The organism is Candidatus Kapaibacterium sp., from assembly GCA_025059875.1.
Classification (GTDB): Bacteria; Bacteroidota; Ignavibacteria; order Kapaibacteriales; family HRBIN21; genus HRBIN21.
Genome location: JANXCT010000002.1, coordinates 1 through 230,686 on the forward strand (window position 1 = coordinate 1; position 230,686 = coordinate 230,686).

Here is a 230,686-nt window from a genome sequence, read left to right on the forward strand (position 1 = left end):
TGTACCGGTGCCGGCGCTGTTACGGGTGTGGAGTGATCCGACTACGGAGGGGTTAGCGCAGGCGGCGTACGTGTACGAGAGTCGTGGGGCGGGGGTGATGGACTCGATAGCAGGGGTTGGGACGGCGGCATTGGGATGGAATGTGGCGTACTACGGGATTGAGTGGCGGCACTGGGGGCAGGTGGACAGGGTGTTGCGGGCGACGATAGATTTCCTGCGGCGCAATGGAGGTGGGGTAGTGGAGCAGGAGGTGCAGGGGCCGGAGGTGCCGGTCAGTGGTGGTGGGTTGTGGATGCGAGTGAGGCCGACGGTTGCGGAGGAGGGGGTATGGGTGGAGTATGGAGGAGGGCATGGTGGGGTGGTAGTAGAGGTGTATGATGGACTCGGTCGGCGGGTGTGGAGTGGGGCAGGAGGGGAGAAGGAGGGGCAGGTGTGGGTAAGGACAGCGGAGTTGGGCGGTGGGGTGTATATGGTAGTGGTACGGGATGGGCGAGAGGTGAAGGTAGAGCAGGTGCGGGTAGTGAGGTAGGAGTGAGGGAGAGCGTCACCGGCGCAGTCCCGAAAGGACTGCCGCCGGTTTCTGTTTTAGGAGGAGGGTAGGACGGGAGGCTTAATTCACGCGCTCTTCCTCTCGCGGTTCGTGATCGGGGCAGAGAATCCGAAGGTCCGGGATATCCAGTGGTATCTCCAGGAAGCTACAGAAGTAAGCTGGTTGCCGTTCTCGGTGTTCGGTGGATAGCCTTCGGAGGAAGCGGCAAGTCAGACACGTCCGGGCGCTCCGGAGGACTCCCTCTGCATAGGCGGCAGCGATTGTTTGGAGCAATAGGTGGAGGAGTTGCACCTCCTGGTTAGCGGAGAGGTGTGAGAGGACTTTCTCAAAGCGCCGGACCTGGCGCTGCCACAGCCGGTGGGCAGTGGCCCTACCTTTCGCTGTCAGCACAACGGCGACAGCACGGCGATCATCTTCACGCTGTAGTTTCTGCAGCAGTCCCTTGCGCTGGAGGGATGTCACGGAGTCGCTAATAGTTGGCTGTGTCAAGTCTAATTCCTCTGCTAGCTCCGTGACGCTATAGAGCCGGCCTGGCTGTAGGTAGCATTGCAGTAGGATTTGGGCTTGCGTTATGCTGATGTCTTCACCTAGGGCATCAGCTAAGAGCACGCTGCGGAGGACCCGTCCGAGGCGTTCTAAAGCAGCAATCACTTTTGAGCCAAGTGTCATCACGGGGCTATGCTGTGACTACCGCACGCAAAGTTATGCGGACGGCAGCAGCAAACTACAAGACGAGCACGAAATTTCCGTTATTGCAACAACTCACAACCACAAAGCGCCAGCCTGCGCCTAGCACCACTCTCAGCAGCCGTACTACTCGCCCCTACGCGCAGCTGCAGAGCCGCATGCACTCCCATATCACGGCTTAGTCCCTTTGGAGCTTAGTCTCTTCCGCGGCTTAGGTCTCTACGGTCGCCACTGGCTAAAGACGTAGTCTCGGTGAGCTTGGCCAGCGTGGCAGTTATGGCAGGCGGTCTTCATGTCGGTAACAATCTGCCGTTTGGGATCTCCTTCAGCAAAGGCTGCATAACCCCAGCCTCCGGTTTCGCGGAAGCGCTTAGAGTTCTTGACCATGACAGCTAAGACCTTTCGCTTGCCTTCCGTTGTGGCATTGTCAGCGGTTGGAGCTTCCAAGAGATCGAAGACCAGAATAGAGCCGTCAGGGAACCTCGTCGCTCCTTTCTGCAAAGCTTCGGCAGCCTTTGGATTAGCGTAGATGTGGTGGATCCCACCGAAGTCGTTATAGAGCGGATGGCCAGGGTGGAGGAGAGCGGTTTTGATGTGCGTCCACGAGCGGTACCCCTGTGGATACGGAATGGTGTTTGCGGGATTCTGCTGGGCAACTGCGAGTACTAAGACAGTACCTACTCCGCACACCGCTGCTAGAATCCCGAGCTTTGAGCAGCGTAGCATCTTGGATCCCGGTTGGATGTTGGACATACCTACATGCGCGTAGTTACATCGGACTCCGATGTATTGGAATCCGATGCAAATATATAGGTCCCGCCTTCTTCCTCAGCCCGAAAGCCTCAACCCAAAAAAAAAGCCCCCACCTCTCTAGCCCCCTTTCCTGTGCCTTCTCAACGCGTGAGTACTTATGGGATTTCGGGTAGGCTGCTCTGCACTTGCTTAGAGTGATTCGGGAAGCTCCGGACCTACTACGAGAGCAGCCTAGCGATGAGGCTGTGGCGCGGCAGTCGGCTCTTCAAGCCAGTCAGCAATGAAGATGTTGAACTCGCCGGGGTAGCGGGCGTTACGGTTAGAGCAGAAAATGAGCTTCTTGCCATCTCGGGTGAACATCGGGAAGCTATCGAAGGAAGCCCCGTAGGTAATGCGGCGCAAACCCGTGCCATCGGTGTTGATGATGTACAGGCTGAAACTGCGTCGAGTCGGGTCGTGGAGATTCGAGCTAAAGATAATCCGCTTGCCGTCTGGGTGGAAGAAAGGGGCGAAGTTCGCGGCGCCGTTGTTGGTAACCTGACGGACGTTCCTTCCATCAGCATCCATGACGAAGATTTCCGTTTGGTGCGGACGCACCACCTGTCGGCGTAGTAAGCGGCGGTACTCTTCCAGTTCAGCGCCTGTAGGGTGGTAAGCACGGTAGACGATCTGGCGTCCATCCCAGCTATAGAAGGCTCCTCCGTCGTAGCCAGGGGTAAAGGTTAAGCGCCGAAGGTCGCTCCCATCCAAATTGCAGGAGTAAAGCTCTAAGTCGCCGTCACGGGCGGAAGTGAAGACAATCCGGTCCCCTTTTGGGGAAACGGTAGCTTCTGCGTCGTAGCCATCGGTGGAAGTTAGGCGTTGTAGGATGCGACCCGTGGAGGTGTCCACGATGACAATGTCGTATGAGGCATACACCGGCCAAACGTAGCCGAGCTCTCGTGAGGGAGGTGGAGGGCAAGCTGTGTCGTTCAGATGGGTCGTAGCGTAGAGTAGGCGTCCATCAGGCAGGAAGTACGCACACGTAGTACGCCCGTGGCCAGGGGAGACTTGCTTCCGGCGCTGTCCAGTGGTGTCCATCAGGAAGATTTGATCGCAGGGGTTATTGAAAGGGCTTGCTTGGAAGCAGATCATGTCCTCGGCGAATGAGAAGTAGGCCTCCGCATGCTTGCCTCCGGTGGTGAGCTGCCGAATGTTGCGGAGGTGGATTTCCCTTGGGTCGCGCAGTGAGTCGGGATCAACAGCAAGGAGGAATATGCTCATGGTAGGGCAGAGTATTGCCACGAATGCTATGAATCGTGCGGTCATGCGAGCTCTTCTTCGGGAGGGAGACTCTCTCCTTCAGAGGGCGAAGAAGGTTCGGGGGCAGTTGATAGCTCTACCTTCCCCTGCCGCCAGAGGTCGGTAATCTGGGCTAGGGAGAGGGTGAGAAAGGTTCCTGTTTCGATGAGTTGCAGCTGGAGCTGCTCTCGGAAGATGTCCAGTTTGACGATCTTTGCTGGTCCGGCTTCTGTGTGGACGGTGGCGTTCAGCGGAGGATAGTGCTGGAGCGCCTCGCGGTAGAAGGAGAGCTCGTAGAGGAGACAGCACTTGAGGCGTCCGCATAGGCCGCTGAGGCGCGGCAGGTTGAAGGGGAGCAACTGAGTACGGACAGCCGTTAATGGGACGGGTCGGCATTCTCGGAGGAACGTAGAACAGCAGAGTTCGCGGCCGCAGGGTCCAAGCCCCCCGAGACGGCGTGTCTCCTCACGTGGTTGGATTTGGCGTAGCTCTATGCGAGTACGGAAACGCTGCGTGAGTAGACGGACATACTTGCGGAAGTCCACACGTTCAGGGGCTGTGAAGTAGAGAGTCAATCGGCGGCGGTCCCACTGCCATTCAGCGTCCGTCAGCTTCATTTGCTCCAGTTCCGGCAGCGTTCGTGCTAAGCGACGGGCTTCCTGGAGAATTTGCAGTTCCTCTTGGCGGTTCCGCTCGTACTGTGCCTGGTCGGTTTCCGTAGCCTTCCGCAGGATGCTGTTGGTCGGTTCAGCGTTGGCGTAGAAGAGGCGTTGCTTCCGCAGGGCAAGGTTACCGAGAGCACTGACGTATCCGGCATCAGTCCCTGTCGGAACTGTTACGAGGACGAGCTCTCTGAGTTGGAGGCGGAGCTGGCGGGGGTTTGCACACAGTAGCTTGCGGTGGCCTTTGAACTCTACCTCCACTACTGGCGATGGTTGATCGGGTTCTGCACGCAATGGTGGCTGCGTGGGGCTTTGGTGCGTACAGGTAGAGCAGGCACTCTGGCGCTCCCAAAGCTCGGGGGCTATGGCGTCGGCAGCCGTTGAGGTGGGCTGGGATGGAGTGATCAGCACGTCATGCAGCGGCAGGAACGACATCGGTGGCTCCTTGGGAGAAGGATGGATCAGCAAGAGCGCGGCAACGTAGAAGAGTTGTGAGCACCAGGAGCGGTACGTTCACATGGCGGTAGAGGAGGCGGATTCCCTCGTCGATGGTGCTTACCATCGCGGGGAGGTTTGCCTCAGGAAAGCGTCGGAGGAAAGCAGAGAGGGTTTCGTGCTGGTCGGCGTTGACCAGTAGCGAAGGATTGCCGGATTGGGAAAGCACGAGAGCATCGCGGAGCCAGACGAGAAGGAGTCCTAGGATGAGTTCGGCACGCATGCGGTCAGCGGAGGAGAAGAGCTGCTCGATGTGGTGTAGGAGCTCGCGTCGGAAGCGATTAGGCCTCAAGGCTATGCGCAGGAGTCCAACTGCATGGTGCCGAAGGGTTTGAATGTCGTGCTCTGCGAAGAGCCGGGCCCTTGTGTAGCTTCCTTGAGCGAACGCTGCTGCCAAGCTGGCTTCTGCAGCAGAGAGGCCGTGTCGCTGCTGGAGGGCTGTTGTGAGTTCTTCGTCCGACAGAGGGGGGCAGAAGAGCTGTTGACAGCGGGAGAGAATTGTCATCGGCAGTGAGTTGCGGCGGGAGGTGGTGAGGATGAAGACGGTGTTATCGTGAGGTTCTTCGAGGGTTTTCAGGCATGCATTAGCGGCTTCTGCTGTCATGCGGTCAGCCTCGCTGATGATGACGACACGGCGCTGGCCACGGCGCGAGGGCGTCATCGAGAGTGTCCGCTGGAGGTCGCGAATAGCGGCGATGTGGATCTGCAGGGCATTCGGTAGCGTGATATCGTGGTAAGGGTCCTCTGCCTTGCGACGGAGCTCCTCGCGGAGGAGTGCAATCTGGTCGTCACTGAGTCCGAGGAGGGGGGAGCCATCGGTCCGGGTCTTCGGTGGGGGCAAGGCGAAGATGAGGCGTATTGCGGGATGTTCTAAGCGAGCAGCTTGGCGACAGTCCTGGCATACGTCACAGGCCTCTATGCCTTCGGCAGAGCGGTGGGGAGATTGGCAATTGAGCAGCTTGGCGAACTCCAAGGCAAGAGCGTCTTTTCCCACCCCTTCTGGGCCCCAGAAGCAGTAAGCCGGTGCCACGCGCCCTTGGAGTATGGCTCGCTGTAGGAATCCCTTGAGGGCATGTTGGCCGATGATAGAGGACCAGGCCATCCGGGGACCGCTTGCTGGGATGCAAAACTACGCTGCGCCTCCCAGCCATCGTGCAATGAGGAGAGCGGGCGCGGCGTCTTTTGCGGGCGCGGCGGGTGTGTCTTACTCCGGGATAGAGCCGATGAATCGCCAGGAACCAGTATTTCGGCGGGAACTTCGCCTATTCGACGCCACGATGCTCGTGGTGGGGTCTATGATTGGCTCGGGGATCTTCATCGTTACCGCCGATATTGCTCGGACCGTAGGAGCTCCTGGCTACGTTCTGCTGGTGTGGATTCTAACGGGCGTGCTGACGCTCATGGCAGCACTCTCCTATGGGGAGCTCGCGGCCCTTTTCCCTCGGGCCGGCGGACAGTACGTGTATCTGCAACAGGCCTACTCACCGCTTGTCGGCTTCCTCTACGGTTGGGCTCTGTTTCTGGTCATTCAGACGGGGTCTATCGCAGCCGTTGCTGTAGCATTTGCGAAGTTTACTGCCGTGTTAGTTCCGTGGTTCTCTGAAAGCAACGTCCTCCTCCACGTTGCCGGAATCCAGGTCAATGCTGGGCAGCTACTGGCGATAGCCAGCATTTGGCTGCTGACCGCAATCAACCTCCGAGGAGTCCGGCTGGGCAAGCTCGTGCAGGACACGTTCACAGTTACGAAGACGGCAGCGCTCTTCGGGCTTATCCTGCTGGGGTTGAGCATAGGGCTCAATGCGGAGAGCATTCAGCAGAACTGGGCAGTGCTGTGGGACGCACAGCGGGTCGTTCCCGGCGGTGAAGGAACCCAGGCCGTTCCTCTGGCTGGGGTCGCGCTGGCATCCGCGCTTGGAGCGGCGATGGTGGGTTCGCTCTTCGCTGCTGATGCCTGGAACAACATCACCTTTGCGGCGGCCGAAGTGGTGGAACCGCAGCGGACAGTCCCTCGCAGTATGGCTTTGGGGGTCGTCATCGTGACTCTGCTCTACGTTTTGGCGAACGTCGCATACATGAGCGTGCTACCAGTACGGGGGGTACCGGACGGGACGAGCGTCTGGGAGCGCGGTATCCAATTTGCAGCGAACGACCGTGTAGGGACAGCGGTAGCGGAAGCAATCTTCGGTCCCTGGGGAGCCGTGGTGATGGCCCTCCTCATCATGGTCTCCACCTTCGGATGCAACAACGGGCTGATTCTGTCGGGTGCACGGGTCTACTATGCAATGGCCCAGGATGGGCTCTTCTTCCGTTCGGCAGGCCGACTGAATCGGTTCGCGGTGCCTGGAGTGGCTTTAGTGCTGCAGGCGGTCTGGGCAAGCGTGTTGTGCCTCTCGGGGCGGTATGGAGACCTGTTGGACTACATCGTGTTCGCGGTATTGCTCTTCTACGTCGCGACTATTGCGGGCATCATCGTCCTGCGGCATAAGCTACCGGAGGCTGAGCGACCGTATAAGGCCCCAGGCTACCCAGTCGTGCCGCTCTTGTACATTCTAGGTGCTGCGGCGATTGCTCTGGACTTGCTACTTGTCAAGCCTCGGTATACGGTCGCAGGGCTCGTACTGGTAATGAGCGGTGTTCCGGTGTACTTCTTCTGGCGGTGGTGGCAACGACGTCATGGAGGGGAGAATGGAGCTGAGCGTTAACGTGGACCATGTGGCAACGGTGCGTGAGGCCCGCGGAGGGGTGCGTCCTGATCCCGTGATGGCTGCGATGCTGGCGGAATTGGCTGGAGCTGCTGGGATTGTGTGTCATCTGCGGGAAGATCGGCGCCACATCAACGATCGGGACGTTCGGCTGCTTCGCGAGGTGGTCAAGACACGGCTCAACCTGGAGATGGCGGCAACGGAGGAGATGATCAGTATTGCCTGCGAGGTGCTGCCGGATCTCGTCACTCTGGTGCCGGAGCGACGCCAGGAGCGGACGACTGAAGGTGGACTCAATGTTGTCGAGCAGCAGCACTACCTCCAGACGGTGATTGAACGGCTGCACGAGGCGGAAATCCAGGTGAGTCTGTTCGTGGAGCCAGTGCTGGAACAGATAGAAGCCGCTGCCGAGGTCGGAGCAGACATTGTCGAGCTGCACACGGGGCACTATGCGGCAGCGACCAATCCACAGGCTGCACAACGGGAGCTCCAGCGCTTGCTGAATGCTGCGGAGTTCGCTCAGCGGCTGGGGTTGCATGTTGCTGCTGGTCATGGCTTGGACTACGACAACATCATTCCCATCTGTCGCATTCCAGCGATTCAAGATGTGAGCATTGGGCATGCGATTGTGGCTCGCTCCATCTTCGTGGGCTTTGAACAGGCCGTTCGCCAGATGGTGGAGCTCATTCGCTACGGTCGTCTGCTGCCCCCTCTGAAGCTGCGCTGATGGAGTGCCTGTACGTGCCTGCCTTAGAGGTTGGGCAGGCGTTCGTCGAGCTTACCGATCCAGACGAACTCCGCCACGTGAGAGCCCTACGGCTCCGCCAAGGAGAGCGGGTAGCACTCACGAACGGACGTGGCTGCCTCGTTGTGGGGGAACTGCTCCAGTACTCCAAAGCCCCACCTCGAGCGCTCTTCAGGGTCGTTGAGCTTCTGGAACCGCCGGAATTCCCAGTGCGATTAGGACTGGCAATTGGTCTCCTCCATGACCGCGAACGGCTGGAATTCGCTGTAGAGAAGGCGGTGGAGCTCGGGGTACAGGAGATCGTTCTCCTGCGGACATGCTATGCACAGCCGTGTGAGGTGCGTCTGGAGCGTCTTCGAGCGAAGGTGCTTGCTGCAGTCAAGCAAGCGCATCGGGCCTGGATGCCCAGTATTCGGGGCCCTATGGGATTGGTCGAGTGCTGTGATAGCGTGCTCCCGGCCTACAGGCAATCGATTGTAGCGGAGGTGTCTGGAAGGGAACCAGCTCCTTTGAGGAACTCCCCGACGTTGGTCCTCGTGGGTCCCGAAGGCGGGTGGTCGGCAGAGGAACTGCAGATACTTCAACAGGCGAGGGCAGCACTGTGGTCTCTGGGCCAACAGCGTCTGCGTGCAGAGACAGCCGCCGTAGTCGCTCTTGGCCTCGTAAGATTCCTCCTACGCCAGAGCTGAGGGTCTTACTGATGGCCTCTACGCGCCCTTGCGTGGCAGTTTCTCGACATCCTTTCGGAGACCTTCTCCAAGCTCTTCTCCGGCTCGTTGGGCAGCCTGTGCTAAGATGCGCCGAATCTCCTCAGCCTCTAGCGACAGGAGTCGTCTGGCGTTGAGAATGCTAGCTACCGTTGCTACCCCTGGAACGAAAGCTGCCGCAGTCGTACGCTGCAAGGGGATGGAGGTGTGTTCGGAGTCTTCCCAGACGATCCGTGCGGTTTCCCGGTGGATGATGCGGGAACGGACTCTGACCTGTGCGCTGACCCCAAAGCTGGAGCTTGTCAGTGTGAATTCCTCCAAGATGGTCTCTACCAAGAAGGCAGGTTCGTCCTCTCGGGAGCGTACCGGTCGGAGCCGAAGATAGTCTTCGGCGGCCTTCTGGAAGCCGCGGCCGGCTGCCAGGGCCAACTCCTCTGGGACAATTGCTTGCTGGAGCTTCTGGTACGCTGCAGCCTCGGTCAAGAACTCCCCAGCAGTGCGGGCAATTTCCAGCATCCACTTAGCTTCTCGCGGTTGGGCTGTGTCCTCAGGTAGGGGGGCAATCCAGACTTCGGTGCCAAAGGCCTTTGGCGAGACCCGAGCCTGGAAGAGAGCTGTGCTTCCAATGATGGGATACTGGGCCAGTCGGTTCGTGTGGCATCCGACGAGGAGAGTAGCTATTACGCCGATGAGGAAAACGTACATGGGAGTCGCGGAAGTAGCTGAAACTTGCACGAAACTACGAGATTTTGGGGTACGAGTTCCATCAGCCTGGGATTACCAACCCTTCATGTTTGCGTGCTGGAATGGACGATACTCGGCCTCTACCTCGAGGAGGAGCTGTAGCCAGCGTTGGCGGATGATTTCGGGGCTGAAATTGCTCTCGAATTGGGAGCGAGCTGCCCAAGTGTGGACTTGCTGGAGGTTCAGACGAACTTCACTATGTGAGGGCTCCTACGGCTTCGCCGAGGAGAGCGGATAGCGCTGACGAATGGACACGGCTGTCTCGTTGTGGGTAACTGCTCCAGTACTCCGAAGCCCTGCTTCGGGCGCTCTTCGGGGGCGTTGGGCTTCTGGAACCGCCGGAATTCCCAGTGCGATTAGGACTGGCAATTGGTCTCCTCCATGAGCGCGAACGACTGGAATTGCCATAGAGAAAGGCAGTCGAGCTTGGAACACAGGAGATTGTCCTCCTGCGGACGTACTACACACAGCCATATGAGGTGTGTCTGGATTGTTCCGAGCGAAGGTCGTTGCCGCGCTGAAGCAAGCATGCCGGGCCTAGATGCACAGTATTCGGGGCCCTATGGGGTTAGCTGAATGCTGTAGTAGTGTGTTCCCAGCTTATGGGCGGCGGGTTCTAGCGGAGGTATCTAGGGGAGAGCTGACTCTTTTCGAAGGCTCTCCGACGTTGGTCTTCGTAGGTCCCGAAGGAGGGGGGTCGGTAGAGGAGTTGCGGATACTTCGCCATGTAGGAGCAGCGCTGTAGTCTTCGGGGCAACGCGTCTACATGCAGAGATGGCTACCGTAGTCGCTCTCGGGCTTGTGAGAACTTTTACTGATGGCCTCTACGCGCCCTTACGTGGCAGCTTCTCAACATCCTTTCGGAGTTTTTCCCCAAGCTTTTGCCCGGCTTGTTGAGCAGCCTGTGCCAAGATATGCCGGATCTCCTCAGGCTGGAGTGACAGGAGTAGCTCAGCAGGGAGGACACCTGAACCGGGACCTCTTGCTGTTACATGCTGCAAGGGGGCTGAGGCGCGTTCGAAGTTTTCCCAGACAATCCGTGTGGTTCTCCGGTGGATGATTCGGGAACGGACTTGGACCTGGGCACGGACTCCGGCGTTGCAGCTTTCCAGCGTGAATTCCTCCAAGATAGTCTCCACCAAGAAGGCGGGCTCGTCCTCCTGAGAGCGCACCGGTCGGAGTCGAAGGTAGTCTTCGGCGGCCTTCTGGAAGCTGCGGCCAGCTGCCAGGGCCAACTCTTCAGGGACAATTGCTGGCCGAAGTCTGTGAGCGACTGCACTCTCAATGAAGGGGGTCGTAACCATGCTAAGAATTTCCACAGCGGCGACAACAGTTTCAACGGTTTCATTCACCCGCTCAATCCAGTCGTCCTGGCGCGGACGGGTCGTGTCCTCGTCCTTAGGCTGGGACTTAGCGAGCAGGGAATCGTCGTCGCAGATATCAACGTCGAGGGAGGCCTTCGGCGGGACTTGAGTGTTGAATAGAGCTGTGCTCCCGAGGATGGGGTACTGAGCCAGTCGATTCGTCGTATTGCATCCGGTGAGGAAGATGACTGTCGCACCGATGAGAAAAGCATACATGGCAAGGTTGGGAAGTACGGGGAACCTCACGAAAATACGGCAGAGTGGCAAGTTTCCGTGCTGCTTATCCCTTGGTGCTCTTGTGCTAGAGCCGACGATACTTGGCCTCTACCTCAAGGAGAAGCTGTAGCCAGCGTTGGCGGATGATTTCGGGGCTGAAATTGCTCTCAAATTGGGAGCGAGCTGCACGGGCATGGGCTTGCCAGAGACCGGGTTGGTGCCAGTAACGGGCTATGGCTGCGGCGACAGCTTCCGGTGATGAGCCGGTGAGGAAGCCGTGAACACCAGAACAGACGACGTCAGGAATGGAGCCCCGTGGGGTGCTAATGACGGCACAGCCAGCGTTGAGAGCCTCAATGATGCTGATAGGTTGGGCTTCTAGGGGATGGTCTGTCGGGAGCACCATGAGATGGTGTGTAAGGTAGAGCTCCCGTAGCATAGCTGAATTGCTGACGAGCCCATGGTGATGGACTCTCTCCTGCAGTCCGAGTGTGCGGACACGCTCTGCAAACGAAGCGGCATCAGCTGGGGAGCTCCAGCCACCTACATACGTTGCTTGGCACGGAATGCCAGCGGCTTGGAGGAGTGCAATAGCCTCCAGCAGGCGCCAGCCGCCTTTCTCCGGCATCATGTGTCCGACGAAGAGGAGCCGTAGGGGTGAGGAAGGGAGCTGCGCTAGCTTCTGCTCTACCTCTTCCCGTGAACAGAGCAGGGCGCGAGCAATGAGGTTGGGGATGATGGCAATCCGGTCTTGGGGTACGATCCCCTGCAGGAGCCTACCGAGGTTTGGCCCTGCGACGACGAAGAAGCGTATCCGCCGTGCGAGCCAGCGGAGAGTCTGCCGTCCCACGGGGGAGTTCGTGAGCGTTTGTAGGGAATTGTGGGTCCATACTACCACGGGGCATCGGGGCGGGATAGCCCACGCGAAGGCAGCGCAGTCCCGAAGGTGACCCAGCCAGTTGCCAGAGAGAATGGCATAGAGGATGGGGGAAGGGTGGCGGGTCGTGAAGCTGCGAAGGGTGGAAAGGTAGCGGAGCATCTCCCTGACACGCTTCATGCGGAGTTGTCCGGGCGGGATGATGCGGCCTTCGGGCGGTCGGGCTGTGGAGTTCAGGCAGGTGAATGTGATGTCGGGAGCCAGTAGCTCTACCAGCTCCTGGGTAGCGATACTCTGGCCGTCACGTGGGGGTGGGAAGCGTCCACAGCAGAGCCAGTGGTGAGAACTGGGATAGGATGCCATCGAGTTTGGATGCTAGGATGGGAGCAGTGCGTATTTTTGCAGTCGAGCTGAGCGCTGCTCTCTCCCCTGAGCGGCGCGCCAGATGCTCGAGCCTGGGGGTCCCCCAACGCCGCCGGGCTCTTTTTTTATTCGGAGCTTACCGGTTGGGGACATGCCGCTGTAGGATATCGGCGATGATGGGGACAGCATGGGCACGTCCGTTCTCGATGAAGACATTCCACGTCTCGCAACCACAAACAACGGAACCGGCTACATAGAGTCCAGGCACGGAGGTCTCAAAGGTCTCTGGGTTGTAGACCGGCACCAGCGAGGGGTGCTGGAGTTCAATCCCCATGGATTCCAGGAACGAAGCGTTGGGACGGTATCCTGTGTGGGCAATCACGAAGTCTACCTCTAGTGCGAAGCGTTGCTCGGTGTCTAGGTTTCGCAGCCAGAGGCGCTTGGGCTCAATTGCCTCCACGACAGTCTGGAAGTAGGCACGAATCTCCCCCCGGCGGATACGGTTCTCTATGTCTGGCTTAAGCCAGTACTTCACGGACTCTCCAATCCATGCTCTCCGGTGGATGAGGAAGACGGTAGCCCCGTGCCGGTAGAGGTCCAAGGCCGTCTCCACTGCGGAATTCCGTCCGCCGATGACAGCGACGCGGGTGTGCACATAGCCGTATGGCTCTGTGTAGTAGTGCGTCACATGCGGAAGCTCCTCCCCAGGCACCTCTAGGAGGTTTGGCTGGTCAAAGTATCCCGTGGCTACGATGACTATGCGGCTGCGCAGAGTTTCACCATGGGCAGTGCGTACAGAGAAGAGCCCACCATCGCGCTCCACACTCACCACGGGCGTGTAGAGCCGGATGGGCAACCGGAAGTACTCAGCAACTCGGCGGTAGTATTGGAGTGCTTCTACCCGTGTCGGACGGGGGTGGGCTGTCGGAAAGGGGATGCCTCCGAGTTCCAGGTTCTCCGCAGTGGAGAAGAAGACCATATTGGTCGGAAAGCGACGGATGGAGTCCACGAGGGCCCCTTTCTCCAAGATGAGGAAGCGAAGACCAGCCCGCTGGGCTTCAATTCCACACGACAGACCCGTTGGACCGGCCCCGATGATGACTGTATCCCAGAGCTCCTCCATCAACGTGCGATGAGCAGCGGGGCAGTCCGACCATCCCACAGCCGGAGCAAGTAGAGGCCTGTGGGCAGGTGGCGAACATCGCAGCGGAGCCGTACTGTACCAGCGTCAGCTACCACCGGCTCGGCAGGGAGCCAATACACTTGCCCTAGAACATTGACGACCTGAACCGGCCTCGCTAACCTTGGCGGAGCCGGGGTCGAAAGCTCTATCCACACCTCTTCAGCCGCTGGCTGCGGGAAGAGTAGCACTGAAGGTGTCGCAGTGACTGGCTCCGTGATGGCGTCGGGCTCGGCTGCGTCTAAGCGGACGTTGTCGATGTACCAGCCATCATTGTTCCGGAACGGGTTGGAGCGCAGCCGGAAGCGGATGTAGAGCGTATCGCCGATGAAGCGCCGTAGATCACGGTGCTCGGAGACCCACTGGCTGTTCCCCACACTGTCTCGGAAGCCAGGCGAGCGTCGGATGTCAATTGCTTGTACAACATACCACGTCCGTCCGAAATCAGGGGAGACCTCTGTCACGGCTGTATCGCCTACTTCTACCAAGGCAATCGTCTCGTAGCTGAGTGTTGGAGTGGCTGCTGAAACGAGCACAGGGGCAAGCACTACCCAGGTGTTAGAGCGGTGAGGGTAGTTGCCTACGGGGGAGTCCGTTAGGGAGTTCGGGGGTGAAGCGGAGGCCCGGGTCGTCAACCCCCAGGCACCGTTGGTGAACATCGCGGGGGTTGTGGCGCTATCATCGAAGGTGGCATACAGCTGCCGCAATGGAGCTCCTGCATACGCCAGTACTGTGTCGGATGGCTGGCTCAATGTTAGCTGACCACCTCGCAGACCCACGGCACGTAGGAAGAGCTGGTAGAAGCGACCCGTGGGGAGCCTTACCACGTGGGACGTCAGCGCCCCTGCTTGCACTCGGGGAGGCTCCAAACTGTCGATTGAGACACCTGTTGCGGCATCGTAGATGTAGAGCCGTGCGAAGTCGTAGAAGTCTGAGCTGTCAACGTGGTAAGCGGGATTGCGCCATGAGAGGAGGACTCCGTCCTCATGCGGACGAGCAACGATGTCTGTCGGGGGAAGGGGCTCCCTTGCGCCACCAACGAAGCCAGAAATGGTAACGGGTTCGCTCTCTAAGCTGTCAGGGGTGACCGCAACGAGCGTGTAGCTGAACGGATCACCGTCAGGAAGCCCAGATTCAGTGTACTCCTGCTGCCCCTTGGGAACGGTTGCCACAAGAGTAGAGCCCCGGAAGACACGGATGACGAAGTTCCCTAAAGGCTCGCCCAGGAGGTTCTCCGTTGGATCGCGCCACCGTAGGCGGACAGAGCCAGCGGCAGGGAAAGTAGCTCGGAGGCTATCTGGGGGGCGTGGGGCTGAGCTGACAAGTGCAACGTAGGCATCCAGGGTGCTGAAAGAGCCGCGTGGTGCATTGGGCATCCAGAAGCAGGGGTAGATGCGCCCGCCGTATGCAGTGATGGCGGTATAGTCGCCCCAGTAGTAGTTGCCCGGCCCCTGGAAGGAGACATCCTCGGGGCCGTCGATGTAGAACGTCCAGGGGGTGAGTCGTATGTGGCGCCAGCTTTGGGCATCGCGCGAGATGGCCAGATACGCGTCCACCCCTTTGTTCTGCGGATCGTGCTGCGAGCTGTAGTAGAGCACGGCAATCATGCCTGTCACGGGATCTACGCAGATGGCGGGGAAGAAGACATCGTTATTGAGCGCGTTGTTGTCAATCCGCTGCGAGGGCGACCAGATCGTGCCGCCATTGGTGGAGTACGTTAGGTAGATGCCCGTCCGGCCGAGGTCGTCCCGGCCAGCTTGCACCAAGTAGATCCAACCGCGGCGGGGACCTGTGGAGAGGTCCACAGCAATAGCGGGGTAGGAGCTGACACGGATGTTCTGCTTGTCAGGCAGGACTTGCCGGCCACTTGCGGAATTGATAGTGCCCAGCAACACAACAGACTGTGCTAGTACAGGGGAAGGTCGCCATGTACGGCCTCCATCGGTGGAGATTTGGAAGAGGGCATTCTCCCGATTGCCAAGGCGCTGCCGCCAGGCGACGTAGACCTGTCCTTGGGGACCGACAGCTAAGATCGGAGCTTGAGTGTCTCCGCCGCTACCTGGAAGCAGAACGGGAACACTCCAGCTCTGTCCACGGTCTGTGCTACGTGCGACGTAAATGCCCGGTGTACCTCCGAAGCGCCGCCATGCGACGTAGATGGAGTTGCGGTACGGAGAAGTGCTGATAGTGTCTACCACCATCAAGCACTTGTCGTCGAAGGGGACGTTCTGCCCCTGGTTGAGCGTAACGGGGGAGAGCTCCGTCCAACTCTGACCAGTGTTAGTGGAGAGAGCAACGAAGACCCCGTTGGTGCCACTCGGCTCATCGCTGAGGAGCTGTACCATGATGTGACTGTAGTACGCGTTCCCGTCGGAATCAAAGCAGAGGCCTGGGTCGGCGATTGCCGCACCGGTGTTGGTGGGTACGAAGAAGTTCTGGGGAGTCAAAGCAGCACTCCATGTCCGGCCTCCGTCTGTGCTGCGGTAGGAGACCATGCGGTAGTTGCCGCCGTAGTTGTAGCGTGAATCGTTGGCACCCGCCAGTAGGAGGCGCGGGTTCTGGGGGTGGAGGGTGATCCAGGTCTCGCTCTGGTCTAAGGGGTATGGGGAAATGTTGACTAGCGGTATCCCTGTAGGGCCATGGAGCAGGTGGGGGCCTTCATGGGGTTTCGTGAGGTCCTCGAGACGATAATCCTGCGGATTAACTCGCCGGATAGCCCCCCAGCGGATAGGCTGGGTCTCCATACCAGCTTGGAGGTACAGCGGGAGCTGCCGGGCATCCTGTTGCCCCCAGAGTGTGGCGGCAGCCAAGATAATCACAGCGCACAGGCTACTGAGACGGCGGTACATTGTCGACGGAGATGCTTTGGAGGAGTTGGACAATTCGCTGGTGGACTGTCTCGATGTCTGCATTCCCATCCACGCTCCGCAGCTTGCCCTGCTGGGCATAGTAGTCCAGCACGGGTTGTGTCTGTTCGGCGTAGACCTGGAGTCGCTGCCGGATGACGGCTTCGGAGTCATCCAGACGACCGCGTAGCAGGAGACGACGGATGATTTCTTCCTCTGCTACCACGATGTTGACGACTGCATCCACAGTCCTCCCTTGGCGTTGGAGGAGCGCATCGAGCGCCTGCGCCTGCGGAAGGGTCCGAGGGAAGCCATCCAAGATGCAGTTCTGGAAGTAAGGTGGTGAGGAAAGGAACTGCTCTACGATGGCTGTCACTACCTCGTCGGGCACCAGCAATCCGTTCTCTACGTAGTATCGAACCTTCTCTCCGAGCTCAGAGTTTTGGCGGATGGCACGTCGGAAAGCTTCGCCAGTCGAGAGATGGGGTAGACCGTATCGCTCTGCCAATAGCTGGGCTTGTGTTCCTTTGCCGACGCCTGGTGCACCGAAGAGCACAATGACCATGCTACGTATCAGCACCTTTGCCGTCTACGGGTCTACCGCTGAGGGGGCCCGTGCCAGCAGCAAAAATACAAAAGCCCTTCGGGGCACTACTCTACTACCGACATCGACGGCTGATAGAAGCGCCCTCTCCATTGCAAGCGGCCTGTGATACTCCAGCGGTAAGAGTTCAAGGCAATTGTGCTCGCTACGATTGTCGCAAGTGGCTGGAGCCAGACCTGGGAGTACGGCAGACGAAAGCGGTGACTGACTTGCCACCGGAGTAGAACGCTCAGCAGGTAGCTTGTCCCCCCCAGGAGGCTCCAAGCTGCATGGTTACACGCCACTCCAAGCAGAACCGCCAGCACTGGAAGAATCGAGAGGACGAGCAAGTGTCCGACAAACCCTACCAGAGTCCACCAACGGTATCCCATCGCTGGGTAGGTGTTCTTGGAGAAGCCAAGGAAGGCTTCCCGGGAGGTCTCGTACATTCGGCAGGAGACGATTCCTGTCGCGTCGGCTATGGGGGCACTACCGATCCGCTGGGCAATGAGCCGTCCAAGGGCTAAGTCCTCTACGATCTCTCCGCGGACAGCCGCGTGTCCGCCCAGCTCCCAGTAGAGTGAGGAGTGGATGAGGAATGCCTGGCCGCTGGCGGCGTGGAATCGTGGAAAATACCGCCGCCAACGTTCAGGGAGGTAGGCGAAGTAGAAGATGTACAGCAGTGGGATGAGGAGCTGCTCGACGAAGCTCCGGACCTCCTCTCTTGGTAGTAGCGAGACGAAGCGCCACTGCCGACGCTGGCGCTCTTGCAGCGTTGAAGCAAGCGCCGAGGGATGGAAGCGGGTATCAGCGTCGGTGAAGAGCAACCATTCCCCGCGGGCATGCTGCGCAAGCTGGTAACATGCCCATGGCTTCCCGACCCATCCCTCGGGCAGGGGAGCACCACGAAGGACACGGAGCCGTTCGGGGTACTGCTGGCGTAGGCGCTCCAGCACCTCTGGGGTTGCGTCGGTAGATTCGTCGTCGAGCACCAAGACTTCGTAGGCTGGGTACTCCTGCTGGCAGAGCGAATGGATGCAGGGTTCAATCCGCTCAGCTTCGTTCCGAGCAGGCACCAACACGGAAACGTACGGTGCCTCTGGCTGTGTCCACCGTTTGGGGAGGAGCCGTGGTACACGACGTAGGTTGGACCAGCAGACGAGGTTGAACGCGCTGAGGAGCGCTACAACAGCGCCGAGGAGCAACTCCATTGGAGGGTTGGGGGCTAGCGACTGCAAAATTACTGGCGCACTGCGGGAGCGTGCTGTCGAGGGATGTCCTGCAGCTTGTGTCGCATAGCGTGTGTAACTTTTAGGCCAAACGTCATCCAGAGAAGGGAGACGGCATGTGGCTGTCGGGGTTGCTGCTGTCATTTAGTGTTCTCGCTCTGTGGGCACAGCAGACAGTGGTGGAGGTAGTGGTAACCGAGCGGGCCCCACTTGTTGGCGGAAAACAGGACACGGTAGTGACAGTCGTCTGCCCGCCGGAATCGGTTCTGTGCGAGCGCGTTGTGCTTGCCTATTCCCTCCATCGGCCGCCAGGGGGGTGGGATCCGTGGGACCGCATCGCGTACGTCACCGTACTGACTCCAACGGATACGGTAGAGATTGCCCGGATTATGACGCCATACCAGCGGGAATGTGGCTGGGAGATTGATGTGACCGATTTCCGTCCATTGCTGACGGATACAGTCCGGCTGCGGCTCTTCATCCTCTACTGGGCCCAGAGTCCTGGGCAAGGCTACCTTGTCAGCGCTCGGCTGCGCTTCTTCTTAGGGCAGCCGGGGATGGTTCCATATCGGGTTGTGAAGCTTTGGGGGAACGACGTCTACCGTCGCTGGGCATACGGCAACCCCAAAGACCCGATAGATCTGCAAGTTCCGACACGCACGATCTTGATTGACGAAGACGTGGCGGCAGTGAAGTTTGTCGCTCTACTCACCGGCCACGGTCAAGGGAATACCGACAACGCTGCAGAGTTCTCCCGCAAGACTCACACTCTGCTCGTCAACGGTAGGGCCTTTCCAAGACTGCTGTGGCGGGACGACTGCGCTCGAAATCCCTGCCGGCCGCAGCAGGGTACTTGGCAGTACAATCGGGCAGGATGGTGTCCGGGTGACTACGTCCGCCCCTGGGAGGAAGAGATTACCAGTGCTATTCGACGCGGGGACTCCAACTCCATTGGGTTTCGCTTCGAGCCTTACGTCAACTACTGCAGCCCTTGGTGGGATAGCTGTTTCATTGCACCGCCACCGAACTGCCCCGACTGCAATTTCAACAGCACGGGGCACACCATGCCGTGGTACCTGATGAGTGCTTACTTGGTGCTGTACCGTCAAGCGGTGCAGAGCACTGAAGGGGCTGTAGGGCTAAAGCTGTCGGAATGGTGGTGGGAGGCGGGACGTCTTATTGTTCGGCAGGCGTATCCGGTGCTGTGGCGGTGGGAGCTGGTGGATGTGCTGGGACGGCGACTGCGATCGGGACAGTGGTGGGGACAGCAGTTGGCCATTCCTTTCTTCGGGTTACCCCCAGGTATCTACGGCCTTCGGTGGCAGTGTGGAACGTTAATCCAGCAGCAACTCGTCCTCTGGAACGGTGACTAAGAGCTGAGTCCCCACCAATTCTTGCCCCGAAGGAGCGCCTCCAAGTCCGCGGGGTGGCGTTGTGCTAGCCGCTGGCGGCGCTCAGCAAGGAGTTCTTCGTAGGTGGGTCGGCTAGGGTCAGCATAGAGTACCCCAAAGGGGCGTGGGAGCTCGTTGTCTGGCGTGCCCAGCAACTGCACAAGTAGTGCTGCTTTCGTTCGGTCGGTTTCGTCGTGAATCCACACGTTTTCTGGCAGTCCATCGGAGAAGTCCACCAGGCGTGGGGTCATTCCCTCCAGGACGAAGCCTTTGTCGCGGTTCTGGCCAAAGACGAGTGGTTGACCGTGTTCCACGAAGAGAGCATTCTCGGGCTTGCTCTCCTTCTCCGTGTAGGCGAAGAAGGCTCCGTCGTTGAAGACGGGGCAGTTCTGGTAGATTTCCACAAAGGCGGCTCCGCGGTGCTGTGCTGCGCGTTTCAGGACGGAGCGCATGTGGGCCAAGTCACGGTCCATCGTTCGAGCAACGAAGGTTGCCCCAGCCCCGAAGGCGAGAGCGACGGGGTTGAAGGGATGCTCGAACGAGCCCCACGGAGTGGAAGGGGTGCGCTGTCCTGGGCGTGAGGTCGGGGAGATTTGCCCCTTGGTGAGGCCGTAGACTTCGTTGTTGAATAGAAGGATCGTCACGTCCATGTTGCGCCGGAGCATGTGGATGAGGTGGTTGCCGCCGATGGAGAGGCCATCGCCGTCGCCAGTCACGATCCAGACGTGGAGCTCCGGGCGGGTTATCTTAAGGCCATAGGCGATAGCTGGTGCACGCCCGTGGATGCCGTGGAGGCCGTAAGTGCCCATGTAGTACGGAAAGCGCGAGGAGCAGCCGATGCCAGAGATGAACACGACATTCTCCCGTGGCACCTCCAGCTCGGCCAACACTGTCTGGACCTGTTTGAGAATGGCGTAATCTCCACATCCTGGACACCACCGGACTTCCTGATCGCTAGCATAGTCCTTCGCACTTAGCGCTGTTCGGAGCACTTCAGTCATGGTGGAGAGTCTCCTGGATGGCACTGACGAGCTCAGCGACGGTCAATGGAACACCCTGGACCTTACTGTAGGTTCGGGCATCCACAAGGTAGCGGGCTCGCAGCAATTGGCTGAGCTGCCCGCTGTTGAGTTCGGGGACCAAGATGCGGCGGAAGCCCCGCAAGAGCTGGCCAAGGTTACGCGGCAGCGGGTTAAGGTAACGGATGTGGATGTGGGAGACGGATAGACCTTGACTTCGGCATTCCTGGACAGCGTTGTAGATGGAGCCGTAGGTTGAACCCCAACCGACAACGGCTAACTCCCCTTCAGGCTCGCCCAGGGCAACGGTTTGTGGTGGGAGCTCGTCAGCGATCCGTTCAATCTTGGCAGCACGGAGCTGCACCATCCGCTCGTGGTTCAGAGGATCGTAGGAGACGTTGCCGGTGATATCCTCTTTCTCCAGACCGCCGATGCGATGTTCGAAGCCCGGCATACCGGGAATCGCCCATGGACGGACGCCGCGGGCATCGCGCTGGTATGGGTGGAAGACGCCGTTGGTCTTGTGCTCCTCTGTCGCGAACGGTGGTGTGATCGGGGGTAGGCTCTCTACGGAAGGGATGCGCCATAGGTCGCTGCCGTTCGCCAGGAAGGCGTCAGAGAGGACGATAACGGGGGTCATCCACTGGAGAGCGAGGCGAGCGGCTTCGTAGGCCGTCTGGAAGCAGTCTGCTGGCGTAGCTGCTGCTAGCACAGGGATAGGGGCTTCACCATGGCGTCCGTAGAGGGCCTGTAGCAGGTCAGCCTGTTCAGGTTTGGTCGGCATGCCGGTGGACGGGCCAGCTCGTTGGATGTCGCAGACGACCACCGGAAGCTCCAACATGACCGCCAAGCCTAAGGCCTCGCTCATCAGCGAGAAGCCGGGCCCTGAGGTTGCCGTGACTCCTAGGTGTCCACCGAAGGCCGCTCCAATGGCGGCGCAGATGGCAGCAATCTCGTCCTCTGCCTGGAAGGGATAGACGTCATACGGCAGCAGCGTGCTCATCTGGTGCAGTACCTCAGAGGCAGGAGTAATCGGGTAGCCAGCGTAGAACAGCTTCAGGCTGGCCTTCTGAGCAGCAGCTACAAAGCCCAGCACCAGGGCTTCGTTCCCCGAAATGCTCCGGTATACACCAGGTGGCAACTCAGCCCGCGGGATTTCGTAGCGGACCGCGAAGAGTTCGGAGGTCTCACCGAAGTTGTATCCCGCATGGAGGAGACGGATATTGGCCTCCGCAACCGCTGGGTCACGGGCAGCGAACTTCGCGTTGACTAGCTGTTCAATTTGGGACAAGGGGCGGTCGAAGAGCCACGCCAGCAACCCCAGCACGAACATGTTTTTCATGCGCTCCTTCTCGCGGACGGAGAAGGAGGTATCGGCAAGGGCGGCGCTGACCATCTGCGAAATGTTCAGCGTGATGAGCTGGTACTCCGACAGGCTGCCGTCGGTGAGTGGATTCACGCCCTCCGGATAACCAGCCAACCGGAGATTGCGCCGGTCGAAGCCAGCCTCGTTGACGATGAGAAGGCCGCCGCGCTTCAGGAGGTGTAGATGGGTCTTCAGTGCTGCAGCGTTCATCGCTACAAGCACGTCGCAGGCATCCCCTGGCGTCAGGATCTCGAAGCTGCCAAAGCGGAGCTGGAAGCTGGAAACACCAGCTAAAGTTCCCTGGGGAGCTCGAATCTCTGCTGGGTAGTTTGGGAAGGTAGCAATGTCATTGCCCTGGAGTGCGCTAGCATGGGCAAACTGCGCTCCCGTGAGCTGCATGCCCTCACCTGAGTCGCCAGCAAAGACGATGACGACGTCTGAAATGGTAATGCGCTGCTTGAGCATTGGAGCTTCGTTGCTTCACACGTGTACTGCTACGACATATGTGCTGTTGCGTGCGGGAATTTAGCGAGTGTGAGGGTATTTTTGTGGCGAAAAGCCACCGTCGTCGAGAACCAATGGAGCGCTCTCACTATGTCGTCGTGGTTGGAGGGGCAGTTGCAGGTGCCGAGGCAGCTTACCAATTGGCCCAGCGGGGCATCCGAGTAGCGGTGCTGGAGCAGTATCCGCTGCCGTACGGCAAGATTGAGTATGGCCTTCCGAAGTGGCATGTCAAGCTGCGGAACAAGGAAGAGGCCGCCATTGACGCTAAGCTCCAGCATCAGCTAGTGCGCTATGTCCCCAAAGTGCGCCTTGGAAGGGATGTCCGCTTAACCGAGCTCCTGCAGTGGGGCGTGAGCGCTGTCATCCTTGCAAACGGTGCGTGGCGTGACCGTCCCTTTCCTGTACCGGAGGCTGAGCAGTACATCGGACGCGGCTTCTACTACCAGAACCCCTTCATGGCATGGTTCAACCTCATGCACGATCCTGATAGCGGCGTTGAGCCGTACGAGATCGCCGATGGAGCTGTTGTCATCGGGGGCGGCTTGGCTTCGATCGACGTCGCGAAAGCTCTCATGATGCTGACAGTGGAGGAAGCTCTGCGGCGTCGAGGGATCGAGACCAACGTCATTGAAATGGAGCACGGCATAGACCGCATCCTGCAGCGTCACGGGCTTACCTTGCAGGATCTCGGGATTCAGGGGTGCACGCTCTACTATCGCCGGCAGGCTCAGGACATGCCGCTGACCCCGATGCCGACTGATACCCCAGAACGATTGGCACGTGCTCAGGCTGTACGCCTTAAGGTGCTGGAGACTGCCCGACGGCGGTATTTGTTCAACTTCCAGGAGCTGCGGCTGCCTGTGGGAATTCTCTCCGAAGGTGGACGCATGGTGGGGCTTGTGCTGTGCCACACCCGAAAAGAGGGCGACCATGTCGTGCCCGTGGAGGGGACCGAGCATGAAGTGCGCACACCCTTGGTCATCTCCTCTATTGGCAGCATCCCTGAGCCACTGCCGGAAATCCCGATGCGAGGAGAGACGTACGCGATTGCCGATCCAGAGCTGTGCCGCATTGAGGGCTACGATAATGTCTTCGCGGTTGGGAATGCCGTCACTGGGCGTGGCAACATCCAGGAGAGCTTGCGTCACAGCCGCGAAGTGATGCAGCGCATTGTAGAGGACTACTTAGGCTGGAGTGCAGCCGTCTATGAGGCACTCACTCGAGACCAGGAAGCATGCGTTGCCGAGGCAACGGTTCGTATTGCACAGCAGGTGCGCGAGCGTCCGCCGCTGACGGCAGATCAGATTCAGGCTATTGATGAGCGAATTACTCGCCTCTGGGAACAGGTTGGCTACGATGGGGACTACTCTACCTGGGTTCGCCGACATCTGCCCAAGCGCTTGGAAGAGCTGCTGCGGCTCCAAGTTGCCGATGAGGAATGAACCCTCTACCGGCTTTCCCACAGCAGCCGGACTTCTGGGATGAGGCGAGAGCTCAGCGTCTGTGGTCGGCGTAAGGGGTAGTGAGTACCGGCCAAGAGGTGGAGGTAGCGCCCGCCTAGGACGTTCGGGATGCTCAGCCCAGCGAATCCTCCAACTCGCACCGCACGAAGGTCTCTACGGAGTTCCTGCCGCCACGGTGACTGGACTGAAGGGAGGATTGGGAAGATCCACTCGAGGCTGATGCTGGGGGCCGTGGTGGGGGTCTGCTGGTACTGGAGTTGGAGCAGAAGGCGGTAGTGGAGCTCTACCCACATGAGGTACTCGTCGTGCTGCTTTCGCCCCAGCCCGGTGAGGACAATGTCAATGCTCGGGGCGAAGAACGAACGGAGCCGAGCTCCAAGGCCGATTCCAGCGGAGGGCAGATGGAGTGCTGTCTCTGAGGGGAGGAAGCGATACGCTGCAGAGCCATAGATGCAGAAGTCCACGAAGAACTGACCGTGTGCGCTACTAAGAGCCAACGCGAAGAGGCAGGGGAGGGCTTTCAGTAATTTTGTGCTCATGCCTACTACCGCTGACTGCCTGCAGCCAGAAGACGGATAGAGCAGCCGGAGTGGTATGGAGCAATCGGTGTGGTCATGACTGCTTCGGGAGGCCCGAGGACGGTGCTAGTCACGGGCGGGGCGGGTTTCATCGGGACGAACTTCGTTTGCTACCTCCTCCACCATACTGACGTGCGGGTCATTGTCGTAGACGCTCTCACGTACGCTGGACAGCAGCGGAACGTTGCTGCCTGGCAGAACAATCCCCGCTGTCAGTTCATTCGCGGCCGCGTGGAAGATGTGGCCCTCATGCTCGAGTTATGTCGCAGCTACCAGGTGGAGACGATCGTCCACCTTGCGGCGCAAACCCACGTGGATCGTTCCATTATGGATGCTCGTCCGTTCTTGCAGAGCAACGTAGAGGGGACAGTAGCTCTGCTGGAGGCTGCCCGCCGAGTGCGGCTACAGCGCTTTGTGCACATGTCAACGGACGAAGTCTATGGGGAGCGTCTCGAAGGGGAGTGTGCAGAAGGGGATGCCTTCGCTCCAAGTTCGCCTTACGCTGCCTCTAAAGCGGCAGCGGATTGCTTCGTACACGCCTACGTCCGAACGTATGGGGTACCTGCTTGCGTTGTGCGGAGCTGCAATGTCTATGGCCCATACCAGTTCCCTGAGAAGCTAGTGCCGATGAGCATCCTGTGTGCCCTGCATGACGAGCCTATCCCGCTCTACGGGGACGGCTCACAGCGGCGACAGTGGCTCTACGTTGGAGATGTCTGCCGAGCCCTTTGGCAGCTCTGCCAAGAGGGGGAGGCGGGGCAAGTGTATCATTTAAGCAGTGGCCAAGAACTCAGCAATCGAGAGCTGGTGGAGAAGGTCCTTGAGCTTTTGGGCAAGCCCCGTACGCTCATCCGCTCAATCTCGGATCGTCCGGGGCATGACCGGCGATACGCTCTCCAGGTAGAGACGATGCGCCAGTTGGGATGGCGGGCGCGCGTGGGCTTAGAGGAGGGGTTGCGGAGAACCGTGGAGTGGTACATTCACCACCGCACGTGGTGGGAGCCCTTGTGGAATGGCGAGTACGCGGAGTACCGCCGGCAGTGGTATGACGCGGTCTTAGCCTCCAACCTCTACGGTGGATCTGCATGAGCTCGGGTCAATCCGTTCTCGACGAGCTGCGCCAGCGCATAGAGCAACGCCGCGTGAGGGTTGGCGTCCTTGGGATGGGCTACGTGGGGCTGCCGCTGGCGATGGAATTCGCACGGGCGGGAGTCCATACGATAGGGCTGGATACCAACGCAGCCAAGATTGAGCAGCTACGCCGTGGACGCTCCTACCTTCGGGATGTTCCCTCCGACGTTGTGGCTGAGCAGCTCCGTTTGGGACTGTTCATCCCAACGACGGACTTCCAGCGATGCCAAGAGTGCGATGCCCTCTTCATTTGCGTTCCGACCCCCTTCACGGCTCACAAAGACCCTGACATCAGCTTCATCCTGCAGGCCACGGATAGCATTGCCGAAACCCTGCGTCCTGGACAGATCGTTGTGCTCCGGAGTACGACCTTCCCGGGGACGACCGAGGAGTACGTGCTGCCGAGGCTCCGGCAGAAGGGATTGCGCGTTGGGGAGGACTTCTTCTTGGCGTTCTCGCCTGAACGGGTAGACCCCGGGAACAAAGTATGGACGACCGCTAACACCCCGGTGGTCGTTGGAGGAGTGACGCCGGCATGCACAGAGTTAGCGGCGGCTGTGTTGCGCTTGGCCGTCCAAGTGGTCGTCCCCGTTAGCTCTCCAAGGGTTGCGGAGATGGCGAAGCTGTTGGAGAACATCTTCCGCAGCGTCAACATTGCGCTGGTGAACGAGCTAGCGCAACTCTGCGACCGCTTAGGCATCAGCGTGTGGGAAGTGATTGAAGCGGCAGCGACGAAGCCCTTCGGGTTTATGCCGTTCTACCCTGGGCCAGGCATCGGGGGACATTGCATCCTGATTGACCCGTACTACCTAGCATGGGCAGCACGGCGCTACGACTTCGTCACCAACTTCGTGACGCTAGCAGCCGAAGTCAACGAGGCAATGCCCTTCTACGTTCGCGACCTCGTAGAGCGGGAGATTGCTCGGCTGCCTGTGCGGCTGGAGAAGGCGAACGTCCTCTTCTTGGGGGTTGCCTTCAAAAGGGACGTAGATGACCTGCGCCATTCGCCGGCTCTGAAGGTCATGGAACTCCTGTGGCAGGACGGCGTGCGCTCCATTGGCTACTATGACCCGTACATCCCGCAGGTTGAGTTTGCTGGAGGCATCCTGGAGTCTGCCCCGGGACTTACTCCTGAGCTGCTGAAGCGCCAGCACGTTGTGGTCATCACGACGGATCATAGCTGCGTAGACTACGAGCTCGTCTGCCGGTGGAGCCGTGTCGTGGTTGATACGCGCAATGCATGCCGTCATGTTCAGCGGCCTCGGGCACGAATTGTGCTCCTCGGAAGCGGACGATGAAAGCGCGCGTCCTATCCGTTGTGGGTGCACGCCCGAACTACATGAAGGTGGCGCCGCTGCACCGCGCTTTCGCTCGGTATGTGGATGTGGTAGAGCACATCATCGTCCACACGGGGCAGCACTACGACCCAGAGCTGTCGGATGTCTTCTTCGCTGACCTGGATTTGCCGCAGCCTTCAGTCTTCTTGGGAGTCGGCTCGGGTACGCACGCTCAGCAGACGGCTCGCATTATGCTGGCCTTTGAGCCGGTGTGCTTAGAACTCTCGCCGGACTTAGTCATTGTGGTTGGAGACGTCAACTCCACCCTTGCCTGTGCTCTGACGGCAGTCAAGCTAGGGATTCCAGTGGCGCACGTCGAGGCAGGACTCCGCAGCTTTGATCGAAGCATGCCAGAGGAGATCAATCGGGTCGTTACAGACGCCGTTGCAGACTACTTCTTCGTCACCGAGCCGAGCGGAGTGGAGAACCTACGCTGTCAGGGTGCCCCAGAGGAGCGCATCTTCCTGGTCGGCAACACGATGATTGACTCTCTGCTGTTCGCCCTGCCGAAGGCCGAGCAGAGCACACTTCCGGAGAGCTTAGGTCTGGAGCCGCAGGGGTACGTCGTTGTAACACTCCACCGGCCGAGCAATGTGGACGATCCGCAGCAGCTGCGGGAGCTCCTACTCGTGTTGAACGAGCTGGCCCAGTGGCGCACGGTCGTTTTCCCGATGCACCCGAGGACACGGCAGGCCGTTGAGCGCTTTGGATTGCAAGGGCTGCTGCAGCGGCTACTGGTGCTGCCTCCGTTGAGCTACGTAGACTTCATAGCACTCGTCCTTCGGGCCGACTTCGTCATGACGGACTCCGGCGGCATCCAGGAAGAGACCACGTACCTAGGAATCCCCTGCCTGACGCTACGGACAACGACGGAACGACCGATTACGTGCTCCATGGGGACGAACCAGTTGGTGCCGCCAAGGGCCGATGCGCTGCGGGCAGCATTGGCGGCACTGAGGCGAGGGGAGCGGAAGCAGGGGCGTGTACCACCGTTGTGGGATGGACATGCAGCCGAGCGGATCGCTCAAGTGGTGGTGGAGCATTGTCTGCGCCTGCCTGTGGGGCAGCCTCTGGGCACAGGAAGCGGGTAGGTCTCTGCTGCCGCAGAGCCTATGGCAGACGCTGGAGGAGGCGGGTACGTTGACCGCGCTGCGAGACGTCCTCCCGGAGCTGCCACCGAGCGACGGGGCTGTCATGCCGGAGGAGTACTACCTTGGGCCAGGAGATGTGTTGCTAGTGCAAGTCTTAGCGCCAGTGGTGCAGAGCCATCGGGTGGTGGTGTCCGCTACGGCTGATGTCCTCATCCCACGGTTGGGCTTAGTCTCCGTCAAGGGGAAATCAATTGCCCAGTTACGCCAAGAGCTGCAGCAGCTCGTACAGCAGCGTAATCCAGCAGCAACCGTCAATGTCCAGCTCCTGCTGCCCCGGCGGGTGGTGGTTACTGTCAGCGGGTACGTGCGTTCGCCAGGGACGTACATCCTGCCAGCGAGTCTGCGGGTATCTACGGCGGTGCGGCTTGCAATGTACGGTGATGCTGCGGCGAGGACGGCATCTGGAAGACCGATGCAGGCGCCGCTAGCCGCCGGTTCGGTACAAGAGCTCCAAGGGCACGAGTGGGAGTACAGCAGCGTCCCGCTACTGCCGAGCTTCTGCACGCGACATCTCGTGCTGCGGTTCGCCGATGGTACAACCCGGGAGGCCGACGTAGAGCGCGGACGAGCCTTAGGGGAAGTGCAGTCCGACCCGATGCTGAGCGAGGGGCTAGAGATCTTCGTCCCTGCGCCACCCCCGACTGGGTACGCTACAGTGTCTATCGGGGGGGCTGTTAGGCGTCCGCTCCGGATTGCACATCGCCATGGGGATCGGCTCTCGTTCCTCCTGCGCTTAGCCGGCGGGATCGATCCTCAGCGGGCACAGTACGTTGCCCTCATCCATCTTCCTGGGAGGCCGCCAGAGCGTGTTGAGCTAGACACAGCTGGAATGCCAACGACGGACCCACTCCTTGCACCGGGAACAGCTGTGATTGTGCCAGAACGTCCGGTGGCAGGGATTATACGGCAGGGGGTGGTTCGCCTCCTTGGAGGGGTGGTCCGGCCAGGCGCGTACGTCATCGAGCCCGGACGGACGCGCCTGAAGGAGGTCATAGAACAGGCGGGTGGCCTTGTTCCAACGGCAGCGTTAGCACAGGCCTACATCCAACGGGTGCCTCCACCGCAGGCTTTCCAGACCGACCCTCGGATGCCCACCGAAGTCGGCCTGTACAGCCGCTTTCTGTACAGCGACCTCCGGCTGGAAGATACCGTCCGCTACATGCTGGATATGCGGCTGCAGCGCTCGCTCGTTGCATGTGACTTCGTCGCGCTCTTCCGTGATGGGGACCTTCGACATAACGTGCCGCTGGAAGATGGGGACGTCATCGTGATCCCGGAGCAGGAGCGACACGTCTACCTCTGGGGACAGGTACGGTTCCCCGGGGCTGTGCCGTTTGAGGCAGGCCAAACGACAGACTGGTACATCCAGCAGGCAGGAGGTTACGGTGTGGGCGCAGATCCGAGGCGGGTGAGAGTATTGCGTGGTCCGCAGCGGGTCTGGCTTACCCCCAAACAGGCAGGGGCGCTTCAGCCGGGCGATGAGATCTACGTCCCACGGATACTCGACGTCCCCGCGTGGGCCCAGCAACAGGCAGAGCTGCAGTTCTACACCGTTCTGGTAGGGGCAGTCTCGACACTGACCTTTGTCGTCACCACGATCTTCAACCTTCTGCGGCGTTGACGAGCGGCGGATGGAGGGCTTCAGGAAGCACAGTAGGGCGACGCAGCAGGTGGCTCAGGCGTCGCAGCGGCTTTGCGAACGGGACCAGCAGGCCCCAAGGTGTGAGGCCATGTTGCTTCCAGGTGCGCCAGCACTCCCAGTTCCCCCGCAGAATGGAGCGGAGAGAACGGTTGCTAATGCCGCCGCTATCCATGCAGGCCAGCACCCGCGGAATGTACTGGACGCGGATGGCTCCCACAAACAGCAGGCGGAACATCAGCTCATAGTCAGCAGCGATCCGGTAGTCCAGATTGAATCCTCCGAAGCGCTCGTACACCGAGCGCCGAGCGAAGAAGGTCTGGTGTGGCGGCATCCAGCCGAAGTAGTACTTCCAACGTCGATAGGGGCCAGCGCGCCAGTAGCGGACAATCCGTCTTGTCCCGGGGCTGACGAAGACCACGTCGCCGTAGCAGGCCTCGACGGTAGGATCGGAGAAGACCGCTGCAACATCGCGCAGCACGAACCGGTCAGCGTATTGGTCATCGGCATTCAGGATGCCGATGATGTCGCCCGTTGCATAGCGCAGCCCCTTGTTCATGGCATCGTAGAGCCCTCGGTCGGGTTCGCTGACGAAGACGCTGAGCCGGTGACGGTAGCGCTCCAGGATGTCGCGGGTGGGTGGGGGGGAGCCACCGTCGATGACGATAGTTTCTACTTCGGCCTCCACCTCCTGGGCGAAGATGGATTCCAGGGCCCGCGCGACACGAGGATCGTTGAGCACAACAGTGATGATGGAGATCCGCATCGCAGAGCGCTCGTCTCCTACAGGCGGCAGCAAAAATACAGAGCTAAGGTCGCCAGTCCGTTTCCTGAGCTCAGCTGGGGCCGATAGCAGTGGTACGTGAGGCATGGCAGACGCTGTCACGTATCCTGCATCACTGACGCAGCGACGGTGGCGCTGGAAGAGCGGGCAACACAGCCCAGTAGTGTTCCAGCTAGGGGTGGACCTCGTTGTGCTCGTGCTTGGGACCCTTGGCTACCTCTGGGTGCGCTTTGGCAGTGGCTGGCTGGACTCCGTGGCTACTCCGACCGGTGAGGAGGTCGTAGCCATCGTCTCAATGCTGACAGGCTACTGGGTGCTGTTGTTCTGGCTCGCAGGGCTCTACCGGAACTGGTACAGCCGTCCGCCGCTGGAGGAGCTATGGGCAGTGGTGCGCTCGGTACTGCTCGGGATAGCCCTGCTATTGGTGCTGGTGTTCTGGGATAGTGGCGATTTCTACCGAAGCAACTTTCGGGCAGTGGCAGGGATCTACGCGGCTTTCCTTGGGATTGGGCTGGGGGCTGGTCGTCTAGCAGTGCGGGCGCTCCAGCGCTCCCTCCGGCAGCGCGGAATCCTCACGATACCAGCCCTCCTGGTGGGAAATCCGCGGGGGGTTGAGCGGTTGCTCGAGGAGTTGCGTCGGATCCCCCATTGGGGCTACCGTCCGCTCGGGGTCGTCCTACCGTCAAGTGGGGTGTCGGAGCAGGAGTGGAACGGCAAGGGCCCTATTCCGGTTCTCGGGACCGTAGCAGTGTTGCGTGAGCTCATCCGCCGATGGGAGCCGGAGGAGCTCCTTCTGGCTTTTCAGCCGCCGGATCCCCAAGAAGTAGGCAAGGTGATGGGTGTTGCTGAAGAGGCTCGGGTAGGGGTCAAGATACTGCCGGAGCTCTACCGGGTCACGTCTGGGCAGGCTCGTATCCGACGCCTCTACGGCACGAGCCTCCTGGAGCTGAACCCGGAGATTCTCAACCCCTGGCAGGCCTTCGTGAAGCGGACCTTGGATATCGTCATCAGCGTCCTGATACTCTTCGTCGGTGCTCCCTTGTGGCTCTTGATCGCGGCTGCGATCTGGGTTGACAGTGGGCGTCCTATCTTCTTCGTCCAGGAGCGGGTTGGACGACATGGGCGCATATTCCGACTCTACAAGTTTCGCACGATGCTGCCCGAGGGGGACCCGAACCGGCTCTGGACACAGCGGGGCGACCCGCGAATCACACGGGTCGGGAGGTGGCTGCGCAAGACGTACTTGGACGAGATCCCGCAGTTCTGGAACGTGCTCAAAGGCGAAATGAGCATCGTTGGTCCTCGGCCAGAGCGACCGTACTACGTGGAGCTCTTTACCCAGATGGTGCCCGAGTACCCTCGCCGGCACTGCGTCAAACCAGGGATTACGGGATGGTGGCAGGTGTGCCGTCGTCAGGAGCTCAACGTGCCGACAGTTGAAGGGGTGCGCTCCCGGTTGGAGATGGACTTCTACTACATCGAGAACCAGTCGCTGGCGCTGGACCTGGAGATTATGCTCCGCACGGTGTGGGTAATGCTCACGGGCAAGGGGGTGTGAAGGGTGAGGACGCTGATTGTCATCCCGACCTACGACGAGCGTGAGAACATCGCGGAGCTCATCCCGGCACTCCTCCGGCTGGAGATGGAGCCGGAGGTACTCGTAGTGGACGACGCTTCGCCGGATGGGACGGCGGAAGAGGTACGACGATGGCAGGAGCGTGTGCCCGGTCGAGTCCATCTCATTGAGCGGCCAGCAAAGTTGGGGCTTGGTTCCGCTTACTGCCAGGGCTTCCAGTGGGCACTCCAGCGGGAGTATGAGGTGGTGGTGCAGATGGACGCGGATTTCTCGCATGATCCTCGGGACGTGCCGCGGCTTGTGGCGGCTTTAGCAAACGCTGATGTAGCACTGGGATCGCGCTACGTCAGTGGGGTCAATGTCGTCAACTGGCCGATGGGACGCTTACTCTTGAGCTGGCTAGCGAATCGGTATACGCGATGGGTCACGGGGATGCCAATTGCTGACGCCACGAGTGGCTTCAAGGCCTTTTGGGCCCGCACTCTCCGCCGCCTCCGGTGGGACCGGATTCGCTCCAATGGCTACGCCTTCCAGATTGAGGTCACCTACCGGCTCTGGCGCTTAGGTTGCCGCATCGTGGAGGTGCCAATTGTCTTCGTAGACCGTCGTAGCGGCTTCTCTAAGCTCAACCGTGGCATCGTCTCGGAGGCCGCATGGATGGTGTGGCGGTTGCGTCTGTCGAGCCTTCTGAGGGATGAGCGTCGCTACTACACCAACCGTTGACGTGCGGGCAGCACTGGCCCAGCCACCGACGTGTGAGCTGTCGGTGGTGATCGTCAGCCACAATGTGGCTGAGTTCCTCCGCCAGTGCCTCCGCTCGCTCCGGCAGGCACTGGCAGGCATCGATGCGGAGGTGCTCGTGGTGGACAATGCCTCCGAAGACGACACTGTTACACGGTTGTCGGCGGAGTTTCCGGAGGTACATTGGATCGCGCTGCCAGCCAACATTGGGTTTGGGAAAGCCAACAACATCGGCATTGCTCAGGCACGGGGACGCTACATCCTGCTGCTGAATCCGGACACCTTGGTACACCCGAACGCCCTACGCACGCTGCTGGACTACATGGCGCACCATCCTGAAGTGGGCATAGCTGGTTGCCGAGTGCTGAATGCTGACGGCACCTTTCAGGAGACCTGTCGGCGTGGGTTCCCGACACCATGGGTATCGTTCACACGGCTCTTCGGCCTCGAGCGGCTGGCACCGCGGTCGCGCCTGTTTGCCCGCTATGCTCAACGGTTCCGGCCAGAGGATGAGGTAGGGTACGCAGAGGTGATTTCCGGTGCCTTCATGCTCTGCCGACGGGAGCTCCTGCAGGAGCTCGGCGGCTTTGATCCAGAGTACTTCCTCTACGGCGAGGACGTTGACCTCTGCTACCGGGCACACCGGGCAGGGTGGCGGATCGGGTACGTAGGAACCGCAACGGTGGTCCACTTCAAAGGGGAGAGTGCCCGGCGCACGACGACCGATGTCATCCATCACTTCTACGATGCGATGCGCATCTTCGTGCGCCAGTACTACGGGCGCTCCCCGATCGCCCCGCTGCTCTACCTAGGGATTGGGCTTCGGAAGCTACTGGCCCGGGCCGTCCAGTTTCCGAATCTGTGGATGCTAGGGATTGCAGACCTCCTAGGAGCCCTTGGAGCGCTCATGGTGGCGACATGGCTACGGTTCGGCAGTCTCTTCGGGCTCCGACCGTATGCCTACCCGACGGTCTTCATCGTGGTGGGAGGACTCATCTTTGGGCTGATGCTGCTCTTCGGGGACTACTTGGAGCGGCGCGTCCGGCTATCCCGGGCTCTACTGGTGTATGCACTCGCCTTCTTTGCCCTAGCATCCCTGACCTACTTCTTCAAGGACTACGCCTTCAGCCGTTGGGTAGTGCTGGGAACGGCTGCGGGGACAGCTCTGTGGGGGATGGGGGTGCGATTGGCGGTGCAGCTTCGGCGCTGGTTGCGCCAGAGTATGGCGCCACGGCGGGTGGCCATCTTGGGCACAGGGGAGGTTGCCCGCAAAGTTGCCGCAACACTATCGGAGGGAGTAGCAGGATTGCCAGGGGTGGTGGTTGTTGGCTTTGTGCAGTATGGGATACGAGCAGAGGCTGATTCAGGATTACCTGTCTTAGGGGAGAGCTCGGAGCTGCCGGCAATTGTGGAGCGATGGCGGATTCAGGAGCTCGTAGCAGCGGAGCCTGATCTGCCTCCCGGAGAGTTGGTCAACATTGTAGAACGGCTGGCGCGGTGGCGCGTTCGGCTCTACATCGTGCACCATCCCGAGGAGCTCTATGTTCAGCGTTTCGTCGGGGAGCTCCTTGGCCAGGAGCCGATGTGGCAGAGGTACCCTCTCCTCCATCCTCGCCTGCGACTGCTGAAGCGCTGCGTGGATATTCTAGTGGCGTCGGGAGCCTTGCTGTTCGGGCTTGCTCTTGTATTTTTGAGGCCCCGGCGAAAGGATTTCCTACGCCGTTGGTGGAATGTGCTGCGTGGCTGGTGGAGTGTCGTTGGCCTCTACCCGCTGGAAGGGACAGCAGGGGAGGCAGGCTTCGGTAAGCCAGGCATTACCGGGTTAGCCCACCTCAGTGGGGGAGCCTCGCTGCCGAAGAACGTGCTCCAGCAACTCAACAACTACTACCTGCGCCACGCTTCTTTTGCACTGGACCTGGAGATCATGCTCAACTATCTCGTGCGGAGGTTTCGCCGTGAGACACGTGCTGGACTTTGAGAAGCCCATCGTGGAGCTAGAGCAGAAGATTGCCGAAATGCGGGCCCTGGCGGCCCAGCTGGACATTGCCGCTGAGGTGGAAGCACTGGAGCGGCAAGTTGAGCAACTCCGTCAGCAGATCTATGCGAACCTCACTCGGTGGCAACGGGTCCAGATCGCCCGCCATCCAGAACGGCCATACACGCTGGACTACATCCAGGCCATCTTTACCGACTTCGTGGAGCTCCATGGCGACCGTTGCGCTGGGGATGACCCCGCTATCGTCGGGGGACTGGCCCGGTTCGAAGGGACGCCGGTCGTTGTCGTCGGGCACCAGAAGGGGCGCACCACTCAAGAGAACCTCCGCCGTAACTTCGGTATGCCGAATCCGGAGGGGTATCGCAAAGCACTGCGCCTCTTCCGTTTGGCGGAGAAGTTCCAGAGGCCGCTGATAACGTTCCTGGATACCCCAGGAGCCTTTCCTGGCATTGAAGCGGAGGAGCGCGGACAAGCTGAGGCGATTGCCCGTAACCTATTCGAAATGGCGCGTCTCAGGACGCCAATCATTGTCGTTGTTATTGGTGAGGGGGGATCCGGCGGGGCACTTGGCATAGGGGTTGGGGACCGGATTCTGATGCTGCAGTATGCCTGGTATTCCGTCATTGCACCGGAGTCTTGTTCCAGCATCCTCTGGCGGAGCTGGGACTTCAAGGAGCAGGCCGCAGAGGAGCTGGAGCTGTGTGCGGAAGATCTTCTGCGGCATGGGGTCATAGACCGTGTTGTCCCTGAGCCTCCTGGGGGAGCTCACCGCAATCCAGCACAGATGTACGATATCCTCCGTGGAGTCTTGCGGGAAGAGCTCCAGAGTTTGAGCCAGGTCCCGATTGAGGAGCTTGTGCGGCAGCGTCAGGAGAAGTTCTTCCGTATGGGGGAGTGGCGAGAAGTCTGAATGATACAGCGGATTCGCCAGTGGTTATGGAGGACTAAGGCATGGATGGAGGCTGCTGCAGCACGTCCAGGAGCTTCGTGGACGTTGTTCGGTCTGGCGTTCTTAGAGGCTTCGGTGTTTCCGATTCCGCCTGATGTAATGCTCATCCCAATGGTGCTGCTGCGCCGGGAGCGTGCCTTTGCAATTGCTGCCATCTGTACGCTCGGCTCTGTCCTCGGGGGGTTGTTTGGCTATGTCATTGGGCACAGTTTCATGGATGTGGTCGGATGGCGGATCGTAGAGCTCTACAATGCCCACCAGTCATGGCAGCAGGTTTCAGAGCTGTACCGGGGAGAGGGAGGGGTGTGGTTTCTCTTGGCCGCGGCCTTCTCCCCGATACCCTACAAGATCGCGACGATTGCTGCAGGGGCTGTAGCCCTCCCGTTGGTTCCCTTCACCGTGGTATCGCTTGTCGGGAGGGCTGCTCGTTTCTTCGTCATTGCTGGGTTGCTGTGGGCCTTTGGGCCCGTTATGCAGCAGTGGATAGAACGATACTTTGACCGCTTGGCGCTAGCCTTTGTTGTGCTCTTGGTGTTGGGCTTCATTGCCCTGCGTTGGGTTGTGTGAGGCTTGTGGTGGAAAGTTCCACGATCGATTGGGTGAGCGGCATGACGACACAACCACCACGGAATGTCAGGGGAGAAGACGCTGGTGGCACTCGGGAAGGAGGGCGTCCGCAACGGTATTTCCGCCATCGGAAGAAGTTCCGGCGTGATGCTCGGCAACGGGAGGGTACGCTGTCTGCAGCTCGGGGGCTTTCGTCATCGTCCGGCTGGAAGCGAAGGGGAGATTTCCAAGCGCGACGGAAGCGAGCACTGCGCCGCCAGCGCACCCAAGCGCGCCGTCCGCGAGTCAAGAGGGCTCCGCCTGAACCGCATCCGATGAGCTTAGCACGCGCCCTCGGGCGGCTGAAGTATGCTTCCCGTGCCGTTGCCCTGCAGCTCATCCGAGAAGGCCGAGTCCAGGTCAATGGGGAGACGGTACTGGAACCCAACACGCAAGTGCGCATCCATCGCGACACCATTGTCGTGGACGGGATAGAGCTCATCTTCCCGCCGGTAGAGCAGTATACAGTGGTCTTCCATAAGCCGCGCCACGTCTCTGGCTCGAAAGAGCTGGGGATGCCGACGGTCTACGAGTACTTGCCGAAGCGGCGGGGAGGATACTTCCCATGTGGGCGGCTGACAAAGTTTGCCAGTGGGCTCGTTCTCTTCAGTTCTGACCCGGTCCACCGTAATCCCGAGCGCTCTCCTGTGAGCTTGGTGGAGAAGGAGTACCATGTCAAGGTCCATCGCCACGTCGAGAAGCGGGAGTTGGAACAGCTTACAGAAGAGCTACGACGGATGTCGCAGTACAATGTCCAAGCTCGTGTGGAGCTGTTGCAGGAAAACTCCCGCACTTGCTGGTTGCGGATCGTGGCCCGGCAGTTACCGCTGGCCTTCCTCCACCGGCTGCTAAAGGCTGCCAAGTTGGAGGTCCTCCATCTCCATCGTTACCGGCTAGGGTTCCTGACGACAGACTCACTTCCCGTTGGAGCTTGGCGGCGCCTGCGGGCTGAAGAATTGGCGAAGCTCGAGGAGGACGTGCCGAGGGTCTTGGATACAGTAGAACAGAAAGCCCCGGCTTGGTATCAGCTCTACCGCTGGCTAGGTCGCTAATGGGCTCGGCACTTACGGCAAGAGTAGACGCCAACGCCGGCTAAGTCCTTGGGGGCTCTGGAGCTCAGCGAGATAGACTCCACGGGCGAGTCCAGAGAGGCTCAGTGTCGTTGGTCCCGCAGGTAGAAGGCAGTGGAGTGCGGTCTGGCCTGTTAGGGTTGTCAACCGTAGAGTCCCGCTCCAAGGGAGTACCAGATGCCATTCGCGAGCTTGCAGCCATACCGCTTCCAGCGTCTTGACGGCAGGAGAAGCGATCGAGAGTTCGGGTTCCCAGGCGTAAAGGCCTAGTTCTGTTGCGGCGTAGAGGGTTCCTGTGGGAGAGTACTTCAGCCGCCAGACACGGCGGAGGAGGGTGTCGCCGGGTAACCATGGGATGGCAGAGTCGTGTGCTAGCCACGTACGACTTCCGCTGCGCCATGTTCGGAGGATTCCGGAGCCTGGGACGAGCGGGCGACCTAGGGTGTCGGGGTAGAGCGTAAAACCGCCAACGGTAACCTCCAACTCCGTCCCGCGCCAGAATGGTGCCACGGCCCATAGGCTGGTGTCCCGGAAAGCAATGAGTTGCCACGATCGGCCCCCATCCGTGGTGCTGTAGAGGCCTCCATTGGGCCGTCCACCGATTGTGGTGTCGAACAGAAAAGTGACGGCTAGGAACCCCAGCTGTGGCTGCTGTGGGACAAACACAATGTCCGGGATTTCCGACTCTTGCGGGTACCCTGGCAGCCAGAGATGTGCCAGCCGGCGCCACGTATGCCAGTCCTCAGAGACGAAGAGGGTGCCGTCACACCGTGCCAGCACCAAGTAGAGGCTGTCCCAGCGGACTGTGAGCGCACAGTTTGGGATAGGCTCCGTCATTGGGGAGAGGGTATCCCACGTCTGTCCGCCGTCGGTCGAGCGGTACAGGCGTGGAGGTGTCCATCCAGGCCCGATGTACTCGGTCAGCACGATCGTGTCGGGGTGGAGGGGATGGGCGACGATAGAGGCTCCGCTCGGGAGGATAAAGGCATGCTCGGGCACCAGCACATCCTGCCAAGAGTTCCCGCCATCGCTACTGCGGACAAGCTTTCCAAATCCAGACCCCCCTACCAGGAGGACGGCGGTGTCTTGGGGGTGAATGAAGACGTCCAGAAACTGTGCTGCACCTCCAGGGAAGTCGATGGTGAGCGTATCCCACGACTGCCCGCCATCATAGGAACGGTAGAGTCGGTGTCCCAATCCGCCAGCGTACACGGTTCTCGGGTTTAGGGGGTTGAGAGCAATCGTGAAGACGGGCGCATCTAACAGTCGGCTCCATCGTCCTTCTGGGGGCATTCCGTGGCCGGCGGTAGAAGCCAGTAGGCATGCAAGGACTAGCGAGCGTCGCATGCTGCCCGTTGGGTGGTACGAGCACTCTGCGAAAATAGGGCAGCTGGTGCTGTGAGGGATGGCGCCGCAACGGCGGTAATTTTGCCTCGTGCTGCATGCGAGTTGCCGTGCTGACGAATATTGCCAGCCCGTACCGGATTCCGCTCTTCAATGCCGTTGCCGAGCGGATTGAGGGTGAGCTCTATGTAATCTGTGCAGCAGAGACAGAGCCATGGCGACTGTGGCAACAGCAGGATCAGGAGTACCGCTTCCAGCTCTCAGTACTGCCAGGACTCCACTGGGCATGGCAGCAGCGGGAGTGGTTCCCGCATCTGAATTGGGGGCTTGGGGGAATGCTGCGGCGCCTCCAGCCAGCAGTGCTGGTCATCGGTGGATACGAGCAGCCCATCTACTGGAGAGGGCTCCTGTATGCGCGTCGGCATCGGATACCTGTTGTGCTGTGGTATGAGTCATGGCGTGGTAGTGCCCGTGCCCGGGGCGGCCCCATATTCGCTGTCAAGCGGTTCTTCGTGCGGCGAACAACTGTCGGCTTAGCATTAGGAACTCCTGCTGCAGCATGGCTTCGGGAGATTCACGGCGGGGACTACCCCGTTGTGGTCGGGCTCAACACGGTGGACATGGACTTCTTCCGACGGGAGGTGTTCTTAGCGCGTTCTGATGCTGAGTTCCAGGCTCGTCGTGCTCAGTATCCGCCACTACTGTTGCTCTATGTTGGGAGCTTCATCCCGCGGAAGAACGTCGCACTGCTCCTGAAGGCTCTCTGGGAGCTGGGGGCGCCTGACGTGGGGCTCCTCTTGGTCGGGACGGGGCCGCAAGAGGCAGAGCTGCGTCAGTTGTGCCGTTGGTATGGGCTGGAAGGTCGGGTCTTCTTTGAGGGCTTCCGGCAGCAGTGGGAGCTACCTTACTACTACGCGTTGGCAGATGCGCTCGTCCTGCCGTCGGTGTTGGAGGTGTGGGGATTGGTGGTCAACGAAGCTCTGGCTTCGGGACTCTTCGTTGTCGCCTCTGCAGCTGTTGGTGCCGCCTACGACCTCATCCAGCCGGGATGGAATGGACAGGTGTTCGAGCCTACGGACCTTCCGGGGCTGGTTCGTATCCTCCGATGGGTGCGAGAGCATCGAGAGGAATTGCAGGAGCGCCGATCTGCGGTGAGCGAGTGGGCCTGTCGAGAATTTGGGATTGAGCGAGCTGCTGACCGTTTCGTGGCAGCACTGCAGATGGCGTTGCAGTATCGGCGGACCATGGCGGAAAGCAATTGAGGGAGGTGAGCATTCGTTTCCGAACCGAAAGGGAACAGTCGCGGTGGCTGATGGACGGAAGGAAGCGGCGTAGGGCTGTTAGGCGTCTAGGCCGTTCCTTGTGGATTGCGGCATTGTTGGGATTCGAGAGCGCTGTTCTCTGGGGCTGCTCGACAGAGCGAGTAGAGTCGGCAGAGGGTGTCGTGGTGACGACGAGCATTCTGGGGGATGCGGTCCGTGCCATCGTCCAGGCGGATGTCCCTGTCCGCGTGCTGATGGGACCAGGGGTAGACCCGCATCTGTACAAGCCCACGTTGGAGGATGTCCAGGCGCTACAGCGGGCGGCCTGCGTTGTTGCCCACGGCCTGCGGCTTGAGGGCAAGATGGAGGAGGTACTGCAGGAGGTTGCGCGACGGAAACCGGTTGTGTTTGCAGCGGAGTTGGCTCCAAAGGATTCGCTACGCCGCCTGGCTGAAGGTGTGTACGACCCACACCTGTGGCTGGACGTGCGGCTCTGGCGTGAAGTCGTGCTGCGGGTAGCCGATACGCTTGGGAAGCTCTTCCCGGAGCGGCGACAACGGTGGGAACAGCGGGCACTACAGTATGCGCAACGCCTGGATACCCTGGATCGGTGGGTCCGGGGCCAGATTGAGCGAATCCCACCGCAGTTTCGCCTGCTGGTGACGGTCCACGATGCCTTCAGCTACTTCGGACGGGCATATGGGTTGGAGACGTTGTCACTCCAGGGGATCTCGACAGCGGCGGAGTTTGGGCTGCACGATATGGTGCGCGTGGCCGAAGTAGTGGTGCGTCGCCGCTTACCGGCCGTCTTTACGGAGAGTGCGCTGCCAGCCCGGTTGATGGAGAATGTCGTTGCCATTGCCCGGCAGCAGGGGTGGTCGGTGCGGATCGGTGGTGAGCTCTTCTCTGACGCCCTTGGCCCCTCGGGCAGTGGGGCTGAGACGTACGAGGGGATGGTCCGGAAGAACGTGGGTACGATAGTGGCAGGTCTGCTTGGAGCTGGGCTATGAACGCCGTTGAGTGCTATGACGTTGCCGTTGAGTGCCGTGACGTCACGGTGCTCTATGGCCGACGGGTCGCGCTGTGGGGGATCACTGCTTCGATTCCGGCGGGGCGTCTTACTGCGGTGGTTGGCCCGAACGGGGCGGGGAAGTCAACGTTCCTGAAGGCCCTGGTTGGCTTGGTGCCGCTGCAGCGGGGTAGTGTTCGTGTCTTCGGGATGCTGCCGAAGCAGGCGCGTTCGGTCGTGAGCTATATGCCGCAGCGGGAGAGCGTGGACTGGGACTTCCCGCTAACGGTGCTGGATGTGGTGCTCATGGGGCGGTATGGCCAGCTTGGGCTCTTCCGGCGACCCACTCCGCGGGATTACGAGCGAGCATGGGAGGCTCTTAGGACCGTTGGGATGGAGGCCTACGCGCATCGGCATTTGAGCGAGCTCTCCGGTGGGCAGCAGCAGCGCGTCTTCTTGGCCCGGGCCCTTGCGCAGGATGCCCAGCTCTACCTGATGGACGAGCCGTTTGCTGGAGTGGATGCTGCCACCGAAGAGCTCCTGCTGCAGAGCCTCCAAGAGCTGCGTGCCCAGGGTAAGACGGTGGTCGTCGTCCATCACGACCTCCACGTCGTGGCCAGCTTCTTCGAGTGGATCATCCTGCTCAACCTACGCTTGGTTGCCGCTGGCTGGGTTACAGAGGTCCTCACGGACCGCTATCTCCGCGAGGCATACGGTGGGCGTGCGGAAATCCTCAGCGAAGTCGTCCAGCAGGTTGCCCACGCCCGAGAAGCGCTGCGGCATAAGGGGCGATGATGGGGTGGGAGCTCTTCTTGCAGGGACCACTCTTTGCTGTCTTCCTTGGCAATGCCTTCATAGCCGTCGGAGGTGCCGTCGTTGGGACCTTTGCAGTGCTGCGGCGTGAGGGGATGCTGGCGGATGTGTTGGCGCATGCTGTCGTGCCGGGTATTGGATTCGCGTACCTGCTATCGGCGCAGAAGGAGCTGCCTATGCTAGCACTGGGGGCATTCCTGACGGCACTGGCGGCAGCAGGAGCGGTTGAGCTACTTCGCCGGATGGCACGCCTTTCCGAGGACAGTCGCTTAGGAGTGGTGCTGGCTGCCTCTTTCGGGCTGGGGATTGTCTTGTTGACGCTGCTACAGAGCCGTCAGGGACCGGACCAGACAGGACTGTGGCGATTCCTCTTTGGGCAGGCAGCGGCCGTCAGAGTAGAGGACCTGCCACTCATTGTGGCCGTGACGGCGCTGTCCCTTCTCTTCGTTGCCATCGCTTTCAGAGAGCTTGTGGCAATGGCGTTCGATGCCGAGTTCCTGCGAGCGCTCCCGCTGCCACTACAGTGGGTGGAGGTTGGCTATCGGGTTGCAGTCGTTGCCATCACAGTGGTAGGAATCCAGAGCGTTGGAGCGCTTCTCATCGTGGGGCTGTTCGTGCTTCCGCCGATGGCAGCGCGGCTGTGGGTACGACGTGTGCCAGGGATGCTGGTGGGGAGCGTTGCAGTGGCGCTGGGGGCTGTCGTGGTCGGTTTGGGATTGTCGTGGAATCTCCCCTATGTTGCAACGGGTCCGGTCATCGTGACAGCAGCGGCAGGGATGGTGTTGCTCTCGCACCTCTTTGCTCCGCACCGTGGAGTGCTGGCACGGGCGTGGGGGTACGGGATGCGATGGTTACGGCGCTGGGATGAGCATGCCCACAAGCTGCTCTACTACGGCATAGAGCGGAGTGGTGGGGAGTGTTGGGAGGGACCCATACTACGGCCGGAGTACGGAGGGAGCCGTGCCGGGGCTGTGCTCGTGCTCGTATGGCTGTGGCTTCGAGGCTCAATACGGTGGGAGGGTCGCAGGCGCTGGCGGGTGACCAAGCTCGGGCATAGGAGGGCCTGCCAGATTGTCCGTCGCCATCGCCTCTGGGAGCTGTACTTGGAGCGCTTCTTCGGTGTGCCAGCCGACCGCGTCCACCTCGAGGCCGAGCTCGTAGAGCATGTGCTCTCTCCGGAGATCGAGGAGCGACTCCAAGAGCTGCTCCAACAGCCGGAACATGATCCTCACGGACGTCCGATCCCACCGCGGCAGAACGGGTGATGGAGCTCCTCTGGATCCCCTTCACGGCATCACTGCTGGCAGTAGCGAGTTCGCTCCTGGGAAGCTTCCTCCTGCTTCGTCGGATGGCTCTACTGGGAGATGCGGTCTCTCACGCTGTCCTTCCCGGGATTGTGCTGGCTTACCTCTGGAGTGGGGTGCGAGAGCTTCCAGTCATGCTCCTCGGAGCGGGGGTGAGCGCGTTGGTGGCAGTCTTTCTGCTCCAGGTGTTGCAGTATCGCTTCGGGTGGCATGCCGATGCAGCACTGGCTGCGGTCCTGGCGAGCTTCTTTGCTGTTGGCATCCTCCTGCTATCGGCGTTCGGCGGCAAAGTGGATTTGGACGTGGAGTGTGTCCTGTATGGGGAGCTTGCCTACGTGCCTTTGGACATGGTGACGGTCGGCCCCCTGATGGTGCCCAGAGCGACGCTGTGGGCGCTGCTCCTGGTGGGGATTGCTGCCGTGGTGTTGCTGGTGGCGTGGAAGGAGCTGGTGGTGAGCACGTTTGATCCGGAGTTTGCAGAGGTGTCGGGGATAACCCCGAAGCTATGGCAGGCGGTCCTGCTGGGCATGACGGCGATGGTGGCGGTAGTAGGCTTCGTACTTGTCGGGGCGATCTTGGTTGTAGCACTCTTGACAGTGCCGGCTGCTACGGCTCGGCTGTTGACGGCCCGACTGCTGAGAATGGTGGTAATTGCCGTCCTCGTTGGTATCAGTAGCGCAGTCGCTGGCTATATTACTGCCTCAAACCTTGGAGGAGCTGTAGCTGGCTGGATGGTGTTAGCGGCCACTTTGCAGTTCGTTGTTGCTGTCGTCTGGTCCTGGTTGCGGCATCGCTTTAGACCAGGCCCCAGCGTCGGCGTAGGAACCACTCTGCCGAAAGAATCAGCAGGGCCAGTGCTAAGAGCCACGGGGAGTGCCAGAGGGCAATCTCGCGGCGAGTGGTAGCCACGACCGGGCGGAACCCGGGGAGCGTGCGAATAAACTCCCACGCTAGGGCTGCTAAATCGGCTGTGAAGAATGCTCCGCCGGTGCGAGCGGCAAGGTTCCGTAAGAGTTCAGCATCCGCCCGGAGAGAGCGCGCTTCCAGTCCAACGTCGCCGATACTGAAGCGGCCTCGGTCGGATCCAAGTTGTGTGGTGCCCAGGGTGGCTGTGCCGCTGAAGGCGTACTCACCGCTCGGGAGGCTGGAGAGGCTCCCCTGGTAGACTCCAGCACCTGCAGGCTGGAGGAGGAGTTCTTGGGTCTGATTACTGGAGACGACCCGGACGGAGACGGTAGCGGTGGTAACCGGGTTTCCCTCGGGATCCGTCACGGAGGCCCAGAAGCGCACAGACTCGCCAGCGGCATAGAAGCGTTTCGTGGTGCGGATGCGGACCTGTGGGTTGCGTTCTGCAGCAAGGAGCCACTGCGTGAGGTTCGTTGCCAGTGCAGAGAAGTGGTCGACAGGGTTCCTCCCGCGGGCCTGCTCAGCCGCGAAGCCCATGAGCTTCCAGCGGTGGAGGCCATAGCCGAGCACCGCCAGGCTACGGCGAGGCTGCTCTTGGGCAACGAAGAAGGGCAGCCGTATGGCTCCCGAGGCTGCAGTGGCTAAGATTTCAGTATTCGGCTTCGGTTGAGCAGCTTCGAGGGCGATCAAGGGAGGTAGCGAGCGCCATGCCTCGTCGGCGGAGAGTGTGCGCGTCAACGGATGTGTAGCCGCTGTGGGTGTGGGCGCAACCGCTGCCGCATGCTCTCGCACCTGCGCAGCGAAGGTGATGGGTAGATAAGGCTCTAAGAGTCGTGCCTTGCTTGGGTCTACAAGTGGCCCGAGGATGACCGCTATAGGACGCTCTCGGGCCAACTCTTCTGCGATCGCCTTCACCACTGGCTCGGGCGTGGTGCGTGTAGGGAAGTCCACGAGGATGAAGGCATCAGCCTGGCGTAAGAGGGCGGGTGAGGGCTGACCTTCGTAGAAGGTCGTGGCATCTTTGTGGACGAAGGTGGAGAGCTCCAGCAAAGGATTGCGCTGCAGCTCACGCCGCAGAAAGGCAAAATCAGGGCTTGGCGAGCCAGCGAAGAGGAGGATGCGCCGGCGTGAGCGACTGACTTCGACGAACGCTGTAGCCTCGTTGTTCCGCTGCGTTGCTTCTTCAGGAATGGCTGGAACACGCACCGAGAGCCGTTGGAATCCTTCTGACTGGGGCGTGTAGGTGAAGGCAACGGTGTAGGCCGATTGCTCTGGACGTAGGTTGAGGGTCTGCTCGGCAATCCGCCGTATGTTCTCCCAGAGCTCAACCCGAATGGTCTGGGGTTGGAGACCTGTTGCGGTGAGCAGAGCGTATACTGTGGTCTGGCTCCCCAGAGGCACGCGTTCGTTCACCAGCAGGCTCTGAACGGCGAGGTCTCTAATTGGCGTTGTGTCCCCGACGAGGATTGTGACGACGGGTTTCCCCAGCATCTCCGCTTCGGCTACGGGATCACTGCCTGCGGTGACGACCCCATCGCTGATGAGGAGCACCGCCTGGATGTTGCGGTGACGGGCCTCCGAAGCTGCCCAGCGAAGCGCCTGGGCAATGTCGGTTGCAGGTCCATCAAGGCTTAAGGAGTCGGGATGCCAAGATTCTAGGGGAGTCACGCTGGCATCGAAGCGGGCCAAGAGGGCTGAAGGAGATTCCAGTAGCGGCTGGAGCCGACGGAGGGCGGCGCGATAAGCCTGGGCTCGATCCCCAGCTGCATCGCGGAGGCGGAGGGAGCTAGAGTTGTCTAGAAGGACGGCAACTTGGGGTTCCTGGCGTAGTGCCGTCAGGCTCCCTACCAGGGGCTGCCAGAGTGCAAACACCAGCAAGCACAGCGCTATGCTGCGTAGTACAGTCAAGACCAGACGTTGCCGCTGCGATAGCGGAGGGGACAGCCTCCAGTATGCCCACACGCTAATTCCGATGGCTCCCGCGAGTGTCACTAGAGCCAACCACCAAGGGATGGCGATGCTGAACGTGTAGTCGTGCATCCGACGGTCTGCGTTGCTCCACTGCGTTCGGTTGGGGTTCGCTAATTTTGTGGCGCGTCGGGGTGTAGCTCAGCCTGGTAGAGCACTGTGTTCGGGACGCAGGGGCCGGAGGTTCGAATCCTCTCACCCCGACAGCTTGGGAGCCGCTGCCTGCAGAGGGCAGCGGCATTTGTATTCGATGCCAGCGTGAGTCGCCGCTGGGAAAGCGCACGGCGTTTCCATCGCCGAATGCATCCACAGCGGGGGCGGAGAGAACTCATCTTCGCTACACCTCTGGAAGCTGCTGGAGTTGCTGGAGCTGAGTAGTGCGCTCCTGGAGCTTGAGCTGCTCCACTATCGGGTCGAGCTTTCCCTCTAAGACCTCCGACAGCTGGAAGTTCTTGGCCTCTCCCGAGAGGCGGTGGTCGGTGACGCGGTTCTGGGGGAAGTTGTATGTGCGGATCTTCTCGGAACGGTCGCCTGTACGGATTTGGCTGCGCCGCTGCTGGGCGAGTCGTTCCTCTTGCTGCTGGCGCTGGAGCTGGTAGAGGCGTGCACGGAGCACCTTGAGGGCCTTCTCTCGGTTGCGGTGCTGTGAGCGTTCGTCCTGGCACTGCACAACGATGCCGGTGGGGACGTGGACGATGCGGACGGCTGTCTCTACTTTGTTGACATTCTGCCCACCGTGCCCACTGGCCCGGAAGACGTCAATCCGCAAGTCTTCCTCTCGCAGCTGTACTTCGAGCTCTTCAGGCTCTGGCAGGACGGCGACGGTGGCGGCGGAAGTATGGATGCGGCCACTGGACTCCGTCACCGGGACACGCTGGACGCGATGGACTCCGCTCTCGTACTTCATCGTCCCGTAGACGTCCTCGCCGCTCAGGGAGAAGACGATCTCTTTGAATCCCCCGAGATCGCTCTCGCTGAAGTCCACTACCTCTAACTTCCACCCCTTGCGCTCGGCATACCGCTGGTAGATGCGGAAAAGGTCAGCAGCGAACAGAGCTGCCTCTTCTCCGCCTGTGCCTGCCCGGATTTCTACGATGCAGTCGCGGCTGTCATCAGGGTCTGAGGGGAGGAGTGCCAAGCGGAGAGCCTCGGCAGTCTCGTTGAGGCGGTCTTCGATGCTCTCCAGCTCTTCGCTAGCTAAGTGACGCAGCTCCGGGTCTGTCTCTGTCGTCAGCAGCTCCCGTAGAGAGTTCCACTCCTGCAAGAGGCGCAAGTACCGTTCAGCTTGCTCCGCAGCAGGCCGGAGACGTTTGAGCTCGCGGGCAATCGCTGCTGCTTGGTGTGGATCGGCTGCAACCGCGGGGTCTTCCAATTGCTGTTGCAATCTGCGGTAGTGGTCTAACGTTGTTTGGGCTGCCCGTTCCAGAGCAGGTTCCATGCTCAGCGTGGATAGTCGCAGTCGTACCGCCGCTAAGAGACGGATGAAGAGGAGCCTTTTACGTACGTGCATGGTCGCAGGGCTCTTGGGACTTACCGGATGCCCGTCAGAGAACCCGCTGCTGGTGGATCCTCCGAGAACGGCTGATAGCCTGCTCGTTGCGTTTCTTTCACTAGTATCCGACGGACAGCCTCGTCGAGTGGAGCTTGGAGATACAAGTGTAGTGCTCCTCCCTGGTGAGCGTAGCGCAGCTCTGTTTGCGTCCCGGGATTCGTTGACACTCCGAATCTGGCGAGATGAGAGTACGACTACGCGCTTTCCTCTTCGCCTCCTACGCCAGATGCTCCATCTGGTCGTCATCGGCCCGACTGCCGATGGGAAGGACACGGCAGCCCTGTTCCTGCAGCCTCTCGGCTCGTTAGAGGGGGGGAGTACAGTGCGTCTGATTAACATGGTTCCTGCGGCCCAAGAGTATACCCTCCGGATTGGCTGTCCGAATGCTCCGTCAGTGGCGAAGTCTGCACAGTGGCTCTCGGAGACAGGTTCGCTGACACTCACCGCCAGCCGGGAGCTTGCTCTCTCTGTTACTGCAGCCTTGGGAACTGGCGAGCGCGTTGTGGGTACATGGCGCCTGAGTCCTCGTGCTGGGGCTGCCTATTCCTTCTTCGTGTGGGGAGAGCCTGCCAGTCCGAGTGTAGGGATAGCTGAGGACACGCGTCTGACGGCACATCGGCTGTGGGAACCCGACAGGATCACGCAGGCTACGGTAGCTCTTCGGGTGCTCAATCTTGCCTCCCAGCCGGTGACGGTTGTCCGCAATCCACAGGGTAGCGTGGTGGAGCCGGAGGTAGCGCCATTCCGAGTTGGTCCCTACCGAGATATGCCCGTCTGTGGAGACGTACAGCCGGACTCCTTCCTCGTTCGCACATCCTCCGGTGTCCAACTCATGCTCTCCGCAAGCCTCGAGCCTTTCCGGCGCTATACGCTCGTTCTAACGGACTCTGCTGAGCGGCTGCTCGGGCAGCTTGTCATGACGGACGAGAGGCCGACTGGAGCTGTACGCTTGCGCATCTTCCATGCTGCGGCTGGGAATGGAGCTGTAGAGATCGCTACTGGGGCCCGTGGAGAGGGACAGCTCCTCGGTGGCCAGCTTCTCGCAAGTGGTGTGGTGCTTGGGGAAGCACGCGAGGGAGCCGTAGTCCCAGCAGGCTCGCTGCCATTGCTGGTGTGGAGTTCAGCACTGCCGCGGACGCTGCTGGCAGCAGCTGTCATCAGGGTCACGAGCGGACGGGCAGGATTCCTCTGTTTGCTACCGGCAACAAGTAACGGTACTGGAGTGAAGCTTGCATGGGTGGATGATACTGACGAGGAGCAGGCCATTGTCCCTCTGCCTAACGGCATCCCCGTACAGCTCCTCCAGGGACTTCCGGGACAGGACGTTGCTCTCTCGGCAGCGCCAGTCCTTAGTGGGGTCTCGGTGCTGTACCGCACGGTTGTAACGACCGTGCTCCCGCCGCAGGGAGCAGTGCTGAGTGCCTTGGGACATCAGTGGCCGATAGCTGGCGCCGCGATGGATTCCCTACAGCTGCTCGTATTGGCAGAGGCAGAAGGGAGGGTGCAACTCTTCCGCTTCACATCTCCACGGCGCTGGGGGACAGCCTGGGGAGCACAGTGGCGTTTCGTCAATACCAGTGATTTAGCGGCGATTGATGTGTTCTCCGACACCATCGTCGAGGGTCAGGTTGCCGAACGGCTCCTCTTCCAGGGGCTGCAGCGAGGGACAGCGACACCATTCGAGCTCATTCCAAGGGAATATCGCCTCGGAGTTCGGATTCGAGACAGCAGCTCTAGGGCACTCGTGGCACGGGCTGACAACGTGCTCTTTCCCGTGGGATACCGCTACTCCGTTATTTTTGTGGGCAATCGCCGCAATGGCTATGGCCTGGTCTTCCTCCAGGAGCTGTAGGAAGTTGTGAAAGGGAAAAAGCAATGCTGCGAGTTGCTCTGACATGCCTAGTTGCTCTCTCGCTGACGCAGGCAGCAGTACCCGATCGGCCAAAGCCGGTTGGGGAGCGTTTCCCGATCTTCGTTGGAGCGCGGCCCCTGCCGAACGGTATGACTACTGTGCCGGCGGTCTTCTGGGTCAGCCGTAATCCAGAGCAGTACGTGCCTGGAGTGGTCATTCTAAAGACTCGCCAGATGTTCGTCGTGCCCAAGGGTTCCCGCGGCTTCGCATCATCGGTACTCATGCATGCCCTGGAACCCTTTCGTGTGCAGAGCGTCCGGCAGGTCTTTCCAGAGTACGTTGCCCCAGCCGTGCTCCAGCAGGATGTCTTCGGCCTGGGGAGGATCTACGAGGTGCGGTATGCTGCCCCTGTCGATCCCTACGACGTTTGTAAGGCTCTTAAAGACAACCCAGAGGTGGAGTATGCCGAGCCACTGTACAAGCGCCATCTGCTCTACACCCCAAACGACCCTCGCTTTTCGGCTCAGTGGTTCCTGCAGCGCATCGCGGCGACGGGAGCGTGGGACATAACGCGCGGGGATACAGCGATAACGATTGCGGTCATCGATACAGGAACGGATTGGGAGCATGAGGACTTGGCCGCTAACATCTGGCGGAATCCGAGAGAAGTCCCTGGCAACGGGGTTGATGATGACGGAAACGGCAAAGTGGACGATGTGCGTGGATGGGACTTCGTCGGGAACGTCACGCTTCAGCAGGCTATGAGCGGACAGTTCCGAGAGGATAACGACCCGAAGGTACGTCCGACGGCCTCCGGAGGTTTGGCGCATGGCACACAGACAGCTGGATGTGCCAGCGCGGTGACAGACAATGCTACTGGCATCGCCTCTGCGGGTTTCCGCTGCCGAATTATTCCGATCAAGTGTGCTTCTGACAACCCCCAGACTCCTGGCGTATGGCGTGGTTATGAGGCTATCCTCTATGCTGCCCGCCTCGGAGCCCACATCATCAACACTAGCTGGGGGGGTGGTGGAGGGAGTGCGACAGAGTATCAGGTGATCCAGCAGGCGATTGCACTCGGATCGCTGGTGGTAGCTGGGGTAGGCAACAATGGGGTGAACGTAGACTATGCCCCCTTCTACCCGGCTTGCTATCCGGGTGTGCTCAGCGTTGGAGCCACGACTCTTTCGGATGCTGCTGCCTCGTGGAGCAACTATGGTGTTGCGGTCCAAGTCTACGCCCCTGGCGAGAATATCCTTACCACAACTCCCAACGACGGATATGGGACCACTGGCGGTACCTCATTCTCCGGCCCTATTGTCGCAGGTGTTGCTGCGCTTGTCAAGACCCTTCACCGTGACTGGACGCCATGGCAGATACTCCATCAGATTCGCAGTACGGCTGACAATGTCTTGGCTTCGACACTTGCTCAGCGGCCGCTCTACTACGGGCGGGTCAATGCCCAGCGAGCTGTGGCCGTCAATCGCCGCTTCGATCAGGGCGTTCGTCTGCCTGGCATTGGGCTGGCAGAGAACGATCCGGTGCTCATCCGTTCTGCAACGGGAGCTATCAGCAGCTACGATCCCCATACGGTTGTGCTGCGACTGAAGAACTACCTCGGACCGGCGACGTCGGTTACTGTACAACTGCAGTCGGTAGATGGCTACGCAACTGTTACTCCGCCGACCTCATCGGTTGGAGCGATCGGGGCGGGGGAGATCAAGGGGGATACCATCTCCATCCAGCTCCGCCCGACGAACCCGTGGTACTTGGGGACAGTGGACTTCCTGGTAACCATTCGCGACCAGGGGACGGGGTACGAGAACTACTTCTACCTCAGCATCCCCGTCGAACTGCCTACCTCGAACCAATACGCAGCTTTCTTCGGAGTGCCACCTGTCTATCGCTTCTACTCTGCCCATGCGGTACAGCCGGACTTCCTTTGGGCCGTTGGGACATTCCAGGAACAGCAAGGTGTCTTCCTTCGGTACGTGGTTGGACAGAACCCTGCAGCGGGTCCGATTGCTAACGCTCCAATGTATGCAGTATTCGCTCTGGATGCCCAACGAGCCTTTGCCGGCAGTGGCCCCACGGACGGACAAGCAGCTATCTACCGAACCCAGAACGGAGGAGCTACATGGCAGGCGGTGAGCGTTGCCACGATTACACCATTCGTGAACGACGTTCGCTTCTTCAACGATGCCGAAGGTATCTTCCTCGGCGATCCGCGGGGAAGCACGTGGGGAATCGGGCGGACAACAGACGGTGGGCAGACCTGGCAGCGCGTCACCGCGGTTCCCCCACCGCTACAGAATGAGGCTGGCCTGGTAGGCTCGGTATGGTGGCTGGGAGATACCTGCTGGTTCGGGACAACGGCAGGGCGTGTCTTCCGGAGCACGAATCGTGGGCAGTCGTGGCAAGTTAGCCAACTTTCTGGCGTCTCGGGGTACGTGACCCAGGTCGTCTTCCGGAATGGGCGCGAAGGGATCGCTGTCTACAGACCGACAACACAACAAGGGGCACCGTACTTAGTGGCAGCCTCTACTGACGGTGGAGCGAGCTGGCAGCTCAACGTAGCGAACCTCACAAGCCTGGGCTTCCTACCTGTCTATGGCTACGCTCCACCGAACTCCTGGGAGATCTTCCTGCTGGGTGCCAACGGTGCGGTGCTCGGTACAGCGAACTTAGGACGCGACTGGCGCCCTGTCCTAACGATGGAGACCGGTGGTGTGTCGCTCACCGGAGCTGGAGTCCCGGTGCAGAACCGAGCTCGCCTATGGACGGTGGGCGACGTTGTCGGCTACTTAGACTTTGACTATGCCCGAACTAACGTTCGGAGAGAGCTCTCAGCCCCTGCCAGTCTCCAATTTGACACTGTCGAGGTGGGATTCTCCAGGACTCGGCTCCTGACGCTCCAGAACACGGGTGACACAGCTCTCCAGATCACGGACTTGACGATAGTTCCCGTCAACGCTGCTCCAGGTGAGTATGAGATCCTGAACCCTCCATCGCTTCCTGTTGCACTCCAGCCGAGCGCAACACTTACGCTTCGGCTCCGCTTTACCCCAGCGCAGGCCGGCCAGCGTACAGCAACCCTGCGTGTCACCAGCACAGCAGCAAACTCGCCGAGAGATGTTACCCTCTATGGTGTTGGCAGAGCCGGTTCTACAGTCGGCTCAGGCCCTTCGGGAGTCCCCACGATTCGTTGGGTCCAGCTACCAGATGGGGGGATGTTGGCCGAGTTAACTGTGGAGCAATCGCAGTGGGTAGAGCTCCAGGTCAGTGACCTTCGTGGTGCCGTGGTGGCTCATGTTCGCCAGTGGGTAGACCAAGGGACCTCGTACGTGAGGTTGCCTACTCCTCCAAGCGCTTCGGGTCTCTATTTCTGGCGTTTGGCCCTAGCTGGAACCGGAAGGTCCCTCGGCGGTACCTTTCTGCGTTAATGGACCCAACGCAGCGCCCACAGCTAGAGGGTCATGAGCCGGAAAGGGGGCGCCCTCGGCGGGTAACGACTTTACGGCTGCGACAGATGAAGGAGGCGGGGCAGAAGATTGTCTGCCTGACAGCCTATGATGCGCTTATGGCTCGCATCTTCGACGAGGTTGGGGTGGATGTCATCTTGGTGGGGGACTCCTTGGGCAACGTCTTCCAGGGCCATGAGACGACAATTCCCGTAACGCTGGAGGAGATGATCTACCACACGAAGGCTGTCGTCCGTGGCGTTCGCCGAGCCCTCGTCGTCACGGATATGCCCTTCATGAGCTATCAAGTCTCCCCTGAGGAAGCCTTTCGGAATGCTGGGCGCATCATGAAGGAGGGAGGAGCTAGTGCCGTCAAGCTGGAAGGCGGAGAACGGATCGTAGATACCGTTGCCCGGATGACCGCAGCCGGTATTCCCGTCATGGGCCACCTGGGGTTGACCCCTCAGAGCATTCATCAGTTTGGCTCTTATCGTGTCCGCGGGACCGATCCTCGAGAGGCGGAACAGATTCTGCGCGACGCCAAACTCCTGGAAGAGGCAGGGGCCTTTGCGCTAGTGTTGGAGAAGATTCCGGCAGAGTTAGCTCGACGAGTTACGGAGTCTGTCTCCATCCCTACGATCGGCATTGGAGCTGGAGTTTACTGCGACGGACAGGTCTTAGTCTACACCGATATGCTGGGGCTTACTCGAGACTTTCAGCCGCGCTTCGTCCGACGGTACGAGAACCTGTATGAGCGCATCTGTCAGGCCGTTGCCCGCTATGCTGACGATGTCCGGGCTCAGCGCTTCCCGTCAGAGGAGGAGAGTTATTGAGGCTCTCTTCGTGCTCGTGGTACTCGTGGTAGTAGTCAGAGGGATCGGAGGATGTAGTTCTCCGTCGCAGCCGACCCCTCCAGCGGTTGTATTCCCGGACAGCAACGTGAGCTTCCGTCGCCACGTGCAGCCTTTCCTGCGCCAGGGATGCTCTCTCGTAGGCTGCCATAGCGATGCTTCGCGGGCTGGTGGTGTTGCTTTAGAAGAGTATGGGCACCTTTGGGAGCGGCCGGGATTGATTGTGCCAGGAGACCCTTCGGCTAGCCTCTTGCAGCAGATACTGGAACGTCGTCTCTGGCACTCCCCTGACCCTCTCACCCTCAGCACAGAGAACCAGCGCCGAGGTATGCGACGGTGGATTGCCGAGGGTGCGCAGAACAACTAGGCGACGCACACTGTCTTGATGTTGACGAACTCCCGAATCCCGAAGATGGAGAGCTCCCGCCCCCAGCCCGACTGCTTAATCCCGCCAAAGGGGAGTCGCGGGTCTGAGCGGACATATGCGTTGACGAAACACGAGCCGGCGTGGAGCAGATCTCGGGCAATCTGCTCGCCGCGTTCACGGTCCCGCGTGAAGATGGCGGCTCCGAGCCCATACGGAGAAGCATTTGCAAGCTCTATGGCTTCGCGCTCGCTGCGAGCAGGGACAATAGCAGCCACAGGACCGAAGGTTTCCTCGTCAAAGACTGGCATGCCAGGGCGTACGTCCGTGAGGACTGTTGGCGGGTAGAACCAGCCCGGCAGCGGAGGGATGTCCCCGCCCAGGAGCAGACGAGCTCCGAGCGCCAGACTCTCCTGAACCTGCCGGTGGAGGTTGTCCCGGAGATCGCTACGAGCAAGTGGACCTAAGGCGGCTGTACGGTCAGTTGGAGCTCCGAACCGTTGCTGGCGCATTGCTTCAACGAAAGCTTCTTCGAACGCTGGGCGAATGCTCTCCAGAACGATGAAGCGCTTTGCCGCAATACAGCTTTGGCCGCTATTGATGAGTCGGGCAGCAACGCAGGTCGCTACAGTTGCCTCTAAGTCGGCATCCTCCAGAATCACGTAAGGATCACTCCCACCCAGCTCTAGAACAGTCTTCTTGAGTGCTGCTCCTGCTTGTGCAGCAACGATTCGTCCAGCCCGCGTGCTACCCGTGAACGCGACTGCGGAGGTCGCAGAGTGTTGGATGAGATCTGGGATTCGCTCGACTGGTACCAGTACTACCTGGAAAACCCCCTCCGGGAAGCCGCTTTCCCGAAAGAGGCCTTCAAGAGCAAGGGCAGTAGTTGTCACATTTGGGGCATGCTTGAGAAGGAGCACATTGCCCGCCATAAGGGCCGCAGCAGCGCAACGGAAGACCTGCCAGAAGGGAAAGTTCCATGGCATGATTGCCAGGATACACCCAAGGGGTTGAAAGGCGACGTAGCTTTTGGAGAATTCGGTAGCAACGGATTCTGGTGCGAGGAATCGCTCAGCATTGTCGGCGAAGTAGTCACAGACCCATGCGCACTTCTCAACTTCCGCTATTCCCTGCGGTATCGGTTTGCCCATCTCCTCAGCGAACAGTTCCGCATACTCCTTTGACCGTTCGCGGAGCAGATTGGCTATTCGGCGTAGATAACTGGCTCGCTCGGAGAAGCTTAGTGCTGCCCAATCGGGGGAGGCCGAGGTGGCCCGCTGGAGTCTCCGTCCGACTTCCTCTGGGGAATGGGGCTCGTAGCGGCGGAGCACACGTCCAGTGAGAGGCGAGGTACTGACAAACTCCATGGTCCTCTACCTTCTCGTGAAGGTATTACCAGGAGACGAACAGCGTAGGGGTTGTGACTTTGGTGAGCGGAGTTGTATTTTTGTAGCGTCCTCGAGGGATGGGGAGGGGGTGGACGGGGGTCTGTGAGCGAGCCACAGAGAACGTAGCACAACACGAGAAGAAACGATGCAACACGGCTTAGCTGTTGCTGCCCTACTGATTCTCTTCTGCACTGCAGGCTTAGGAGGACAAAAGGTGTGGACCCCAAGAGTAACCAACGAGGTTCGCCCAGAACTCCAACAATGGCACGATCCCACTAACTGGTATCCACACGGGGTACCGACCCGTGAGGATGACGTGGTAATCTCTACTTGGATCTTTGTCACGCAGCCTGCAGAATGCCGTAACCTTACTCTCTCTAAGGCTACGCTAACGCTCTTCGCTCCGTTGGTCGTAGAGCAAGATGCACGCATTGTAAATTTCGGCATGGTTGATCCTGTGGATTCTCTTGCGTACTTGGAGGTTGGAGGCAGGCTGGAGCTGGATGGAACGTTGCTAGTTCGAGAAGAGCGCTCTTTCAGCAGCTACTACCGCATCCTTCCAGAACAGCTCATCGTTGGTGATCTTGGAGTAGTTATCACGGTGGCGGATGGTCGTGAGTATGCCGGCATCCCGCAACGTGCTCCGCTGAAGGACTGGCGAAAAGTTCGTTTTCCTGAAGGCATCTGTGCTCTCCGGACATGGGATGGAGGGGCTGGAACGACGAACTGGAACGATGCCGCGAATTGGAATCCAGACAGCGTACCGGTAAATGGAAGCTACATAACGATTGACACTACGGTCACGATCAATGTGAACTTGGCTGCCTCTGTTACCCTCAACGGTGGCGCAAACAACATTGCTACGGCAGCCAATACTCAGGTGACATTGAGCATGAACGCTGGTGGCAACTACTTCCTGATGTTCAGCGCCGGGAACGCGACGCACAATTACGGAACGGGGACGAACTCGTCGGTCACCTTTACACAGGCTGCCGATAATGCCCAAGGACGATTTTCATTCCAAGGCAACAACGCCACGCACAACTTCGGCAACGTGACATTTGAGGTTCGTGGGACGGCCTTTACGGGTGGCACTGGCTCCAACTACGTCTTTGGGGCAAACCCTGACTACGTCTGGGGGACAACCACTGTCTGGTACCGCCGAACTGGAGACCAATCCGTGGACGTTAGCCTGCCCGACGGCACACCGTACCAGACGCTACGTTTCAGTGGGTCCGGGACCAAGACCTTGGAGCCTGGAACGTGCTCAGTTACGAACCTTGTGCTAGACAACGATAACTTCACTCTAGACACGCAGTTTAGCACAGATGGGTTCAGTGTTACGAACACTCCAACGACACAGGGCAACAACACGTACATTGTGCGAGGCTGGATTGGAACGAACTACAACGGCTTCCCGACAACGTGGAATGGTACCGTACGGTTCATCGCCTCCAACGCGAATCAGAATCTCCCCAGCGGCTATACCTTCAACGGTACAGTTACCCTGGAAGGGAACAATACCACGAAGAACATGACGGGGAACTTCAGCGCTGCAACCGTGTTCATTGGCACTGGCAGTGACAATCCCGTCCTCAATATGAATGGCTACAAGATCAATCCCGTAGGTTCCTCTAACAGCGTTACAGTACGCTCGGGAGCAACTCTACGCATCCCGAACGCTCCCGGTGCAAGTCCTGATCTGCCGGGCGTCGGCTTCACGAACTTGACGACACAGCCCAACTCAACTGTTATCTACAACCGTAACGGCGATCAGAACATCTTTAACACCACCTACCACAACCTTCAGCTCACCACGGGAGGGATTAAGACGTTCCCCCAGGCAGACGTGACAGTTAAAGGGACACTGACCGTTGGGAGTGGAGCGAAAGGGAGGACGCAGGGAACCTACAAGGTCATCTTGGATAGGAGCACAGGTGCAACGCTCTCGGAGACAGCCACAGGCGACGACGGCAAGCTTTACGGTACTGTTGAGGCAACGGAGAACATCAATGCCGCTGGGACGACCTACAGCTTCGGCAACATTGGGCTGAGCATCACAACGAGTTCCAGTGCCACAAACTTCCTCGGGACTACGACCGTTACCCGCTACCTCGGCTCTCCGTTTGTACGCGATTTCTCTAATGTCCTTGGTCCCGGGGTGCCGGGTAATGTACTCCGCGGTTATAAGCTTCTCGCAGCGAACCAGGGGAATGTAGCTGGACACGACATCACACTCAGTTATAACCCCAACAACACTGTAGAGCTCAATGGCCAGAACCCGAATGCCATGCGGGTCTACCGTTGGGTAGGACACGGGTTTACGGATCTCTTCCCACGGGCCAGCGATCTGAGCTCATTTGGATACGCGATGGGGTCTGCAAGCTCCGTGACAGTTACTCTTTCCACTTTCCAGGGAATAGGTCAGACCCCCATTGACCCAAGCTACGGCAACATCAATGGCGAATTCTACTTCTCCAACGGCCGTGCGGGAGACTTTGCACTGCCGGTGCAGTTGGAGTCGTTCGCTGCTCATCCTTCCCGTGAAGGGATTCTCTTATCGTGGCGAACTGCCTCGGAAGAGCGTAATCTCGGTTTTCGGCTTTGGCGGCGAGATGACGGCCTGGGTGACGGACCCTTTGAGCTCATTGCCTCTTACGAGGTTGTTCCTGAGCTTCGGGGCATAGGCTCTGCTCCCTTTGGACGCCAGTATGCTTACGTTGATCGGCACAGACTGCAACGCGGGCACCCTTACACGTACGTACTGGAGAGCGTTGATGAGGATGGGACTGTCCACTTCCTGCGCTCTCTGACGGTCGTTTACGACTACGCTGATGAGTTCCACGCTAAGATCCGGCCGAGTGTCTCTACGGGAGACGAAGCGAAGCTGGTCGTATATGGACCTGTCCGAGGAACGGTTGAGCTGACTCTCTATAGCGTCGATGGGCAACGAGTGCAAGAGGTACGACAGGACGGGGTAGAACGACAGCTAGAGGTCCCACTGTCCTTCAAGTCATTGGCAGCGGGAACGTATGAGTATGTCGTCCGTGTACGGACGGAAGACGGACAACTGCTACAGAGTAGAGGGCGCTTCGTCTTGCTACGGTAAGACAGCGTTTCACACCCCTATTGCGGCCGCCTCTCAAAGAGGGGCGGCCTTCATTATCGCCAGACATTGTGTGGCCCATCTCCGGCGGGCGCTCTGGAGTTTGTTCTCTGCTCTTGCTCAGTGGGGCATCCTCGGTTTCTGCTCGACTGCTGTGCTCTATGGATACAATGGCTGGTCTGAGGGGCAAACGGATACAGCTAGCAGTGCGACTGTTTGGCCATCGGCTAGATGGCAGGGAGTCCTGTCGAGAGATACAACAGCCATAGTGCTTCAGCAATCGGAGATCCCGTGGCGTGCATTCGTTGGGCTATCGGACTTGTTGTCCTCTTGGCCATTGTTGACTGCCTTCCATACTGGTGAGGCGGGAGGATGGCACCTCTTTGGCTTCGGGAGGGTAGCTCCTCAGGGGGTTGGATTGAGCCTCAATGGACGTCCTTGGTGGGAACCGACCTTTGGAGCACTTTCGCCTGAGCTATATCCTCCGGAGTTCATTGGCGCTGTAGAGCTGCTGAAGGGAACGGAGGCAGCCGTCTTGGGATGGAACGCCCTTGGTGTTGCTGTCAACATCGTAGAGCCACCGTTGCAGTCCGTCCCTGTGGCCTCTCGGCTATGGTATCTCAACGCGGCGTATGGCGTAGGGGGCTCTGATGGGATGATCTCCCTTGTGCTCTCCCCGGCCCTACATCTGATGGCTGGATATCGCCGACTCAGTTCGGAAGGGCGCTTTCGGAACGGCTGGAGCAATAGCTGGAACGTACGTCTGCGGCTCCAGTGGATGCCGACACCTCAGTTGCTCTTCTCCTTATCGGAGCTCTTTACCCATTGGGTTGGGGGGCAGAATGGAGGGATGGCTGGAGCGGATTCGCTACCCAGATGGTGGGACGAAGTTACAGCTCGACCAGTGCTAACGGATTTCAACGATCGGCTCTACCGGCATGATGTGACACTGACGGGGAGGTGGTACGTAGGCTCTGCGTCTACCTTAGTCGGTCAGGTGTGGTACGTGCCAGTGCTCTGGCAGCGGCATGTCGGACAGGCGCTCCACGACAGCGGACAGGATACGCTGTTTGGGGATGTGGTTTGGTATTCTCAGCAGTTTGGAGCCCGACTCCAGGCAGAGCTGGGAACAGTTCCGAATTCGGTCATTGGAGTCCAAGTACTCTGGGCACGTAGTCCCAAGCTGCCCTTCGCGTGGGCGACGAATTTGCGTGAAGGGAGGGTATACGGGTTGGGGCGGTGGGTAATAGCGGGGATCCAGGCAACGGTAGGTATCCAGATCACTGCGGGCAATACGCCGCCTCTTGCTAACGCTGGATTCCAGCTCCGTGGAGTTCTAGGTCCACGCGGATGGTGGCGAGTGGATGCTGTACGAGTTCTCCGGAGGCGTTCGGGGGCTGAGATGGTACAGACACCAGAGGAGGCGCATCTGCTCTGGGTGGAGGGTGGTTGGAGAGCCTTACGATGGGAGGTGCAGATAGGAGGGGTAGGCCAGTGGCTCAGAAATGCTGTTATTGCAAATCCCACCCCCTACCTAACGCCACAGCAGAATGCTGATGCCCTCCTCATTTGGGGACAGCTCTCGTACAAGTACATCCCTCGTGCCAAGCTTGGGACGGAGTGGAGCCTAATACCCTCGGCAGAAGAGGCTTGGCACACATTCCGGCTCGTTGCGATTGCAGGTGTAGAGGAATGTGTTGGACGAAGCTGTGTTCGGGCAGAGCTCCGCTGGGAGGTGTTACGGCCACCAGCTCTGCGACCCTTTCCGAGCCGGTGGATGTTGTATCAAGAGAAGGTTCAGCCGTTCCAGCATTCTGGGGGAGAGCTCTGCATTACAGCTTCCTTTCGAGGAGCTCACCTTCGCCTTGCTCTTCGGAATCTCCTCGGGGTGCCATGGTATCGGGTGCCGTACTTCCCTCAGCCAGGGCGTAGCGCACTGTTCGCTCTGACGTGGTCCTTCGATGGCTGACTACCGCCCCAGCGCACGTTCGTAGTCGGTGCCGTGGCGTGGGTCCAAGGCCCGTAAACGGGGTAGTAGCGTCGGTGAATCCCAGTTCCGGAAGAGCTCAATGAGCTCCTGATACTTTGCCTCGAAGAACAACTGTAGCACGATGCTGGGCGTGCCCAAGCGCTCTTTGAAGCGGAGTAGCTCTGTCAGCAGGGAATCAATTGTTGTTAGGACCCGTGAGCGGTCGTGTTGGAGCTGCTCTAGGCCGTCAACGTAGTAGGCGAAGATGAATCGCCGGAAGGGTTCAAATTGAGGGCTAATGAGCTCAGTGGCGAGACTAAAGCGGCTGAATTGGCCGGGTTCAGCGAAAGTCGAAAAGCCTTTCGCATTGGAGGCTGCCGCAAGTTGAGCAAGCTGGTGTGCCTTCCGAAAGTAGGGTGTGCCACCGAGCTCTTCGTAAGTATCACAGTCCAGCCCAATTGCGAGCAGGGCGTAGAAATCAATCAGCGTTAGCAGAGGATCGTAACGGAGGGGCTGGTACGTTAGGGAAGCGCCTCTGGTATACTGGAAGCTCCAGTCGGGCTCGTAGATTCGTAGCAGAGGGGTCAGGGCCCCTCCGCTCAACGGGCGGGCAGATTGGAAGATTAGGCGCGCAGAGTACCACGATCCACTCCGTCCTGTTACTATGATTGTAAGCTCTACGGGGATACGCTCGCCTTCCCACGGGGTGTCTCCGAAGCGCTGCGTGTTGAGGTAGTGTTCCAGGTCCTGTTGGAGTGTTGCCAACTCGTGGCGGTGTTCTATCGGGAGGGCGTCCAGGATGACTGTTACACGTGCTGTGAGCTCCTGTGCTGCTGCGGTCTGACAGACTAAGGAGCCGATGAAGGAGAGAGCAAGTATTTTTGGCCGTGGCATCTTGGAGGCAGGAGGAGCTGATGGACCACCAATTCTGCTCATCAAAAATACAGGCCTTGTCCCTTTTCGCCGTGTTGGCACTTCTGCCGTGCATCGGCACGGCGCAGGTTGCAGGGATTGGAGTAGTGAGCCCAGTAGTTGTTAGCAACTCCGCGCTTATTGCAGATTTCCACAGGAGGTGGGCGTGGGTTGGGTATGAACCCTCCCGCTTTGGACTACCCGAGCTTCATTGGGCATACGCTGGAATTGCTTCTCCGCTCGTTCCACATTGGCATGGCGCCCTTGAGGTGTGGGGGCGTGTGGTGCAACCCAGGTTCTCACATGTACGCCTGCGGCTGCAGGGAGCTGTGCGGTTAACAGCAGTGCTTGGAGTAGGAATAGCTGTAACGGTGACGCGTTACTCTGTTGAAGGGATGCCAACCCGCTGGTGGGGAGGCATAGATATCGGCATGCGCACCAACCTTTCACCGAAGTTGAAGCTTGGTTCGGTCCTGGAGAATGTAGTGCTGTGGTCGCACCTCAAGGGATCCAGCGCGGAGCAGCGATTTAGCTTAGGTGTCGGTTGGAGTGGAGGAACATGGGGAGCTGAACTTGATGCCGTTATTGCAACACTTAGTTCACCCGCCCTCAGCCTCACCACCACAGCAGAGCTAACCAGAGCAACAACCATCGTACTCCGAACCGCTAACTCTCCACTTCAGCTCCAACTGGGCACACATCTGGAACTCAGCGACGTAGCCCTCGATCTCGGAATAGCTTTCCACAGTGTCCTTGGATGGAGGCATGCACTCACAGTAGCTTATCGGTGGGACTGAGGTCCTGGGGACTGAGCATATTGATGGCAGCAGCTACTCTGGAGCTGGCTGGTCAGGTTACGGAGCCAGCGAGTGGGGGATGGCTGGAGGTAGAGGAGGATGAGGTAGTGGCTCTGTCGGCTCTGGAGTATTTTGCCCTCCGCCAATGGGATCCGCTCTGTCTCCGTCAGGCGACAGCAGCAGAGCTGCAGCGGTTGCCGGGGATGACAGCCAGCGTAGTTCGACAGCTTGTGAGGCTTGTTCAGCGCCGGCCAGAGCTGTCATACGCAGAGCTTGCCGATAGCCTCGCACTAACTCCTGAGCAGCTCTGGGTCTTGCAGCAGGCTACGACTCTTGACTGTCCTCTGCCGGATGAACATCGGAGAGTAGTCCGGTCCGCTGTCACAGTGCCCCTAGTCAGGGTGCAGGGGGAAGAGGCATTCGTTGGACCTCTCTGGAAGCTGCAGGGAAATGCTTTTGGCCGTTGGGGTGTTTGGCGAGTGGAGTGTGTATGGGATAGAGACGCGGGAGAGCCGGGGATTGCAGACTTCGTGTCTGCTTCACTCCAAGCAGAGCCGTGGGCGGGAGCGCGTTGCCTTGTCGGAGATTTCCGCCTCGGGGTGGGTATGGGTGCGATGGCCTCCTCCAGTCGGGGGTTCCGCAGACCGGGGTTCGAGTTGGGTGCTCCCCTGCGGTGGAGCACAGAAGTACGGCCTTGGGGTTCGGTTCAGGAGAGTAGCTTCCTCCGTGGAGTTGCGCTTCAGTGGGAGTGGGGGACTGGTGTGGTTGTGGGTTGGTTCTCCGTGGCTCCTCGCAGTGGCAGCATTGACACTGCTGGGGTTGTGCGTAGCGTTGTGGATGATGGCATCTTCGCTACGTCACGCGACCGTTCTCGGCGGTATGCGTTTCGGGAGCGTTGTTATGGGACAGCGGCCGAAGTGGCTTGGGGACACCTTAGAGTGCTCCTAGGCGGAATGGCGCTCTCGTATTCGCATCCATTAGCGACGCAGAGCCGGCGGGACTTCGCTGGACGGTCAGGGGTATTAACCACGGCTGCTTTCTCCTTCACTCCCGATTGGGGAGAGGTAGGAGTTGAGCTTGTGCGCGATGCTCGTGGCTTCTGGGGGATTCATGGTGGGTGTATGGTTGCCAGACCTGAATTTCGGCTGACGGTTGCAGTTCGGAGTATGCCGGACGGCTTCCGCTCGCCGTTCGGCAGCATTCTCAGCCGTTCAACGGCTGTTAGCAATGAGCAAGGGCTATACGTGGGAATCGCCTGGGATGAGGGACGCCACCGATTCTGGGCGTACGCTGATCTCTTCCGGACGCTTGCTCCTCCGTACGGGATGCCGATCCGCCAGTTGGGTAGTGAGATCGGGGTTCGATGGAAGTACTCCAAGCAGAAGTCGTTTGACTGGTGGCTCCATGCTAGGTACCAGACGCGATTGACAGTCCTTCCTGCGGAAAGTTCAAGGAGTCTGAACGAGGAAGGGATAGTGAGCCTTCGGGCAGACGTCTTCGGAGTTATTGTCCGGGGCTGGCGGTGGCACCTTCGGTGCGAGTTTCGGCAGGGCAGGGTACCGCAACAGGTAAACGGGTGGCTGGGAATGATCGGCTGCGAGGGAACTATGCAGAGATGGAGGCAGCAATGGGGGCTGCGAGTACGGGCTGGCGTCTACTCGGTCTCACACGAAGCCCTGGGCTTTCGGTACTACGAGTATGCAGCTGCAGGTGTCCCTCGCCTTCACTTCCTCATGGGACACGGCTCTTATGTATCCGGTTGGATGCGGTGGAGTCCTGTAGGGTGGCTGGAGCTCCAGGGCTCTCTGGTAGTGGTGAAGCGCAATAGCCCTCTTCCCCTCCAGCTTTGGGGAGCACAGGTCCAGGGGGCAGCACTCTGCCTCTGGACTCTGTCGATAGAGATACGGCTCTAGGCCCACAGGGGTTTCCGTACTTTTGTGCCTTCGAGAGTAGTGGAGAATTAAGCGGCGCAAGAGCTGGAGCTTCTATGGCAGGGTGGAGCATCTTTTCGAGTGACATTGCGATTGACCTAGGGACAGCAAACACCTTGATTTGGGCGAAGGGACAGGGAATTGTGCTGAATGAGCCTTCCGTCGTAGCATACGACCGTACGACTCGGCAGTTGGTGGCGCTAGGACATGAAGCACAGGCGATGATTGGGAAAACCCACAGAGAGATTCGCGTCGTCCGGCCCTTGAAGGATGGAGTGATCGCTGACTTTGAGATTGCCGAGAGCATGTTGCGGGCCTTCATTCGGCGAGTTAACAATGGTTGGTTACCACCGCGGCGTGTTATTGTCTGTGTCCCCGTGGGCATCACGGAAGTGGAGAAGCGAGCAGTGCGGGAGAGCGCTGAGCACGCCGGGGCGAAAGATGTGTATTTGCTGCCAGAGCCGATGGCAGCCGCTATAGGGGTGGGGATCAACGTTCATGAGCCGACTGGTAACATGGTGGTAGATATAGGGGGCGGGACGACAGAGATTGCTGTTATTGCACTTTCAGGCATCGTCGCCGAGGAATCCATCCGAATTGCCGGCGATGAAATGACAAACGCAATCGTTGAGTACTTCCGTCGCCACTACAACATGCTGATTGGAGAGCGAACTGCGGAGGTGATCAAATGCCAAATCGGCTCGGCAGTGCCACTTGAGGAAGAGTACGAGATTGAGGTGCGTGGGCGGAACTTGGTGACGGGTATTCCGCAGATGATTCGGGTGACATCTGATGAAATCCGACAAGCCTTGGAAGGGCCTCTGAAACAGATTGAACAAGCAGTTCTCACACTCTTGGAGCGGATCCCACCAGAGTTAGCTGCCGACATCTACGACCGCGGGATTGTGTTAGCTGGTGGTGGAGCGCTCTTGAAAGGTTTGAATCGCCGCCTAGAGTCAGTTACAGACCTTCCCGTTCACGTGGCGGATGACCCGCTAACGGCGGTGGTGCGCGGCGGTGGCAAAGTGCTAGAGCACTTTGAGGAGTATCAGTCGGTGCTCATTAAGCCTCGACGACTGTAATCAGAAGTCGTAGCCCAGGGATAAGAGGTAATGAGGCTTTGAGAAGCCCTCGCCAGTGAAGCGCCATGCAATGTCGAACCTGAAGGGAAAGCCGAATAGGACCACCCGCATTCCAATCCCAGTACTGACCAGCAGATCTTGCGTTTGGATATCGCCGGTAGTGGTGCGTCTCAAGAGCCGCAAGCGGGAATCCCAAAGGGCGGCGGCATCCACGAACACAACTCCTGTGATAGCTTGTACTAGGAGAGGAGTAGGGGAAGTCCAGAGCGCGAAGAGGAAAGGCAGCCGAGCTTCTAAATTGAAGCCTACGAATTTGGAGCCCATCCGTTCGGAGACCCCGTAACCCCGGAGGGGGAGCACTGCCGTAGCGAAGACGAAGTCTTCGGGGAGGTCATATGGGAGCTGGCGAGAAGGAAAGGTAGGGTTGAGCCAATTATCTGTGCTAAGCGTGAAGAACTTCTGCGGGTTAGTCCCGAAGCTAGCGCCTCCTGCTAGACGGAGCGCAAGGCTGCTCCACCGCCCCAAGCGGAGGTAGTACCGGTAGTCTCCTCGAAAGGTTACGAACCCAATCCCATCCTGCAAAAGCTTCGGCACTAGTTGGGCAGCGACGTAGTACCGACTCCCCATGAGGGGGGAGAGAAATCCCCAGACAACATCGTCGTGAACATAGCGGAGTGTAGGGACGACGAGGGTACGTTCTAGGGGGGCCTCGAAGGGCGGCTCAATGTTGTCGAGGTTTTCCCGTGTCGCTCTGAGCAGACCGAGTCCCCACTCGAGCCGGTTGAAGCGGTCGAATGGATATAGAGCGTCTCCCCAGAGTCCATATGCCCGGAAGCGGTAAAGGGAGTCGTTAGCGCGCACGACATACCCGACCTGGTGGAAGAGCGTGAACTGGTAGTCTATCGGCTCAGGCAAGTAGGCATAGGTGGCTAGGAAGTTGCTGTTCTTGAGGTCTACCATCAGGTTGGCTTCGGCGTAGAGCTGGTGGTCGCCTAAGACATCACTGAAGAGCATCTGGGTAACGCCTTGGAGACCAAAGAACGTGTTGTAGCCAGCAGTTCCCAGGACGATGTCCGGGGAGAAGCTCAGTCGGTAGGAGTAAGGGCCAAGAATGGTGTCGTTGCCAGAAGTGCGGGACAGGTCCTCAGGCGTGGATGTCAAGGCATCTGGGTTTGGCAGAACCATTCGCTGCCTGTGGAAATCGAGGGTGAATGTAGCATACGGTCGGAAGGCTGTAGCAGTGTCAGCCACTGCAGGAGCAGTGTCAGGCGCATGGGGGGCAGACGAGAGCCGGCGTTGGCGGAAGCTGGTCAATGGCAGAGTGTCAGGGAGGCTTCGTTCCAGAGGGAACCGAAGGAGAAAGAGGTCGTAGCCACCCTGCAGTTGGACGGACATGGCCAGAAGGGATCCATCTGCAGAGATGGAGATTTGCAAGATGCCATACGCAGAATTCGTCAGCGGCCGCAGCTTGCCGGTCTGTAGGTCTAACTTCCAGACATTCCCAATTCCGTTCGCATCACTGACGAAGAGGAGTGCGTTGCCGTCGGGAGTGGCCGCGAGAGAGGTTTTGGAAGCATCGGGCGAAAAAGTAAGGCGGCGGAGCTGGCGGGTGCTCAGGTTGAGTTCGTAGATATCACTGATCCCCAGAGGCCGTTCCCACATGCGTGGCTGGTTCTTGAGGCCAAGCTGAAGCACATCTCCACGGTCCGACACGAAGTAAATGCGGCTGCCATCGGGGGACCAACATGGGGCTAAGTCCGTGAAGACGTCATCGGTAAGATTCTCTAACTGCCCGCTCTTGAGCTCGTAGATCCAGAGATCGGGTTGCTCGTTGCGAGTTGCAACGAAAAGGAGGCGGGAGCCATCTGGAGACCATGCAACGGAGGAAATGGCTTTAAAGCCCAACTGCAGGCGCTTGTAAGAGCCGGTGGCGACGTCCAGAAGGTAGATAGCGTTTTCTCCTCCAACTTTAGCTGCTACTGCCAATGTCTTGCCCTGGGGGTCCCACGCAATCCCGGGGGTTAGGAGGTTGAGCTGTTCGAAGTCCCGTTCGCGCCCGCTGCTAACTAACAGTCGTGGGCGAGCTGACGGGCGTTGAGTCTCCATGAGGTACAGTCCAAAGACGCCAGCCCGGTCAGAGAGGAAAGCCAAGCGTGAACCATCAGGAGAGAGAGCTGGAGAGGTATTGTAGAAGTAGTCTTCTCGGCTCCGGTCTGTGAGACGCTGGGCGAAGTCTCGCACATCCTCGAAACGCCCAATGTCGGGCCAGTACATCTTCTTCATCTCCCAGGCCCACTGGCGAGAGAAGTCTTCAAAGTCCATTTTGAAGGCGCTTCGAAAAGCGGCGTTAAGGTTGCGCTGAACCTTCAGGCGTTGAAGCAACTCTGCGATCTTCTCTCGGCCGTACTTGGTAGCGACGTACCAGTAGAAGGCTTGTCCCCCGCGATATGCTAGGTACCCCTCCAGTGACTCCAGTCCTCGGAGCTCCTCGCTAAGAGCCAAATCGCGCATGAACATGTCTGTACGGGTGTCGTATCCGCCGAGGCTCTCGAACTCACACAGTCCCTCGTTCATCCACAAGGGAAGCTCAATGCTGGTGCCTCGCAGTAGAGCATTCTGGAGGCTACCACCGTAGAACATGTCGTTGAGAACAGCATGGACTAGCTCGTGGTGGATAACGTGCCGGAACTGCTCGTAGTTGCCCTCGAATGGTACGACAACACGGTTCTTGAAGAGCTCCGTAACTCCGCCAACACCTTCGGGGAGGAACTCCCCAACGACGTTGGTCTGCTGAAACTCTGCGTGGGAGTTGTAGACGATGAGGGCTATGCGCCGTGTAATTCGATGCCCTACGGTGCGTTGTATTGATTGCAGTGCTCGCTCACCTACGATTGCTGCAAAGCGAGCTAAGTACTCGCCTCCAGGGGTGAAATAGACGTCAAGGTGAGGTGAGCGGAGGTACTGCCAAGTGAAGCGCTGGTATTGTACCTTGTTTTTGCCAAATTGGCCGAGAGCTGGAGGAGCATAGAGTAAGACAGTGGCTGTCGCTATAGCAGCAAAGGAGAGCATAGTCGCGGTAGCTCAGATGGGACGCACGAAACTTGTTGACGAAGTGGCGGGAACCTTGCGTCTACCTTGCGTCTTGCCTATGCGGAGAGAGTGAATTTTGTAAGTTGCGGCTTGGGGGTGTGTAGAAAGCGCGCGTTCTGGCAATGCGGGTAGACGTAATTATGCCGAAGATGGGGGAATCGGTTCAGGAGGGGAAGATCATCCGGTGGGTCAAGAGGGTGGGGGAGCGAGTGGAGCAAGACGAGACACTGCTGGAGATTTCCACGGACAAGGTAGACACGGAGATTCCGGCACCAGCGTCGGGGGTGTTGGTGGAGGTCCTGTATCCTGAAGGCGAGACCGTCCCCGTCGGAAGAGTGATTGCGAGGATAGAGACCGAGGTGTCTGAGCAGACGACCGTTCCGCATAGGAAAGCTCCGTCCGGGGATGTCCAGACCCACGCAGTGAAGACAGCGGCGATTGCGGATGTAGCTGAACCACCTGCACGCTCGACGAGTGCAGTGACTTCTGGCGCCTCTCCTGCTCAAGTAGGTCTAACAGCTACCTCTTCGGCTGCTGGGACCCAGCAGCTGGTAGAGGTCGTGATGCCGAAGATGGGGGAATCGGTTCAGGAGGGGAAGATCATCCGGTGGGTCAAGAGGGTGGGGGAGCGAGTGGAGCAAGACGAGACATTGCTGGAGATTTCCACGGACAAAGTAGACACGGAGATTCCGGCACCAGCGTCAGGGGTGTTAGTGGAAGTCCTGTATCCTGAAGGAGAGACCGTTCCCGTCGGAAGAGTGATTGCAAAGATTGCTGTCGGTGAGACGGCTGCTTCGCTTCCTCTGTCCGTGCCAGCTTCTGAAGAGACAGTAGAGGAAATTGCGGCGGAAGCTGCGGCTCCGTCCCTGCCTGAGCCGGCGACTTCTACCTCATCATCGACGGTCTCTACGCCATCCGCAAAGGTAGCGGAGCCACCTACGGATGGTGATGGGGAAGTTCGGCGACAGCCACCGGGCAAAATCCCACGAGTGGTCGGATCGCGGTTCTATTCGCCTTTGGTGCGGGCTATTGCCGAGGCAGAGGGGGTAACGTTGGAAGAATTGCAGCAGATCCCAGGAACAGGGTTAGAGGGCCGTGTTACGAAGCGCGATCTACTGAACTACTTGGAGCAGCGCCGTCGTCAGACCTCGGCGCGGCCTACCCCTGTAGAAGTCAGACCAGAAGTGAAGGTTGTAGGGCCACCTCCTACGGTCCCAAAGGAACGGGTGAGTGAACCTCCAACCGTTCCAGTGACAGCCTTCACCGGAGATGACGTAGAGGTCATCCCAATGGACCATGTGCGGCAGCTCATAGCCGAGCACATGGTGCGCTCTAAGCACACTTCACCTCACGTTACCAGTGTGGATGAAGCGGATGTAACAGGGATCGTCCGTGTGCGGGAGAAATACAAGGAAGAGTTTGAGCGCCGTGAGGGGTTCCGCCTGACTTATCTCCCCTTCTTCGTGCGAGCGGCAATTGAAGGCTTGAAAGCGTTCCCTCTGCTGAATGCGAGCGTGGACGGCAAGAACATCATAGTCCACAAGCGCATCAACATCGGAATCGCGACAGCTTTGCCGAATGGGAATCTGATCGTACCGGTTATCAAGAATGCCGATGCCCTCAGCATTACTGGGCTAGCCCGAGCTATCCATGACCTAGCACAGCGTGCGCGGGCGAAGAAGCTGTTGCCGGACGAAGTTCAAGGTGGAACCTTCTCTATCACGAACTTTGGAACCTTTGGGACGCTCCTGGGGACGCCAATCATCAATCAACCACAAGTGGCGATTTTGGGGATTGGGGTAATCCAGAAGCGACCCGTTGTCAAGGAAATCGATGGAAGCGACGTCATCCTTGTGCGACACATGGTCTATCTCTCTTTGAGCTTCGACCATCGTATCATAGACGGCATGCTTGCTGGGCAGTTCTTGAGCGTCGTCCGGCAGGCGTTAGAGGCAATAAATGAGGCGACAGTGCAGCTGTAGATGGGTCATGGAGACCTCAAACTCTCTAGAAGGGTGACGCAGGGAGGGTGGTGGGTGGCACAGGAGTTGATACGTTTCGCGAGTGGATCGCATTTCCGGCGAGGGAGGACATAATGGTGTGGCTATGGCTAGGAATGGCGTTCAGTGCTTTAGCGACAGTAGCTCAGGAACCAGCTTACTATCGTCCCTTCCGGCTCTATCCCGAAGGTCGCCTGGAGGCCAGCATACTTGGCGGGATCACGAAGTACGCAGGTGAGTTTACTAGTCCCCATATCCACGGGATTACAGGGATCCAATTCCGCTACTTTCTGCCTTTCAGTGCAGAGCTAGCGCTAGGGGTACGTGGCAGTTTTGGATACCTCGGATATGAGCGCCGGTACAAGTGGCGATTCGGGCCGTTCTACTACCAGCAGTTCCCACTCCATGCTTACCCTGGTCCTGCCTATCGCTGGACTAAGATAGCCACATGGGAAGCACTGTTTTTTGTTAATCTTTTCCCGCGTTCGGAGTTCAATCCGTATCTCTTCGGTGGAGTTGGCTTACTCTCGTTCCAGCCGCAGGACATTGTGCAAGACTCCGTCATGCCGAACGGCCGGAGGGCACACTATCCAAATTTTACAGAGAGCGACGAGTTCAATCTCCACCCTGTTGGAGGTATTGGAGCTGACTACTACCTAAGCCGCCGGGTATCTATCGGGCTCCAGCTGACCGCTCACATGCTGACGACAGATTGGCTGGATGGGTTTGCTCTCCGAGTCCTTTCGGATCGTGGAGATACCCTCCCTTCTCATGCAGACGGCTACGTAGAATTGGCTCTGAAGCTCTCGTACTACCTCTTCGATGAGCGCGACCATGATCGAGATGGGTTGACGAACGAGGAGGAAGAGGAAGCCAAAACCAATCCGTACCATCCAGACACAGATGCTGACGGACTCAGTGACTTTGAAGAGCTGCGCCGTCACTACACCAATCCATTGCTGGCAGATACGGACGGTGATGGCTTGACGGATGGACAGGAAGTGTTTCGGTACTTCAGCGATCCGACACGCCGTGACACCGACAGTGATGGGCTTAGCGACGGGGAGGAAGTCCTTTACTATGCTACGAATCCTCTAAGGGCTGACTCGGACGGTGATGGGCTCAACGACTGGGAGGAGATCAGGCTTGGGACAAACCCTCTGTTGGCCGATTCTGATGGTGATGGGAGCCGCGATGGGGATGATCTCTGTCCGCGCATCGTCGGCAGCCTTAGGAACTACGGCTGTCCAGAGGGGTACGTGCATCCGGCGCTAGCGTCGCTGGGACTGGCACCGGAGTCTCCAGGACGGCTAGATACGATCGTCGTCATCCGCTACGATACTGTAGTGGTTGAGCGTGTCGTGCGTGATACAGTAGTCGTGACCCAGTTGGTACAGCAACCGGTAGTTGGGAAACCGCTGGTGCTGCCAGGGCTCTTCTTTGAATTCAACAAGTATACCTTACTACCCGAAGCGGAGGCGTTGTTGGAGCACGTTGCTGAGTGGCTTCGACAGAATCCGACGGTTGTCGTAGAGGTTCGTGGTCATACAGACTCTGTTGGGACGGATGAGCAGAATCTTCGGCTGTCACGTATGAGAGCAGAAGCGGTTCGCAACTTCCTCATCGCTCAGGGTGTTGAGCCTAGGCGAATTACCGCCATCGGGTTTGGGCGCACTCAGCCGATAGACTCTAACGATACCGCAACAGGACGTGCCCGTAATCGGCGGGTGGAGTTGATCTTCCGCCACCAATAGATGGCTGCGGGTTTTGAGTTGCGACCACACACTGCAGATGTACGGCTGGCCCTTTGGGCTGAAAGCCTCCCGGAGCTCTTCGCAATCGCGCTCCAAGGGTTAGCTGAAGTGCTCTTACCCCAAAGGTGTCAACAGATTGGCCGCCTTCCTCTACGGCGCACGCTGGTCATACATGAGGCCGATAGTACGGCTCTGCTCGTTGAGTTCCTAAGCCGTGTCCTGCTCTACAGCCAGATTCGTAAGGCGTTGTTCTGTCGGGCCCGGTTTCGGAGCGTCACGGAGACCGATCTCGATGCGGTAATCTATGGGGCGCCTGTAGATGGGTTTCAGCAAGATGTGAAGGCTGTGACCTACCACGAGGCAGAGGTCCGTCGTCTCCATACAGGTCAGTATACGGCGCATCTTGTCTTGGACGTGTGAGGATGGTCCGGAAAGAGCAGTTGCGGCGGATTGGGGAGGTTGTCTGGGAGGTTCCTCCCACTGTGCGGTCAGACATGCGAGTTCCAGCGCATGTCTATGCCTCAGAGGAGCTATTGGGGCAGATTCTGCAAGATCGGTCGCTGGAACAGCTCATCAACGTCGCAACGCTCCCCGGAATCCAGTCAGCAGCGATTGTTATGCCGGATGCCCATGAGGGCTATGGCTTCCCTATTGGTGGGATCGCTGCGATGGAGCTGGATGGGGGAGTGATTTCACCGGGGGGAATAGGGTACGATATCAACTGCGGAGTACGCCTACTGGTATCGGAGCTGTCACGTTCAGAGGTTGAGCCTCGGCTGGAACAGCTAGCGAAGGAGCTCTACAAGGCAATCCCCTCTGGAGTTGGTCGGGGGGGACGCTTCAAGCTTTCATTGCGGGAGCTGGATCGAGTCCTCGAGCAGGGAGTGCGGTGGGCGCTTGCCCAAGGGTATGCCGAAGAGGAAGACTTGGAGGCCATAGAGTCCCGCGGCTCCCTCAGCGAGGCTGACGCTGATGCGGTGTCCAAGGATGCGAAAGAGCGGGGGCGAGATCAGCTAGGGACGATGGGAGCAGGAAATCACTTCGTGGAGGTTGACTATGTTGACACGCTCTACGATGAGGGTATTGCTCGAGTGTTGGGACTGTGGCGCCACCAAGTGGTGATCCTCATCCACACGGGCTCGCGTGGTCTTGGCCACCAAGTCGCCACTGACTACATCCGGGTTATGCTGTCGGCGCTTTCGCGGTATGGCCTGCATCTACCAGATCGAGAATTAGCGTGTGCTCCCTTCCGCTCACCGGAGGGGCAGCGGTACTTCAGCGCCATGTGTGCCGCGGCCAACTTTGCCTGGACGAACCGGCAGCTCATCACATGGGAGGTACGTCAAGTGTGGCGGGAACTTTTCGGGACAGCGGGGAGACTGCGGGTACTCTACGACGTTGCTCACAACATCGCCAAGATTGAGGAGCATATCGTAGGGACCGACCGCAAGCGCGTTCTAGTTCACCGCAAAGGAGCGACGCGGGCCTTTCCGCCAGGGCATCCGGAGACACCGGCTGCATACCGTTCCGTTGGGCAGCCTGTGCTTATCCCGGGTAGCATGGGGACAGCATCGTATGTGCTCGTCGGTGCGCCGGGCAGCATGGAGCATACGTTTGGCTCCACCTGCCACGGAGCAGGACGGCAGATGTCCCGTCACGCTGCGAAGCGGCAGGTCAACGCGGAGGAGTTACGCCATGAGCTGCGGAAGCGCGGGATTGTGGTGCAGGCTGGCTCCGTGCGAGGATTGGTCGAGGAAGCCCCGGTTGCGTACAAGGACGTCGACGCAGTAGTGCGTGTCGTCCACGAAGCTGGAATTGCTCGTATGGTAGCACGCCTCCGCCCGATTGCAGTGGTCAAAGGGTAGAGGCAGAGGTACGAGCTTTCGCTACCCGACGCTCAAGTTCGTGCAGCAGCTCGTGTTCGCCGCGCTCCTTGAGGTCTGCTACCATCGCTGCGAAGCCTTTTCTGTCCAATGTCTTCAGGGCCTTTGCTGTCAGCCGCAGTCGAACCCACCGGCCGTACTCCGGAATCCACACTCGCTTCCATTGAAGGTTTGGCAGGAAGCGCCGATTAGAACGATTGTTGGCGTGAGAGACCCTATGCCCGTACTGAGGCTTTACTCCCGTCAGCTGGCAGCGCTTCGCCATTGTGCGGCTCACGACGTGTAACCTTAAGCGGGTGCACAAAATTACAGGCTTCGCTATCGAGATGGCCTCCGTTGTAATTTTGGTCGGTAGCCGGCAAAGGGGTATAGTGGGACATGTGGAAGTACGCGGTACAGCGGGTGCTGCTCTTCATCCCGACCCTCTTCCTCATCACACTGCTAACCTTTGGAATCAGCCGCTTAGCTCCTGGGGATCCAGCAGCTCTCAAGGTAGGTGTAACTGCTGAAGGGGGAATTGCGGGACGCACGGGGCTCAACGAGCGAACTCTCGAACTTCTACGTCAGCAGTGGCACTTGGATAAGCCGATCTGGCAGCAGTACCTTCTGTGGCTGCGCGATCTCATCCGCTTGGACTTTGGACGCTCGTTCCAGGACAATCGTCCTGTGCTAGAGAAGATTGGCGAGCGACTGCCCATCACGCTAGCAATGAACGTGCTAGCAGTATTGCTGGCGTATGGCATCGCGATCCCGTTAGGAGTCTACTCTGCAGCTCGGGCTGGCAGCTGGGTGGATCGGGCAGTTGCGTTCGTTCTCTTTGCGTTGTATTCGCTGCCTACCTTCTGGGTAGGGATGCTGGCGATCACATTTCTCTGCAATCCTGAGTACTTAGCGCTCTTCCCCACGGGTGGAGTTCGTTCCGTCTTCCATTCAGAGAATTGGAGCCTGTGGCGACGGATTCTTGATTATGCCTGGCATTTGACCCTTCCGATGCTCGTGTACACATATAGCAGCTTCGCCTTCATCTCCCGGCAGACGCGGAGCGCGATGCTGGAGGTATTGCGTCAGGACTACATTCGGACAGCGTATGCGAAAGGGGTGTCGTCTGGGGTTGCCCTCTGGAAGCATGCGTTACGAAACTCCTTGATCCCGATCGTCACGATACTGGCGGGGGTACTGCCTGCACTCATCGGAGGTAGTGTCATTGTGGAAACGCTCTTTAGCATTCCTGGGATGGGTGAGCTTTCGTTCCGGGCCTTGGTTGCTCGGGATTACCCTGTGATCATGGCCGTTTTTACGCTGTCGGCCATCCTTACTCTCGTAGGAATCCTGCTGGCGGACATCCTCTATGCCGTTGTGGATCCGCGAATCAGCTTCGAGCGGAGAGCGGAATGAGCGAGACCTTCCGGATTCCACCCCCGGAATTATCATCGCCGGCGGAACCATCGTCGCCAGTTCCTGAGCAGGGTGAATCGTATGGGCGGATGGTGTGGCGGCAGTTTCGGAAGAACACGCTGGGGATGGTATCCCTGTACTTCGTTGGTGCATTGGCTGCGGTTGCCATCTTCGCGGACTTTTTAGCCAACGATGTTCCAATCGTTGCTCTCTATCGTGGCCAGCTCTGGTTCCCGGTGCTGCAGCAGTACGCGGTACAGCTTGGGGTGGTGATCCAGGGAGGAGGGGAACTGATCGACTGGCGTACGGCTCAGTATGACTGGGCGCTGTGGCCGCCTGTTCCGTACCGTCCGGAGACGACTGATCCGACTTTGCGAACCCTGCGCGATCGGGCCCCTTCGGCTCGGCATTGGCTCGGGACCGACGAGATAGGGCGTGACGTGCTTGCCGGAATCATCCACGGTGCTCGATACGCTCTTTCCATTGGCTTCGTGGCCATGGGAATTGCACTGGCGATTGGTATCCTCGTTGGGGCGTTGGCTGGATACTACGGTGGGGTGCTGGATATCATCCTCTCGCGCCTCATTGAGTTGGTCCTCACGCTCCCAACCTTCTTCCTCATCATTACGGTTGTGGCCCTGGTCCAGCAGGGGAGCATCTGGCTCATTATGGCAATGATTGGACTGACGGGCTGGACAGGGGTTGCACGGTTTGTTCGGGGAGAAGTGTTGCGGGTCCGCACTCTGGAGTATGTAACAGCGGCACGTGCGCTGGGGTTTTCTGCCGCGCGCATCATCTTCCGTCACGTGCTCCCAAACGCGTTGGCTCCTGTGCTCGTTGCTGCGGCCTTCGGAATTGCTAACGCAGTGCTCGTTGAGTCTGCGCTGAGCTTCCTTGGGTTTGGGGTACCTCCGACGGTTGTGACGTGGGGCTCCATGCTGGCAAAGGCGCGGGGGAGTATCTCTGCATGGTGGTTGGTGTTGTTCCCGGGACTCCTGATCTTCTTGACTGTGGCTGCATATAACCTGATTGGGGATGCCTTGCGGGATGCGTTGGATCCCCGTCTGCGGCAGTGAGATAGCCTAGCGCGCTGCTGCATGATGTCGTGCAAGATTTTGCCGTTATTGCAAGAGTCCCCAACCAAACAAAAAGTCAAAAACACAAAAACAACCACGAACAAACTCCTCACCTCCCTCATCCTCGCCTGCACTGCAGCTGCTCAGAATAGCCTACAACTGGAGTTCCACCACCAGAAGCCAACAGCGACGTGGTCAGGAAGCTTCTTCACTGCGTTCTCCCTCTCCAGCCGCGACTCCTTCTGGGCTAAGCTAAGCTATAGTGCGCTTGGGGAGCGTATGCCTTCAGCGAGCTTCCGTGATGATGTAGGTGCGAGCATTCGGTACACTTATCTGCTTGGCGTTCCGTGGCAGCTTGAGTCTCAGCTAATGTGGTACTACCTGCGGGACACGCGCCTATCTGGCCATCCGGAAAGCGCCTGCTGGCGGGCTACGGTCGGTTTCTTGCACTCGCTCCCAAAATTGCAGGTAGGCGGCGGTGGAGGTTGGGAGATACTTCGCCAGTTCTCTCGGTCGGACTGGGGAATGAGCGGGTACGCACGGCTTCATTGGGACGGAGTAGCTGGAGTTTGGCTACAAGCACAACTTGCTGCCGAAGGAACTCGATTCCAGGGCCAACGGCGCCGTTATGATGTCCGAGCGCATATCGCCAGCAGAGGAGGGGATGGGGATACGCTCTTTGCTGGTAGCGCACGCCTCATGCAGAATGACATTCCAGGACTTGAGCCTGAGGAGCTCCAACGGCGCCGTGAGCAACACTTCGGAGGGTTCCTCATTCTCGACGAGCCTCTTCTACCAGCACTGAGGTGGCGGTTACGGCTGAGAATGCAGAGTATGCGTGTCGTCAATACATGGTTGGGGAGGGCTTCGGGAGTCTCCCCGAAGGAGCAGACTCGGCTGGGCGGAGAGGCAGAGAACATGCTGGATTGGTCGCTACCTCTGGGGACAGTTCGCGCCACAGCAGAACTCCAGTACAGCGAAGAGGCATACCGCATCCGGGGCTCCTTCACGCAGCTTGGCGACCTGCAGAAGCAACAACAGGAGAGACTCAAGGACTTCACCAGCCTGTGGGTGCGCCTCGCTGCTTCGGCGCACTTGGGGCTTAGCCAGCGTGACAGCCTCTTGCTGATAGGCTCTATCGCTCTACTCCGCTACGACACCCCAAGTCCACAGAACACGGACGACCGAGACGAGCAGCATCTCTTCACAGCCCTCACCCATCGCCGCTCCTGGGGTAAGGCAGTCACGACGACGCTTACGGTCGAATTCCAAGGCCGGCACCTGGTCTTCTTGCTGGCTCCAAGAAGTGCATGGAACCACTGGCTCTATACCCTTGCACTGCGCTGGCAAGGGAAATGGCTAACGGAACGCCTCATGTGGCAGCCGACATGGGAAGTTCGCGCTACGTACACTGTCCGCGATTACGACTACACTACTGTCCTCCGCGACCTCTCACTACGGCAATGGAGCTACCGTGACAGCATCCGGATACGGCTGTCTGCAGAGTGGGAAGCCGAGGTGGGCTACATTGGCCGAATTACTCGAATTGGACTCCTGCAGTGGAAGGCATTTTCAGAACAGCCGCAAGCGCAGGTCCAGGAGCAGAGCGGAGGTTTGCTCTTCGTCTGGGGGAGGGGACGACAGAGCTGGGGGATAGGGGCCCGGTTGTTGGTGTCTGAGTACCGCGAGCATCGAGGAGAAGGTAGTCGAAGCTCCTACGGCCTCGGGCCGCAGGCGCGTGTTGTCCTTCAGACGGCCTACGGGACCCTTACAGCGATGGGATGGTACGAGCTGCGGCGCTCTGACCGAGACCAACAGTGGTCGGTCGTTCCCTGGCTCACGCTCTCGTTCCGCACGGTGGAGTAGGGTCACAGCCCAGGAAGGGTTTTCTCCTCGTACTTCAGGTCACGGAGGATCGCCGCTTTCGGGCTGAAACGGAGCCAATACCCCCGGAAGGTACCTATCGGGTACCACTGGAAGCGCAGCTCCCAGCAGTGGAGCTGCCGAACCACAGCAATACTTGGGGCAATGAGTTGGCCTCCCAGCACATCAACGTTACCATTCGCCTGGATGTCCCAGCCACCGAGCACAATCCCAAGTCCGATTCCCAAGTTTGCTGCACGGCTCCTCTGGCTGGGGACAGGCTCATCGTATCGGAGTGCAGCCGAGAGCGATAGCCGCCACTGAAGCGTGAAGGGCGATGCAGCCGTATCAGTACCGTTAGGCTCGTGCGTAGGCGTGGCTGGCAGCGGGAAGCTTCCAGCGAGGCTGAAGTCAGCTTGCAGTCGGAAGCTAGTCCAACGCACCGGGAAACGGCCATCAGCGATCCGCAGGCGATTGACACGGTACCACTGACGGCCATCCGGGGAGGGAACCTCGACGTAGAAGCTACCAGTCGCCCCTCCCTGAAGGTTGAGGAGCTTGAGTGCTGGAATGGAGAAATCCAGAGCGACGTCGCTCAAACGCAGCGAATCAGCGAGTGGAGCATATCCCCCAGCAATGGCAAGCCGGAAGACCTCTACGACGGAAGGGGGAGCCGTGTCTGCAGCAGGGAGGAGGCGCAGTTCGAAGCTGTTGAGCAGGCGATAGTCTAAGCGGGCAGACCGAGTACGCGGGGCAAAGCCTCCACCGTCTAATGCAAAGCGGCTGTAGGTAACGGCCCTACCGGTCCGATAGTCAACGTAGGAGGAGTAGAACTGCGGGAACCCAGGGGTAAAGGACACAGTCACGGTCGGCTGCAAGACGTGGCGGATAGCATCTGCCCCAATGATGGAGGGCAGGTCTGCAACCCCGTAGAGACGAGTGCCGATGCCCAGGGCGATGCTGTAGCTGTACTCCCGGAATAGCCCGGCCAGGCGCTCTTGGACCAAGGTGGAGTCCTCCGGGCGCATCCTCTGGCGGAGTTGGCGGAAGTACCACCGCTCCTCATAGCTCAGGCTGGGAGTGAACACGAAGTACCCCAGGCGGGGACTGACTCGGAGAGACGGAGTATGGCTAATGGAGCTCTGGTGGGCGTATCCAGTTGCCGAGCGCTGATATTGCCAGCGTGCAACCATGGAGTAGCCCAGGGTCAGTTGGCGTAGCCATTCCGGAGCGGCATACCACCGCTGGAGTGGCATCCAGCTAGGCAGCGTCAGAGTTAGCCGAGGGAGGGTGCCAGCGTGTGCTCCAGTGATGAGGTTCTGCTCACGCTGCAGTGTCAACGAGAGGGAAGCGCCCGACTCGAAGAGGTAAGAGCTGCTGAGTGTTGACAACAAGCTCTCCAGGAGGCGCTGCTGGAGGTCAGTGGAGACCTGCCGGAAGTAGTCCGGCGAACTGAGACGGAGGTTGGCTTGGAGGTCCCAAGTTGGGGTAATACGCTGGCGGTGCTGCCAGTTGATGTTCCAGTGCCGCTGGAGAGGTACGTCTAGGTCAGGACGGGTTATGCCCCCACTCAGCTCGGCTGAGCCTTGGAGCCAGTCCCGAAGGGCATACCGGAAGAGCACATGTCCTAACGCCCCTTGACGAGTCCGGAGGGTTGCTCGGAGCTGGATATCCCAGTAGTCGCTCGGGGCATAGAAGTAGCCGAGGCCCTCCGCTACCAAACCGCCTGTGGCTGAGAAGAAGAACGACGGCGTGAGGACGCCGGATTGCCGTCCGCCGCGGTTAGGGAAGAAGAGCCCGAAAGGGAAGAGGAAGACGGGGAGGTCCTCCACGTACACGATGACGGGGTCGGCAAAGATGCGGTCACCTGTGACGACCTTCATGCGTGGTGCGCAGAAGCGGTAGTGCGGACGCTCGTGGTCACAGGTGGTATAGCAGCCTCCCTGCACGAAGAAGACGCCAGGCTCCACCTGCTTGAGGCGTTCCCCAGCATAGTAGCCTTCGCCGAGGTGGGTTGAGACCCCTACGACAACTCCGCGCCGGGTTTGGAAGCTGTACCGGATTTGTTCGCCCTTGTAGACCTGGTCGCCGTCGCGAAAGATGGGAGTTCCTTGAGGCTTTCCAGAAGAGTCAGGGACTCCTGCCGCCGTTAGTTCTGACCGGGGAAGCCATAGCTCTACGACTTCGGCTGTAAGCTCCTGTTGGCGAAGCACCAGCCTGGCCTTTCCACGAAGGCGGAGCCGCTGTTCCGCAGCTACATAAAGCAGGGTGTCGTTCGCCGAGAAGACGACAACTGTGTCAAGGTTGCGGTTCCGCCGCGGTTCAGAGGCAGGCCGTGGCTCCGCAGAGGCAGTAGTATCGGGAAACTGTACAGGAAATGTCGGTTGGGGTAGGGTAAGGCTTGTGTCACCCTGTCTCTCGACTTCTGGAGACTTCGGTTGTGTGCGGATTTGAAGCTGTGGTAGGGCTACAGTGCCGGCTGTGCAGAAGCCCAGCAGCCACCACAGCAGCTTACTCAAGTTCAATCCGGGCCGCATTGGTCGGAATATGCAGGCTATATGGGCGCGACGGGGTAGAATGGTAAGCAACGTCGCGGACTACAAGCACGAGGTTGATCCCGGCCATCGCAATACGCAGTCGCTCCGGGTAGCTTGGTAGGGAATGGTGCTGACCGCTATACTCTACTTGGAGTCGCCCCGCGGGAAGCTCAGCCTCGTAGGAAAGTAGCCTTAAGTCCAGAGACCGAAAGGTCCAGCAGCTACCGGCTGTATCGCAGAGCTTCAGCTGCTGTTTGTCCTCTTCCCAAGCAGCCGATCCCAACCTTTCTGGCAGGGAGACCTCAGGCCGTAAGAGAGTGAACAGCACCGACGGTGGAAGAGCGAGTCCAAGCACGCGCTCGACGGCCTGCGGAGTTGGTCTTCCTCGGAGGAGCACGTTCCGGAGGGCATCGTAGTACTGCATCTCCGATACCGTCAAGCGCAACTGTCCTACAGCGACGCCAAAAGGCCCCCACAGCTCTGCCCAGAGGGAGTCAGAGCCAGCAACCTCTATCTGACATCGAACCGGCAAAGGTGTCCGTGGCAGCAAGAGGTCTGCCGACAGCGTCACCACTAGGGCATTCGGCTGTTGCCATGTATGGAGTCGCTTCAGCATCGCTGAGAGCTCGCTTTTGCTCAGAGGGGTAACGCCGGAGCGCGGTGTTGCACAACTCAGGAGGAGCATGCAGAGGAGGAGTATGCAGAGGGCCACTGCAAATGCTTGGCTCCGGACAGCCATCGTAAGCTTCTGCTGCGGAGTTTGGAGTTTTTACGATTTTTGTCCCCGGCTATTGCGTTGCAGCCGAAGGTACAGAGCGCAGTTTCTTAGAACGCTAGCCAACTGCCCGCAGCCAATGGTCTATGTCACGCGTCGAGCAACCTTTTCCGCAGCACACCGGCTCTACAACCCGCAGTGGTCAGATGAGCAGAATCGCGAGGTCTTCGGAAAGTGTGCTAACCCGAACGGCCATGGACACAACTACGTGGTAGAGGTTACCGTGGCCGGTATGCCGGACCCGGAGACTGGCTATGTCATTGACCTGAAGCTGCTAGCGCAGGTGCTGGAGGCAGAGATCATCAGCAAGGTGGACCACAAGCACCTCAACTACGACGTGGACTTCCTCCGTGGCATCAATCCCACGGTGGAGAATCTTGCGATTGCCTTCTGGCGTGTCCTCCAAGGGAAAATTCCGCAAGGGCAGCTCTATGCTGTTCGCGTTTACGAGTCTGATAACAACTACGCGGAGTACCGTGGCGAGCCGACTCCGTGGAACCCTACCCAGGTCATGTCCCATAGCCTGTCAGCGGATGGATAGGGCGTGATGCAAACGAATGGGCAGATAGCGGCTGTATCCCAGCCCTCCTTAGCCGACGCGAATGGGAATCTCCGCTTAACGGTGGAAGAGCTTCAGCAGATGGAGCAGGAGCTAGAGCGGAAGTTTGCCGACATTCTGCGCATCCTGCGGATTGATCCCAGCGACCCTAACAGTGCTGACACTCCGAAGCGGCTAGCCCGAATGTGGGTGCGAGAGCTCTTCCGGGGCCGGTATGAGCCGCCACCACGATGTACGGTCTTCCCGAATCGGCGGCAGGTCAGCGGCATAGTCATGAGTCGTGGAATAGACGTCCGCTCGGTCTGTTCCCACCACTGGCAGCCTATCATCGGGCAGTGCGTGATCGGCTACGTGCCCGACGAGTACATCATCGGGCTGTCGAAGCTCAACCGGGTTGTGGAGTGGTTCAGCCGGCGTGGGCAGGTCCAGGAAGAGCTGACGGAGCAGATCGCGGACTTCCTCCAGGATCGGTTGCGCCCAAAGGCCCTTGGAGTCATCTTAGCCTGCCGCCACTACTGCATGATCCTACGGGGTGTCGAAGGAGACGAGGAGCAGGCGATTATGGTGACGGCAGCATGGCGCGGTGAGCTCGCCACAAATCCAGAGCTTCGGCAAGAATTCCTCCGCCTGGCTGCAATCGAAGTGCCCGAGTATGGCGCGAAGTAGCCTCACGCCCCAGTACGAGCAGCCGTGGTGGCAGCGTGGAAAGTATGTTGCTGGCGTTGATGAGGTCGGTCGTGGAGCGCTCGCCGGTCCCGTCGTAGCTGCGGCTATCGTCCTGCCTATCGGCTTTGTTTCGGCGCTCCCAGTGTGTGATTCGAAGCTCCTTTCCCCTCAGCAACGCCAGCGGGTAGCTGCGTATCTTGAGCAATGTGCTGTTGCCTACGCCTTCGGGTGGGTTGAGCCGCAGGTCGTTGATACGCTTGGCATTTTCCAGGCAACGCTCTTGGCGATGGGGCAGGCACTCTACGGACTCCGAGTGGTCCCGGACTACGTCTTCGTGGATGGTCCCGTCTTCCCCGACGTAGAGCTACCAGGCTGCGCTATTGTGGATGGGGACCGTCGCTGTCTATCGATTGCTGCCGCTTCTATCGTAGCCAAGGTTGCCCGGGATCGCTGGATGGTTGAGGTTGCTGACCTTCGGTACCCCGTCTATGGCTTCGCCCAGCACAAGGGATACGGAACCCCGGCTCACTGGACAGCACTCCGCCGTTACGGCCCCTGCAGCCTTCACCGCCGCACGTTTCTCCGTCGACTTGACACCGTTGCGGATCATGAACGTGCTCTTTGAGGGCATTCGAGTCCTCAATCCAGCGCAAGCATTGGATGGCCGTTTCTCCCTGTGGCTCAAGGATGGCCGTATCGTTGCATTGAGTCATGAGCCGATCGTTGTAGAGCCGACGACACAGCGGATACCAGCCTCCCATCTCCTTGCCGTCCCTGGGCTCTTCGACATGCACGTCCATCTGCGTGAGCCAGGGCAGACCCACAAGGAGGACATTGCCTCTGGAACAGCCGCGGCGGCCAATGGAGGCTTCACCGGGATCTGCTGCATGCCAAATACCGAGCCAGCAATTGATCATCCCGTGGTCCTGAAGGCAGTGTTGGCTACGCCGTACGATGCTCCCGTGGACCTTGTCTGTTGTGCGGCCCTCACTCGCGGTCGGAGCGGGCAAGAGTTAGCTCCGCTGCTGGAGCTTCACGCTGCTGGCGCAGTGATGTTCTCCGATGACGGCACCTGGCTCTCCAATGCAGAGCTATTACGACGCGCATTCCGTTTAGTGAGCTCTTTCAATGGGCTCGTCGCCCAGCACTGTCAGGAGCCAACCCTTACGGAGGGGTTTGCCGTCAATGATGGCGTCGTTGCAACCCGTCTCGGACTCAAAGGATATCCAGCCGTTGCCGAGGAAATAGCCATTGCCCGAGACCTCCTGTTGGCTGCTTACTGTCAGGCCCGGTACCACGTACAGCATGTGAGCACGCGCGGAGCTGTTGCCCTCATTCGGGAGGCGAAGCGTCGGGGCGTGCAAGTAAGCTGCGAGGTCACTCCACACCACCTTGTCCTGACAGAGGAGGCAGTCGGTGATTACGACACGAATGCGAAGATGAACCCACCACTGCGCACCCAGGCCGATGTTGACGCCCTTCGGGAAGCGCTGGCCGATGGTACGATCGACTGCATCGCCACCGACCATGCCCCACATGCCACCTACGAGAAACAGCAAGAGTTTGAAGCAGCCCCTCACGGAGTCATCGGACTCGAGACCGCTGTTGGCGTCGTTCTGACGCACCTTGTACACACAGGCATCCTGAGCTACGAGCGCTTCGTGCAGGTGATGGCCATAGCGCCGAGGCAGCTCTTAGGGCTGCCACTCCCGGAAATCACTCCGGGAGCGCAAGCGAATCTCACCATCATCGCGCCGGAGGAAGAGTGGACCGTCTCACCCGAGCGCTTCTGTTCCAAGGCGCGCAACACGCCCTTTGCGGGCTGGACTCTCCGCGGTAAGCCGAAATGGGTCATCAACCGTGGACAGATGTGGGAGTGCCAGCTTTGAGAGCAGTCGAGGTGCTGACTGAGTAGCAGCGAGGGAGTAGACTGGTTTTGATATTTTCGTGCCGCACACCTGCAGGGTAGAGGAGCGATGAAAAAGTGGCTAGTTGGAATTAGCGGTATGCTGCTCTTCATAGGAGTCGCTGGCTGCAACATCCGCGGCTTCTTCGTACGGTACGAAGATGATCCCGTCTTCCATGGCCCATCTGAGGAGCCCACACAGCAAGCGTCGGGGCAGACAGCCGGGACAATAGCGGCTGGGGACAGCAAAGGAGCCGGTGTGTATCGGCAGATCTGTGCTTCATGCCATCAGCAGAACGGCCAAGGGATCGCCGGTGTCTATCCGCCGTTAGCTGGCTCAGAGTTCCTCCAGGGGGATCCGACGATTTCGATCCGCATCGTACTCCATGGGTTCCAAGGCCGAATTGAGCGTCAAGGGAAGGTCTACAATGGTGTTATGAGCGGGTGGGGAACTGTGCTCAGCGACGAGGACATTGCGGCAGTCTTGAGCTACGCCCGCTCTGCCTGGGGGAATTCTGCCCCACCAATCACGGCAGAGCAGGTACGGGAAGTCCGCCAGAAGACACAAGGTCGTAGCCAGCCCTATACGGAGGCAGAACTCAAGCAGCCTCTGTGACCCTATCAATGTCCACCGCACCGATGGAACTCTCCCTGCAAGTCACGGCTGAGGTACCACCACGGGGTTTGCGGCAATTCAGCATAGCGCTGATGCTGATGACCTTCGGTCTCATTGGCCTGGGAGGACTTGTCAACAGTACAGGCTCAGGGCTCAGCGTCCCCGACTGGCCGACAACGTATGGTCAGCACCTGTTCCTCTACCCAATCAGCGAATGGCGGGGGGGCATCCTATATGAGCACACGCACCGCTTGGTAGCTGCTGTCGTCGGGTTGATGAGCTTTGTGCTTGTCCTCTGGAGTTGGCTTCTCATTCGGGAGCCACGGTACCAGTGGGTACGCAATGTGGCCCTCGTAGCCTTTGTCCTGGTGGTGCTGCAGGGACTTCTGGGAGGCTTGACAGTACTCTACCGCCTACCGACGCTGCTCTCTGCCAGTCATGCCGTGGTGGCGCAGAGCTTCTTTGCCTGCACGGTCTTGCTGGTTGTTGGGCTACAGGCAGGATGGTATCGCAGCCCGTCACTGCCGCTGGACAAGGTACAGTCACTCGCCAAGTTCGCACTCTTCGTTTGGCTGTTGAGCTTTGGACAAATCCTCTTTGGGGCGCTGACGCGGCATACGTACAGCGCTCTTGCGATTCCCGACTTTCCGCTTGTCTTCGGTGGAATCTTCCCTCCCACTTCGGCCCTCAATGGGCAGGTGCTCATTCACTACATGCACCGTCTCTTGGGCTTTGTACTTGCGGCAGCGATGCTCCTGCAGGGGTGGCTCCTCTGGTCGGAGAAGGGGCAGGCGGCCTGGGTTCGCTGGCTTGCCCTGGGTGGAGCCATTGTAGTCATTGGGCAGATTCTGCTGGGTGGCTGGCTGGTGTGGAGCTATCGAGCTGTGTTTCCAACGACATTGCACGTCATCGTTGGCACGGCACTCTGGGCAGTGAACACAGCCCTCTTCTTCCAACTATGGCGATGGCGGTGGCTGAGTCTGCAAGGGCAGTGAAGAAGGAAACGAAGCTGTGGGCCTACTACGCGCTGACGAAGCCCAGAGTGACGGCAACGGTAGCCCTCAGTATGGTAGCCGGCTACATCTTAGCGCTACCGCGAGGAGTCCACGACCTCCTGGCGTGGGATGCCGCAGCTCGTTTCGTCGCCACCCTCGTGGGGACTATCCTAGTCAGTGCAGGGAGTGCAGCGTTGAACCACTCTGTTGAGTGGACAACCGACCAGTTAATGCCCAGGACACGGAATCGCCCAATCCCAGCGGGCATTCTTACACCTCGGCAAGGGCTTCTGTGGGGAGCTATACTCTGCGGCTTAGGGCTTGGAATCCTGTTGTTCATCGACTTCCTTGTCCTACTGCTGGCGACGCTGACGGTGGTAGCGTACATCGTGGTCTACACCCCAATGAAGCGCCGCAGTCCGTATGCTCTCCTCATAGGGGCCATTCCTGGGGCGCTCCCGGCTGCCGGCGGTTGGATTGCGGCTTCCGGTGTAGGACTGGGGGCAGCGCTGGTTTTCCTCGTTCTGTACTGGTGGCAGCTGCCCCACTTCCTCGCCCTCTCGTGGCTCTATCGCAAGGACTACGCCCAAGCTGGGTTTCCGGTAGCCGCCGTGGCTCAAGAAGATGGGCATCGGATGGGGTGGTATCTTCTCCTCTCTTCGGTTGCTCTCCTGTGCTCAGGGGTCCTGAGCGGTATATCTCTCAGGCTCTCTCCTGTGTTCGTTGCTGGAATGGCAGTGCTTGGTGGGTGGCTCGTTGGGATGGCTGCGCTCTTCTGGCGCAGTCCAGGCTTTGAACGTGCCCGCCAAGTCCTACGGAGTGCATATGTCTACCTGCTGGGGTTCGTTGCACTAGCGTTACTAGCGCGGCCGTGAGATGCTCGTCTGGACAGTGCCTATAACGCTGTTGCTCTTGGCATGTGCCCGCCAAGAACCCCGTATTCCAGTGGAGTTGCCAGAGTATTTCCCGGCCCCAAGCTTCACAGCTACTACGGCTGAAGGACGGCCTTTCAGCTCAGAAGAGCTGCGAGGGAGCATCTACGTCGTCTCGTTCTTCTTCACTTCGTGTACGGGTCCCTGCCCAATCATGAACTCTCGCTTGAGCGTCTTGCACTCGATCTTTGCTGAAGAACCCTCGGTACGGTTCGTCTCCGTTACCGTCGATCCCCAGCGCGATACGCCGCAGGTGCTCAAGTACTACGCTGAGCGCTACGGTGCCAAACCTGGACGGTGGGACTTCCTCTGGATGAGACCCGACAGCACAGAGTGGCTCGCTACAAAGGGATTCCGTGTACCAGCTAGTGTCGGCAATCCCGACCTCCACAGTACCCGTCTGATTCTCGTGGACCATCATGGGATGGTGCGCGGCTTCTTCTCGGGAGTGGATGGGTCGGGACATAAGCAATTGGAGGCAGCTATCCGACAGCTACTTGCGCAGATGAAAGAGCAGGGGACCTGAAGCGATGGCCGTCATTGAGCTGCTCCCAACGATTAACGCAGCACTCAACGGAACTGCAGCGATTTGTCTGCTGTTGGGCCGGTGGGCTATCGCTCGCCGGCAGGTAGTGTACCACCGCGCTTTGATGGTATCAGCTTTCGTCGTTTCGATCCTCTTCCTGGTGTCGTATTTGGTGTACCATTTCAGCACCCACGTCATTACGCCGTTCGGCGGAACAGGGCTGTGGCGTGCGGTCTACTATAGCGTCCTAATTTCGCACTCCGTTCTAGCAGCCAGTGTGCCGGCATTGGCTATCATAACGCTGTGGCGGGCAGTGCGAAACGACCTCCGTCGCCATCGTGCGATTGCTCGATGGACCTTCCCGATTTGGCTCTATGTCTCCGTTACAGGCGTGCTCATCTACCTGATGCTCTACCACTTGTTTCCGGCGTCTGCATGACGATGTCGGGCTCAATGGTGATGGACGATGTTTACGCCAAGCGTTGACCGCCGAATCAAGCACATCATCCTCGGTACCGCCGGTACTGTGCTAACGGCAGCAGTTGTGACGTACTTCGGCATGCACAACCGCGTAACCGACGTTGGCTACCGGCCGCAACAGCCCGTGCCATTCTCGCACAAGCTGCACGTTGGCGAATTGGGAATCAAATGCATTTACTGCCATGCTGGAGTAGAGCGTTCGGCGGTCTCGCCCATCCCCACAGCAAGCTCATGCATGGGATGCCATACTGTCGTCAGGGCGGAGAGTCCGAAGCTAGCTCTCGTGCGAGAAGCTTACGAGACAGGGAAGCCAATCGAGTGGCGCCGTGTCCATAAGCTGCCAGACTACGTCCACTTCAACCATGCCCGGCACATTCGGGCAGGAATCGATTGCGCCTCCTGCCACGGACCTGTTGAACGCATGGGGGTCGTTTCGCAAGTGGCACCGCTCAGCATGGGATGGTGCCTGGATTGCCATCGCAATCCCGAGAAGCACATCATCCCGGCACGTCCCATCTCCGGTATCTTCACAGGACTCCCCGAACAAAAGCAGCCTGTGAGGAAGGTAAAGCTTGCTGAGAGCCGGCCGGTCACTAACCCGCCGTACGGGATGTGGCAGACGCCAGTACCAGCGCAGGTCATTCCTGGAGTGCCCACACCCAAACTACCGGGACGTGGCCCTGAGAATTGTTCAGCTTGCCATTACTGATGTAGGGCAACTGCGAGGACCTGCTCAATGCAGCAGCACCTTTGGCGGAGCCTTCAGGACTTCACAGAACTGTCACCGTCCGATCCATGGGAAGAGCTGCCGGAGCCGTTGCCGGAAGCGGGAGTCAGTCGCCGCCAGTTCCTAAAGCTGGCTTCACTCGGGACAGCGATGGCAGCGATTGCTGCTGGATGCCGTCGTCCTGACCACAAACTCGTCCCGGCAGTAGCAGCTCCCGAATACCAGATCCCTGGCCTACCACTGTTCTACGCAACCGCTTTCCAGCACAAGAACGCTGCCTATGGGCTGGTAGCAAAGTGCCGCGAAGGTCGGCCCATCAAACTTGAAGGTAACGAGCGTCATCCGATGAGTCTGGGAGCTTCCTCCGCTTATGCACAGGCGCTGCTCTATACCCTCTACGATCCTGACCGAATTCGCCGAGTTCGGATGGGTAAGCAGCGCTCCACTCCTCTGAAGGCCGCTCTGCAAGCGATAGCCGAGAAGCTCCAGCAGGTCCAGCAGCAAGGGAAGCTGTGCTACCTCTGCATTGAAGAGCACTGCTCGCCAAGCTACGATGCACTGCTACAGGAGCTCCAGCGCCGCTTCTCATGGCTGCGAGTTGTCGTGCTCCCAAGCTTCCTGGCTGACACAGCTGCGGCCCTCAACGCGGAGGTGTTAGGTATCCCTGCAGAGTTCGTTCCGCACTTGGGTCGGGCTGATTACATCCTGAGCGTAGAGGCCGACTTTCTAGGGATTGACCGCTATGCAGTATGGCACACGCACAACTTCGCCCAGCGGCGACGGCTGCAGTCTCGACAGGACACCATGAACCGCCTCGTAGCTGTCGAGGCACTGATGACCCTGACGGGCACGAATGCAGACTCTCGGCTCCGGATGCATCCGGCTGCGTTTGAAGGCTTTTTGGCATCTATCCTCCTAGAGCTTGCTCTCTCTCGGCCAGTCCCTGAACCTGTGCGTCAGGCTGCTTCCCGAATCCCTGCTGCTTATGCAGAGAAGGCACAGCAGATAGCCCAAGAGCTCCTTCGTTCTGGCGAGCGAGCTGTTGTCCTGGTAGGTGCGCATTTGCCGCGGACAGTTCACGCTTTAGCACTGGCAATCAATACTGCTCTGGGCAGTGTGGGAGAGGGGAAGGTGCTCGATCCTGCCTACACACTGCCTAACAGCTTTCCGAAAGAGTCCGAGCTAACACGCTTCCGGCAAGATTTGCGTGAAGGGCGTGTCGGTGCACTCCTCTTCGCGAACGTTAACCCAGAGTACAGCGCTGACTGGGAACTCCAGCGTCTAATTGCCACAGTACCATGGCGGATTGCACTGTCACTCTACCACGACGAGACGGCAGCTAACTGCTGGATCCACATCCCGGTCGCACACCCCTTAGAATCGTGGGGGGATGTCATGGCTGCGGATGGCAGCCTGAGTGTCCAGCAGCCGCTAATAGCTCCCCTCAACGAGGGGATTGGGTCGATACAGGATGTCCTCATCCTCCTGGCTCAGCAACTGGACACCTCGGCCTTTGCTGGGGTGAAGAGCTACTACGATTTCCTGCGTCAGCGCTGGCAATCGAACTACGGCGTTACGGATGCGCAGTGGGAGAACATCCTACGTGAGGGGGTCTTTGTACCGCCGCGGCGGCCTGTGCCAACGCTCCGCTTTTCGGCAGCAGCGCTGGCAGCGGCTATTAGTCCATCGGGACTTAGCCGGGAAGGGCTGCTTGCTATCGCCTTGCCGGCCTACGGGATTTACGACGGCTCCTTCGCTAACTGCGCCTGGCTGCAGGAGCTGCCTGACCCAGTCTCTAAGCTCGTGTGGGACAACGTTGCTGCGATGAGCCCTGGAACGGCATATCGACTCGGCCTTTCAACGGAGGACGTTGTTCAGCTTCGCGTGGGAGATGTCAGCATCAAGCTCCCAGTCTGGGTTCAGCCAGGTATGGCAGATGGGGTCATCCTAACGCAGCTCGGCTATGGACGCCGGGAGGGTGGGGAGGTACTTAGAGGAGTTGGCCAGAACACGTATCCGCTCTTGCCGCAAGGGAGGTTAAGCTATGTCGTGGTGAGCCTTGAGCCACTGAGAGAGCGATACCCCCTGGCAACGACCCAGCACCATGCTCGACTCTATGGACGCCCAATTGTCCGAGTAACGACGTTGGCTGAGTACCAGTCCCCAGAGGGCCCACGCTTTGAGGAGCCGAAGTTTCCAGGCTACCCCTCACCGGACGGCCGGTATCGCATTCCACTAACAATTGTGCCTCCATATGAGTACAAGGGCCACCGGTGGGGGATGGTGATCGACATGAATACTTGCACCGGTTGTGGGGCCTGCATCATTGCCTGTCAGGCAGAGAACAACATTCCGACAGTTGGCAAAGAGGAAGTCCGGCGGGGGAGGGAGATGCATTGGATCCGGATAGACCGGTACTACCTTGGCTCCCCAGACGCCCCATGGGTGGTGCATCAGCCGATGCTGTGTCAACACTGCGAGAATGCCCCCTGCGAAAATGTTTGCCCCGTAGCCGCAACTACTCACAGTCCAGAGGGGCTCAATGAGATGACCTACAACCGCTGCGTTGGTACTCGGTACTGCTTGAACAATTGCCCCTACAAGGTGCGTCGCTTCAACTTCCTGGATTACCATACCGACCGGCGACCACCGAAGGAGATGCTCTTCAATCCCGACGTCACTGTGCGCATGCGTGGCATTATGGAGAAGTGTACCTTCTGCGTCCAGCGCATCAACGAGGCAAAATACCATGCGAAAGATGAGGGACGAGAGCGTGTCCGGGATGGTGAAGTCCTCACAGCCTGTCAGCAAGCATGTCCTGCAGGAGCGATCATCTTCGGAGATATGAACGACCCGCAGAGCAAAGTTGCTCAGCTGCGGCTGAATGATCGTGGATACCACGTGTTAGAGGAGCTTAACGTGCGTCCATCCGTAACCTACCTTGCAAAGGTGTGGAACGTGCAGCCAGAGGAAGTCTCCCAAGTCAGAACAGCATAGCATGGCACAGATCGCTGTAGAGACTACTCCAAGGGTTGACCATGAACCCTTACGGGAGAGCCTAGTCCTTGGGAACCCGACCCTCCACGATGTAACGGAGAAAATCGCTGGGATCATAGAGCGACCGCCTACCTGGAAGTATTGGCTCACACTATCGATTACGGGGCTAGCCGCTGCCTGGGGAATCTTCTGCATTGGGTATACGATTGCAACGGGCATCGGTGTCTGGGGGCTCAATAACCCCGTAGCATGGGGGTGGGACATCACGAACTTCGTCTGGTGGATCGGTATTGGTCATGCCGGTACCCTCATTTCGGCCATCCTTCACCTCTTCCGCCAGCGCTGGCGTACGGCCATCAACCGCTCTGCCGAGGCGATGACCATCTTTGCCGTCATCTGTGCTGGGTTATTCCCCCTCATCCATCTTGGCCGACCATGGTTTGCCTACTGGCTGCTCCCATATCCTAACCAGATGTACATGTGGGTGAACTTTCGCTCGCCCCTAATCTGGGACGTGTTTGCAGTGTCTACATACTTGACGGTGTCCATTCTCTTTTGGTACCTCGGGCTATTGCCAGATCTGGCTACAGTTCGGAACTTCGTGCAGCGTCGCTTGCCGAAGGCGATCTACTCCTTCTTCAGCCTCGGGTGGGTTGGAGCAGCTCGCCATTGGCAGCACTACGAGATTGCATACCTCATCTTGGCAGCTATCTCTACACCGCTAGTCCTCTCCGTCCACAGCGTCGTATCGTTCGATTTCGCCGTCTCCATCTTGCCGGGGTGGCACACCACGATCTTTCCACCGTACTTTGTTGCTGGCGCTATCTTTTCCGGATTTGCAATGGTGCTCACCCTGGTGTTGATCGCCCGCTGGGTCCTGAATCTACAGGACTTCATCACGCTGAAGCACATTGATAACATGAACCGAATCCTCCTCGCCACCGGCATGATGGTAGGCTACGCCTACGCAATGGAGTTCTTCGTCGCGATGTATAGCGGTAACGAGTATGAGCGGTATGTCTTCCTCAACCGCGCCTTCGGTCCATATGGGTGGGCATACTGGGCGATGGTATTCTGCAACGTCGCTGTTCCCCAGCTCTTCTGGTCGCGGCGCCTCCGGCGGAACATCGTCGTTACCTTCATCGCCTCCATCCTTGTGAACATCGGGATGTGGTTTGAGCGCTTTGTCATCATCGTCTCCTCACTCCACCACGACTTCCTGCCGGCCAGCTGGGGGTACTACGCGCCGACCTGGGTGGAGGTGTCCATCTACGTTGGGACGTTGGGCATCTTCTTCACGCTCTTCTTGCTGTTTGCGAAGTATGTCCCCATCATTGCCATCTCGGAAGTCAAGGCCATACTCCCTCGGTCACAGCCTCAGCACCATGTACCAGTAGCTGCTTAGGCTACGAATGGTAGCGAAGCCCAAACCTCTAGCCGTCATGGGGAACTACAAGGACCCTGATGCCCTGCTACAAGCCGTGGTAGAGATCCGCAAGGCAGGCTACCGGCACTTTGAGGTCTACACGCCGTATCCTATCCACGGGCTGGAGCAGGCAATGGGATTGCAGCGTAGTCGGCTATCTTACATTTCTCTGTTTGGTGGGTTGGCTGGTTTAGGAACAGCCCTCTTACTGCAGTGGTGGACTGGCGCCGTTGACTACCCCCTCAACATCGGTGGGAAGCCCTTTTTTGCATGGGAATTCTCCGTTCCGGTCAACTTTGAGCTAACCGTCCTCTTTACGGCATTTGCCACAGTCATTGGCTTCCTCTGGTTGTGCCGGCTACCTCGCTGGTACTCGGACTACCAGCATGATGCTGGCTTCCGGGCTGCAACGGACGACACGTTCGTTGTGAGTATAGAGAGTCGTGACCCGCTGTTCTCCATAGAGGAGACCCGAGCGCTCTTAGAGCGTCTTGGAGCAGAGAGTGTGCGCTTAGTCGAGGCGTAGTGCGATGGAAGCGTTCCGTCGGATTCGGTGGTGGTACATCCCGATCGGCATCGTAGGCATTGCTTTCGTGGGGTTCTGGATTCTTGTCTTTTCGGGTCAGAAGACATGGTTTTCGGAACACCCGCCACTGCAAATCATCTCTGATATGGATGACCAATTCCGCGTTGACCCGTTGGAGGCCTCTCGCTTCTTTGCAGATCGTAGCTCCTTCCGCATACCACCTGAGCACACTGTCCCCCGAGATGCACGATCCTATCCGCTAGGACAGGCCGATGTCACGAAAGCGGAAGAGCTCTTCCCGCAGGCTCCATTCCCGGTGAACGACTATGTCCTTGCGTACGGCCGCAACCGCTATGACATTTTCTGCAGTCCATGCCACGGCGTGGATGGGAAAGGGAACGGACCTGTCGTCCAGCGTGGCTTCGTAGCTCCACCGGACCTAACCCGCCCGCAAGCACAAGCATACAGCGATGCTCGTATCTTCCATGTCATCAGTGCTGGGCAAAACATTATGCCCTCCTATGCGAGCAAGCTCGCCGAGCCAGAGCGCTGGGCGATTGTCTACTACATCCGCCAGCTCCAGCGGACGGCCAGCGGTGCTTCCGCTGCCCAGCTGTCAGTACCTGCACCACAGCATCAGTGAGTTAGAGGAACGAACCAGCAATGGGCAGCCACCCATTCGTTTACGAAGTGCCGAGTCTCCAAGGGAGTCGATTCGTGCAGACTCTGCAGCGCATAGGTACAGTCCTCTTGGTCATCGGACTGTTGGGAACTGCGTTTACTGCGGTACTAACACCCGAGCGGTTGGCACCGAGCTACATTCTCGGATTCTTCTACGTCCTCAGTATCGCAGTTACGGCTACCCTCCTAAGCGCTCTGCTCTTCTTAGTGAGGGCAGGGTGGAGCGCAACGGTACGCCGAAGCATAGAGTTCGTTGCAGCGCCCCTGCCTCTCTTGCTCTTAGGACTGCTCCCTCTTGCTATCGCTCCTGGTCTTTTCTTCCACTGGATTCACGAGCTCCATGCTGGCGATCCAATCATCGCTAGCAAGGGTTGGTTTCTCAACGAACCTTTCCTCGCTGCTCGACTGATACTCTACGGAGTTGCGTGGGCCTTCATGTACTGCTCTGTCATTGGGAACTCTCTCCGCCAAGACCTCGCTCCGGAAGGGGATTATACCCCGACACTCCGTAACTTCCGACGGTCAGCCCTCTGGGTACTTGTGTATGCTTTGACCTTTACCTTCGCCTCGGTTGATCTCCTGATGGCCCTTGAGCCGCACTGGTACAGCACTATCTTCGGCGTTTACAGCTTTGCGGCCAGCTTTACGGCCACTCTTTCTGCTGTTATCCTTCTCGTGGTCGCTTTGCGGGAGCAGGGGTATTTGCGAGACTTCGTGACAGACGAGCACTACCACGACTTAGGGAAGCTCCTCTTTGCGTTCTGCATTTTCTGGGCATACATCGCTTTCTCGCAGTACATGCTGATCTGGTACGGGAATCTGCCAGAAGAGACGGTCTACTTTCTCAAGCGAATGGGGCAAGGGACATGGCAGATCTTCGGCATTTTCTTGCCAGCATTACGCTTCGTCCTTCCCTTTGTCCTCTTACTACGGCGGGATGCAAAGAGGAATCCTCGCATCCTCGTAGCAGCGGCCATCGCCGTGCTGCTTGGCCATTACGTTGACATTGCCTGGATCGTGCTGCCAGCATTCGCTCCAAGCCTACGGTGGGGATGGCAGGAAGTAGGAGTGCTCACCGCATGGCTGGGCGTTGCACTCCTTTTAGTTGCCCGCCAGATGCAGCGTGTTCCTGCTGTCGCGTACCGTGATCCGTACTTCCAGGAGTCCCTCCACACCGTTTCTGGATGAATCCCACAGAGCAGACTGCTCTGAGCGTTTTAGGGGCCATAGGAATAGCGGCAGGTGGGTGGATCGCCGATTTCATCCTCTACCGCTTCCTTAAAGGAGTGGCTCGACGGACACAGTGGTGGTGGGGAAATGCGATAGCAGAGTCCCTTCGGAGGACACTGTTTGCTAGTACCATAGTCGTCGCAGTCTTCTGGCTTGTCCGGTGGATCACGTTACCGGCATCGCTCATCCTGATCATGGACAGGGTCCTCTTAGTAGCAGGCATTGGAATTGCTACTGTCGCGTTGCTACGCTTTGCGATTCGTGCCGTACGCCATTGGCTCCATGCTACCGACAGTGGATTGCCAGCTGTTTCCATCCTGGTCAACGTTGTACGCCTGGGGATCATTATCGTTGCAGCTCTAATTGTGCTCCAGGTACTTGGGATCCCGATTGCACCGTTGCTAACAGCACTCGGAATTGGTGGACTAGCGTTAGCCTTAGCACTGCAGGACACGCTCTCCAACCTCTTCGCTGGGCTTCACATATTAGCAGCCCGACAAGTTCGTCCAGGTGATTTCGTTCGGCTAGATACTGGGCATGAAGGGGTAGTGGAAGACGTCAACTGGCGCAACACCACGATCCGAACATTAGGCAACAACGTGGTGATCATCCCGAATAGTCGCCTTGCCAATGCTGTGCTCGTCAACTACCGAGTCCCAGAGCCGGAACTCTCGGTGACCGTTCCGATTCAAGTAGCTTACGGCAGCGATCTGGAACTCGTCGAAAGGGTGACCTTAGAAGTGGCACGTGGGGTTCAGCAGGAGGTCGAGGGCGCCGTGAGGGAGTTCCAGCCACTCGTTCGCCTTCAGGAGTTCACCGACTATGGTATCCGGCTGCTCGTCATCTTACGTGCTGAGAAGGCAGAAGACCAGTATCTCTTACGCCATGAATTCTTGAAGCGCCTCCTGGTTGCATATCGCTCGGCAGGGATTGAAATACCGTTTCCTACGCATCGCGTTACTGGGGACCTGCAGGTGAGCTGGTCTCCTAGGGAGTTTCCACTTGGAACTGCGTAGAGAGCTCAGACTGATAAGGGACATTATGTAAACTTCATGCTCCCGTCCATACTTCGTCCATGCTTCCCGACCTCTCCCTCAGAGCCAGAGAAGCACGTACTGGCGTTGCTCCCTGCCGGTACAGATCCGCAGTAGCAGAGGTTGTCCACGGACTGGGAGGCACAGATGCTGCCTGATGGTTCCCTCAGAGAGGCAGCGCCCTTCAACGGTGAAGATGCTGTAGCGTGCACCTCGGGCAATTCCTAGACTTCCTAGACCCTCAGCAGGCAGGCAGGGTTCACGGAGCAAGAGTTGGGAGCTTACGGTGGTGTAAGTCTCGGGAATAGACCGCACCTCTGTAGGAGAGCTCACCAGATACCGGCTCCCGATGGCGTCTAGGTCGAAGCCGCTCAAGGTTGGGTCCCAAAAGGGATGCTGCGGCTGCCGAGCTAGCCATATAGTGAGGTCGGTAATCCGAATGTAGCGCACAGAGTCAATGCTGAGAGCCTGTAGATCAAACCAATCCCCACCACTCTGTGAAGGGTCAAGCAAGTCTTGAGCAGCGCCATTCGTTGGAGTCCTGCCCGCACAGCCCTCCAGAGTCAAGCTATCCCACAGGAAGCTCTGCCATGTAATTCCATCTTTGCTGACGCTGACCAGTGCTGGCTCAACGAAGACTCTGCCGCGAGGCGTCACGAAGGCATTCTCAAAGATTACGAAGTCGGGACCTGGTCCGTCCACGATAACCTTACCTCGGAATCCAACGACGATTTCGCCCCCCATGCCAAGCGAGAGGATTTGGTGGGGGTTAGCTGACGGCAAAGATGGCCGCGCTGCTGTATCGGGCGGGCCAAATATGTTCCGGGGGTAGTATGCGCTGTCTTGGCCAAAGTTCTGCCCACTGCCAGGCCGAAAGGCGACGACGGTGTCGATCCAGCCGCGCTCCCAGCGATATGCGCCCCCTGAAAACACTGGTACGCTGAGGGTATACACGGCTATCCATGTCTGCAGTAGTTTTGTACTCTGTAACCTCGGCAGCATTCCAGATGAAGTCGCAGAGAGACGGCCGTTGGAAGCAGACGTCAATTGCCCTTGGGCTTATTGTACTGGCAGCCCTGAGCCGTCTACTCCCCCACCCTCCCAACTTCACCCCAATGATGGCGATAGCTCTCTTCGGAGGCACGGTGTTAAGTTCGGGTTGGGCCTATGGAATTCCACTCGGAGCCATGGCACTGAGCGATATTGCTTTGGGATTTCTGAACCGAGACTGGACGATCACCTTCCACCCTACCCTTCCGGTCGTTTACGGTTGCTTTGCCATAGGGGTTGCTTTGGCGCAGGGCTTCTTAAGGCTCAAGTTCCGCTTAAGCCGGTTGGTAGCCGTGGTGTTTGCCTCGTCGTTCATCTTCTTCATTGTGACAAACTTTGCCGTTTGGCTTCTGACCGATTGGTACCCGAAGACCATAGAGGGACTAGTAGCCTGTTACGTCGCAGCCCTTCCTTTTTACCGTAACAGCTTGATGGCAGATATCGTGTACTCAGGCCTGCTCTTCGGGGCTTACTTTTCCGCTGCACGGCTGTTTGGCTACGTTCCTGTTCCTGGCTGGGGACACCTAAGCCAGGGTTTTACGCGGTTATTGCCCGGTGACGACGAGTCAGAACACGTACGAAGACAGCAGCAGCTTTGAGGATACCGCTGATAAGGGCTGCAGCATCTTCCAGAGGTGGAGCAACCCTTCTGTATACTCTCTGTTCCAGACTGCGCACGTCCTCCGCGATTCCTTGCAGAATTGCCAGGAAGCGCTGTAGTGCTCCAAGGCTTGGTTCTACTTGGTTGAGGATTCTGTCAAAGCGCTGAGCAGCCGTCGTTATCGCTTCTACACCAGGAATGAGGCTTCGGCGAAGCTCACCGAGCAAGCGGAGGAGGTCATGGAGACTGATTTCCACGGTGCGGAAGATCCTTTGAAGTTGGAGGAGCAGCCGCACCAGGACGAATCCTATAGTGAGCAAGACAATCGCTGCTGTGGCAATCAGTACAGAAAGCCACGTTTCCATGGTTCTCCCCTAGCTCCTGATGGGCAGTCCCTACCCTGTCTTCGGAGCCGGAGAGGTTCCTTCTATCTCGCTGCGAAGGGCTTCGGAACTTGCCTGTACTGCTTCCCGAAGGCGTTCCGTAGTCGATGACACCCTTTCGCGTGCCTCTTGAATAGTCCGCTCAGCGCCTTTAAGAAGGGCACCGGCCTGTTCCTGTGCAGTCTGAACGATGGCCTGAGCCCGTTGCCGAGCTTCATTGAGCACTTCGGTGGCCTCCGCTGAAGTCTCGTCCAACAGCTTGCGTGCCTTCGTGTAGAGCTCTTCTGAGCGCCGACGGATATCGGCCCGTAGCTCGCGGCCGCTCTTCGGAGCAAGGAGCAGTGCTGTAATAGCTCCGACGAAGCTTCCAAGGAACACACCGGTCAAGAATCCTTGGAAGTATGCATTTCCCCGCTCGCCCATGGTTGGTGTGGAGAGTAGTGAGACCTACTTGCCAGCAATGATCTCCTCAGGATCCCAGCGCTGTACTTTGAGGGTTGACTCGCAGAACTCCCGAACGGCTCCATTTCCTTCAGGCTGTCGGCAGATGTATGAAACCTGCCAGCGTACTTCCGGTATAGCATCTGCTGGGCAAGATGAGATGCCGATAACTTGAAAGGCGGGAAGGTCGGTAAGATCATCACCGATGTAGACAACATCCTCCGGTTCAAGGGAGAGCATTTCAGCTACTTGCTAAACGGTAGCCGCCTCGTCGTCCACTCCTATTAAGCAGCAGGGGCTCCCGGCTTCTGGGCACGCACACTGATAGCGGGTGAGTCCTCTTGAGAGAGTGGAGCGACAGAGATCCCCACCAGCTGCACCGGGCGAATCCCCAAGCCGTCGTGGACGTGGAAACACCAGAGTACCTCACTTGAGGGCCAGGTAGCAGTAGAGTTTACCATTGGTGAGCGTCCCATCAATGCCTACGACGAGCAAGCGACACGCTATAGTTTTGCGACTGGCTCTTCACTCTTAGTCTCTCTGGGCTGATATTGAGCTTTGCGAGGTAGCGGTGACGAATGTCGGGTTCGAGGATTGCGATTCTGTTCCTGGCCGTTGGGATCATAGGTGTGGCGTGGAGCTGTGACACCGCACGCCATTCTCTTTCTAGAGTTACGAACAGCGACACTGCAGCGTCGGTAGAGACTCCTCAGCCTTCATTCGACGCCGATCATGCCTACCAGCTCGTTGTACGTCAAGTAACCTTTGGGCCACGAGCCCCTGGCCTCCCTGGACATGACAGCTGCCGCATGTTCCTGGTAGAGTTCCTGAGGCAATATGCAGACACAGTATTCGAGCAACGCTTTTCCCGACAAGTCTACGGCAAGTTGCTGCAGTTAACCAACGTTGGAGCCTCCTTCCGGCCTGAGCTCTCTAAGCGGGTACTCCTCTGTGCTCACTGGGACACGCGTCCATACGCAGATGAAGATCCAGATCCGCGAAATCGGCAGCAACCAATTCTAGGAGCTAATGACGGTGCCAGTGGAGTTGCAGTGCTGCTGGAGATTGCCCGCATCTTAAAGCATCATCCTCCACCGGTTGGTATAGACTTGCTCCTCTTAGATGGAGAAGACTACGGCAAGGCATCGGATCTAGAGAACTTCTGCTTAGGGTCCCAACATGCCGCCCAGAACTATCCGTTCCAGAGGTCCCCGACATGGGTGATTGTCGTTGACTTGGTGGGTGATCGAGAAGCGTGGTTCCCATGGGAAGAATACTCGTGGCACAGTGCACCCAACCTCTTGATAAGCCTGTGGCAAAAGGGGGCTCGGTACTCCTCCACGATGTTTCGCAACGAACTTGTTGGACCGATCTACGACGATCACGTACCCTTTATTCAGAGAGGACACCGGGCCATCGTCATCATCGATGCTGAGCTCGTCGGCAATCGCTCTCCTAATCCTCGGCGCCGCTACTGGCATACCTTACGCGACACACCTGAGAATATCTCCTCGGAAACCTTGCGCGTTGTTGGTCAGACACTGCTTGATTGGATTTACCAGACGCAATGGTAGAGGACTTCATTAGCGTAGAGCTTCGGATTCCAGAGGAGTACCTTTCCATCGCCTACGGACTCCTTTCTCCCTTCCCCACTACTGGAATTGAGGAAGGAGAGGGATACTTGCGGGTCTACTTTCCTAGTTCCAGCTGGGAACGGATAGAAACCGCTTTCTACCACTCTATAGTGGGGCTACTACCTCCTGGCTGCGTGCATGCCGTCCATACTGTAGCATCGCGGGATTGGTATTCCCTGTGGGTGAGCCAGTTAGTTCCCGTGTGGCTCTCTGACGATATCGTTGTCCATCCTTTCCCGGAAGTCCCAACGCCATCGATGTACCCTACGGCTCGTGATATTCTGCATATTGTTCCTGGCACCGCATTCGGAACAGGCCATCATGCCAGCACTCGTCTAGCAGCCAAACTCCTCCTTCGTCATTTACTTCCCAACACAACTTGGTTAGATGTCGGTACGGGTACAGGAATTTTGGGGATCTTGGCGCTTCGGCGTGGGGCAGCTTGTGTATATGCGATTGATAACAATCCGTTTGCTCTACAGCAGGCCCGTGATAACGCACTGCGTAATCGCGTAGTGGACAGGTTTCTCCTCATGTCAGGTGATGTTGAGACCTTCGGCCTTCCCAAAGTAGATGGGATTGTGGCTAACCTCGATGCCGAGCTCTTGTACCGGCTAGCGCCGAAATTTAACGGGGTCCTACCACAAGGTGGAGTTGCTGTCATGAGTGGAATCCTTGTAGTTAGCGCGGAAAGAATTTGTAGGAGGTTTGAGGAATTTGAGTTCGAAGTCGTTGAAAAAGAGTTAGAAAACGATTGGATAGCCTTTGCCTTCCGTAAGCAGTGATGGGGTGTTGGGCTGTATTAGATATGGGAACGAACACTTTTTTGTTGCTGGTTGCGAAATGGGATGCGGCTGAACAGCACCTGAGCGTGTTGGAGGACCGAGTTGCTGTCGTTCGCCTCGGCGAGAATGTAGCCCGAACTGGCAGGATTCGGGAAAGCAGCATAGAGAGGGCAATCGAAGTAGTCAAGTTTTACAACAACTTATGCTTAATTCGCCAAGTTGCTCTCATTTGGATGGTAGGTACGGAAGTGTTTCGGCGATCGCTCAATGCCATTGATGTCGTTGAGAAACTGAGGAAATATTTTACAGCGCCCTCATCAGTTGTGATACTTTCCCCAGCAGAAGAAGCTAGGCTGAGTCTCTATGGCGCTGTTTTTGGTGATTTCCCAGATGGGCCTATCACCGTGGTAGACATCGGCGGGGGTAGCACTGAGATTGTTTACGGAAGTAGAATGGAAATCAATAGCTTTGTCTCGATCCCGATAGGTGCAGTATGGCTACAGGAGCACATAGACGCTAAGGGCTGGGACATCCAAGAATCTATGAGTTTTGTCAGCGATATCTTGCGGAAGTGGCTTCCTCCTATTCCCCAACTACCGGGACACGCATATGCTGTAGCTGGCACACCTATAACTCTTGCTGGGCTTCTGGCAGGCCTCCCCTACCAGCGCTGGTGGGAGGTGCATGGTGCACTGTTGACCCGCCACGAGGTTACATGTTTACTTCAGTGGCTCTGGAATACTCCGATAGAAGAAAGGCGCCGCCATCCCGCTATCCATCCACAACGGGCCGATATACTCCCGGGCGGTACCCTGATCTTAGCAGCCATCATGGAAGCCCTTCAACTCTCTGCAGTTCGTGTCAGCATTTATGGGCTTCGATACGGAGCGCTATACGAAAAGCTGAAAGATTGGGAAGGAGTAGATATTGCCAGGTTGGGCAGCCTCAAGGTAAGCTATGGGCCTCGATCGCTATGAAAAGCAGGCCTCTATGAATCGTCGCTGTTCTTGCTCATGGAATAGGAAAGAACCGGTCGCTGGACTGGCACCAGCAGGGCGACCAACATATGATAGATCCCATCCAAAATTAGCGTGGAGAACTGGTCCAAGGGAGAGGGCCATGTGAGACCATGCTCCCATATTTTGAGGCTCTTCCTGAACCCAGACTATCCGCCGGGCAGCAGGGTAGCAACGCAGAACTGAGAAAAGCTTCTCTGTGTGGATTGGGAAGAGCTGTTCCACGCGGATAAGAGCTGTATCCCAGCGCTCATGGAGCTTCCGGTACTCCCATAGCTCGTAGAAAACCTTGCCACTACACAGCAGAATCGTTCGTACCGTTGAAGGATCACGTCCAACGAGCGGATCGTCGAGGACCTCCTGAAATGAGCCTTCGACGAGATCCGTCACTGGGGAAACGACCATCGGATGCCGCAGAAGGCTTTTGGGTGTCAGCACGACTAAAGGTTTACGGACCGGGGACAGTAGTTGACGTCTCAGTAGGTGGAAATACTGAGCGGGGGTCGTAGGGATGCAGACATACATGTTCCCATCGGCGCAGAGCTGAAGGTATCGCTCGATACGAGCGCTAGAGTGTTCTGGACCCTGTCCTTCGTACCCATGCGGAAGTAACAGGACAAGGTTGCTCTGTTGTCCCCACTTAGCTTCCCCACTGCTTATGAACTGGTCTATGATGACCTGGGCGCCATTCGAGAAGTCTCCAAACTGGGCTTCCCAGATAGTAAGACCATGGAGAGTCTGGATACTGTAGCCATACTCAAAGCCTAAGACAGCAAGCTCACTGAGCGGACTGTCGTATATCTCCAGGAAAGCCCTCTGTTGGGGAAGGATATGGTTGAGCGGGATGTACTCGCGCTCCGTCTCCACATCAATCAGCACAGCATGGCGCTGACTGAAGGTACCGCGCCGAGAGTCTTGCCCACTTAGTCGGACTGGGAAACCTTCAAGGAGCAGGGTTCCAAAGGCTAGCAGTTCGGCCGTCGCCCAGTCGACTCCGCGTTCTAGAGCGGTTGCGCGATACCGGATGAGCTCCTGAAGCTTGGGATGCAGATGGAAGTCCTCTGGTACGCGCCCTAAGGCAGCTGCCACTGCTTGTAGTTCAGAACGTGGGACTGCCGTCATAACAGGTTGCAGCACTGTGGTGACAGCTGTCCTTTGGGGAGGCGAGGTGACGGAAGGGGGACGACGTTCTGAGAATGCTGTATTGAGCTGTTGGAGGAAGCCATCGGCCATCTGTCGCTCCTCAGCTTCGGTCAGTATGCCCTCCCGAAGCAGGCGCTCCTTGTAGAGCTGCCGTACACTGGGATGATGGCGGATACGGCGGTAGAGTAAGGGTTGCGTATACGTTGGCTCGTCTGCCTCGTTGTGACCGTACTTGCGATAGCAGAAGAGATCGATGACAGCGTCTTCATGGAAGTTCATGCGATACTCTAGGGCTAAAAGAGCAGCTGTCACCACCGCCTCCGGGTCGTCGCCATTGACGTGGAAAATGGGGGCTTGGACCATCTTTGCTACATCTGTTGGGTAGACCATGGAGCGTGCGTCCACGGGTTCAGTGGTGAAGCCAATCTGGTTGTTGACGATAATGTGGACCGTACCGCCAGTTGTATACCCCGCCAGCTTAGAGAGGTTCAAGGTCTCAGCAACGATTCCCTGCCCTGCGAATGCCGCATCTCCATGGATGAGGATTGGGAGGACACGACGGCGGTCTCTATCGCCCAGCTGATCCTGAAGGGCTCTAGCCATGCCCTCTACCACTGGGTCTACCGCTTCTAAGTGGCTGGGGTTGGAGGCCAAGATGAGCTGCAAGCTCTGCCCTGTTGTAGGGTGCACGTAGAGCCCACGAGCCCCCAAGTGGTACTTAACATCACCGGAGCCATGGAATGAGAGCGGATCGGCTTCTCCTTCAAACTCATCGAAGATCCGCCGGAAAGACTTCCCGACGATGTTGGCCAATACGTTGAGCCGCCCTCGATGGGCCATGCCAATGACGGCGTACTCGAGCCCTAGCTCTATGGCTCTCTGGAGGATCGTGTCCAACAGGGGGAGTAACGACTCCCCGCCTTCCAGCGAAAAGCGCTTGTGTCCGACGAACTTGCGGTGTAGGAACTGCTCAAAAATCTCTGCCTCCAGGAGCTTCTGGTAGACACGGCGCCGCTGCTGGTCCGAAAGGCGGATCGAATGTCGGAGCCGTTCCATCCGCTCTTGTATCCAGCGGCGACGTTCAGGGTCCTGGATGTGCATGAATTCTACTGCAATGGGACCACAGTAAGAGTCCCAGAGCACTTCTAGAACCTGCCGTAAGGTTGCCTTCTCGTACTCCCCTACTCCGCCAGTGTGAAAGTGTCGGTCTAGGTCCCAGATAGTGAAGCCGTAGTGCGCGGGGTCAAGGTCTGGATGGTAGTCCCACGTATCGCGTAGAGGGTTCGTTTGCGCAATTAGATGGCCGCGGACACGGTACGAGCGGATCAATTGCGCTAGTCGCTCCTCCTTGACGCCAGGCTCTACCGTGGTATCCTCTGCCCAACGGAACGGAGGCATGGGTAGCCGGAGTTCGCCGAAGATGGACTCATAGAAGCCTTCCGTCCCCAGCAGGAGCTGCTCGATGAAGGCCAGGAACTCTCCAGATTCTGCACCCTGGATAATTCGGTGATCGTAGGTGCTTGTGACGACTAGCACTTTGCCGAGCGTGACCTGTGCAAGGATTTCCGCGGGAGTTGCTCGCAGCTCTGCTGGGTAAGCGATGGCTCCTGTAGCCACAATGAGGCCCTGCCCTTCTGGCAGCCGTGGTACCGACATGACAGTGCCAAGCATACCGGGATTCGTCAGTGAGACCGTGGCACCAGTAAGCTCTTCTATTGTTAGACGCCCTGTCCGTGCACGCTCCACAAGCTCGTCATAGCGGCGGACAAACTCCGAGAACGAGAGAGTCTGGGCATCTCTAATGACAGGAACAAGCAGTGAGCGGCTACCATCCTTGCGGACAACATCAACGGCAATGCCGAGATTGAGAGAGTGACGACGGACGCGGTAAAGTCGGCCTCCCACCGTAGCACAGGCATCGTTGAGATGGGGATAACGCTTGAGCGCTTGGACAACAGCCCAAGCTAGGAAGTGCGTAAAGCTCAGCTTGGGCTGGGAGCGACGCTGCAGATAGCGATTCGCCAACCACCGATTCTCCTCCAGGAGCTTGACAGGAATAGCGCGGAACGAGGTGGCTGTTGGCACAGTCAGGCTCCGCGCCATGTTCTGGGCAATCCGCTCTGCAACGCCATCCAGTGGGAGAAGCTCATCCGTCGGCAGAAGCCAGGATGGACGGTCCGAAGGTACGGCGCTGACCAACCCTGGTTGTGACTGGGCCGGGAGTGTTAGACCATCTCGACCGTTAGTTCTCTGGCTTTCGAAGTATTGGCGCCACTCCGGAGGCACGGAGTCAGGGTCTGCTAGGTACTGTAGGTATACCTCGCGGATGTATGCGTCGTTAACGGAAGGCACCTCTAGAGGTTGCATCGCTATCTGGAATCAACGGTTCTAACACGCCCGGAGCTAAAAGACGGACGTTACCAGAGTATAGTCCTAGCATAGCACGCGCGCCGCTGTTGGGGGTCCTAACTTTCCTAACTTTGTCGAGGAGTTGGGTAGCAGGAGTTTCATGGTGATAGTTGTTGCAGCCGCCGTTGCGCTAGGATGGCTTGGGGGAACGGCGCTACAGGCTCAGATGTCCCTATCCCTCCGTGCAGCCCTTCTTCAGACATGGCATGCTGCAGAGCTCAGAAGTACCTCTGGCATTGTTGACTGCGGGACCTTTCGGTCCGGTTCAGGACAAGGTTGGGGTGCTGCAGTTGGGGTAGAGTTCCCTGTCCTCTCCCCGCTGCGAGTAGAGCTTTCCGCCCTGCTGAGCCAGCGGGGGGGCACACTGGTTACCCAGACTACCTTCCCAATACGGGATACGGTGACGGGTGATGTCCTTGATGTCACAACCGAAGCCCAGCTGGAGAGCCGATGGCTTGTCGGAGAGCTCCAGCCAGCCCTTGTCCTCCCAGTTGGAAGGCGTTTTCGAGCAGTTCTTGGCGGTCGCATCGGGCTGCCGCTCGTTGCACGCTTTCGCCAAGTTGAGCACATCCGATCTCCAGACACCGTGCTGTTTCTGATGCCCGACGGACGACGTCTACGGACTCGGCTCCTCGCAGAAGGAACCTTCTCTCCCCTGCTCGTTCCTCACGTAGGACTGACGGCTGGGTTGGAGCATTCGGTCTCCATCGGAGCAAGTATCCGATGGCTACAGCGGGCTGTCGTAGAGTACAACCTCACCAGTTTCCTACTCGATGCACGATGGCGGCCCTGGTCAGCGCGAGCGGAGACAGGGATTCGCCTTGAGATTCCTTTATCTTCGCCTCTACCTGTACCTCCTTTACTACCTCCTTCTCCACCTCCGCCTCCCCGCCCTGAGCCGCCGTTGTTGTCGCTCCAGCCCGCAGAGATTACGGGTTACGTGCGGACGGGATATGAGTTACTGGCTACACCACCGATTGTCACAGCGGTCTTCTTCGAGCACGACTCTGCCCGTGTCCCTGAGCGATACGTACGGCGTAATGTCCCGCTGGAGGAGATCTTCAGCCTAGACCCGCTGACAGCACACCGCTATGTGCTCCCGTACGTTGCAGAAGTCTTGCGCCGCAATCCTGCAGCTCAGGTGGTGCTGGAGGGTGCAACGTCAGCAGAGGATGAGTCCGGAGGAGAGGAGCTTGCTCGACAGCGGTGTGAGGCTGTCTCACAAGCTCTCCAAGCCCTTGGGGTTCCTGCAGGGCGGATCAGCACGAGATGGCGCCTGCTGCCGCGAGTTCCTTCTAACCCCGCGTATCCAGAGGGGCGGGCTGAGAATCGGCGGGTGGATATCGTCATCCAGAATGCTGCCTCGATAGAGTACGTGCGACAACAGTTGTTCAGCGAGTTCGTAGGGGTGGCACGCCTGCGTATTGATTGCCGCAGTTTCGATGAAAGAGCTAGCCTTGAGCTTCGAGCGTCGTGCAGTGATACCCTGCTACGCTTGCCGTGCCATGATGGTGTTGTTGAGCTCCCCCTACAGTGCCGCCTCCCTGCTGAGAGTCCGGGGCTACCACTCGTTGTCTCAGCCACGGTTCCATCAGCAGGCACTGCCACAGATGCCCATATGGAGCTAGCGCTACAGGAGTATCCTCGCGATAGTGTCCTTCTCGATACACGGCGCTTTCGGGCAATCCTCCGCTTTGACTACAACAGCTCAGTCCTAACCTCGGAGGTAGAGGAACGTTTGAGGCAACTGGTAGCCATCCTTCCTCGACAGGCCCGCGTGAGGATTTACGGCAGTAGCGACGCGCTTGGCACAGAGCGCCGGAATGTCGAGCTCACGGCCGAGCGTGCTCAGCGAACGGCGGAGTTCCTCCGCCGTCTTGCTCCGGGACTGCAGGTCCAGACACTGCCGCTGCCAGCGGCTCGCAAGTTCCCAGAAGACCTCCCCGAGGGGCGTTTCCTGAACCGCTCTATTTGGGTAGAAGTCGAACTGTGAAGCTAGGCAGTTCAGGGATAGAGTTTGTTGTAGAAGTCCCGCGGAGAGTACATGGAGCTCCGGGTTGCGTTCTCAAAGGCGAGCGGTGAGCCGAAGTATAGGAACTACGTCGAGTGGCTTTACCGGGTGATTCCTGAGATGGTGGCTGTGGATATTTCCGCTGTGCAAGACCCCGTAGAGGCTTTACAGGAGTGTGCTGGGCTCGTGCTGACTGGGGGGCCAGACATCGCACCCTACCGCTATGGCCGACCGGAATACGCTCCGCTGTGTACGGAGACCCCGGACGAGGAGCGGGATGAGCTGGAGCTGAGAGCCATCCAGCAGGCAGTTGAGCTCAAGATGCCAATCCTGGCTATCTGCCGCGGAGCTCAGGTCCTCAACGTCGCCTTCGGCGGGACCTTGATTGCTGACCTACCAACTCAGCGTCAGACCCCGGTTACCCACTGGAAAGTGGAGGGCAAAGACTCTATCCACGACGTCACCGTGCTACCAGCAACGCTCCTCTGGAAGTACACCCATGTAGAGCAGTCCGAAGTTGCCAGCGCCCATCACCAAGCGGTTGAAGAACTAGCTCCCGTCTTCATGCCCTCTGCCCTTGCTCCAGATGGGGTTGTAGAGGCCTTCGAGTGGGCCAATCCAGAAGACCGAGGCTTCCTAATTGCTGTGCAGTGGCATCCGGAGCGGATGCCATGGGAGAACCCTCTATCGTCGGCCCTTGCGGAACGCTTTGCGCTAGAGGTAGAGAGCTATGCCCGGCTCTTCCGCTGCTGATCCGGACGGGATGTCGAGGATATGGGTCCAGCTTTGTATTTTTGCGTCCGGCAAGCGAATGCGGGAATAGCTCAGTTGGTAGAGCACGACCTTGCCAAGGTCGGGGTCGCGGGTTCGAGTCCCGTTTCCCGCTCAGCGACGCGAGTCGCCACTTCCTCTCTATGCTGCATGCCTTGCCATCGCCTTCCCCAGATGGCAGGGCATTTTTTTACACGAAGCCTATAGTTCGGTCGTTTTAGGAAGCCAGCAAAGTGAGACAGCCATGGGTGGAGCGATAGGCGACAGTGACGGTGTTCGATAGCCTCTCTGCTCTCCATGCGATATTGGCCGGTATGGTGGTGTGCTATCCTCTTCAGCGTGGGAACTAATGCCGGAGGGCAGCATCCGGGTGTCAAAGTCATCCTCTCCTCGACGGAGGAGCTTCGGTTTACCTATCACCCAGTGCAGGGGGTTCCAAAGCACGGTATTCCGGCATTTTTGAGCATCCAAGCAGCAGAGCTGCGTGGGAGATCGTCGGAGGATTGGGTGGTTCCAGTCGTTGAGTTCCCGATTACAGTTCCAGGGCCGGATGCACTCGGCGGTATAGAGATACTCAGGGTTGAGAGCTCACGCTCCCAAGGACTGCCGCCAACAGTTCGTGAACTAGCCCTACGCTGGGGCGGGTCACTGCTAATGGGTCCCGTGCCGGAGCGATGGGCAGAGCTCGTCTACGGCGGCGTAGCTCGGGACCGACATGTGGGGTACGTCCGCTTGCGTTGTGCTCTTCCCGTTCCTGAGCTTGGGGTGACGGAGGTCCTTCGGGGTATAGAGGTCCGGGTTCGGTTCCTTCCTGAGCGCGCTGTCCCACCACCGAACTGGTTGGGGTTAAGGGAACGCCTAGGGATTCGGTGGACGCTGAATGATGAAGTTGCTCATAGCTGGTATGCCAGCGTAGCTGTTCCGCAAGGGCAACGAGTCGTCCTACAGGGGTGGAGAGAGCTCTCCTCTGGGACATGGCTTCGAGTTAAGGTGCGGGAGGAGGGAGTCTACCGAATTACGGCCGAGCAGCTCCGTCAGCTCGGTATTCAGATTGCTCCAAACGACATCCCGACACTGAAGCTGTTCGGTACAGGTGGGGAACCGCTGCCGGAGGCTGTTGCCACAGCGTTGGAAGAGCACGTTGTGGAACAGCCCATTGTGGTCCGCACAACGGCTGATGGACAGCTCTCGGAGATCATCTTCTATGGGGCTGCACCATCAGGCTTTCGGTATCGAGCCGGAGAGTTTGAGCACTTCGTGAACCCTTACACTGATGCCAACGTCTACCTGCTGACCTGGGGCGGAGGGCCAGGGTTGCGTGCTACGCCCCTCCCACCCCCTGCAGCGGACAGTATCTACCGCCCGAGCTCTTTTACCGCTCGACTGTTTCGGGAGGAGGAGCTCTATAACCCCTTCACACTTCCATCAGGGCAGGATTGGTTTGGACAGATTGTCGACCCTTCACTCCCAGTGGTCCTCACTACCCCATTGCCGGGATTGGAGCGATCGGGGAAGGTGCGCTATCGGTTCGTCGTCGTCAATCGTGCAGCGGTACTGGCCCGGTTCCGCGTCTTCGAGAGAGAACGGATGCTATGGGAAGGGAGCCTGCGTGCCACGGCTGGTTACACCGAAGCCGTAGCCACTGCTCCCATCACAGTGGAAATCCCAGCAGAGCTACTGGCTAGGGAGGAACGCAGTGTGCTTCGGTTCGTCTATACTCCACAGTCAGGCTCAGGCTTTGGGCACATTGATTGGGTTGAGATCCACTATCCTCGCCGCTTCGCTGCCCACAACGATGTTTTGGAAGTCTTCACTGAGCCTCAGTGGGAAGGTGTGATTGAGATTAGCATCCCTGGCTTTTCAGACAGGGAGGTTTGGGGCTTTGATGTCACAGACCGGCGCCGTCCACTCCTACTACAGAACTTAGCCCACTCCTCCGGTACCTTCGTCTTCCGGACCTCCCAAGAGCGCAACCGGCCACGCCGCTTCTTTCTGAGCGCTCGGTTGCTGAGTCCCGAAATCGAGCGGACACAGGTCGCGGGATTGCGTGACCGTCGTCGAGGAGTGCCATTGGTGATCATCACCCACCCTGCCCTCCAGCAATCTGCTGAGGAATACCGACGCTACCGTGAAGCTACCGGGCTCCAAGGGATCGTCGTCACTGTGGATGCTATTGCGAATGAGTTCGCAGCAGGGATTGCTGATCCAACGGCTGTGAGGAACTTCTTGACGTTTGCCCTAACTGCATGGCAGCCTCCGCCGCTCTTTGTCCTCCTCTGGGGAGACGGTCACCACGACTACAAGAACGTCTCAACCCAACAGCCCAACTACGTGCTAACGTACCAATCCCACATCCCTCAGACCGGCTCGCTCGATGGGCAAATCGTCTACAACGCCATCTTGAGCTACACCACGGACGACTACTACACCTGGCTTGTAGGTGAGGACCCGCTGCCAGATATCGCCTTGGGCCGAATCCCTATAACTTCCGACGCTGAGGGCCGGTGGATGGTGGATAAAATCCGGAGCTACGAGCAACGTTCAGCCCCGGGTATCTGGCGGACTACCATCACGCTCGTTGCTGACGACGGACCAACCAGCGGCGGAAGCGACTATACGCTGCACACTGGGCAGAGTGAGGACCTCAGTCGTCAATTGCCAGCTTTCCTCATCCAGCGGAAGCTCTATCTCGCGGAGTACCCAACAGAGAATGTTCCTGGGGGACGCCGTAAGCCCAGAGTGACTCAGGACTTGGTAGCATCGGTTAATGCTGGCACAATCCTCCTCAACTGGATCGGTCACGGCAATCCTCGCCTCTGGGCCCACGAACAGGTGCTAGAGCGAGAGACGACCATTCCACTCTTCCGGAATGCCGACCGGCTCTTCTTCTTGACAGCTGCGACATGTGATTTTGCTCGCTTCGACAATCCGCAGGTCCCGAGCGGTGCGGAGGCGATGGTACTAAGCCGCTCCGGTGGAGCCATCGGAGTATTTGCTGCATCGCGGCTGGTCTACCCTACCCCGAACGCTGCGATTATGAGCCATTTCTACCGTCTACTCTTCCAGCGCCAACCGGACAGTTCTTTCGCTCCCCTAGGGCTTGTCCATATGGCAACAAAGCTGCAGCAGTTCGATGCCCTCAACGACCGCAAGTATGTCCTACTGGCAGATCCCACCCTTCGACTCCTCTTCCCCACCGGCTGGCTTAGTGTCGACTCCGTCAACGGGAGGGCTGTGACTGACTCGCTTCCACCAGTGGCTGCCTGGTCCCAGCTCCGCCTCAGTGGCCGTGTCCTATCACCGGTGGGACAGCCAGCCGAGCAATTCTCAGGCACGCTCTACCTGCTCTTGACCGATGCACCAGTTTCCGTGGCTGTGCCGGAGACCTTCGGCGGGTACACAACCATCCACTCGTTCACGAAGCTTGGAGGTACGCTGCACCAGGGTATCTATGCTGTCAAAGATGGACGCTGGACGGCTTCATTCGTGATACCGAGCGAGCTGAGCTTCTCTGAACTGCCCGGGAAGTTGTTCGTGGTTGCCTTTTCTCACGACGGGACAGCCTCTGCAGCAGGTCTCTTCGCTAGCCTTCGGTTCGCTGGGTTCCAAGTGCCGGAGGAGCGGGACACTACAGGTCCCCGGATTCGGCTCTACCTAGACGATCCAAGCTTCCGCCCTGGAGATGTCGTGCGCACTGTCCCAGAGCTCGTTGCGGAGATATGGGACGAGTCAGGGATCCATACTGCGGCAACATTAGGACGCCGCATCGAGGCATGGGTGGATGAGAGCCCGTTCGCGATAGACCTCACCCCGCTATTCCAGCCAATGATCGAGCGACCAGGAGCTGGAGTTGTTCGCAAGCCTCTCGTCGGACTGGTTCCAGGCCTCCATCGCGTGCGAGTCCGAGCCTGGGATGTCTACGGCAATCCTTCAACAGCAGAGACAGTATTTCGGATCCCTTCCCAACCAGGCCTAGAGGCTGCCGATGTGTTCCCGAATCCTGCCACAGGCTTCCCAGTGCGGTTCAGCTTCCTCTACACTGGTGTAGAGCCACAACAAGCTGAGCTGCTCATTGCCGACTTGCAAGGGAGGATCCTCCACCGACAAGCCTTCCTTGCCCTGCCTACCCGGCGGGTGGAGATTCTCTGGGATGGGCGCACGAGCGAAGGTACACCCGTAACAACGGGGACTTACGTCTATGGAGTGCGTTTGCGGCCTCCGGCAACTGGTGAGACAGTCCGGATATTTCACGTCATTCGATAGTCCCACAGTGCAGAGACAGCAATGGTCCGCAGGATTCTTGTCATCGCCCTGCTTGTAAGTAGTAGTGTCGTGGCCTGGGCACAGGCAGGGGCAGCTGCAGTCCCCTTCCTTCTCATAGCCCCCGATGCCCGAGCTAGCGGTATGGGTGAAGCCGGCACAGCACTGGCAGACAACATCAACGCCATCTACTGGAATCCGGGGGGCTTGGGCTTTCAGAAGCGACGCCAGATTGCCTTAAGCTTCTCCCGCTGGCTCCCCCAGTTCAACGCCGACCTCTTCTACAGTTACGTCACCGCTGGACAGTACCTCCCACAGGTTGATGGCACTGTGGCTGTCAACTTCATCCTCATGAACTTGGGCGAGTTCGTTCGCACAGACAACCTCGGGAATGTCCTTGGGACCTTCCGCTCGAACGAGTTCACGTTGGGCGTCTCCTATGGCACCCTGGTTGCCGATGATGTCGGAGCTGGCATCCAGCTCCGCTTCATTCGCTCCAACCTGGCACCGGCAGCTCCCGGCGAGTCTGTGGCAGGGGTTGGAACAAGCGGTAGCTTTGACCTTGGGCTGCTGTGGAAGCCATCGCAGCTCTCGGTAGGTGGCCTTGACCTCGGACGGCGGATCTCCCTTGGGATCAACATCCAGAACATCGGTCCGAAGATCACCTACCGTAACGAAGCTGACCCCCTGCCAACCAATCTACGACTGGGCCTAGGGGTACAAGCCGTGAAGGACGAGTTCAACGACCTAAAGTTCGCTGTGGACATCGCCAAACTCATGGTACGCCGGGACAGCCTAGGCTCTGACGCCCTACCGACTTCCTTCATCACTGCCTGGCGGAACCCTGGGGTTGAGCTTGCGATGGGGATGGAGTATTGGTACCAGCAGACTGTAGCGCTGCGGATAGGATACTTCACAGAGCCTTCCCGGTTGGGTAATCGGCGCTTTATGACTTTTGGGGCAGGCATCCGATACGACATGTTTACGCTGGACTTCAACTACATCAACACCATCGAGGAAAACCACCCACTAGCGGGTACGATGCGCTTCTCCCTCTTGGTGGACCTCGGGAGCATAGCGGAGGAGGCAGAGGAGTAGGGCTTTTAGGGCGTAGGAGCTTGTGCAAAGACGCGCGCTCGGAAATCGCTAGCACTCTGGAGACCCTGTTCCGTAACCACAAATGCTACATGCTCCCACGGGGTGCAATCGTAGAGCACCCTTATCTGAGTGAGCGGGCGTGAGGTCAACGGTGGAGCTGTGCCCGCCATTTCTGGACTCCAGCGGCGTTGCAGGAGCTTTTCTCCGCAGCTCACAGCCCAGAGAGGCCGATGTTCTAACCACAAGATGTAGGCTAACAGCGCAGTGCCGACCTTGTGGACGACACCGTCATAGCATAGAGCATCCGAGCCGATGAGGAGGAGGTGTACTTCGGAGATGACAGCGCTTAACTGAGATTCGGCCAGAAGCACGACGGGGAATCCTGCCGAATGGGCCCATTGAGCTAGTCGAACCCCTTCTCTGCCTGGCTCTGAAAGTGTGCAGAACAAGTGTAAGCGCTTGCCAAGCGTCTTCGCTTCCTGCAAGAGGAGCCGAACCTGGGAACTAGACGAGTGGAGGAGGAGAGTTGAGCCGTTCGGGATAGCGGATGCTCCAATACGAGCTGCTTCTCGAACGTGTGACTCAACCAACTGGTAGAATTCCGAGGCTGCATGGACAAAGTCCCTAGCTGTTGATCCAGAGAGATCCTCAAAGCGGAGATAGAGATTCCAGAGGAGCGCCATTGAAGCGTGCGCCGTAGCCAACCGATGTGCCGCATGGCGGAACTCCTCTGCCGAGGCTCCCTCTGCCGCCATCTTTCGGCAAAGGGCGGTGAAACGCCGGAGGAGCTCTGTAGAGCCGTGTCGTCGGTCATTGGCGAGTGCGGAGAGCACTAAAGGCCACTTCATCGTAGTACCTCACCTGTCTCCAAGCTCCACCAGAGCAAATCCAGTGCTGCTGGTGGGAAGCCCAGCTCGAAGGCAATGCGGCAGAAGAGCCCCTCTGCCTGCTCATATTCCTTAACTGAGCCTGATAGGCGCACAGTGTAGCCTAAGCGCTGCATCCAGCGTACGACATGTCGGTCGAGGACTGCTAAGTGCCTCTCCCCAGTGTTTCGCAGGAAATGAGAAGCTTCCTTCATCCCGAATCCGGGTACCTCCACCACGAGTTGGCGCCGCAGTACAGTAACTGGCTGAGGTGTATGACGTAGCTTCCAGAGCCTCGGAAAGAGCTGGTGCGCCAGGAGAAGGCGGCGAGCTTTCGTGCGGTGGAAGCGGATGTAGTGTGAAGGATCCCGAAGGAGACCCTCTATGTCCTCTAGCGGTAGCGGGTGGCGGTAGAAGTCGCATCGTCGGAGTTTCTCTATGGCAGCAATCGCATGACTCGCTTTCGTCAGAGCTGTACAGAGACAGTAGCAGAGCTCGTAGAACGTTGCCTCGGGCTGTTGACCGACAGCAGCAAACTCCTCGAGTCGCTGCTCAATGAGGTGAGCACGCTCAGCGTAGGCCTGCTGGAAGAGGGCTACGAGCTGCCTTGGTACCAGAGACGACATGAGGGGGCTGGTCCGTCAAAGACTCCGAGCTCGGTATTCCCGGTGGCGGCGCAGAGACATGCTCATTGGGTTCTACAAGCCGTACGGCGTGCTTTCTCAATTTACGCCGATCTCAGGTTCTCGCTTCCGGACTCTCGCAGAGTTTGGGTTCCCTCCAGGGGTCTATCCAATTGGTCGGCTGGATGCGGAAAGCGAAGGACTGTTGCTGCTGAGTGATGAACCATGGCTGAACTACCGCCTTCTCCATCCACGCTTCTGCCATCGACGCGTCTACTGGGCGCAGGTAGAGGGTATCCCCACGGATGAGGAGCTGGAACGACTACGCCAAGGTGTCCGAATTGCCGGCGGATACCGAACCCAACCATGCAAGGCCTGGATCCTCTCTCCTCCGCCTCCTGTACCACCCCGCACTCCTCCCATCCGTTTCCGCAAAACCATCCCCACCAGTTGGATTGCCCTAGAGCTTACTGAGGGCAAGTATCATCAAGTCCGCCGAATGACTGCTGCTATCGGACATCCCACCCTTCGGCTCCTGCGGGTACAGATTGGAGACTTCCAACTCTGGACGCTCCGGCCTGGAGAGTGGCGCATTTTGACACCAGCCGAGCGGGCAGCTGTGCTAGTAGCCCTCTGAGCTACAGACCCAGAGCAACCGAGAGCAGTACGGACAGGTATCGTTTCTGCTCTTCTCCGCTACTCCGCCCTATGAGGTTGGCAATAGCGTACCTGGCCTCTAGACCAAGTCCAACAGGCCCGAGTTGAATTCCCAGCCCTATCCCTGCGTCAGCCCCTATCCGGTGTTCGTTCCGTGTGCCAAGAACAAGTGGCACGGAGATTTGCCCCCTTTCCAGGTCGGTTGAAGAGTTGAGAATGGTGTAGCTCAGTTGGGTGCTCAAAGAGAGCCGTACGGCGTATGGTAGGGGAACAAACTCTATTCCCAGACAGATGGGGACGAGGTTCTGCACAGAGACGAGCACCACGAGCGTATCTCCTGACTGAGGGTCAGTGACATACAGACGGCTAGTTGGGAAGCGGACAAGAGAGATGCTGCTGAGGAAGCGGAAGCGCTCCGAAAGGGCTACGCTCGTGCGAACCCCAAGCTGATATCCCAGGCGTACGGCTTCCCGCACCAACGACCGTAGTGTGTCCCCAGAGCGGATGTCACGCGTATTGTACACATCGTTGATCGCCTCACTAGGGGTTGCCAATCCGCCTAGAAAGGCGACTTGGGTCTGCGGCAGCAACGCTGTGGTTAGGAAACAGAAGCTGAGGGCATAGGCTACTAACCGCATTGCCCCGCTACTGCTAGTTGGACTCCGTCTTCACCGCTGCTGTAGTGCAGCCTCTAGCATGTCCTGGAGACTCCGAAAGTACGCTGCGGGATTGGTATACCCTACCGTCCGGAACTGAACAAGCCCATTGCGGTCAATGAGGACCTGGGTTGGAACAGCGGTCACTCCTAAGCCAACAGGTATGGCGTCGGTTGGGTCTATGTACACAGGCAGTCCGTCGTAAGCTCCGTCTTGGAGGAAGTTGCGGACCTTGGCAGAGCGGTCTTCCGATGGCTCCCAGACATTAACGGCAATGATGTAGACATCTGTCCGGTCTCGGTAGAGCTCCCAGAGCTTCTGCAGGTACGGGAGCGACTCCTTGCATGGACGACACCAGGTCGCCCAGAAGTCTAGGAGCACGGTCTTGCCACGTAGCTGTGCCAACGTCAGCGTGTCTCCCCGCAGGGAGACAAGCGGAGCAGTAGCAATGGGAGCAGGAACACTCCATTCCAGACGCTCGCTCCAGAGCAGTTGGCGGCGACGTACTGCAGCCTGTTCCTGCAGGCGGAACATTTGCTCTTGCAGCTCTAGAGAATCCCGGCGGACGAGCTGGAGGAAGAGCTCCCGGAACTGGCTCCAGAGAGTATCGCTGTCACGGGAGCTCAGAATTGCCTGGGTACAGACAGCAAAGGCATTCTTGTGCTGCCCTAGGACTCGGAAAGCGTCGACAAGCTGCTCGTAGAGTACCACGGGAGCATCTTCGCGGTAGACAGAGAGAGCTTCCTGAAAGCGTTGGATTGCTTCCTCAATCCGCTTCTGCTGCCGTAGGAGTCGGGCCTCCGTTGCTAAGACCATCCCCTCTAGGAGCCGATTCCCCCGTTCCCATTCAGCACTGCTGACGTACTGAGGCTTCCGGTGGAGACGGACCAAGCGCTGCTGACTGAAGGCTTGGCGCATCTGACGTACCCACCGCTCAGCTTCTTCGGGGCGATTCTGTTCCAGCCAGTAGTCGGCAATCTCAGCATAGGCAGCGGCGGGGGCACGAGGAAATTGTCGGGTTACGGCAGCGGCGCTGTCTGGATGGTCGTGCTGGAGGAACGCTCGGACGAGAGCGAGGTACATCTCCTCGTAGCCGGGCTCCTCTGGCGGGTACATTCGGAGGAAGCGCTGGGCAGTAGCTCTGTACTCCTGAGCAATAGCAGCGCGGTTGAGGCGGACCGCTAAGATCTCACGGCTCAGCTCCCACTGCGGAAACCTCTGGAGGATGCGCTCTTCCAGCAGCTCCATCCTCCGCCGTTCGCGGAGGCGACCCAAGGCCCACAGAGCTGCTCGAACGTCAGCAGGATTCGTTTCAGGATATGGCTGCTGCAAGAGCTCCCGGAGTCGTTGCTCTTGGTCTTGCGCACTGATCCGACCTAGCCGTCCTTGGACAGCAAGGAGCCAGACGCGAGCAGCAAAGCTCTCTGGGAAGCGTCGCACAGCCTGCTGAAGGAGGCTCTCCGCTTCCCAAAGGTTCGGAGCCCGCCGCCACCCACCTTCTTGCAGCGTACCAAAACGGGTCAGCGCTGCCTGCAGCAGGGCCCCATGGAGAGGTTCTTCGTGCTCATAGACGAGGATCTCCCACAGTCGTCCCTGACGTGTATCGAAGAGTCTCTCTGTCCCAACTTTGCAGAGCGCGAAGACGGTTGCTGTGTCCAGCCGGAAGGCAGCAATGTGCTTCTTCGTGGTGTGCTGGTATTCCAGCGAGATCTCCCGGAGGAAAGGGTAAGCTTCCCCATCACGGAACTCATACACGTACAGCCAGAGATGCTCGCCAGGAGCGAAACGGCCAGAGTCAGGGGTATACTCAACCGAGATGGAACTACCGCGTTGCGGTCGCTCCGGTGTCAAGCGTAACTCTCCAGTAATCCCGACCAATGGGAACGTAAGGAAGCAGAGCAAAAGTGCCTGCATAGCCCACCTATCCTTCCCCTGTTCTACCTCTACGGTGCTTGCTCGTATGGCGCACCGAGTCCATGTACGGTCCGCAGATGCTCTTGCAGGTAGGCGAAGGCTTCCTGCGGAGAGTTAGCGTACGTTATTAGCTTTAGGTCTTCCGGGGCAATGACCCCTACTTCTGCCATGTAGTCGAAATTGATCACCTTGCGCCAAAAGTCCTCTCCGTACAGGAGGATGGGAAGTCGACGGCGAATCTTCTGGGTCTGCACGAGCGTCAGTACTTCCATGAGCTCGTCCATAGTTCCGAAACCGCCCGGGAAGAGCACCATCGCCTTAGCTAAGTAGACGAACCAAAACTTCCGCATGAAGAAGTAGTGGAACTCAAAGTTCAGCTCGGGAGTGATGTAGGGGTTAGTAACTTGTTCGTGTGGGAGACTGATCCCTAGACCAATCGAAATGCCCCCTGCTTCATAAGCACCACGGTTCGCTGCCTCCATAATCCCTGGTCCTCCCCCAGAGCAAATCACGAAGCGACGAGCTGGAGGGAGAGTGAGAGACCACTCAGTTAGCATTCGTGCCAAGAGCCGGGCTTCTTCATAGTAGCGCGTCAGTATGTGGAGACGCTGAAGCTCTTGGAGGCGCTTCTCCAGCTCTGTCGTGCCGCCTTTACGCCATTCCCGCTGTGCTTGTATGGCGTTCCATTGATGCTGAAATTCCTCTTCAGATAGGCAGCGTGCCGATCCCCAGAAGACAATAGTGTTGCGAATCTGGAACTTCCGCAGGCGCTGCTCTGGGTAGAGGTACTCTGCGACGATCCGCAGTATGCGAGCGTCTCGGCTGCGTAAGAAGTCTTGGTTTTCGTATGCCTTCAGAGGACGCTGACCCGTAGGGATACGGTTGTCCATGCTCATCGCACCAAGTGATACCCACCGTCTACAATCAGCCATTGCCCAGTGATGTATGAAGTAGCCGTAGCAAAGAAGTAGACGGCTTCAAAGACATCGCTTGCATTCCCGTATCGCCTGGAAGGAATGCGGTCAACAGGGACGAACTCTGGGTCTTGGGGATCTATCCGAAGCAACCCAGGGCATACGGCGTTGACGGTGATTCGTGGAGCCAGTTCCAATGCTAAGTTCTTCGTTAGCTGGAGGAGAGCAGCCTTGGAGACATTGTAGGCCGCCCGGTGTCGCCAAGTCCGGAGTCCACCAAGGGAGGCTACATTGATGATGCGGCCTTCCCCCTGCTGGAAAGCAGCGAAGGCCTGGCTCGTATAGAGACAGGCGGTGAGGTTCGTGCTGAGCGTCTCTTCCCAAAGTCCCGGGGTAAGGTCTGTCAATGTATGTTCGGGAGGAAAGACCGCAGCGTTGTTGACTAAGACGTCTGGTGGACCAAGCTGCTCCACTATCTCCCTGAATGCATGCCATACCTCATTCGGCTTTCGCAAGTCTGCCTGGATTCTCATCGCCCGGATCCCGTAGCGTTGTGGCAGTACTTGCTCTAACTCCTGGGCCCCTTCCTCAGAGCGGTAGTAGTGGATGACGACATTCCATCCTTGCCGTGCAAAGTTTTCTGCAAGGGCTTTTCCTAGTCTTCGTGTCCCTCCTGTGATGATGGCTGTTGGCATTGCGGGCTTGCAATAACGGTATTTTCGCTACTCCCAACCCAGAATACCCCTTCCCGGCTCCACTCTCGACGTACATACCCTAACCCTGCCCAAAGCTGACGCCACGAAACGGCTATCGAGCTCGTGAGGACACCAACCTGCTGCTCTTTTGCCATGATCGGGGCTGGAGCTACCAGAGGCTCGAGGCTTTGGAGACAGATGAGCTGCCGCTGGAGTTTGCCGTAAGTATCTATGCGTGCGATTACCTCCTGCCCAACGTAGCACCCCTTAGAGAAGCTAATGAGTCCGTTTAAGCCAGCCTCCAGCGGATTGTAGTCTTCTGTCCACTCTGTACCATGGCGTCCAATGCCTGCCAAGATTCGTAGAGCCTCCTGCTCTACTGCAGAAAGTGGTGGTCCCAAGATGTCCTCAAGGGCTCTGTAGAGAGCAGATGCCATTGTGTCTGACACCACGATACCGTATGCGGCCCCGCCAAAAGGAGGTACACGCAAGCACACCACCTCCCCGCCCTGCCATACTCTCAAGGCTCCTGTGCCCCATGAAGAAGCATCCGTCAAGGGCTCTATGCCTAACTGCGCTAGCACGGCGGATGCGGAAACTCCGTGGACTTCAACACTTTGACACTGGGTTGGCTGGGAGAGCCGAACCTCTTCTAGTACGAGAAACCGGCGGAGCCACTGATAGAGCGTTACCCCGTACGACCGGGCACAGATAAGCCCTAGACGCTCTCGCTGGTAGCAGACGACATAAGCAACGGCCTTGATTCGCCCTTTCTCAGTGGTGAACACTGTTGCCTGTACTTTTCCTGGAGTCAATCGAAGCAGATCAGCAGTACTCATCCGGTGGAGAAATTCTAGTGCATCGGGGCCGAGGACCTCGATGTGGTCCAACACTACAGGATACCAAACAGCATGGGTAGCCACCAGAGTCTCTGGATCAGGCCTGATGTTCATAGTCTGAGCGCACAACGCAGGCGTTTGTTAGGGTAACGGTCATCACTGTCACACCATAGCTTGCTGCGGCCTGGAAGGCCGAGCGGAGTGCATCCAGCACTGCATCCAGAGAGCCAGAGAGCTCTGTGTGCATTGGCTGAACGTCGACCTCTAAACCTGAAGAACATAGAGCTTCGACTGCTGCCTCAACGGCACGGTAGTCCTGCTGTCGCAAGGGATACACAGCAACTGTCGCAGCAACAGTCATGGTTTCCTCCACTGGAGGATGACCATTGCCGGAGGATTGCCTGCACGGAGTCCGGCAGCATCTGCCTCCTCATACGGTGCCTGAGCTCCCGGAGCACAGTAGATGGACTCGGCCCTTGCTTCCGGAGGAAATCCGAGAAGCTGTTCCAACTCTTCCGGCGTGTAGAAGCGGGCATAGCTCCACGGCAGCTCACCTCGACGCCCTAACCAGCAGTAAAGAGCTGCCCAGGGGCTGTGAGCGTGAAGTATACCTAACAGCAGCACCCCACCAGGTTGCAGAACACGCAGGGCCTCTCGTAAGGCCCATAGTGGCTCCGCAACGAACTCCAGCGTAGCGAACATCAAGACAGCAGTCTGAGAATTGTCGGGAAAAGGCAGCAGCGAAGCATGGGCAGCAACCCATTGGACTGGTAGACCAGCAGTACGCTGCTCGCCGTACCGGCGCATTGCTGAAGCTGGCTCTACAGCGATGACTCGGAATCCGAGCTGTGCCAACCACGCCGCAACCCGTCCTGTACCAGCACCGACTTCGACGATGGGCTGATTACGCTCTAGCCTCTCCACAAGCCGTTGGAGTGCCGCCAGCTCCTGAGCCTCTACAAACGCACCCAGTGGCGACTCATACCATTGATCGTAAGCCGCTGCCAGCTCTTCTCGCTCAAATGGGTTGTAGTTCGCCAACATCGTCCCATAGGAAGCCTGTCAGTGCACAAGGACGACCGAGGAGACTTCTCGGTGCTCCCTAGCGCCGACAACGGCCACGTATACTCCCGAAGGAAGTTCGGAAAGGCTCAACCGCAACGCAGAGGATGAGACATTCCCCTGCCATCTCCAGACACGCTGCCCGAGCCAATTGTAGAGCTCTACCACTGCTGGTCCATCGCTCGGAAGTGTCACTTCCAGGATGCCATCCTGGCTTACTATTCCCTTGCCCGCGTGCTGTAGAGCACGACTATTCGGTAGAGGAACGCTGACAACGAGTCCGAGGTCATCATCCTTACGGGGAACGAGCTTGTAGTTGCCGAAGCTGTAGAAGAGGATGCCCCGGAGATACTCCAGCCGCTGGCCGCGCTGGAGGACTATCTTGCCATCAGTCCCGCGAGTACCATAGCGAGTCGCACCATCGTCGGTCTCTACGCGCAATCGCGCTGTCGCCTCCTGCGGAGTGCCGAAGAGTTCGGCATCTACAACGAAGAACTCCCCGAAGTTGGAGGGAGCATCGGCGTTTGTGTCCGTCACGACAACGTTTCTCATCTCAACGAGCATACTCTCCCACCCTTCAGCCGGCATCTCCCCTCGCCGTTTGTCAGCAATGGAACGCGTGGAGACGAGCACCGGTGGAATGGTGTTCCCGCTAGAGATGAAGCCACCGTCGCCGTTCTGGTCAACCAAGGCTAGTGCTGTCAGCGCCGTCACATGGCGATCCTGAGCCCGAGCACCAAGTTCCGTGACAATTCCTGAGACCCGGATTCTATCCCCACGCCGGAAGCTGCGAATGGGGTCCGTGGTTGCCGTCGTATGGAGCCAGATACCGGAGAATGCTGTGGTGTCGTCCTGCAGGTACATCCGTGGGGCGGCGTTGTTGGGAATGTCCGAAGTGTCGGCCGTAATGACTCCTTCTACAGTGACGCGGAATCCAATGTAGCCGGAAGAGCCATCCAGGTTGAGCGTACGCCGGATGTCGGCAATCCGTGGGGCTCGGTCCAACACCGTGTAGAAGTACTCTCCCCGTAAGGGCATCCGAACCTGGGTCCCAGCTGTATCAACAGCCTCAACCCAGTATCGCACGAGGGTCTCAGACGGATACGGCGGAATGGTGGCCACGAACATCGTGTCGGATCGGCGAGTGGCAGGGATAGTACGCGTCTGCCCGCCTACATCTACCCTCAGATGGACGTAGGCCAGTGGGAGATCTCCTTGTCGCAGTCCGATAGTGATCGGAACGGAATCGGTGGAGCGTGGAAACGGTCGAGCAGGGTCGCGTGTTACCGATGTGATGACAGGAGGTGTTGTCCCCAATTCTACGTCCTCCGGGTATACGGGCGTAATCATGAACGACTGTGGCTGTCCACCGACTGTGCTTGCCGTAATGTAGCCACGTAGACGCCTGATACGTTGCCCGACAGGATAAGGCGTGAAGTTGCGCAGTCGGTGGCCACGAGTCGTGAAGTACCCAGACTGGTCCCGCATGTACATCTGGTTCCCGTCGGCATCAGCAACAACGATGATGGGCTGGTTGGCAACGACGGTAACATCTCGCAGCTCTACGAGCATCCCCACGTATCGAGACCCCTGGCTGATGTTTGGTGTTGCATTCCCGACTGGGCCGGTGTAGAAATCAGAGATCCGCACAGGCACAGGGTCTGGGAGTGGCACACCGAAGTCCAAAAACTCCACAGGACGTGACGTTATAACCTCAGCTTGTGTCGGCCCTAAGCGATTCCGAATGGGATCGGAGCTTGTGGGAAAGTTCGTGATGCGCACCAGCACCTCCACGTAGTCGCCAGGCCGGATGCGGTCAAAGTACGTCGTCTGCACTGTAGTGTCCGTCTGCAGGATGTTGATGCCAGCATATGCCCGTAACTGGGGATTGGAGTCCCGCAGGAAGCTCACCCATCGCGCCCCAGCCCACAGCAGAGGACGCCGATCCGAAGCTGGATCGAGTACTGGTGGCACTGTGACGATCCCGACAAGCAGCACCGTATCCCCTAGGAATGGTGAGAGCAGTGAACCGACAGCAATCGAGTCCGGCGGCAGCTCCATGATCTCGTGGACATGAACCCGCCGATACTGTCCTATTCCATCGAGGAGGACCAAGCACGAGAGCAGAGCGATAGAGAATGGACGTCGCATTGGCAGACTCCCCTTGACCTACTTGACGACGAGGAAGTACCCCACCCGAATGGCTGAGGTCTCTGCATCTTCGGCGATTACCAGGTATAGCCCTGGTGCTATCGGTTGGTCAGCCTTGCTGAGCAGATTCCAAGCGTAGAGGCCACCGCTGACTTGAAGCCCTGGGATACCGCTCGTCGCCGGAGGCTGCTCGCCTTGACTGCTGCCATCATGCCAGAGGGTGGCAATCTCCTCCCCTGCGGCATTCCAGATGCGGATACGGCAGCGCGGCGGGAGGTTGTAGAAGTAGAGTCTGCGTCCGCGCTCGGATCCCCCAGACTCCCAACTGGCCGAGAGACGGTAAGGGTTGGGGACTATACCTATGCGCTGGATGCTGTCGCTCGGCACCGGACGGCGCCCCGGGATGAAGAAGATCTCCGTGGAAAGCGGGCTAGACTCCAACGACGGAATGCCATTGAGCTCGTCGGGAGAGCTGAAGGCTGTCAGAGCGATTCGGTAGAGCCAGCCGTCCAGAAGGTTCTCCACACGGTAAGCGTAGGTGTAGCCCGTTGTATCCCCCGGGAAGCGGAGCCGAATTGGACGTCCTTCATGGTCGCGAAGACGGATGGAAGCGAAGCCGTTATCATACCCGACTCCGTTGGCCGGCAAATCCCACTGCCGCAGGAGCTGTAGGGTGTCGGAACTGCCAACAGAGGGTCCAGCAAACCACAGCCGATAGCCCTCAAAATGGCGCCGATTGGTGAAGATATCTCGCGAGCTTTCAGCATTGTCGCTCCAGTAGAGCGTTGCCTCTCCACTCCCAACCTCTAACCGGAGCCGTGGCACCTCTGGAGGCGACGGTAGCACGAAGCGCACAATCTGTCCGTTGCCAAGTAGATCGGGTTCGTCGGCGTCTAAACGGCCATTGCCATTCAAGTCGGTCCCGTTATATGCCCGCTGTGCCCATCGGGCGTAGCGAAGGAGGTTGACCCGTGTGGCATCGTTGTCGGCCGTCGGTTCCCCCGGCTTCTTTGCGCAGATGACGGCAAAGGCAACCCGCAGGGAATCCCCTGGAGCCAGCGTGGCAAAAGGCCCCACGGAGAGCAGAATGGAACGGTTGCTGGGAATTCGCAGCGCTTGACGAGCGTACTCCAACGAGACCTGTCCCAGGAAGCTACTGGAGAGCCGTCGGTAGCGAGCAAGGTCATTCTGCGGGGACTGGGTCCATTCGTCCCCGGTGGTATTCCGGAACTGCCACGAGTTGAAGAAGTACCCGGGGGCAGCTGGTTCGCTACCTAGAAACTTCAGCGCAAAGTAACTGTCAGCCAATCCTCGGTCCCCTGCGGCATCCCACTCATAGATGAGCGCCTCCTCGGGGAGGAATCCTTCGGCTCCGGCGCTGTAGAAAGAACTTCCTCGAGGCGCGACGAGCCGAGTATTGCGGACTACAGCATCGGTCCATAGCCCAACGTAGAGGCTTTCAATCGGGTTCGCGGAGACGTTGTAGAGCGTGTACCACAAGATGACGAAGGCATCGGCGAAGGGATAGTTCCAAGCATAGGCCTCCAAGCGGACGTGCAGCCCTAAGGGAACTGTGTGTCCTGGAATCTGTTGGCCAGTTCCCGGCACCACCCTGTTGGTGTCGGTGAACTCCACGATGATGTCTCGGTGGCTGATAGCCCGCGGAGTGTAGTACGGGTCAGTTGGAAGCGTGGAGCGCTTCTGGACCGGAGTCAGGGGCGTGAACTCGAAGCCTTCGCTGGCGTAGCGCGCCGAGGCGACATCAATAGCGGCCGTGGAGACGGCAATGAACTCTTCTCCACCCCTGCGGACCCGCCCTCCTACCCACAGCCCGCCAATGAAGAGATGCTCTATCCCGCTCCCCCGAGGATACTCGCACGAGGGCTGCGTTGGCCAATTGGCGAACCCTGTACCCAGGGTTCCAAAGTTGGAAATCGTCAGCCGTATGTTCCCGACGTCAGTGTACTGTGAGGCATCGTCGGGGACGGTCGTCTGCGCCCAGCCACCGTAGAGTGCTATGAGCAGCAAAGGCCACATGGCGGCCGCAAAATTACACTCCACACTCTGAGCTATGCCATGCAGGACTCCTACTCTTCACGTAGCGCTTCGGTAATCTGCTGCCGCCCGGCCCGCCAGGCAGGATAGGCACTGGCGAAGAGCACAAGTGCAAAGGCAACCCCAATGATGAGCACAACGTCCCAGAGCTCGAGGAAGACCGGCAGCCGCGACAAGATGTAGCGCAAGGGGTCTAAGCGAAACCACCCAAAATGCTGCTGTCCCCAGTAGAACCCCAGTCCGCCGAGCATTCCTAGTCCAATGCCAACCACCCCAAGCACAACTCCCTGCCATCGGTACAGCCGCTGGATATCTCGAGCTTGCAGCCCCAAGGCGCGCAGAAGAGCTAGCTCACGGCTTTTCTGGACGACGCTCATCCAGAGCGAAGCCGCAACGTTGAAGACCGCTACTACTACAATCAAGCTCAAGACGGCGAACGTTCCCAATCGCTCCAAGCGAAGCACATCGTAGAGCTGCCGGTGGAACTCGTACCACGGAACCGCTTGGAGTGAGGTCGGGAGCATCTGCCGAAGAGTCTTTACCGCCCAATCTGTCTGCTCCGTCTGCGGCAACCAGAGGGCGATGCCGCTCCACGTCTGTGGCGGGAGCTGGAGCAGTCGACGTCCAAAAGCGGCATTCACGTAGAGGGCAAAGCTCTGCTCTTCCCCCGCAGGCGCTTGGAAGATGCCCACAACCTGCACAGGGACACCTTGGCCCCAGGAAAGTCCGACAGCCATCTGCTCTATCATTGCCGGACTCCAGAGCCTCACCGTATCACCTGGCAAGAGCCGCAAACGTTCAGCAATCCCAGCACCAGCGACAGCTGTGGGCAGTCCATCATGCCGAAGGTCGAACTCCCCTGCGAGGATGCTCTGCTCGATGTCCGTAGCTTCCCGTAGGGCCTCCTCTGGAGCCGCAATGAGGACTGCCGCGGCAAAGGACTCTCCGCGCTGGAGGAGGAACTTCTGCGAAATCATCGGCAAGACTGCTCGCGCTCCTACTGTACGGGCGTATCGCTGGAGCGTGTCTTCCGTAACGCTGAGCCACTGCCCACGCGCCGGCAGAATCCGAAGGTGCGGCTCATAGCGGAGAAGCAGCACCTGTACCGCCTGATGAAACCCCTTGAAGATGCTCAACACGCTCAGCAACGTTGCTGTCCCAATCCCAATCCCAACGACTGACAGGGCAGCGATTATCTGGATGATCCCCCACCGCCGGCGCAGCAGTAGCCACCGCCATAGCAAGAGCCACAGAACCGTTCGAGAAGCCATCAGTACCCTACAACGATTACAGCCTTGGCCTCGTAGCGACCGACCCCACCAGCCTCCTGTGCCTCCACTAGAGCAACGTAAGGTCCTGGTGGCACCAGCTCCCCTCGGTCACTCCTCCCGTCCCACGCTACATGGCCGTGGGCTGCAGAGTATGCAGCCAATAGCAATGTCCGTAGGCAAGCCCCTTCGTCAGAGAAGATCCGAACTGTTACCAGCGCCTTCTGGAACGGTAAGCGATACGAGATGACGCAGTACTGGCGTTCCGCAGCAGAGAGTCGGAAGGGATTTGGAGAAGCCGTTAGCTCGCCGTCGGGCAAGGATGGCACGGCGATGCTGTTTGGAGCTCCAGGGGTTGCTCCTGCGGGAGCCGCACAAGTGCTCCATGAGCTCCGCTCAGATGAAGGCAGGAGGGGATGGAGCTTCTCCAGGCTTCTACCACGCCGTGCGCTCCCTACAGCAGGGTCATGCCACGTGGGGTCGTAAGAGACTGAATCCACCACAATTCCATTCGGATCGCGAAGCACGATCCCGTCGCCCGCATTGTTCAGCGTGAGAGCCGGAGTCCCGATATACATGCTCGAGCTCCCTTGCAGCTCTGCATAGGCCACCAGAAGGGAGCTATCCCACCCCAGTACACCAAACTGATTCGGGGCTAAGCGCAATGCGGTACCAATCCGCAGCGTATCGGAACTGCTGCCTAGGTCGTGAAGCAACCACCCCTCCAATGTGACTGTGTCCTCCCCAACGTTGACGAGCTCAACGAACTCTGCTCCATTCGGCAGAGGGTCGTAGAGGATCTCATTGATCCGGACCACCGAGGACCCCACCGAACGATAGTAGCGCCGCCGAAGGGTATCATTCCATCGGCGGACATCCTCAGCCAGCTCCACTACGAGCTGCAGCATGTACCATCCTCTGGGAAGCTCCCCCCAGAGAGCCTCCGCAGGAATTCGCTCCTCCCATCTCTGCCCCGGCTGTAGTGGCGGAAGAGACCTCCGCAAGCGTAGCTCCGCAGGAGAAAAGCTAGAATCACCGTCACGATCCAGCCACACAGTATACGACACCCTGCTTTGGGCAGTTGTCCCAGTGTTGATGACTGCTACGAGGAGCGTATCGCTTGACAGCAGCCGGAAATCAGCGCAGGCATAGTCCACGGGGACGGGGGTGACGCTATTCACATCGCCAGCTGTTGCCCCTGTCGGAGACTGGGACGGGAGGAGGTTTTCCGGAGACCACGCCGGTAGCTCTGCCCGAGCCCGCTCTAACGACACCCCCGCCCTGCCCCACCTCACGGAGTAGTACACCGAGTCCACCAAAGATGAGTCGGAAGCCCGTAGGGTGATGACATCGCTTGTGTTGTTGAGGGTGGGGAGTCGGAGTTCGATCAGTACAGCCATGGCTGGTAGGCTTCGGACCTCGCGGAGAGCCACGGTGTCACGGCATAGGACAGCATAGCCTCGGGGAGGGAGCACGAAAGCCGGCAGACGGACAGCCATTCGTGAATCGGTCAGCCACCAATTGGAGAACGCTACCGGTGTGTCTGCAGCGTTGAAGAGCTCCAGCCACTCTGGCTCCCCTTTCGGTGGAACAGGCATGAGCTCATTGATGACTGGCTGAGCTGCGGTTGCTGTCCCCCAGAACACAGCAAGACCAACTAGGAGCCTCCTCGCGGCACGATACCAATCGTAGAGCAGAGCTCGGCTCACCATCGGTAATAGCGCCGGAGTCGCTTCAGGTCTGAGCCTGCAATGAGCTGATCGACAAGCTGCTGGATACCCTGTGCATCTTCTTGCGTGAAGCGATCAAGTTGAGAACTATCGAGGTCGACAACACCACAGAGTACGTCTCCTGCTACCATCGGGACAACGAGTTCTGCTCTAGTCTCTGGACTGCAGGCAATGTAGTCCGGAAAGGCGGAAACGTCCGGAACAATGATTGGCTGACGTCGCAATGCAGCTTGACCGCAGACACCCCGGCCAATGGGGATCCGCTGACATGCTGGTCTCCCTTGAAAGGGCCCTAGGAGCAAGTCGTCGCCGTCACGCAGATAGAACCCCACCCAATTTACCTCTGGCAATCGCCAGAAGAGGAGGGCAGCCATATTAGCAGCACGGACGAAGAAGTCTATCTCATCCGACCAGAGCGCCGCTAACTCTTCGCCGAGTTGCTCGTAAGTCCCAGCCGCTAAGGGTACCTCCTGTCTCATCCTCTCTCAACGTCAATCTGCGCACGCTGCAGCTTGCCAGAGTAGTCGATGTAGACGGTCTTCCACTCTGTGAAGATGTCAAAGACGGTCCAGCCACCCTCACGGTGTCCATTCCCCGTTGCTTTGATGCCACCAAAGGGCATGTGGGCTTCTGCCCCAATCGTCGGTGCATTGACGTACGTGATTCCAGCCTCTAAGTCACGGATTGCGCGCAGGGCTGCTGCAATGTCCCGTGTGTAGATGGAGGACGAAAGGCCATACTCGCTGTCGTTGGCTACAGCAATCGCCTCCTCTAACGAATCCACTGCCGTGACGCAGAGTACTGGCCCGAAGATCTCCTCCCGGAAGATGCGCATCTGCGGTTTCACATCAGTGAAGATTGTCGGTGCGAAGAAAAAGCCATAGGCATACTCCCCATCGGTAAGGCGCTGCCCCCCAACTAGAAGCCTCGCCCCCTCCTGGAGTCCGATCTGGACATATTGCTCTATACGCTGGAGCTGCCGGGCATTGATGATTGGCCCAAGATTGACATCTTCACGCAAGCCATTGCCGATCCGTAGGGCCTGAGTGCGCTCGCAGAGCTGCCCCAGGAACGTCTCGGCAATCTGGCGATGGAGGATCAAGCGGGAGGTCGCTGTACAGCGTTGTCCTGAGGTGCCAAAAGCTCCCCAGAGGACCCCTTCCAGAGCAAGCTCAAGTGGAGCGTCCGGCAGGATGATCAGCGGATTCTTCCCACCCATCTCCAGAGAGCACTTCTTGTTCAGCGCCCCACAGAGGCTAGCAATCTGGCGTCCAACTGCTGTAGAGCCAGTAAAAGCAATGAGACGCACATCAGGATGGCGCACAAGTGCTTCCCCAGCTTCGGCGTCCCCGTGGACAACGTTGAAGACCCCTTCGGGAATGCCAGCCTCTATGAGCACTTCCGCCAGCAGGTTCGCACACCATGGAGAGTCCTCTGAGGGCTTCCAAACAATCGTGTTTCCAGCTACGAGGGCTGGAAAGATCTTCCATGAAGGCACGGCAATTGGGAAGTTCCAAGCCGTAATAAGCCCACAGACACCAACGGGCATGCGGAAGGAGAGATTCACCTTGTTGGGAAGCTCACTGGGAGTAGTGTAGCCGAAGAGTCGTCGCCCTTCGGAAGCAGCGTAGTAGGCCGTATCTATGGCCTCCTGGACGTCTCCGCGAGCCTCCACAAGGGGCTTGCCCATCTCACGGGTCATTGCACGAGCAAGCTCCTCCTTGCGCCGGCTTAAGATATCCCCTGCTCGCCGGACGAGCTCTCCACGGTAGGGTGCAGGAGTCAAGCGCCACCGCTCATAAGCTGCCTTCGCTGCTGCAACAGCTTCCGCTACATCGGCAGCTGAAGAGAGCGGAAAGAGACCAATGCAATCGCGCGTATCCGCAGGATTACGCTTTTCAAACCGACGTCCGCTTCGGCTCGGGAGCCATCGCCCGTTGACAAAGTTGTTGTACTCCATGAGCACAGGCCCCAGAAAGATGACCTTGCCCTACTTCACAAACTTAGTTGAAGCTGCCGAATGCACTCTCTGCCTGAGGATGAAAGAACTATCAGCAACGTTTTAGCTTCCTTTGCCCTCTTTTTGGGACCTCTTTCACAGGAGGTTCATGCACCTCTCAGAGGCTTGACGGTAGTTTTGCCACTGCGGTTGAGGTTATGTTCAACAACCTTAGGTTGTCCCATGAAGCGCCTCCTGGTAGTGGCGCTGGCTCTGGTCACGAGCGGCGCTATGGCTGCTGCAGCACAGCAGACAGCTGCTCCTACGTGGCAGATGACGAAGCCACAGACATCGACACAGCACACCCCCGCGCCTGCGAAGCCCACGGAAACGAAACACGAGGGAGTAGGAAAGCACGAGCAGAAGCGCGAAGAGGCAAAGCACGAACAGAAGCATAAAGAGGCAAAGAAGCACGAGCGTGCAAAGAAGCGGGCACAGGCTAAGAAACACGAAGCGAAAGGGTCAGCACAAACGGAGCAGCAGCCTCGCTGATAAGCGCACGGGAGTAGCGTACGGGAGCGCCGAGGTCGACCTCGGCGCTCCTTTTTATGTTGCCGAAGTCAATCGCAGCGTGCTATATTGTGGCCGGTGTCCCTTTGAGTCCAGCTTAGCGATGCGGTTCTACGAGAACGTTTTGCAGCTCATCGGGAAAACGCCCCTGGTCAAGCTACAGCGCGTAACGGCCGGTATCGCTGCTACGGTCTTGGTTAAGCTAGAGAATCGGAATCCTGGAGGTTCGGTGAAGGACCGGATTGGGATCGCGATGATTGAAGCTGCGGAACGTGAAGGCCGTTTGCGACCGGGACTGCTGATCGTAGAGCCTACAAGCGGCAATACCGGCATTGGTCTGGCTTTAGCGGCCCGACTGAAGGGCTACCAATGCCTCTTCGTGATGACTGATAAGGCCTCGCAGGAACGTATCCGGTATCTGCAGGCACTGGGCGCCGATGTTCTCATTGTCCCTTCAGCCGTCGGTCCCAGCTCACCGGATTACTACTTCAATGTCGCCCAGCGCTTAGCTCGGGAGTTGCCAAACGCTATTATGCTGAACCAGTACGACAACCCGGCCAATCCCGCCATCCATGAGCAGACCACAGGACCAGAAATTTGGGAAGATACCGAAGGGCGCGTTACCCACTTCGTTGCTGGGATTGGAACCGGCGGTACTATCACCGGCGTGGCCCGCTTTCTCAAGCGTATGAATCCCGCCATCCGCATCATTGCTGCTGACCCCGTAGGTTCGGTGATCAAGGGGTACAAGGAGACGGGCCGTGTCGGCGAAGCCATCCCCTACTTAGTGGAGGGCATCGGACAGGAGCGGATTCCAGCCAACTTGGACATCAACCTCATTGATGAGGTCATCGCCATCAGCGACCGAGAATCCTTCCTTACGGCGCGCCGTCTCGCACGAGAGGAAGGCATCTTCTGCGGTGGCTCTTCGGGAACGAATGTGGCAGCAGCCCTCCATGTAGCTCGCCTATTACCGGCCGACGCGGTTGTCGTAACAATCATCTGCGATACGGGCGAACGCTACTTGACCAAGCATCACTCTGAAGAATGGCTGCGTCAGCACCGGCTACTGGATATTGGTGACTTCTCGCTGAAGAGCGTGCTTCAGACGAAGCTATCCCGTGGACGGGTTCCTGCTCTCGTAGCACTGCCTCCATCGGCCTCTGTTCAGGAGGCACTGCAACAGATGAGCGCTTATGAGATCTCCCAGCTCCCTGTCATTGAACAGCGTCAGCTCCTCGGTACAGTCCGAGAGAGTCGCCTCTTGAAGGCATTGCTGGACAATCCCTCCTCCCTCTCTGAGCCGCTCCAACAGTTCATGGAAGACCCCCTCCCCGTGGTTGACGCCCATGCCTCTATCCAAGAGGGAATCCAGGTTCTGCGTGAATACCCAGCAATTGTGCTCTCTGAGTTTGGCCACCCAACTGCTGTCATCACACGGCATGACGTGCTGGACTACCTCTAAAAGCGCGCCAGCCCTATAGGGTGCTATTTTTGCGGCTCCGGGTGCTCGCAGCAGGGAGAGCCTATGAAAGCTCTTGTTACCGGTGCTACAGGGTTCATCGGGAGCCACTTAGTGGAGGCGTTGCTCCGCCAGGGGATCGAAGTACGTTGTATCGTCCGGCGCCAGAGCAATCGCCGCTGGCTCGTCGGCAAGCCCGTAGAGATTGTAGAGGCGAGCTTAACTGCGCCAGAAACACTCCCGCCAGCCGTCAAGGGCGTGGATATCGTCTGCCACGTCGCGGGAGTTATTGCCGCACGGAGTGCCGCGGAGTTCATGAGAGGGAATCGGGATGCCACAGTGAACCTGCTCCAGGCTGTTCTCCGATATGCTCCAAGCCTCCAGCGGTTCGTTTTCCTCAGCAGCCTGGCAGCTGTTGGGCCTGCCCGCTCGTTAGCGGAGCCAGTGACCGAGACCTCTCCCTGTCAGCCCATAACGGCATATGGTAAGAGCAAGAAGGCTGCAGAGGAAGCTGTACTAGCGGCAGCGGACCGTCTACCGGTGACAGTCATTCGGCCACCAGCCGTCTATGGTCCGCGTGATGCTGCCACGCTCCCTTTCTTCCGGGCTGTCCGGCTCGGAATTGCACCTCTGATCGGCTTTCAGGAGAAGTACCTTAGCCTGGTGTATGTCGAAGACTTAGTCCGAGGCATCCTACAAGCAGCTGCTTCTGAACGTGCTGTAGGCCAAGTCTACTTCATCAGCTCCGAGGAGTATTACACCTGGGGACAGCTGACAGAAGCAGCACGTGTAGCGTTGGGACGGCGTTACGTCTGGCGAATTCGGGTCCCCCATGCCTTCATTTTGGGCGTTGCTAGTATCGCGGAGGTCGCTGGTTGGATCATGCGCCGTCCGCCAGTATTTGACTTGGAGAAGGGGTGGGACATGATCCAGCCCTACTGGATCTGCCAGCCTACAAAAGCTGCCGTTGAGCTTGGGTACAGACAGACGGTGGGACTAGTAGAGGGAATGCGGAAGACTGTCGAGTGGTATCGCGAGCATGGCTGGCTTTAAGGAATGCTGTGGCGCTTCGTACTCCCACTGCTGGGTGTTGCAATTATTGTGGCACTCTCCCTCGGCATCGGCGGCTGGTTCTTCCTCTCCCGCTCGCTACCGTTAGAGTTCGCTATTGTTCGAGTGGCCGTTCAGGACAGCGTTGTCGTCTGGCGCGACTCCTTTGCGATCCCGACAATCCGTGCAGCACACACCTCTGACGCCTTCTTTGCACTCGGCTACCTCCACGCCGAAGATCGCCTCTGGCAGATGGACATTCTGCGCCGAATTGCCCTGGGACGAGTTGCGGAACTCGTCGGCGAAGAAGCGCTGCCCCTGGACTACCTCATGCGCACTCTCGGCTTCGGTAGAATGGCTCAGCGGCTGTGGGAGAACCTCCACCCGATATCGCGCTCTATCCTGCGGCGGTATGCCGAGGGAGTCAATGCCTGGCTACAACAGAATGCCCGCCGACTGCCACCTGAGTTCCTCATCCTTGGCTACCATCCCGAACCCTGGACTCCACAGCACTCATTGGCAATAGCCCGCCTCATGGCCTTTGACCTGGCATTCTGCTTCTGGAGCGACATCGCCGTCGGAGCTATTGCCGAAGAAATCGGAGTGGAGAAGGCGTGGGACCTCTTGCCTGGATACCCGAGCAGTGCACCTACAATTGTCGGCAAGGAGCCAGCAAATTTTCCCCCTCCTAATGGCTCCCGGAGTCAGCATCCTACATTGCCGCCGCCCCCCTATGGTTTCTCAGAGCTAGCGTCGCTCCGCACAGCACTCCTACCATGGCTACGCCCAGCAGCTGGCCAAGGAAGCAATGCATGGGCTGTCCGAACTCGCACGGGGGCTGTGCTGGCAAACGATCCGCACTTAGTCCTTGGACTACCAGCACGCTGGTATCCTGTATGCATTCTCTCGCCTGACTACGAAGTCGCTGGCCTTACTCTGCCCGGGCTCCCATTGGTGATCATTGGCCGCAACCGCTTCATCGCCTGGGGTGTGACGAACCTGATGGCCGACGAATCTGATTTCGTGTTGGAGCAGATTGACTCAACAGCACCAACCCGCTACTGGGATGGCAAGCAGTGGCGTCGCTTCCAGCGACAGCGTGATACAATCCATGTCCGCGGAAGACCACCTATGGTCATCGAGATCCTACGCTCGCATAACGGCCCGATCATCTCTGACGTCCATCTCTTTGCAGCCCCTGCTTTCCTATTCCGCCGACGCTCGGACACAAGCACCAATCCCTTGCTCCGGCGTTATCGTCTTAGCTACCGATGGGCTGCTGACACGGTTAGCGATGAGGTCTTGGCTGCTTACCGGATTGGCCGAGCTCGCTCGCTGAGCCAATTCCGCAGTGCCCTTCGGACATGGGTAGCCCCCGTACTCTGCTTCGTCTACGCCGACCATCGCGGTACCATCGCAGCCCAAGCGGCTGGGCTAGTCCCCATTAGAGATAGCACGGCGCCAGAGCAAACGTGGGCATTCCCGCTGAAAGGCTGGGAGCCACAATACTGGTGGCGTGGCCTCCTACAGGCTCTCGAATTGCCTTCGGTCGCCAACCCCAAACAGGGTTTCGTTGTGAGCGCCAATAACCAACTGGCACCCCAGCTCCCCTTCCCACTGACTTACATCTGGGAGCCCCACTCCCGCGCAGAGCGCCTGACGGAGCTCCTCTCACAGTACGGCGCTGACTACACCCTCAGTGATGCCGAGCGCATGCAGATTGATGTCGTCTCCCCATATGCCCGGAATGTCCTCAAAGTCGTGCTGCCGTTGCTGGAAGAGCGTCAACCACGATCTCGAGTAGAGCAGCACGTTCTGGATTCACTCCGGTCCTGGGACTGCCACTTTGGCCGTTCCTCCGTTGGAGCTAGCATCTTCGCTATCCTGCTGCAACGCCTCCTGGTAAATACCTTTGGTCAGCATCTCTCGCCGCCACGCCTACGAGAGTACCTCTTCCTAAGCAACCTCGCGTTACGACGGCTCTGGGAGCTCCTCCCTGCCCTCTATGCAGCGTTCTTCGACGACCCACGAACTCAGCGCCGCGAGACACTTCGCGACATACTGCATCGAAGTTTCGTCGAGGCGATTGATACCCTCCGCCACCGATTAGGGAACGACATTAGCTCGTGGCGCTACGAGCGACTCCATCAGCTTCACTTAGAGCATCCACTAGGGCTCCACCCGTTGCTTCGGCCCCTGTTCTCGCGCGGACCGTACCCGACGCCAGGAGCCCCAACAACAGTCAATACTGGCGAGTGGCGCCTCTGGGAACCATTCAGACAGATGCTTGGGGCTTCTGCCCGCTTCATAGCAGACCTTGCAGATTCTACATGGGCTGTTGCACTCCCCGGTGGGGTCTCAGGCCATTTCCTGAGCCACCACTACACCGACCAACTCCCCCTCTGGCTCTACGGTGCCACCGTGCGCCGTCCCTTGGGGATCTCCAAGACGGACCGACTCAGCCTTGTGTTTGTGCCCTCCCGTTCCGTCCCTCCGCCCGTGAGTCCATAGTTTTGCGCCAGCGATGCATCATGCGCGTACCGACACCAGCCTAAGTACAGAGCTCCGACCCCAGTGTGCGGTCGTTGGAGTCTACAACCATCCCCAAGCAGCCCTAATTGCTTACTACTGCCTGCATGCGTTGCAGCACCGAGGGCAGGAGGCTACAGGGATTGTCTCTGCCTACTGGGACCAGAAGCATCGCCGACGTTTCGTCAGCTACAAGGGTGAAGGACTCGTGCTCGATGTCTTCACGCCAGACGTTCTGCAGAACGTCCTCAAGGGTGACGCAGCGATAGGACACAATCGGTACTCCACAACCGGTAGCCCTTCGCCAGCCAACATCCAGCCCTTCCACATCACCTACCGGATGGGGAACCTCGCTCTGGCACACAACGGGAACCTGACGAACACTCGATCCTTGCGCCAACAGCTCCAGGAAGAAGGTGCAATCTTCCAGAGCACCACCGACAGCGAACTCTTCCTCCACCTCATAGCCCGCAGCCGCCAGGTAACACAGCTAGAGCAGATCCGAGAAGCACTTCGGATCGCGCGTGGCGCATACTCTTTGGTCATCCTTACTGACACCGCCCTCATCGCTGTCCGTGACCCTCATGGTTTTCGCCCCTTAGCGATTGGGCGTTTACCGGTCCGCGACGGACAACATGCATACGTTGTGGCTTCGGAGACGTGTGCCTTCGACCTCGTAGGGGCTGAGTACGTCCGGGATGTGCGCCACAACGAGATTGTGGTCATAGACCAAGACACCGTGGTGACCGGGGAGATGAAGAGCTACCCCGTCGCAGAAGTTACCCCCGAGGCTCGACACTGCATCTTTGAGTTCATCTACTTCTCCCGCCCTGACAGCACCATCTTCGGCCATAGCGTAGATGCAGTCCGCCGAAGACTAGGGGAGAGCCTAGCAAAGGAAAGCCCAGTCCTTACAGACTCCCCTGATGATCCCGTCGTGGTCATCCCAGTCCCTGACAGCGGCAACACTGCTGCCGTTGGGTATGCTCGTGCCAATGCTGAACAGGGTATTCCAACGCAGTTCGACGTTGGCCTGATTCGCAGCCACTATGTCGGACGCACCTTCATCGCCCCAGAACAGAACCAACGAGAGCTCAAGGTACGGACGAAGTTCAACACCGTTCGTAGTGTCCTATCAGGCAGGAAGGTGGTCGTTGTCGACGATTCCATCGTTCGAGGCACAACCTCCAAGGCACTAATCCAGCTCATCCGCCAAGCTGGTCCCCGCGAAGTCCATTTGCGCGTTACCGCGCCACCGATCCGCTATCCATGCAAGTACGGCATGGACTTCCCCAGCTACGAGGAGCTGATTGCCAACTACTACGAAACTGAAGAAGAGATTGGCCAAGCCATCGGGGCCGACTCTCTACGCTACCTCTCGCTAGACAGCCTCCTCCTCTCCGTCCCACATGAGCCGGGGATCGGCTACTGCACCGCTTGCTTTACTGGCGAGTACCCCGTTGCAGTAGAGCCCGAGCTCAACAAGCGTGTCACAGAAGAGTAACATCTGGTGTGACATCTCTGCGGCTTGGTCTCCCAGTAGGTGCCCTCTTGCCTCTGCTCGCATTTCCTTGACACATCTGCATTTTCTGGATTGCACTGCGTGGTTGGCACCAGATTTTGCCATGCTTCCGTGAGGAACTGACACGGTAGTCCAGCGATGCTACACCTCACACGACATGCTCAAGTTCGGATGAAGCAACGCGGAGTACCTCGCGAATTCGTCGCCCTACTACTCCTCTTCGCAAAGCTGTTGCATTGTCGGGATGGCTTCAGCTTCCGGCTAACATGCAAGCAATCCCGTCAGATTCAGAGGCTTTTTCTCGACTGTGCTCCTGAAACAGGTACCGAAAGAGATTGTCCGAGCGCTCTGTCGACTCTTGGAATGGAAGGAGGACGAGGTTGAAGTTCTCCACCGAAAGATTGCAGCTTTGCTTCGCCAAAAAGGGGCCAAGCTTACTCAGCTATACCTCGTGGTCGGTTCTGACGGCTACATTGCCACCGTTGCTCATCGAATGTCCCGGCTGAAATACGACTAGGCCACAATAGTTGCAGTGGGTTCGTGGGGGATGATCCGGCAACTTTGGCTGCTTCCCACTCTTCTACTGTGTATTGCCGGAGAAGACTAATGCTGTGCTCAGCGACGCCGAGGAGGACTTCCTCGCCTACCCGGACGGCACATAGCATTGCCTTCGGCGTCATAGGCAGCTGGGCTAGCAGCCGAAACCGCGGCCCGTCTGTATTCCTTCCGCTCAGTGCCCACCGACGGATCCCATACGCGGCTGCTCCTAAAACTGCCTCCTAAAACTGCAAAGAAGCCTACCAAGGTCAGCACTGTGCGAATCAACATCCCCTCGTCCATCCTTTACCTCCGCAGGCCGTGCAACCGTTCTGCCGGTTCCACTAGAGTTGTAATCCGAATGCCGAAATGCTTGTCTATGACAACCACCTCCCCTTCGGCAATCTTCTTGCCGTTGACGAGCACATCTACAGGATCCGTGATGAGGCGCTCAAACTCTATGACTGAGCCACGTCCCAAGCGAAGGATATCGCGGATGAACATCATCGTGCGGCCGAGCTCCACTGATACTGGTAGCTGAATGCTGAAGAGAAGCTCTAGCTTGGGATCGTGCAGGAATTCTTCAGCTTTGAGTCCCCGTACTTCTCCACCCAGTTGAGCACTCTCCTGGGGGGTGAACCCCTCCTTTGGAGCTTCTCCACCAGTGGAGGGCTGTGCTGTCCCCGACTCAGGGATTTCTGGAGCGATAGACTCTTGCTCTGGCATTGTCCACTACCCTCACATGATCTCGCTCGGATCGATTGGGCGTACAATCTGAACAGCCCGTCGGCCAGTGACACTGCCTGGCCGCACCCACAGCTTAGGCTGCTCCTGAATGAAGAGCATCAACAAGTCTGTCGTCTGTGTATCCAGCCGCAGAACATCTCCGACGCGAAGCTGCAGTAGCTCTTTGACAGTAATGGTAGCAGTGCCTAACTGTACAGCCACTTGCAGTGGCAGGGTCAGTAGGTGTCCCAAAATGGTAGCGCTATTGGCTTGCTGCTGCTCTGGGTGTGCAGCATGGGTGACTTGTTGGCGTTCCAAGCGGCTCAGGACATCTTCTAACGCGAATGTCGGATAGCAGAGGCTCATCATGTAAGAATGAATCCCAATGGAGACTAACGACGACCACAATTTCAGAAGCAGAAGCAATTTGAACGAAGTCGGGCTCCGTCTCCATTCGGACCAGACGAAACTCCAAAGGCGCTGTCGGTGCCCAGCTCTCTTCCAGCACACGACACATGTGCTCTACTACCCCTTTGAGCACCGCCTGTTCAATGGGCGTAATAGACCGCGTCTTTGGGGGCGGAGTGATGCCCTCCCCACCAAGCAGACGCTCTACAATGACTAATGCCAACTGCTGGCTCAGTTCCAAAATGATGTGTTGCTGAGAGCCCCCAACCTCTGCCACATACAGGCAACCCGGACGAGGTAATGACAACAAGTACTCGGAGTAGAAGAGCTGGTCTACGGAGGTCACGCTCAATGAGGCCAGGGCTTGGAGCCGAGACAGTAAGTGGTAAGCCACCGTCTCAGCGAATGACTCGTGGATAGACTGGAGCGATCGCAGTTGGGCTTTAGAGATACGGTTAGGGCGACGGAAGTCATAGGGGAGGACTTGCTTAGGGGCTTCCTGGAGTAAGGATTCCACTTCTACCATCCCGCTAGAGACGACAAGAGGGCATCGATCTCTTGCTGACTCAGCACTGGCGGCATTCTGGAGGTAGCTTACTGGATAACAAACTTGGAGAAGTAGACATTTCGCAGGTGAATCTCCGGCAGGAGTAGTTCCAGCTCCTGGCGGATTCGCATCCTTAGGCTATCCCGGATCCCTACTGTCTGGAGTTCCTCTACCGAGTACGAGGACACGACCGACATGATGCGGTCACGGACGGGAATCATCAGCTCCCGACGGAGACGCTCTCCCTCCTTAGGATTTGCAACTTCTAGGCCAAGTGCCACGAGAACGTAGCGAGAAGAGGAGCCACGCGGGTTGACGACCAGATCGTCTACTGGCACAATCACTCCGGTTGGGACGTTGGCTGTAGCCTCAGCTGTGATCTCTTTGTGGCCATGCTGCTGGAGGGATTGTCCCGATGGTGGAGTCACAAACGTTCGGAGGACTACCACCAAGACCACTACCTGCAGCGCTACTGCTCCGCCCATCAGCCCGATAATCACAGGAAGGCTAAGTCTTTTGGAGCTCCCCTCCTTGCTCTCAACCTTCGATCCCGCCATGGCCGCCATGGGTGTCACACACTGGTACCACGTGTTACATTATCGGACGTCCTGCGGAGAGCCTAAGGGGTAGACCGAAGGACGCCCAATGCTATGGTACTCAAAGCCAAGGCGCAGCATCTCTGGAGGGGAGAAGAGATTGCGTCCGTCAAAGATGATGGCCTGCCGGAGGCAACGCCGGAGGTGATGGAAATCCGGGTTGCGAAATTCTGCCCACTCTGTAGCAATGATGAGGGCATCAGCCCCTTCCGCACATTCGTAAGCCGATGAAGTGTAAGTGAGTCTCTCTCCGTAGAGCCGACGAAGGTTGTCAAGCGCCTGTGGATCGTAGACCCGAATCTGCCCCCCATCCTGCAGCAACGCATCAATCACGTACAGTGCTGGAGCCTCGCGGATATCGTCCGTATTTGGCTTGAAGGCGACTCCCCAGAGGGCAAGCACTCTACCGTCGATGGACCCGAATCGACGACGAATCTTCTCAACAAAGCGCCGGAGCTGCCGCTCATTAACCCTCGCCACTGCCGGAATCAGCTCCAAGGGGACCTCCACCGAACGCGCCGATTGCACCAGAGCGCGGATATCCTTCGGTAGGCAGCTTCCTCCATATCCCAAGCCAGCAAAGAGGTACCGCTTTCCAATTCGGCTATCGGCTCCCATTCCGAGACGGACCTGTTCTATGTCCGCTCCAATCGCCTCACAGTATGCCGATAGCTCATTCATGAACGACACACGCATCGCCAGAAAGGCATTTGAAGCGTACTTGACAACCTCAGCGCTGGTCTCATCCATCACATAGATCGGGTTGCCAGTCCGCACAAAGGGTTCGTAGAGGGTCCGCAACACCGTAGCAGCCCAGGGATCACGAGTACCGATGATGACCCGCTCTGGCTTCATGAAGTTCTCTACGGCAGAACCCTGGCTAAGGAATTCAGGGTTGGAAGCGACGGTGATCTGGACAGTGGGAAGCTCTCGGTGGAAGAGCTCTGCCAATTGCCGTGTTGTTCCGGGAGGTACTGTACTCTTCGTCACCAGCAAGCGGCGCCCCTCCGGTGGGAACTGCCGGTAGTACTCTATGAGCTCCCGAGCTACAGCGAAGACACGCCGAACATCTGCAGAGCCATCTTCCTGCGAAGGGGTCGGCAAGCACAGCATGAGAACATCACAGTTGGCGGCTGCTTCGGATAATTCGGTGGTGAAGCTAACGCGCTGCTTCTGTAGGTTTCTGCTCAACAAGGCCTGAAGGCCAGGCTCGTAGAAAGGGATTTCACCACTCCGTAGGCGTTCAATCTTCGCAGCATCCACGTCGACACAGATGACTTCGTTCCCCGTCTCAGCAAAACAGAGTCCCGTAACCAGACCTACGTATCCCGTGCCGATAATCCCAACTCGGTACATCAGAGGCTCTTCATCGTCAGGCTATTCCAGCTCAAAGGCAAAGGTGATAATGCCGACCATCTCCATCTGGGTCGGCAGGGGATTGAAACGCCACTGACGCAGCGCCTCTACAGCCACCCGCTCCAGCACCGGATCCGTGCGCTGGACAGGGATGATCGTTCCGACAGTACCATCAGGCAGCACAGTAAACCGCAGACGCACTCTCCCTCCAACGTTGTGTCCCCGCGGGTACTGCGGCAAAACCCTGTAGACCACAATTCGGTTACCCCCACCTCCCCACTGAATATCGAACCCTAAACCTCGGCCACTCCCACTGCCCTGGAGCCCTAGTCCAGAGCCTTCAGCCGACCTTTCTGGGACACCGGCTGCCCCTCCCGATTCTCCCGGCGAGTTCGTAGCAGCCTTCGTCGTCTCTGGAACAGGTCGTGGTATGGCATGCACGGACTCCGTGACACCCCCGGCTCTCTGTGTGGAACGAGAGGCTATCTGAGCATCCTCCAACGGAGAGCGCGCTGGCCGTGCCCTCCGCGCCGCACCTTCTGGCGATAGACTACCACCGGCTGGTTTTTCGCCTTCACCCCACCCAAGGGTCAAGAGCTCCACGGGAATGCTGCGAGCCTCGAGCTGTCGTGGAGGCTCAGGAATCCATCGTACGTTGAGCATGAGGAGGAAGATGCAGATATGCAGCAGGAGCGACAGCAGAAAGGCACGGGCAGTGATGCGGTCCCAGGGGATGCGTACGGTCAGAACGGTCGTCCGCTCGTAAGAGGTATGCATCTTCATTCACTGGACCCTCACAATCCAGGCATTCGTAGCTCCGAAGCGCAGAGCTGCTTGCTCAGCTTGTAGACGAGTTGCATACGGCCCAAAGCGTACGCGCCACCACGTCTGTCCTCGAATGTTCACGGCACTGACCACAACGGCTGGAGCTCCTTGTCGGCGGAGGTACTCTGCCACTTCCTTGGCATCATCCAGGGAAGGCGAGGCATAGACTTGGACAGCATACCAATCCTGGGACTCTCCTCGTGCTAGCGGAGCTGGAAGATGCTGAGGTGCTTTTCGTAACACCACTGTCGTAGCTCTCATAGGTCTAGGGCTTTTGGGGCTTGGTGGTTGATTTGTTTTTGCTGACTGTGTTGTTGTTGGGAGACCAGTTTGCAATAACGGCGAAAAGACCTCGACCCTCACAGGATCTACCCACACCACCTCTCGAAATGGAGCATCCACCGAATGCTGTTGCCCGTACTGCTGTCCAATCCCCTTGGGCTCCACCTCCCCGAGCTCTGTTCCTCCGAGAAGCACAACATCCCATCGGCGCGCCGTTCCGAGGTGCCAGAGAAGAGCTCCTCCACCCAGGACAAGGAGCACGAGGAGGAGGTCTACGAGCACAGCACGACGTGACTGTGCACCCTTGCGCGGCTTTGATGTAATGGCTGGTGGTGTTGTCGGTAATTCCTTCTGTGCAACGAGCAGTTGGAGCTGAGAAGGATGTTTCGGTAGCTCCCCAAGGTCTATCTCTACAGGCGCAGCACTGTGGGACACTGGCTTGCTCGGAGGTACAGGTATTCCAGCCACAGAACGCGCTCGATGTCGCTGTGCTGAACGCTGGAGCTCTTCCTCTAAGATTCGGCGGAGCTCCTCATCAAGCCGCAGTACCTCTTCGGGCGACAATTCGCTGCCATGTGTGAAGAAACCACCTGCACCCTGGTCTACATCCTGGGATTGCCACGGAAGGCTTCCTGGGTAGGGAGCGCTCTCCAGCAAAAAGCTCTCCCGATCTGTTTCGGGCTCGAACCCTGTTGCTTCCTCTGGCCGGTAGTCCTGCTTCATTGCCATACCCACCGCAGCGTTGCACCAACGAAGATGCCACGTTCTGGGTAGCCCTGCCACTGCACAATCTCGGCATTGAGGGCATTGTCCGCGAACAGGGTCAGCTGCAATCTTGGCACGATTGTATACCGAAGCTCACCCCACAATCGAACGTATGCGGCCAACTCCCTGTCGGGAGCTACCTGTCGTGAACCTACAATCTCTATGCCAAGAGTGCTCCACAGTCCCGCGCGCCATTGCCGATCGTACCGCGCTCGGAGCTGGAGAGGAGCGTAGTATGCTACGAACCCTTGTGTGTGTGCTCTGGCACGGCCAAGCAGCACTGACCCGCCAGCGAAGTTAGCGTCGGAAAGCTGCGCAAGCCCATGGGCTGTTAGTTCTACTACCTCTACAGGGAGTGCCCAAAGAAGGAATCCTACGCTATCGGGACGCCAGCTCCACCATCGTCTCACTGAACGAGCCCGTGCTGAGACTTCCATACTCCAAAGAGCCGACGGACTCCACTCCGCCCCTATGCTAACCCCCAGACGTTCATGTGGAAAAGTCGGCATGCTGTTTGTGCTAGCGTATGGATTCGTCTGCCATATCTCCCGCCATCCCCCTGGGTGGATACGTGACCACCCTCTCGCCAACACTCGCCAGCCTTCACTAAGCCGGTATTGCACTGTGCCCTCTAAGACCGGGAAGAAGAAGGAAGCTCCTGTGTATGCTCTCGCTAGCTGTATCCCCACAACTCCCTGGAGGTACAGGGTTGCCTGAGGTGCCCATGCTGCTGCAAGGCCAAACTCGCTGAAGATTTGCGTCTCCTCCCCCCATAGTCGCAGATCCAGTAGGCTTCGAATCCCAACGTTCGAAACCGATGCTGAAGGGTAGACCGCCTGGACCTCTACCTGAAGCTGCTGCTCACTTTGCCCTACGCTGGCCTGGGAGAGCGAACTCATAAACAACTCTGCCCCAACTCGGTACCGCAAATCCTCTATCCTACCCCCGAGTTCCCCTCCCCCACCGAAACGGAGCAGTGACCGGCGCACTGGAAGAGAGTCCCCGAAGAGGCGATAGCGATTCCAGTGAGCTGAGAAGTCTACCGTAGCAGCTGCATTCTGAAAGAACCACAACGCTGACGGTAAGCGGAACTGCGCCTGTCCCCTGAGCAATACACTAGTTGAATCCGCGAATGCTACGTGTCCTGCAGTAGTACTCCCATCAACTGCAGCTATTACTTTCCCTTCGCGAAGCCCCCACTGGCTAAAAGCTTTAATGCCAATGGTCGTATACTGCCCTAGCCTCCCCTCAACGAAGCTGTGGACGGTCGAGGGCAGAGTAAGAGCGTTTGGGAGTTCCGGCTTTGGAAAGAACTCCATGAGGGTATGCTTTGCAGTCGGGTTGAGCGTGTCCAGAAGTTGCCGTGGAAGGGGATTCGGAGGTGCAGGTGGTTGTTTAGCCCCGCCTGGGATACGGCGCTCCTCCTGTCCGACGATCACAACCTCCGGAAGCTCGAGCGGCGGAGGCACCTGGGCAAATAGCACCAGTCCCAATACCAGCATTCCCCAAAAGCCCAACAGCAGACGCATCACGGGTTCCTCCGCTGCATTCGGTTGAGACGACTCCGTGCAATCCGACCGTACTCATCGTTTGGACGAAGGGTCAACAAGACGCGGTAGAGCTCCATGGCCGCTTGTGGGTTCCTCATCTGCTCGTAGCACTCTCCGGCCTGTAGGAGGCTGAGGGAGTACCAGTTTTCTTTTCCTTGGTGGCTGGTTTGGAGTTGGCGGAATGCAATAACGGCACTATCGCACCGCCCTTCTCGCATCCACGCTTCCCCGACGTAGTAGAGGGCTTCCGCCCCCAAGTCATCGCTCCGCAGCGCTAACGGTGTTAGGTAGCTCCGCACAGAGTCATACCGTTCGCGGCTCCGCCAGTAGAGTGCCACTTGATACCGTGCTTGGGCAGAGACTTCCGTAGTCGGATACTCCGCAATGGCTCGATGCCAGAAGCCCAGCGCAGCCATGGTGTCGCCACGTACATACGCCAACGTCCCACGACGGAAGACTGCCTCCGCACGTTGTACACTGTCTCCCTTCTGCTCCACGCGCTGGTACAGCCGATCAGCCACCACAGGATCACGGCGTGCCTCTTCGTGAGCCAGCTCTAGGAGAGTCTGCGCAGCATACCGGAGCTGAGGGTAGTTCTGCTGAAGCTGCTCGCTGAACCGTCGTGCTGCCTCTAGCTCACCTAACGCGAGAGCGCTGCGGAAAGCCCAATAGAGCGCTTCCGGCGTCCGCTCGCTGTACGGATAGCGCTGAGCAAAGTCCCGATACTCCTGCAGAGCAGCACCGTACTGTCGCTGAGTGAAGAGGAGTTCTGCTCTCTTCAGTCGGGCTTCTTCTTCTAGGCGCGTTGCTGGATACCGCTGCGCGATGGAATCAGCCCAGCGATATGCTTCCTCGGTCTGGCCCAAGGCCAGTAGACAGTACTGGACGCTCTTGACAGCCTCTACAGCATACGGACTACTAGGGTAACGTTCGACGACAGTGCGGTATGCCTGGAGCGCTTCGTGCCACTGCTCCATGTTGTAGTACGCATTGCCGATGGCAAACCATGTCCGCGCCGCCAATGGCGAATTTGGGTAGCTCTGCAAGAGGTTCCGGAAACGCTCAACGGCTTCTCCATACTGTTGCTGCTGGAAGGCCAGCCACCCAAGGAAGTAGAGCGCTTCGTCAGCCAGAGAAGACGTCGGATAGGTCCGTGCGAAGTACCGGAACGCTCGTTCTGCAGCTGCATAGTCGCGGAGGCGATAGAGGACGTAGCCATACTGGTAGGCTGCATACTCCCCCTCGGGAGTCTTCGGAAACCGCTGCGCTAGCTCCCAATAGACTGTAGCTGCCTGACGGTACTGCCGTAGCAGGTAGAGTGCGTCGGCGCGACGAACGTATGCTTCGGGTGCATAGCGTGTCTGAGGAAATTCGCTGAGGAGGCGTTCGAACCAGAAGGCAGCACGCTCCATCTGCTGCATCCGAAAGGCACACCATGCTGTCCCATACAGGGCCTCCTCTCGACGTGGACTCTGCGGGTACCGCAGCAGAACGCGCTCAAACGTCTGGAGAGCTCGCTCTATCTGTCCCACCCGATAGTAGGCTTCGGCCAGCCAGAAGAGAATCTCATCGGGCTGTAGCGCTGCGGCAAGGTCTTCCCCAACAAGCCGCTCCAGCGGTGCTATCGCCTCTCCTGGACGGTGGAGCATAAGAAGTGATGTTGCTGCTCCCAAGAGGGCTCGCTCTCGGTATGCGCGCCACCTCGGCACCAAGAGGGTATCGGCTTGCTGAAGCATTTGCTCTGCAGTCCGGAACGTACGTAGGGCCTGCTCCCACTGTTCCAGTTGCTGATACACCGAGCCGAGAAGGACCAGGATCTGGAGCGTTGTCACCGCATCGGTGGCCTCCCGGAGAGCCTGCTCTAACTGGAGCCGCGCATTCCGGTACTGGGCTGCCTCGTAGCTGAGCTGCCCCAACTCCAGCAGGACCCTCGCCGGATACGGGAAGTCCCGCTGCAGGCTCAATTCTAGAAGCTCCTGCCGAGCTGCTGCGGTATCTCCGAGAGCCTTGAGGGCTGACGGTACATAGAGACGAGCGAGGGACGTCACGAGCCGATCTGAGCTACCGCGCAGCGCTTTCAACTGCTGAAGTGCCTCTTCCGATTTCCCTCGTCGCAGGTCGATCCACGCCTTCTGAAAGCGGGCACGGTCTGCCAAAAAGCCCTGCGGATAGCGCCGCAGGAGCTCGTCAAAGTACTGCTGAGCAGCCTCCCACTGCTCACGCTGAAGGTAAGCTTCTGCTCGAACGTACAGTAACTCCTGCTCTTGAACTTCGAAGGATCGGAATGGCTCGCAGCCCTGCCGTACGGGCTCTCCTCTCCGCAGGCGTTCGATGAGGAGCTGGAGGCCTTCTGTCAACTCCAACGCCTGGGCGAACTCCCGGAGGATAAGGCGCACGTACGCCTCACGGGCAAAGGCAGTCAGAGTCGCCGTATGACATGGGTACGTCTGTCGCAGCAATTGCAGCCGCTGAGCTGCTTGTCGGTACTGTTGTTCCAGCTCTGCGAGGAACGCCCAGAATAACAAGACATCATCAGCAAACTGTGACGATGGATACTGCTGCACGTACCGCGCCGCCAGGGTGTCGGCTCGACGGTACTGTCCTAGATGGAGGAGGGCGAGGAAATACCAGTACTCCACCGTAGACATTACCGACAGCTGCAAGGTTGTGTCAGGGATGCTCCGAAACCCAGCCAATGCAGAATCCCACCAACGTAGCGCCTCCTCGTACTGCTGGAGGTGAAAGGCTGCAATCCCGGCCCATTGCAGTATCCACGGCCGCAGTGAAGAGAGCGGCGCTTCTACCAGCAATGTTGCCAACGCCTCGGACCCCTGCCGCCACAATCCTTGCCGCAGCAGACTCCTGGTCGCAACAAAGCTTGCCCACTCATGTACGCTGACAACCGTAGGGTCAATCGACCGCGCCAACTCTTCCGCTTGCCAGACAACTCCCTGCGCTTCCTCCACTAATGCCTGTTGAAGTCGCTCACGAACATCTTCCTGCAGAATCCACCCCTGTCCCCGAGCAACGAATCCCCTCGTGAGTAGACCTACAACTATCACGGTAGCCAACCAGCAGCCCATGCGGAAGGGCGTACTATTGGATAACATGCAAAGTTACTCGGAGCCGCTCCGATGCAATCCCTTCCCTTCACCAGGCGTCTTATCGTACGCATGTGAATCACTCTACGAAAGCCGAATGGCGCAGACCTTTGAGGATCTCTTCGCTCCCGAAACGACGGAAAACGTCCTGAAACCCTCAGAGATTCCAAAGCCCCTGCCCGTCTTACCGCTACGGGACATCGTCATCTACCCTTTCATGCTCTTCCCTATCGTGGTTGGCCGAGCACCGTCAGTCCGGGCTGTAGCGAAAGCGCTGGAACGGAAACGCGTCCTCCTGCTGGTCGCCCAACGCGATCCGATGGTGGAAGACCCAGACTTTGAAGACCTCTATCCCCACGGTACGGTTGCCCGCATCCTCCAAGTCCAGCGCCTCCCTAACCAGCCGATTCTGAAGGTACTCGTTGAGGGCCTCTACCAGGCCCGGATTAAAGAGCCTTTCCACAAAGGCGAGTACATGGAGACGAACATCCGCATTATCACCCCCCGTATCCCTCAGGACGACCCAGAGTTCCAGGCAATGGTCCGCCGCGCCGACGAACTCTTCCAAGAGTACCTTCGAATTTCGCAGCAACCTCACGAACTGTGGGTGGCCTACGAGAACTTGGAGAACCCTGTCCACCGACTCTTCTACGCCGCTGCCCACGTCCAGCAGAGCATCGAGGTTAAGCAGCGCATCCTAGAGAAGGAACGCCTGAAGGATCAGTATTTTGAGCTCTTGGGTATCCTGACGACCGAAGTGGAGGTCCGGCGCCTTGCTCAACAGATTGACCAAAAGGTACAAGACACCATCCTTCGAGCCCAACGACGCTACATCATCCAAGAGCAGATTCGTGCACTCCAGCGTGAGCTCGGTGAAGAAGAGGAAGTCCTTCCAGAATTGGCTGCCCTCCGAGAATCCATCGAGCAGGCCGGAATGCCAGAGCACGTTCGGGCAAAGGCTGAGGAAGAATTCGAACGTCTCCGCAAGACCCCACCTATCTCGCCGGAGTTCACCGTCATCCGCACATACCTAGAATGGCTAACCTCTCTGCCGTGGTCCCAGCGCACTGAAGACAACCTGGATATCGAGCACGTTCGCCGCATCTTGGAGGAAGACCACTACGACCTCGAGCGTCCCAAAGAGCGGATTCTGGAGTACTTGGCCGTTGCTCGCCTGAAGGGATTGGTACGCTCCCAGATTCTCTGCTTCGTCGGCCCTCCAGGCGTCGGGAAGAGCTCCCTGGCCCGCTCTATTGCCCGCGCGCTAGGACGTCGGTTTGTGCGGATTTCACTGGGTGGGGTCCGCGACGAGGCGGAGATTCGCGGACACCGCCGCACGTACGTCGGCGCAATGCCTGGGAGGATCATCCAGGCCATGCGGAAGGCCGGGACGATCAACCCCGTCATCCTGCTCGATGAGGTGGACAAGATGTCCATGGACTTCCGCGGCGATCCCTCGGCAGCCCTACTGGAGGTCCTCGACCCGGAGCAGAATCACGCCTTCAACGACCACTACCTAGAAGTCGACTACGACCTGTCCCAAGTGCTCTTCATTGCCACGGCCAACGTCCTCTACGACATCCCGACCCCTCTGCTAGATCGGATGGAGGTCATAGAGCTGTACAGCTACCTGGACGACGAGAAGCTAGAGATCGCCCGCCGCCATATCATCCCGAGGCTGTTGGAGACGTATGGGATGGCACACTTCCCCATCGAGTTCACCGACAAAGCCCTCCTGCGAATCATCCGCGAGTATACCCGCGAAGCTGGAGTTCGGAATCTCGAACGGCAGATTGCCTCCATTCTCCGGAAAATTGCTCGCCGCCTCGTCGAAGGCTTCTCAACTGCAGAAGCAGAACAGAGCAACCTCGCTGACTCCCCAGACTTCCAGAGCTACCTCCAACAGCAGCGCATCATTGTGGATGCGGAGGCTGTCCCGAACTACCTGAAAGCCCCACCGTATTCTGAGCGCCGCCATGACCTTCGCGACAAGGTTGGGATTGCGTTAGGACTTGCATGGACGAGCGTAGGAGGAGAGCTCCTGCCCGTAGAGGCAACCCTTATGCCCGGTACAGAGAAATTAACGTTAACGGGCAAGCTGGGAGAGGTGATGAAAGAATCCGCTATGGCTGCAGTCTCATATGTGCGCTCCAACGCAGAGCGGTTCGGGATTCCCACCGGCTTTGCTACCGGGAAGGAGATTCACATCCACATCCCAGAGGGGGCTATACCGAAGGACGGTCCTTCTGCAGGCGTTACGATGACAGTAGCCCTCATCTCGGCTGCTACCGGGCATCCTGTCCGAGGAGATGTTGCCATGACCGGAGAGATCACTCTCCATGGCGATATCCTGCCCGTCGGAGGCTTGGCAGAAAAGCTCCTTGCAGCACGGCGGGCAGGGATCGCCACCGTCATCCTGCCAGCGGACAACCACAAGGACCTCGTAGAACTCCGGCCTACCATCGTTGAAGGGCTCGACATCCGGTTCGTGCGGCACGTAGAGGAGGTTCTACCAATTGCCTTCCGAGACTTCCCGTTCGCCCGACAAGGCACTCTTACTGATCACTCCACGGCAGTATCCGACTCGCTCACGGTGGTGGCAACGGCCTCTGAGGAGGCTCAGGCTGCTGCTGACGCAGGAGTAGTGGGGCTGGAGCAATGACTGGAACCGTGTCGGGTTTCTGGCGAGGCTTTGCTACCACTACTGCAGGACGCTGCTCAACATCCCTCTTCTGAAGGTCGCCCTGGATCCACGACGGAGTAGCAGAGCTCCAGACCGAATCTGCGGTAATTCGTACAGAACGGACGACACTCCCCGGTGGCCCCAACGGCGGCAATCGCTGACCATTCCGCCAGAGCTCTACACCGCCCGCATTCCCGACGGAGAGCATTGCTATCCTCCCTACAAGCCACTCCCGCTCCTGTCCAGGCTGAAGAAGTGCCTGCTCACTCTGTCTACCGTCTACCACGATGCTCAACCAGACCGTATCCTGCGCTACAGCGCGCAGTCGCCAGATGGTATCCTTCCGGTCCGCTGTTGGCACAGACCGCACCGGATGGACGATGACTTCCTCAACCCCACCCTGCTGTGCCTGCTGCTGGGGCTCTGCTGGCCAGAAGAAATAGTAGACCACAGCTACCACTATCCCCACCAGTCCACCATAGATGAGGGCTTGGGCTACCCAGAAGCGGCTTTGTCGGCGTGTAGCAGACGATCTCCTGTAGCTCCGGGAAGGCTGTTCTGAACGGACAATCCTCAGTGATCCGAAGTGCTGTTCCAAGAGCTGTTGGAGCTCTTCAGGAGGGATGTTCAGAAACTCACCATACCGACGCGCAAACTGGCGCATGTACACAGCAGGCAGGACCGATAGTTCGTTGGCCTCCAGTGCCTGTAGGATCGGCAACCGGATTTTGGTGGTCTGGCTAATTTCGTAGAGGCTCAAACCAAGCTCCTGCCGGCGCGCACGCAGTCGCTCCCCTAGACTGCCCATAGAGCGCTCCATATGGCTGAGCTGGACAGCAATATTACACAAAACCGATAGCTCCGCCTACTGAGCAACTTTGCAGTTCTGGTAAACTGCAGTATTGCTACCTAGCTTTGTAACCAACCCATGCGCTCCCCGATTCGCATAGCTTCCGGTCAAGGGTTTTGGGGTGATTGGCTCTTGGCTCCTCTCCTGCAGGTAACCCGTGGTCCAATTGACTACCTCGTGATGGACTACCTAGCCGAGGTTACGATGTCCATCCTCCAGAAGCAACGGCAGCGTGATCCTCGGCTTGGGTATGCACGAGATCTGCTCACGGTCTTCCGAGACATCGCCCCTTACTTGGTAGAACGCAACATTCGGCTCATCACGAATGGCGGCGGAGTCAATCCCATGGCCGCTGCTGAGGAGTTAGTCAAGATCGCCCATTCCGTAGGGCTACGGCAGCTCCGCATCGGTGTCGTCCTCGGCGACGATTTGATGCCCCGCATTGACGAGCTCTTGGCTGCTGGCTATGAATTCCGTCACTTGGAGACGGGACAGCCCTTGCGCGAAATTCGGGACCGTCTCTTAAGCGCCAATGCCTACTTCGGGGCCTTCCCCATTGTTGAAGCCCTGCGCCAAGGAGCTCAAGTGGTCGTCACTGGACGCACCACCGACACTGGCATTACCCTGGCACCGATGATCTACGAGTTCGGCTGGAAGGAGGATGACTATGACCTCCTCGCCGCCGGTGTCGTAGCAGGACACATCTTAGAGTGCGGGGCTCAGGCGAGCGGAGGGAACTTCTTGGGAGACTGGACATCCTTGGACCTCGTGGAACCGGGCTTTCCAATCGTGGAAGCGTACCCTGATGGGAGCTTCATCGTTACGAAGCACGAAGGAACCGGTGGAGCCGTCACCCGTGAGACCGTTGCTGAGCAGCTCCTCTACGAGATCGCGGATCCGCGTGAGTACATCACACCTGAGTGTATCGCGGACTTTACCACAATCCGGTTAGAAGACTTAGGCAATAACCGCGTCCGCGTCTTTGGAATCAAAGGGCGTCCACCAACACCCTTCTACAAGGTCTCTGCTAGCTACGCTGCTGGCTACATGGCTGTGGGAACCTTGGTGTACTCTGCCCCTGGAGCGCTCCAACGGGCACAGGCTGCCGACGCCATCCTCCGCGAACGATTGCGCCGCTTGGGACTTCAGTTTGAGGAAATCCGAACGGAATTTGTCGGCTACAATGCTTGCCATGGTCCTCTGGCGAAACCGATAGAACCCAACGAGGTCATGCTCCGAATCGCTGTCCGCTCGCCTGACTATGCAGCGGTCGATCGCTTCACGCGAGAGTTAGCACCGCTCATCCTCACTGGGCCACCTGGCGTAACGGGTTTCTCCGGTGGCCGTCCTAAGCCCAGCGAAGTGGTGGCCTACTTCCCCACCCTCATCCCGAAGGAGCTCGTCCACCACGAAGTCCGCATCCTGGAGTTATGAGCTGCTGCCTCCTCCTCACTCTGGCCCTGTCACTGCCGGTAGTAGCTGCACCCGATTCTGTCCCTCCCTCGGACACCCTCGCACCATTACAGAAGCCATCCCCAAGCCCTACGCAGAGCGCCCCGCGTTACCCCACTGCTATGCTAACCTTCGGAGGGTATCCGCGAGTGACGTTAGCTGGCGGTCTCCAGACCGTTTCTGGCTCCCCAAATCTGCAGACACTAGCGGCGTTAGGCACAATCTACGCCGGCACCATGGTGGCACTCCACATCATCCAGCACAACGCGTGGTGGAAGGTGCCGGGCCCATTCCAGGTGGTAGAGGACTGGAACTACGCCCTCCAGGTCGACAAGGCAGGGCACATCTACGGCGGGTACTTGATGTCGTACCTATGGGGGGAATTCCTCCTAGCAGCCGGAGTAGAGCTGCCAACGGCTGTCCGATGGGGAACGCTTCTGGGATTGCTCTACCAGACGTACGTGGAAGTTGAAGATGGCTTCAGCCGGGATTGGGGCTTCAGCCCCACGGACGCCCTTGCCAACTTCATTGGGGCCTACTGGTACCTAGCCCAACACTACTGGAAGCCCCTCCAAGCCTTTCAACCACGCTGGCAGTACATTCCTGCCCAATGGGCTGGTGACTTACCCCGACGCCATAGCGGCACCTTCATTGACGACTACAACAGCTCCACGTTCTGGCTCTCTATCAATCTGCACCAGCTCTTGCCGGAGCACTGGCGGCGGTACTATCCAGCATGGCTCATGCTGAGCTTCGGCTACGGCGCCCGAAACGTTGACACCGAACTCCCCAAGCAACGCCGAATCATTGTCGGCCTAGACTACAACCTCTATGCCCTCCTCCCCGAGGGCCCACCACTGTGGAACTGGCTGCGACAGAGCTTCTCTATGATTAAACTGCCAGCACCAGCGATCGAGTTCGGGCCTCACCCACCGCGATTTGCGCTGCTCTACCCCTTCCGTCTCCGGCTCGGTGCGCTCCGTCTGTAGCCAAGCTCCCCGGTGGGGTTGTATTTTTGCAGCGTCTCGGTGTACTGCTCTGGGAACGCCGATGGCAGAACTCTTTACGCCTGCTGAGCTGGAAGAGGTGGAACGAATCAAATCGCTCTATCCGGAGCCACAGGCCGCTCTGCTGCCTGTGCTCTGGATGGTCCAGCGAAAGTACGGCTGGATTTCGCTGGAGAACATCCGAGCGGTAGCCGAACTCCTACGCCTCCCATATGCCCACGTACTCGGTGTCGTGCGTTTCTACACGATGTTCCACACCGAGCCAGTCGGACGGTACCACATCCAGGTATGCACGAACGTTTCGTGCATGCTCCGCGGCGGGGAGCGTGTGCTGGAGTACATCTCCGAGAAACTCGGTATCCGGCACAAGGAGCGTACGGCCGATGGCCTCTTCTCGCTGGAAGAGGTAGAATGCATGGGCGCCTGCGGCGGTGCCCCGATGATCGCAATCAACGAGGACTACTACGAGAACATCACGCTAGAGCAGGTAGACCACCTGCTGGAACGCCTTCGACGAGAGAGCACAGCCGAAAGCAGGCATGAGAGTTTACCAAACGGACTCCCCAATGAAGAACTCGCGCCGTGACTTCCTCCGTCGATTAGCAGCTCTCACAGCTGCGGCTGCTGCTGGGGTACCAGCAACGGCACGACTCTTACCAGAGCTACTAGGACCTGATCGCCGACCCTGCGGGCGGCTCCGCATCCGCTTGAGCGACTACCCTGCACTCCAAAGTGTGAACGGCTCGGTGAAAGTCAACGTTCCCGATGCTACTGGTGCCGTTCCCGAGCGGCTCATCATCACCCGAACTGCCACAGACACCTTCGCGGCTGTAGATGACATCTGCACGCATGCCGGTTGCCTTGTCAATGTCTACCAGGCATCGCTCAGAGCGCTACCGTGCCCCTGCCACGGCTCACTCTTCCATCCGACGGGTGAGGTCATCCGCGGTCCAGCAACTCGTCCGCTACGGAGCTTCCAGACCTTCTATGAGGCCGGTAGCGACTTCGTGGAGGTAGAAATCCCAGGCTACACGTCTGTCCCGGAGCCTAGCACTGCCTTCGAGCTGACAGTCGCTCCCAACCCGGCAACGGAGTTCATTACCGTCTCCGGCACTCTGAGGGAGAGTGCCGTCCTGTCCTTCCGTATCCTCTCTACCCGAGGGCAGACAGTTGTGGAATGGCAACAATGGCTGCCAGCAGGTCCATTTAGCCTTCGGTATCCCCTTAACGGCTTCGCTCCTGGAACTTACTGGCTGCATGTCTCTGGCCGTTCTGTTCCGAGTGTTGTACAGCCCTTCTCTGTGATCCGCTGATGCGGAGGTGCCGTCTCGGTTTCTTGCCTATCTCGCTCCTTGTTCTGTTTGGCCTCTCGCTATGGGGATGCGAGACTCCAGACGTTGGGGAATTCGGCAGTGATGCACCACTGGAAGTGACACCACGAGAGGTCGACTTCAGAAATGTACGCGTAGGGCAGACAGCCGAACTATGGCTCCGCATCCGTAATCGAGCAGATTCAGCCATTGTCTTGGCTCCTTCCATCACCGGAGCTGATAAAAATGCCTTCAGCATTGCGCGACAACCCAGCGGAGCACTCCGCCCCGGCCAGAGTGATAGTCTGCTACTCCGCTTCTCCCCAACCGAAGCCCGTGTGTACCAGGCAACACTCCTCCTTGGCGGGGACAATCCCTTGAACATCCCCTTGCGCGGGACTGGTACAACAGGAGACCGAATGGAGCTCTTGGCTGTCGTTGCCTCAACACCGCCGGAGATCGACGGCTCCGCCTCCGACGCTGTCTGGAATGCAGCTCCACCGCTCCACCTCCAGCTCTTCCAGGTAGAGCCTACGGCCAACGATCCTCGGACTCTCTCGGCAACACTGCGAGCTGCCGTGGACAACGAGTTCCTGTACCTACTCGTGGAAGTTGCCGATCCAACCCCTCACGAAACTCCCAACATCTTCCGCTTCCGCGGTGGGGACCCTGCCTCCGACGCGAATTGGACGCTGACCACAGAGGGGCAAGATGGTCTCGGCTTCATCTTCCCGATTGGAGACCCGCAAAGCGTTCGAGGTGACAGACTTGGAGAGACCTTCGCTACCATCGGCTGTGCTGTCGCCTGCCATCCTACCGCCACTACGAACGCTTACGAAGGCGGCAGCTACCCAACCTATGGGCGGATTGACCTCTGGTACTGGAAGGCGGGGACTACAAACCCCCAGGGCTACGCTGACGACTACATTGCCGAAGGGCGCGATGGGACGACATTCCCTGAGGAGCGCCGTGGTGATGTAGGAAATGCGTTTGAAGAGCCCAACTATCCACCACGCGGAGCCGGTCCGCTCCTACCTATCAGCATGGCTGGCGGAGACAACGGCGGATTGGACCGACGCCGCTTCCTGTGGCAGGCTACCTCTGTACCCTTCAACCCCCGAGCTCCGAACCCAGCAACTGGTCGACCCTGGGCTGCCGGCGATGTAGTTCCAGGCTGGACCCTTCGAGGCCAAGAGCATCCCTTCTCCAGCCGTGGTGACATCCAGGCCCGCGGACGCCACGCGAGTGGCCGTTGGACCATTGAACTACGGCGCCGGCTCTCCACCGGGAAGAGTGACGATGCCTCGTTTGACCGCGGGCGCTCCGTTCCCTTCAGCCTGGCGTACTTCGACAACACGCGCAAGTATGCCGTCTTTGAATACCTCAACCTCACCTCGGCCCCTCGCCCAGGCCACTTTGGCCCTAATCCTCCGGTCATTTGGCTACACTTGCCATAAGCCCTTCGTTTCTGTGCTTTTCGGTACTTTGCATAGCTGAATAAAGGCGTGCATGTTCCACAGTACTGAGCTGGCGTCAACAATGCTCCAGACTGTAGAGTATGCCACCGTGCACAATGGATACGCCGTAGTCCAGAACGGGCTGACCTACCTTTCGGGCTTTGGCAACGAGTTTGCAACTGAAGCGTTACCAGGAGCGCTCCCGAAAGGCCAGAACTCACCCCAGCGTTGCCCGTATGGGCTCTACAATGAGCAGCTCAATGGGACTCCATTTACAGCCCCACGGCTTCTCAATCGCCGTACATGGCTCTACCGGATTCGTCCCTCAGTCGTCCACCCTCCCTTCCGGCAGACTCACCACCCGACATGGAAGAGCACCCCTTTCAATGAAGTTCCCCCGCCACCGACGCAGCTCCGTTGGAATCCTCTCCCCATCCCCGATTCCCCGACTGACTTCATTGACGGGATTGTCACTTACGGCGGGAACGGGGACCTGACAACCCACACTGGCTGCGCAGTCCATCTCTACGCAGCCAACCGTTCTATGGAACGGCGCTACTTCTACAATGCTGACGGCGAGCTCCTCATCGTTCCTCAGCTCGGCCGGCTGCGCATCCACACGGAGATGGGCATCCTGGAGGCAGCACCGGGTGAGATTGCTGTCATCCAGCGTGGCATCAAGTTCCGAGTCGTACTCCCTGACGGTCACGCACGCGGATACATCTGCGAGAATTACGGTGCCCTCTTCCGCCTCCCGGACTTAGGCCCCATCGGTGCCAACGGATTGGCGAACCCCCGTTTCTTCTTGACACCCGTGGCGGCGTACGAAGACCTTGAGGAGGAGTGCGAGCTGATTGCGAAGTTCCAAGGGAACTTCTGGGCAACGACGTTGGATCATTCTCCGCTGGACGTCGTCGCCTGGGCCGGCAACTATGCCCCGTACAAGTATGACCTGCACACTTTCATGTGCATCAACACGGTCTCGTTCGACCACTGTGATCCCTCCATCTACACTGTGCTGACATCGCCTTCGGAGCTGCCAGGCGTGGCAAACGTGGACTTCGTTATCTTCCCTGAGCGCTGGAGCGTCGCTGAACACACCTTTCGTCCGCCGTGGTTCCACCGCAACTTCATGAGCGAGTTCATGGGGCTCGTCTTCGGCAAGTACGATGCCAAAGAAGAGGGATTCGTCCCCGGCGGAGCTAGCCTCCATAACTCCATGTCTGGCCACGGCCCTGACGCAGCGACCTTTGAGAAGGCCATCTCAGCCGAGCTTAAGCCCGAGTATCTCGCCAACACGTTAGCATTCATGTTCGAGATGCGCTACGTATGCCGCCCCACTCGGTGGGCCCTGGAGACCCCACTGCTGCAGACGGACTACTACAAAGCTTGGGAGGGACTGCGCCGTCGGTTTGACCCAACCAACCCAAACGCGTAACACCAACAGAAACTCCGCTACCATCGGAGTCGGACGTACGGGCCACTGTCGGTGGCTGACGGGATCCCTCTCGGCCTCATTCCGATGCACGGGCCAACAAGGTCTGTGGAGGGAGCTAATGGGGGAAATGCGCCCGGAAAATGGCAGCACAGCGAGCTTTAACCTCTGCCATGGGGAGCTGCTGCCCTAGCTCCCGTGCCATCGAGGTTACAGTCTTGTCCGCAATTCCGCAGGGAACGATGTAGGCAAACTCCTCCAGACGATTGTTGACGTTGAGTGCAAAACCATGCCAGCTAACCCATCGAGTGACATGGAGGCCGATGGCGCAGATCTTGCGAGCTCCATCAATCCATACGCCCGTCAGCCCCGGGACACGATGCCCGGAAATTCCGAAGTCTGCCAACAGCTCAATGATGCACTGCTCTATCTCTCGCACGAACCAGTGGAGGTCCTCGCGGTACTCCGAAAGCCGAATGATGGGATAGCCAACGAGCTGACCAGGATTGTGGAGCGTCACATCCCCGCCGCGCTCTACTTCGTAGACTTCGACTCCACGTTCGCGCAATAGTGGCTCAGGCAGCAAAATATGACGCCGCGATCCCGAGCGTCCAATGGTGATAACCGTGGGATGTTCGCATAGGACCAGCGTATTCCCTGCCTGCCGACTCTGCACCCGCTGAAGGAGGTCCCTCTGGCGCTGCCAAGCCTCAGCATACGGGATACAGCCCCAATCTTCCACTTGTAGCATCGCGCCACGATGCCTACCGTAGTGGGCTTTCAGTCCCCGTGCTGCCGAACCCACCACTTCCTCGCTCTGTCTGAGGCAATTCCTGGACAAGCTCCCATTGGACACGCTCATACCGTGTCACGACCAATTGCGCAATCCGATCTCCTCTCCGAATCCAAAACGGCTCCCGGCCAAAGTTGGCCAGTATCACACGGATTTCGCCACGGTAGTCACTGTCAATTGTGCCAGGAGCGTTTAGGACAAAGACCCCATGGCGAGCTGCGATCCCACTGCGAGGACGGACTTGGCATTCATAGCCAAGGGGGAGTGCGATGGCAATACCCGTCGGGATAACTACGATACCTCCCGGAGGGAGCTCCACTGGCTCCGTTACCGCTGCGTAGACGTCCATGCCAGCAGAACCCTCCGTTGCATAGGTCGGCAGCGGCAGGTCTGCAAAAGCGGGATCTGTGCGCTGGATCTGAACGACCAGCATCTGCCCGCTCAGCTACTCGCCACCGGCTGTGGAGCAGTGTAGCCGACTTCGCGGAGTAGCTCCCGAGCAATGATGATGTGCTGGATCTCAGAGGTGCCTTCGTAGATCTCCGTGATCTTGGCGTCACGCAGGTACCGCTCCACCTTGTACTCCCGAACGTAGCCATAGCCCCCATGGATCTGGATAGCCTCCAGAGCCAGCTCTACAGCCGTTCGAGAGGCGAAGAGCTTTGCGTGAGATGCCGCCTTGATGTACCGCTCACCTTGATCCCGCAGCCATGCTGCTTTCAAGAGGAGCAGTCGGGCAGCCTCTAGCTTGACAGACATATCCGCCAGCTTCATCTGGATAGCCTGGTGCTCGCAGATAGGTTTGCCGAAGGTCTTCCGCTGCTGGGAGTACGCCAGCGCCGCTTGGAAGGCTGCCTCAGCAATCCCAACTGCTTGCGCTGCAATCCCAATTCGCCCGCCGTTGAGGGTGTTCATCGCAATCCGAAAGCCCTCGCCAATGTCCCCCAACACATTAGCGTCGGGCACGAAGACGTTGGTGAGCCCAATGGAGCAAGTGTCGCTAGAGCGGATCCCGAGCTTGTCCTCCTTCTTACCAGGGACGAAGCCCTCGATGCCCCGCTCTATCAGGAACGCCGTGATTCCCCGATGGCCTTTGGAGCGGTCAGTCTGGGCGAAGACAACGTAGACGTCGGCCGTAGTACCGTTGGTGATCCAATTCTTCGTGCCGTTGAGAATCCACCCACCATCGCCACGGACGGCCATCGTATGCTGACGCGTTGCATCAGAGCCAGCCTCGGGCTCGCTCAGGCAGAAGGCACCAAGCTTGCGCCCTGTGGCCAAGTCACGGAGGTAGCGCTCCTTCTGGTCTTGAGTCCCATATGTCTCGATCGGCCAGCAAGCCAGAGAGTTGTTGACCGACATGATAACGCCAACGCTTGCATCGGCCTTGGAGATCTCCACCAGCGCCAGGACATAGCTAATGGTATCCAAGCCACTCCCGCCCCACTCAGGCGAGACCATCATTCCCATGAAGCCAAGCTCTCCCAGCTTGCGCACGATCTCGTAAGGAAACTCACCCGTAATATCTCGCTCGATGGCCGTCGGCTCTATCTCTGTCTCAGCAAACTCCCGTGCCGTCTGCTGAATAAGCCGCTGCTCTTCTGTAAGCTCCAAGCTGAACATTTCTGCCACTGCTGCAGGGAAGACTTCAGCGCTACTTGCCAAATTACGAAATCTCAACCCGGAACGCTTCCTCAGCGACCTCTACACCGTCGTGCAGCGCAGGGCTACTCCAAAGCGCCAGCCACTCAGCCAGCACCAAGCATCCCCAGAGAAGGTGCGCATGGTTCGCTACACCCCGGCGATGCTCATCCAGAAGACGGAGCACTTCCGCTGCATTGAGGTATTCCCGATGGAGTCCAGGCTGACCAGTATACCACCACCGTAGGCGCTCCCCCAATGCTCCTGCCATCCACGAGATGAGCGGTGTCATAAACGGGGCTTTCGGCCGGTAGAGGACCTGTTTGGGCACGTATGCCTCTGCCGCCCGCTTCAGGAGGTACTTCTGCTGGAAGCCGTGGATACGGTACCGGTCGGGCAATCGAAAAGCGAACTCCACCACTTCCACATCTAGTAATGGCGGTCGCGTCTCGACAGCCACTGCCATAGAGGCCTTATCCGAGTAGAGCAAGTTGAGGCCCGTCAAGAACAGCTTGGTATCCAGGTAAGTCATCTGAGCAACTGGCGAAGCTCCGCGGACCCGTTCGGCCGTCTCCCAGTACCGGCGTATCGGATACAGCTCCGAATACGCCGGCAACGGCTGCAACCACAGCCGGCGTAGCCGCTCTGGCGGGCAGTACGCGAAACCATAGATGAAGGCCTCTAGAGGTCGGAGCTGTATCGGGAAAAGCATCCGTGCAAACCACCGCAGCGGGCGAATGCGTGAACGCACCCATGAGCTCGGTAGCGATCGGAGAACGGGTTCTACAAGCCCTCTCCGAAACCACTGTGGCAGCCGATGGTAGTAGGTCAGCAGTAGCGTTGCCAACTGCTTCCGGTAGCCAGCGAAGACCTCATCACCCCCCATCCCGTTGAGCAGTACGGTTGTCCCATTCGCTCTGGCATGGTGCGCAATGAGATACGTGTTGATCGCAGCTCCGTCGGCAACGGGGTCGTCCAAGTGCCAGAGGACCTTCGGTAGCAGAGCATTGATGGCCGGGCGGATTCGGATCTCCCGATGCCGTGTACGCAATTGCTGTGCAACGAAGCGAGCGTAGGCAGGATCGTCCGGGTGTGCCTCTATGCGATGGTCTTCAGGCGCGAAGGCGATCGTGTACGTTGCCAAGTCGGCATCGGGGACAGCACGTCGCATGAGTGCTACGACGAGCGAGGAGTCCACCCCTCCGGAGAGGAAGGCCCCGACAGGAACGTCCGCAAGCATCTGCCGAGCAACGGCTCGTTCCAAGAGGTAGCGCAAGTGCTCCACATACTCCGACTCATGGCGGTAGCGGAGCTGTCCCTCCGGTGTTGGAGTCGGCACGTCCCAGTACTGGGTGATCTCCAGCCGCCCATTACGGAAAAACGCGTACGAACCGGCTGGCAGCTTGTGGATGCCAACGAAACCGGTCTTCGGCTCAGGCACCCACAGGAGAATAAGTGTACTCACCAACGCATCCATGTCCGGCACGCACGCTACATTGGGCAGTGCACAGAGTGCCTTCGCCTCTGAAGCAAAGGCAAGCATGGAGCCCACTTGGACATAGTAGAGCGGCTTGATGCCAAGATGGTCACGGGCTAAGAAGAGCTCGCGCGTCTCCGTGTCGTAGATTCCGAAAGCGAACATCCCATTGAAGCGGCGCACACAGTCCGCCCCCCACTCATCGTATGCTGCCAGGATGACCTCTGTATCCGTTCGTGAGCGAAAGCGGTAGCCCAGCCGCTCTAGCTCAGCACGGAGTTCCCAGAAGTTGTAGATTTCTCCATTGTAGGTAATCCATCGCGTTCCGCGCCCATTGGGCATTGGCTGGTGTCCAGCAGGAGTCAGATCTAGAATCGCCAACCGGCGATGTGCTAGTCCCGAGCGATGTTCTGGGAACCATTCAACTCCCCAATCATCCGGTCCGCGATGGCGCAGCCGTTGGAGCATCCGCTCCAAGGCCTCACGACTACCCCCATTGATGATTCCCGCGATGCCGCACATGGTTTACGAAGCGACGCCAGCCTCAGCTTTCTCAGGTTTTTTCAATCTCCTGATCTTCGTCGAAAATTGGCTCTGAGAGAACTCGGGACACAACGGCCTGGACTGTCCAAAAGAAGAGCCATAGGGGGAAGACTACGCGAGTTACCTCCCACCAGTTATCCACGAACCCTAGTCCAAAGAGGTAGATAGCCCCCATCAAGGTAGCGACAGCGACTGGAAGGACCTCGGACGCGTGTTCACGGGCTAGCCGAACGAGCTGGTATGAGCGACGGAGGAGGTACCCATAGAGACCGAATACCGCCACTGCTCCTAAGATGCCCACCTCCGCAAGCGGTGCCAAGTAGCTAGAGTAAGGACTGGCGAAGATGTAGGAGCCGAACACGATCTCCCGTGGGAGACTCCCTAAGTACTGCTGACTGAACTCTGTTGTCCACGGCTTAGTCATTCCGAAGAGCTGCTGGATGATCCCCCCTACCCCTTTCCCCTTCTGTTCTACAGAGCTGAACTCTACAGCGAACGTGTAGTAGGCACGACTGACGTAGTTACCTGGACCTACGCCTACGAGGAATGTCCAAGGATGATCCCAGAACATTTGGAACGTTGCCGGAAACGCTTGGAACTTAGCATAGTGCAGGTAGTCACCTGGATTCGCTAAAACGAGCAACAGATCACCATAGCCCAAATCTCCTTGGGCAGCTCGTGAGGTATAGTCCACGAGCCGCTGCTGAGCCTGTCCTGCCAGTTCTTCCAAAGCTCGTTCAATGAGGGCAGCACTCAAAAGGAGAGCTATCACGCTCACGATCACCCCTCGCAGAACCTGTCGTCCGTAGAGGGCAACCAGAGTCGTTCCGTACGCTACTAAGAAGAACGGGAATCCTGCCCGAAACTGCAGAAGGTAGTACACTGCGAAGATGAGGACTTGCAAGGCAATAGTAACGATTCGGGATACCCCCTGCGCTTGGCTAGCCCCCAAAAGCATTCCAGCGGCTATGGCTAAGAAGAACGAGAACTGGTATGGATTGTTGCCAAACGTCCCCGAGAGCCTATCCGGATCGGCGTGGGATAGGAAGGCAGGGAAATCCAAGAACGCCACCACGAGAAGGTTGAGCACGAGGATCCCGAACAGAAGGTGCTGGAGCTCGCGAGCAAACGCAAATTCTTCTACTACCCACCGACGGAGTGCAAGGAAGAGCAGCGGTCCACCAGCGAACCCAATCGTGAACAGCAGAACGGCTGGCAGCAGCACCCTATCGGCATTTGCTAGTACCGATATCCCTACTGCCAACAGGAAGAGAAAGACAAAGCGTGCTACTCGGCGCTCATCTTCACTAGCGATCCCTCCCAGTGCCGGTCGGAAGAGGAAGCCCAGCACTACGATGCTCAGCGCTAGCGGCATATCCAACACATCAACCCACTTCGGCAGGAGTCGCAGCTTCTCCGTCAGCAGTCGGCTGACCAAGAAGAAGCCAAGTCCGAAGAGGATTACCCTCTCAACCATCTCACGAGCTCAAGAGCGCTCAAGGACCCAATACAGCTCCTCCTCCCAGCGCTGAACGACGTTCTCAATTGCAAAATCCGTTGCAACTCTCTGCCGGTTTCGTGCCCCAGCTAACCGCAACCATCCCGGTTCCTGAAGAGACTGCAAGAGAGCCGACGCTAAGGCAGCTGTATCTCCCGGCGGTACAACTCTACCGTGGATCCCATCCGTCACCAATTCTGTTAAGGCACCCACTGCAGTAACGACGACAGGTAACCCTGCAGCCATCGCCTCCAGTAACGCCATCGAGAATCCCTCACTGTAGGAAGGTAGTACGAACACGTCCGCCTCAACCATAGCTTGCCTCACTGCGGAAGCGGGAAGTACCCCTGAGATGCGGATTCCATACTGTTCTTGTTGCTTTAGGTAATGGTCAATCTCGGCCTCAATCTCGGCAGAGTGCTTGCGATAGTACTGCTGCCATTCCGGTGGCAGGAAGCTGGCAGCCACTTCAGGGTCAGCAATCCGAGTCCCGATGAGCCAGAGCTCCACAGGGACCGCGTCCCGCAACTGGCGATATGCCCTCAGGAGCTCCCGAACTCCCTTCGCGAAGGCAATATGACCAACGAAGAGTAGCCGATATGGCGGAGCTTCCGCTACTACCCTCCGGCGCCTTGGGAGGCCCTCTAACTGGACCCCATTTACGAGGACTCGAATCTGCTCTGCTGGGACCAACCCCTCAAACTGTTGCCGTAGTCCATCACTTTGGACGAATACCCCCTGCAGTTGCCTCAGCCCCCATCGGATTACTGAACGCCGCAATGGAGGCTGGAGAGCAAAGAATCCTGCAAAGTTCCCCCCTCGATACTGAGCAACTACCCTCGCCCCCCAAAGACGTGCCGTTACTATCAAGACGATATCCCGAACGATCCCTACCCAGCTGGAAGAGAGCAGGAGGAAGACCAGATGCGGACGCCACCGCCACAATGCTGTGATATATTCCCGCCATACACGCACGAACTTGGCTATTCCCTTCCAGTCAAAGCGACCCTTCTCTGCATTACTCTCCCGTAGGGTGGTACGGACATGCATGAGGGCCAATCGCTCTGAACGCCAATGCCGCAACACCAACTCCATCCCCACCTCAGGCCCTGCATAGGGCGGTGGCGTCGGCACAGCCATTAATACCCGCTTCATTCCATCCACTGCACCCATGGGAGCGAGCGCACGCGAAACTCTACCACCCCACCCCCTTCACGTCGCACGGCGAATACAGGTATGCGACGGTGCCGACGCCAATTCCATTCTTGAGAAGGCAACGACAGGCCACTGTTCCTGAGAGCTTCAACTTCTGCAGAGTCGCCTACACAGAAAGTAACGATTGCCCTTAGCACCTCGAGCATCCTCTCCTCAGAGTAGCCCGGTAACTTCTGCCGCAGAGCAATCTCGGCAAGATGGGGCATAGCTATCAACGGGTCCAGAATGAGACGCCCCGTGGAAGTAGGAGCCGCCAACCGCTCCAAAGCTCGCCATAGCTCTGGTCGGGAGAGCTCAAGGCGTCCGAGAGTAAATTGCAGCTCACGAGCGGTTGTCGGATACAATCGGTTCAACGCTAACGTTCCATGAAAGTCCCCTGCTATCACGACATCCTCAGGCAGGAGCTGTGCCCGGTACCGCTTGTTGACCGCATAGATATCGTTGTCCGGCGAACGATAGAGCCATATCACCGGTGCCGTTGATACAGCAATGGCCCCAACCGCCACACTGGCCATAACCCGACTCCCATGAGAACGCACCCCAGCAACACCGAGAGCCCCTAGAGGTATCATCCACAGCCAGAACTCGTTCGAACTAGGCTCCCAGAGGATGGCTAGGAACGCCAAACCAACTCCCCATCCGACAAGGCTCCAGTATGCCAAATGCCCCGACAGCTCCCTATGGCGCTGCCGAAAGGTCTTCAGGGCTGTCCAGATAACCACGACCGTCCCTATAAGGCCAATGCCTCCTAAGAGCACAGCAGCCTCTACGGGAAGACTACGCAAAAGGAAGCGCTCATCCAGGAAGAGCTTCATACTCCATCGCTGCTGCACGTACTCCCAAATATCCCCTACCCGCAGAAAGTACTCCGGAAACGTCCACGCCCGCATGATGCCTACGGCAGCATATACGGGCGTCAGAGGCTGGAGGTGATCGTACGGCGTAAACTGCATGTGTAGTGCGTATCCCAGGACAAAGCTGACGATATCTCGGTACTCACTCTGCAGCCAGAAAGCCACCAGATAGGATACCCCGATGAGGACACTGCTGAGGCATAAGAGAGCTGCTGCCGGCTTTGGTCTTCGGGCAGCGAGGAGCAAGAGACTTGCAATAACAGCAAAAAGGGCATAGCTCTGATGGAAGAGTGCCGCAGTCCACACGCACACCGCTGCTCCCACAATCCAGCCCCATTGCCGGGACTGCTGGGCTCTTTCCACCATCATTGCCGAAGTTAGCACCATCGCAATTCCGGGGACATAGAAGTCCGGAACGACACTGTAAGCCCAGAAACCATAGCTGGCGGCCATCGTTAGCATTGCAGCAGCGATTGCCCACGTACCCTTCCACCACAGCCAGGCCAAATACCCAACGCAGAGTATCCCTACAAGGCTGAAGGCCCCAACGATAAAGCGAACGAACGAGAGCGTCTGCCGAAACTCCAGAGGCCCCGTCCAACCGAGAGCGGCGTTCACCTTTCCAAGGAAGCCTACAATGAGGTGGTGGGGGTGGGACATCCCCTCGTGGATCCGCACCACGAATGGGAGGGCATCATCGGCATAGAGGAAGTTCCAGCTCTGGCTGATGGCTACTACCAACAGCCAAAGCACGGCGACGCCCCCGAGAAGGAGCTTAGGCTGCCTTCCCATCGCGCTGGCTCACGCCTCTCTCTCGCACTCCCAGAGCCACGAGCACCTGCTCAAGGATTGCGTCGTATGAAAACCGTGCAGCGTTCTCATCCGCAGCAGCTTGGCGCCACTGACAGCGCTGAGCTTCAGAAAGGGGTGCGATCGTCTGGACTGCCGTAGCAAGTGTCTCTTCAAAGCCGTGCGGCTCTTCCCAGTACCATCCCGTGCGACCTTCCTGGAGAAGGTGAAGGAGCGAAGCACGACGAGGTAACACAAGAGGAAGCCCTACTCCTAAGGACTCATTTGCTGAGATAGCCGGCTGCATCCACACACCGAGATCTGCTGCAGCCGCTAGCCGACGCGTCTGCTCCGGTGGCAAGAATGGATAGACCGCAAAGTGCTCGGGTATCGGCTGACGTTGGATCTGCTCCAGTAGCTCCCTCTGGTACCCATCCCCCAATCCACCAACCAGCACATACCGCACTGGAAGCCCGACTCGCTGCATCTTACCAACGGCAGCGATGATACGCTCAAGACCTTTTCGCGGGACAACTCGTGTGACAGTGAGGATGAGCACCTCTTCAGGCCTCACTCCAAGTTGCTCTCGAGTCTGCTGCCGCTCCAACGCGGAGAAGAAGAAGAGCTGAGGGTCATAGCCGAGCGCTAGCACTCGTGCCTTTGCCTCCAGAAGTTCTAGCTCCTCCCTATTAGCACAGCATTGCTGCAACCATTCCAGCGTTGCCGGCATATTGCAGACGAGTAACTCAGCACGGCGAATAGCACGACGATAGAACGGACGCTTCACGAGCTCAAACCCTCGATCCTGTAGCCAGCTAACAACTCGCGCCGACAATGAGTGCCGACGGCGGTACTCATGCAACTCGCTGAAGAAACACGCGATTGGCACCTGCCTCAGCTCTGCAGCCGTCAGAATTGGTACACCGAAGAGCTTTCCCACCCCCAACAGCAGAATCGCGTCAGGGCGCCACTCCACAACAGCAGAGACAACCCCACGGCTCAGCACTGCCGAGCGAAACCGAAAGGCAACCGGCAGACGCACGAGCTCGTAGCCATCCTCGCATATCCTGCCTACGGGATAAGGCCGGCGCCGTAGCCGCCGAGCACTGGAGGAGACTGCCGTGGAAGTAACTACCCGTACCGCAATCCCTTTACGGACCAAGGTCCGAGCAATCCAGACCTCCTGATACCCCACCTCGGGCATGAAGTGGCCACATACAACGGCAATTCGCATACCAAAAGCTCTCGGTAGCCTTTCGCTCCCGATGCTCACCGTTTCACGAAGAGCCGAGTCTCCACCCTCCCTCTGAGGTACACTCGGACTCCGTAGACTCCGGGTGCCCAGCCGTGGAGGTTAATGCCTGCCTTCTCCCTGCCCCTCAAGCTCTCGCGATAAACGCAGCGCCCGAGTGGATCCACAACCTCCACTGATACCACCCTCCCTCCCTCAACCAGCAGCCATACGACCTCCGTTGCAGGATTTGGCTCAAGACGCCACCGCAGAGAGCTTACCTCTTCTACGCTCGTGCGAACGAACCGATACGGATCCGAGATACTGGAGCAGCTATCCACCGTCACCTGCACGTAGTAGATGCCATCCCGCGGCGGGACGAACTCCCGGCCTGTCGCCCCAGGGATCGGTTGCTTGTTCTCATCCAGCCACTGGTTCCCTGTCAGCGCGCTCGAGACGAGCGTATCCCCGCGCTGTCCAATGACAGGCTTCGGAGGACGCGGGGCAACGGTTACATGAACGCTATTGAGTGATCGCACCACGCCACATGCATTGCGAGCCTCCACCGTGTACCTTCCACCCTGCCAAACTCGAAGGACAGTATCCTGAGCCCTGGGAAGCGCGGTATCGTTACGGAACCACTGAAAGGCTACTCCAACCTCCCCAGCAATGCGGAGCTCTACAGTATCTCCACGGCAGAGCCGAACCCCACCTTCAGGCACAATCCTCGGCCTCCTCGGCAAGGGACGCATCGTCAGCGTAACGTTCCTCCGCCCTCGGACACTCCCACAGGCATTGTAGGCCTCCACACTGTACCGCCCCGATTGGGAAGCAGCATAGGCCGTCGCATCCTCTGCCACGACAATCGAATCACGCCACCACCGGTACCGAACCCCTGGCTGCGGCTGCAGAACGTAGAGCACAACCTGACGCCCTTCACAGAACACAGTATCGCCATCTATCTCGAGCTGCGGCTCCTGCGGACGTTGCTGAGCAGAGAGCAAGCGCCCATTATCGTTGCTGTAGGCAATCGGCTGTGAAGCTGAGACTCTGATCCGGTATTGCCCCCCAGGAGGCTGGAACGGAACGAAGACTCGCAGCCCTGTGTCTCGACGAGCCGCGACCGAATCGAGAACTAGTGGAACCTGGAAGCTTCCCCCTGCGTCGGAGAGCTCCACACGGAACATGTTGTTTGCACCAAACTCCCCGCCACGCACACGCCAGCGGACCAGAAGGCTGTCACCCGTACAGAGGACCGTGTCGGGCACTGCCTCCAACTCAAGGCTCAGGAGGTACCCCGATAGACGCACGAGGAGTCCATCGGCAAGTCCCGCCAGCGCCGACTGGTACGACGGAGGCTCGAGTGGGACATCGGTGCTCGTAGTACTCCCGACAAGCGCTATGTTCCCCGCGCTATCTACGGCGATCCCCAGAGCAGCATCGCCAGCACCCCCTCCTAGTAGAAGACTCCACTGCGGCATACCCTGCCGATGGAGCTTCAGGAGGAAGCAGTCATCCCCTTCCGTAGAGCGTTGTCCTACGCCAATCTGTGGGAAATTCGAGCTGGCCGTACGTCCAGCAATGTAGAGGTTCCCCAACGCGTCCACAGCACAGCTTGTGGCGACGTCATTCTCCCCGCCGCCGAGGAAGGTCGCCCAGCGTAGCCCTCCGCTTGCTGAGAATTGGACCGCGAACCCATCCGCTCCCCCTCCAGCATACTGAAGCTGCCATATGGGAGTAATCGGCAAATTCTGGCTCCCTGTCATCCCTACGACGGTCACCCACCGCTCCGAGGTTACCGCGATCCCCAGGGCCCGGTCGCTCTCTGTCCCGCCATAGTAAGTAGACCAGCCCCACACGCCAAAGGGTCCAAACGAGGCAACGAAGGCATCTGTACCACCCCGCAGGACCTGCTGGAAAGCATTCCGCAGTGGGAAGTTCGAACTACTGGTCTCTCCGCAGATGTAGATGTTGCGGCGGTCATCCACACAGATCGCCGTGGCATAGTCAGGTCCGGAGCCACCGAAGTAGGTCGCCCACACCCGTGCCCCATCAGGTCGAAGCTGTAGCACAAACGCATCAGTATACCCAGCCAGTCGGTTCTGGACAGCGTTCGTGGTCACAGAAAAGTTCGTACTGCTTGTGTAGCCCACAACATTCAGCAGTCCCTGAGCATCCACCGCAACGGCTGTTGCCCCCTCCTCTCCGTTCCCACCATAGTATGTCGCCCAAAGACGGACTCCATCAATGGAGAAGCACGCAATGAAGGCGTCGCTCCCTGCTGCTTTGGTGGACTGGAAAGCATTCGCAACGGGGAAGTCCGAACTCGCAGTCACTCCCACGACGTAAATCCTTCCTCCGCTGTCTACCGCAACCCCGAGGGCACGGTCATTGTCGCTGCCTCCTAGGTAGGTGGACCACAAGAGAGAGCCGGAGGACGAGAACTTTGCAATAACGGCATCTTCGCGCCCCCGGTTCTGCCCCTGCCAGGCGTTGACGACCGGGAAGCTCACCCCCAAACTCCACCCAACTACCACGATTGAACCATCTGACGCTATGGCCGTTGCTCGCAGCTCATCCTGGGCTGGCGAGCCGAGATAGGTACCCCAATCAACCGTTGGCTGAGCAAAGGCCGGTAGGAAAAGGAGAAGCGTCCATGCTCTTTGCATCCGTTCCCCTTGCCACCGTTCTAGCGCGCCCGGCAGGACTCGAACCCGCAACCCCCAGATCCGAAGTCTGGTGCTCTCTCCAATTGAGCTACGGGCGCAGCAGTGCAAATTTACTCGCTTTTTTTAGCCTCCCGCATTGGAGTCACCCATATGACCTCCTCGCGTTCCAACCGCACTGCCCCAGGAATACCTCGAACCTTGCGGACGTACTTTCGCCACGTGTAGACGACCGGTACCGATCCGGAGGAACGCAGGCGAGAGTAGTAAGCCACAATTGCAGCTGCCTGCTCCAGAACTTCTTGCGGCGGGAGCTGTCCTTTCACCGGTCCCCGCAGAATCCCATGAGCGCCCGGTGCTCCACGGACATGGAGGAAGAGGTCATGCGGCTTCGCATAGCTAAAGGTCAGCGCATCGTTACTGTTGGCATCCTTACCGACATAGAGCGAGTAGCCATGGGGAAGGTTGAAGACCCGGAAACGCTCACCAGTTTTAAGCTGGATCTCGCGGGGCGGGAATTCCTCCCTCAGGCGCTGCGCGAGCTGGCGCAGTTGGCGCAGGGAATGAGCTTGCGCCACTTGGTCGTGGAGGTGTTGAAGCCGATCTCGCTGTTCTTCCAGCACTGGTAGTCGTTGAAGGGCATAAGAGCAGGAGTGCTCCAGACGACGCGCACGCTGGAAGTAGGCATCAGCGTTCTCCCGCAGCGTCTGCGCTGGGTTCAGAGGAATACGGTGGGGCTTCCCTTCCCAGTCAGCGAGCACGATCTCCTCCCGCCCGCGCTGATGCAGGTCCGGTTGCGACAGCAGCAAGCTCCCCCACAAGCGGTAAAGTTCGCTCCGAGAAGCCTGCTCGCACCGTGCGCGTAACTCAACACATTGATGCTCTACCTGCCGACAGTGGCGATCGATTGTCTTCAGGAGGGCTGCACGCTGCTGGCGGAATTCCTCCCAGACGAGCGTCCGTCGGACGCGCTCAGCAACAGCTTCGTGGATGGATGTAAACGTCGCCGCTACTTCCGGATACTCCCTCAACGGCACCAACGACAGTAGTGGCGGTCCCTCCGGGCGCCGGAGGAGCAGCACTTCCGTGGAACCCATCAGCTCGGTAGTGAAGTGAAGGAGGGCTATGGCAAGGCTCTCCCGCTGAGATGCCGAGAGCTCTCCTAAGGGCATCTCCGGACTTAGTCCGCAGCGATAGCAGAGCTCCCGTGCATAAAAAGTCCCCAACTGCTGTTGACAGCTTGCTAGCGCTCGGAGAAGCGGGGTGGATTCAGGATACTGTGTCCACGAGAGCAGCTGTCTAGAGGTCTTATCCCACGACCACTGCCTCTCCTCTGTACCCTCTGTGGCTGCACCGAGCATCGCATGTGGCTTCCCCGTATCGTCCACGACGAACGCTCCACTCTGCGCCGTCCCAAAGAGGCACAAGATGAGCTGCTCTCCCGTATGAAGGCTCCAACGGACTTGTCGCTCTACGGGATGGAGCTCTACCAGCCGGATTACCTTGCCCCAGAGGCCCTCAGCCCATGGCAGTAGCGGCTGCGGTCTGCCCCACCTCTCTGGCCGGCGGAAGAATGTACTCATCCCCGGCCGCAAGTGCACTTCCACAAGGAAGGGCTCACCTGTAGGTGGCTCAATCTCTACGAAGAGGAGCGACTTGCCCTGCCGCCAAACGGCCAGGAGCCGAGCCCCACCAACGATCGAAGCAAGCTCTCCGACGAGGCGGCGAAGCGTCTCTCGGTGTGCCACCATAGCGCGCCCGGCAGGATTTGAACCTGCGACCCTCGGCTTAGAAGGCCGGTGCTCTGTCCAGCTGAGCTACGGGCGCGTTAGAACTCGCGGTAGAACTCACTCCGCCGGTCTACGATAGCAGCCCGATCCCGAACAGCGTTGTACCAGTAGTAGTACGCTGACGCCTTCGCAGTATTGTACAGCCGTCGGTAGAGTTCTGCAAACTGCTTCGTCTCCAACTGCTTTGGATCGGCTTCTTGGCGCTGAGTAACTCGGATGAGGAAGTATGCCCGCTCTCCTCGAATCGGTGGCGGGATGGTACCAATAGGCACGCGGTAGATCATAGCCGTTACGATAGGATCGCTGCCATACCCCTGAAGGAAACCGTTTTCCTTAACCCCCGTTGCTGTCTGAACTTGGGCGCTGGGATCAATCTCCACAATCCTGGCCAGAATGTCGGCATTTTTGAGGCGCTCATAGATGCTGTCCACCCGAACCTTCAGAGCATTCAGCTTCTTTATGCGACGGACCCGTTCTTCTATCTCTGCCCGAACGTCTGCCAATGGCTTGTAGCCTGGCTTTCGCTCATCCACAATCTGCGCGACGACGACACCATATGGCTTTAGCTCCATCGGGTCAGAGAGGCGCCCAACGGGGTTGTTGAAGGCGAATTCCGTCAATGCCCGGGAGCCGAGTACAGGAGTGGTAGCCTCAAAGAAGGCTGTCTCCACAGGGTTCCGCTTAAGCCGTCGAGCCAACGTGTCGAAGGGCACACCCTTCTCTACCTGCTGTTTGAAGCTGTAAGCCTCCCGAAAGACCTGGTTGCGGCTCGCAGTACTGAGTCCTACGGTGAACTCGATCTCGCTATAGGCGATCCGATCTGAAGACTTTGCATGGACTGCGATGATGTGGAACCCAAACGGACTTTCAACGGGCCCCACAATGCTACCAGGCTGGGCAGCGAAAGCAGCATCTTCGAAAGGCTTGACCATCCGTCCCCGCGGGAACCATCCTAGGTCGCCTCCTCTCTCGGCCGTCCCCCGGTCTTGAGAGTACAGTCGCGCCAACTGCGCGAAGTCCTCCCCTGCCTTAGCCCGCTGTAGAATCTTCTGAGCCTCAGCGCGAGCACTATCCTTGTTCGTCCCAAAATTGATGAGGATATGGCTTGCATGGACAACCACAGTATCCCCCGGCTCCCTCCGATCAACCCGGAAGAAGTAGAACTTACCCATGAGTTCCACGGGACCAATCACTGCCCCAACGGGCTGCGTTGCCAAGTGGGAAGCCTTCTGGAGGTCTATGGCTGCAAGGGAGCTGAGACCGTAGCTTCGGCCTTGGTGCTCAGCCATCAGCAAGGAGAAGACCGAGTCCCGCTGGGCTGCTGGAGCCCGTTCCAGTTCTGACCGGACCCGTTCCAAACGGCGCCGCAAATTTGCCGTGTCTTGGGCTGTCGGCTCCAGTGGGAAGATAACGTACTTGAGCTTACGAGCTGGCTTCTTCTGCCGGAAAGCCTCTTGGTGCTGGCGATAGTAGGCTTCGATGTCGGCATCGGTTATCGAAATCTCCTTGTCCGGAATGCGATCGATCGGGTATGCAACATAGGTAACATCGGCAGAGCTGTTCTCTACGACATATTGGCGTCTTGCATAGCTCGGAGAGACTATGCTGCCAACGAGATTGACAAGGGAGCGCATGTGCTCCCGTGTACGGCTATGGCGGATGAAGTCCTCAATCCGGAGCAGATCCCTCTTCCATCGCTCCACCGCCTCCAGCGGATCAACACCGCTATTCGGATCAATGTACTCAGCCAACCGCTCTGGCTGAGTAACCAGCTCTATGTACCGGTCACGATGGAAAGTACCCGCGGAATCCGTAAACGGCTGCCGTATGTACTCCGGCGGGTTATCCAGCAAGATGTCCCACAACTCTCCCCGAGTCACAGGAAAGCCAACCTTGGCCGCTTCCTGGCGCAGTAGGATCTCCTCTACGACAATGTCCCAGATGCTCTGCCGGATTCCAGCCTCGTCAATGGCAACTTCGTCCCCTGCAGCTCGGCGCTGCTGCTCTATCTGCTGCTGGACGCGTTCGTTGAAGTCTGCATACCGGATGTCCTCTCCGTTGACTTCACCAACAGCCGCCGTCGCCAGGTTTCCGCGAAGATGGAGGACATTTTGCAGATCGGCGTCCGTCGCCACCATGAATGCAATGAATACGACGGCAAACAACGCCAGGAGGTACGGCGAGACCTCTCGCATTCGTGAAATGACGCCCATGAAAGCCCGCTGTGTAGTCAAGAAACCTTCCAGGGCTTGCAAAGTTACGAAGGACCCATCGGACGCATGCCAACTACTACACTAACCGCAGGTTGAGAGCTGTGTACTTCCGGTGGGTTGTATCTTTGTGCAGCACCAAAAACGACAGGCAGTCCAACTCTACGAGGGTCGTGATGCGAACGAAGTTTATCCTGGATGAGAGCCAATTACCACGAGCATGGTACAACATCCTGGTGGATCTCCCGGACCCCCTCCCTCCGCCACTCCATCCTGTGACCCTACAGCCTCTACGGCCCGAAGATATGGCTCCACTCTTCCCAGAAGACCTCATTCTCCAGGAAGCTGCAGCAGGCCCATATGCAACCCGCTTCGTGGACATCCCGGAACCTGTATTAGAAGCCTATCGCCTCTGGCGTCCTACACCGCTCTATCGCGCCCGCAGACTAGAGAAGCTCCTGTCCACACCCGCGGAGATTTACTACAAGTTCGAAGGGGTCTCTCCGACAGGCTCGCACAAGCCCAATACTGCAATTGCCCAAGCCTTCTACAACAAACAGGCAGGGATCCGGCGCCTAACGACAGAAACGGGTGCAGGACAATGGGGTAGCGCCCTAGCCTTTGCATGCCACTACTTCGGACTAGAGTGCAAGGTCTACATGGTTAGCGTCTCCTATCACCAGAAGCCCTACCGCCGCGTGCTCATGGAGCTCTATCGAGCCACAGTCGTTCCCTCACCATCTGCAGATACGAGTGTAGGCCGGCGCTATCTTGAAGAAGACCCGAACCATCCCGGCTCCCTTGGGATTGCCATCAGTGAGGCTGTAGAAGATGCCCTCCAACGTGAGGACACCCATTATTCCCTTGGCTCGGTACTCAACCACGTACTGCTCCACCAAACCATTATCGGTGAGGAGGCACTGCGCCAGATGGAGCTCGTCGGAGCATATCCCGACATCGTCGTCGGATGCGTTGGAGGTGGTTCCAACTTCAGCGGATTAGCCCTCCCCTTTGTGCGAGAGAAGCTCCTCGATGGACGCTCGACACGCATCATCGCCGTTGAGCCGACCGCTGCTCCATCACTCACCAAAGGCATCTACACTTACGACTTCGGCGATACGGCTCGCATCGTACCGCTACTCAAGATGCATACGCTCGGCTCCTCATACGTGCCACCTCCTATTCATGCAGGCGGTCTACGCTACCATGGAATGGCACCCATCGTCTCGTACCTCTACCACAAAGGGCTCATCGAAGCCGTTGCTGTCCCTCAGCGAAAGGCATTTGAAGCAGGTGTCCTCTTTGCCCAAGCCGAGGGAATTGTGCCAGCACCAGAAGCAAGCCATGCGATAAGAGTTGTGATTGATGAAGCGCTCCGCTGCCGAGAAGAAGGGGTGAAAAGGGTGATCCTCTTCAACCTCTGCGGCCATGGCCACTTTGATTTAGCTGGCTACCAGCGCTTCCTTACCGGGGAGCTGGAGGACTACGAATACTCGAAGGAGCTCATCGAGCGTGCTATTGCAGAGCTCCCAACAGTGCCCGAGCCTCTGTAACTGGGCACCATCCCTTCTCAAACAATGACTCCGGACTCTATCCGGCTGCAGATCGTAGCCATACAGCAGCTCGTCCTCCACGAGGAGACTGAGCCTGGACGAGTTGCTCAACTCCAATCCCAACTCCAGCAGAGCGGCATTCTTCGCAATCCCCCAATTGCTGCACCCTTAGAGGAAGGGACCTTCATCGTGCTTGACGGAGCAACACGGATCACAGCGCTGCGACAGCTGGGGATTCCTGCAGTTCCTGTCCAACTGGTTGACTACCCTGGACCTCAGGTCCAGGTCCGAACGTGGTGTCACTTCCTGCCAGGCTGGACATTGCCGCTCTTCCAACGAGTAGCTACTCAAGCAGGGTTTACGACGCTGCTTTCCCAATGGCCACAAGCACAAGAACTCCTTGCAGACCACACAGCCGTCGCGTGTGCGTTTGACCAAAACGGTGAAGCACTTGTGCTTCCTCCGGCGTCTCTTTGCCCCTCGCTCTGCTCAGCACTGCAAGCCCTGGTACGGGGCTACTCCCATCCTTACCCCTTCCAGCGCGTGGCGTGGGAAGAAATCCAGGAGCTCGTACAGCATGGAATCTATCAAGACGGCATCTACGTTGCATTTGCTCCTTTTACCCCAGAAGAGATCCGTGCCTTAGCCCTCCGGGGAGAGCTACTCCCAGCCGGGGTGACACGCCACACGATTGCTGGTCGCCTCCTCCGTGCAAATATCCCGTTGATGCTACTCCAGTCAGGACCAGCAGAGGCAAAAAACCAGCTTTTCCAGCGCTGGTGGCACAACCGTCTGCGCACCCACCGCTTACGCTACTATCCCGAACCCACGTTTGTCTTCGACGACTGAGCAAGGCCCACGGAGCCATGCTACAGATTGGGCGCTTCCAGATAGACGTCGTAGAAACCGGCCGTTTCGGCCTGGACGGTGGAGCGATGTTCGGGGTTGTTCCCAAACCTCTGTGGGAAAAGGCCTACCACCCTGCCGATCCGATGAACCGCATCCCAATGGCAGCTAGGGCATTGCTGATTCGGTGGGACAGTCATGCTGTACTCGTTGATACCGGTAACGGCTCCAAGATGTCCGAGAAACAGCGGCAGATCTATGCGATTGACTCTTCCCAGTACTCCCTAGAACGCTCACTCTCTTACCTTGGGCTCTCGCCAGAAGATATTACCGCCGTGATTCTCACCCATCTCCACTTCGACCACGCTGGTGGCAGCACCTACTACTCTCCAACTGGCGAATTACTTCCAACCTTCCCTAAAGCTCGCTACTATGTCCAACGCGATCACTTGCTTGCGGCACGGCACCCTACAGAAAAGGATCGTGCCTCCTTCATCCCAGAAGACTTTGAACCACTGGCATCCCTTGGACTGCTAGAACTTCTCGAGGGCGAAGGAGAGCTCTTCCCCGGCATCTATCTCCTCCTCACCCATGGTCACACCCGCGCGATGCAGCTCGTGCTTGTCAGCGATGAAGGGCGGCATCTCCTCTACTGCGCAGACCTCTGCCCGACAGCAGCCCATATTCCCTACCCCTACATCATGGCATACGACAACTTCCCCCTGACAACGCTGGAAGAGAAAAAGCGCATACTACCTAGAGCCTACGAAGAGGGCTGGATCCTCTGCTTTGAGCACGACGCCTTCGTTCAAGCTGGCCGCCTGCAGGTAACCCCAAAAGGATTTGCACTCGCCGAGCCTCTCACGATCACGACCTACGACCCGCTCCCACCTCAAGTGGGGTAAGGACCCGATCGGGGAACTGCTCGATGAACTCCCGCCATGTTCGGGGCCGTTGTGAGTCGACTCGGTAGCGGCGAAAGACATGGCAAAGTGCTACTGCCAAGGCGTCGGAGACATCATAGAAGCGTGATTGCTCCACTTTCTGCCCTGTGTCTTCGTCACTAAGCAGACGGTACACCATGTAGTGCACCTGCCCCTTTGCTGCATTCCCACGTCCAGTAATTGCCTGCTTGACTTCGCTAGGAGTATACTCGATGACTGGGATTCGTGCTAACCCCAGGCTCAGAAGTACAACGCCGCGAGCTTGAGCCAATTTCACTAGCGCTTGAGCATTCCGAGCATAAAAGCTACTTTCTACAGCCGCCTCATCTGGCTTCGTTTTGTGGAGAATTGATTGAAGTTGTTCGAAAATAAGGCTCAACTTTGCTGAAAGTCCTTCTGCTTGCTCCGTTGCTATAACGCCCTGCTCCACTATCCATATCCGTCCATCTTGCCAACCGATAACGCCATAGCCACATCGGATGCTGCCTGGGTCAATTCCAATGATCCGCAACGGCCTACGCATGTTGCAGCTCTTCCAGGAGAGCGTCGTCCATCTCGAAGTTGGAGTAGACGTTCTGCACGTCGTCCAAATCCTCAATTGTTTCCAAAAACTTCAGCAAACGCTCCGCCTGCTCACGCGTCTCTATGCGGACGGTGGTTTTGGGTAGCCACTCAAGCTTTGCCTCCTTAACGACCAGGTTGCGCTCTTGGAAGAACCGCTGGCAGTGGGCAAGCTCCGAAGGAGGACAGTAGACGATGTAGTTCCCATCACCTCTGACGACGTCATCAGCACCAGCCTCCAGAGCACACCCCAGCAGCTCCTCTTCAGATAAGCCACCAGTCTCTACATACAGGACTCCGCGGCGCTCAAAATTCCAGAGCACGGAGCCTGACTCTCCCAGGCTTCCCCCAAGCCGTGAGAGCGTCGAGCGAAGCTGCGAGACTGTCCGATTGCGATTATCTGTTGCAACCTCTATCAGCAGTGCCACACCGAAGGGACCATACCCTTCGTAGAGGACCTCTTCTAAGTGTTCTCCCTGTAGCTCCCCTGTCCCACGCAGGATAGCTCGCCGGATATTTTCCATTGGCATATTGGCCGCTCGGGCATTCTCTATCGCTAGCCGCAGCCGTGGGTTTGCTTCCGGATCACCTCCACCGAGGCGTGCTGCAATTGTAATCTCTCGAGCCAGCCGGGTGAACAGCTTCCCTCGACGGGCATCTACAACAGCTTTCCGATGGCGAATGTTCGCCCATTTGCTATGGCCTGCCATCGCAGCTCGTTGTACCTAAGGGAACAAGCCGACTGTGAGGCACAAATTTACTACGTCCGTGCAGCTTCCTCTGTCCCAAATAGGCATCCCGACGACCCTGCCCATGGCATATCGTTGTATCGGACTCCCATCATTGCTGCTCGACCTGTGCGTGCCAGGGACATAACGGGCAGCGGTTGTTCCCACTCAGGGAGCCACACCAGCATAACCCGTAGCTCCACAGTGTTCATGCCCACTGGAGTGTAGATGCATGGAGCGTAGGCAATCCGTTCCTGGAGGAGATACAGCCTCCGCGCCTCCTCCGAGAGGGATCGGACATGGTCCAGCGTGGGATTCAGGACAACACCCTTGCCAGCAAAAGAGAATAGCGGCTTAAGCACGTAGTTTTCCACGTCTTCGGGAATACCGTCCGACAAGCGCAAAGAGTACGGCACTAAGGGATGGCGGAGGTAAGGTAGCGTGAACTTGCTCATGCGGAAATACCAGTTCGGATGCCCTGCCCATTCCACTGCTAGATCGTCGGTCCATCGGAAAGGAAGCTGAACGCCGTACTCCTGGAGCTCGTCGACCACTACCCGGTTGAAGATACGCCGAACCGGTACCCACTGCCCGTTGCGCCGGCGGTAAAGGTAACGGCCGCGCTTGCGAAGGCTACAGATATCCACAGCCTCTATGCCCAACTGGCACTGCAGCGCCGTGAAATCGGGACGGGTCTTCTGCTCTTCCGGACGATAGTCAACCAGTACCACCTCCTCCGGGGCGTGATCGCCAAGGATGGCCCGGCGAAGGATGTCCCAATACGCCTCATCGGAGAGGTTGCTGAGGGTGTAGCCCCAGTGCTCCCCCAACCGGTACACCTCGCGAGCAAGGCGAGCATAGAAGTACTGGTAGCCGAAGAGAGACGGGAAGCCCTGGATCTCCACCACTCGTAGCCCCAATCTCTCCTCGCCTTCTTGTACAACAGCGAAGTCCACAACGGCGAAGAGCGGCCGTTCGGGCTCGTTCGGAACTCGATACTCCGGCGGAATGGCCTCTTCAGACAGCCGGCGATACGCCTCTGCGGTGCACTGAACTGTTATCTCCCGAGCAGCTTGCTCTAGCTGGTATTGAAAGTCACGAGAAACAAAGATCGGAGCCTCGCAGACTCGGAACTCAATTCGAGAACCCACAGCCTCCTCCAGCCTCTTCCGAAACTGAGCGTACCGCTCCGGCGTGTAGTGCTGCTCAACGAAGCGTCGCTGCATCTGAGGTAACATCTGCCTAAGGACCTAGCTGTTCTCTCGTAGAGGGGAGATACCGCGGGGGCACTGTGGGAAGTTGGAAACCATAACGCTCAGCAGCAGGGACTACACGCTCTGGCATCTCCATCCGGATGAGCTGCTGGTGGTAGAACAATGCCACTGACTCCAGCGAGTCGCAGACACGCTGGAGGCGCTGGATTTGCCGGATGCGTTCTTCAATGGCAACGACGTTGTGGACGTAGGCTACCAGCAGTACGTTGCTCCCAAGAATGAGAGCTATCAGCAAGAGATACCGTAGCCGCTGCCGCTGGCGATGGAATCCTGGCAATGTCTGTTGGCTCATCGCACTTCCGCCCCGCTAGGTACATCCCGTTCAGGAACAAGCAACACTGGGGTCCCGTCGGACGCTGTAGCAGCCAACAGTATGCCCTGTGACTCTATCCCGCGAATGACGGCTGGCTTGAGATTCGTCGCCACTACGATGGCCCGTCCGAGGAGCTGCTCTGGGCTGTACTGCTGGGCAATGCCCGCGACGATACGGCGCTCCTCTCCACCGATGTCTACCCGCAGGAGCAGGAGCCGGTCTGTACCCGCGATCCTCTCCGCAGCGACAACTTTCCCGATGCGGAGTCCCAACCGTTGGAGTGTCTCCAAGGTTGCGTAAGAATCCTGTGTCTGTAGCGGCATCTCCTGACCCGAACTTGGTGGGCTACCCAGCTTCTGTCGTTGAAGGGCAATCCGCTGCTCGGGGAACTTGGCAAACAGGAGCCGAGGCTCCGCTAAGAGGTGCCCTTGGGGGACTTCTGGATAGACCGCACTCAACCAGAGATCAGCCCTGCTTTCCGATTCCGACACGTCACCGATACGAGCGGGCAACTGTAGTAAATGCCATAAGCGCCGAGCGGCGAAAGGAACTACAGGGGCGAAGAGAATCGCCAGGCTCCGCACGAGCTGGATACAGAAGAAAAGCGTTCGGGCACATGTGGCTGGTTCTTCCACAATCGTCCGCCATGGAGCCATATCGTTGAAAAATTTGTTTGCTGCTCGCGCTAGCCCCATGGCTTCAGCCACAGCATCCCGGAAGCGAAAGTAGTCATAGTGCTGAGCTGCCTGTACTACCCTACCGCAGAGCTCCTGGAGCAGGAAGCGTTCCTCTCTACGCCATCGGTCACTGAATTCCAGCAGCTGTCCTCGCCACGCTGCGTCAGCTAAGGAGCGCCACTCTGCCAGGAGCTCCTCCTTTTCATCCGACACCAGTTCTGGAACCTGTCCTCCCCAATACCGATGAACGAACTGAAGGGTTCGATGGACAAAGTTGCCGAATGCAGCCACAAGCTCGTTGTTCGTCCGGGAAGCGAAGTCGCTCCAAGTGAACTCCGAATCCCGCGTCTCCGGGAGGTTCATTGCCAAGGCATACCGGAGCGCATCTACGGAGTGCTCCTCGGGGAAGTCCCTGAGGAAATCCCGAACGTCTACACTCCAGTTGCGCGACTTCGAGAACTTTGCCCCTTCCAAGTTCAGGAACTCGTTTGCCGGCACGTTATCCGGAAGGATGTAGCCGCCATGCGCCATGAGCATGGCGGGAAACATGAGGGTGTGGAAGACGATGTTGTCTTTGCCGATGAAGGCCACATAGCGCGTTCCGAGGTCTGTCCACCAAAGGCGCCATAACTCGGGCTGGCCCCGTTCCTGAGCCCACCGGTGAGTTATGGAGATGTAGCCCAGGAGGGCCTCAAACCACACGTACAGCACCTTGCCTTGTGCTTCCGGTAGCGGGACCGGGACCCCCCACTCCAGGTCCCGTGTGATCGGTCGGTCAGACAGACCACGACGGAGCCAGCTTCGGGTCTGCTGGAGGACGTTCTCTTTCCAATCGTGCTGGTGCCGCTCTATGTACTCTTCCAGGGCATTCTGGAAGCGGCTCAGTAAGAAGTACCAGTGCCGGGTTCGGCGCACGACAGGAGGTTTGCCCGTGATCCGACTCCGTGGATTACGGAGTTCCAGCTGGTTGTAGTAGGCCCCACACTGGTCGCACTGGTCACCCCGAGCAGCTTCGTAGCCGCAGTATGGGCACGTCCCTTCCACGTATCGGTCCGGCAGGAAGAGGCCGGCCTCGGGATCGTAGAACTGCTCCTCTTCGCGGGGTTCCAGGTACCCCTTTCGCAACAGGGCAAGGAAGAACTGCTGAGCGAACTCCACGTGCAAGGGATCCGTCGTACGCCCATAGTAGTCAAAGCTCATCCCCAGCCGCTCAAAAGCGAGGGCATTCTCTCGGTGGTAGTGGTCCACGAGCTGCTGCGGCGAGACGTTCTGCTGTTCTGCAGCAATCGTGATAGGTGCCCCATGTTCATCTGAGCCGCAGATGAAGAGGACCTCACGGCCTCGGAGGCGGGAATATCGGGCATAGAGGTCCGCGGGGAGATAGGCTCCAGCACAGTGACCTAAGTGGATGTAGCCGTTAGCGTACGGCAAGGCTGCCGTGATGAGGACGCGCTCCATTCAAACAGCGATGAGCACAGCTCTAAGGGGACGTTGCAAAAATACCGAGCTGCCTAGCTTAGTGTCTCTGCTTCCTCTTCATCCGAGATCGCGCTGGAAGCTACAGTCGGTGTCTCGGCTCCTTTAGCACAGAGCACCCTTCAAAGCAGAGCACGAACTCTCCTCGGAAGCGGAGCGTGCGAAAGCGTTCGAAGAGTTCGGCGAAAGTGCCGTAGTGGTGGGTCTCGTAGGGCATCGTCAGATTGCAGCCGACGTAAGCATGACGATTGGGCATGATGGCAGCAGCATCAGCCAGCAGTTGCCGAAGGCGGTAGGGAGTCTCTAGGAGAACGACTGTCCGAGGCTCTTCCGCTAAGGCCTGTAGCTGGCGGCGTCGCTCTTCTGGTTTACGGCTCAGCATCCCACCGAAGAGGAATTGGTCCGTGGAGAAGCCGCTCCGTACCAGCGCTGTGGTAATGCTCGAAGGGCCTGGGACAACGACCAACGGCAGTCCTTCCTGGAGCACCCTCCGAATGAGAAACAGCCCAGGGTCAGCAATTGCTGGCATCCCAGCGTCTGAAATCAACGCAACATCCTTGCCAGCCCGTAGGTACGAGAGGACTCGCTCTGTTGCCTCTGGCTCATTGTGCTCATTGAGGGTCTCCAGAGGCCTGTCTATTCGATGTGCCCGCAGTAAGCGGGCCCCCACTTTGAACTCCTCGCAGAAGACCACAGAGCAGCTCTTCAGCACTCGAAGCGCCCTCAGGGTAATGTCGTCTATGTCCCCAATAGGTGTGCCCACGACGTAGAGGGTACCTACGGCGCCGGATTCAGCACCCATCTGCACTCCCGATGCTGACCCACCACAAAGCACACGAGTGCAACCCCCCGAGGCACAACGCTGCGGGGCAGCCGAGCCTGCAGTACCCCGTCAGGAAGCGTAGTGAGAAAGCTGGAGAGATCTACGGCTCGCCCTTGCAGCGTGTAGAGGAGTAACCGTCCCGATGCTGTTCCTACCTGCTGTAGTGTACATCGCAGCAACAGCTCGTCGCCCACCAGCACAGTCGCAGCAGGAGACATTGGTACGCTACTCGGCTCACTCCAGAGAACGCGTAGTTCCAGCGGACGGACCCCCGCAGCGAACCGGAGCCGCACTCGGAACTCACCTACAGTCCGGCGTTCGGCTCTCAGCGAGAACTGTAGCCATCCAACGCGGAGAGGCTCCACAATGCTATCAACCACAACCTGCTCTATCACGACCCCCTCAGGGATTCCCAGGAAGTCAACAGCCCGAAGCTGTGCTGGTGCCCAGCCACGGTTGAGGATGGCCACTCGGTAACTCCATTGCAGAGCCTCTTGTCGATACTCTACGAGCGTGTCCGAGAGAACTGGCTGGGGAACAGGTGGAAAATCCGCTCCTCCGCCGATTCGGTAGAGCCGTCCGACAAGCTGAGGACGCTCCACGAACGGATTGGCCCGCCCTTGGATAGCAGCAATGCGCCGTGTACGCTCCCGCTCCCATGCATCCACCGTGTCCTGATTATGCCACTGGCGCAGGAGTGCTTCATAAGCCGCAGTCAGCATGCCGGTCATGTTGCCATAGCGGACGGCAATTGCAAACAATGCCCGCGCGGCATCACCCTTATGAGCATCCCGCGGCTCAAAGACCTCAGCTCCTGCGGAATCAAACCCATATCGGGAACCCCCAAGCTGCCAGAGGACCCTTCGGACAATCCCAAAGGGTAGGTTGCTGCGCCGCTCGTTTGCCTCAGCTAATGTTGGGAAGAGGTGATGGAGATCGCTCACAGGCGGGAGGGTATCCGCCCCACGACTCCGCGGCCAGGTATGCTCTACGTTGAACACCGTAGGCTGCGGAAGCGGTGGGACGCGAATGGTTCGCCCTGTATACACACACTCCACTGTCCCACTGCGGTTGTCAATAGTAAAGAAGATAGCCCGCCGGGCACTATCGTATGGCAGAACGAGCTGAGATTGGAGCATCTCCCGAAGTCGCTGTCGAAGTGGTTCGCCCCACAATCCGTTGGTAGAGGCGTAGACCGTATCGGAATCCACTCCAAAAGCGCGCAGATGGCACGTCTGCGTCCATTCCGCAGCAGAGCAGCGCAGGCGGAAGAGCACGAGTGCCTCTTGGTGGATATTGTGGAGAGGCCGTACGAAGACCCGCACAGGGGTACGACTGCCTGGAGCTAATGTCTGCGGGGCCGAGAACTCCACACCGAAGGAAGCCCACGGTGGCTGCAGGAGCTGCACCGACAGCACCTCAACGGGCTCACGCCCTGTATGCTCGATCCAGAGCCGTTCTTCCCGCAACTGCCCTATCGGCACAGTACCGAAGTCCACCACTTCCAGGCTCAGCCCAATCCCACACCAGAACCCCCAGCTCTGGCTTGGGACGAGCACTGCCAATAACAGTAGCCACCACATCCACATCTGACACGCGCTCAGCCACAGAGGTATAGCAGCGCGCAAAATTACGCTCCACCCATAGCGTCTACCTTTTGCAGTAAGGCTATCCCACGGCCTCTCGCTGAGATGGCAGGATGGATAGAGTTCCTCCAACGCCGGCTCTCGGAGCCCTTACCTGGACAAGCCGCCCACCGAGTCGTCATGCCCATTGTAGAAGGCCAGGAGCGCCTGCTCATCCCCCCAAAGGACAGTAGACTGGCTGCTGTTCTTGTGGCTTTTTTGGCAGCAGCTTCTGAACCTACGTGTGTGCTGACGTTACGAAGCCACCAACTGTCACGCCACCAAGGTGAGTGGAGCTTCCCTGGTGGGATGGTGCATCCGGCGGAGTCTCCAACGGATGCCGCGCTACGGGAGGCCGCCGAGGAACTAGGCATCCCACCAGAGCAGGTCGCTGTCCTAGGAACGGCAACCCCTGTCTATGTCCCTGCCTCCCATGCTGCTGTCGTGCCCGTTGTCGCTGTCCTCCAAGGTCACCCGAATTTCCGCCCTAACGGGGAAGTCGCCGAAGTCTTCCTGCTGTCTTTAGAGTTCCTCCGCCAGCTCCCGCTCCGCCGCGCGGAATGGGTTCGGAACCACCGCATCATCCATGCCCCGTATTGGGAGATCCGCCCTCCGGTCCCCCTGTGGGGAGCCACCGCTATGATCGCCAATGAGCTCCTTTGGCTCTACACTGAGTTCCGCCAAAGCTGTGCTCGTCTGTAGTACCCCGGTCCGGCGCATTCCCGTAATATTGTGACTTTGGCAAGGGCAGCCCTCTCACTCCCATGACAAAATGCGGGCTCTCCTGCGGAATACTTGCTGCAGCACTGTCCCTACAGGCAATTGCTGAAGAGTTACGGCTTCACTGGGAATGGCGCACCCCGCAGGAGGCTCTGTTGACGATCTCTGTTCCAATCCCACTCCTGCTCCAAGCACCTGAAGGTGTACGGCAAGCAGCTCCGAACTCCCGTTGGGCTTTTCCACTCCCTGACTGGTCCCTCTACGGATTTGCCATCCCTATGGAGCTACCTCTCCAGACTACACTCCGGAGCGACATCGTGCAGTGGGAGGAACTACCGCTGCCAGCACCACTCCAGCGACGTACGTGCCAAGAATGCTCTCCTGGAGAGCCGCTTGTAGCGCAGCTTGCGCCCATCGGCTCCTCAGGGGACCGACCCGTTGTAGCGCTGCGCCTCTTGCCGTATCACCCAGTAGAGCATGGCACTCGGCTCCGTGTCGCACGTCAGCTCCGGCTCCACTTGCGCCTTCCCCAGCCTTCGACAGTTCGTGAGTCCCTAGTTCTGCTGGATTTCAATCCCTCCCGATTAGCATCTCCCCTAGCAGACGTACCCCTTTCCACCTCAGAACAGCAACTCCCTACAGCTCCCGACGGCTTTCAATACAAGCTCATCGTTCGCCGCCAGGGACTCGTTCGAGTCACAGCTCGACAACTGCTCGATGCTGGGCTACCGCTCGCAGCTATCCCTGTAGCGACGCTCCGCCTCTGGAACCGTGGACGTGAAATTCCGCTGTACGTTTACGATCGTAACAACAATGGCTACCTCGATGACTATCCCCCAGACCCCGACTACATTGCCTTCTTTGGTGAGCCCAATCGGCTGAACTTCCGTAACCGTGACCGCGATATGTACCTTGACCCCGAAACGGAAGAGAATGTCTATGCCCTCACTTGGGGAGGGGGAAATGGGAAGCGGATGGTTGAGGAGTCCGGCGATATCCGCATCCCTGACCCGCGACGAGCTATAGACCTACGCGGGAAGAGTTTCCGGAGTACTGTCATCGTAGAGCACAACCGAGTCGAGGAACGCTTCGGAGCCGTAGAGGCACAAGACCGTGATCTCCTGCTCCCCAGCTTCCAAGGGGACCAACTCTTTTGGGCCCGAGTACCGGCGAACACTAGTGTGACCCTTCCCGTCCCCTTACCCGCACCGGCGCTCCTGGCAGAGGACTCTGTACGGGTAGAGGTGATGCTATGTGGTGCCATAGCACGTCCCTTGCCGTGCCCTATTCCTGAGCATACTGCGGAGATCTACCTCAACCGTCGGCGAATTCTCCGAGCTTCTTGGTCGGGAGCCCGTCCGTTCACTGTTCAGTCCCCTCAACACCAGATTGCTCCCATCCCAGCTTCTGTTCTCGCTGAAGCCGACAGCAGCACCATTACGGTTGCCAACATCTTTGACTGTCCCCAAGCCAGCGACCGAATTCCCAGCTTCTACGTCAACTGGGTGCGGATCGAGTATCCACGGCTCTACGTTGCGACGAACGATGAGCTCTGGTTCTGTACTCCTCCCGGCTCCCCTCCAGGGGTTTACACCTTCGCCCTCGAGGGCTTTCAAACACCAAATGTCCTGCTCTTCCGCGCCGGCATCTCGCGCATCCTCAACTACAGTCTCGAACGGGTCCGACTGCCTTGGGGGGCCGTGCGATACACCATCCGCTTCCAGACTTACGTTGCCTCACCGGAAGAGCTCTTCTATGCTATCGCCGTAGACAGCGTTGCCGGTCCTGCGCGAATTGTCCGTGACCTTCCCTCCAGCCTATCCCATCCTGACAACGCCGCTGATTACATGATCATCACGCACAAAGGCCTCTGGGATCGCCGTCAGCCACAGGCGAATTCACCAGACCATCCCATTCAGCGACTCCTCCGCTTGCGGCAGCAGCAGGGGCTGCGCACGATGGTTGTGGACGTTGACGACATCTACGACGAGTTCAATGACGGTATCGCCTCACGGGATGCCATTCACCGCTTCCTGCGATTTGCATGGTTGCGGTGGCGAGTCCCTCCGCGGTATATTGTGCTTGTTGGAAATGCCACAGCCATCCCACCGCAACTATGGCAGACACGCCGCTGGGGAATGACCCCTACGGACTACACGTACGGTTGCGTGGAAGGCACCTACCAAACTCCCACAGGCGCCCTGACGGACGATCCGATCCCTGAAATGGCCGTTGGGCGTATTCCTGCAGAATCATTGGCTGATCTGGAAGCCGTAGTGGCAAAGCTGTGGGAGATGGAGGAAGGATACGCCACGACGTACTTCCAGCCCCGTGCCCTCTTGGTAGCTGGCATCAACGGCTTCATTCACCAGACAGAACTCTTGGCAACGCGGCTCCCCTTGGGACTGTCGCAGCGCCGCCTCTACGTCCAGCCTGGCACTCCGTACACTGGACATACAGCCGAGCTCCTCCAACTGTTTGCCGATGGAGCTGCTGTCGTCAACTTCCTCGGCCACGGTGGTGGGGGTATCTGGGAAGATGCCGGGCTACTGCAGGATGAAGATGTTGAGCTCTTCTCCAACCGTGGTCGCTACCCCATTGTCTCCAGTCTTACGTGCTTCACTGGCGCCTTTGAGCAGCAAGCGGGACGCCGCGGTCTACTGAGCAGCCTCGTTGTAACACCGGGACGTGGGGCCGTCGCCGCTTGGGGGAACTCCGGCTATGGTTGGCTGGAGAATAGCTTCTTGCTGTCGCTGGCGCTCCTGGAAGCTGTCACAGCCCCCACAGGACGTCTCCAACGTCTTGGAGATGCTTTCCGTGCTGGCAAAGCCCTCTATGCCGCCCGTGCCTATGGGCTACAGAACGAGATCGTGCTCTCTATGCTCCTGCAGGCAACCCTTATCGGCGATCCAGCCCAGCTCTTGCGGCTCCCAACGGACACAGTTGAGCTTCGGCTGAGCCGTACAGCCGCTACCGCTGGCGAGGTGCTCACAGTGGTCACCTCTCTGCCGTTTTCCTCAGGAAGCGCCCGAGTTCTCCTTGCCGATGAGTATGGCAACGACTTGCCCGGAGGCGAGCGGGTTATCTCCCTCAATGGCCCACGGCTTAGCTTCTCGGTAACAGTCCCTGCTAACTATATCGGCACGCGCCTCTCCATTCGCCTCTACGCAGTAGAGTCTAACCGGCAACGTGCGGTCATGGGAGGGGCACACGTCAGCACAGGTGCTGTTATTCTGGGGGAAATCCAGACCTCACCTTCACCGCCAGTAGCCGGTCAGCCTCTGGCATTGCGCATTCCCATCCGCAGCCGTACTGCTATCCAGAGTGTGACCGCCACTGTCAACATTGCCTTCCCTGACGGTACTACAAGCTCTTTGGGACCTATGCCCTGTCAACTCGTTAGCGCCGAGGTGTACCAGACCGAGCCTCCCATCTCGGCAGCGCTCATACGGGCTGGGGCAGAGATTAGGGCAGTGTTTACGGTCCTTCTGAGCACAGGGCAGAGCATTAGCTCTCCTATGGCCATCTTCTCGGTCCCAGGGATTGCGGACCCAGCGGTTGTCCAGCCCTTAGCAGGAGACAGCTTACGCACGGCCACCCCATGGCTGCGCTGTGTCCCAACAGCACAGGGAGCACATCTTCAGGTCCACCTCTACAACTGGCGGGAAACCCCTGCAGGCAACGTCTTGGTCCGTCTGTGGCGCTCCATGCCGAACGGTCCCCCGCAACTACTGGCTGAGCAGCGTGTGGACATCCCCGGCAACGGCAGCACGGACTGGCTCTTGCGTCCACCCAGAGCTCTACAGAAGGCCTATCTCCTCTGCGAAGTCGCTAGCGATAGTCTCTCTACCGGGGGTGATCGGTTAGCGAGCAACAATCGGGCTGGAGATAGTCTTCTACTGGGCTGCTTTGCACTCTTGCCGTCCGTTGGTACTACCGACAATGGCCTGCAGCACTCCCCTGTTGGGATTGAGGGGATAGCGACTGTTGCCGTCCTCCCTGCTCAAGCTCCGGCGGCTACCGCGCTCCTGTGGATTGAGACCCTCCCCTCCACTCGGACTGTACAGCCGAACGTCCATCTCGTACGTCTTGCCGATAGTTCTGCCGCTGTGGCAGTGACGGTCTCTTCTCCAACCACGGTCGTAGCAACATTGCAGCTGTGGTACCTGCCACAGGACACCGCGCTCGTCCATGGCCTACCGGCCATCTACCGCAAACATAGCCGCTTAGACCTCTGGGAACGCCTCCCCACCCAGCAGATTGGTCCTGGCGTTGTGCAAGCTTCCGTAGTACTTCCTGGCATCTTCGCCGTTGCGACAAGCTCAGACCGGCGTCCTCCCCAAGTTCGGATAACAGCGGAAGGACGAGCTCTCCCGGCTCGGACTGTCCTCTCGGCGAATCCCCGAATCAGCATCGTTGGCATAGATGAAAATGGGGTCTCCACCGACACCTCTACCATCCGCTTGACACTGAACGGACAACCCGTACCCGTCCAGCAGCTCAGCATCTCAGACAGTGCCCAGACACCGACTGCCACCAGCATCAGCTACCGTCCTCAGCTCCAGAGTGGGACCCATATCTTGTGTGCCACGCTCGTAGACTGCAACGGTAATCCCAGCGAACGCACCTGCATCCAGATGGAAGTCTCCACACAGCTCGACCTGCGGTTGCTAGGGACCTATCCGAATCCTTTCCGCGAGGAGATGTTCATCGCCTACGAGCTGCTGGGGACAAGCAGCGTCGACGAGGTAGAGCTCCGACTATACACTGCTTCGGGACGCTGCATCCGCCGGATGGTCTTCCCAACGACTTCCCCCGCGGAGGCCTTCGGATTCTTACGCGGCGGGACCGGAATCCCGACAATGCCAGGATACCATGAAATCTGGTGGGACGGCATGGACAACGAAGGCCGTCCTGTAGCAAATGGGATCTACTTCTACCGACTCCGTGTCCGGTCGGGTGACACCATTGTGGAGCGACGCGGCAGTGTGGCGCGGGTTCGCTAAGTGTATCGTAGTCCTCGGGGCCAGCATCCAACTATGGGCCGAAGAGGAGCGGTATGCCGCCGCCTTCCTCGAAATCCCCTTGGGAGCCCGGGCCCTCGGCCTCGGTACAGCCTTCACTGCTATTGCAGACGATGCCTGGGGATTCTACTGGAATCCAGCAGGCACAGCACTGACACCCCCAACAGTGCTCGTAGCCGGGATGTACAGCTCGCAGTACGGGGCAATTGGATCACCACTGGCCCACTTCTTCCACACTGGACTGCTCCTGCCTATCTCCGGACTACGGGTTGGGGTCCACTGGGTCCGGTTCACCGCCCCTGACTTACGGGCGTATCCCGACCTGACGCGTGTCCTCTCTCCCCAGGAGCGGGAGGAGCTTGTACGGCGTGCGAGTGCTGGGGACTTCATCCCGAATGCGGATGAGGCCATCTGGATCGTGCTCGCCCGACTCCTCGTGGTACCAGTGGACTTCGGTTGGCTACGCTTCCAAGTGCCGGTCGAGTTCCCCGTAGGACTGAACATTAAGCTCCTCCACGAGCAGATTGCCGAACACCGTGCCTCGGGCATCGGGGTGGACGTTGGCGCTATGCTGCGCGTCAACCTCAAGGACATTGCCTTTGACGAGCGCTGGCCACGCCTCTCGCTTGGGGTCAATGTGCGAGACCTTGGTGGAACACGGCTGCTTTGGACCACCCAGCGACCGCACCGTATCCCTCCCTCCGTCTCCTGGGGAGTGGCATTGACACAGCCCTTGGAGGCATGGAAACTAGAACTGACGCTGGGGTATAGCCGTGACGAGCGCTACGGAGGGCATAACAACTACGGCATTGAAGTCCTCTATCGCCGTAGTTTTGCCCTCCGGGCCGGCACGTACCGCTCAGTGCTGACCCTTGGGGCCGGGGTTGACGCCGGCGTTCTGACAGCTGACTACGGCTTCCTGGCAGACTCAGACACACAACTGGGGAATGTCCACCGCCTGGGCATATGTCTCCGTTTAGAGCCTCTGCTGAAGCGATTGCAATGAGCCTCGCCGGCATTGTGCTCGGATGGCTCGTGCTGATAGGGTGTAACGATGCTACTACGCTCCCTGAACCGATGTTGCCCGCTCCGCAGTGGGTGCCCCGTAGTCCCGATACAGCAGCCTTTGAGACAGGGATTCGTCCTTGGCCGGAAGCAGCTGCCGATGGTGTCGGTGGCATTCGGTTAGAATGGTACGCCCTTAGTCCCTTGGAGGTCGGCGGCTACCGCATCTACCGGAGCGACACGACAGATTCCCTCGGCCGCCCCATCCGATTTACGGAGCTGGTCACGATAGAGTACGGCACCACGAGCGAAGACACAGCGTACGTAGACCGCACCGTCGCCCATTGGCGCACGTACTACTACCGCGTCCATGCCTTAGACCGCTCTCCGCAACGCCGCGAGGGGCCTCCTTCCGAAGTCGTCCGCTTCACGCTGGAACCTCCGCCGATTGCCTTGGCACCGAGTGGCGAGGTGCATCTTGACTCGGCCGTCTTTCGATGGAGTGGGAACGTCGGTTACATTGTGCTCCGAGTTTTCGAGGTCGACAGCCTCAACCCTGACATCCTACTCCGCCCAGTATGGGTGTTCGCAGGAACACCACAGGACTACTCCCGACCGCAGATTCGCTACAACCAGGACGGTCGAGCTCTCCCCCTACAGCCGGGGAAGCTCTACCGCTGGCGTATCAGCCGCATCACGCCGGGACGCCCGGACCGCGGCTCCAGCTCTATATGGCGCACATTCTGGGTTCGCCAATGAGGGCAATAGGAATCCTCCAGCCCCTGATAACCCTGCTACTGTCGTCATCAGTGCTCGTTGCTCAGCAACTGCGTGATCCCTTCGGTGCGCAGCGCGATCCCACGCAGCAACGCCCATTACCATACTCCGGCCTGGGTGGCGCAGCCTACTACGACCTCAGCTTCGGTACAGGCCTGACGATCCCAGTCAATCTCTGGGGCTATGTCCGGGTTCCAGGGCGCTACATCGTACCGAGCTCCACCACCCTCGTCCAGCTCATCTCTTTCGGCGGGGGACCAACGGAGTACGCTCGGCTAACAGATGTTCGGATCATCCGTGACGTCCGCGTTGACACTACTATCGTCGAGCGAGTCCTTGTGTACAACTTGGAGCTTTACCAGCGCACGGGCGACCCTAGCCAGAATCCGCTACTCTATCCTGGCGATACGGTCATCGTCCCAGGCGGGGCATTGAGCACGTTGGAGGTCGTCGTAGGGGTTGTGCGCGACGTTCTGCTTATCCTCCAGGCTGCCGTCACCCTTGTGCTCTTCTTCCGAGGCGGGCGATGAGCCGGTGGGGACCTCTCCTCGTTGCCCTCCCTGTGCTGCTAAGCACCTGCAGCCCGCCAGGAAGCTTGGAAGAACGCCAGCTTAGCTTCTGGCACTTCTGGAGCGAACCCTCGCATCGCGCTGCCTTGCAGGAACTCATTGCAGAGTTCGAGCAGCGCTACCGCTGCCGCGTGGAGCTGACAGAGCTGACGTGGAACGAGGGCAAGGCAAAGCTCTTGGCGGCATTCCACGCTGGTAAACCCCCAGACATTGTGGAGCTAGGTTCCGACTGGGTAGCACAGTTCTCCAGCGCTGGTGTCCTCTGGGAGCTGCCGCCGGACAGCATAGAGTTGGAGCGGTTCGTCCCATTCGCTCATCCTCCATGTTTCTGGAACGGCAAGCTCTACGCCGTCCCATGGATTGTGGACACCCGGGTCCTCTTCCTCAATCGCACAGCCCTCGAGAATGCAGGCCTTCCTAGCACCCCACCCAAGACATGGCAGGAGCTCCTGGAGCGAGCCCAACAGCTCCATCGGCCGCCGGAAATCTATGGCTGTGGCGTCAACGGAGCCGATCCCCATCGGCTCTACAAGAAGGTGCTGCCACTGGTCTGGAGCTTCGGAGGCGACATTGTGGACACGACTGGGGCGGTGACCTTCACTCAGCCAGCGGTCATCGCTGCCGTACGCTTCTACACTCGGCTCGCCCGCGTGGGGCTCATAGAGACGCAGCGCCAGCTCGATGATGCCTTCTTCCAGGGCAAGCTGGGATTTTGGATCTCTGGAGCCTGGTTGGCAGAGAAGCTGCGGCAGCAGCCACCGTCGTGGAGCTATTCGCTGGCGCCTCTACCGGGCAATGCTCCAACGAGCGTGGGGGTATCATTCGCCGGCGGTGAGTACCTCGCCATTAGCGCCCGCTCGCCACGCAAAGCGTTGGCACTCGAACTTGTCCGCTTCCTGACGGACGGAGCCCAGTCAGTCCGATTCTGCCGAAAGGTCATAGAAGCAGGATTCCCTGCCGACCGTCGTTACCTCCAGGATTCGGCACTCCTCAGCATCCCCTACCGTCGTGTCTTTGCTGAACAGCTCCAACGCGCCCGAATGACACCCGTCCACCCTCGGTGGCTGGACATTGAAGCCGCCTTTGAGAACGCTGTCGTAGAAGCACTCTACGGTATCCGCTCCCCCGAGGCTGCCCTCCAGCAAGCCTCCCAAGACCTTGTCTCCCAGCAGTAGTCCAGACGAAGGCCTCAGCCTTCTGGAGCAACACCACCCTAGGTCTCCGCCTCCACGTGGGTAATGAGCCACCGCAGCGTGCCACTCCACCGGCGCGGCTCTGGGAGCTCTATACAGCAGATAGCCCCAGCCGGGAAGGCAATCCGAAACGCAGAGCTGCCACAGAGCTCACCAATCCAGGCCGGCATGCTTGGTGCGTGTCCCACGAAGAGGACTTGTTGGCATTCGGCAAAGGCAATGAGAAGCGCCTGGACCCCAGCAGTAGAGCCCATCGGCGACAGCGCTTCGTCTTTGAGAATCTCCTGCGAATACCCCAAACCATCCGCTACTAGCCGTGCCGTCTGCAGAGCCCTCTGGTAAGGACTGCTCACAATCTGCTCAGGACGCACCCCAAGAGCCCGAAGGCGTGGCAAGAGACGGCGTACATACGCACGTCCTTCCGGAGAGAGCGGTCGGGAAAGATCGTCAACCCCCTGCCCTACTTCCGCGCGGGCATGGCGCATGAGGTAGACTAACATCGCTTGGCCCTAATCGCAGTACAGCCTGTCCACGCCGTTGGCTGCTGATGGACTCAGGATTCTGAGGCCCGCTCAGGCTCGGAGAGCTGGGAGGTACCAACCGTTGTGGATGGGAGAAGCCGCTCTGCTAGTAACTCTGCGACGTCATAGACCCGCACCTCGTCTGCTTTGCCCAGGGCTTTGACCCCGTCCGACAGCATCGTCATGCAGAAAGGGCAATTGACAGCGATCGTTGTAGCACCGGTGCGGAGCAGCTCCTCCGTGCGCTCCAGATTCACCTTCTTACCCACGCGCTCTTCCATGAACATCCTCCCGCCGCCAGCACCGCAGCAGAAGCCGCGGTCACGAGCTCGCTCTGGTTCGCGGAGCCCTTCCGGTTGCAGCACCTGCAGGAGGTACCGCGGAGCTTCGTACTCGCTGTTGTATCGCCCAAGGTAGCAGGAGTCGTGGTAGACCACGGTTCGCAGGAGGGCATCAGTGTCGCGGTCTGCTTGCGGCAGTCTCCCTTGTTCTAAGAGCTGTCGGAGGTACTGCGTGTGGTGATATACCTCGTACGTTCCGCCGTAGCGAGGGTACTCATTCCGCAGGGTGTTGTAGCAATGGGGGCAAATCGTTACGATGGTGCGGACTCTGTAGCGGTTGAGCGTCTCTACATTGGCTCGAGTGAGCATATCGGCTACGTACTCATTCCCAGTTCGTCGAGCGGGATCCCCAGTGCATTGCTCCTCTGCCCCCAGAATGCGGACCCTCACGCCAGCAGCCAGAAGCAACCGAACAACAGCGCGAGCAACTCGCTGAGCCCGCTGGTCGTAGCTACCCGCACACCCAGCCCAGAAGAGCACGTCATATGCGGTGGAGTCTTCCGCAAGGGTCTTAATTGGCAGATCTGCTGCCCAGGCCGCTCGGTCAGCCGCGGAGAAGGCCCAAGGGGTCGCATTTGTCTCCAAGTTTCCGTAGGCCGGTTGGAGCTCGGTCGGGAAGCGGGCTTCCATCATGACTAGGCCCCGTCGTAGCTCCACGATGATGGGGACATGCTCAATCATAATCGGGCAAGCCTCCATGCAAGCCCCGCACGTTGTACACTGCCACAATGCCTCCTCCGGGATGTAGTCCCCGACGAAGCGCTTTTGAAGTACGGCCTCTTCCTCTGCCGTCAATGGCTTCCCCTGTCGCTGCTTCAGCAGCAACGGCATTCGATCGAGCGTCCGCTGCCGCACTGCAACAATGATCGCCCTAGGATCGAGCACCTTCCCCGTCTGGTTGGCTGGACAGACACTGGTACAGCGCCCACAGTAGGTACAGGAGTAGCCGTCGAGGATGCTCTTCCAGGACAAGTGCTCTACATCGGTCGCCCCAAACGTCTCGGCATCTTCCTTTGTGAAATCCATCGGCTGTAGGGCACTAGCCGGCCTTGTACGGGCAAAGAAGACCGCCGGAATGGAGGTCAACACATGCAGGTGCTTGGAGAACGGCAGGTAGTTGAGGAAGATGAGAATGAAGCCGATGTGGAACCACCAGCCAATTTCAAAGAGGAAAGGTGTAGGCTCGGCCGGCGGAAAGAGGTGTGCCAGCAGGGCAGCAACTGGACGTACGGCCCAGGCATGGTCCATTCCTAAGGCAATCCGCGTGCTGTTCTGTAGCAGGAGCGCCGCCACGATAACCGTGATCAACCCCAGTACTAGAGCGGCATCAAGCTGCTGTGACCGATCCCCTTGGAGGCGTGGGACACGTTGTATCCAGCGGCGCCAGGCAGCCCATGCAACGCCCGCCAGTACCAGCACGCAGAAGAGGTCCACTGCTATGGTGCTGAGCGAGTAAAGGGGCCCCAAGAAGCTCAACGACCACTGCGGATGGAACCCTTCCAAAACGGCCTCCACCGCTGAAGAGAGGAGCACAAGAAATCCCCAGAAGATTGCCGCATGGAGCCAACCTGCCGCTCGGTCTTTGAGAATTCGCTTCTGTCCAATTCCTACCACTAGCGTCTGCCACAGCCGCTGGCCTATGTTGTCCCACCGCTTCTCTGGGCGTGCCAGCCAGAGGAAACGGAGTAGCTGCCATACGTTGTAGGCGAAGATCCCGACTGCAGCCACAAACATCGGAATGAACACGAGCGAGCGCATCCCACCGCAACACTACAGTCTCACCAGACACCGCAAAAATAGGCAGTGCAGCTGCCCTTACCCTTGCTAGCTGCTTCAAGCTCTGCATCAACTACACCCTCGCCCACGAGGGTCACTCTCCGAGGCTCGAAGAGGATACCTTCGTTTCTCAGCATGGAGCGCGCTTGCCGTGAACAGGAGCTTATTCTCTGGAACACCGTCCTCCCCCGTCCCTTCCTGCTCGCTCAGAGCTGCTCTACCCCTACTGAGCAAATCCTCCGCCCACCGATACCCCCTTTACACTCAGAAGGGGCCAGGCCTCCCGTGCTTCTCAGCAACGCCTCACACCGTAGCAGAATCCTGCAGCTCCTCCTCCACAGTTCAGCACATACGAAGCCCTTAGCTCGCCAGCAGCCCCCGTCCCCGCGTGCATCCCTGATTTCAAGGGATTGCCGTAGCTTCCCATCTCCCAATTCCAGCGCCGCCATATAGCACCCACACGCCCTTCAGGGAAGCCGACGCCGCAGAAACTGCAGCAGTTCTGAATACAGATCCTCAACGGCCTTGGGAAGCTCCTCACCCATCCCCCACTGGAGCCGATAGCGCCCGCTAGCGGTACGGAGCTCTAAGAAGGCGGTCATATTGCCAGCTCCTTGTAGCCGTACCCCTTGGCGCTCTAGCACTACCAGCCGCCGGAAGAAGGGTTGGAGACTATCAGCTGCGACGCGACCGAGTTCCTCCATCCCTTCAGGCCGTCCAGGCATTTGGCTCCAGCGGAGCACCAATCCATCGGAGCGCACAATGTAACCAGAGTAGAGTCCTGTGAATCCTCCACCTTGACCGACGAGAATCTCCCCTTCCACAGGCAGATCCACAGCCGAAGAACGGCAGCCCATCACAAAGCCTGCAAAGAGCACAAGCAGTGTCATTGCACTTCCTTCACATGTCCGTTGACAGCCGGAGCCGAACAATGCGTCCATTGGCCGCATCGGCAATGTAGATGGTCCTGTTGTACACTGCCACTCCCGATGGAGCTCGAAGTCGAAATACCCCCTCCCCACGATACCCGCGAACGAGCATCCCCGACGGCGAGAGCACGTAGAGGCTATCGGTCTCCACATCCACAACGTATACCGATCCCGCAGCGTCGAAGGCAACCCCTTCAGGCGCAGTGAACCGCCCAGGCTGCAGTACTGTGGGGGTCTGTCGCGTAGGGTCGAACTTCTGCGTCCATCCAGCCCCTTCGCCAGTAACGTACGTCAGCCACTGCACGCGGTACTGCATCGCCTCGCCTCGCTGACAGAAGACTAACTCCCGCCCGTTAGCAGAGACGGCTAATCCGCTGAGCTGTTCGATAGCGTTGAGGGCAATCCCCACCGGTCGAAGTACAGGGATCGGCGAACGCAGCCGGTCATCTGCCCCGATGTGCAGTACGGCCTCGTCTGGGTCCACGGGAGAGCTGTTGTACGGGCCTGTCCGGGCAACGAGGTAGCTGTTGTCTGGCAAGACAGCGATGCCACTGAAGCGTCGCTGTGGCCGCTCCGGTTCTGCATAAGCCACTAAGACCCGTGCTCGCTGGATGTCGTGTCGCGCTTCGCGGAGCTTGATCCGAAAGACCGCTCCAATTGTCACCCGACCCCTCGGCAGGACTGTGTCGAGCTCCCCGCAGACGAGCAGGTCAAAATGCCCATCCTGTGCCAACGCTACAGGTCGTCGGATAGGCGGAGAGACCCCCACAAGACGCCCTGCCAAGTCCAACATCACCACCCGATCGTTGTCCGTATCGGCCACGTAGATGAAAGGTTCGCGTCCAACCAGAACATCTGACGGGTTACGGAAGCCCATCCACGCAGGGTCCAAGGGGACATAGACTGTGTCTCCTATTCTGGCGGTATCCAGGGGCGGCACTGTCGGCAACGAAGGGGGGTCTACGAGACACCCCCAGTTCCCAACAGACACCATCACCACCAAGGGCCACCACCGTAGCAACCGTGTCATGGCAAGCGGAAAGGCTCGATACTCAGCCCCAACCGATAGACCAAGCCAAGCGGGGCCCGCGTGGCGAGAGCATAATCAAGCTGCCACATGACTGGAGGCACTGGTAACCGAAACCCAATCCCAGCTCCCCACCACTCTGCCGCTCGAGCTCGCAGCCCCGCACGCACCATGAGCTCGGCAGGGAAGGCGGCCGAGAAGCGCACTACGTACTCGCTGGCAACGGCATAACTCTCGACGTCGTCACTGGGATGCTCCAGCGAGAGCATCCATGTCCAGCGCTGGTCCTCTCGCTGGATGAGCTCTCCGGCCACCCCGATCCGAAAGACCGTTGGTGGAGCAAACTCACGGAAATCGGCTGAATGGTTACCCACAGGCTCTACCGCAGCAATGCTCCCACGGGCTCGTAGAGGGAGCCCGAACTGCGAGACCGCAACTGCGAGCCGCAGGCTCCCAATTCCTGTCCAGTACAGCGTCCCAGCGTCCCAGACGAGTCCTTCCAACGTAGCCTCTGCCCACTGTTCCCGAACATACCGCACGGTAACGCCAGCGGCAAACTGGTCCGTGAACCGATGTGCGTAGGCAATCCCAGCATTCCAGTGGCCGAAGCGGAACTGTCGCCCTGTGCCGTAAGGACGGTATTCAGTCGTTTCCTCAATCGGTGGCAATCCAAGTGCAGAAGCCGTCAGCACAACCATCCCCGCCGACCACGGACGGAAGCCCACCGCTAAGGAGGAATGGATGATGTCTGCAACGAAGCGCTGAAATACTACGCCTACGGCATACGGAGCTGCGAGCTCCACGGCCGTCGCCGGGTTAGGGCTGACGTTGATTCCATCAGGCAGTGCCGTCGTTGCTCCCACCAGCGCTGCACTCCGAGCACTCCCCAGCAGTCGCAGGGCCACAGCCGTGGAGATCCCGACACGCTCTTCACCAAAGCGCGGGAAGACCTGCCCTACTGCGATGGCAGCTAGTAACGATGTCAAGCAGCACGCCCAGAACCACATCAGTGCCGCGCTACCCCTCCGTCAACATTGATGGTCTGGCCTGTGATAATTCCAGAAGCCGGCATCGCCAAAAAGACCACGACGTTGGCAATATCCTCCGGCTCGTCAGCTCGATGGACCGCCTGCGTTGGCAGGATATGCTGGAGGATCGTCTGCGAAAGTGGAGCGGCATTAGGCCGCTGCGTTGCTGTCAATCCGACGGTAATAGCGTTGACCGTAATCCCATACCGGCCTACCTCCGCTGCCAGTGAGCGGACGAAGCCGATGATGCCCATCTTGGCCGTTACGTAGTGGACCAAATACGGCGTCCCCAGCCAGACCGTGTCAGAAGAGAGGGCAATGATGCGCCCAAAGCCATGCTCCTTCATCAAGGGCAGCACAGCCTTGACGGTGAGGAAGAGGCTATCGAGCGTCACCCCCAGCATTCGCTTCCACTGCTGGAAGGTCAGTAGCTCAAAGGGCTCCTCCTCGTAAATGCCGACGTTGTGGACCAAGATATCCACCCTCCCCCAGCGAGAGCGGATTGTCTCCACGACTCGTTCAACGTCCGATGGCTGCGTGAGGTCTGCCTGAACGGTGAGGACCTCTCCCCCTATGCGGTGGACTGCTTCGGCAGTCTCGCTCGCGTCTGCAATATCGGCAATAGCGATACGTGCTCCTTCTTCGGCCAGGCGCTCACAAAAGGCACGTCCGTTTCCGATCGCCGCTCCCGTAACTAACGCAACGCGTCCCTGGAGCCCCTGCTCAAAGCGGTGGATTTGCATCCGCTCGTTGTACTTGTTGGCCTGCAGCCGACCGTCGGTCTACACCAGCAGACGCAATCCCCTCTGCGATGCGCTCACGCGCCTCAGGTGTCAGCAGACCGAGTTCCTTCCCCACGCGTTCGAACACTTCTAAGATGCGATCCAGGTGCTCGTCCTCGTGGGTTGCCATGTAGCTTGTCCGCATCATGCTCATCGTGGGAGGGACACCCGGAGGGATGAATGTGTTGACGTAGACGCCAGCATCGAAGAGCTTACGCCAGAAGAGCAGCGCTGTCTGGACGTCCCCGACGATGACTGGTACGATAGCTGTCTGCCCGTCAAGGGTATGGAATCCTAGCTCCTTGAACCCCTGCCGCATCTTGTTGGCATTCCGGATGAGCTTGTCCACCAACTCGGGCTGCTCCTCTAAGATCTCCAATGCAGCTAATGCCGCAGCACATGAAGCCGGCGTCGGGCTAGCACTGAAGATGAGAGCCGCTGAGTGATGCTTCAGGTAGTTGATGACCCGCTCCGGACCCGCCACGAAGCCGCCGAGCGAAGCAAACGTCTTGGAGAACGTGCCCATCGTCAGGTCAGTCTGCTCCGTCAGCCCAAACATGCTCGCCGTCCCTCGTCCCCCCACGCCAATGACCCCAATAGCGTGGGCATCATCGATGAGGACACGAGCACCGTAGCGGTGAGCAATTTCTACAAGCCGTGGCAAATCCACGATTTCTCCCGTGACAGAGAAGACCCCGTCGGAGACCACTAACTTCGGAGCCGACTCCGGAAGGCCCGCTAAGATGCGCTCTAGATCCTCCATGTCGTTGTGGCGGTAGCGGATGAACTCCGCCCCCATGCCCCTGGCAATGAGAGCACCGGTGACGATAGAGGCATGGTTCTCGCGATCGCTGATGACGTAGTCCCCCTTCTGCACTAAGCCAGCAATTGTTCCCAGCGCTGTCTGGAAACCAGTGCTGAAGAGCAGGACTGCCTCGTAACCCAGGAAGCGCGCGAGTCGTTCTTCCAGCTCTACGTGGAGGTCCAGCGTGCCCGTTAGGTACCGCGATCCTGAGCAGCCGGTGCCATACTTACGGATGGCCGCCATCGCGGCTTCCTTGACCTTGGGGTGAGTGGTCAATCCCAGGTAGTTGTTCGAACCCGCCATGATGACTTTGCGGCCCCCAACCGTCACTACAGGACCCTCGTTCTCCTGAATCGGGTGGAAGTAGGGATATAAGCCCATAGCTTTGACTTCGTCCGCACGCGTAAAGGCGTAGCACCGTTCGAACAGGTCCACTTCTTCACCGTCTCTGTTGTAGTACTGTCCCGCGCAAGACGGGCACAAATATCTGAAAAAGTCAGCGGAGGCATCGCACGGGCCCAATTCACCGCTTGGAGACAGCAGCAGAGGTACGGAGGAAGAAGCGGAGGAGGAGGTCACGGCCACGAGTTACACCAACTCGCGGACTCACGGCGATCTCTTCCGGAGATGGGGGCTCTGCTGGAGGCTGGATGAAGAGGGTATCGGAGCAGACAGAGCGGAAGTTATCGCAAAGATCAAAGCCAAACGCTAGCGCTAAGTTCGCAGGCCCGCGACACAGTATCTCCTTGGAGACGTCCCCGCGGCGACGGCGCAACAGTGCTATCCCTGCAATGGGCTCAGCTGCCCGCAGCAGCACCGCTGCCCCACGCCCCGCCGGCTCTGTAACGATGTTCACACACCGGTGCCGCCCGTAGATAGCGTATACGTAGAGGATGCCTCCCGGTTGGAACATCGGCGCAGTCCGCCGGCTCCATCCTCGAGCAGCATGGTTAGCGGGATCGCCCTCCGGAAGGTACGCTTCAATCTCTACCAGTCGCGCGGCACACCAGTCATGTTCCTCCCGCTTGACGAGGACAGCCCCCAAGAGAGCACGAGCGACCTCTACCGTCGGGCGTTGAAAGAATTCGCATGGGAACGCCAGCGCCGGATTAGGTTCAAACGCTTCCGACAAGCTCATGCGTCTTTTGCTGTCGGTGACTGCACTCTCTTCCATGGACGATGCAGCGTCGGCAGGCTGTACTGCGTATCGGGTCCCTCGAGCTCCACAACGCCGTACTCCTAGCACCGATGGAGGACGTCACCGACAGCGCTTTCCGGCTCCTCTGTCGGCAGATGGGAGCGGACATTGTTTACACCGAGTTCGTCTCCTCCGACGCCCTTGTCCGGAACGCGTGGAAGGCATACCAGAAAATCCAGCTCCACCCCGAAGAGCACCCGGTTGCAATCCAAATCTTCGGTGGAGACATCCCCACCGTCGTAGAAGCAGCCTGTAGGGCCGTCGCTGCCAATCCTGACTTCCTGGACCTCAACTGCGGCTGCTGGGTGCAGAATGTTGTTGCTCGGAACGCTGGGGCTGCCCTCCTGAAGGACCCGGACAGGATGGTCGCTATGGCAGCAGCAATGGTGCGGGCAGTCCCTCTCCCTGTAACGGTCAAGACCCGACTGGGATGGTCGCGGGACTCCATCAACATCGTGACGATTTCCCAACGCCTAGAGCAGGAAGCTGGCATTGCCTCACTCTGTGTCCACTGCCGAACCCGAGATCAAGGTCATTCCGGACAGGCCGATTGGAGCTGGATCCCGCGGATAAAGGCTGTCGTCTCCATCCCCGTCATCCTCAACGGCGACGTCAAGACTCCAGAGGATGTCCTTCGAGCCTTCCGAGAGACAGGCTGCGACGCGGTCATGATTGGCCGGGCCGCCATTGGCAATCCTTTCATCTTCCGCCAGGCCAAGGAGTTCTTGGCAACAGGAACATACTCTCAGCCTACCCCAGTCGAGCGTATCCACGTCTGTCTCCAGCATCTGCGGACTGCAATTGCATCCAAAGGCGAAGAACGGGCCATCCGCGATTTCCGCATCTTCTACGCTGGATATCTTCGTGGGCTTCCTCATTCGGCTGCTGTTCGGAACGAACTCATGCGGCTGACCACTTATGCCGCTGTGGAAGACACCCTCTTAACATACGCCGAGCGCTTAGCGGAGCGCGATATCCTGGTAATTGCTCCTGACACAGCCGAAGAGTCCTGCCTCTCATGTGTGTCGTAGAGGAGGTCCAACGCCACGTCTCCGAACGCTTTACCGAACTTGGGGTCCAGCCTGGAAGCCGGCTCCTCTGTGCCGTCAGCGGAGGGGTGGACTCTATCGTGCTGTTGGACGTCGCCGAAGCAGTAGCTCCGCAGCTTGGTCTTACTCTTGGGATTGCCCACGCAGACCATGGCCTTCGTGGGGATGAATCCCGTCATGATGCTCTCTTCGTCCAGACTCTCGCCAACGAGCGTAGGTTGCCAGTGTTCATAGAGTCCATCCCCGTCCAGCAGTATGCACGCCGTCACCGCTGTGGCATCGAAGAGGCTGCCCGGCAGCTCCGCTACGAGTTTCTCCAGCGCTGCGCCATCACCTTTGGAGCAACTCACGTAGCCACAGCACATACTGCTGATGACAATGCCGAGACAGTACTCCTCCACCTGCTCCGAGGAACCGGGTTAGAAGGCCTCGCCGGCATTCCTCCTCGGCGGGAGCTCTTCCCTGGATGCTGGCTCATCCGCCCACTCCTGCAGCTCCGCAAGAGCGTCCTAACTGCATACGCACGGGCCCGAGGGCTCAGTTGGCGTGAAGATTCCAGCAACCGCGACCGCCGTTTCCGGCGCAACCGAATTCGCTGGGAACTCTTGCCCACGGCCGAGCAGATCGTGCCCAAGGGCGTGGAGAACATCAACCGCTGCAGTACGCTCATTCGGCGTGCCGTAGAGGGGATTGGCCAACTCTTGGAACCACTCCTCCTGCGCTCTACACTCCCCGATGGAGGCTTCTTCTTTCCTGACACCGAATGGGACGCCCTCCCTACCTTCTTCCGCGGCGAGCTCCTCCGCCGTGCCCTGCAACGGTTAGGTCACCCCTACAGTCCCCCAGCACACCGCATAGAGGCTGCCCTTGCCCTGAGAACTGCTACGACTGGCAAACGGTGCTCGTTAGCGCCGGCAACTATGCTCATCCGAGAGCATTCGGGCCTGAGTCTGGTTCAGCTCCCGCCGCCCTGGCCCGAGCTTACCGTAGAACCCCAAGGAGTGGTTCGCTTCGGCAGTTGGGAGCTGGAGTTCCAACACATCAGCATCGGTGACTTCCAGACGACCGAGGACCCATGGGTTGAGTACATGGATGCTGACTGGCTCCCACCACGACTACAGTGGCGTGCGCCGAAGTCTGGCGACCGCTTCCATCCCCTGGGAATGCCAAAAGCGATGAAGCTGGGAGATTTCCTCACCAACCAGCGTCTTCCCCACTGGCGTCGGCTCTCATTGACGGTCTTGGCCGACGGCCACCGCATCCTCTGGGTCTGCGGTGTCCGCTTGAGCGAAGACGTCAAAATCACCTCAACGACTCGTCGGGTCATCCGAGTCCGCCTCCGCCGTGTTGGACCAACAATTGCTGAGGACGATGCCACCAGAGACCATTGAGCTCCACGGCCATCGCTTCCGTCTCTTCCTGCACCGTGAGAAGATCGCAGAAATTGTCCGCCAGTTGGCCACCCAGATTGAGCGCGATTATGCAGGCAGGGCGCCTGTGTGCTTGATTGTCCTCAAAGGGGCCTTCATCTTCGCTGCCGATCTCCTCCGGTGCCTGTCCTTGCCTTGCACTGTAGAGACCATTCGCGCACGCAGCTACGGAATGGGAATGACCTCCTCAGGCTCTGTGCAGATTGATCCACCCACAGTAGAGCTCCGTGGCAAGGATGTGCTCCTCCTGGAGGACATCGTTGACACGGGGTTGACTCTCCAAGCTCTGGTTGACTTCATTGAAGAGCAGCAGCCCGCATCGCTGCGGATCGCTACGCTCTTGGCAAAGCCGCCAGCTCGGGCACTCGCTGTACCTTTAGCATACATCGGCAAGGACATCCCGCCAGTCTTCGTCGTCGGCTATGGGATGGACTACGCCGAAGCAGGGCGTGGGTTAGCAGATATCTATGCTGCCGTTGACGCTTCATAGAGCTCTACACGTTGCAGAGCAATCCCTACCGTAGACGTACGTCCTTTGAGACAGTCCACCAATAGGGCAAGGTTCTGTCAGCTCATGCAGCAACCGACACGCCCACCACAGCCCCCGACTGGTGGCCAGCAACCGCCGTTCGGACGCCTCCTTCGAGCCGTCTTTGGCTGGATGCTTCTGCTGATGGGCATCCTGATGGTCTACGTGCTACTCCGTGGCACTGACCGGCCGGAGTGGCCCGTGACCTACACGGAGTACCGACAACTGCTGGAAGAGGGAAAGATTGCCTCGGCCACAGTCGTCAAGTCTCGCTTCAACGATTACGAGTTCCGTGGTGTTCTCAAGGAGCCCATCACGCTCATCCGCGATGGTCGTCCCCGTAAGGTCCAGTACATCGTTACACGGCTCGGCTTCCTTGATGCCGAAACGGAGAAGCTCTGGGCTGAGAAGGGGATTACGTGGACCTATGAGTCGGGTGACAACCCGTGGTGGGACAGCCTGATTTCCGTCCTACCGTGGGTGGCCCTCATCGCGATCTACTTCCTCCTGCTACAGCGCATGCAGGTCGGCACGACCCGCAACATCTTCTCCTTCGGCAAGGCACGGGTACGCCTCCACGATCCTTCCCAACCTCGCGTCACCTTTGACGACGTAGCCGGAGCTGAGGAGGCAAAGGAAGAGCTCCGCGAAATCATTGACTTCCTGCGCAACCCAGAGCGTTTCCGGAGCCTGGGGGCAAAGGTACCCAAGGGTGTGCTCCTGGTAGGCCCTCCGGGCACTGGGAAGACTCTCTTAGCCCGCGCCGTGGCTGGAGAGGCAGGGGTACCGTTCTTCTCAATCTCGGGCGCCGACTTCGTTGAGATGTTCGTTGGCGTTGGAGCAGCTCGGGTACGCGACCTCTTTGAGCAGGCCAAGCGCCATGCCCCTTGCATCATCTTCATTGACGAGCTGGACGCTGTAGGCCGCCAGCGGGGTGCTGGGTTGGGCGGTGGCCACGACGAACGGGAGCAGACCCTGAACCAGCTCCTCGTGGAGATGGACGGATTCGAGCAGAACAGTGGGATTGTGGTCATCGCTGCGACGAACCGACCGGACATCCTCGATCCCGCGCTCCTACGTCCCGGACGCTTCGATCGGCGTATCGTTGTTGACCTCCCGGACGTTCGAGGACGGGAACAAATCCTGCGAGTCCACGCCCGCCGTATCCCATTGGCGCCTGATGTAGACTTAGCAAAGCTGGCTAAGGGCACCCCAGGCTTCTCGGGGGCAGACTTGGCGAACCTCATCAATGAAGCAGCACTCCTTGCAGCCCGCCGTAACAGCCGTTACGTTACGATGCGCGACCTAGAGGATGCCAAGGACAAAATCCTCATGGGGATAGAGCGCCGCAGCATTGTGCTCTCCGAGGAGGAGCGGCGTGTGACAGCCTACCACGAGGCCGGACATGCCCTCGTTGCCAAACTCTTACCGAACGCAGACCCCATCCACAAGGTCACCATTATTCCCCGAGGACGCGCGCTCGGCGTGACAGCACAACTCCCCGAAGAGGATCGCTATACGCTCACGAAAGAGTACATCGAAGACCGCATCGTCACCGTCCTCGGCGGGCGAGCAGCCGAGAAAGTCATCTTCGGCCGCCTCACCACAGGTGCAGCGAACGACTTAGAACAGGCCACCCGCCTTGCCCGCAAGATGGTCTGTGAGTGGGGAATGAGCGAAGTGCTGGGCCCCGTTGCTTTCAGCAACCGGCACGAGGAGGTCTTTCTGGGGAGGGAGATTGTACAGCCACGCGAGTACAGCGAAGAGACGGCCCGCCTGATTGATGCTGAAGTCCGACGTATCATCACGGAAGCCCTAGAGAAAGCCGAGCGCCTCCTACGCGACAACATCGAAGCGCTCCACAAGATTGCACATGCTCTGTTGGAACACGAAACCCTCACTGGTGAGGACATCGACCACATCCTCCAAGAGGTCGGAGTCCCTACAGCGCTATCCGACCAAAGCTCGCCTACACCAGAGCCCCAATCCTCCGATGGTCTACTTAACGGCCATCTCGCCCAAATTGGCACCTGGAAACTCCCAGAGGACACAGAACTTTCCGCATCGGAGCTGCAGAACCTTGCAGAGCAGCTTGCCCACCGCATAGGCTCCCCTAGTGCCGTGGCACTCCTCCGAAGCATGCAGCATGACCTATCGCCGCTAGAGCTGTGCAACTTGGAGCCTTCGGCAGAGGAACTCCCGACAGTCGTCCAGCGACTTGCTGAGCTCGGCGGCTACGGCAGCGCAGAGCAAGCAGCAATTTCTTTTGCGCTTCCCCTTCGCGATGGTCACATCCCAACGGAGCTCTGGCGTCAGCTCCACGAGCGCCTGCGAGAGCAAGTGCTGCGCTCATTCTGGTTTGGTGCTGTCAAACGCCTCCACGAGCAGTGGCTATCCACCTCTGAGCGAAACACGAGGATGTCGCTGCCAGAACTCCAAGAAGCAGTCCGCAACCTCAGCCGTTGGCTCGGCTACCGCAGTGCAGAAGAGGCAGCTCAACAGCTTGGAATCCCTTTAGACTCTACCGCCAGCAGTTGGCGCCGACTGCTCTCGGCAATGGAGCAGCAGCTACGCGACCGACTTGCACACCATCGCCGCGGCGCTAACCCTCCTGCAGAATCCCCCTCCTGAGACCCTATGGAATGGCAGCGGGAAGCCCCTCTGGAGGGTTGGAACAGCTTCCGCGTCCCTGCAACAGCCGCATACAGAGTTTGCTGCCGTCACCCCGAGGAATTGGAGCGGCTCGGTCAATACGTACCCTTGCAAGAGCTTTCGCTGTTCGTGCTCGGGAAGGGCACGAATGTTCTCTTCGTGGAGGACTTCCCCGGCATCGTCTGCCAGGTGGAATTTCGGGGCATCCGCTGCCTCGAGGATGACGGTGATACCGTCTGCGTGGAAGTGGCTGCTGGCGAACCGTGGCACGACTTCGTCGCCTACTGCCTGCAGCAGGGATGGTACGGGGTGGAGAACCTAGCCCTCATCCCAGGTACCGTAGGAGCCGCTCCAGTCCATAACATCGGTGCCTATGGCGTAGAGGTCGCCGAAGTACTCGAGGGAGTCCAAGTGTGGGACGTGGCAGCGGGCGATTATCGGTGGCTCCCTGCTCATCAGCTCGGCTTGCGGTACCGTGGTAGTGTTCTCCGTGACTCCTTGCTCGGCCGCGTCGTGATCACCCACGTTCGCTTCCGATTGCACAGAAGACCTACCCCTCGGTACGAGTACGCCGAACTTCAACAGTTCCTCCGAACCCACCAAATCCCCAATCCCACGCCGCACGACATCTTCCGAGCCATCTGCCAGCTACGGCAACGGAAGCTGCCCGACCCTGCTGTCTTCCCGAACGCGGGTAGCTTCTTCAAGAACCCACAGCTCTCTGCTGAGCAGGCCGAAGAGCTGCGAACCCGCTTTCCGACAGTTCCACTCTTCCAGAATCCCGACGGAAGCTACAAAGTACCAGCAGGCTGGCTCATTGAACAGTGTGGCTGGAAAGGAAAGCGATGCGGCCCAGTCGGCACCTGGGTCTCGCATGCTCTCGTTGTAGTTGCCTATAGTCCAGCAACAGGTGCTGACATTCTACACTTCGCAACCCTCCTCTGGCGCTCTGTCTACGAGCGTTTCGGGATCGCGCTGGAGCCAGAAGTCCTGATCGTCCCACCAACGGCTTGGCAGCCTTCGTAGCCCCTAGCCAGCTCCCTGCTCCTGCCTACTCCCCGTGTACCCAACGATGCTGGAGTACTCCTCCGGAACTTCCACCGAGGGGAACGGCCTATCCGTTATCGGAGCTGCCATCTCGGGTGAAGGGGGACGCAGCCCATGCTGCACCATCCAGTAGTAGGCTGCTTCTAGGACCCCGTTGACGAACTGCCCGCTGTGGGCTGTGGAGTACTTCTTCGCCAGTTCCACGGCCTCGTCAATGACAACGGGAACCGGCATCTGAGGGAAGGCCAACATCTCAGCAATACCCAACTGGAGGATGAGCCGGTCGATCGGCACCAATCGCCCAACATCCCAATTCTGCAAGACTTGACGTAGAATACTCGTGCCCAGTTCCAACGATTGCTCTGCCGCCTGCAGGAGCCGCCGAGCAAACTCTACGTCCTTCTCCTCCCATCGAATGGGCGTATCAGCCTCCAGCTCCTGCACCTCCTCTACGCTCAGCAATGGGCGATCAGGGGTAGGAACATCCACGGTGAAATCCCGATAGAAGATGTGCTCGAAGACAGTCTGCCAGGGTACCTGCGCGCCGACGGCAGCAGCAAAGACCTGCAAGACTTTCTCTCTCGCCATCCTTCGAGTTCCCCGACAAACGCGTGTGCGTCGCAGTGGGAACAACGCTTGCTCAACCGCCTGCGTTTTCCGCCCCCTCCCCATAGGTATCAAGCGCAGCACGACTCTCGGGAACGTACTGCATTGAGAGCACGGAGCGCTCTCACAGCAGCAATTCGCTCCTCGGCTATCCTGGCTGCTGCTTCCGTGGGCAGGATATTCTGCTCTTGAGCCATCCGGAAGACCCGTAAGAGGGTATCGTAAATCCCGGCAGCCTGTGCCAGAACACGCTTGCGATCGTAGTTTCCCGTCAGCTCTGCTGCCACGTTCATCAGGCCCCCCGCATTGATGACATAATCCGGGGCATACAGGATGCCACGCTCATGGAGCCGCTGAGCATCCGCAGACTCATCAGCCAAGGGATTGTTGGCTCCCCCCGCCACGATCGCGCACCGCAAGCGTGGGATCGAAGCGGAGTTCAGCACGCCTCCCAGCGCGTTCGGCGAGAAGATATCGCACGGTAGATCGTAGATCTCCTCTGCCCCGACCGGAGTCCCCCCTATCTCATCGCAGAGCCGACGTGCCTTCTCCGGGTAGATGTCCGCAACGAAGACTTGAGCCCCTTCACGCACCAAGTACTCCACCAAGTGGCGTGCTACATTCCCTGCGCCCTGGACTGCAATCGTTCGATTGGCCAGCGTGTCCGAGCCGAAGACAACCTTAGCGCAAGCCTTCATTCCGTAGTAGACACCGTGCGCGGTCACCGGCGAAGGATCCCCGCTCTTACCCAACACCCCCGTAACGTAGCGCGTTTCCATCCGTATCCATTCCATGTCAGCCACGGTGGTGCCGACATCCTCAGCAGTGATGTAGCGCCCACCCAACGACTCGACAAAGCGGCCGAAGGCACGAAAGAGGGCTTCGGTCTTCTGCGTGCGGTGGTCTCCCAGGATGACAGCCTTTCCTCCTCCGAGATTCAGCCCAGCAACAGCTGCTTTGTAGGTCATAGCCCGAGAGAGACGCAGTACATCCTGAAGTGCCTCCTCTTCGCTTGCGTACGGCCACATCCGTACACCACCTAACGCTGGCCCCAGCGTTGTGTCATGGATCGCAATGATAGCTCGCAGCCGTACCGTGGGTTCCCAACAGAAGATGACCTGCTCGTGCCCCTCAGCGGCTAATGTATCAAAGAGTGCCATCGCCCCTTGAGTCGCTGCAGACACTACGCCAACGACGGCGGCAAAATTAGGACAAAGCACCACTTGCCATCTGGCATACGTACCACACTAACCCCTCAGGAGCGTCGTCCCGACCGCCGGCAATCGAGCATCTCGAGGGAGGTAGCCCCCTTGACCTTGCGCAGCGAAGATGGACAGCACCTCTGATGGCATGCCAATCCTCCAGTCCCCATCGAACGCTGAGCCACGGAAAACAGGCTCATTCCTACATACTGCTGTCTACGCCGTCAGCGGCATGAGCTGTGCTGCCTGCGCCAGGAACATAGAGAGTTACCTCCGAGCTCAGCCAGGGATCAGCACTGCTGACGTCAACTTCGCAGCACAGACATTAACCGTCGTCTATGACCCCCAACGGTACCGACCAGAGGACCTTCGGCACCTCGTCCAGCAGCTCGGCTACGACTTAATAGACCCACACTCCTGGAGCCAAGAGCAGCAGAAGCAGCTCACGCACCACTCTCGCCAGACATGGATAGCACTCAGCTTCGCTATCCCCGTCATCGTGCTCTCGATGGGATTCCACGGGCGTATCCCCGCCGCACTCCTCTTGGCACTGACACTCCCTGTGGTGTGGGTTGCCCGAGACATCTTCATCGCAGCATGGACACAAGCCCGCCGAGGTCGGGCAACCATGGAGACGCTGGTAGCTCTAGGCACAGGAGCGGCTCTTTCCCTCAGCATCTGGGCAACGGTTGCCCCCCAAAGCTTCTCATCTCTCGGGCTTACCCCCCCTCTGTACTATGAAGCTGCCGCCGCAGTCCTCGCTGCTGTACTCCTTGGACGGCTACTCGAGGAACGAGCCCGCTTTCGAGGCTCGCGCGCGATTGAACGGCTCATGACCCTCCAACCCCGAACAGCCTGTCGGATACAGGATGGCCGTGAGGAGGAGGTACCACTGGAAGCCCTTCGTGTTAGCGACCTCCTCCGGATCCGTCCGGGCGAGCGGGTTCCTGTCGACGGGACCGTTGTTGAGGGAATCTCCGCGATAAACGAGAGTGCCCTCACAGGTGAGCCACTCCCCGTGGAGAAGCGCCCTGGAACGCGGGTCTGGGCTGGCACACTGAACACTACCGGAAGCCTGCTGATACGTGCTGAACAGGTCGGTGAAGCCACCGTCCTGGCCCGCATCATTGAACTCGTTCGTTCGGCCCAGAGCCACAAAGCGCCGATCCAGCGGACTATTGACCGAGTCGCAGGTATCTTCGTCCCGATAGTTCTGGCCCTCTCCGCCACTACGGCAGCATTGTGGCTCCTCTTCGGACCGGAGCCACGCATAGCCTATGCCCTCCTGACGAGCATCTCTGTGCTCCTCATCGCTTGTCCTTGTGCCCTCGGATTAGCAACCCCACTGGCATTCCTCTTTGGGGTAGGGCGTGCTGCCGAGGAAGGGGTGCTGGTTAAGGACGCTGCAGCCCTCGAACGTCTTGCACAGTGCACTGCCATCGTGTTGGACAAAACAGGAACCCTCACTGAAGGGAAGCCTCGTGTGGTATCCGATCGCTGGCTAGAGGACTCCGCACGACACCGTGCTGCCCTCGCTGCAATTGCTGCCCACTCTGAGCATCCCCTAGCTGCAGCACTCTATCGCTTCCTCGGAGTCACAGCACTACCGCCTGTAGAGGCTTTCGTGAGCATCCCCGCCCAAGGAATCGTTGGACGAGTTCGGGGAACGACCTATACAATTGGCAGCCCAGAACTTCTTCGAGAGCGTGCACTCGACTTCCCTCCTACTTTGCAGGATGTCCTAGACGGATGGTATCGGGCAGGCTACACCATAGTCTGCGCTGCAGCAGAAGAGTGTGTCATTGCCATCTTTGCCATTGCTGACTCTCTACGAGACGGCACTGCCGAGGCCGTCCGCTTCCTGAAGCGGAGGGGGGTCGAGGTGCATTTAGTTACCGGTGACCATACAGAGGCCGCTGAGCACGTAGCTCGTGCCACAGGAATTGAGCACGTTCAGGCTCGAACACAGCCGGAGCAGAAAGCCGCCTACGTGCGTTACCTTCAAGCCCAAGGACACCGCGTAGCCGTCGTTGGGGATGGTATCAACGATGCTCCTGCCCTGGCGGCTGCCGATGTCGGTATAGCAGTTGGCACAGGAATAGATGTTGCCCTGGAGACAGCTTCGATTGTCTTAGCTGGCAGAGATATCCGCCGGATTGCTTTTGCCTGGCAGCTATCGCGTGCGCTCCGTCATGTCGTTGTCCAGAACTTGGTAGGAGCCTCGATTTACAACCTCATAGCCCTTCCCGTAGCAGCTGGGGTCCTTTATCCCTTCACTGGGCTCCTCCTGACCCCAATGGTCGCTGGAATTGCTATGGCACTTAGCTCTATCTCGGTCGTTTTCAGTAGTTTGCGCCTTAGCAGGTTCACGCCACATTACCGCTCCAAGATGCGCCGATATGTCTTCCGGACAACACTCCACTGTGGTAGCTGTGTCACTACTGTTGCACCGGAATTAGACAGAATCGCAGGAGTTCGGCAGTGGCAGGTAGATCTTGCCCACCCGGAGAAGCGCCTTGTCGTAGATGCGGAAAGTGACGTCCGCCATGCCGTCATCGCCGTGCTGCAGCGCCATGGCTATACGGCCGAACCTGTGCACTCCGCGGAGATGTCCCACCAGTAAGCTTCGGAAGACCCTATGGCACTCCGGTTGAAACGCTTCCAAAACGAACCCCGCCTGGACTTCAGCAATCCGGAAGTTGCTCGCAAACAGCGGCAAGCAATTGAGCGAGTTCGGAAGCAGTTTGGACAGGAGTACCCCAACCTCATCGGTGGCAAAGAGGTCTACAACAACCGTGAGAAGCTGCGCTCTATCAATCCGGCCCATCCAGATGAAGTCGTTGGGCTTTTCCAACGGGCCACCCAACGCGATGCCGAGAATGCACTCAACGCTGCTTGGCGTGCCTTCGAGGAGTGGAAGCGAGTTCCTGCCGAAGAGCGCGTCCGCTACCTACTGCAAGCTGCAAAGGAGATGCGGCGCCGCCGCCTTGAACTGAATGCCTGGATGATCTGTGAGGTCGGTAAAAACTACGCTGAAGCAGATGCCGATACCTGCGAAGCGATCGACTTCCTGGAGTACTACGCTCGTGAGGCTCTTCGGTATGCGCAACCACAGCCTGTAACCCCCGTCCCTGGTGAGCGCAACGAGTACTTCTACATTCCCCTTGGAGCTGGCGTCATCATCCCTCCATGGAACTTCCCGCTGGCGATTCTGACTGGGATGACAGCGGCAGCTATTGTCACCGGCAATACTGTCGTTGTCAAGCCCTCCTCAGAATCCCCAATGATGGGATGGTTGTTAGCAGACATCTTTCGAAGCGTCGGTCTCCCAGATGGTGTACTCAACCTCGTTGTCGGCAGTGGCAGTGAAATCGGGGACTTCCTCGTCTCGCACCCTCGCACCCGCTTCATTGCTTTCACCGGCTCGATGGAGGTAGGCCTCCGCATCCATGAGCTAGCTTCCAAACCGCAGCCAGGCCAGATTTGGATTAAGCGCACCATCTTGGAGATGGGCGGGAAAGATGCTATCATCGTCGACTCCGAGGCCGATTTAGATGCGGCCGTTGCTGGGGTCATCGTCTCGGCTTACGGCTACCAAGGACAGAAGTGCTCTGCATGCTCCCGAGCTATTGTTGACAAGACAGTCTACTCTGCTTTCTTGACTAAGCTCAAGCAGGCCGTCAGGGAGCTCTCCATTGGTGATCCTGCCGAGAACTACGACGTAGGACCTGTCATCTCTGCCCGTGCCAAAGAGAGCATCCTCTACTACATCAACGTCGGGCGTACTGAAGGAAAGCTCCTCGTTGGCGGGAACCCTATCGGGGACTTGGATGGCTACTACATCGAGCCGACCGTCTTCGCCGACGTCCCACCGAGGGCACGCATTGCACAGGAAGAAATCTTCGGACCTGTACTGGCAGTCATCAAGGCAAATGGCTTCGAAGATGCCCTCCGGATCGCTAACGGCACCATCTATGGTCTGACAGGCTCCGTTTACTCCCGAAATCCAGAGAAGCTGCGGCAGGCACGAGAAGAGTTCTACGTTGGCAACCTCTACTTCAACCGCAAGTGTACTGGGGCCCTGGTTGGCGGCCATCCCTTCGGAGGTTTCAACATGAGCGGCACTGACTCTAAAGCAGGCGGCCCCGACTACCTGCTCCTCTTCCTCCAGGGGAAGAGCGTCAGCGAAAAGATCGTTTAAAGTTCCATGGCGAGGTGCCGAGAACCATATGTGGCAGAGAGGCTACCATCTACCCATGCAACGCCTTCAACACTGGCTGTTACCTATTGGTTTGCCTTTAGTCGCTCTACTGGCAGCCGGTGAGCTTGGGATTCTCTTCTACAAGCGGAACCTTGAGGCCGAGCTGCGCCGTAATGGGGACGACATAATCGCTATCGCTGCCTACCGCGACTCTGTGCAGCTGCAGCCAGGACGAGCCTTCTTCCATCAACACGCACTTCGAGAGCGCTTATCCTCGGACCGTTCCTCCCCTTACCGAGGAATTTCCTCGTTCATGGACTCTCTGGGGCTTTGGGATACCCCAACCTTCTTGCACCGCTGCCGCACTGAATTGGCAATTCTAGGGGCCCACCAGTCACGGCTGGTGGACTCTATCAACCGTGCAGACACGCTACAGTTCTTGCTGTTAGGAGTGATCTTCATCGTGACCCTCTCCCTCTTCCCTCTCCTTGCAGCCTACCGCAGCAATCTTCAGCGTCACGCTCAGCTCCTTACCAAGCTCCAAGAGAGCGAAGCCCGATACCGTGACCTCGTGGAGCATGTTCCTGATCTGATCCAGTCTGTAGCTGCTGATGGGCGCTTTGTCTACGTTAATCGCTACTGGCGCCAGGTCATGGGGTATGGCGAGGAGGAAATTCGACAGCTTCGCATCTGGGACATTCTCCGCCCCGACCAAATCCCTAAATGCCAGGACCTCTTCCGACGTGTCTTCCAGGATAGAGTGTTGTTCAACGTGGAGACAGTGTTCGTCACCAAGCAAGGAGAACCGCTCTACGTGAGTGGGAACGTTACCGTTCTCCCTGACCCCGTTACTGGCGAACTTGTCACTCGAGCTCTCTTTCGGGACATCACGGAGCAGTGCCGCCAAGTAGAACAGCTCCAACGGCAGGAGGCAATTGCTAACACTGTCTCCCGAATAGCGCAGCAACTCCTTGCCACGCTTCACCCCGAGGCAATCGCCCCTACGGTCCTTGCCCAGCTCGGCGATGTTCTCAACGTTGACACTATCTACATGGTCGCGCTTCCAGAGGGGACCCCGCATGTTGTAGCCGTATGGAGTCGAGAGAAAGAGCTAGAGCAAACGATTCGCGCAACCTTTTCTCCACCCTGCTGGGAGAACTGTCAGCCCCTGCGGGACCGCCTCAGCGCGATCGCTGTCGTTGAGGCAACGGCAGAGGAGCTCTCTTCGGCTCCCGCTTTCCAACAGTGCCACCGGCCAGTGCAATCCCTGCTGTGGGTCCCAATTACCCGCCAGGGGCACCTCTGGGGCCTCATCGGCACCGAAGATTGGCGCACAGTTCGATCATGGCTGCCCACAGAACGCACGGCTCTGGAAAGCACTGCGGCAAGTTTGCTCTCCGCCTTCGATCGTGCCTCTGCTTACCAGCAGCTCCAACGCTTTGCCGAAGACCTCTTGGAGGCCCGGAACGCGCTGGAAGTCTATGCCCAGGAACTCCGCCAAGCCAACGAGGAGCTCCAAGAGCGCAACGCGGAAAAGGACCGCATTATGTCCATCATTTCCCACGATCTGCGCTCACCGCTGGGAGGAATTCGAGGATTAGCAGAACTGCTCCAAGGTGAGGATGCTGAGAATCCACGGGTGGTACGGGAATTCGCTCAACTGATCGGCGACACGGTCAACCACCTTCTCAGCCTTGTCAACGACCTGCTGGAAGTTGCCCGAATCGAGTCCGGCAGACTTCGGCTATCGGCGTCTGCAACTGACCTCCGCGAGCTTGTCCACTCTGCTGTCCGAGTTCTGGACGGATTAGCACGTTCAAAGGAGATAGCACTCTACGTTGAGTGTCCGGAGTCCCCCGTTATCGCTACCGTAGACGCCCCGAAAATAGCCCAGGTCATCAACAATCTCCTTAGCAACGCGATCAAGTTCACTCCTCGCGGTGGACGCGTCATACTTACCCTCCATCAACAGGCGCAGGGTGTGAAGCTTGTCGTTGAGGATACCGGGATCGGGATTCCTCCAGAACATATGCCCCACCTCTTCGAGAAACTCGGACCCCATCAGCGCCCTGGAACTGATGGCGAGAAAGGGACTGGCTTAGGGATGCCCATCATCAAGCACCTCGTCGAACTCCACGGCGGCAGTATCACCGTAGAGAGCACTGTCGGAGTCGGCACACGCATCACAGTCTATCTCCCCTCCTGTCCTCCGGTGGTGGCAGAGGAGGCCCCCTTCTCCCACCATTGTTCCGATCTCCCTTCAGTAAACGACTCCCTCCTCTCGAAGCAGAGTTCTCGAAGGGGCTCATGCATGGACATGTTCCGGCTCTAAGTACCAGCGCCGAGGCTGCTGCTCCGGTACCATCGACTGCGTCCCTGCCTCGATGAGTACTGGACGATACTCCGGACGCTTGATCTTCTCTTGGATCACCATCAGCGCTTTCAGCAGTGCCTCCGGCCGCGGAGGACAGCCAGAGACGTAGACATCCACTGGCAGAAACTGGTCAATCCCTTGGACCACGGAGTAGCTGCGGAACATCCCCCCTGTAGAGGCGCAAACGCCCATGGAGATCACCCATTTCGGCTCTGGCATCTGATCGTAGATCTTCCGCACGACCCAAGCCATCTTGTACGTGACCGTCCCCGCAACGATCAGCAGATCTGACTGCCGCGGGGAGAAGCGAAATACCTCCGCTCCGAAACGGGCAACGTCGAAGCGCGGGCCGGCAAACGCCATCATCTCAATAGCACAGCACGAGATTCCAAGCGGCATCGGCCACAGCGCGTTCCGCTGAGCCCACTTGATGAGCGCCTCGACAGTAGTCGTCAGGAAGCCCTCCCGCTGTATGGTGTTCAGTAGAGCATTCATTTGGCCCGTCCAGGACTGTTGTACAGAGGCGCAAGCTGAGACGAACTCCAGCTACTTTATATTTATTCACTCCACTGCAGAATGCCCTTGCGCCAGACGTACACGAGGCCCACCAACAAGACAGCAATGAAGAGCGCCATCCCCGCCAAGCCGAGAAAGCCCAACTCACGGAACTGTACTGCCCAGGGGTACATGAAGACGATTTCGATGTCAAACACGATGAAGACCATCGCCACCATGTAGAACTTGACCGAAAAGCGCTCACGAGCCGTCCGGATGGGTTCCATTCCACTCTCGTAGGTGGTCAGCTTTCTCCACGTTGGGCGGCGCGGCCCTAAGAGCTCTGCGGCTAAAATGTTGGTCGCACCAAAGAGGGCACTCGCAACGATCATGACCATCACGGGTACGTAGGCGTCCATCCTTCCTCACGGAGCTTTTTCAAACCGAGCACGAAATTACGCCTCCCCAAGCGGAGCCGTGGTGTATCTTTGCAAAAGCTACCACAGCTCGTCCCTATGCAACCTACCGGAAAGGCCGCCAGTCTTGTTCGCCGCTTGGGGTGGTGGAGCGCACTGGCACTAGTGATCGGAAGCGTCATTGGCTCCGGCATCTTCAAGAAGTCTTCCGTCATGGCAGCACAGCTAGGCTCAGCAGAGCTCCTCCTCCTCGCATGGTTGGCCGCAGGCCTCATCACGCTCTGTGGAGTGCTCACGAATGCAGAAATCGCAAGCATTGCTCCCCATCACCGGCGGCCAATATGTCTTCTTCAGCGCCATGTACGGAAACTTCTTTGCCTATCTCTATGGCTGGGCAATGGTCAGCGTTGTCCAGACCGGCTCGATTGCTTCCATCGCATACGTCTTCGCCGAACATCTGCAGTACTTCATCCCCTTGCCGCGTCTCCCTGCAGCCGTTGAGCAAAGCGTTGCAGTCTAGCTCCCAGGGATTGGCACCATCACACCACTGAGTCACCTGGGAGTGAAGCTGCTCACAATTGCCGCTATCTGGGTCTTGACAGCTGTTAACATTCGTGGTGTACACCTCGGCGGCGGTATACAGGTGCTCCTTACCGCCCTGAAGGTTGGTGCAATTCTGGTCCTTGTGGTCCTTGGGCTGTCTGCTATTGCCCGTGGCCTGCCGGAGACTGCCGTAGCTCCCTCTTCTCTCAGCCCACCCTCTGGGGCATGGGCCCTCATAGCTGCTTTCGCGGCGGCATTGGCTGGTGCCTTCTGGGCCTACGAGGGATGGAACAACATCACATACGTAGCCGGGGAGATTCGCTCTGCAGACCGCATTGTGCCGCGCGCCCTCATCGTTGGGATGCTTGCCGTCACGGTGATCTATCTCTTCTCAACATCAGCTACATTGCGGCCTTGCCGCTGGAAGTCATGGCTCGCTCCGAGCTGGTCGGTGTTGCTGCTGCCAACGTAGCCTTAGGTTCAGGCGGAGCGGCCTTCATGCCCTGGCGGTGATACTCTCTACACTGGGCACAACCAACGGTACGATTCTGACAACTGCCCGACTCATCTATGGCATGTCAACCCACGGCCACCTGCCAAGAGCGCTGAGCTATCTCCATCCTCAGCACCAGACACCAAGTGCTGCATTGCTCTTCCAAGCTGCCTGGGCTTCGCTCCTAGTGCTTAGCGGCACGTTCGATACCCTGACGGACATGCTCATCGTCGTCAGTTGGGCATTCTATGCGCTGGGGGCCATCGGGATTTTCATTTTGCGCCGCAAGTTTCCAGATGCCCCACGTCCTTGGCGTGTGCCAGGATATCCTGTGGTTCCGCTCCTCTTCGCAGCCGTTGCAGCAGCCTTCGTCGCTGTGAGCCTCGCGGCTGACATCACAGCCTATTTGCGTGGTGAGATCCCCTTCATGCGCACTGTGTCCGGGATCGCGCTCACTGCCTCAGGCATTCCCCTCTACCTCCTCCTACCCCGGAGGCAGACTGTCGTGCCCAGCGTGCCAAGGAGCAGGGAAGGGATATGACTGAAAGACCGCATCGGCTGAAGCCAGACGAGCTCATGGAGCGCACAGTGAGTCTCTTCCGGGCCGAGTCCAAGCAAAAGGGCACTGTCCTCCGCTTCGACATGCTGGCGGACCCTCACCCTACCATACTTGGCGATCGCCGACTACCCCAACGGCTACCGGCTAAGCCGGTACTGGCAAGGCCGGTGGAGAACGTCCTCCAGTACACCGCGCCGGGGCGTACTTTGCCTGCTACCAACAACCCAGAGCACCCAGTTTGGAAGCCGTGCATAGCAGGAGTGGGGATGCCACCTGGGGACACCGCAGCCGCTCTCTCTGTGACCCAACTCTCCGCAAACTTCCCTACCGCTGAGGAAGGCTCCTACAGGCTTGGGACTCCCTATCATCCGTCACGCTATGGAAGCCCACCGAGCCTAACCAAGGATCGCTCCTGCAGGGAAAGGAGCAGCATACTTCGTACCTTCCCCCCGCGATACGGCCATAGGTCCTACTGTATGGAGTCGGTAGCCATGAAAGCACTTCGGTTTCGCCTGCACACAGTTACGCCAGAGCGTCATAAGCTGGAGCGAATTGCTGAAGCCCTACAGCTTGGTGCCATCTTGCTCTATCCCACCGATACGGGCTTTGCTCTCGGCTGCCAGTTGGGCAACAAGTTTGCGATAGATCGGCTCCGGCTCATTCGCCACCTTCCCTCTGGCAAGCCATTGACGTTCCTCTGCGATTCGCTGCGGCACCTCTCCGAGTTCGCCTACGTCTCCACCCAAGCATACCGCATCCTAAAGCGCCTAGTCCCTGGCCCCTACACATTCATCCTGCCAGCAACGAAGGCGGTACCGTATTACGCCCAAGACCTGAAGCGAAAGACTGCCGGCATCCGAGTCCCTGACTCTTCTGTCTGCCTAGCCTTACTGCGTATCATCGGATCCCCCATCATCTCCATCAGTGCGGTTGGAGAAGAGGAGAGCACTGAGGCACCAGAGCCAGAAGCGATCGTAGAGCGCTTCGCAGCACTCGTTGATATCATCGTCGAGCTGGATGACTACCACTTTCTCGGCCCCTCCACCATCATCGATCTCACGGAAGACCCGCCACGCCTCTTGCGCCGCGGAGCAGGACTTGAGCGGGCTTTAGAGGTACTGCCGCTAGAGGAAACTCCCTGAAGATCAGCGAACGACGTGCAAGGCTCGGAGGACCGATCGCTGACCAACTCTCAGACGGTACAGGTACAGCCCTGACGGCAAACCTCCAAGGTTGACCGGAAGCCGATGATATCCTGCAGCAAGCTCGGTCTGCAAGAGAGGCCGCACAACACGACCGTGGATGTCCAACAATGCTACCTCAACGGGAGCAGCTTCCGGCAGGTTGAAAGAAATCGTCGCCGTCTGAGAAGCCGGGTTTGGATACGCTTCCAAGCCGAACTCCCACGGTTCCCCAATTCCTACGACCTCGGGTGGATGGAAGAGGGGTAGCGGAGAGAACTCTCGCAACAGAACTCGCTGGACCTGCGTCTGTGGAGCCCCAAACCATTGGAGGAGTGCGGCAGCGTAGACCTGCCGATAGTCATACTGCATCAGAAGGTCACCCCGAGGATCTAGATTCTCCAGGTCCGGATCCTGACCGTGGATGCGGCCGCCTAAGACCCGAGTTCCGAAGATGAACATCGGGGCTGCAGTCCCGTGATCTGTCCCAGCGGTGGCATTCTCCTCTACCCGGCGTCCAAATTCCGAGAAGGTCATCCCCGCCACACGGTCAGCAATGCCAAGGGCTTTGAGATCATCCATGAAGGCCTTCAAAGCATCGGACAGCTCCTTCAGAAGCGAGGCGTGCACACCACTGACACCGCCTTGGTAGGCATGAGTATCGAAAGCATTGCGCTCTATCCCAACAACGTATACTTTCGCACCCAGGCCACCACTGATCAGTTGAGCAACGATGCGAAGCTTCTGTGCCAGGTCTGTGTCTGGATACGTCACACGATTCGTCCCCCGCTCTGCCGCCCGGCGCACAGACACGGCGTAGCGCTGCGCTGCCCGTGCAACAGAGCGCAGGAAGAGGAGCTCCTGCCCTGCCGGTGTCTCTGGCAACGGGCCACCGAAACCTCCATCACTGCTAGCAGCAAGAAGGCGGTAGAACTCTCGCGGATTCCGGAAGCTAACCCCCATGAGCCCACGCTCACTCTGGAGCACCAGGGAGGAAGCTCCTCCAATCTGAACAGCCAGCGGCTCCGGCGGAATCTCGCCCAATGGGAGATCCTCTACGAGCGTCTCCAAGTATCGCCCCAGCCACCCCGTTCCGAGGAATACATCAGCATCCGTTGCCGTAACCCAAATATCCGTCCCCCGGAAGTGGGAGCGATCGGGATTAGGATAGATGACTCCCTGCACGATCGCCAACTCTCCGCGGTCGTAGAGAGCCTTCAAGCCTCCTAACACCGGATGCCACCCAAGGGTATCGGTTAGTCGAAGTGTCTGTGACTTTGGGATTGCCAATGTCGGTCGGAGAGCATAGTAGCGTGGATTTTCAATCGGAACCAAGGTGTTGAGGCCATCGTTGCCCCCTTGGAGCTGGATGAGGACGAAGACACGATCGTTGTGCTCGGTCAGCCGTCGCAGGCGATCCATCGCTGGGGAGTACGCCAACGCTTGCGCAGGGAATCGCCCTAATGCTGGCAGCGCCGATAGCAGGATGCCAGCCTTCGCTGAATACGCAAGGAAGTCGCGCCGATCCATAGCTCCCTCGCTCTGTCCTACGTTAACTGGTACTCGGGCAAGCGAGTCAATGCTTTCAGGAACATTCGCAGCCGCGCATCGGCATTTGGAGCGTCAATGCTCCACTCGTACTCCGGAGAGCCCTGGAGCAGCTCTGAGAGCAGCCACTCCTCTTGCTCACTTGTCAGCGGGTAGGCCAGCAAGAAGCGGGCTACGTCCTTCACGAACTGCCGGGCATTCGTGTGTGATTGGAACTGCCGCGCAAAGGCCACTACGTCAACCTGGAAGGGCAGCGCAGCGCCCGTGAAGCTTTTGCCGTCGATGAGTAGCTCAGCAATTCGCTGGCGCAGTGGTAGCGTCATTGTGGTTATCCACAGCCGATGGCCCTTCCAGCCTTCCACTGTCGGCGGGTTGAGCAGCTCTAGCTCCAATGCTGCTGCGGCCCGAACAGCATAACTGTACGCCTCCGGATGTCGCACGCCGAATTGCCGCAGCATACCCACGACGAAGTCCAACGGTGACTTGATCTGGGCACCGTAGAACTGCGGGTCAAAGAAGTGAGCGCTCCCTAAGAGAGTACGCAAGACCGGAGCCAGCTCATAGTTGTGCTGGATGAGGAGTTGGGCCAGCTGCTCCACGATACGCTCATCTGGGACGGCATACACGAAGAAGGAGTACAGCTTCCTAGCCAAGAACCGAGCACAGGCCGGCTGTTCAAAGATGATGCGAATCACGTCGTCGGTGCCCCAGTGCCCAGTCTGCCCTAAGAAGGTCTTGACGCCATCGTCGAACCGCTGCGGGATGAAGACCGACTCCAGACCAACTACGCGCCAGCCTGTCAGCGCCCGTGTGGCGGCTACAACATCCCATTCGGTGTAGTTGCCCACTCCCAAGGTGAACAGTTCCAGGAGCTCACGGGCAAAGTTCTCGTTCGGCTTGCCCACCATGTTCTCGTTGTTGTCCAAATAGATGAGCATGGCGGGGTCAGAAACCATTGCCCGCGTCAGTGCTCGAATATTCCCCCACACCATCCGACGGAAAGTCTCGTGCTGGATGTAGTGGTACTGCGGAATGTAGACCTTGTCCTTGTCCGTGGTGAAGTGGTTGTGCCAGAAGAAGACCATCTTCTCGCGGGCCGAGCGATCGGTCTCGACCATGAGCCGAACCCACCACTGCTGGAGCTCCGCGAAGCGCTGAGTAATGACAGAGAAATCCACGCGGATTCGCGGGTCTTCCCTCACCCATGCTCCCGGAGGTTCTGGCAGAGGGAGCTGGCGAAGCAGCGTATCAACGACCTCCTGCGGCGAGCGAGAAAGTGCCCATTGGAGTTCTTGGCGTGTACATTGAAAGCCTGCACGCCGCAGCAAATGCGCTGCACTGCGCTCATCCCACGGAACTTCGGACGAGGAGACATATGGCTCTAGCCCTGCTTGGACACGTACTGGCGGGGCAGCACTGACCCGGTGCAGTAGCTCCATACCCCGTTGAAATGGGTTCAGTACCGTCTCCAGAAACTCTCGCCGCCGCATCTGTCTCCTCCCCCATGAGACCCGGCTTTTTCCCCATCAATCTACTAGGTTCCCTTGACACACCAGCCCTCCACTGCTCTTCAGTCTCCGCTTCGCCGCTGGAACTGCTCCCACCATCGGCGGGCATAGATGCCAGTAGAGGAGATCATCCCTAAAACGCTTAGCGCAATCCCAACCGCCAGCCAGTCTTCCCAGCGCAAGTAGCTGGCAAAGAGTGTTCCCGCTATTGCCAACGCTGTCCACTTGCCTGCCGGCAGCGCTGGCAGCACAACCCTTCCCCACCGCCAAGCTAGCCAACCACCAAGCAGCAAGAGTGCATCCCGTCCAATGACCACCAGCGCAAACCACAGAGGGAGCTTCTGTTGCAGTACCAGAATGCTCGTTGCTACTCCAGCGAGGAGCTTGTCAGCTACTGGGTCTAGGACCTTCCCTAGCTCGGTCACCCGCCCCTGCCACCGTGCTAGCATGCCGTCTGCAATGTCGGAGAGAACAGCAATACTCCCTACAAGCAGTACTCCTACCGTCGCCTCCTGCACAAGGAGCAACGCCAGCGGGAAGACCAGCAGTAGGCGCAGTAGGCTCAAGATGTTAGAGAGAGTCCATTCCATGGCCGCCGCTGTCCCCAGAAGAGACTCATGACCGCTCCGAAGAGAATTCCAAGGAACGCGGGTTCAATCCACCGCACTCCAACTGGTACAAGCTGCGCCTCGCGCAGGACCATCCAGCCAAGGCTGGAACTGGCCGTCACACCCATCAGCCACCCGATCCGCCGGGCCGGTAACTGATAGCGAGCGTTGTACCCCAGCACGAACGGGAACAATAAAGCTGGTACCGCAACCGAGGCCGTTCGTAGAATAAGTTCCACCGCCGAAGGAATTGCCCAGGCTAACACCCCAGCAGCAGTAACTGAGAGCACCAGCCCCACCTGAGTCAGGCGGCGGACAGAATACCGTGCAGCCAACGAAGGTATCCTCCCGAGGATGTCGCGCCCTAATGTCGCTGCGCTAACGAAGGCATAGCTTTCCAGCGTGGACATAACGGTTGCCAGGAGGGCTACGACGAACATCCCCTTCCACCCAGCAGGGAGCACAGCGTCTGCCAAGGCTGGGTAGGCGTTGAGCGGCTCCGTAGGAATGAAAGCACGCGCGTAGAGTGCCGCCGTTATGCTGAGCGTGTCGAACGCCAACCAGAAGAGTACCGAGAGAGCAATCCCCCACTGAGCAGTCCTCACTGAGCGCGCCGCTGCACAGCGTTGATAGAAGTTAGGGTCAACGAAAGTCTGCAGAGCAATGACCCACCAAACCGCGACTGTCCCCCAGCCGAGCAGCCCTGGGATGGAGCGATGGGTTGGCGGCAGCAGAGACCACATCAGCTCAGGTGTTCCGAACTGCTGCCAACTAAAGTACACCAGTGCAGCAAACCCGCTGTACATGAGCACGAACTGCAGTGCGTTCGTCAGCACGTTGGCGTAGAAGCCGCCCATATAGAGGTAGGCTACCGAAAACAGTGCGCCCAGCACGAGACAGGCTTCCAAGGACCACCCCGTCAGTGCCCGCACGAGCGTTGCCACCATTAGCAGGTAGGCTGCCGGAACCGTGACGATCAGAACTACCCCGGCAGCAACTCGGGCAACTCCTTCGCCATAGAGATGCCCCATCTGCTCCGGGATGGATAGCGTCTGCGAAGCACGGATTCGCCCCGCCACAGTGGCGGCGAAGAGCAGTGCCACGACGTAGTATGGCACCGCGATACACAGCCAAGCGACGATACCGTAGCGGTAGACGAACTCCCCTACACCGAGGATTGCTCCATACCATGTGGCAACGAGTGTAGCCACAAAGAGAGGTAACGTCAACCGACGACCCGCTACCAGAAACTCCTCCGCCTCCGTATGGTGTTCACTGCTGGAACGTCGGGCCACCCCAACAAAGCCTACGAGCATCAATCCTACTACGTACGCCCCTACGATGCCCCAGTCCCAGGCCGTCAGCTCCATCGTAGTGCGCGCCGCCATGCCTGGACCGTCTTGGCTAGTCCTTCTGGGAGCGCTGTCTTAGGCTGCCACCCCAGCTCGCGGCTCATGCGGGCATAGGAACAGACACTTCGCCGCACCTCGCCTGGCCGTGGTGGAGCATAGCGCGGCGCAATCCAATTCCCGATGATCTGCTGCAGAAGGTGCAAGAGTGCTTCCACAGTGGTTTCTGTGCCCGTACAGCAGTTGTAGATGCCAGATGCCTGTGGTTGAAGCGCTGCTACGTTCGCCGCTGCAACGTCAGCAACGTAGATGAAATCTCGAGTCTGCCGCCCATCCCCGTAGATGACTGGCTGCTCGCCCCGCAACAGTGCTTCCGTGAAGATAGCCACCACCCCCGCCTCTCCATGCGAAGTCTGCCGAGGACCGTAGACGTTCGTATACCGCAGGATTACCGCCTCAAGCCCATGGAGACGGCTGTAGCACAGCAGATACTGCTCTGCCGCTGCTTTCGCCGCTCCATACGGCGACAGCGGCTGCAGCGGATGGTCTTCTGTCGCTGGAAACCAAAGCTGCTCGCCGTAGACAGTACCCCCCGACGAAGCCAAGATAATCCGCCGTACACCCGCTAATCGGGCTGCTTCGTAAACGTTGAGGCTACCGAGCACATTCTGCCGAGCATCTTCCAACGGGTCTTCCACGGAAAGCCGGACGGAGACCTGAGCCGCATGGTGGTTGACAACCTCAACCCGATGGTCAGCGAAAATCTCTTTCAGCACTGGGTCCGTGACATCTGCTACAACTAACTCTGCTCCATCCGGAACATTGTCCCGGCAGCCCGTGGAGAGATTGTCGATCACCATGACCTCGTGCCCCGCCTGCAAGTACGCCTCGGCAACATGGGAGCCGATGAAGCCTGCCCCGCCAGTGACGGCAATCCTCATCCTCCCATCTCCAGGGCTATGTCGCGGCGGTACGTCTTGCCTTCAAACTGGATGCACTCAACCGCAGCGTAGCAGCGTTCGCGGGCCTCCTGTAGTGTTGGAGCCACTGCTACAACATTCAACACCCTCCCGCCGGCCGTCCAGAGAGCCCCATTCTCCCACCGTGTCCCGGCGTGGAAGAGCAGAACCCCATGCTGTGCAGCCTCCTCTAGCCCCGTGATACGGAACCCCGTCCGATACGCCCCTGGATACCCCGCCGAAGCTATAACGACGCAGCATGCGGACTGCTTCGCTACTTTCCGCAGAGTGCTCGGAGCTAGTCGGCCAAGAGCGGCACTTCCTAACAACTGAAGCCAATCAGCCTCAGCAATCGGAAGGACGACCTGCGCCTCTGGGTCACCAAACCTGACGTTGAATTCCAACACGAATGGCTTGCCCTCCACGACCATGAGTCCAACATAGAGGCACCCCACGAACGGCGTACCACGCTCTGAGAGCCCCGCAAGGGTTGGCTGCACAATACGCCGTTCCACTTCTCGCAAGAGCTCAGCCGTCGCCCACGGCACTGGCGCATATGCTCCCATGCCGCCGGTATTCTTTCCTTGGTCACCCTCCAGCGCCCGTTTATAATCCCGAGCTGGAGCCAGCAGGACGTACCTGCTACCGTCACAGATCGTCAACACGGAGAGCTCCTGACCAGCCAAGTACTCTTCCACAACAACGGTCTCTCCAGCCTCACCCAGTGCACCCGCGAAGAGCGACTCCAGAGCCTGGAAAGCTTCGTCGTGAGTCTGTGCCACCGTCACTCCTTTACCGGCTGCCAATCCACTGGCCTTAATGACGACTGGCAGTGGATGGCTCTCCACGTAGCACCATGCCTCATCACGCTGTGCAGCCGTAAAGACTCGGTAC

General features: G+C 58.6%; 185 protein-coding genes, 4 tRNA genes and 2 pseudogenes (1 of these 191 cut by a window edge). 97 read left to right on the forward strand and 94 right to left on the reverse strand.

The features are described 5' to 3' along the window. Positions 1 to 529, forward strand: a 529-nt coding sequence (locus NZ960_02670) for a hypothetical protein (GenBank protein MCS7176519.1), incomplete at its 5' end; no start/stop codon positions are given. Between the two features lie 81 nt (positions 530 to 610). Here NZ960_02670 and NZ960_02675 read toward each other — a convergent pair. The 5 genes from NZ960_02675 to NZ960_02695 all read right to left on the reverse strand — a co-directional run bounded on the left by NZ960_02675 (position 611) and on the right by NZ960_02695 (position 5,530). Then, positions 611 to 1,219, reverse strand: coding sequence for a MarR family winged helix-turn-helix transcriptional regulator (locus tag NZ960_02675; protein ID MCS7176520.1), 609 nt, complete (start codon positions 1,217 to 1,219; stop codon positions 611 to 613). 237 nt (positions 1,220 to 1,456) lie between these two features. Continuing rightward, entirely contained in the window at positions 1,457 to 1,963 is a 507-nt protein-coding gene (locus tag NZ960_02680) for a cytochrome P460 family protein (GenBank protein ID MCS7176521.1), read from the reverse strand. Between the two features lie 258 nt (positions 1,964 to 2,221). Next, the gene (locus NZ960_02685; GenBank protein ID MCS7176522.1) at positions 2,222 to 3,253 is read right to left on the reverse strand and encodes a hypothetical protein; all 1,032 of its coding nucleotides are present in this window, start codon (positions 3,251 to 3,253) and stop codon (positions 2,222 to 2,224) included. 41 nt (positions 3,254 to 3,294) lie between these two features. Next, the gene (locus tag NZ960_02690; GenBank protein ID MCS7176523.1) at positions 3,295 to 4,368 is read right to left on the reverse strand and encodes a Signal peptidase-like protein; all 1,074 of its coding nucleotides are present in this window, start codon (positions 4,366 to 4,368) and stop codon (positions 3,295 to 3,297) included. After that, positions 4,346 to 5,530, reverse strand: a complete 1,185-nt coding sequence (locus NZ960_02695) for an AAA family ATPase (GenBank protein MCS7176524.1) — start codon at positions 5,528 to 5,530, stop codon at positions 4,346 to 4,348. The genes NZ960_02690 and NZ960_02695 overlap by 23 nt, the downstream gene beginning before the upstream one ends. A 121-nt stretch (positions 5,531 to 5,651) precedes the next feature. On the opposite strand from NZ960_02695, the gene NZ960_02700 reads away from it, so the two are divergent. From NZ960_02700 to NZ960_02710, 3 genes are read left to right on the forward strand one after another with little or no spacing between them, the layout of a single operon-like run. Further along, on the forward strand, positions 5,652 to 7,130 hold the full coding sequence (locus tag NZ960_02700; protein ID MCS7176525.1) for an amino acid permease: 1,479 nt from the start codon (positions 5,652 to 5,654) through the stop codon (positions 7,128 to 7,130). Further along, positions 7,114 to 7,857 (forward strand): pyridoxine 5'-phosphate synthase, encoded by a 744-nt coding sequence (locus NZ960_02705; protein ID MCS7176526.1) that lies wholly within the window; start codon positions 7,114 to 7,116, stop codon positions 7,855 to 7,857. Before NZ960_02700 ends, NZ960_02705 begins: the two co-directional genes overlap by 17 nt. Then, a complete protein-coding gene (locus NZ960_02710) occupies positions 7,857 to 8,564 on the forward strand; it encodes a 16S rRNA (uracil(1498)-N(3))-methyltransferase (protein ID MCS7176527.1) in 708 nt (235 codons plus the stop codon). Before NZ960_02705 ends, NZ960_02710 begins: the two co-directional genes overlap by 1 nt. An 18-nt stretch (positions 8,565 to 8,582) precedes the next feature. On the opposite strand, the gene NZ960_02715 is transcribed toward NZ960_02710, so the two are convergent. The 8 genes from NZ960_02715 to NZ960_02750 all read right to left on the reverse strand — a co-directional run bounded on the left by NZ960_02715 (position 8,583) and on the right by NZ960_02750 (position 17,966). Next, positions 8,583 to 9,287 (reverse strand): hypothetical protein, encoded by a 705-nt coding sequence (locus NZ960_02715; GenBank protein ID MCS7176528.1) that lies wholly within the window; start codon positions 9,285 to 9,287, stop codon positions 8,583 to 8,585. Positions 9,288 to 9,536: 249 nt separating this feature from the next. After that, positions 9,537 to 9,734 carry a hypothetical protein gene (locus tag NZ960_02720; protein MCS7176529.1) on the reverse strand — a complete coding sequence of 66 codons (198 nt, stop codon included), beginning with the start codon at positions 9,732 to 9,734 and terminating at the stop codon, positions 9,537 to 9,539. Positions 9,735 to 10,150: 416 nt separating this feature from the next. Further along, positions 10,151 to 10,906, reverse strand: a complete 756-nt coding sequence (locus NZ960_02725; GenBank protein ID MCS7176530.1) for a hypothetical protein — start codon at positions 10,904 to 10,906, stop codon at positions 10,151 to 10,153. Between the two features lie 85 nt (positions 10,907 to 10,991). Beyond that, entirely contained in the window at positions 10,992 to 12,146 is a 1,155-nt protein-coding gene (locus NZ960_02730; protein MCS7176531.1) for a glycosyltransferase family 4 protein, read from the reverse strand. Positions 12,147 to 12,282: 136 nt separating this feature from the next. Further along, positions 12,283 to 13,269, reverse strand: a complete 987-nt coding sequence (locus NZ960_02735; GenBank protein ID MCS7176532.1) for a YpdA family putative bacillithiol disulfide reductase — start codon at positions 13,267 to 13,269, stop codon at positions 12,283 to 12,285. Beyond that, on the reverse strand, positions 13,269 to 16,175 hold the full coding sequence (locus tag NZ960_02740) for a glycoside hydrolase (GenBank protein ID MCS7176533.1): 2,907 nt from the start codon (positions 16,173 to 16,175) through the stop codon (positions 13,269 to 13,271). Before NZ960_02740 ends, NZ960_02735 begins: the two co-directional genes overlap by 1 nt. Further along, a complete protein-coding gene (locus tag NZ960_02745) occupies positions 16,156 to 16,752 on the reverse strand; it encodes an adenylate kinase (protein ID MCS7176534.1) in 597 nt (198 codons plus the stop codon). The genes NZ960_02740 and NZ960_02745 overlap by 20 nt, the downstream gene beginning before the upstream one ends. 71 nt (positions 16,753 to 16,823) lie before the next feature. Beyond that, positions 16,824 to 17,966, reverse strand: a complete 1,143-nt coding sequence (locus NZ960_02750; GenBank protein MCS7176535.1) for a glycosyltransferase family 2 protein — start codon at positions 17,964 to 17,966, stop codon at positions 16,824 to 16,826. A gap of 134 nt (positions 17,967 to 18,100) precedes the next feature. On the opposite strand from NZ960_02750, the gene NZ960_02755 reads away from it, so the two are divergent. Further along, complete coding sequence (locus NZ960_02755; GenBank protein ID MCS7176536.1) at positions 18,101 to 19,357, forward strand: peptide-N-glycosidase F-related protein; 1,257 nt, start codon at positions 18,101 to 18,103, stop codon at positions 19,355 to 19,357. On the opposite strand, the gene NZ960_02760 is transcribed toward NZ960_02755, so the two are convergent. Together NZ960_02760 and NZ960_02765 are read right to left on the reverse strand one after the other, a co-directional pair. Further along, a complete protein-coding gene (locus tag NZ960_02760; GenBank protein ID MCS7176537.1) occupies positions 19,354 to 20,376 on the reverse strand; it encodes a 2-oxoacid:ferredoxin oxidoreductase subunit beta in 1,023 nt (340 codons plus the stop codon). The two genes, NZ960_02755 and NZ960_02760, sit on opposite strands and share 4 nt — an antisense overlap. Further along, positions 20,369 to 22,225, reverse strand: a complete 1,857-nt coding sequence (locus tag NZ960_02765) for a 2-oxoacid:acceptor oxidoreductase subunit alpha (GenBank protein MCS7176538.1) — start codon at positions 22,223 to 22,225, stop codon at positions 20,369 to 20,371. Before NZ960_02765 ends, NZ960_02760 begins: the two co-directional genes overlap by 8 nt. Positions 22,226 to 22,338: 113 nt before the next feature. On the opposite strand from NZ960_02765, the gene NZ960_02770 reads away from it, so the two are divergent. After that, entirely contained in the window at positions 22,339 to 23,706 is a 1,368-nt protein-coding gene (locus NZ960_02770; GenBank protein MCS7176539.1) for an FAD-dependent oxidoreductase, read from the forward strand. 5 nt (positions 23,707 to 23,711) lie between these two features. On the opposite strand, the gene NZ960_02775 is transcribed toward NZ960_02770, so the two are convergent. After that, positions 23,712 to 24,266 (reverse strand): hypothetical protein, encoded by a 555-nt coding sequence (locus NZ960_02775; protein MCS7176540.1) that lies wholly within the window; start codon positions 24,264 to 24,266, stop codon positions 23,712 to 23,714. 75 nt (positions 24,267 to 24,341) lie between these two features. Here NZ960_02775 and rfbB point away from each other — a divergent pair, with 75 nt between their 5' ends. The 4 genes from rfbB to NZ960_02795 are packed head-to-tail and all read left to right on the forward strand — an operon-like array spanning position 24,342 to position 29,545. Then, entirely contained in the window at positions 24,342 to 25,394 is a 1,053-nt protein-coding gene (gene rfbB / locus NZ960_02780) for a dTDP-glucose 4,6-dehydratase (protein MCS7176541.1), read from the forward strand. Beyond that, positions 25,391 to 26,734: a nucleotide sugar dehydrogenase gene (locus NZ960_02785; GenBank protein ID MCS7176542.1), complete on the forward strand. Its 1,344-nt coding sequence runs from the start codon at positions 25,391 to 25,393 to the stop codon at positions 26,732 to 26,734. Before rfbB ends, NZ960_02785 begins: the two co-directional genes overlap by 4 nt. Beyond that, the gene (gene wecB, locus NZ960_02790; protein ID MCS7176543.1) at positions 26,731 to 27,864 is read left to right on the forward strand and encodes a UDP-N-acetylglucosamine 2-epimerase (non-hydrolyzing); all 1,134 of its coding nucleotides are present in this window, start codon (positions 26,731 to 26,733) and stop codon (positions 27,862 to 27,864) included. The genes NZ960_02785 and wecB overlap by 4 nt, the downstream gene beginning before the upstream one ends. After that, on the forward strand, positions 27,773 to 29,545 hold the full coding sequence (locus NZ960_02795; protein ID MCS7176544.1) for an SLBB domain-containing protein: 1,773 nt from the start codon (positions 27,773 to 27,775) through the stop codon (positions 29,543 to 29,545). The genes wecB and NZ960_02795 overlap by 92 nt, the downstream gene beginning before the upstream one ends. Here NZ960_02795 and NZ960_02800 read toward each other — a convergent pair. Continuing rightward, complete coding sequence (locus NZ960_02800; protein ID MCS7176545.1) at positions 29,526 to 30,329, reverse strand: glycosyltransferase; 804 nt, start codon at positions 30,327 to 30,329, stop codon at positions 29,526 to 29,528. The genes NZ960_02795 and NZ960_02800 overlap by 20 nt on opposite strands. Before the next feature lie 103 nt (positions 30,330 to 30,432). Between NZ960_02800 and NZ960_02805 the strand changes: the two genes are divergently transcribed. The 6 genes from NZ960_02805 to NZ960_02830 are packed head-to-tail and all read left to right on the forward strand — an operon-like array spanning position 30,433 to position 37,267. Continuing rightward, a complete protein-coding gene (locus NZ960_02805; protein MCS7176546.1) occupies positions 30,433 to 31,905 on the forward strand; it encodes a sugar transferase in 1,473 nt (490 codons plus the stop codon). Positions 31,906 to 31,908: 3 nt separating this feature from the next. Continuing rightward, positions 31,909 to 32,646, forward strand: coding sequence for a polyprenol monophosphomannose synthase (locus NZ960_02810; GenBank protein ID MCS7176547.1), 738 nt, complete (start codon positions 31,909 to 31,911; stop codon positions 32,644 to 32,646). Then, positions 32,618 to 34,642, forward strand: coding sequence for a glycosyltransferase (locus NZ960_02815; protein MCS7176548.1), 2,025 nt, complete (start codon positions 32,618 to 32,620; stop codon positions 34,640 to 34,642). Before NZ960_02810 ends, NZ960_02815 begins: the two co-directional genes overlap by 29 nt. After that, the gene (locus NZ960_02820) at positions 34,620 to 35,570 is read left to right on the forward strand and encodes an acetyl-CoA carboxylase carboxyltransferase subunit alpha (GenBank protein MCS7176549.1); all 951 of its coding nucleotides are present in this window, start codon (positions 34,620 to 34,622) and stop codon (positions 35,568 to 35,570) included. The genes NZ960_02815 and NZ960_02820 overlap by 23 nt, the downstream gene beginning before the upstream one ends. Next, positions 35,571 to 36,176 (forward strand): DedA family protein, encoded by a 606-nt coding sequence (locus tag NZ960_02825; GenBank protein MCS7176550.1) that lies wholly within the window; start codon positions 35,571 to 35,573, stop codon positions 36,174 to 36,176. It begins immediately after the preceding gene. A gap of 41 nt (positions 36,177 to 36,217) precedes the next feature. Further along, positions 36,218 to 37,267, forward strand: coding sequence for a S4 domain-containing protein (locus NZ960_02830; protein ID MCS7176551.1), 1,050 nt, complete (start codon positions 36,218 to 36,220; stop codon positions 37,265 to 37,267). Between the two features lie 12 nt (positions 37,268 to 37,279). Here the strand turns inward: NZ960_02830 and NZ960_02835 are convergent, their stop codons facing one another. Continuing rightward, positions 37,280 to 38,632 (reverse strand): hypothetical protein, encoded by a 1,353-nt coding sequence (locus NZ960_02835; GenBank protein ID MCS7176552.1) that lies wholly within the window; start codon positions 38,630 to 38,632, stop codon positions 37,280 to 37,282. A gap of 95 nt (positions 38,633 to 38,727) precedes the next feature. On the opposite strand from NZ960_02835, the gene NZ960_02840 reads away from it, so the two are divergent. The 5 genes from NZ960_02840 to NZ960_02860 are packed head-to-tail and all read left to right on the forward strand — an operon-like array spanning position 38,728 to position 43,922. Continuing rightward, entirely contained in the window at positions 38,728 to 39,891 is a 1,164-nt protein-coding gene (locus NZ960_02840; protein ID MCS7176553.1) for a glycosyltransferase family 4 protein, read from the forward strand. 50 nt (positions 39,892 to 39,941) lie between these two features. Next, complete coding sequence (locus NZ960_02845) at positions 39,942 to 40,901, forward strand: zinc ABC transporter substrate-binding protein (protein MCS7176554.1); 960 nt, start codon at positions 39,942 to 39,944, stop codon at positions 40,899 to 40,901. Further along, positions 40,898 to 41,695 carry a metal ABC transporter ATP-binding protein gene (locus tag NZ960_02850; protein MCS7176555.1) on the forward strand — a complete coding sequence of 266 codons (798 nt, stop codon included), beginning with the start codon at positions 40,898 to 40,900 and terminating at the stop codon, positions 41,693 to 41,695. Before NZ960_02845 ends, NZ960_02850 begins: the two co-directional genes overlap by 4 nt. After that, positions 41,692 to 42,978 (forward strand): metal ABC transporter permease, encoded by a 1,287-nt coding sequence (locus NZ960_02855; protein MCS7176556.1) that lies wholly within the window; start codon positions 41,692 to 41,694, stop codon positions 42,976 to 42,978. Before NZ960_02850 ends, NZ960_02855 begins: the two co-directional genes overlap by 4 nt. Continuing rightward, the gene (locus tag NZ960_02860) at positions 42,978 to 43,922 is read left to right on the forward strand and encodes a metal ABC transporter permease (GenBank protein MCS7176557.1); all 945 of its coding nucleotides are present in this window, start codon (positions 42,978 to 42,980) and stop codon (positions 43,920 to 43,922) included. The genes NZ960_02855 and NZ960_02860 overlap by 1 nt, the downstream gene beginning before the upstream one ends. Here the strand turns inward: NZ960_02860 and NZ960_02865 are convergent. Beyond that, positions 43,813 to 45,963, reverse strand: a complete 2,151-nt coding sequence (locus tag NZ960_02865) for a hypothetical protein (GenBank protein MCS7176558.1) — start codon at positions 45,961 to 45,963, stop codon at positions 43,813 to 43,815. The genes NZ960_02860 and NZ960_02865 overlap by 110 nt on opposite strands. A 58-nt stretch (positions 45,964 to 46,021) precedes the next feature. Between NZ960_02865 and NZ960_02870 the strand changes: the two genes are divergently transcribed. Beyond that, positions 46,022 to 46,095: transfer RNA gene (locus tag NZ960_02870), tRNA-Pro, on the forward strand. A 133-nt stretch (positions 46,096 to 46,228) separates the two neighbouring features. Here NZ960_02870 and prfA read toward each other — a convergent pair. Next, the gene (gene prfA, locus NZ960_02875; GenBank protein ID MCS7176559.1) at positions 46,229 to 47,401 is read right to left on the reverse strand and encodes a peptide chain release factor 1; all 1,173 of its coding nucleotides are present in this window, start codon (positions 47,399 to 47,401) and stop codon (positions 46,229 to 46,231) included. On the opposite strand from prfA, the gene NZ960_02880 reads away from it, so the two are divergent. From NZ960_02880 to NZ960_02895, 4 genes are read left to right on the forward strand one after another with little or no spacing between them, the layout of a single operon-like run. Then, the gene (locus NZ960_02880; protein ID MCS7176560.1) at positions 47,400 to 49,295 is read left to right on the forward strand and encodes a DUF4397 domain-containing protein; all 1,896 of its coding nucleotides are present in this window, start codon (positions 47,400 to 47,402) and stop codon (positions 49,293 to 49,295) included. The genes prfA and NZ960_02880 overlap by 2 nt on opposite strands. A gap of 23 nt (positions 49,296 to 49,318) precedes the next feature. Beyond that, complete coding sequence (locus NZ960_02885) at positions 49,319 to 52,738, forward strand: S8 family serine peptidase (GenBank protein ID MCS7176561.1); 3,420 nt, start codon at positions 49,319 to 49,321, stop codon at positions 52,736 to 52,738. Further along, positions 52,738 to 53,589, forward strand: coding sequence for a 3-methyl-2-oxobutanoate hydroxymethyltransferase (gene panB / locus NZ960_02890; GenBank protein ID MCS7176562.1), 852 nt, complete (start codon positions 52,738 to 52,740; stop codon positions 53,587 to 53,589). Before NZ960_02885 ends, panB begins: the two co-directional genes overlap by 1 nt. Positions 53,590 to 53,599: 10 nt before the next feature. Next, positions 53,600 to 53,974, forward strand: a complete 375-nt coding sequence (locus NZ960_02895; protein MCS7176563.1) for a hypothetical protein — start codon at positions 53,600 to 53,602, stop codon at positions 53,972 to 53,974. Here NZ960_02895 and NZ960_02900 read toward each other — a convergent pair. Beyond that, a complete protein-coding gene (locus NZ960_02900) occupies positions 53,971 to 55,338 on the reverse strand; it encodes an NAD-dependent succinate-semialdehyde dehydrogenase (protein MCS7176564.1) in 1,368 nt (455 codons plus the stop codon). The two genes, NZ960_02895 and NZ960_02900, sit on opposite strands and share 4 nt — an antisense overlap. A 166-nt stretch (positions 55,339 to 55,504) precedes the next feature. Between NZ960_02900 and NZ960_02905 the strand changes: the two genes are divergently transcribed. Further along, positions 55,505 to 58,468: a hypothetical protein gene (locus NZ960_02905; protein MCS7176565.1), complete on the forward strand. Its 2,964-nt coding sequence runs from the start codon at positions 55,505 to 55,507 to the stop codon at positions 58,466 to 58,468. A 265-nt stretch (positions 58,469 to 58,733) separates the two neighbouring features. After that, on the forward strand, positions 58,734 to 60,434 hold the full coding sequence (locus tag NZ960_02910) for a hypothetical protein (protein ID MCS7176566.1): 1,701 nt from the start codon (positions 58,734 to 58,736) through the stop codon (positions 60,432 to 60,434). On the opposite strand, the gene NZ960_02915 is transcribed toward NZ960_02910, so the two are convergent. Next, positions 60,435 to 61,328, reverse strand: coding sequence for a DUF4835 family protein (locus tag NZ960_02915; protein ID MCS7176567.1), 894 nt, complete (start codon positions 61,326 to 61,328; stop codon positions 60,435 to 60,437). Positions 61,329 to 61,402: 74 nt separating this feature from the next. Here NZ960_02915 and NZ960_02920 point away from each other — a divergent pair, with 74 nt between their 5' ends. The 3 genes from NZ960_02920 to NZ960_02930 all read left to right on the forward strand — a co-directional run bounded on the left by NZ960_02920 (position 61,403) and on the right by NZ960_02930 (position 65,156). Continuing rightward, entirely contained in the window at positions 61,403 to 62,143 is a 741-nt protein-coding gene (locus NZ960_02920) for a hypothetical protein (protein MCS7176568.1), read from the forward strand. Positions 62,144 to 62,166: 23 nt separating this feature from the next. Continuing rightward, positions 62,167 to 64,056, forward strand: a complete 1,890-nt coding sequence (locus tag NZ960_02925) for a hypothetical protein (protein MCS7176569.1) — start codon at positions 62,167 to 62,169, stop codon at positions 64,054 to 64,056. A 74-nt stretch (positions 64,057 to 64,130) separates the two neighbouring features. Further along, positions 64,131 to 65,156 carry a rod shape-determining protein gene (locus NZ960_02930; GenBank protein ID MCS7176570.1) on the forward strand — a complete coding sequence of 342 codons (1,026 nt, stop codon included), beginning with the start codon at positions 64,131 to 64,133 and terminating at the stop codon, positions 65,154 to 65,156. On the opposite strand, the gene NZ960_02935 is transcribed toward NZ960_02930, so the two are convergent. After that, positions 65,157 to 68,225, reverse strand: coding sequence for a BamA/TamA family outer membrane protein (locus NZ960_02935; protein ID MCS7176571.1), 3,069 nt, complete (start codon positions 68,223 to 68,225; stop codon positions 65,157 to 65,159). It lies immediately after the preceding gene. Positions 68,226 to 68,368: 143 nt separating this feature from the next. Here NZ960_02935 and sucB point away from each other — a divergent pair, with 143 nt between their 5' ends. The 4 genes from sucB to NZ960_02955 all read left to right on the forward strand — a co-directional run bounded on the left by sucB (position 68,369) and on the right by NZ960_02955 (position 73,865). Beyond that, the gene (gene sucB / locus NZ960_02940; GenBank protein ID MCS7176572.1) at positions 68,369 to 70,228 is read left to right on the forward strand and encodes a 2-oxoglutarate dehydrogenase, E2 component, dihydrolipoamide succinyltransferase; all 1,860 of its coding nucleotides are present in this window, start codon (positions 68,369 to 68,371) and stop codon (positions 70,226 to 70,228) included. Between the two features lie 134 nt (positions 70,229 to 70,362). Further along, complete coding sequence (locus tag NZ960_02945) at positions 70,363 to 72,000, forward strand: OmpA family protein (protein MCS7176573.1); 1,638 nt, start codon at positions 70,363 to 70,365, stop codon at positions 71,998 to 72,000. 18 nt (positions 72,001 to 72,018) lie between these two features. Continuing rightward, entirely contained in the window at positions 72,019 to 72,420 is a 402-nt protein-coding gene (locus NZ960_02950; protein ID MCS7176574.1) for an archease, read from the forward strand. Positions 72,421 to 72,494: 74 nt separating this feature from the next. Continuing rightward, positions 72,495 to 73,865, forward strand: coding sequence for an RtcB family protein (locus NZ960_02955; protein ID MCS7176575.1), 1,371 nt, complete (start codon positions 72,495 to 72,497; stop codon positions 73,863 to 73,865). Positions 73,866 to 73,920: 55 nt separating this feature from the next. Here the strand turns inward: NZ960_02955 and rpmB are convergent. Beyond that, positions 73,921 to 74,148, reverse strand: a pseudogene (rpmB, locus tag NZ960_02960) (50S ribosomal protein L28). Positions 74,149 to 74,261: 113 nt separating this feature from the next. Between rpmB and NZ960_02965 the strand changes: the two are divergent. From NZ960_02965 to NZ960_02975, 3 genes are all read left to right on the forward strand, one after another. Beyond that, positions 74,262 to 75,278 (forward strand): ABC transporter permease, encoded by a 1,017-nt coding sequence (locus NZ960_02965; protein MCS7176576.1) that lies wholly within the window; start codon positions 74,262 to 74,264, stop codon positions 75,276 to 75,278. Next, positions 75,275 to 76,354, forward strand: coding sequence for an ABC transporter permease (locus NZ960_02970; GenBank protein ID MCS7176577.1), 1,080 nt, complete (start codon positions 75,275 to 75,277; stop codon positions 76,352 to 76,354). The genes NZ960_02965 and NZ960_02970 overlap by 4 nt, the downstream gene beginning before the upstream one ends. A 525-nt stretch (positions 76,355 to 76,879) precedes the next feature. After that, on the forward strand, positions 76,880 to 78,220 hold the full coding sequence (locus NZ960_02975; GenBank protein MCS7176578.1) for a hypothetical protein: 1,341 nt from the start codon (positions 76,880 to 76,882) through the stop codon (positions 78,218 to 78,220). Between the two features lie 2 nt (positions 78,221 to 78,222). Here the strand turns inward: NZ960_02975 and NZ960_02980 are convergent, their stop codons facing one another. Both NZ960_02980 and NZ960_02985 read right to left on the reverse strand, forming a co-directional pair. Next, complete coding sequence (locus NZ960_02980) at positions 78,223 to 80,742, reverse strand: putative LPS assembly protein LptD (protein MCS7176579.1); 2,520 nt, start codon at positions 80,740 to 80,742, stop codon at positions 78,223 to 78,225. After that, positions 80,729 to 81,493, reverse strand: a complete 765-nt coding sequence (locus NZ960_02985) for a DUF4292 domain-containing protein (GenBank protein ID MCS7176580.1) — start codon at positions 81,491 to 81,493, stop codon at positions 80,729 to 80,731. The genes NZ960_02980 and NZ960_02985 overlap by 14 nt, the downstream gene beginning before the upstream one ends. Positions 81,494 to 81,608: 115 nt before the next feature. On the opposite strand from NZ960_02985, the gene NZ960_02990 reads away from it, so the two are divergent. The 16 genes from NZ960_02990 to NZ960_03065 all read left to right on the forward strand — a co-directional run bounded on the left by NZ960_02990 (position 81,609) and on the right by NZ960_03065 (position 96,812). Continuing rightward, complete coding sequence (locus tag NZ960_02990) at positions 81,609 to 82,070, forward strand: 6-carboxytetrahydropterin synthase (protein ID MCS7176581.1); 462 nt, start codon at positions 81,609 to 81,611, stop codon at positions 82,068 to 82,070. Between the two features lie 6 nt (positions 82,071 to 82,076). Further along, positions 82,077 to 82,754 carry a GTP cyclohydrolase I gene (locus NZ960_02995; GenBank protein MCS7176582.1) on the forward strand — a complete coding sequence of 226 codons (678 nt, stop codon included), beginning with the start codon at positions 82,077 to 82,079 and terminating at the stop codon, positions 82,752 to 82,754. Further along, a complete protein-coding gene (locus tag NZ960_03000; protein MCS7176583.1) occupies positions 82,741 to 83,379 on the forward strand; it encodes a ribonuclease HII in 639 nt (212 codons plus the stop codon). The genes NZ960_02995 and NZ960_03000 overlap by 14 nt, the downstream gene beginning before the upstream one ends. Then, positions 83,363 to 84,643: a dihydroorotase gene (locus NZ960_03005; GenBank protein ID MCS7176584.1), complete on the forward strand. Its 1,281-nt coding sequence runs from the start codon at positions 83,363 to 83,365 to the stop codon at positions 84,641 to 84,643. Before NZ960_03000 ends, NZ960_03005 begins: the two co-directional genes overlap by 17 nt. 87 nt (positions 84,644 to 84,730) lie before the next feature. Next, a complete protein-coding gene (locus tag NZ960_03010; GenBank protein ID MCS7176585.1) occupies positions 84,731 to 85,276 on the forward strand; it encodes a c-type cytochrome in 546 nt (181 codons plus the stop codon). Between the two features lie 23 nt (positions 85,277 to 85,299). Then, positions 85,300 to 86,271: a COX15/CtaA family protein gene (locus NZ960_03015; protein MCS7176586.1), complete on the forward strand. Its 972-nt coding sequence runs from the start codon at positions 85,300 to 85,302 to the stop codon at positions 86,269 to 86,271. After that, positions 86,268 to 87,146 carry a protoheme IX farnesyltransferase gene (locus NZ960_03020; GenBank protein ID MCS7176587.1) on the forward strand — a complete coding sequence of 293 codons (879 nt, stop codon included), beginning with the start codon at positions 86,268 to 86,270 and terminating at the stop codon, positions 87,144 to 87,146. The genes NZ960_03015 and NZ960_03020 overlap by 4 nt, the downstream gene beginning before the upstream one ends. A gap of 1 nt (position 87,147) precedes the next feature. Then, positions 87,148 to 87,729 (forward strand): SCO family protein, encoded by a 582-nt coding sequence (locus NZ960_03025; protein ID MCS7176588.1) that lies wholly within the window; start codon positions 87,148 to 87,150, stop codon positions 87,727 to 87,729. 4 nt (positions 87,730 to 87,733) lie between these two features. Beyond that, positions 87,734 to 88,168 carry a DUF420 domain-containing protein gene (locus NZ960_03030; protein ID MCS7176589.1) on the forward strand — a complete coding sequence of 145 codons (435 nt, stop codon included), beginning with the start codon at positions 87,734 to 87,736 and terminating at the stop codon, positions 88,166 to 88,168. A 27-nt stretch (positions 88,169 to 88,195) separates the two neighbouring features. After that, entirely contained in the window at positions 88,196 to 88,918 is a 723-nt protein-coding gene (locus tag NZ960_03035) for a cytochrome c family protein (GenBank protein MCS7176590.1), read from the forward strand. Between the two features lie 27 nt (positions 88,919 to 88,945). After that, on the forward strand, positions 88,946 to 91,933 hold the full coding sequence (locus NZ960_03040) for a Fe-S-cluster-containing hydrogenase (GenBank protein ID MCS7176591.1): 2,988 nt from the start codon (positions 88,946 to 88,948) through the stop codon (positions 91,931 to 91,933). 1 nt (position 91,934) lies between these two features. Further along, positions 91,935 to 93,338: a polysulfide reductase NrfD gene (nrfD, locus tag NZ960_03045; protein MCS7176592.1), complete on the forward strand. Its 1,404-nt coding sequence runs from the start codon at positions 91,935 to 91,937 to the stop codon at positions 93,336 to 93,338. Between the two features lie 7 nt (positions 93,339 to 93,345). After that, entirely contained in the window at positions 93,346 to 93,885 is a 540-nt protein-coding gene (locus tag NZ960_03050) for a DUF3341 domain-containing protein (GenBank protein MCS7176593.1), read from the forward strand. A gap of 4 nt (positions 93,886 to 93,889) precedes the next feature. After that, positions 93,890 to 94,528, forward strand: a complete 639-nt coding sequence (locus tag NZ960_03055) for a cytochrome c (protein MCS7176594.1) — start codon at positions 93,890 to 93,892, stop codon at positions 94,526 to 94,528. A 20-nt stretch (positions 94,529 to 94,548) separates the two neighbouring features. Then, complete coding sequence (locus NZ960_03060; protein MCS7176595.1) at positions 94,549 to 95,754, forward strand: quinol:cytochrome C oxidoreductase; 1,206 nt, start codon at positions 94,549 to 94,551, stop codon at positions 95,752 to 95,754. Beyond that, positions 95,751 to 96,812 (forward strand): mechanosensitive ion channel family protein, encoded by a 1,062-nt coding sequence (locus tag NZ960_03065; GenBank protein MCS7176596.1) that lies wholly within the window; start codon positions 95,751 to 95,753, stop codon positions 96,810 to 96,812. Before NZ960_03060 ends, NZ960_03065 begins: the two co-directional genes overlap by 4 nt. 78 nt (positions 96,813 to 96,890) lie before the next feature. Here NZ960_03065 and NZ960_03070 read toward each other — a convergent pair whose 3' ends face one another. After that, entirely contained in the window at positions 96,891 to 97,832 is a 942-nt protein-coding gene (locus NZ960_03070; protein MCS7176597.1) for a hypothetical protein, read from the reverse strand. A 5-nt stretch (positions 97,833 to 97,837) separates the two neighbouring features. On the opposite strand from NZ960_03070, the gene NZ960_03075 reads away from it, so the two are divergent. After that, positions 97,838 to 98,479 carry a hypothetical protein gene (locus NZ960_03075; GenBank protein ID MCS7176598.1) on the forward strand — a complete coding sequence of 214 codons (642 nt, stop codon included), beginning with the start codon at positions 97,838 to 97,840 and terminating at the stop codon, positions 98,477 to 98,479. On the opposite strand, the gene NZ960_03080 is transcribed toward NZ960_03075, so the two are convergent. The 3 genes from NZ960_03080 to NZ960_03090 are packed head-to-tail and all read right to left on the reverse strand — an operon-like array spanning position 98,418 to position 99,545. Next, positions 98,418 to 98,846: a hypothetical protein gene (locus NZ960_03080; protein ID MCS7176599.1), complete on the reverse strand. Its 429-nt coding sequence runs from the start codon at positions 98,844 to 98,846 to the stop codon at positions 98,418 to 98,420. The two genes, NZ960_03075 and NZ960_03080, sit on opposite strands and share 62 nt — an antisense overlap. A 30-nt stretch (positions 98,847 to 98,876) precedes the next feature. Next, positions 98,877 to 99,287, reverse strand: a complete 411-nt coding sequence (locus tag NZ960_03085; GenBank protein MCS7176600.1) for a YtxH domain-containing protein — start codon at positions 99,285 to 99,287, stop codon at positions 98,877 to 98,879. Positions 99,288 to 99,311: 24 nt separating this feature from the next. Next, positions 99,312 to 99,545 carry an HAD hydrolase family protein gene (locus NZ960_03090; protein ID MCS7176601.1) on the reverse strand — a complete coding sequence of 78 codons (234 nt, stop codon included), beginning with the start codon at positions 99,543 to 99,545 and terminating at the stop codon, positions 99,312 to 99,314. Positions 99,546 to 99,883: 338 nt separating this feature from the next. Here NZ960_03090 and NZ960_03095 point away from each other — a divergent pair, with 338 nt between their 5' ends. The 3 genes from NZ960_03095 to NZ960_03105 are packed head-to-tail and all read left to right on the forward strand — an operon-like array spanning position 99,884 to position 102,701. Next, positions 99,884 to 100,879, forward strand: a complete 996-nt coding sequence (locus NZ960_03095; GenBank protein ID MCS7176602.1) for a M28 family peptidase — start codon at positions 99,884 to 99,886, stop codon at positions 100,877 to 100,879. Next, positions 100,873 to 101,724 (forward strand): 50S ribosomal protein L11 methyltransferase, encoded by an 852-nt coding sequence (locus NZ960_03100; GenBank protein MCS7176603.1) that lies wholly within the window; start codon positions 100,873 to 100,875, stop codon positions 101,722 to 101,724. The genes NZ960_03095 and NZ960_03100 overlap by 7 nt, the downstream gene beginning before the upstream one ends. A gap of 23 nt (positions 101,725 to 101,747) precedes the next feature. Next, the gene (locus NZ960_03105; GenBank protein ID MCS7176604.1) at positions 101,748 to 102,701 is read left to right on the forward strand and encodes a hypothetical protein; all 954 of its coding nucleotides are present in this window, start codon (positions 101,748 to 101,750) and stop codon (positions 102,699 to 102,701) included. Here NZ960_03105 and NZ960_03110 read toward each other — a convergent pair. Next, a complete protein-coding gene (locus NZ960_03110; protein MCS7176605.1) occupies positions 102,696 to 106,250 on the reverse strand; it encodes a multifunctional oxoglutarate decarboxylase/oxoglutarate dehydrogenase thiamine pyrophosphate-binding subunit/dihydrolipoyllysine-residue succinyltransferase subunit in 3,555 nt (1,184 codons plus the stop codon). The genes NZ960_03105 and NZ960_03110 overlap by 6 nt on opposite strands. A 142-nt stretch (positions 106,251 to 106,392) precedes the next feature. Here NZ960_03110 and NZ960_03115 point away from each other — a divergent pair, with 142 nt between their 5' ends. From NZ960_03115 to NZ960_03135, 5 genes are all read left to right on the forward strand, one after another. After that, positions 106,393 to 108,285 carry an OmpA family protein gene (locus NZ960_03115; GenBank protein ID MCS7176606.1) on the forward strand — a complete coding sequence of 631 codons (1,893 nt, stop codon included), beginning with the start codon at positions 106,393 to 106,395 and terminating at the stop codon, positions 108,283 to 108,285. A gap of 51 nt (positions 108,286 to 108,336) precedes the next feature. Then, a complete protein-coding gene (locus NZ960_03120; GenBank protein MCS7176607.1) occupies positions 108,337 to 109,056 on the forward strand; it encodes a gamma-glutamyl-gamma-aminobutyrate hydrolase family protein in 720 nt (239 codons plus the stop codon). A gap of 60 nt (positions 109,057 to 109,116) precedes the next feature. Then, positions 109,117 to 109,189, forward strand: a tRNA-Gly gene (locus NZ960_03125). A gap of 182 nt (positions 109,190 to 109,371) precedes the next feature. Then, positions 109,372 to 113,337, forward strand: coding sequence for a type IX secretion system sortase PorU (gene porU, locus NZ960_03130; protein MCS7176608.1), 3,966 nt, complete (start codon positions 109,372 to 109,374; stop codon positions 113,335 to 113,337). Between the two features lie 21 nt (positions 113,338 to 113,358). Next, a complete protein-coding gene (locus tag NZ960_03135) occupies positions 113,359 to 114,432 on the forward strand; it encodes a PorV/PorQ family protein (GenBank protein ID MCS7176609.1) in 1,074 nt (357 codons plus the stop codon). Positions 114,433 to 114,437: 5 nt separating this feature from the next. Here the strand turns inward: NZ960_03135 and NZ960_03140 are convergent, their stop codons facing one another. Beyond that, complete coding sequence (locus NZ960_03140) at positions 114,438 to 115,280, reverse strand: hypothetical protein (GenBank protein MCS7176610.1); 843 nt, start codon at positions 115,278 to 115,280, stop codon at positions 114,438 to 114,440. Further along, positions 115,277 to 115,924, reverse strand: coding sequence for a hypothetical protein (locus tag NZ960_03145; GenBank protein MCS7176611.1), 648 nt, complete (start codon positions 115,922 to 115,924; stop codon positions 115,277 to 115,279). The genes NZ960_03140 and NZ960_03145 overlap by 4 nt, the downstream gene beginning before the upstream one ends. 58 nt (positions 115,925 to 115,982) lie before the next feature. Between NZ960_03145 and NZ960_03150 the strand changes: the two genes are divergently transcribed. Beyond that, positions 115,983 to 116,558 (forward strand): pseudouridine synthase, encoded by a 576-nt coding sequence (locus NZ960_03150; protein MCS7176612.1) that lies wholly within the window; start codon positions 115,983 to 115,985, stop codon positions 116,556 to 116,558. Position 116,559: 1 nt separating this feature from the next. Here NZ960_03150 and NZ960_03155 read toward each other — a convergent pair whose 3' ends face one another. The 13 genes from NZ960_03155 to NZ960_03215 are packed head-to-tail and all read right to left on the reverse strand — an operon-like array spanning position 116,560 to position 131,822. Further along, a complete protein-coding gene (locus NZ960_03155; GenBank protein MCS7176613.1) occupies positions 116,560 to 117,216 on the reverse strand; it encodes a hypothetical protein in 657 nt (218 codons plus the stop codon). A gap of 30 nt (positions 117,217 to 117,246) precedes the next feature. Continuing rightward, the gene (locus NZ960_03160) at positions 117,247 to 119,148 is read right to left on the reverse strand and encodes a TlpA family protein disulfide reductase (GenBank protein ID MCS7176614.1); all 1,902 of its coding nucleotides are present in this window, start codon (positions 119,146 to 119,148) and stop codon (positions 117,247 to 117,249) included. A 29-nt stretch (positions 119,149 to 119,177) separates the two neighbouring features. Next, on the reverse strand, positions 119,178 to 120,038 hold the full coding sequence (locus NZ960_03165; GenBank protein MCS7176615.1) for a TIGR00730 family Rossman fold protein: 861 nt from the start codon (positions 120,036 to 120,038) through the stop codon (positions 119,178 to 119,180). A 2-nt stretch (positions 120,039 to 120,040) separates the two neighbouring features. Next, entirely contained in the window at positions 120,041 to 120,757 is a 717-nt protein-coding gene (locus tag NZ960_03170; protein MCS7176616.1) for an SDR family oxidoreductase, read from the reverse strand. Further along, the gene (locus tag NZ960_03175; GenBank protein ID MCS7176617.1) at positions 120,718 to 121,710 is read right to left on the reverse strand and encodes a hypothetical protein; all 993 of its coding nucleotides are present in this window, start codon (positions 121,708 to 121,710) and stop codon (positions 120,718 to 120,720) included. Before NZ960_03175 ends, NZ960_03170 begins: the two co-directional genes overlap by 40 nt. Further along, positions 121,694 to 121,957: a thiamine-binding protein gene (locus NZ960_03180; GenBank protein MCS7176618.1), complete on the reverse strand. Its 264-nt coding sequence runs from the start codon at positions 121,955 to 121,957 to the stop codon at positions 121,694 to 121,696. Before NZ960_03180 ends, NZ960_03175 begins: the two co-directional genes overlap by 17 nt. Continuing rightward, entirely contained in the window at positions 121,954 to 122,640 is a 687-nt protein-coding gene (locus NZ960_03185) for a class I SAM-dependent methyltransferase (GenBank protein MCS7176619.1), read from the reverse strand. Before NZ960_03185 ends, NZ960_03180 begins: the two co-directional genes overlap by 4 nt. An 18-nt stretch (positions 122,641 to 122,658) precedes the next feature. Continuing rightward, the gene (locus NZ960_03190; protein MCS7176620.1) at positions 122,659 to 124,809 is read right to left on the reverse strand and encodes a hypothetical protein; all 2,151 of its coding nucleotides are present in this window, start codon (positions 124,807 to 124,809) and stop codon (positions 122,659 to 122,661) included. An 18-nt stretch (positions 124,810 to 124,827) separates the two neighbouring features. Then, positions 124,828 to 126,846, reverse strand: coding sequence for a hypothetical protein (locus NZ960_03195; protein MCS7176621.1), 2,019 nt, complete (start codon positions 126,844 to 126,846; stop codon positions 124,828 to 124,830). A gap of 50 nt (positions 126,847 to 126,896) precedes the next feature. Beyond that, positions 126,897 to 128,135, reverse strand: coding sequence for an ABC transporter permease (locus tag NZ960_03200; protein ID MCS7176622.1), 1,239 nt, complete (start codon positions 128,133 to 128,135; stop codon positions 126,897 to 126,899). After that, positions 128,135 to 129,844, reverse strand: a complete 1,710-nt coding sequence (locus tag NZ960_03205) for a lamin tail domain-containing protein (GenBank protein MCS7176623.1) — start codon at positions 129,842 to 129,844, stop codon at positions 128,135 to 128,137. The genes NZ960_03200 and NZ960_03205 overlap by 1 nt, the downstream gene beginning before the upstream one ends. Continuing rightward, a complete protein-coding gene (locus NZ960_03210) occupies positions 129,838 to 130,341 on the reverse strand; it encodes a GAF domain-containing protein (protein MCS7176624.1) in 504 nt (167 codons plus the stop codon). Before NZ960_03210 ends, NZ960_03205 begins: the two co-directional genes overlap by 7 nt. Next, complete coding sequence (locus NZ960_03215; GenBank protein ID MCS7176625.1) at positions 130,338 to 131,822, reverse strand: aldehyde dehydrogenase family protein; 1,485 nt, start codon at positions 131,820 to 131,822, stop codon at positions 130,338 to 130,340. The genes NZ960_03210 and NZ960_03215 overlap by 4 nt, the downstream gene beginning before the upstream one ends. A 222-nt stretch (positions 131,823 to 132,044) precedes the next feature. On the opposite strand from NZ960_03215, the gene NZ960_03220 reads away from it, so the two are divergent. The 5 genes from NZ960_03220 to purF all read left to right on the forward strand — a co-directional run bounded on the left by NZ960_03220 (position 132,045) and on the right by purF (position 138,916). Continuing rightward, positions 132,045 to 132,353, forward strand: a complete 309-nt coding sequence (locus NZ960_03220; GenBank protein ID MCS7176626.1) for a hypothetical protein — start codon at positions 132,045 to 132,047, stop codon at positions 132,351 to 132,353. 121 nt (positions 132,354 to 132,474) lie between these two features. After that, positions 132,475 to 133,836 carry a cysteine synthase gene (locus NZ960_03225; GenBank protein MCS7176627.1) on the forward strand — a complete coding sequence of 454 codons (1,362 nt, stop codon included), beginning with the start codon at positions 132,475 to 132,477 and terminating at the stop codon, positions 133,834 to 133,836. A gap of 63 nt (positions 133,837 to 133,899) precedes the next feature. Next, a complete protein-coding gene (locus tag NZ960_03230; GenBank protein ID MCS7176628.1) occupies positions 133,900 to 134,886 on the forward strand; it encodes an NAD-dependent epimerase/dehydratase family protein in 987 nt (328 codons plus the stop codon). A 3-nt stretch (positions 134,887 to 134,889) separates the two neighbouring features. Next, positions 134,890 to 137,394, forward strand: a complete 2,505-nt coding sequence (locus NZ960_03235) for a penicillin acylase family protein (GenBank protein ID MCS7176629.1) — start codon at positions 134,890 to 134,892, stop codon at positions 137,392 to 137,394. A 13-nt stretch (positions 137,395 to 137,407) separates the two neighbouring features. After that, positions 137,408 to 138,916 carry an amidophosphoribosyltransferase gene (gene purF, locus NZ960_03240; GenBank protein MCS7176630.1) on the forward strand — a complete coding sequence of 503 codons (1,509 nt, stop codon included), beginning with the start codon at positions 137,408 to 137,410 and terminating at the stop codon, positions 138,914 to 138,916. A gap of 861 nt (positions 138,917 to 139,777) precedes the next feature. On the opposite strand, the gene fliN is transcribed toward purF, so the two are convergent. The 9 genes from fliN to NZ960_03285 form a co-directional block, all read right to left on the reverse strand. Next, entirely contained in the window at positions 139,778 to 140,197 is a 420-nt protein-coding gene (gene fliN / locus NZ960_03245; protein MCS7176631.1) for a flagellar motor switch protein FliN, read from the reverse strand. Between the two features lie 12 nt (positions 140,198 to 140,209). Beyond that, positions 140,210 to 140,563 carry a FliM/FliN family flagellar motor switch protein gene (locus NZ960_03250; protein ID MCS7176632.1) on the reverse strand — a complete coding sequence of 118 codons (354 nt, stop codon included), beginning with the start codon at positions 140,561 to 140,563 and terminating at the stop codon, positions 140,210 to 140,212. Beyond that, positions 140,460 to 141,131: a hypothetical protein gene (locus NZ960_03255; protein MCS7176633.1), complete on the reverse strand. Its 672-nt coding sequence runs from the start codon at positions 141,129 to 141,131 to the stop codon at positions 140,460 to 140,462. Before NZ960_03255 ends, NZ960_03250 begins: the two co-directional genes overlap by 104 nt. Positions 141,132 to 141,199: 68 nt before the next feature. Further along, complete coding sequence (locus NZ960_03260) at positions 141,200 to 141,709, reverse strand: flagellar basal body-associated FliL family protein (GenBank protein ID MCS7176634.1); 510 nt, start codon at positions 141,707 to 141,709, stop codon at positions 141,200 to 141,202. A 39-nt stretch (positions 141,710 to 141,748) separates the two neighbouring features. Then, positions 141,749 to 143,104, reverse strand: coding sequence for a UDP-glucose/GDP-mannose dehydrogenase family protein (locus NZ960_03265; protein MCS7176635.1), 1,356 nt, complete (start codon positions 143,102 to 143,104; stop codon positions 141,749 to 141,751). A gap of 21 nt (positions 143,105 to 143,125) precedes the next feature. After that, the gene (locus NZ960_03270; GenBank protein MCS7176636.1) at positions 143,126 to 143,887 is read right to left on the reverse strand and encodes a TonB family protein; all 762 of its coding nucleotides are present in this window, start codon (positions 143,885 to 143,887) and stop codon (positions 143,126 to 143,128) included. Continuing rightward, a complete protein-coding gene (locus NZ960_03275; GenBank protein MCS7176637.1) occupies positions 143,888 to 144,934 on the reverse strand; it encodes an SPOR domain-containing protein in 1,047 nt (348 codons plus the stop codon). After that, entirely contained in the window at positions 144,931 to 146,505 is a 1,575-nt protein-coding gene (locus tag NZ960_03280; protein MCS7176638.1) for a hypothetical protein, read from the reverse strand. The genes NZ960_03275 and NZ960_03280 overlap by 4 nt, the downstream gene beginning before the upstream one ends. After that, the gene (locus tag NZ960_03285) at positions 146,505 to 149,609 is read right to left on the reverse strand and encodes a tetratricopeptide repeat protein (GenBank protein ID MCS7176639.1); all 3,105 of its coding nucleotides are present in this window, start codon (positions 149,607 to 149,609) and stop codon (positions 146,505 to 146,507) included. Before NZ960_03285 ends, NZ960_03280 begins: the two co-directional genes overlap by 1 nt. Here NZ960_03285 and lon point away from each other — a divergent pair. Next, a complete protein-coding gene (lon, locus tag NZ960_03290; protein MCS7176640.1) occupies positions 149,608 to 152,289 on the forward strand; it encodes an endopeptidase La in 2,682 nt (893 codons plus the stop codon). The two genes, NZ960_03285 and lon, sit on opposite strands and share 2 nt — an antisense overlap. On the opposite strand, the gene NZ960_03295 is transcribed toward lon, so the two are convergent. Continuing rightward, the gene (locus tag NZ960_03295; protein MCS7176641.1) at positions 152,216 to 153,118 is read right to left on the reverse strand and encodes a DUF4115 domain-containing protein; all 903 of its coding nucleotides are present in this window, start codon (positions 153,116 to 153,118) and stop codon (positions 152,216 to 152,218) included. The genes lon and NZ960_03295 overlap by 74 nt on opposite strands. Positions 153,119 to 153,238: 120 nt before the next feature. Between NZ960_03295 and NZ960_03300 the strand changes: the two genes are divergently transcribed. From NZ960_03300 to hmgA, 6 genes are all read left to right on the forward strand, one after another. Further along, positions 153,239 to 154,594 carry a DUF1446 domain-containing protein gene (locus NZ960_03300; GenBank protein MCS7176642.1) on the forward strand — a complete coding sequence of 452 codons (1,356 nt, stop codon included), beginning with the start codon at positions 153,239 to 153,241 and terminating at the stop codon, positions 154,592 to 154,594. Between the two features lie 140 nt (positions 154,595 to 154,734). After that, positions 154,735 to 155,601: a YfiM family protein gene (locus tag NZ960_03305; protein ID MCS7176643.1), complete on the forward strand. Its 867-nt coding sequence runs from the start codon at positions 154,735 to 154,737 to the stop codon at positions 155,599 to 155,601. A 61-nt stretch (positions 155,602 to 155,662) separates the two neighbouring features. After that, positions 155,663 to 156,205, forward strand: a complete 543-nt coding sequence (gene nuoE / locus NZ960_03310; protein MCS7176644.1) for an NADH-quinone oxidoreductase subunit NuoE — start codon at positions 155,663 to 155,665, stop codon at positions 156,203 to 156,205. Beyond that, positions 156,186 to 156,932: a Rieske 2Fe-2S domain-containing protein gene (locus tag NZ960_03315; protein MCS7176645.1), complete on the forward strand. Its 747-nt coding sequence runs from the start codon at positions 156,186 to 156,188 to the stop codon at positions 156,930 to 156,932. The genes nuoE and NZ960_03315 overlap by 20 nt, the downstream gene beginning before the upstream one ends. Beyond that, positions 156,932 to 158,386, forward strand: coding sequence for an ethylbenzene dehydrogenase-related protein (locus tag NZ960_03320; GenBank protein MCS7176646.1), 1,455 nt, complete (start codon positions 156,932 to 156,934; stop codon positions 158,384 to 158,386). Before NZ960_03315 ends, NZ960_03320 begins: the two co-directional genes overlap by 1 nt. 82 nt (positions 158,387 to 158,468) lie before the next feature. Continuing rightward, positions 158,469 to 159,824: a homogentisate 1,2-dioxygenase gene (hmgA, locus tag NZ960_03325; protein ID MCS7176647.1), complete on the forward strand. Its 1,356-nt coding sequence runs from the start codon at positions 158,469 to 158,471 to the stop codon at positions 159,822 to 159,824. A gap of 115 nt (positions 159,825 to 159,939) precedes the next feature. Here the strand turns inward: hmgA and lipB are convergent, their stop codons facing one another. The 13 genes from lipB to NZ960_03390 all read right to left on the reverse strand — a co-directional run bounded on the left by lipB (position 159,940) and on the right by NZ960_03390 (position 176,531). Next, positions 159,940 to 160,572 (reverse strand): lipoyl(octanoyl) transferase LipB, encoded by a 633-nt coding sequence (gene lipB / locus NZ960_03330; protein ID MCS7176648.1) that lies wholly within the window; start codon positions 160,570 to 160,572, stop codon positions 159,940 to 159,942. A gap of 13 nt (positions 160,573 to 160,585) precedes the next feature. Further along, positions 160,586 to 161,047: a dUTP diphosphatase gene (gene dut, locus NZ960_03335; GenBank protein ID MCS7176649.1), complete on the reverse strand. Its 462-nt coding sequence runs from the start codon at positions 161,045 to 161,047 to the stop codon at positions 160,586 to 160,588. An 8-nt stretch (positions 161,048 to 161,055) separates the two neighbouring features. After that, positions 161,056 to 162,237: an acyl-CoA dehydrogenase family protein gene (locus NZ960_03340; GenBank protein ID MCS7176650.1), complete on the reverse strand. Its 1,182-nt coding sequence runs from the start codon at positions 162,235 to 162,237 to the stop codon at positions 161,056 to 161,058. 43 nt (positions 162,238 to 162,280) lie between these two features. Then, a complete protein-coding gene (gene asnB, locus NZ960_03345; GenBank protein MCS7176651.1) occupies positions 162,281 to 164,254 on the reverse strand; it encodes an asparagine synthase (glutamine-hydrolyzing) in 1,974 nt (657 codons plus the stop codon). A gap of 31 nt (positions 164,255 to 164,285) precedes the next feature. Next, on the reverse strand, positions 164,286 to 165,752 hold the full coding sequence (locus NZ960_03350; GenBank protein ID MCS7176652.1) for a hypothetical protein: 1,467 nt from the start codon (positions 165,750 to 165,752) through the stop codon (positions 164,286 to 164,288). 9 nt (positions 165,753 to 165,761) lie between these two features. Then, positions 165,762 to 166,928, reverse strand: coding sequence for a glycosyltransferase family 4 protein (locus NZ960_03355; protein ID MCS7176653.1), 1,167 nt, complete (start codon positions 166,926 to 166,928; stop codon positions 165,762 to 165,764). Next, positions 166,925 to 168,634: a hypothetical protein gene (locus NZ960_03360; protein MCS7176654.1), complete on the reverse strand. Its 1,710-nt coding sequence runs from the start codon at positions 168,632 to 168,634 to the stop codon at positions 166,925 to 166,927. The genes NZ960_03355 and NZ960_03360 overlap by 4 nt, the downstream gene beginning before the upstream one ends. Further along, positions 168,618 to 169,865: a glycosyltransferase family 4 protein gene (locus NZ960_03365; protein ID MCS7176655.1), complete on the reverse strand. Its 1,248-nt coding sequence runs from the start codon at positions 169,863 to 169,865 to the stop codon at positions 168,618 to 168,620. Before NZ960_03365 ends, NZ960_03360 begins: the two co-directional genes overlap by 17 nt. 35 nt (positions 169,866 to 169,900) lie before the next feature. Then, complete coding sequence (locus tag NZ960_03370) at positions 169,901 to 172,531, reverse strand: SBBP repeat-containing protein (protein MCS7176656.1); 2,631 nt, start codon at positions 172,529 to 172,531, stop codon at positions 169,901 to 169,903. Positions 172,532 to 172,555: 24 nt separating this feature from the next. Continuing rightward, positions 172,556 to 172,629, reverse strand: a tRNA-Arg gene (locus tag NZ960_03375). Positions 172,630 to 172,641: 12 nt separating this feature from the next. After that, on the reverse strand, positions 172,642 to 174,279 hold the full coding sequence (locus tag NZ960_03380; GenBank protein MCS7176657.1) for an NFACT RNA binding domain-containing protein: 1,638 nt from the start codon (positions 174,277 to 174,279) through the stop codon (positions 172,642 to 172,644). A 2-nt stretch (positions 174,280 to 174,281) separates the two neighbouring features. Further along, a tRNA-Arg gene (locus NZ960_03385) sits at positions 174,282 to 174,355 on the reverse strand. A gap of 1 nt (position 174,356) precedes the next feature. Next, positions 174,357 to 176,531 (reverse strand): peptidylprolyl isomerase, encoded by a 2,175-nt coding sequence (locus NZ960_03390; protein ID MCS7176658.1) that lies wholly within the window; start codon positions 176,529 to 176,531, stop codon positions 174,357 to 174,359. Positions 176,532 to 176,704: 173 nt separating this feature from the next. On the opposite strand from NZ960_03390, the gene NZ960_03395 reads away from it, so the two are divergent. The 3 genes from NZ960_03395 to NZ960_03405 are packed head-to-tail and all read left to right on the forward strand — an operon-like array spanning position 176,705 to position 179,832. Next, on the forward strand, positions 176,705 to 178,081 hold the full coding sequence (locus NZ960_03395) for a TrpB-like pyridoxal phosphate-dependent enzyme (GenBank protein MCS7176659.1): 1,377 nt from the start codon (positions 176,705 to 176,707) through the stop codon (positions 178,079 to 178,081). A gap of 24 nt (positions 178,082 to 178,105) precedes the next feature. Beyond that, entirely contained in the window at positions 178,106 to 178,930 is an 825-nt protein-coding gene (locus NZ960_03400; protein ID MCS7176660.1) for a hypothetical protein, read from the forward strand. 17 nt (positions 178,931 to 178,947) lie between these two features. Next, positions 178,948 to 179,832, forward strand: a complete 885-nt coding sequence (locus tag NZ960_03405; protein ID MCS7176661.1) for an MBL fold metallo-hydrolase — start codon at positions 178,948 to 178,950, stop codon at positions 179,830 to 179,832. Here NZ960_03405 and ruvC read toward each other — a convergent pair. The 7 genes from ruvC to NZ960_03440 all read right to left on the reverse strand — a co-directional run bounded on the left by ruvC (position 179,795) and on the right by NZ960_03440 (position 187,312). Continuing rightward, positions 179,795 to 180,394 (reverse strand): crossover junction endodeoxyribonuclease RuvC, encoded by a 600-nt coding sequence (gene ruvC, locus NZ960_03410; protein MCS7176662.1) that lies wholly within the window; start codon positions 180,392 to 180,394, stop codon positions 179,795 to 179,797. The two genes, NZ960_03405 and ruvC, sit on opposite strands and share 38 nt — an antisense overlap. Further along, on the reverse strand, positions 180,387 to 181,142 hold the full coding sequence (locus NZ960_03415) for a YebC/PmpR family DNA-binding transcriptional regulator (GenBank protein ID MCS7176663.1): 756 nt from the start codon (positions 181,140 to 181,142) through the stop codon (positions 180,387 to 180,389). Before NZ960_03415 ends, ruvC begins: the two co-directional genes overlap by 8 nt. 50 nt (positions 181,143 to 181,192) lie before the next feature. Beyond that, entirely contained in the window at positions 181,193 to 182,386 is a 1,194-nt protein-coding gene (locus NZ960_03420; GenBank protein MCS7176664.1) for a hypothetical protein, read from the reverse strand. 16 nt (positions 182,387 to 182,402) lie between these two features. Continuing rightward, positions 182,403 to 182,726 carry a hypothetical protein gene (locus NZ960_03425; protein MCS7176665.1) on the reverse strand — a complete coding sequence of 108 codons (324 nt, stop codon included), beginning with the start codon at positions 182,724 to 182,726 and terminating at the stop codon, positions 182,403 to 182,405. Continuing rightward, positions 182,723 to 184,882: a methionine--tRNA ligase gene (gene metG / locus NZ960_03430; protein MCS7176666.1), complete on the reverse strand. Its 2,160-nt coding sequence runs from the start codon at positions 184,880 to 184,882 to the stop codon at positions 182,723 to 182,725. The genes NZ960_03425 and metG overlap by 4 nt, the downstream gene beginning before the upstream one ends. Positions 184,883 to 184,982: 100 nt before the next feature. Then, complete coding sequence (gene rsmI, locus NZ960_03435) at positions 184,983 to 185,702, reverse strand: 16S rRNA (cytidine(1402)-2'-O)-methyltransferase (GenBank protein ID MCS7176667.1); 720 nt, start codon at positions 185,700 to 185,702, stop codon at positions 184,983 to 184,985. Next, positions 185,678 to 187,312: an endonuclease gene (locus NZ960_03440; GenBank protein ID MCS7176668.1), complete on the reverse strand. Its 1,635-nt coding sequence runs from the start codon at positions 187,310 to 187,312 to the stop codon at positions 185,678 to 185,680. The genes rsmI and NZ960_03440 overlap by 25 nt, the downstream gene beginning before the upstream one ends. 102 nt (positions 187,313 to 187,414) lie before the next feature. Here NZ960_03440 and NZ960_03445 point away from each other — a divergent pair, with 102 nt between their 5' ends. The 6 genes from NZ960_03445 (at position 187,415) to NZ960_03470 (ending at position 196,618) form a co-directional block, all read left to right on the forward strand. Beyond that, a complete protein-coding gene (locus NZ960_03445) occupies positions 187,415 to 188,050 on the forward strand; it encodes a CoA pyrophosphatase (protein MCS7176669.1) in 636 nt (211 codons plus the stop codon). Positions 188,051 to 188,112: 62 nt separating this feature from the next. After that, positions 188,113 to 193,074, forward strand: coding sequence for a C25 family cysteine peptidase (locus tag NZ960_03450; GenBank protein ID MCS7176670.1), 4,962 nt, complete (start codon positions 188,113 to 188,115; stop codon positions 193,072 to 193,074). Beyond that, positions 193,055 to 194,098 carry a UPF0164 family protein gene (locus NZ960_03455; GenBank protein ID MCS7176671.1) on the forward strand — a complete coding sequence of 348 codons (1,044 nt, stop codon included), beginning with the start codon at positions 193,055 to 193,057 and terminating at the stop codon, positions 194,096 to 194,098. The genes NZ960_03450 and NZ960_03455 overlap by 20 nt, the downstream gene beginning before the upstream one ends. Further along, positions 194,095 to 194,856: a hypothetical protein gene (locus NZ960_03460; protein MCS7176672.1), complete on the forward strand. Its 762-nt coding sequence runs from the start codon at positions 194,095 to 194,097 to the stop codon at positions 194,854 to 194,856. The genes NZ960_03455 and NZ960_03460 overlap by 4 nt, the downstream gene beginning before the upstream one ends. Continuing rightward, positions 194,853 to 195,404 (forward strand): SLBB domain-containing protein, encoded by a 552-nt coding sequence (locus tag NZ960_03465; GenBank protein ID MCS7176673.1) that lies wholly within the window; start codon positions 194,853 to 194,855, stop codon positions 195,402 to 195,404. The genes NZ960_03460 and NZ960_03465 overlap by 4 nt, the downstream gene beginning before the upstream one ends. Then, positions 195,401 to 196,618, forward strand: a complete 1,218-nt coding sequence (locus NZ960_03470; GenBank protein MCS7176674.1) for an extracellular solute-binding protein — start codon at positions 195,401 to 195,403, stop codon at positions 196,616 to 196,618. The genes NZ960_03465 and NZ960_03470 overlap by 4 nt, the downstream gene beginning before the upstream one ends. Positions 196,619 to 196,656: 38 nt before the next feature. On the opposite strand, the gene sixA is transcribed toward NZ960_03470, so the two are convergent. The 8 genes from sixA to NZ960_03510 form a co-directional block, all read right to left on the reverse strand. Continuing rightward, positions 196,657 to 197,136, reverse strand: a complete 480-nt coding sequence (sixA, locus tag NZ960_03475; GenBank protein ID MCS7176675.1) for a phosphohistidine phosphatase SixA — start codon at positions 197,134 to 197,136, stop codon at positions 196,657 to 196,659. A 53-nt stretch (positions 197,137 to 197,189) separates the two neighbouring features. After that, entirely contained in the window at positions 197,190 to 199,256 is a 2,067-nt protein-coding gene (locus NZ960_03480) for a heterodisulfide reductase-related iron-sulfur binding cluster (protein MCS7176676.1), read from the reverse strand. A gap of 485 nt (positions 199,257 to 199,741) precedes the next feature. Then, entirely contained in the window at positions 199,742 to 200,164 is a 423-nt protein-coding gene (locus tag NZ960_03485; GenBank protein ID MCS7176677.1) for a hypothetical protein, read from the reverse strand. Between the two features lie 10 nt (positions 200,165 to 200,174). Beyond that, positions 200,175 to 201,233, reverse strand: a complete 1,059-nt coding sequence (locus NZ960_03490) for a hypothetical protein (GenBank protein MCS7176678.1) — start codon at positions 201,231 to 201,233, stop codon at positions 200,175 to 200,177. Continuing rightward, the gene (locus tag NZ960_03495) at positions 201,230 to 202,237 is read right to left on the reverse strand and encodes a PorV/PorQ family protein (GenBank protein ID MCS7176679.1); all 1,008 of its coding nucleotides are present in this window, start codon (positions 202,235 to 202,237) and stop codon (positions 201,230 to 201,232) included. Before NZ960_03495 ends, NZ960_03490 begins: the two co-directional genes overlap by 4 nt. Next, positions 202,237 to 203,001: an SDR family oxidoreductase gene (locus NZ960_03500; GenBank protein ID MCS7176680.1), complete on the reverse strand. Its 765-nt coding sequence runs from the start codon at positions 202,999 to 203,001 to the stop codon at positions 202,237 to 202,239. Before NZ960_03500 ends, NZ960_03495 begins: the two co-directional genes overlap by 1 nt. Continuing rightward, positions 202,982 to 204,226, reverse strand: coding sequence for an aminotransferase class I/II-fold pyridoxal phosphate-dependent enzyme (locus tag NZ960_03505; protein MCS7176681.1), 1,245 nt, complete (start codon positions 204,224 to 204,226; stop codon positions 202,982 to 202,984). The genes NZ960_03500 and NZ960_03505 overlap by 20 nt, the downstream gene beginning before the upstream one ends. Before the next feature lie 142 nt (positions 204,227 to 204,368). Next, positions 204,369 to 205,019 (reverse strand): DNA-3-methyladenine glycosylase, encoded by a 651-nt coding sequence (locus NZ960_03510; GenBank protein ID MCS7176682.1) that lies wholly within the window; start codon positions 205,017 to 205,019, stop codon positions 204,369 to 204,371. Positions 205,020 to 205,024: 5 nt separating this feature from the next. Between NZ960_03510 and dusB the strand changes: the two genes are divergently transcribed. From dusB to murB, 5 genes and pseudogenes are all read left to right on the forward strand, one after another. Continuing rightward, positions 205,025 to 206,074 (forward strand): tRNA dihydrouridine synthase DusB, encoded by a 1,050-nt coding sequence (gene dusB / locus NZ960_03515; protein MCS7176683.1) that lies wholly within the window; start codon positions 205,025 to 205,027, stop codon positions 206,072 to 206,074. Beyond that, positions 206,062 to 207,483: a tRNA lysidine(34) synthetase TilS gene (tilS, locus tag NZ960_03520; GenBank protein ID MCS7176684.1), complete on the forward strand. Its 1,422-nt coding sequence runs from the start codon at positions 206,062 to 206,064 to the stop codon at positions 207,481 to 207,483. The genes dusB and tilS overlap by 13 nt, the downstream gene beginning before the upstream one ends. Continuing rightward, on the forward strand, positions 207,464 to 208,012 hold the full coding sequence (hpt, locus tag NZ960_03525) for a hypoxanthine phosphoribosyltransferase (GenBank protein ID MCS7176685.1): 549 nt from the start codon (positions 207,464 to 207,466) through the stop codon (positions 208,010 to 208,012). Before tilS ends, hpt begins: the two co-directional genes overlap by 20 nt. A 183-nt stretch (positions 208,013 to 208,195) precedes the next feature. Then, positions 208,196 to 209,995, forward strand: a pseudogene (gene ftsH / locus NZ960_03530) (ATP-dependent zinc metalloprotease FtsH). Between the two features lie 693 nt (positions 209,996 to 210,688). After that, a complete protein-coding gene (gene murB, locus NZ960_03535) occupies positions 210,689 to 211,729 on the forward strand; it encodes a UDP-N-acetylmuramate dehydrogenase (GenBank protein MCS7176686.1) in 1,041 nt (346 codons plus the stop codon). Between the two features lie 3 nt (positions 211,730 to 211,732). Here the strand turns inward: murB and nusB are convergent, their stop codons facing one another. Next, a complete protein-coding gene (gene nusB, locus NZ960_03540) occupies positions 211,733 to 212,338 on the reverse strand; it encodes a transcription antitermination factor NusB (GenBank protein ID MCS7176687.1) in 606 nt (201 codons plus the stop codon). Positions 212,339 to 212,427: 89 nt separating this feature from the next. Beyond that, positions 212,428 to 213,516, reverse strand: a complete 1,089-nt coding sequence (locus NZ960_03545; protein ID MCS7176688.1) for a leucine dehydrogenase — start codon at positions 213,514 to 213,516, stop codon at positions 212,428 to 212,430. Between the two features lie 169 nt (positions 213,517 to 213,685). Between NZ960_03545 and NZ960_03550 the strand changes: the two genes are divergently transcribed. From NZ960_03550 to NZ960_03560, 3 genes are read left to right on the forward strand one after another with little or no spacing between them, the layout of a single operon-like run. Then, positions 213,686 to 216,181 (forward strand): heavy metal translocating P-type ATPase, encoded by a 2,496-nt coding sequence (locus NZ960_03550; GenBank protein MCS7176689.1) that lies wholly within the window; start codon positions 213,686 to 213,688, stop codon positions 216,179 to 216,181. A 15-nt stretch (positions 216,182 to 216,196) separates the two neighbouring features. Then, on the forward strand, positions 216,197 to 217,759 hold the full coding sequence (pruA, locus tag NZ960_03555; GenBank protein MCS7176690.1) for an L-glutamate gamma-semialdehyde dehydrogenase: 1,563 nt from the start codon (positions 216,197 to 216,199) through the stop codon (positions 217,757 to 217,759). A gap of 55 nt (positions 217,760 to 217,814) precedes the next feature. Next, positions 217,815 to 220,091, forward strand: coding sequence for an ATP-binding protein (locus NZ960_03560; protein ID MCS7176691.1), 2,277 nt, complete (start codon positions 217,815 to 217,817; stop codon positions 220,089 to 220,091). Here NZ960_03560 and nuoB read toward each other — a convergent pair. Both nuoB and ndhC read right to left on the reverse strand, forming a co-directional pair. Continuing rightward, positions 220,065 to 220,628 carry an NADH-quinone oxidoreductase subunit NuoB gene (gene nuoB / locus NZ960_03565; protein MCS7176692.1) on the reverse strand — a complete coding sequence of 188 codons (564 nt, stop codon included), beginning with the start codon at positions 220,626 to 220,628 and terminating at the stop codon, positions 220,065 to 220,067. The two genes, NZ960_03560 and nuoB, sit on opposite strands and share 27 nt — an antisense overlap. Before the next feature lie 62 nt (positions 220,629 to 220,690). After that, the gene (gene ndhC, locus NZ960_03570) at positions 220,691 to 221,047 is read right to left on the reverse strand and encodes an NADH-quinone oxidoreductase subunit A (protein MCS7176693.1); all 357 of its coding nucleotides are present in this window, start codon (positions 221,045 to 221,047) and stop codon (positions 220,691 to 220,693) included. 295 nt (positions 221,048 to 221,342) lie between these two features. Here ndhC and NZ960_03575 point away from each other — a divergent pair, with 295 nt between their 5' ends. The 4 genes from NZ960_03575 to NZ960_03590 all read left to right on the forward strand — a co-directional run bounded on the left by NZ960_03575 (position 221,343) and on the right by NZ960_03590 (position 223,781). Then, positions 221,343 to 221,564, forward strand: coding sequence for a hypothetical protein (locus tag NZ960_03575; protein MCS7176694.1), 222 nt, complete (start codon positions 221,343 to 221,345; stop codon positions 221,562 to 221,564). A 42-nt stretch (positions 221,565 to 221,606) separates the two neighbouring features. Then, a complete protein-coding gene (locus NZ960_03580; protein ID MCS7176695.1) occupies positions 221,607 to 222,059 on the forward strand; it encodes an amino acid permease in 453 nt (150 codons plus the stop codon). 37 nt (positions 222,060 to 222,096) lie between these two features. Then, positions 222,097 to 222,621, forward strand: coding sequence for an APC family permease (locus NZ960_03585; GenBank protein MCS7176696.1), 525 nt, complete (start codon positions 222,097 to 222,099; stop codon positions 222,619 to 222,621). A 509-nt stretch (positions 222,622 to 223,130) separates the two neighbouring features. Then, positions 223,131 to 223,781, forward strand: coding sequence for an L-threonylcarbamoyladenylate synthase (locus NZ960_03590; GenBank protein ID MCS7176697.1), 651 nt, complete (start codon positions 223,131 to 223,133; stop codon positions 223,779 to 223,781). A gap of 3 nt (positions 223,782 to 223,784) precedes the next feature. On the opposite strand, the gene NZ960_03595 is transcribed toward NZ960_03590, so the two are convergent. The 6 genes from NZ960_03595 to purD form a co-directional block, all read right to left on the reverse strand. Continuing rightward, positions 223,785 to 225,350, reverse strand: a complete 1,566-nt coding sequence (locus NZ960_03595) for a DUF1501 domain-containing protein (protein MCS7176698.1) — start codon at positions 225,348 to 225,350, stop codon at positions 223,785 to 223,787. 17 nt (positions 225,351 to 225,367) lie between these two features. Further along, positions 225,368 to 226,858 carry a DUF1800 domain-containing protein gene (locus tag NZ960_03600; GenBank protein ID MCS7176699.1) on the reverse strand — a complete coding sequence of 497 codons (1,491 nt, stop codon included), beginning with the start codon at positions 226,856 to 226,858 and terminating at the stop codon, positions 225,368 to 225,370. Positions 226,859 to 226,938: 80 nt separating this feature from the next. Next, positions 226,939 to 227,466, reverse strand: coding sequence for a CDP-alcohol phosphatidyltransferase family protein (locus tag NZ960_03605; protein ID MCS7176700.1), 528 nt, complete (start codon positions 227,464 to 227,466; stop codon positions 226,939 to 226,941). Then, positions 227,439 to 228,872, reverse strand: a complete 1,434-nt coding sequence (locus NZ960_03610) for a sodium:solute symporter family protein (protein ID MCS7176701.1) — start codon at positions 228,870 to 228,872, stop codon at positions 227,439 to 227,441. Before NZ960_03610 ends, NZ960_03605 begins: the two co-directional genes overlap by 28 nt. Next, positions 228,845 to 229,774, reverse strand: coding sequence for an NAD-dependent epimerase/dehydratase family protein (locus NZ960_03615; GenBank protein ID MCS7176702.1), 930 nt, complete (start codon positions 229,772 to 229,774; stop codon positions 228,845 to 228,847). The genes NZ960_03610 and NZ960_03615 overlap by 28 nt, the downstream gene beginning before the upstream one ends. Beyond that, on the reverse strand, positions 229,771 to 230,686 hold the 3' portion of the coding sequence (purD, locus tag NZ960_03620; GenBank protein MCS7176703.1) for a phosphoribosylamine--glycine ligase. The gene runs 356 nt beyond the window's last position; the window shows 916 of its 1,272 coding nt (coding positions 357-1,272); its start codon lies beyond the right edge, outside the window; it ends in the stop codon at positions 229,771 to 229,773. The genes NZ960_03615 and purD overlap by 4 nt, the downstream gene beginning before the upstream one ends.

Excerpts from the sequence above, each read along its gene's own strand:
- NZ960_03065 (MCS7176596.1), top strand. The coding sequence starts at position 95,751 with ATGAATCCCACAGAGCAGACTGCTCTGAGCGTTTTAGGGGCCATAGGA.
- NZ960_03165 (MCS7176615.1), bottom strand. The coding sequence starts at position 120,038 with ATGGACAACCGTATCCCTACGGGTCAGCGTCCTCTGAAGGCATACGAA.
- NZ960_03080 (MCS7176599.1), bottom strand. The coding sequence starts at position 98,846 with ATGGAAACGTGGCTTTCTGTACTGATTGCCACAGCAGCGATTGTCTTG.
- NZ960_03405 (MCS7176661.1), top strand. The coding sequence starts at position 178,948 with ATGCTACAGATTGGGCGCTTCCAGATAGACGTCGTAGAAACCGGCCGT.
- NZ960_03210 (MCS7176624.1), bottom strand. The coding sequence starts at position 130,341 with ATGAGACAGGAGGTACCCTTAGCGGCTGGGACTTACGAGCAACTCGGC.
- NZ960_03465 (MCS7176673.1), top strand. The coding sequence starts at position 194,853 with ATGAGGGCAATAGGAATCCTCCAGCCCCTGATAACCCTGCTACTGTCG.
- NZ960_02685 (MCS7176522.1), bottom strand. The coding sequence starts at position 3,253 with ATGAGCATATTCCTCCTTGCTGTTGATCCCGACTCACTGCGCGACCCA.
- NZ960_03050 (MCS7176593.1), top strand. The coding sequence starts at position 93,346 with ATGGTAGCGAAGCCCAAACCTCTAGCCGTCATGGGGAACTACAAGGAC.
- NZ960_03235 (MCS7176629.1), top strand. The coding sequence starts at position 134,890 with ATGCTGTGGCGCTTCGTACTCCCACTGCTGGGTGTTGCAATTATTGTG.
- NZ960_03315 (MCS7176645.1), top strand. The coding sequence starts at position 156,186 with ATGAAGAACTCGCGCCGTGACTTCCTCCGTCGATTAGCAGCTCTCACA.
- rsmI (MCS7176667.1), bottom strand. The coding sequence starts at position 185,702 with ATGGGTGCTGAATCCGGCGCCGTAGGTACCCTCTACGTCGTGGGCACA.
- NZ960_02995 (MCS7176582.1), top strand. The coding sequence starts at position 82,077 with ATGCAAACGAATGGGCAGATAGCGGCTGTATCCCAGCCCTCCTTAGCC.
- fliN (MCS7176631.1), bottom strand. The coding sequence starts at position 140,197 with ATGCCAGAGCAAGAGTCTATCGCTCCAGAAATCCCTGAGTCGGGGACA.
- NZ960_03095 (MCS7176602.1), top strand. The coding sequence starts at position 99,884 with ATGTCGGGTTCGAGGATTGCGATTCTGTTCCTGGCCGTTGGGATCATA.
- NZ960_03230 (MCS7176628.1), top strand. The coding sequence starts at position 133,900 with ATGAAAGCTCTTGTTACCGGTGCTACAGGGTTCATCGGGAGCCACTTA.
- lon (MCS7176640.1), top strand. The coding sequence starts at position 149,608 with ATGCGGAAGGGCGTACTATTGGATAACATGCAAAGTTACTCGGAGCCG.
- NZ960_03070 (MCS7176597.1), bottom strand. The coding sequence starts at position 97,832 with ATGCTGCCGAGGTTACAGAGTACAAAACTACTGCAGACATGGATAGCC.
- NZ960_03060 (MCS7176595.1), top strand. The coding sequence starts at position 94,549 with ATGGGCAGCCACCCATTCGTTTACGAAGTGCCGAGTCTCCAAGGGAGT.
- nuoE (MCS7176644.1), top strand. The coding sequence starts at position 155,663 with ATGGCAGAACTCTTTACGCCTGCTGAGCTGGAAGAGGTGGAACGAATC.
- NZ960_02695 (MCS7176524.1), bottom strand. The coding sequence starts at position 5,530 with ATGGCCTGGTCCTCTATCATCGGCCAACATGCCCTCAAGGGATTCCTA.
- NZ960_03145 (MCS7176611.1), bottom strand. The coding sequence starts at position 115,924 with ATGTCGTCTCTGGTACCAAGGCAGCTCGTAGCCCTCTTCCAGCAGGCC.
- NZ960_03085 (MCS7176600.1), bottom strand. The coding sequence starts at position 99,287 with ATGGGCGAGCGGGGAAATGCATACTTCCAAGGATTCTTGACCGGTGTG.
- NZ960_02730 (MCS7176531.1), bottom strand. The coding sequence starts at position 12,146 with ATGGCATCCTATCCCAGTTCTCACCACTGGCTCTGCTGTGGACGCTTC.
- NZ960_02860 (MCS7176557.1), top strand. The coding sequence starts at position 42,978 with ATGGAGCTCCTCTGGATCCCCTTCACGGCATCACTGCTGGCAGTAGCG.
- NZ960_02835 (MCS7176552.1), bottom strand. The coding sequence starts at position 38,632 with ATGCGACGCTCGCTAGTCCTTGCATGCCTACTGGCTTCTACCGCCGGC.
- NZ960_03550 (MCS7176689.1), top strand. The coding sequence starts at position 213,686 with ATGGACAGCACCTCTGATGGCATGCCAATCCTCCAGTCCCCATCGAAC.
- NZ960_03180 (MCS7176618.1), bottom strand. The coding sequence starts at position 121,957 with ATGACTGTTGCTGCGACAGTTGCTGTGTATCCCTTGCGACAGCAGGAC.
- NZ960_02845 (MCS7176554.1), top strand. The coding sequence starts at position 39,942 with ATGGACGGAAGGAAGCGGCGTAGGGCTGTTAGGCGTCTAGGCCGTTCC.
- NZ960_03440 (MCS7176668.1), bottom strand. The coding sequence starts at position 187,312 with ATGTGGATGTGGTGGCTACTGTTATTGGCAGTGCTCGTCCCAAGCCAG.
- NZ960_02705 (MCS7176526.1), top strand. The coding sequence starts at position 7,114 with ATGGAGCTGAGCGTTAACGTGGACCATGTGGCAACGGTGCGTGAGGCC.
- NZ960_03170 (MCS7176616.1), bottom strand. The coding sequence starts at position 120,757 with ATGCCAACAGCCATCATCACAGGAGGGACACGAAGACTAGGAAAAGCC.
- NZ960_03035 (MCS7176590.1), top strand. The coding sequence starts at position 88,196 with ATGTTTACGCCAAGCGTTGACCGCCGAATCAAGCACATCATCCTCGGT.
- NZ960_03415 (MCS7176663.1), bottom strand. The coding sequence starts at position 181,142 with ATGGCAGGCCATAGCAAATGGGCGAACATTCGCCATCGGAAAGCTGTT.
- NZ960_03470 (MCS7176674.1), top strand. The coding sequence starts at position 195,401 with ATGAGCCGGTGGGGACCTCTCCTCGTTGCCCTCCCTGTGCTGCTAAGC.
- NZ960_03270 (MCS7176636.1), bottom strand. The coding sequence starts at position 143,887 with ATGAAGATGCATACCTCTTACGAGCGGACGACCGTTCTGACCGTACGC.
- NZ960_03160 (MCS7176614.1), bottom strand. The coding sequence starts at position 119,148 with ATGCAGGCACTTTTGCTCTGCTTCCTTACGTTCCCATTGGTCGGGATT.
- NZ960_03505 (MCS7176681.1), bottom strand. The coding sequence starts at position 204,226 with ATGGGCTTATATCCCTACTTCCACCCGATTCAGGAGAACGAGGGTCCT.
- NZ960_03205 (MCS7176623.1), bottom strand. The coding sequence starts at position 129,844 with ATGGTGAGCCGAGCTCTGCTCTACGATTGGTATCGTGCCGCGAGGAGG.
- NZ960_03485 (MCS7176677.1), bottom strand. The coding sequence starts at position 200,164 with ATGACACTGCTTGTGCTCTTTGCAGGCTTTGTGATGGGCTGCCGTTCT.
- NZ960_02970 (MCS7176577.1), top strand. The coding sequence starts at position 75,275 with ATGAGCGAGACCTTCCGGATTCCACCCCCGGAATTATCATCGCCGGCG.
- NZ960_03185 (MCS7176619.1), bottom strand. The coding sequence starts at position 122,640 with ATGTTGGCGAACTACAACCCATTTGAGCGAGAAGAGCTGGCAGCGGCT.
- NZ960_03370 (MCS7176656.1), bottom strand. The coding sequence starts at position 172,531 with ATGCAAAGAGCATGGACGCTTCTCCTTTTCCTACCGGCCTTTGCTCAG.
- panB (MCS7176562.1), top strand. The coding sequence starts at position 52,738 with ATGGACCCAACGCAGCGCCCACAGCTAGAGGGTCATGAGCCGGAAAGG.
- NZ960_03040 (MCS7176591.1), top strand. The coding sequence starts at position 88,946 with ATGCAGCAGCACCTTTGGCGGAGCCTTCAGGACTTCACAGAACTGTCA.
- NZ960_02930 (MCS7176570.1), top strand. The coding sequence starts at position 64,131 with ATGGCAGGGTGGAGCATCTTTTCGAGTGACATTGCGATTGACCTAGGG.
- prfA (MCS7176559.1), bottom strand. The coding sequence starts at position 47,401 with ATGCACGTACGTAAAAGGCTCCTCTTCATCCGTCTCTTAGCGGCGGTA.
- NZ960_03015 (MCS7176586.1), top strand. The coding sequence starts at position 85,300 with ATGGAACTCTCCCTGCAAGTCACGGCTGAGGTACCACCACGGGGTTTG.
- dusB (MCS7176683.1), top strand. The coding sequence starts at position 205,025 with ATGCAGCGTCGGCAGGCTGTACTGCGTATCGGGTCCCTCGAGCTCCAC.
- NZ960_03480 (MCS7176676.1), bottom strand. The coding sequence starts at position 199,256 with ATGCGCTCGCTCGTGTTCATTCCGATGTTTGTGGCTGCAGTCGGGATC.
- NZ960_02755 (MCS7176536.1), top strand. The coding sequence starts at position 18,101 with ATGTGGCTGTCGGGGTTGCTGCTGTCATTTAGTGTTCTCGCTCTGTGG.
- hpt (MCS7176685.1), top strand. The coding sequence starts at position 207,464 with ATGCCACCAGAGACCATTGAGCTCCACGGCCATCGCTTCCGTCTCTTC.
- NZ960_02905 (MCS7176565.1), top strand. The coding sequence starts at position 55,505 with ATGCAACACGGCTTAGCTGTTGCTGCCCTACTGATTCTCTTCTGCACT.
- NZ960_03135 (MCS7176609.1), top strand. The coding sequence starts at position 113,359 with ATGGTCCGCAGGATTCTTGTCATCGCCCTGCTTGTAAGTAGTAGTGTC.
- NZ960_02805 (MCS7176546.1), top strand. The coding sequence starts at position 30,433 with ATGGCAGACGCTGTCACGTATCCTGCATCACTGACGCAGCGACGGTGG.
- NZ960_02945 (MCS7176573.1), top strand. The coding sequence starts at position 70,363 with ATGGCGTTCAGTGCTTTAGCGACAGTAGCTCAGGAACCAGCTTACTAT.
- nrfD (MCS7176592.1), top strand. The coding sequence starts at position 91,935 with ATGGCACAGATCGCTGTAGAGACTACTCCAAGGGTTGACCATGAACCC.
- NZ960_03250 (MCS7176632.1), bottom strand. The coding sequence starts at position 140,563 with ATGAGCCTCTGCTATCCGACATTCGCGTTAGAAGATGTCCTGAGCCGC.
- asnB (MCS7176651.1), bottom strand. The coding sequence starts at position 164,254 with ATGTGCGGCATCGCGGGAATCATCAATGGGGGTAGTCGTGAGGCCTTG.
- NZ960_03490 (MCS7176678.1), bottom strand. The coding sequence starts at position 201,233 with ATGACACGGTTGCTACGGTGGTGGCCCTTGGTGGTGATGGTGTCTGTT.
- NZ960_03600 (MCS7176699.1), bottom strand. The coding sequence starts at position 226,858 with ATGCGGCGGCGAGAGTTTCTGGAGACGGTACTGAACCCATTTCAACGG.
- NZ960_03360 (MCS7176654.1), bottom strand. The coding sequence starts at position 168,634 with ATGGGAAGGCAGCCTAAGCTCCTTCTCGGGGGCGTCGCCGTGCTTTGG.
- NZ960_03295 (MCS7176641.1), bottom strand. The coding sequence starts at position 153,118 with ATGGGCAGTCTAGGGGAGCGACTGCGTGCGCGCCGGCAGGAGCTTGGT.
- murB (MCS7176686.1), top strand. The coding sequence starts at position 210,689 with ATGGAATGGCAGCGGGAAGCCCCTCTGGAGGGTTGGAACAGCTTCCGC.
- NZ960_03420 (MCS7176664.1), bottom strand. The coding sequence starts at position 182,386 with ATGCAGCGACGCTTCGTTGAGCAGCACTACACGCCGGAGCGGTACGCT.
- NZ960_03175 (MCS7176617.1), bottom strand. The coding sequence starts at position 121,710 with ATGAACATCAGGCCTGATCCAGAGACTCTGGTGGCTACCCATGCTGTT.
- NZ960_02715 (MCS7176528.1), bottom strand. The coding sequence starts at position 9,287 with ATGTACGTTTTCCTCATCGGCGTAATAGCTACTCTCCTCGTCGGATGC.
- sucB (MCS7176572.1), top strand. The coding sequence starts at position 68,369 with ATGCGGGTAGACGTAATTATGCCGAAGATGGGGGAATCGGTTCAGGAG.
- NZ960_03000 (MCS7176583.1), top strand. The coding sequence starts at position 82,741 with ATGGCGCGAAGTAGCCTCACGCCCCAGTACGAGCAGCCGTGGTGGCAG.
- NZ960_02740 (MCS7176533.1), bottom strand. The coding sequence starts at position 16,175 with ATGTACCGCCGTCTCAGTAGCCTGTGCGCTGTGATTATCTTGGCTGCC.
- NZ960_03510 (MCS7176682.1), bottom strand. The coding sequence starts at position 205,019 with ATGGAAGAGAGTGCAGTCACCGACAGCAAAAGACGCATGAGCTTGTCG.
- rfbB (MCS7176541.1), top strand. The coding sequence starts at position 24,342 with ATGACTGCTTCGGGAGGCCCGAGGACGGTGCTAGTCACGGGCGGGGCG.
- hmgA (MCS7176647.1), top strand. The coding sequence starts at position 158,469 with ATGCTCCAGACTGTAGAGTATGCCACCGTGCACAATGGATACGCCGTA.
- NZ960_03495 (MCS7176679.1), bottom strand. The coding sequence starts at position 202,237 with ATGTGGTTCTGGGCGTGCTGCTTGACATCGTTACTAGCTGCCATCGCA.
- NZ960_03560 (MCS7176691.1), top strand. The coding sequence starts at position 217,815 with ATGCAACGCCTTCAACACTGGCTGTTACCTATTGGTTTGCCTTTAGTC.
- NZ960_02955 (MCS7176575.1), top strand. The coding sequence starts at position 72,495 with ATGCGAGTTCCAGCGCATGTCTATGCCTCAGAGGAGCTATTGGGGCAG.
- NZ960_02795 (MCS7176544.1), top strand. The coding sequence starts at position 27,773 with ATGGACATGCAGCCGAGCGGATCGCTCAAGTGGTGGTGGAGCATTGTC.
- NZ960_03595 (MCS7176698.1), bottom strand. The coding sequence starts at position 225,350 with ATGGATCGGCGCGACTTCCTTGCGTATTCAGCGAAGGCTGGCATCCTG.
- NZ960_03200 (MCS7176622.1), bottom strand. The coding sequence starts at position 128,135 with ATGGCTTCTCGAACGGTTCTGTGGCTCTTGCTATGGCGGTGGCTACTG.
- NZ960_02770 (MCS7176539.1), top strand. The coding sequence starts at position 22,339 with ATGGAGCGCTCTCACTATGTCGTCGTGGTTGGAGGGGCAGTTGCAGGT.
- NZ960_02975 (MCS7176578.1), top strand. The coding sequence starts at position 76,880 with ATGAGCGGGTACGCACGGCTTCATTGGGACGGAGTAGCTGGAGTTTGG.
- NZ960_03140 (MCS7176610.1), bottom strand. The coding sequence starts at position 115,280 with ATGAAGTGGCCTTTAGTGCTCTCCGCACTCGCCAATGACCGACGACAC.
- NZ960_02725 (MCS7176530.1), bottom strand. The coding sequence starts at position 10,906 with ATGTATGCTTTTCTCATCGGTGCGACAGTCATCTTCCTCACCGGATGC.
- ndhC (MCS7176693.1), bottom strand. The coding sequence starts at position 221,047 with ATGGACGCCTACGTACCCGTGATGGTCATGATCGTTGCGAGTGCCCTC.
- NZ960_02785 (MCS7176542.1), top strand. The coding sequence starts at position 25,391 with ATGAGCTCGGGTCAATCCGTTCTCGACGAGCTGCGCCAGCGCATAGAG.
- NZ960_02760 (MCS7176537.1), bottom strand. The coding sequence starts at position 20,376 with ATGACTGAAGTGCTCCGAACAGCGCTAAGTGCGAAGGACTATGCTAGC.
- NZ960_02850 (MCS7176555.1), top strand. The coding sequence starts at position 40,898 with ATGAACGCCGTTGAGTGCTATGACGTTGCCGTTGAGTGCCGTGACGTC.
- NZ960_03305 (MCS7176643.1), top strand. The coding sequence starts at position 154,735 with ATGCTAACCTTCGGAGGGTATCCGCGAGTGACGTTAGCTGGCGGTCTC.
- NZ960_03260 (MCS7176634.1), bottom strand. The coding sequence starts at position 141,709 with ATGGCGGGATCGAAGGTTGAGAGCAAGGAGGGGAGCTCCAAAAGACTT.
- NZ960_02800 (MCS7176545.1), bottom strand. The coding sequence starts at position 30,329 with ATGCGGATCTCCATCATCACTGTTGTGCTCAACGATCCTCGTGTCGCG.
- NZ960_02900 (MCS7176564.1), bottom strand. The coding sequence starts at position 55,338 with ATGGAGTTTGTCAGTACCTCGCCTCTCACTGGACGTGTGCTCCGCCGC.
- NZ960_03150 (MCS7176612.1), top strand. The coding sequence starts at position 115,983 with ATGCTCATTGGGTTCTACAAGCCGTACGGCGTGCTTTCTCAATTTACG.
- NZ960_03195 (MCS7176621.1), bottom strand. The coding sequence starts at position 126,846 with ATGTGGCCTTTGCTGCTCATAGCACTCTACGGTGGCTGGGCGCAGACG.
- NZ960_03355 (MCS7176653.1), bottom strand. The coding sequence starts at position 166,928 with ATGAAGCGGGTATTAATGGCTGTGCCGACGCCACCGCCCTATGCAGGG.
- porU (MCS7176608.1), top strand. The coding sequence starts at position 109,372 with ATGCGATATTGGCCGGTATGGTGGTGTGCTATCCTCTTCAGCGTGGGA.
- NZ960_02935 (MCS7176571.1), bottom strand. The coding sequence starts at position 68,225 with ATGCTCTCCTTTGCTGCTATAGCGACAGCCACTGTCTTACTCTATGCT.
- nuoB (MCS7176692.1), bottom strand. The coding sequence starts at position 220,628 with ATGAATGCTCTACTGAACACCATACAGCGGGAGGGCTTCCTGACGACT.
- NZ960_03545 (MCS7176688.1), bottom strand. The coding sequence starts at position 213,516 with ATGGCACTCTTTGATACATTAGCCGCTGAGGGGCACGAGCAGGTCATC.
- NZ960_02775 (MCS7176540.1), bottom strand. The coding sequence starts at position 24,266 with ATGAGCACAAAATTACTGAAAGCCCTCCCCTGCCTCTTCGCGTTGGCT.
- NZ960_02675 (MCS7176520.1), bottom strand. The coding sequence starts at position 1,219 with ATGACACTTGGCTCAAAAGTGATTGCTGCTTTAGAACGCCTCGGACGG.
- NZ960_03400 (MCS7176660.1), top strand. The coding sequence starts at position 178,106 with ATGACTCCGGACTCTATCCGGCTGCAGATCGTAGCCATACAGCAGCTC.
- NZ960_03500 (MCS7176680.1), bottom strand. The coding sequence starts at position 203,001 with ATGCAAATCCACCGCTTTGAGCAGGGGCTCCAGGGACGCGTTGCGTTA.
- NZ960_03215 (MCS7176625.1), bottom strand. The coding sequence starts at position 131,822 with ATGGAGTACAACAACTTTGTCAACGGGCGATGGCTCCCGAGCCGAAGC.
- wecB (MCS7176543.1), top strand. The coding sequence starts at position 26,731 with ATGAAAGCGCGCGTCCTATCCGTTGTGGGTGCACGCCCGAACTACATG.
- NZ960_03320 (MCS7176646.1), top strand. The coding sequence starts at position 156,932 with ATGCGGAGGTGCCGTCTCGGTTTCTTGCCTATCTCGCTCCTTGTTCTG.
- sixA (MCS7176675.1), bottom strand. The coding sequence starts at position 197,136 with ATGTTAGTCTACCTCATGCGCCATGCCCGCGCGGAAGTAGGGCAGGGG.
- NZ960_03190 (MCS7176620.1), bottom strand. The coding sequence starts at position 124,809 with ATGCGACGTCCATTCTCTATCGCTCTGCTCTCGTGCTTGGTCCTCCTC.
- NZ960_02710 (MCS7176527.1), top strand. The coding sequence starts at position 7,857 with ATGGAGTGCCTGTACGTGCCTGCCTTAGAGGTTGGGCAGGCGTTCGTC.
- NZ960_03350 (MCS7176652.1), bottom strand. The coding sequence starts at position 165,752 with ATGGTTGAGAGGGTAATCCTCTTCGGACTTGGCTTCTTCTTGGTCAGC.
- NZ960_03575 (MCS7176694.1), top strand. The coding sequence starts at position 221,343 with ATGCAGAAATCGCAAGCATTGCTCCCCATCACCGGCGGCCAATATGTC.
- NZ960_03275 (MCS7176637.1), bottom strand. The coding sequence starts at position 144,934 with ATGAAGCAGGACTACCGGCCAGAGGAAGCAACAGGGTTCGAGCCCGAA.
- NZ960_02885 (MCS7176561.1), top strand. The coding sequence starts at position 49,319 with ATGCTGCGAGTTGCTCTGACATGCCTAGTTGCTCTCTCGCTGACGCAG.
- NZ960_03610 (MCS7176701.1), bottom strand. The coding sequence starts at position 228,872 with ATGGCGGCGCGCACTACGATGGAGCTGACGGCCTGGGACTGGGGCATC.
- NZ960_02700 (MCS7176525.1), top strand. The coding sequence starts at position 5,652 with ATGAATCGCCAGGAACCAGTATTTCGGCGGGAACTTCGCCTATTCGAC.
- NZ960_03220 (MCS7176626.1), top strand. The coding sequence starts at position 132,045 with ATGAAGCGCCTCCTGGTAGTGGCGCTGGCTCTGGTCACGAGCGGCGCT.
- NZ960_03010 (MCS7176585.1), top strand. The coding sequence starts at position 84,731 with ATGAAAAAGTGGCTAGTTGGAATTAGCGGTATGCTGCTCTTCATAGGA.
- NZ960_03055 (MCS7176594.1), top strand. The coding sequence starts at position 93,890 with ATGGAAGCGTTCCGTCGGATTCGGTGGTGGTACATCCCGATCGGCATC.
- NZ960_03395 (MCS7176659.1), top strand. The coding sequence starts at position 176,705 with ATGCGAACGAAGTTTATCCTGGATGAGAGCCAATTACCACGAGCATGG.
- NZ960_03115 (MCS7176606.1), top strand. The coding sequence starts at position 106,393 with ATGGTGATAGTTGTTGCAGCCGCCGTTGCGCTAGGATGGCTTGGGGGA.
- NZ960_02690 (MCS7176523.1), bottom strand. The coding sequence starts at position 4,368 with ATGTCGTTCCTGCCGCTGCATGACGTGCTGATCACTCCATCCCAGCCC.
- NZ960_03265 (MCS7176635.1), bottom strand. The coding sequence starts at position 143,104 with ATGTACCGAGTTGGGATTATCGGCACGGGATACGTAGGTCTGGTTACG.
- nusB (MCS7176687.1), bottom strand. The coding sequence starts at position 212,338 with ATGGCGAGAGAGAAAGTCTTGCAGGTCTTTGCTGCTGCCGTCGGCGCG.
- NZ960_02990 (MCS7176581.1), top strand. The coding sequence starts at position 81,609 with ATGGTCTATGTCACGCGTCGAGCAACCTTTTCCGCAGCACACCGGCTC.
- NZ960_02985 (MCS7176580.1), bottom strand. The coding sequence starts at position 81,493 with ATGGCTGTCCGGAGCCAAGCATTTGCAGTGGCCCTCTGCATACTCCTC.
- NZ960_02735 (MCS7176532.1), bottom strand. The coding sequence starts at position 13,269 with ATGGAGGAGCTCTGGGATACAGTCATCATCGGGGCCGGTCCAACGGGT.
- NZ960_02765 (MCS7176538.1), bottom strand. The coding sequence starts at position 22,225 with ATGCTCAAGCAGCGCATTACCATTTCAGACGTCGTCATCGTCTTTGCT.
- NZ960_02830 (MCS7176551.1), top strand. The coding sequence starts at position 36,218 with ATGACGACACAACCACCACGGAATGTCAGGGGAGAAGACGCTGGTGGC.
- NZ960_02915 (MCS7176567.1), bottom strand. The coding sequence starts at position 61,328 with ATGCCACGGCCAAAAATACTTGCTCTCTCCTTCATCGGCTCCTTAGTC.
- NZ960_02925 (MCS7176569.1), top strand. The coding sequence starts at position 62,167 with ATGGCAGCAGCTACTCTGGAGCTGGCTGGTCAGGTTACGGAGCCAGCG.
- NZ960_02880 (MCS7176560.1), top strand. The coding sequence starts at position 47,400 with ATGGTCGCAGGGCTCTTGGGACTTACCGGATGCCCGTCAGAGAACCCG.
- NZ960_03425 (MCS7176665.1), bottom strand. The coding sequence starts at position 182,726 with ATGAGCCAACAGACATTGCCAGGATTCCATCGCCAGCGGCAGCGGCTA.
- NZ960_02840 (MCS7176553.1), top strand. The coding sequence starts at position 38,728 with ATGCGAGTTGCCGTGCTGACGAATATTGCCAGCCCGTACCGGATTCCG.
- NZ960_02865 (MCS7176558.1), bottom strand. The coding sequence starts at position 45,963 with ATGCACGACTACACGTTCAGCATCGCCATCCCTTGGTGGTTGGCTCTA.
- NZ960_03100 (MCS7176603.1), top strand. The coding sequence starts at position 100,873 with ATGGTAGAGGACTTCATTAGCGTAGAGCTTCGGATTCCAGAGGAGTAC.
- metG (MCS7176666.1), bottom strand. The coding sequence starts at position 184,882 with ATGGAGCGCGTCCTCATCACGGCAGCCTTGCCGTACGCTAACGGCTAC.
- NZ960_03120 (MCS7176607.1), top strand. The coding sequence starts at position 108,337 with ATGGAGCTCCGGGTTGCGTTCTCAAAGGCGAGCGGTGAGCCGAAGTAT.
- NZ960_02680 (MCS7176521.1), bottom strand. The coding sequence starts at position 1,963 with ATGCTACGCTGCTCAAAGCTCGGGATTCTAGCAGCGGTGTGCGGAGTA.
- NZ960_03300 (MCS7176642.1), top strand. The coding sequence starts at position 153,239 with ATGCGCTCCCCGATTCGCATAGCTTCCGGTCAAGGGTTTTGGGGTGAT.
- NZ960_03615 (MCS7176702.1), bottom strand. The coding sequence starts at position 229,774 with ATGAGGATTGCCGTCACTGGCGGGGCAGGCTTCATCGGCTCCCATGTT.
- lipB (MCS7176648.1), bottom strand. The coding sequence starts at position 160,572 with ATGCTACAAGTGGAAGATTGGGGCTGTATCCCGTATGCTGAGGCTTGG.
- NZ960_02815 (MCS7176548.1), top strand. The coding sequence starts at position 32,618 with ATGAGCGTCGCTACTACACCAACCGTTGACGTGCGGGCAGCACTGGCC.
- NZ960_03285 (MCS7176639.1), bottom strand. The coding sequence starts at position 149,609 with ATGGGCTGCTGGTTGGCTACCGTGATAGTTGTAGGTCTACTCACGAGG.
- purF (MCS7176630.1), top strand. The coding sequence starts at position 137,408 with ATGCATCATGCGCGTACCGACACCAGCCTAAGTACAGAGCTCCGACCC.
- NZ960_03460 (MCS7176672.1), top strand. The coding sequence starts at position 194,095 with ATGAGCCTCGCCGGCATTGTGCTCGGATGGCTCGTGCTGATAGGGTGT.
- NZ960_03075 (MCS7176598.1), top strand. The coding sequence starts at position 97,838 with ATGAAGTCGCAGAGAGACGGCCGTTGGAAGCAGACGTCAATTGCCCTT.
- NZ960_03390 (MCS7176658.1), bottom strand. The coding sequence starts at position 176,531 with ATGGGCGTCATTTCACGAATGCGAGAGGTCTCGCCGTACCTCCTGGCG.
- NZ960_03340 (MCS7176650.1), bottom strand. The coding sequence starts at position 162,237 with ATGTTCAGCTTGGAGCTTACAGAAGAGCAGCGGCTTATTCAGCAGACG.
- NZ960_03280 (MCS7176638.1), bottom strand. The coding sequence starts at position 146,505 with ATGCGTCTGCTGTTGGGCTTTTGGGGAATGCTGGTATTGGGACTGGTG.
- dut (MCS7176649.1), bottom strand. The coding sequence starts at position 161,047 with ATGCTGGTCGTTCAGATCCAGCGCACAGATCCCGCTTTTGCAGACCTG.
- NZ960_02720 (MCS7176529.1), bottom strand. The coding sequence starts at position 9,734 with ATGGCAATTCCAGTCGTTCGCGCTCATGGAGGAGACCAATTGCCAGTC.
- ruvC (MCS7176662.1), bottom strand. The coding sequence starts at position 180,394 with ATGCGTAGGCCGTTGCGGATCATTGGAATTGACCCAGGCAGCATCCGA.
- NZ960_03445 (MCS7176669.1), top strand. The coding sequence starts at position 187,415 with ATGGCAGGATGGATAGAGTTCCTCCAACGCCGGCTCTCGGAGCCCTTA.
- NZ960_03025 (MCS7176588.1), top strand. The coding sequence starts at position 87,148 with ATGCTCGTCTGGACAGTGCCTATAACGCTGTTGCTCTTGGCATGTGCC.
- NZ960_03380 (MCS7176657.1), bottom strand. The coding sequence starts at position 174,279 with ATGGTGGCACACCGAGAGACGCTTCGCCGCCTCGTCGGAGAGCTTGCT.
- NZ960_03090 (MCS7176601.1), bottom strand. The coding sequence starts at position 99,545 with ATGCTCTCCCTTGAACCGGAGGATGTTGTCTACATCGGTGATGATCTT.
- NZ960_03030 (MCS7176589.1), top strand. The coding sequence starts at position 87,734 with ATGGCCGTCATTGAGCTGCTCCCAACGATTAACGCAGCACTCAACGGA.
- NZ960_02825 (MCS7176550.1), top strand. The coding sequence starts at position 35,571 with ATGATACAGCGGATTCGCCAGTGGTTATGGAGGACTAAGGCATGGATG.
- NZ960_03110 (MCS7176605.1), bottom strand. The coding sequence starts at position 106,250 with ATGCAACCTCTAGAGGTGCCTTCCGTTAACGACGCATACATCCGCGAG.
- NZ960_03255 (MCS7176633.1), bottom strand. The coding sequence starts at position 141,131 with ATGGTAGAAGTGGAATCCTTACTCCAGGAAGCCCCTAAGCAAGTCCTC.
- NZ960_03450 (MCS7176670.1), top strand. The coding sequence starts at position 188,113 with ATGACAAAATGCGGGCTCTCCTGCGGAATACTTGCTGCAGCACTGTCC.
- NZ960_03590 (MCS7176697.1), top strand. The coding sequence starts at position 223,131 with ATGAAAGCACTTCGGTTTCGCCTGCACACAGTTACGCCAGAGCGTCAT.
- NZ960_03105 (MCS7176604.1), top strand. The coding sequence starts at position 101,748 with ATGGGAACGAACACTTTTTTGTTGCTGGTTGCGAAATGGGATGCGGCT.
- NZ960_02750 (MCS7176535.1), bottom strand. The coding sequence starts at position 17,966 with ATGGAGTTGCTCCTCGGCGCTGTTGTAGCGCTCCTCAGCGCGTTCAAC.
- tilS (MCS7176684.1), top strand. The coding sequence starts at position 206,062 with ATGTGTGTCGTAGAGGAGGTCCAACGCCACGTCTCCGAACGCTTTACC.
- NZ960_03155 (MCS7176613.1), bottom strand. The coding sequence starts at position 117,216 with ATGCGGTTAGTAGCCTATGCCCTCAGCTTCTGTTTCCTAACCACAGCG.
- NZ960_03225 (MCS7176627.1), top strand. The coding sequence starts at position 132,475 with ATGCGGTTCTACGAGAACGTTTTGCAGCTCATCGGGAAAACGCCCCTG.
- NZ960_03365 (MCS7176655.1), bottom strand. The coding sequence starts at position 169,865 with ATGCGAATTGCCGTTGTATGTGGCCACTTCATGCCCGAGGTGGGGTAT.
- NZ960_03005 (MCS7176584.1), top strand. The coding sequence starts at position 83,363 with ATGAACGTGCTCTTTGAGGGCATTCGAGTCCTCAATCCAGCGCAAGCA.
- pruA (MCS7176690.1), top strand. The coding sequence starts at position 216,197 with ATGGCACTCCGGTTGAAACGCTTCCAAAACGAACCCCGCCTGGACTTC.
- NZ960_02855 (MCS7176556.1), top strand. The coding sequence starts at position 41,692 with ATGATGGGGTGGGAGCTCTTCTTGCAGGGACCACTCTTTGCTGTCTTC.
- NZ960_02965 (MCS7176576.1), top strand. The coding sequence starts at position 74,262 with ATGTGGAAGTACGCGGTACAGCGGGTGCTGCTCTTCATCCCGACCCTC.
- NZ960_03605 (MCS7176700.1), bottom strand. The coding sequence starts at position 227,466 with ATGGAATGGACTCTCTCTAACATCTTGAGCCTACTGCGCCTACTGCTG.